This is a genomic window from Halalkalibacter sp. HAAS-P014, from assembly GCF_056619965.1.
The window spans coordinates 230,687-428,053 of the sequence record NZ_JBWQTV010000006.1 but is presented as its reverse complement, the minus strand read 5'-3'; the positions used below and the strand labels follow the sequence as shown (position 1 = coordinate 428,053).

The following is a 197,367-nucleotide window of genomic DNA, read 5'->3' as shown; positions in this document are numbered from 1 at the left end:
GGTCAAGCGGTTAAGACACCGCCCTTTCACGGCGGTAACACGGGTTCGAATCCCGTACGGGTCACCATTCTAGAAGATAGAGATTAGAAGTAAGAAGTTAGAAGAAAGACTTTTCTAACATCCTACCTCTTACATCCAAAACGGAGGATTAGCTCAGCTGGGAGAGCACCTGCCTTACAAGCAGGGGGTCGGCGGTTCGATCCCGTCATCCTCCACCATAAACATATCATCGGCAATTTATTAGATAACGACGCGGGGTGGAGCATGGAGCGAAACATCGTCGAAGTAACAACGACATGTCTCGACGCATATACTGCAACGCAAAACTGGAAGAGGAAGAGACAACTTCTTCGAAACAGCATCATCCGAATACTATATAACGACGCGGGGTGGAGCAGTCTGGTAGCTCGTCGGGCTCATAACCCGAAGGTCGGCGGTTCAAATCCGTCCCCCGCAATACCAAAAAATGGTCCGGTAGTTCAGTTGGTTAGAATGCCTGCCTGTCACGCAGGAGGTCGCGGGTTCGAGTCCCGTCCGGACCGCCACTTTTATGCCGGCCTAGCTCAATTGGTAGAGCAACTGACTTGTAATCAGTAGGTTGGGGGTTCAAGTCCTCTGGCCGGCACCATTATTTTCATAGAAATGCGGGTGTGGCGGAATTGGCAGACGCGCTAGACTTAGGATCTAGTGTCTTATGACGTGGGGGTTCGACTCCCTTCACCCGCACCATTTCTTACATAATATCAAGAGCGATTAGCTCAGTTACGAGCAAAGCTACTTGAACATCTACGAGTTGTTCTGACGCAGCCGGCAACAGAGTGTTACTAGAAGAGGAAAGAACAGGTAGGACCACGGAGCAGAGCATCGTCCGTAGGCATCATGAAATCCTTCAATGAAATATCTGCAAGAGCCATTAGCTCAGTTGGTAGAGCATCTGACTTTTAATCAGAGGGTCGAAGGTTCGAGTCCTTCATGGCTCACCATTTTACTAAAATATACATACATATATCAAAGGTCAACGGTCGTTGGTCTTTTTTTGTTTGGCAAGTAAAGTACGGGGGTAGCTAGTTTATAGCCACTAAGAAATACCTCCAATTTTCAATGGGAGCATTTCTTAGTGCTGTTATTGAACACTTATATGATGATCAGAACAGTAAACCTTATAATTGAAGTTTTTATTTATAAAGATCTGTGCGATTGTCTCGAATCTTCAATTATTCCCTCAATAGAGTTACTTCTCATTAATAAATTTTACTAATAACTATCAAAGATAATTAAGTTCGAAGTTGAGGTGGATTAACATACATACGATTGGAGAACCGAATCATACAAAAAGCTGTTCTCTGCATCTGTTTTAAAAGTGAATGATAGGAAACAGCTAAAGGAATTTTTTTGTAATTTTTAAACGTAACATAGGAGTGTAGTGGCGCACTTGGATTAGGGTTGATAGATTTAATGTGATGATAGAAAAGCCAACTGCATTCATGTTGTTTTGGTGAGTGGGTAGGGAAGGCATAAATTTCCTCAAGTGGATTAACTGGAATTGGTATTTTGTTCACGATCCCTACTTTATGACTTACAGCTGTTTTCCTTCCTTCATAACCTGCGCCACCTTCTAAACAAGCCTCTTTAATTAATTGAAAAGATGGTTTTCTTACAAAGTACTCTTGATCTCGTTCTAACACGATCGTATCATAATCAGTATGATAAGCAGGCAATAATGCTATTGTTTCTTCGTTAACCTCATAGTTTGTTAAGATTTGTTCATTCATCTTTAATCATCTCCTCTAATGAAATATATTTACAAAGAAATGCTGTAACAAAGAATAACTTCAGTACAAAACCCTCTTTCAAAAAGTATCAAATTTATAAGTAGATAGGTGCATCTAAAATCTAGTTCTTTTCTCCCTTCTTTACTTAAAGAATATATTAATCAAAGCTTCATTCAACTGTTTAGGAAGAAATGCTTACATGAAATTATAATTGTACTAAAAATATGTTTTACTACACGCTTTAGCTAGCTGCAATACAGGTTATGCCATACTTTGAAAATAGCAATATTAACGTAGAAGCAAAACGCATAAATAATTCGTAATGATGATCGGGGAGCAGGCTGTAATGAGCCTGCTCCCCTTAGAGGGTTTCTTACATTTTGTAGTAAAAATTAATTGATTTTCCTACACGGTGAATATGTTGTCAAAGGATTCGTCCTTTTATAATAATAGTAAGCTGATTTTTCTAAGCTTTTACTATTTTGATAAGGCTTACAAATTTAATTGTTACAAAACTGAAATCTGAATAAGGTATTACAATTTAAACACTCGGATGAAGACGAATGGATATTCATCTAATTTAGGAAGGAAAGGAAGAAAGAAACATGGCAAAGTCTTTTAAAGTTGGAGTGATAGGGGCAGGAAACATGGGGTCTGGAATTGCTCAAAAAATGGCGCAAGAAGGATTAGATGTTACGTTAGTTGATATAACCGAAGAGCAGGTAGAAAGAGGGGTTTCAATTGTTAGAAACACTCTTGAAGAGGGAGTGGAACGTGGAATCTTTACTAAGGACCAAGTAGCAGAGGTCATGAGCAGGCTTCATGCAACTTCATCTTATGAAGCTTTAAAGGATGCAGATCTAGTAGTTGAAGCAGTATTTGAAGATTTGAATGTAAAGGGCAGTGTTTTTCAAAAACTTGATAGTATTTGTGATGAAAAAACAATTTTTGCGACGAACACATCAAGCCTATATGTTAAAGATTTAGCAAAATTCACGAAGCGTCCAGAAAAAGTGATCGGATTGCACTATTTCTATCATCCAGCAAAAAATAGATTGGTAGAGGTCATCCCACACCAAGAAACAAGCAAAGAAACAGTTGAAACAACATTATTAATTGGAAAACTTCACAATAAAACTTGTATTGTCGTAAAAGACTCGCCAGGATTTGCTGTCAACCGTTATTTTGTACCGTTCTTGAATGAATCGGTTCATTTATTGGAAGAAGGTGTAGCGAATATTCCAACGATTGATGCTGCTGCCAAGCAAGGTTTTGAAATCGGAATGGGTCCGTTTGAATTAATGAATGTCACAGGTGTTCCGATTGCAGAGCATTCATGCACGTATTTAGCAAAAGAAATTAGTGAATTCTATGCACCTAGTGAATTGCTCACAAAACAAACAGAAATGAAACAAAATTGGGATCTTAGTGGTTCAATAGATGAAAGCAAATTTGCAGAAATTAATCGCCACCTTTATGCAACCGTTTTTGGTGTTGCCGGTGCACAAGTTGACGAAGGTGTAGCAAGTATTGAGGATACAGACCGTGGGGCAAAGATCGGATTAAAGTGGAAGCTCGGACCGTTTGAATTAATCAATAAGGTTGGTGCTAAGAAAGCATATGAAATGGTAAAAGAACTCAATGCCAAACGTGAAGGTTTTCATGTTCCGAATGTATTAAAAGAACAGGCCGAAAAGAATCAGCCGTTTGCGTTCAACTATGTTGATCTTGAAATGAAAAATGACATTGCCTACATTACGATTAACCGCCCTGAAGCCATGAATGCATTGAACCCGGTAGTAGTGGATCAATTGGAGAAAGCATTCGACCAAGCTGAGAAAGATCCTGTTGTAAAAGGAATTGCCATTCAAGGTGCCGGTAAGGCTTTCATTGCCGGTGCGGATATTAATTTCTTTATTGAGTGCATTAAAAGCAATGAAATTGATAAAAATGTCGCATTCACACGTAAAGGACATGAATTATTAAGAAGGTTTGAAACATCTGATAAAGTGACGATTGCGGTATTAGATGGACTTTCTCTAGGTGGAGGCAGTGAACTGGCGCTATCTTGCCAAGCGATTGTTGCAACTAGCCAAGGATCGATGGCTTTCCCTGAAAGTGGTTTAGGAATTTATCCAGGATTAGGTGGAATGCTTCGAATTAATAAGCATGTTGGTAAGGAATTAGCCAAGTATTTTGTATTAGCTGGAAGACCATTGCCGGCAACAATGGCCAAAGATCTAGGAATTGTTACTGAATTGACAGAGATGGAGGCCATTGAGGCAACAATTGAAAAGATTGTAGCCAATGGAAAGGTAGACAAATATGCGGCTAGAGAAATCCCTTCAGCGTTTAATGAAATGGTAGACACGTTCTCCGAAGAAAATGTTAAGAGAATGTTTAATGGCGAACAGCCACTAGGTGTAAGTGAAAAGTTTGCAGAGAAAATGAAGAAGGTTATTTCTTACAAAGGGCCAATTGCTTTAGAAACAATTAACGAGTTAATTAACAAACAATCAGAGTTAACGATTGATGAGGGCATCGAACTCGAATTAAGCTATCTAGTTAAAATCTTTGAAACGGAAGATGCATTAAATGGTTTAAGTGCTTCTATGCGTGGTGAACGTCCAACCTTTAAAAAAGCAACAGTGTAACAGAAGTAGGAAAACGGTAAATGCTTTGGAATTTATGAGGTATAAGGCCACCTCATAAATAATTTGTAATTGATAATAGGGGAGTGGGCTGAATTGCTCACTCCCTTTATCCATTTCCTAATTCTATAAAATTAACAAATTGTAGTATAATTGGTAAGGTAGTTTGTGTAGTAATACCCAAAAATGGAACGTTCTAGTTTGGCTTAGTAAAGTAATTCTAGTCCAAATATATTGCAATCTTTGAACAAATGAGAGGGAGAAAAATGAAAATAACACCAACAACACTCACGATCAATCAATTGCTTGGAAGCAGCAATGAACAGTTTATTATTCCGGCTTATCAACGAAGATATTCTTGGGGAGAAAAGCAGTGGGCTGATCTATTTCACGATATTAAGTTATTAAATCAGGATGAGTCACATCTACTTGGGAATATCCTATGTTTGACTTCAAATTATTCTGTCGGCATTAACGAGTTAGAGCTTGTTGACGGTCAGCAGCGAACAACCACGTTAACCATTTTAATAAAGGCATTGTCCGAGAAGTTCAAAGAATTAGAAGTAGAAGAAGTACATAATGAACTTGAAGGTCTGTTAACGTGTAAAGGAATTGATCGGGTTCCGAAACGAAAACTCATTTTAGGAGATCTAGATGACGTTGATTATTTGAAGTTTTTAACGAGCGAAGATCTCGATACGATTAAAAACGAAAAAATTTTAGAAGCAAACTACTTTTTTACGCAAGAACTAAATAAATTTAGTTTGCAAGAATTATATGAATTTGAACATAAGCTAAGAAGCAATACGTATATCATCCGGTTAGATGTTGCCAGTGCAAAAGATGCTTATAAATTGTTCGAAACGATTAATAACCGAGGACTTAGGTTAAGTCCGACTGATATCATTAAGAATTTCCTTTTAGGACATGCTTCTTTACTCGGTGACGATAATTTAGAAAAAGTAAAAGGATACTGGACAAACATTATCAAGAATCTTGATGGTATTAAAACAGATGATTTCTTTAGACAATATCTGTCGTATGTCCTAAAAAGAAAAATAACAGGTACAAATATCATTGGAGAATTCAAAAGCCTTTACTTTCGTTCAGTAATTGAAGCTGAAAATTTAAATGAATATAGTGATTACGAAGAACCACTTACGGTTACGGATGATGATGTATCCGAAGATCAGTCACTGGATATAGAGGGTCAGGAAGAGACGGAAAGTGGTACAGATAATAAAATTTCAATTACCGAATTCGTAAAACAGCTACGTAATGCCTCAACTGTTTATAGCCAGATTCGCAATCGCACGTTCTCCAACAAAGAGTTTAATAAGCATCTTAATAACCTGATGAAAATAAAATCTTTTCCATCGTATATCTTTTTGCTGGATTTATTTCAACGTGATGTCAGTGACAAAGATAAGATAGAAATTCTGCAACTCATTGAGACATTTATGCTCAGAAGACATATTTGCGAGTATAGAACAGGAGAACTCGACGCAATATTCTCAAGTTTAGTAAATGTAGAAAATGAAGACATTGTTGCAAATGTGAAAAATCAATTAAGTAAACATCTGCCGGGAGATAACGAGTTTAAAGAAAAGTTTACTAAGTACAGTTTTAGAAATAACGAAGGAAGAGCGAAATATGTTCTGGAACAATTTGAATATGACTTGATCGACGACAGAGGGGAGTATATACTCACTTCTGGAATCGACCTTCACTTGGAACATATTATCCCTCAAAAAATCACAACAAAAAAATCAAAGAATGAATTCGGCGACTGGGAGAAATATCTTGGGGAGAATGCTAAAGAGAAGCATAAAGAATATGTAAACAGAATCGGCAATCTTACACTTTTGGCTAAATCATTGAACATAAGTGCGTCAAACAATCCGTTCGAAAGCAAAGTAATGGAATATAAAAAATCCAATATTAAATTAACAAAAGAAGTTGCAATGTATACAAATTTTAAGTTTGAACAGGTTGTAGAACGTTCGTTGGCGTTTAGTGATAAGGCTGTTAGGTTGTGGTCATTCTCGTAAAAAGGGGGTGCACTGATGCCTGTATATAATAAACTTGTCCGAGACAAAATTCCTGAAATCATCGAAAAAAGTGGCAAGCAGTTTCGAACGGAAGTATTAAACAAACAGACTTATGAACAGGAACTGTGTTCGAAAATAAAAGAAGAGCTCGATGAACTCTTACAAGCTGAAACAACGAGAGAGCGAGTCGAAGAAATGGCTGATCTCTTAGAGGTCGTATATGCTTTTGCCCGTGTAGACGGAGTTGAACCAGAAGAACTTGAACGTGTCAGACAAAGCAAGCAGCAAGAGCGTGATGGCTTTGAGAAAAGAATTAAATTAATTGATGTAAATGACTAGCAGTGCTTGTTTTAACAAGTACTTATAAGGAGTATACTGCCTATTAGATAGGTGGTGTACTCTTATCGTTTATTAAGGGGGAGTAAAATGAGTCATAAGCTTAAAGTGGGGGAGCTAAGCGAAACGTACTTAACAGAAGAAGACATATGGAGAACCTTTACGATTGTGTTATCAAGTAAATCGGTAAAATCCTCTACATATAAGTGCGCCTTAATAAAATCATTAATTGAAAATTTATATCAAGTAAATGACAAGTTCGAGTTAACTTATGACCGACTAGCCTATTCATTCACCAAGATTTACTGGAACTTAATTGTCCACCACGATCTAATTAAACAAAATAGAGGGAAAAATGCGCGAGTTGTGACGGTCATTAAAGAAGTCCAGACAGCGTATGGAATCCCATCTGAATTTAGTTTTGATAAAATTGATGACAGTATTCAATTGAAACTTGTAACTAAAGGGAAATCAACTATGAAAGAAAATGTGTATGGTGCTCTTTATGGCGATACTGGAGGGAGTTTCTACGCTTTTGATCATAATACGACAGCAGTTTAATGTTGTAAACATACATCAAAAGAATAAGTATTATCAATTCTTGCGAAACGTTTGTCAGTTTATCTAGGAGAACGAATTGCTTCGTAGACCATACTGCGCAATAATTATCTTTATTTTTAAGTGACTTTGTGAAAGGATGTACTAAGCAAAGAGCAGGATTGTTTAATAGGAACATACAACATTTTGCAGGCTTTATTTCTAAGAAGTATGTTAAATTGGATACAAAAATCAGAAGGAGGTGTTATATTGAAAGCAGAAAAAAGCTTAAGAGTTTGTGAAAAAGGGCATAAGTATTACAAAAGTAGTAACTGTCCAAGTTGTCCTACTTGCGATAAAGAGAATAAACCTGATAGTGGCTTCCTATCGAAACTAAGTTCACCTGCTAGAAGTGCCTTAGTTTACGAAGGGGTTGATACTTTACACAAACTCTCTAAGTACACGGAAAAAGAAATTCTAAAAATCCATGGCATTGGACCAGCTTCCTTACCAACTATGAGAACTTCATTAGAAGAGGTTGGTTTATCATTTAAAGAATAATAATGTGATTTCCTATCAATCAATAGTGCTTGAATGCTCCCGGACACAAGATGAATCATGAAAGAGCCAGTGTAAGGCTATTTCATGATTCATCCGGAAAAACAAGTGTTAGTTAGTAGAAAATAACCAGCAAATACTATTTAATTATGAAACAGGAATAACCTTATGTCATTAACCACATGAAGGTTTTCCTGAAACCGTACCACTAGAAGGAGTAAGTCTTTTTTGTCTACGTTGTTCTTGAAGAATTCCTGTTAAAAGCTTTTGAATTATTTTTGTTTCAGGTGTTTCATGTGTAGGGTGTGCAAGGTTTATTTCTTCTATTGGATCTTTCGTTAGATTATATAATTCGAATTGATCTGGGACTGGCTGAGTTTTGGTGGTTGTGATACAAAGAGCAGCCTGAAGACCCTCTGAAACATCTGTGGCTTTTTTCTGGACTGTTTCAACATCTTCAACGCCTGGGTCACTCCAAAATTGTCGATTATCGAAATAACGAGTGAACTTCCAAATCTCCTGCGAGTTCGAATCACCTGTTGGTAATCTGACAATGACCGTTTCTAAATGATTAGGCTGAATAACGGCTTCATATGGTTGGCCAGTTAGTGTGTATTGATTTAAGCCTTTTGAAAATTCATCATCTGTCATAAAGTAAAGAGCCTCATTCCCTCGAGCAAACTTTGGATTTCCGTTTATTAATGAAGTTAGGTCACGCCCTACTAGGGGACGGACCTCTGAATGATCTTTTTTCAGTTTCTCTTGTGCTTCTTGAATATCAATGCTTGCAAGCCCTAATAACGTGGGAACAATGTCGACATGACTTGTTAGCATATCCGTTTCTTTACAGCCAGCAAAGCGTTTAGGACTGTGTATAATGAGTGGAACATGAAGTGCTTCCTCATAAGCATTATGCCATTTTTGAAATAACCCTCCATGGGCCCCAACGAGACTACCATGGTCTGCAGTAAATAACACGATTGTATCTTCATAGAAAACCGACTGCTTAAGAGCGGTAAATACTTTATACATTTCATCATCAACCTGCTTATGAAGTGAATAGTATAGTTGTCTGTAAAAAGGTGTATCTAATGTAGGTTGTAATGCCTGTTGATACACGTCTCGGTAATTACGCTGGGCTGATGGCTTAGTAAGTAGGTCTTCATTTGCTGTTGGGGCTTGCGGTATAGCTGGGACGGAAGGATCTACAGGAAAATTAAATGTTGGTAGTAATTGTGTGAATAGCCCAAACAGGGTAATGTCGTGCGGATTGACAAACGATGAAACAATTAACCAAGGGTTGTGATTATTGTCATGAGCTTCTTCTTCGAGGGAGTTAATTAATTGAACAACCTCTTCAGAATAAACGACATCACGGCCGCTTACCCCATTCGCCGCGGACGAAGCTGAATTTCGGGGATTTGATCCATGTGGTTCAGGGCCAATCCACCCATCAAAGCCATAGGAATCAAGCCGATTTGCATTAGAATAAAGCTGTTGTTTTTCAGGATCCGGAACTCCAGTTGTCGGGTCATAGCTTAACATTGCTTTATGACTTGCTGGAACAATTACGTCCTCATCAGAAGCATGCCATTTCCCTTTCCAAAACGTTTGATAACCTGCAGAACGAAAATAGTCACCTAAAGTAGGGACTGTATTGTGATCAAGCCAGTATACATCTGGATCAAAAGCTCCTTTCGCTGCACCTGTCGTTTGAGTAACCCCGTGCAGGGAAGGGTACTGGCCAGTGTAAAGCGTGGTTCTACTCGGTGAACAAGCTGTACTTCCAATATAATGATTTAAAAATGTCATCCCATTTTCTCGTAAAAGCTCATGTGTCTTCAAGTGTTTTTTGCGCCAATTTTTTAGCTCTTCGTTTTCATAAACCGTTGGAAATCGTTCCTCATCAACAAGAATAACAAGGAAATTTGGTCTTTTATTTTTTTTCGTTGAATGATTTGGTGGGGATTTATGTTTAGTCAAAGTGTCGCCCTCCTATGGTGCTCAAGTTGTGGTTCTTTATTGTATGTAGGGTAGTGGCAATATGATTGGATATCCTTGTAGAAAATGAAAAAGTGACATCTTTTCCTATATCCATAGAGGCACTCGCTTAACTATCGTTCAAGCAATAGATTTTCAAACAATGACAAATTAAGCCTCTGCTCATCTTTTCAGGTTTATCCTTAGACTTCATAAACTTCCAGATTGATAGCTCGATTACGTGTGAAAAATAATTTATTAATAATTAATCCAGAACATTGCCATTATCCTTTCAATGCCGAAAGAGACAAAGGAATAAACTTCGTTGTTATAAATTCTAGCCTGTCACTCAGGCAAGTGAAGCCAAATAGGATTAGTGGATAGGATTATTTCCTATCCACTAATTGTATTTAAGATCGCTTTAAGAAAAGAGTTATTTAAAATAACAGTTGGTAAGTAAAAATTTTGGATAACTCATAATATTCAGATGTCAATTCGTATGCAGAATATATTGCAAATTAACGAAAATGTAACGTTTCCAATCCCCGAGTCGATGGTAGGAATTTTATCAGGTTTATTTTGTGCGTTGTATAGTGTAATAGGGACGTTACTTTTTATATATTCCCTATCAATTAAGTTCTATCGAGTAGCTATGTTGTGATTATTCTAGATCATATTTACTTCCGTACTTGTATCAGCGTGTTTTGCTTTAAAATTCGATTTTCCTATTTGTTATTGAAGAAGAGAGCGTCAATCGCCATCAAATAATTCGTTATAAACGTTAAGAAAAGAGTCCACAATAGGTGACTTCTCATCTTTTCTCCACGCAATATGGAGATCAATAAAATTTGAATCTTTAATCTCTCTAAAAACTAGTCCTTTTATTGAATTTTCACGAGCTAAATGGCTGACAAGAGCAAGTCCATATTCAGCAGAAACGAGAGAGAGTATTGTTAAGATTCCATGAGCTTCTTGGACAACCTTTGGGGTGAAACCGAATTTTCGACATAAAGAGATGATTGTATCGTAGTAGACCGATTCTTTTTCTCGAAATGGTAAAATAAAAGATTCGTTCTTTAACATTTTTAAATCAAGTGGCGATGTTTCATATGCTAAAGGGTGAGTTTCAGGTAATGCTACAACAAAGGGAACATGATGAAAGACACTAAAGTTTAGAAAGTCAATTTCCGTTGGTACGCACAACAAGCCAATATGAATGTTTTTATCTTGAAAAGCTATTATTTGATCAGAGCTAGATAACTCATCGAGAACGATTTCTACATCGGGAAACTTCGAATGAAAATGCCGAAATAATTCTAATTGCTTGCTTCGCCATGATCCCGTAAATCCAATGATCAATTTTCCCTTTTCACCCTGATGTACCTTTCGTGTATCTTCGCAAGCTTTTTCAATTTTATTAAAAATAAGATAGGTTTGCTCTAATAATAACTTACCTGCATTTGTTAACTCAACTTTGTGTTTAGAACGTAGGAAAAGGCTTACACCAAGTTCAGTCTCTAGTTGTTTGATTTGCATACTAAGTGGAGGTTGACTGATGTTTAGCCGAGCTGCTGCTTTACCGAAGTGCAACTCTTCAGCTACTGTTATAAAATATCGTAAATGCCGTAGTTCCATAGATTAAGTCATCTCCCTAACTTGGTTATACTTTATATGTATTAAACTCATACTATGATATATTAGACGCTAATACAAGAACCTGTTAACATAAAGGTAAGAAAAAGAGGGGGTGTATCAGTGTAATTTTCGCAATATTATAAATTATACAAAAATAAGGAATCTACAAAAAACAAAAGAAGTTTAACTGTGTTCTTTTGAAAGCGCTACCAAATAGCTGATACTCCACTTTATAACTTACTCATAATTTCTATGTTCATGCACTTTGGTTTATTAATCAACAGACGAAAGGGAGATAAAGAGATGAAAAGAATTCTATTAATAGTGTTGGTCATGTTTTTTTCTTCGAATTTATTGCTAGGGTGTAGTTCCAATTCATCATCAGGTGAATCAGTGGATCAAAGTGAAAAAGTTTATGAGTTTGACTTTAATGGGCCAACACCTTCAACTCATCCATATTTTAAGAATGTTGTTTATCCTTGGGCTGAACTTGTCGAAGAAGAAACGAATGGTCGAGTCAAAATTAATGTGTATTCCAGTGCTGCCTTAGGTTCGACAGATAGGGCTTATCAAGATATTGAAGGGGGAGTGTATGATATTGGGTTTGTTAGCCCAGGATTTCAGGGTAATACGGATTTATTCCCGTTAAGCATAGCAGATTTGCCTTTTGCTGTGCCCGGACCAGCTGAATATCAAAAAATAGCGTCGCAATTTAATGATAAGTACATGTCTGATTCGTTTAAAAACTCTATTATTTTAGGTTTTGCTTCGACTGACCCCAACCAGTTATATAGTAAGACACCAGTCAAAACAATTGCTGATTTAAGAAATAAAAGTATCGCTCCGATGGGGGCTGAAAAAACAAAAGTAGTTTCTGCATGGGGAGGTACACCAGTTTCTCTAAGTGTGGAAAGCATTTATGAATCGTTGGAACGTAGTGTCATTGAACAGACATTATATAATGGGACTGGAGCGATGGGGATTAAACTATACGAAGTATCTCCATTTTTAACAAAAATTGATATGGGTGTTACTTCAATCATTCACATCATGAACAAGGATTCATTTGAACAACTCCCAGCAGATTTACAAACATTATTTAAGGAAGAGTTAGGGCCAAAGTTAGAACATATGACCATAGAGCTTTATAGAGAACAGGCAGATAATGCGATCAAAGAATTTGAAAACTCAGTAGCAGATAGGGGAGGTCAAGTGATCTTACTGAATGAAAATGAATTAGAAAAGTTCCACGCTGGTTCTAAAGAAGTTTGGGAAGATTGGGTTGATGAAGCGAATCAAAAAGGTTATCCAGGGGAAGAAATGTTGGAGTTTTATGTAAACCTGTTACTGGAAGAGGGAATAGACGTTCCTTTCGACTTTTAAAATATTCTTTTAACTGAATTCTCTTAGGGTCTTAGGAAAAGTAAATCCATTTTCCTAGGATCCTATCCTAGATTATTAAAGGAAGAAGGTGAACAGATGAGTTTTTTTATCAATCTCACTCAATTTATAACGAGATTTAATAAATGGATGGCATTGGTTACATTAGCTATCTTGATGCCTTCTACGACTTTATTTGCTATCACCAGAAGTATTGGGCACCCGATTATAGGAGATATCGAACTTATTCAATTCGCGATGGTTTTACTAATCGTTGGTTCTTTAGCTTTTACTGAAGCAAATAATGCTCATATTTCAATTGGAATTATTGTTGACAAATTACCGAGTCGAATTCAACTGATATTTGACTTCATCTCATATATACTAACCGTTCTATTTTGCTTTTTTATTTGTTGGGCGTTCATAAGTAATATCAATTTTGCTGAAAAATCCGCGTTGCTAGGAATTCCGTTTTCACCAATAAAAACCTTTGTTATCATCTGTTTTATTGGCTGGGGATTTGAGGCACTTCTGAAATTATTTCAATCTCTTAAGCATTTGAAAATAGAATCATAAAAAAAGGAGGTGGAGTCAATGAGTGTCGAAACAGTAGGTGTTATCGTTATTTTATCGACCTTACTTCTTATGTTTTTGCGTATTCCGATTGCTGTTTCTATGTCTATTCCGGCCTGTATAGGTATTATTTATTTAAGAGGATGGGATACATTTTTAGTGGCTATTGATGGAATTGTATGGTCACAAATGTATAATTACACCTTAGTTACGATTCCGTTATTTGTTTTAATGGGTCAACTTTTATATGCGACTGGTATTAGCCAGGAATTGTTTACAACCTTTCGCAATTGGTTTGGGAAGCTAAAAGGAGGGTTAGGGTTAGCGACGATTGGATCATCAGCCATGTTTAGTGCATCTTCGGGTTCTAGTATTGCAACAACGGGAACAATGGGGGTCATTGCCAGTAGAGAAATGTTAAAAGGTGGATATAGTCAAAGTTTAACTGGTGGTTCGATTGTTGCTGGTGGAACCCTTGGAATTCTGATTCCACCAAGTACAACACTGATCGTCTATGGCATGCTTACCGAGCAATCAATAGGAAGGCTGTTAATCGCAGGGATCGTTCCTGGAATTTTATTAACCTTTTTTTATATGCTCACGATTTATTTTGCAGTCCTTCTAAAACCTAGTTTAGTTGTTTCAACGGCACAGGAGAGTGTAAGCTGGAAAGAACGTTTCATCTCGCTAAAACATAATATATGGGTTATAGCCCTGTTCATATTAGTTATCGGTGGTATTTATTTAGGGATATTTAATGTGACTGAGGCAGCGGGAGTGGGGGCTTTTGGAGCTTTTATTATTGGCTTAATACGCAGGAAATTAAATGTAAAAACCTTTCAAGAAGCCTTGTTAAGCACACTTAAAACGACTGGTTTTTTATTCTCGATTATTGTAGGTGCGTTTGTATTAAATTATATTTTAACAATTTCTAGATTACCATTTTTACTAGCTGATTTTTTAGCTTCATCAGCGCTGTCCCCGCTAATGATTTTTATATTAATCATCTGTATGTATATTATTTTAGGGGCGATCATGGATACATTTGGGATGATAGTCGTAACGATCCCGATTTTATTACCGGTTATTACGATGTTAGGATATGATTTGATTTGGTTTGGTATAATCCTTGTACTTCTTATTGAAATGGCATTAATCACTCCCCCGATTGGAATGAACTGTTTCGTGTTAAAAGGAGTGGCAAATGAATTGAAAATTGAAAACATCTTTAAGGGAGCGTTATTGTTTGTTATCCCTATTTTCCTGTTAATTATATTGCTCTACCTATACCCGGAAATCGTATTGTATTTACCGAATAAAGCGTATTAACGGATTACTGCAATACTCTCTTTTTTTAAAAGGGGAGGCTTATTCAGATGTACTATATGTTTTATATATTAAAACCTTGCTTTAATATATTAGACTACGATCAGGTTGTTTGATAGTCTAAAGCTAGATGTGATAATAACTGAATATTCAGTCTAAAAAGTGGAGGAGGTATTTAATTGGATCGCTCAACTTTAACATTAAATAAGTTATATCAAAATTCGCTTCGCTGTAATGGTGAAAAAATAGCGTTTCACCTTGATGACGCATCTCTCACTTATGAAGAACTTAGACGTGTAGCCAATCGAGTGGCCAGAGCTTTTATTCATCATGATGTTACACCGAATACGAGGGTAGCCTTGCTTATGTCCAATTGTCTTGAATATCCGATATGTGAAATGGGGATATATCAAGCAGGAGCTACCAGAGTATCATTAAATGATATGCTGGGTGAAAAAGAGATTTTTCATATATTAAAAGATAGTGGAGCTAGAATCATCATAGTTGGAGAAAAATTTTATGACGTAATTGAAAAGATAAGACCTGGATTACCTGATTTAAAAACTGTTGTTGGTCTTTCATCGATGGATACCTGTCCAAATGAAATTATTCCATGGGAGCATTTCCAAGCAGGGGAATCTGATAAAGACATAGATGTTGACGTATCACCGGATGATATGGGTGTTTTGTTTTATACGGGAGGGACAACTGGTCTTCCAAAGGGAGTCGTTCAAAGTCAGGAGAATATGGTGATGACCGTCTATTCTCAGGTAATCGAGCTTTCCGTACAAAGCCATGATAAAATTCTTCTATCATCCCCACTCCCTCACGCAGCAGGTCTAACCTATTTAGCAGGACTCGCTAAGGGGGCAGAGCATTTTGTGGAGAGGAAATTTGACCCACAAAAAATAATTCAGGTGATATCTGAAAAAAGAATAACCTATATGTATTTAGTGCCGACTATGATTTATCGCTTACTCGATCTGGTGAAAGATAAGGAGTATGATTTCAGCTCGATTCAAACGATTTTATACGGTGCAGCCCCAATTACACCTAAGCGCCTAAAAGAAGCTTTAGAAGTTTTCGGCCCAGTTTTTATGCAAGTTTACGGATTATCAGAGGTAACTAGCTTTATCTCTCGTTTAAAAAAGGAGGACCATAAAATTGAACCAGAGAATCTACATCGCTTATGTAGTTCCGGACAGCCTGTTCTCATGACACAAGTAAAAATAGTTGATGAAATGGGGGAGGAAGTCTCTCGTGGTACGAAGGGAGAAATTGTTGCTTTGTCACCAGCGAATATGGTTGAATATTATAACCAGTTAGATAAAACGAAGGAAACGTTAAAAGATGGCTGGGTTCATACCGGGGACATGGGAATGATGGATGAGGAAGGATATATTTATTTACTAGATAGAAAAAAAGATATGATTATCAGTGGTGGAATGAACGTTTATTCTTCAGAAGTGGAGAATGTCATTCAACAGCATCCAAACGTAAGTCAAGTGGCTGTCATTGGCATCCCTGACGCAGATTGGGGAGAAAAAGTAACTGCCTATATCATACCAAGACCGGGAACTGATCTTGCTGAAGAAAGTGTAAGAGCATTATGTCATGAAAACCTTTCCAAATATAAACGTCCAAAACAAATAAAAATTGTTCAATCTCTTCCTTTAACTCCTTATGGAAAAATCGATAAAAAATCTCTACGCAAACCCCATTGGGAGGAAGTAGGACGAAAAATTAATTAGGGACACTTTTTAATTAAAGAAAGGCTTATTAGGGCCGGAGTTTACTAGCTATTAATCCTTGTTTTCAGGGAGGGAAAGTAGAGTATAAAGGTGGGATAAAATGCAAACCTATGAAACTTTATTAATTGAAGCAGATGAACCAATATTGACCGTCACTTTAAATCGGCCGAAGAAGGCGAATGCAATGAGTAATCAGATGATTGAAGAATTAAATGACTTATTTTCTCAGCTGCGTTATAAAGAAGAGTATAAATATGTCGTCTTTACAGGGTCTGGTCAATTTTTTACCGGTGGTGCAGATTTAAACGAATTTATGTCTGATATAGAGGATGGGAGGTTCTCTCCTAAATCAAGTAGAATCACACAGCTCAATGGTCATGAGTTTATCCAAAAGCTTGAACGGTTAGAGCAAATTACGATTACGGCTATTAATGGCCCTATTTACGGAGCTGGAATCGCCTTTGCGTTAGGTTGTGATTTTCGTATTATGGCAGAAAGCGCAACAGCTTGTGTGCCGGAGACCGAACGTGGAACTTTCTTTACATGGGGAAGTACGCCTCGTTTAGTGAATATGATCGGAGCAGCAAAAGCCAAGGAACTCATTATGTTGTGTAAAGTTATAAACTCGGATGAAGCAGAAAGAATTGGCTTTGTTCATGAAGTAGCTCCGGATGCGAAACTGTTTGAAAAGGTAGAGGAGTATATTGATAAATTGAATAGAAGTCCTTTTTTACCCCTTCGTCTAACGAAGAAAATAGTTAATGCGTCAGCAACTCCTGAGTTCGGGAATATCTACTCATACGAATCTGAACTGATGGAACATACATTTATGTCTGGACAGTTCCAGGAAGGGATTAAACAATTTATGAATAATCGAAATAAATGAAGCTAAATTCAGGAGGTTATCATGGGAACTTTTGAACACCTTATTCAAAGTGTAGATAAACATGCGACTGAAAGACCAAATGATATTGCCTTTATCTTTAACGGAGAAGAAACGTCTTGGAAACAATATCGTGACGATTCTTATAGGATGGCAAACTCCTTTTGTCAATTAGGGTTAAAAAAAGGTGATAAGATTGCAACGGTTTTGCCACAAACACCGGCATTCTTGCATATTTTTATTGCTGCATCAATGTTAGGGTTAGTTTTAGTTCCCCTAGATCCACGTTATAAACGAAATGAATTTGTTGAATTATGTAAAAGAACACAACCCAAGCTCCTTGTTGGAATGGCAAATGTGGAGGCTGTGAGAATGGAAATCGAACCTTTTTTGGAGGAAGTTAGCATTCGTCACGTGTTTTCTTATATGGGAGATTATCAATACAGCGATTCAGAGCCTTATGAACAGCTTCTAAATGCTCCTATTAAGCCAATTTCAAAAGACTTATTACCATCACCATCCGACCCCTTTGTCATTGTTTTCACGAGTGGTTCAACTGGTGTACCAAAAGGCGCGGTATTAACGTTCCAAAATACTTATGTGATGGCAAGAAATAAAATAACCATTTGGAAATTCACCTACAATGACCGAATTTTAATGAATTTAACCAATAGCCATGTCGGAGGAACTCACAATCACCTTTCTCTCCAACTGTACTCCGGCGCGACGGCAATTCTCTCAACTAAATTTGAACCAAAGGAAGTATTGGAGTTTATTGATGAATACAGGATCACGTACATTCTTGGAGTTACCACAATGTTTAGACTCATGTTCAATCACTATGATGTTAGTAAGTATAATGTCGATTCGTTGCGAATCATTGCTGTTAGTGGTGAAAATGTACCTAAAGAATTCGTACTTATAATGAAAGAAAATTTCCCGAATGCAGCCATTGGCACAGGGTGGGGGATGACTGAAACTGCCGGTTTTTTCACTTATACCAAACTAGAAGACCCGATAGAGGTAGTTGCTCAAACTGTGGGAACACCAGCGAGTGGATATGAAATAGAAATCGTTAAAACTGACCAAATGTTAGCGAGAACAGGAGAAGTGGGTGAAATTTATGTAAGGGGAGAGAGTGTGACCCCTGGTTATATGGACGAGGAACACAACCATAGCTCTTTTGATAGAGAGTGGCTAAAGACAGGTGATCTCGGCTATTTAGATGAAAACAATTATTTACATTTTGTTGGTCGGCTCAAAGAAATGTATATTAGCGGGGGGTATAACGTTAGTACGAAGGAAATAGAATTATTTTTAAACCAGCATCCGAAGATTGGTGTTTCCTGTATCATTGATATGCCTCATGATATTTGGGGTCAATGTGGATATGCCTTCATTGAGCCTTCCGATCAGTGCGAACTAAGTATAGATGAAGTGAAAGCCTATTGCAGGGAAGGATTAGCAGATTACAAACGACCTAATAAAATCTTTATTCACAAAAACCTACCCAAAACTCCGATTGGTAAGATTGCAAAGTATATCATTAGAAAGAACATAGATAGTTATTTAAAGGTTAAATAAGGGAGAGATAGATATGAAAAAACATGTAAATCAAATTGATGTACCTGCACTCCAAGACTATATTAAGGAAATTAGCCAAAATAAGGAAAGCGCAATGATCGATTATCATGTGAACCTCCAGTGGCAAGGTGGAACGAAATCAAAAGTAACAACAAAAGACATTCAGTTAGGAGACCAAAAACTGGCAAGAAACTTCTCATTTATCATCGATGAACCCGAACAGCTTCTCGGTAAAAATACAAATCCTACTCCACAGGAATATTTGCTAGGAGGTATGGGAGCATGTATGATCGTCGGTTACTCGGTTGGTGCATCCGTCATGGGTATTAAATTAGAAAAGTTAGAAATTGATATTTCCGCTGGTTTAAATTTGCGAGGGTTTCTTGAAGTTGATTCAGAAGCCCCAATTGGTTTCAAGAATGTTAAATATACAATTAAAGTAAAAGGAGATGGAACAAAAGAACAGTTTGAAAAAATTCATCAAAAAGTAGTTGAATTTTCACCGAACAGAGCAAATATTTCTAATGCCATTGAAATCATTCCAGATTTGTTTGTGGAGGAGTGATAGTATTGTTGTAAGAACTGTACGGTGCCTCATATAGGCTTCTCGATCTGATCGGCTTCGAGACCAAGCCTTCTAGGAAATATTATCTTAATCAAAAGCTACCGGGTATCCGGTAGCTTTATTTGGTGCGCCCAGCAGGGTTGCAATCTATAAGGTGAAAATCCCGAACTGTGAAGGCGAAAGTATCAGTAGCTTAACGAAAGGGTGCTTATGATAGTTGAGGAAGGAGAAGGAAATCAGAGTATAGTAGAGCATTTCAATCTTGCTCTGTCTCTAAAAAGGATCGACGATTATTATATTGACTGAAATAATCAATAACGAATTTGCGAAAAGATTGTGCAACCGATGACAGATACCGTTCCTCTAACCATGCTAAACCGATGACACGATAACATGCAGGTTCCTCTATCTCTAATTTTACAATTTGTGAATTTAATGAATAGTTCCATGCGTTTACAGGCAAAAAGGCAATGCCTAATCCTATTTTGACTAAATTACTTACCAAAGAAGGATCATTTACTTCAAAAGATATATTAGGGATAAAACCACTTTGTTTGCAAAATTCATCGGTTTTATCTCTTATTCCATAACCTGCCTTTAAACTAATAAAGGGTTCGTTGGCTACTTCATTTAGGTTAATACTACTCCGGTGAGCGAGGTGGTGATTCTGAGGCACAATTAAAACAATTTCTTCTTTCATAAGTGAGATATTATTCACTCCACTTCCGTAAATAGGAGGAGAAGAAATGCAAAAGTCCACATCACCTTTTACAAGATGTTGTTGCATCTTTAATGTAGTATCTTGGATAAGATTAAATTTAACTTTTGGATATCGTAGTAAAAATGAATTTAATAAGTCGATAAGTAAACTCATGTTTGTTGACGCTACTGATACTGTTCCGTGTTCAAGTCCAGCTAATTCGTTAACTTCACGTATACCATCCTCAATTTCGTTGAATGCCCGTTCAATTCGCTGTAGAAACACTTTCCCGAATTGATTTAATTTAATTTGTCTTCCGTGTCGGTCGAATAAAGGGACACCAACCGTTTCCTCCAATCTTGAAATCGTTATGCTTAAAGATGGTTGTGAAATATGGAGCTCTTCAGCAGCTCTAGTCATATGCTCAAGGCGTGCAACCGTTTGAAAATACTTTAATTGCTGTAATTCCATATAAATCTCTCTTTTCTTAATATATTTCAATAAATGATTTTGATAAAAATAATATATTGGAATTAATGTTAAGTCAATATTATTATTAATTTATAAATAAAAGGGTGGTGTAGTCATGGAACAATTAGGTAATAGAAATTCCGAAGACAATGAACAGGTAAAAGAATTAATTCATCTTCTTTCAGAAAATGAAAACATTTGGGAGCATGTTGAGATTGCGGACATGCAAATTTTAGTAGAAACAGTTATAAAGATGTTTGCTTTTAAATTGGAGATAAAAAATGCTGCTGAAGGGTTAGATGAACCTCTAAGTCCGATTTTAAATCAGAGTAATCTTCCTGATACCGAGTTAATTAGATTTATTAATTGTTTATTAGAATATAAAAATATCGAAATATTTGAATTGCAGTTATTTAAAAGTTTTTGTGGATAAGTATTTGATTGAAATAAAAGCTAATTAGAGGTGATGAAATGGAATATTTAGTATGCAATCTGTCTGAATTAGTAGAAAGAGAGCCTTATTTTGTAACGATTGAAGGGGTCACCATTGCTATTACATTAATTAATGGTCAAGTACATGCGATTGAGAATCGATGTCCCCATTTTGAAGGACCAGTTTGTTTAGGGGAAGTTACTGGAAGGGTAAGAACGAGGTTAGATGAAGAGAAAAAGACGGTTGGTGAATATTCATTATCTGAATATGTTTCAGAAGATGAGGTAAATATTGTTTGTCCTTGGCATGGATTAGAGTTTGATATTCAATCAGGTGTTTGTTTGTCGGATCATAGGTTTAAAATTCAGAAAATTAAAACAAAAATAAAGGAAGAGAAAGTGTTTATCAATCTTCAAGATAATATAAAAAATACTTTTAGTCAATAAGGGGGAAAAGAAATGAAAACGGAGTTAAATATAGAAAAAAATTATTTAGATAACGCCGAGAAGTCTGCACTTACAAGGGGACTTTATGATTTACCGATTGTTGATGCAGATTGTCACTATTTAGGAACTCCATTAAATGAACTAGCTAAGTATCTAGATGAGCCTTATCGCAGTCGTTTAAGTTATATTTATAATATGAAAGGTGCGTCTAATCACATTCCGGGTGACCTAGGTGATCGTACAAATGCTGGTCGAATGAAAAGTTATGATGCATTTATTAAGTCAGGACAAAAGACAGGTGATAAATGGCCAAAGATACTTTCACCTCTAGCTGAAAGTAGTATGAAGATGGCAATTGACTATAATATTGTTTTTCCAACGGATATGTTGACACTAGGCTTGAATCCTGAACCCGAAGTCGAGGTAGCGATTGCTTACGGATTTGCTCGTTGGATGACAGAGGAAATTCTACCATATGATGATTCAATGAAGACCATGCTTTATTTACCTTTTTCTGATCCTGATGCCTGTGTCAAAATCATTAAAGAATTTGCTGATAAAAAAGGTGTAACCGGTTTCTTAGTAACGAGCTGTAGATATCAACCCGTTTATCATAATAGTTATATGCCTGTTTATAAATTATTGGAAGAAAAAGGGATGCCGTTAGGGTTTCATACTGTGTCCAATTGGTTAGAGAGGCCGTTCCAACAATTAAATCGATTCCTGTCGTCTCATGCTCTTGGTTTCCCACTCTACAATATGATACAAATGACTAATTTAATTATAAATGGGATTCCTGAACGATTTCCAGATCTTAAATTCATATTTATTGAAGCAGGGGTCGCATTTATTCCATTTTTGATGATGAGATTGGATACAGACTATTTATATCGATCTTCGGATGCTCCATTGTTAACAAAAAGACCGAGTGAATACATTAAAAATTTCTATTTTACATCGCAACCGTTAGAACATACGGATAACCCGGAACATATGAAAATGATCTTTGATATGTTTGATGCAGAAAATCAGCTTCTTTATGCTTCAGATTATCCTCATCAAGATTTCGATACACCAGCTTCTATATATGACTTACCGTTCCTAGGTGAAAAGGCAAAAAGAAAGATATTAGGGGGAAATGCACTGAAAATTTTTAATATTAAAAACCCTGTTTTGCATGCAAAAAATCGTCGTGAACAACAGAAACACATTATTGTAAAGTAGTAGTTAACCTCATAGTTAAAGGGTGAAGTTTGCTATTATCGGTTATATTTTTATTAAACAGGAAGGTATGATTAATGATGGTTAACTCTACTAAACAAATAATTCATTTATTTATTAATAATGTGGAAGTAGAAACAGATAAATACGATGAAGTTAGAGATCCTGGTTATTTTACGAGTGTAGTTGGAGAAGTTGCCCGAGGAACAGCGCTCCATATAGATCATGCTGTCCAAGCAGCCTATCATGCATTTCAATCGTGGCGTTATACAGATTTGAATGAACGTTGTGAACTTCTACTTAAGGCAGCAAGCGTTATAGAGGAAGAAAAGTCTACTCTGGTTCCAATTATATGTGGAGAAACAGGTATGCTTCCTCCTGTGATCTCTTCTGAATTAGGGATGGCAGCTCAAGGAATTAGAAACATTGTAGAGGATGCTCAAACATTCTTTGACGGATATCAAATAGAAGATGAGAATAGTTGGGTGAGCATAGAGAAAAGACCGTATGGGGTTATTGGAGGATTAGTACCATGGAATGCTCCCATCTTATTAGCCATTCAAAAATTGGCCCCGGCTTTAGTTTGCGGCAATACAATTGTTATAAAATCTTCCCCAAATGCACCACTAGGACTTTCGATTTTACTAAAGAAAATAGCAATTCTTTTTCCTCATGGAGTTATTAATGTTGTGCATGGGGGAGATGAGGTTGGTTCTGCGCTAACTACTCATCCACTTGTACGTAAAATTTCATTTACTGGAGGTAGCAGAATAGCCAAATTAATAATGAAAGATGCAGCAAAGTCTTTAAAAGGGTTGCAATTAGAACTAGGTGGAAATGATCCTGCGATCCTATTAGACGATGTGAATTTACAAAAAATAATCCCTAACTTAGTTACAGGCATTTTTCGAAGGTCTGGACAGTTTTGCATCGCGACGAAAAGGGTGTATGTTCCTGAAACTATCTACCCTACATTTTATAATTTGTTTTGTGAGCAAGTGAATCAGCTAAAGGTTGGTCATCAATTAGATGAACAAGTAACAATAGGACCTGTTAATAACGAAACACAATTTAATAATATTATGGGACTTATCGAGCGAGCAAAGCTGAATGGAGCAAAAGTAACTCCGTTAGGATCAAAAGTTGATCCCTCGAATTGGCATAACGGTTATTATGTTCGACCAACTGTAGTAAGTGACGTCTCCCCTTATGAAGAGATTGTTGCATGTGAACAATTTGGACCAGTAATTCCGATTGTACCTTATAAAAGGGAAGAAGAAGTTCTTCAAATGGCCAACCAATCTGAATACGGTTTAGGTTCTTCTGTATGGTCTGAAAATTATGAGCGAGCTGTAAACTTTGCTCGACAGCTTGAAACAGGTATGACTTTTATCAATCAAAACGGGCCATCGCTATTAGGTCATAAACATATCCCATTTGGGGGTGTGAAAGATAGTGGCCTTGGAAGAGAAAACACTAAAGTTGGATTAAGAGAGTACGTATATTACCATTCCATTAACATTCATAGATAATGAGTTCCTAAGATTTTCTTCTGATATCTTAGAGAATTAAATAAAAAGGAGACGTTTTATGAAAATTTTAAAATGGTTATGCGTGTTTGTGTTTGCTTTATTAATTGTTGGGTGTTCACAAAATACCCAACAAACACATGAAAGTCAAACGAATAATCAAGAAAATGAAAAAAACGTTGAACGATCAAATAGTGATTTCCCTACGAAACCAATAGAGCTAATTGTTCCAGTTTCTCCTGGTTCAAGTAGCGATATTGTCGCACGAATTCTAGCTGCATCGGTTCATAAATATTTACCTAATGAACAAAATGTAATTGTTGTAAATAGACCAGGTGGAAATAATACAATTGGTGTATCCGAAGTTTATAATGCAAAACCTGATGGTTATACAATAGGGTTTGTTCCTTCATCAACAATTACGAATGAACCACACTTTGGGAATACCCCTTATACTCATGATAGTTTTCAAACAATCATGAGAGTTTTTCAGCAGGATGGTTTTTTATATGTACGTTCAGATTCTCCTATTGAAACGTATGAGGAATGGTATGAGTACGTAAAATCCAATCCTGGTCAATTTAAACTCGGTACCGTATCAGGAGCTAGAAATCTTATGGAAAGGTTAAATTACGAGGCTGATCTAGATGTTACTGTCGTTCCCTTTGATGGGTTTGGGGAAGTGGTCACTGCATTATTGAGTGGAGAAATTGAAGGAGCCTTTGCTGTACCTGTAGCCGTCAAATCTCAGATTGAAGCAGGTGAGTTTCAACCAATCTTTACCTCTTCCGGTAGGGAGTACAGCGGTATACCTAGTTTAAAAGATAAGGATATAAATATTGAAGAAAATCGGGTTACTGGCTTAATCGCACCTAAAGGAATTCCTGAAGATGTACTCGACACTCTTCATGATGCTTTCAAGCAAGTCATCGAAGACCCTGAGGTAATTGAAAAATTAAAGAATGTAGATGTTGATCCTTACTACGGTAGTCCTGAAGAATATCAAGATGCCCTTACTAAAGGATTTGATGAAGATGGAGAGACTTTAAGAATGGTTGGAGTAATTGAATAAGGACTAGGGTAAGAGTATTATTCTCTTACCCTAGTTTTTTATTAATATCTAAGTAACTAAAATGTATATATGTTAAATGGAACATTGATTATGAGCTCATTCTGTTAGGAAACCATGGAATGAATTTTATTCATAGTAGTATGACAGAAAACTGTTTTACCTAATACAAACAAACAATTAAAATAAATTGTGAGAATAGTTAGAAAAATCACGAGAGGAGATGATCACCTACATATCTATTGAAAAGATTGGAGATTGAGCTAAGGGGGAATCAACCTACGGACAAAATGTAAGCGTTTACTAACTGTTTCGCTATTTGAAAAAAGATTTTGGGGGGGATTACGTTGAAAAGATTATCTTTGCTACTTTTATTGCTCTTTATGTTCCTAGTTGTTGGGTGTTCACAGGGTACACAAGAAACTCAAGGCAGTGGTGATGAGTCAACGGAAACGAGTACAGAAACGGGAGAAACGAATGAAGAGCAAGTGGAAACGGATTTTCCAACGAAAACAATTGAGTTGATCGTACCTGCTCCTCCTGGAGGGAGCACAGATATCATTGCTCGACTTATGGCACAAGCAGCTCCTAAGTACTTACCGAACGAACAAAATGTCGTTGTGGTTAATGTGTCAGGTGGAAATAATACAATCGGTGTGGCCGATGTATTTCAGGCAGATCCAGATGGTTATACAATTGGCTATGTTGGTTCAACAATCTTGACGAATGAGCCACACTTCGGCAATACGCCTTTTACTCACGACAGCTTTCGAACAATAATGAGGGTCAACCAAAGTGATGGGCATTTATATGTGAGATCTGATACAGATTGGCAAGATTATGATGCATGGTTGGAGTATGTTGAAGAGAACCCTGGGAAATTTCGTGTCGGAACGGTTGCCGGAGCTAGAAATGTACTAGAGCGTTTAAATCATGAAGCGGATATTGAGATGACGGTTGTTCCGTATGATGGCTTTGCTGAGGCGACAACAGCACTACTTGGTGGCCATATCGAAGGAATGTTTGCGATTCCAGCAGCTGTAAAAGGACAAGTGGAATCAGGTGATATTCACCCAATCTTTACAAGTTCAGGAAGACAAGTAACAGATGCTCCAATGTTACAAGACAAAGGAATTGATATTGTGGAAAACCGCGCCTCTGGGTTGATTGCACCAATAGATATACCAGATGCGGAATTCCAAATTTTGCACGATGCCTTTAAACAAGTATTAGAAGATCCAGAAGTTATCGAAGAGTTTAAAAAGGTCAACGTAGACCCGTACTATGGATCTCCTGAAGAATACCAGCAACTTTTGACAGATGGATTCTATGATGATGAAAAGACGCTAAAGATTGTTGGAATGATCGAGTAGAAGAAGAGTCGGGTGGTGGAATTGCCACCCGGTTTTTGTGCGCCTAGAATCTGAAGGGAAGCTAGAGGCAAAACGCCGGTCGGCGAATAGAAATCAAATAGGAGGCAACTGAAGAGGACAAGACTGCAAAGGTAGTTAAAATCTAAAGCTACAGGCACTCATACGGTATATTGTTATGAAATCACTAGGTTACAGAGCCTTCTAGAAATCTCATCTTAATCAAAAGCTACCGGGTATACAGTAGCTTTATTTGCGTTTAACGCTTATAAAAATAATTTTACAGGAATACCTTTTGGCGCACTTTTTTCTTTGTTAAACAAAACTCATTATATACAAATCACAAGTCAAATCACAAGTAATGTTACATAATGTATGTTAAAATTATAATTATGTAACTATGTTGAGGTGGAATATGGAATACGTAGAGCCGATTAAAGACATTAAACTGATTGATGATATAAAAGCTGTTCTTAAGACGAGGTCCCGAAGAGATTACTTACTTTTTGTTTTTGGGATCAACACAGGAATCCTTGTAAGTCATTTGTTGAAAATTAAGGTGAAAGATGTTTTTGAAGGTCAAAGTGTAAAAGAGTTTTATCTATTGAAGGAAGAGAGATGCAGTGATATTAAGTACTTTTATATTAATAAAAAGGTACAAAGCGCTATACATGAGTATATTCTAGAGGCAGAACTGAATGATGAAGATTATCTTTTTAAATCTAAGAAAAATAAGGAGCCGATTACTCGACAGCAAGCTTATCGAATTATTAATAATGTCGCGAGAGAAGTGGGTATGACAGAAAAAATAGGTACACATACACTTAGAAAAACATTTGGCTATCATGCCTATCAAAAAGGCATAGCCGTTTCTTTATTACAAACGTTATTCAATCATGCAACTCGTACTGAAACACTAAAATATATCGGAGTAAAAAAAGATGAGGTTTTTAATGTGAAAATTGATGTGAATTTATAAAGGTTAGTTTTGGGAGGGAGAACAGAAAAAGTGCTAGAACAAATAAACATAGATTATTTTATTTTACTTGCAGCTTTGCTATTGATTATAGGTGTGATAACTACAAAGTTCTCAACTCGTTTGGGGGTTCCAGCCCTAGTATTATTCTTACTGGTAGGAATGGTTATGGGAAGTGACGGATTAGGCTTTATTTACTTTGATAATCCTAAACTGGCACAATTGATTGGTATTTTTGCCTTAGTTATTATTCTTTTTGAAGGTGGTTTACAAACAAAGTGGTCATCTGTGAAAGCAGTAGCAGTTCCTTCCTTATCATTAGCCACATTAGGGGTTTTATTAACGACTATTGTCGTTGCTGTAGCAGCGAAGCTTATCTTTGGGGTTACTTGGTTAGAAGGATTTTTATTTGGTGCAATTGTTGGATCTACTGATGCAGCAGCCATTTTCGCGGTATTAAAAGGACAGAATATAAAGAACAAACTTAGTTCAACTCTTGAAGCGGAGTCAGGAACTAATGACCCGATGGCAGTGTTTTTAACATTATCAATCATTCAATTGATGACCATTGAGCAACCGGCCTATTATTTACTTATAGGTTCATTTATTTGGCAAATGGGTATTGGCTTACTAATGGGGTATCTATTAGGGCGTTTTGCTAGCTATGCGATAAATAAAATCAATTTAGATTCGAGTGGTCTTTATCCTATCTTTGCTCTTGCCTTTGCATTAATCGCATATAGCCTGACTGATTTGATCGGGGCCAGTGGTTTACTAGCTGTTTATATAGCTGCACTTGTCATTGGTAATCGAGATTTAACGTATCGACATTCAATATTTAGATTTAATGAAGGTTTTGCATGGATGATGCAAATACTCATGTTTATAATTCTTGGTTTATTAGTATTTCCTGCACAATTGTTATCACTTGATATTATAATAAAAGGTTTCTTGCTTTCTATTATTTTAATTTTTGTTGCACGTCCTATTGCTGTTTTCCTCTCTACTATTAGTATGGGATACGACATCAAAGAAAAAGTATTTTTGTCTTGGGCTGGGTTAAAAGGAGCGGTTCCGATCGTCCTTGCAACGTTTCCGATGACAATGGGGCTTGAAAATAGTCAATTGTTCTTTAATGTCGTGTTTTTCGTAGTCTTGACATCAGCATTAATTCAAGGTTCAACGATTTCTATTATTGCTGAAAAATTAGGATTAAATGGTCCAAACAAAGTAGAGGCTCCTCATTCTTTAGAGCTCGTTTCGATCGGCAAAGCTAATGCTGAAATTATCGAGTTTATGGTGAACGAACATGCTACTATATCAGGAGAAGCATTAAAGGATATTAACTTCCCTAAAGATGTTCTAATTAGTGCGATTATTCGCGCAGGAGATTTAGTAACACCACATGGAGATACAATGATAAAGCCTGGCGATATCCTTTATATACTTGTATCAAAAAAGAGAAAAAAAGAATTGAAGACCTTTTTAAATAAGGGGAAGGTAAATTAATTAGGTTAATGAACAGTAGCGAAAGATAGATACGGTGGTTGTGAGTGTAACGTAAAAACTGATCAGGGGGTTTTTGTTAGGTAGTGGCTAATAGCAAATTAAAATGAAGCTTTTCATCTATAATGCCTCACTTGTTGAATGCTACAAGTGAGGCACTTACTTTGTCATCCGGATAAAAACAGGCATCTATCCCTAAAGAACTACCTTATTCAGAATTCAGTGCACTTCTCTACTTTTTAATAGATACCTTCTTCGTATAGAACGTAGCGATTTTAACAATTTGTTCGGCCATATAGGATTTAGAATGGTCGAAGTCATTTTGGATCCATTTTTTTAAGTGAACTTTACTATTTTCTGAACGATTATAATAGTGTTTCAGGGCGTTTGACTATCCAGTAACTGGAGGGTTTAAAATTACTTGAAACGTTCTAATTGAAAGTGGTGAAAAAATGAATCGACCGAAACTGTGGACAAAAGATTTCATTATTATCTTTTTAACCAATTTCTTTACTCATATCGTTTTCTACATTTTAATGGTGACAATTGCGATATATGTGATGACACAGTTTCAGACCAGCCAAAGTATCGCTGGATTAGTTACAGGGATTTTCGTTCTTTCATCATTATTAGCAAGGATTGTTACAGGCAAATATATGGATCACTTTGGACGTAAACGTTCCTTGATTGCTGCTCTGGTCATCTTCGTTAGTGCCATGATTCTTCATATGGTAGTGGACAGTTTGGCCATGCTAATGACAATTCGTTTTATTCACGGTTTTACTTTTGGGGTGATTACAACAATTGCAGGGGCGATTGCTGCCGATTTGATACCCGATGAACGCCGTGGTGAAGGGACTGGCTATTATGTTACAAGCATGAACTTAGCTATGGCAATCGGTCCATTTATTGGGCTCTTTATTAGTGCTCATGGAAGCTTTCAAATGTTGTTTTTCATTGCAAGCATCATCGCGATCATTGATTTAATTGCAACCTTATTTTTAAAAACACCAGAAACTAGTCCCTCAGAAGCAGGATCAAAACACACAGCCGGTATTAAATTGAGACATTTTATTGAACCGAAAGCTCTTCCTATTTCCATAGGAATCTTTACTGTAACACTTGCCTATACCAGCTTGTTATCTTATTTATCCCTTTATGCAAAAGAAATCAATTTAGTAGAAGTTTCAAGTTTCTTCTTTATCATCTATGCCACAGCATTACTTGTAACACGACCATTTACCGGAGTATGGTTTGACAAGTATGGAGAAAACCACGTGACTTATCCGTTATTCATTTGCTTAGCCATTGGATTTGTTGTTTTAAGTCAAGCGCATAATGGATTTCTTCTTCTTGTTGCCGGTGGGATGATTGGGATTGGCTACGGCACCTTAGTATCAAATTTTCAAGCAATTGCGATCCAGCAATCTCCATCGAACCGTAAAGGATTAGCGGCGTCAACCTTTTTTATATTCGTTGATTTAGCCAATGGGGTGGGCCCCTATTTAATAGGAGTTTTTATCGGCTTTATGAGTTTACGAGAAGTATACCTAATCGTATCGATCTGGATTATCGTCTGTATTGGAGTTTATTATATTGCGCATGGTAAAAAGGCGACTATTCAAAAAAAAGATTCATCACCAAGTATGGTGAAAAATGTATAAGATCATTTCAATAAGCTGCTTTCGTAAAGATTGTTGCTATTAGATACTCGTAGTGAAATGAAGTGGAAGTCACTCGACTCCTGTGGGATTTAGAGGTAGGGGCGAGACCCCAAAGCCGAGGAGGCTCGGCACCTCCCTACGGAAAGCGAGTGACTGGACCCATGAAACAAGAAGAAGGGGAAAAAGAAGCCGTCAGAGAGAGTGACTGGATCCATGAAACAAGAAGAAGGGGAAAAAGAAGCCGTCAGAGGGATTGACTGGACCCATGAAACAAGAAGAAGGGGAAAAAGAAGCCGTCAGAGGGAGAGACTGGAACCCTGAAACAAGAAGAAGGGGAAAAAGAAGCCGTCAGAGAGAGTGACTGGAACCCTGAAACAAGAAGAAGGGGAAAAAGAAGCCGTCAGAGAGAGTGACTGGAGCCCTAAAACAACAAGAAGAGGAAAAAGAAGCCGTCATAGAGAAAACCCCCCTTTAAAAATAGCCGGAGTCCTAGGCCTAGCTCTACGGAAAGCGAGTGACTGGAGCGAAATGGAACGAACATGTGAATACACGCAAGCCCAAAAACAACAAAGTATGCGAGTCAGCCTTTCAAAAAGTTGGTGACCAAACCATACGAAATATTTATTCTGTAAAACGGATAGTCACTTTATTTTGTGATTTCCAATATGTTTTCTTTTAAAGCTTTATTATAAAAGAGACATCTGAGAAATTACCAATAAATCATTCAATTTCCTTATGACCTCTCACTCCTCTCATATGCTATAATTCAGTTTGGACGAAAACCATTCAAAACTATTTTTGGTGCTGAATGAGCAAGTAGGTGGACTGTGATGAAGAAACAGATAAAAAACTATCGTTGTCCGATAACTTTGACGAATAAGGCAAAGGAAAAGATGCGAGTGCTCAAGCTTGATGAGCGTTCGTTTTTTTCGTTGGAGAAATCATTCCGTGTTTATATAGAAAAGTATCCACAGACAGAGGAACGACCTCTTTCAACGGCATTGTACTTTGATAATGAGGTAAATAGACGGATGGCCGACACGTACGATGGAATTGTCATCATTTTGCATTGTGTGGTTGAGAAGGACCGATTTATTGCAACGAATGTAACGACAAAAAAGGCTGGTTCATCCGTACAAACAAACTGGCGTCGTCCGGTCGATTTAGCGATAGATTTGAACGTACAGCCGGGCGTAATGGTTCCGATTGATTTGTTGCAATTAATTCATGAAATGCCCGTTGCGCAAGAAAGTTCAATGTATGTAAAAAAACGGATCGCGAGCTGGGAAGGGTACTTGAAAATTCAGGAACGTTCTGCAGATATTCCGGATATGACTTCCGGTTATTCTGGTGTTACATTCAATGATGATTTCACGCGTATGACGATTCGTGACTGCGAGTTTGATGATAAGGAGTGGAAGTCACTCAAAGATTTGAGTGTCAAATTAAAAGGGCTGGACCAAGATGTTGGAAAGGTGCTTAAAGCCAATCGAGCCACCCGTAAGATAGAGGTTGAACTTAATAAACATATGGGGGAACGGGCTAGACAGAACCAGCTTAACCTGAAGCAAAAAGAAGTAACCTTTAGTAACTTTGCTGCATTAAGCCAAGTGAAAAGACTGCGTCAAGGATTTAAGCATTTAGAAAATGGCTTAGCGGCCAATTCGGAGCTTGAGCAACTTTTGTTTGAAAACAAGCCACCGGTTCGAACACCGAAAAAGGTAGCCTCGTTGCAGTTTCATAACCGTTTAAACGAGTTCCAGAGAAAAGCCGTTACAGGTGCTATGTCTGCAGAAGACTTGTATGTTATTCAAGGGCCCCCTGGAACAGGGAAAACAACAGTGATATCTGAGATTTGCTTGCAAAATGCGAGGGCTGGGTTACGCACACTTGTTGCATCGCAGTCGAATTTGGCGGTCGACAATGCTCTTGGACGATTGTTAGCGAATAAAGACATTCGTATCCTTCGGGTCGGGCGCACAGAAAGCATTGAAGAAGAAGGTAAAAAGTTCATTGAAGAAAATGTCGGTCAGTATTGGAAAGACCATACGTTACAAGAAATCTCCACTCAATATGAAGCAAGGCAAAAACGAAATATTGAAATCGAAATAGAATGGAAAGAAAATGAACGGAAGATAGAGCAAGTAGAGCCGGAGCTTGCCCGGTTAGAAGCTGAGATCGAAGAGAAAAAGAAAGCGAAGGAACAGTTTAATGAAATCGAGGCCAGTATTAAAGAGCAACAAAAGCACGTGGATGAGGCCAAAGTGGAGCTGCAATCCGTTCGCAAACGCCATGAGGAGGCACGTCAGTCTATTCGTTTGTTGAACGAAGCGATTGAAAAAGATGATAGCTTTCTTCGTAATGAGCCAAGTGATGTCGAGATTCAAAAAGAAATTGAAGCCAATCAACAAGTGATTGTGCAATTGCAGCATAGCATCGCGTGTCAGGAGCTAGAAGATGAGATAGTTGAAAAATCACAATCGGTCAAGCGAGTGGAAGCTGAATGGGAAAAGTGGTCCAAGGAAACGCAGCAAATGGATGCTCTGATCACCAAAGTAACAGACGTAAAACAAGTAGATGGCTTGAAATGGATTATCCTAGAACAAAACTTAGAACGACCAGTTAAAGTCCAAGAGTTATTAGAGGAACTAAAGGAAATCCGTACAGAAATAAATCAGTTCGAAAAATTAAAAGAATATAACGAGAAATTAAACGGTGCAATCTCATATTTGGAACAGCTGCTGCAACGACAACGCATTTCGATTGACGAGATTAAGCAACGTGCGTTGAACAGATCAGTGGAATATACTGCTGTGGAGATCGATCAATTTCTTGACGAACTGAGAAGCAAATTGAAAGGCAAGACTATTTTTCCGAAAATGCTTGTGACAGACCTGGAAGGTTTATATAGTAGGAGACAATTTGTAAGGAAAAAGGCAACTCGCCTTAAGCCATATGATACGTATAAAAAAATGGCACTGGATGCTTTTCGGATGCTAAAGCAGGAAATAGTCGGACAACTTCAACATAAGCAAATGGAAAATAAAGTACTCTATCAAAAGTGGCAACGGGAGATGGACGAAGAAAAGACATCGCTTCATTCTCTTCAAAATAAGCATGAGCAAATGACAGCGACCACTGAACTAATAGCGAACGCCAAAGAATTGCTCTATCAAACAGAAACAAAAGCAGACGAATTAAATAATAAGAAAAAGCAATATGAACAAGTGAAAGAACGGTTTGATATGAATAGCTCTAAGCGCGAAAAAGAAACGGTGCTAGTACAGGAAGAGGAGCAAAAATCCGCACAAATTGAAGCGAACTTGACCCATTGGCAGAAGATGATCAAGGAGAAGGAAGAAGAACTAATCCCGTTAAAGAAAGCAGTGTCTGCCACACCGGAGGAGGAGCATGAACAAGTATTAAAGCAAATGGCGAGCCTCTCTTTTACAAGAGGGTCATTAGAACAGGAAAAAGAGAAACTTCCTCTTTTTCAGTCGATACAAGGGAAGTGGCTTTCCTTGTTGGAAGAAGCAAACGACCACGACCTCGATGAAATCCGGAAGCTGTATGTGAAGCATGCTAACGTTATCGGAACGACATGTGTTGCATCTGCGAGGAAAGATTTTATCGATAGCTTCCCTGTTTTTGATGTTGTAATCATCGATGAAGTGTCAAAAGCAACCCCACCGGAGCTTCTTTTGCCGATGCTAAAAGGGAAAAAGGTTATTTTAGTAGGAGACCATCACCAACTACCGCCTCTATTAGGTAACGATACACTAGAAGAAACATTAGAGGAGATGGCTGGCGAAAGTGACGATTTTGAAGGCAAAGTCGAATTGAAAAAGTTATTACATGAGTCGCTTTTTGAGCGATTGTTTAAGAACTTGCCAAATAGCAATAAAACAATGCTCGCTATTCAGTACCGAATGCATGAAAATATAATGAAAACCATTTCGCCATTTTATAATGAGGAAAACGAACGACTCCAATGTGGCTTACCAGATTCCGATTCAGATCGCGATCATTTGCTCGAATCATCTTCTATAAAGCGAGACAATCATCTATTATGGCTAGATATTCCAAACGAGCCGGCATTCTTTGAAGAAAGAATGAAAGGTGGAAAAAGTCTCTTTAATTCGGCTGAATTGAAGAGAATTGAGGAGTTGCTGATAGAATTGGATCAAGCAACTGCAGAAGCGAAAAAAGCTGGAAGAATGAAGGCTAATGAGAAGAAAAGCATTGGTGTCATTAGTTTTTACGGAGAACAAGTAAAACGGATTGATCGTTTAATTCAACAGGAATTGCGTTTGAACCACCTGATGATACGTACTGGGACAGTAGACAGGTTCCAAGGAATGGAAATGGATGTTATTTTGCTAAGCATGGTCCGTAACCATAATCAGAATAAGGATGACATCGGCTTTGCAAAAGACTATCGTCGGCTCAATGTTGCCCTTTCAAGAGCAAGAGAGCTGCTCGTTTTAATCGGCAGTACAACGATGTTTACCGAGCGTGCAAAACATGTAAATACTAGAAAAATGTATAGGCACGTATTAGAAGCTGTCAAATCGCAAAATGGACTGCGCACGCTTGAAGAGGTGAGATGAGCATGGATAAGGAAATGAAGTGGTTACGTGCTAGTTTGCTAGAGAATCGGGCCGTCGAAATCAAAGAGTCGGCGGTGTGGTATGTGCCAGTTGAGAGAATTGATGCAACATATAAAAGAGTAAAGCGTTCGAAAATGGATATCCTTATGAAAATGATGCTGCTCGCTTTTGAGGAAGCTGATATCCGGCGAGCAGCCAACTTATCGGAAATGCTATTAGTAGAGGAATTATTCATAACAGATTTAATTGAAAAAATGCAGCGAACAGGTTTGATTCGCTTGGAAAGAGCGATTTACAGACTTACACCCAAAGGGCATGAACAGCTGCAGACGGGAATCGTTGAAGAAGAAATGGACGAAGAATCAACAGAGCTTTATTACAGTCCCGTTCATGGTGAATTTTGGCCGGAGGTGACGGGGCCTGTACTTGAAATAGATGATGAGGAAAAACTTTACCGTTATGCAGAAACTAAGGACGATATTAATAAGGAGCGAATCTTGCACGTTCTCTCTGAACAGAAAAAGGGGCTCGATGATGACGGTTTTCAAACGGTAGTGGCTGACGTAGAAAGTTTTGAACAATTGAGTATCGAAAAGATTCCGTGTCTTGAATTTCGTTTGCACAACAAAGACCAAGACATCTTCTACGTGCGTGTCTGGAACACATGGCTCGAACGTTGGGATGATACACTGGAAAAACAGATAGAAGAGGAAGAGATAGCGAAGTGGAGAAAAAGATGGACACAAGCCTAAAGCAATAGGCCACATGGGGTCATGTTATAGTGATAAAGAAAAGAAGCGAAGTAGGCCATCGTGATGGAAATAGGGTTGGAGTAGACAGATTGGACGTTCCGATGGCTTTTACTTTTCATCTTCCTCGAAATAATAGATCTAAAAGAAAAAAAGTAACATAAGTTTATGGTTTTTATTGTGAGGGCTAGAATAGAATAAGGGGGGAGTTAAATGAACAAAAGAATAATAGGTTCAAACTCTCATGGATTTAATAACGAGGGTTTAATCGTGCACGCTTTGCATGGACGGAAGGTCAAAGAGCTAAATTCAAATCTAAAAAAATTTATTAAAGGTATATGCGCAGATAATGAATTAGCAATGTCAGACGATATAGTTTTAGAGGCGAGAGTAGAGTCTAGTAATAAGTTGAAACAAGATTTTTATATTACGTTAGCAGGAAAAGAATTTGGAATTAGTGTAAAAATGGGAACTGGCAATAGTGTACATCAAGAGAAAATTGAAGAATTTATTGAATGGCTAAGCAATCAACCAATTGAAGAAGTAACCGATGAAATAAAAGATTGTTTCAGGTTTTTTATTTGGGCAGATGGGTCAACGGACGGGAAAGCACCCATTGTAAAAGGTGAAGACGGAACCATTATTGGTAGATTTGGTGGTAAAGATTTCAAAAAACTTTATCCACAAAAAAGAGAGCGATTACAAAAGTTTTTAGATAAAAATGCAGCTGCTATCTTAAATAGGGCTATATTTCAAGGAAAGAACGAGAGTAAAGTTGATTATGTTTACCATGGAAATCCATTAAATGGGGTATGGATTTCAAAAGAAGAAATTTTAGCATTTAACATTCAAAATCCTAAATCCCAAAATACTACAAATGTGCCAACTCTAAGTGTCGGGAAATTGACTGTACAAGCTTGGAATGTAAGCTTAGAGGGAAAAACTGAACACAAAAGAGGGCAAATACAATTTAAGTATAGTTCAATGGTAGACGATTTTGAAAAATTAATGATGATGAAGGCAAGTAATATCGGAACATTTGAAGGGGACAAAGAAGAATTTAATTTATCAAGATTTATGAACAGAAACAAGAAACACAAATTTTGGAAGGTTCTTTCTGAGAAATGCAATTTAGATAACGATAAAGAAAACTACTATACAGTGAAAATTGATGAAAATAAGAAATCAAACCTCAGTGGTAAAAAGGTCAAATGTAAAAGTGATAATTTTGTTATAAAAGCAAATCTCAGTAAAGAATTTTTATTACAAAATGAATACCAAATAACAGAACAAGCGTTGGAACAAATTAAAGATTATGAAATAATTAAAGGATCTGGGATATCGGTTAAAAGAGCAGATTCAAAAAAATATACGATAGTGAAGTTAACACAAGCTACTTTTAAAAAGGCATTTGAAAACTATATAGACGGAATACAATTTATTATAGCAGCTTTGCTTGTATATACAAGAGAAGACAAGCAACAAATAAATAAAAAAATACTAGAAGATTTAAAAGTGAAAGAAGAAGATTTAAAACTGTACTTTTTTGAAAAGTATCGAATCAATGGCAATGGAATATCAGATAAAGGATTTCTGAACGATATTAGCAAGAAAGCTAAGGTAATTGTGAAGGAAATCATAGAAAACAATTCAGATTTAAAAGCAAGTTTATTTACCGGAAAAGGGTGGTTCGAGAATCCTTACTGTATTGATTTTATATTTAAAAATGGAGAATTAACTTCTGAAATTTATACAGACTATTCAATAAGCAATGGTTCAGGAAGAAGCAAAGGTAATTATACGATTATTTTAAAGCCACAATAATCTAAAATCGTTTGCTTAAATGCTTTATATATGCAACTTGAATCAAGGGCCAATTATTTTGTCTTGACTTTACGAGGTGCTTGAAATAAAATAAAACCAACAATTATGAATAAAGCAGGATTGTAACTGTTTAAGTGCAGGCAAGACCTAAAATGTGTAATTGGGATAACTATATCCCTTTTTATACCTTTTAGGTCTTTTTTTATTCATTATTGTTCATAGACTTTTTATTTAAAGGCTCGGTAATGCTAACTTTCTGATCCTGTTAGGGGTGTGACCATATATCATAGGTTGATTCTGAAAACGCATTCTAATTGCTTGAGACATCTGAGCAAAGAGCAATTGAAGCTTTAGGTTGAAATGAAAGTGAAATGCTAATGGCTGAGAATTTAATAGGTAACTAGGGATAGGAGGTTATAAGGGTGTTGAGTAAATTATTTGGTAAAAGCAGAAAAAAGACAGAAGAAACGATTGTAGCTCCAGCAACTGGGAAGTTGGTTAAAATTGAGGATGTACCAGACCCGACATTCTCACAAAAGATGATGGGGGATGGGTTTGCGATCGATCCTGCTGAAGGAAAAATAGTATCACCAGTCGATGGAGAGATTGTTCAAGTTTTTCCAACAAAACATGCGATAGGAATTCTTGGTGCTACTGGCATCGAAATTCTAGTACATATTGGGTTAGAAACAGTAGGCATGAATGGGGATGGTTTTGAAGTTCATGTAAAGCAAGGAGACAAAGTGAAATCCGGCCAACTGCTGGTTAGCTTTGATTTAAAGCTGATCGAGGAAAAAGCTGCAAGTACCATTACACCGATTGTCCTTACTAATGGAGAGATAATCGACTCACTCCAAAAGAATACAGAATTGGTTGATGTAACTAAAGGTGAAACTGAACTAATCAACCTTAAAGTTAACAGTTAAATTTAATTAGGTCTTACTCTCCAACTAAGCACTTTTAATATAGACAGGTTCAAACGTGACCAAAAGGAGGGAGAAAATGAAGAAGATAGCAGTTTTAACAAGTGGTGGAGATGCACCAGGAATGAATGCAGCAATTAGAGCGGTTGTTCGTAGTGGTATTTTTCACGGTTTATCTGTTGTAGGAGTACGATCTGGATATCAAGGTTTAATAGAGGGTGATTTTGTTCCGATGGACCTCGGTAGTGTCGGTGATATTATTCATCGTGGGGGAACTGCTTTATATAGTGCTCGGTGTGAAGACTTTAAAACGGCTGAAGGGCGAATGAGGGCTGTAGATCAAATTAAGGCACATTACATTGATGGTTTAGTTGTAATTGGTGGTGATGGTTCTTTTCGCGGCGCACAAAAATTATCGCAATTGGGCATTCCGACCATTGGAGTTCCAGGCACGATTGACAATGACATTCCTTTTACGGACTATACGGTGGGGTTTGACACGGCTTTAAATACTGTTATTGACAGTATTGACAAAATTAGAGATACGGCAACTTCTCACGAACGAACTTACGTGATAGAGGTAATGGGAAGGGATGCTGGTGATATTGCTTTAATGTCAGGGTTAGCAGGTGGTGCTGAATCAATTATTATACCAGAAGAGTCATATAACATTGATGAAGTAGTTAATCGTTTAGTTCATGGGCATAATCGTGGCAAAAAGCATAGCATTATCATTGTTGCAGAAGGTGTAGCTAGTGGTTCAGAAATAGGAAAGATGATTAGTGAAAGAACAGGATTTGATACTAGAGTAACTGTACTGGGTCATGTTCAACGGGGTGGATCGCCAACAGCGTTTGACCGTTTGTTAGGCAGCCGTATGGGAGCTGAGGCTGTATCGATGTTATTAGCAGGTAATAAAGGCGAGATGGTAGCAATTCAAAACAATCAAATGTTAGCAGTGCCACTACAAGATGTATTTAACGCAAAGCATAATGTTGATAACTCGCTACATTCATTAGCACTACGTCTTTCTATTTGATTTGCCTCAAAGGGACAAAAAATGACCGTCTGGGACGGATTTCGACCTTTGGGTTGAGTTTATCTACTAAATTATAATAAAAAAATTACATTATAAGAAGGGAATGGTATATATGCCATTAGTATCAATGAAAGAGATGTTAAACAAAGCTAAAGAAGAAGGATATGCAGTAGGACAATTTAATTTAAATAATCTAGAATATACACAAGCTATTTTACAAGCAGCAGAAGAAGAAAAGTCACCATTGATTTGTGGGGTTTCTGAAGGTGCTGCTCGTTACATGGGTGGATTTAATGTAGTTGTCGACATGGTGAAAGCTTTGATGAAGTCATACAGTGTAACAGTTCCTGTGGCCATTCATTTAGATCACGGTTCAAGCTTTGAAAAGTGTGCTGAAGCGATTCAAGCCGGCTTTACATCTGTCATGATTGATGGTTCACATCATCCACTTGAAGAGAACATTGCGTTAACGAAGAAAGTCGTAGAGCTTGCTCATATTCATGGAGTATCAGTTGAAGCGGAATTAGGCCGTATCGGTGGACAAGAGGATGACTTAATTGTTGATGATGCCGATGCCGCATATGCAATACCAGCAGAGTGTGATCAATTAGTATGTGAAACAAATGTAGATTGCTTCGCACCGGCACTAGGATCTGTACACGGACCATATAAAGGTGAGCCGAACCTTGGTTTTGATCGTATGAAAGAGGTTATGGATTTAACTGGGATTCCACTTGTATTACATGGAGGAACAGGTATCCCAACAAAAGATATTCAAAAGGCAATCTCACTTGGAACAGCAAAAATTAATGTAAACACAGAAAATCAAATTTCTTCTACAAAGGCCATCCGTGAAGTGCTAGAGGAAAATCCAAACGTATACGATCCACGTAAGTTTTTAGGACCGGCACGAGATGCAATTAAAGAAACAGTAAAAGGCAAGATGCGCGAGTTTGGGTCTTCAAATAAAGCGTAAGAAGTTAGACTTTAACCCCACTATTTACTGATGATAGTGGGGTTTTTGGATCGAAACGAGATATTTTTTGTCGATATGTCGCATGAGTTAAGAGCAGTTTTTTTAAAGTGGTAATGTGAAAGTTCACCTTTAGTTTCTATCATATTTTAACTAATTTATTAAAATCACTTCATTTTTTGTCGAAATAAAACTATTATTATATATAGTACTTTTGTAATTTGAACTGAGATTCGGTGAATAGAAAGGGGGGCTAAAGTCCAAGTTTGATATTAAAGTAAATTGAAATCTAATAACTCATATTAATACCAACCTTCGATAATGGCAAACCTAGCGAAAGCTGGGGACGCAAAGCTACGGGCCTAAAGAATTTATTCTATGGTAGCCGGGTTCCCGAAAAGATGGAATACATGTAAGAGGTTATGTTGTTATAATTTAACTTAATAGTGATGGCCAATTACCACAAATTTCACAGGACCAAAGTGTGGCTTTATTAAGGCTTAGCTTTTGGCTGATATTTGGCTGGACGTAACTTTAAGTAATAATCGTAATATTCAACATTAAGCCTTTAGTCTACCATTCTTTTTTGGTAGGCTTTTTTGTTTTGGGGATATAGAGAATAAAGGGTATTGGTAATTACTACTGTTTGTGAAGGAATAAAGATTTGCATTAAGAGAAAGACATTGATTTAAAAGAGTAAATATTAATTCTATAAAACCAATGAGAGGAGTCGAGGGTTTGAAAAGTTTAAAACTGAAAATACTAGGTGGATTTGGCTTAGTTTTGCTAACTGTTTTAATTATGGGTATATTTGGTTTTTGGGGTATTTCGAACTATACAAACGATGTTAGACAAATGGTGGAAGAGGAATATGAATTACTCAAAGCTGCCGAAGAGATGAAACATAATGTAACCTACCGTGTTGTAACAGCACGTGGATATATATTATATGGAGACGCTGAACTGGTTAAAGAATTCGAAGAACTCACAGAGTATTCGATCGCCACACAAGAGATGTTACTCGAGACATTAGGTAGCGATCCTGAATATGCTGAGGCGATTGCTGTAGCTGATGAAAAAACAGCAAGGTGGAGAAAGTTAATTACAGATGAAGTGGTTCCTACTTTTGATGATCATGATGGAGCATATGGGAATGGCAACACGGGGCAATATTCTCATACCTTTAAAAGACCTTCATTTGAACAAACCATTGATATTATGGAGGAATTTTGTACGGTTTATGCCATTGAAGCAATCCAAGCGTGGCAAATAATATTTGATTTGCAAGATGCCAAAATTGTAGAACTAGAAAAAGAGTTGATAGAGAACGGTCAAATCTTACAATGGACTTTTATCATAATTACTATTGTTGCTATTCTTATTGCCGTTATAGTGGCCTTAATTATGTCTAATATGATCGTTAATCCTATTTCTAGAGCTGCTAGCCGTTTGGAGGATGTAGCAAATGGAATCTTAACGGGAAAACCGTTGCCTGTTAATTCTAAGGACGAAGTCGGAGTATTAACAGAAAGTTTAAATGAAATGGTTGAAAATTTAAGAAGTCTTGTTGGGGAAGTGGAAAGTTCGTCGCGAACACTTGCTGCATCTTCAGATTATATGGCAGCTTCAAGTGATGAAGTACATAATGCTATAAACATAATTTCGAATAATGCACAAGCAGCCTCACAGGATGCCGAAAGTGGGAACGATACTATGCTAGAAGTATCAGCAACTTTATTAGAACTTTCTTCCCTAATACAAATTGCAAAAGAAAAATCATTTTCTTCAGCCAATAATTCTAAAAGTACGTATGAAACAGCAAATCGTGGGAAAAAGACTGTTGAAGAAGCCATTAATTGTATGAAGAACATAAAATCATCAACGGATGAAACAGAAAAATTTATTCAAACATTAGATGAGTATACAAAAGAGATTAAAACCATTACTGAAATGATAACTAATATATCACAACAAACGAATTTATTAGCTTTAAATGCAGCGATTGAAGCAGCTCGTGCAGGTGAGGCTGGAAAAGGTTTCGCAGTTGTCGCAGATGAGGTCAAGAAATTAGCTGAACAATCAAGTCAAGGGGCAACAAAAGTAGCAGAATTAATTTCACAAATCTCTAATAGTACGAGCGATACAGTTTGTGCGATTAAAGAAAGCAAGTCACAAGTTGATAAAGGTTCTTGCATAGTAAGCGAGTGTGGGGATTCATTAGAGGAAATTTTACAAGCTGTTAATAAAACAGTTACGGACATTGAGAATATTTCTGAAGTTACTAGCGAGGAAGTTGCATCGTCTGAAAAAATCATTGAATTAATCGATAGTCTTGCAACGGGTATTGAAAATACTTCTGTAAATGCTCAAGAAACATCTACTTCCTCTGATGGTACAAAAACATCTATGGAATCAGTCGCTTCTGTGGCAAATGAGACGAATATACTAGCTCAAACTTTAAGAAAAGCGGTAGAGAAATTTAAAATTTAAAAGGAGGGATGAAAATGGCTCAATCAATTGATGTACGTGAAAACAATGTATTTGTACAACTAAGTGGGGGGGTTTTTACAAAAGAAGCAACCCAATTGAGAGAAGAATTGACCAATTATATTGATCAAGGTTATAAATTTTTTACGTTTGACTTTAGTGAGGTCGAAAATATTGACAGTACAGGATTAGGTGTTCTAGTTACAGTAAGAAAACGTGTATTTACTAATGGTGGTGAGGTTATTGTTAAAAATTTAAACCAAAAAGTAAAAGAATTATTTGAACGTACACGGCTAAATAAATTTTTTGATATATCTTCTAATTTTTAAAAACTAACTTCTATCGTTATCTACTAACAGAAAGGAGAGTTAAAATAATTCAACTCTCCTTTCTGATATATATATAGGAACGTACGCTCTGTAAAGTCATTGGAGCGTATATAATTCCAAGTAAGTTTGTTTGCGATGCTCGCAATCTTTAAATCCGGAAGATGATAGGCTTTTAAACGATAGTAAAAGTAAGACTAAAGAGTTCTCCGAAAATCTCAACTCATTCGACATCCTTGTCACATTCTGCGCTTCCCTAGGAAATAGAAGAAATCAAAATCCGGGTAATTTCCCTCAATCGCTATATTGACAAAACACAAAACTTAATAGATAATGTGTTTAACTTAATAACTGGTACCTTTAATTCAGTCCCGTGAGGCTGGCAAGGTAGGTCGTTTACGATAGGGGATTCGTGTGTCTTTTTTGAAGCCTTATCTAACTATGCGTATCTAGGTTTCTTGTCAGCAGAAAAGGTTGATAAGAAACCTTTTTTGTGTGCAAAAACATCCAATCGTAACGAAAGCTTCAACCTCCATGGTGCCAGGAACCTAAAACATTGGAGGAGTTAACATGAAACAAACAAACACTAAAGTCGATCGTGATTATGCACTACAACCCGTCCCGCAATCTGCGAGACAAGGATTCTGGAAAATGTTCGCTGTGATGCTCGGACTAACATTTTTCTCAGCAAGTATGTGGTCTGGAGGGAGTCTTGGTGCAGGGTTAACGTTTACGCAGTTTATCTTAATTGTTATTGCAGGAAACTTAATTCTTGGACTTTATACGGGAACATTAGGTTATATCGCAGCGAAAACAGGATTGTCGACACATTTGTTAGCTCGTTACGCGTTTGGTGAGAAAGGTTCGTATGTTGCATCGTTCATGTTAGCTGCAACACAAATCGGTTGGTTTGGTGTTGGGGTGGCGATGTTTGCTTTCCCTGTACAAAAAGTAACAGGCATTGATACGTATCTTTTAATTGCGATTGCTGGTGTGTTAATGACAGCGACTGCTTATCTTGGAATGAAAGCTTTAACAGTACTAAGTATTGTAGCGGTACCGTCGATAGCGATTTTAGGAAGTATATCTACGTTTGAAGCAGCAACTACGGTTGGAGGTTTTGGGGGACTTTTAGAGTACCAACCAGCTGAGAGCATGGCGCTGGCTGCAGCATTAACAATTTGTATCGGTTCGTTTATTAGTGCAGGAACTTTAACACCAGACTTTGCACGCTTTGCGAAAACGAAGAAAACAGGATTTTTCACAACAGTAATTGCGTTCTTCATCGGGAACTCATTAATGTTTCTGTTCGGAGCAGTCGGAGCAATTGCAACTGGAGAGTCGGATATTTCTGAAGTGATGTTTTTACAAGGGTTAATCATTCCTGCTATTATTATTCTAGGTCTTAACATTTGGACGACGAATGACAATGCGTTGTATGCATCGGGATTAGGATTTTCGCATATTACAAAGATTTCTAAGAATAAAGTGGTTATCTTTAACGGGATTGTCGGTACGGTGTTGGCTATGTGGCTGTACAATAACTTTGTGGATTGGTTAACATTCCTAGGTTCTACACTGCCGCCAATCGGTGCGATTATCTTAGCAGATTATTTTATCGTTCGTCGTGGGAAAGAACTAAAAGAAAGTGCGATCCAAGCCGTAAACTGGTTGGCATTAGCTGCATGGGCAATCGGTGTACTAGCTGCGACATTTGCCCCAGGAATTGCCCCGTTAAATGCACTACTAGGTTCAGCACTTGCTTATGTTATCCTAACTTACATTAAGAACAGCAGAAATAAGCGTAGTAAAGAAGAAGAAGCAGTAAAAGAGCAGAAAAAGGTGAGCTAATTGTTAGTAAAAAATGCGAAACTACGTGGCCGTGAAGGTCTTTGGCAAATTTTAATCGAGAACAATCAAATTGAAACAATTTCTGAACAAGTTGAAGGATATGAAGGCGAGACACTCGATGTCGCAGGAAGTCTCGTCCTTCCTCCATTTGTGGAACCTCATATCCATCTTGATACGACTCTGACAGCAGGTGAGCCTGAATGGAATAAAAGTGGGACGTTATTTGAAGGCATTCAACGCTGGTCCGAAAGAAAAGAGTCTTTAACGAAAGAAGATGTTAAAACACGCGCGAAAAAAGCATTAACGTGGCAAATAGCCCAAGGCATCCAACATGTCCGTACGCATGTTGACGTTACGGATCCGTCATTAATTGCGTTAGAAGCGTTGTTAGAAGTAAAAGAGGAAATGTCTGAGAACGTTAATTTGCAACTAGTTGCGTTTCCTCAAGAAGGGATCTTATCGTATCCAAATGGAGAAGAGTTGCTTGAAGAAGCGCTTCGTATGGGAGCAGATGTTGTAGGGGGAATTCCTCATTTTGAATTCACACGCGAGTATGGTGTTGAGTCGATGAAAAAAGCGTTCGCGCTAGCTGAGAAATATGACCGCCTTATTGACATTCACTGTGATGAAATTGATGATGAGCAATCGCGTTTTGTCGAAGTCGTAGCAGCAGAAGCGTATCGGCTTGGAATGGGAGAGCGTGTAACAGCAAGCCATACAACAGCAATGCATTCATACAATGACGCGTATACGTCAAAGTTATTCCGTTTGCTTAAGCTTTCAAACATTAACTTTGTCGCCAACCCATTAGTAAATATCCATCTCCAAGGCCGTTTTGATTCGTACCCGAAACGCCGAGGAATTACACGAGTAAAGGAATTACAAGAGGCTGGCATCAATGTCTGCTTTGGACATGATGATATTTTTGACCCATGGTACCCTCTCGGAACAGGGAATATGCTACAAGTATTGCATATGGGAATCCATGTGTGTCAGCTGTTAGGGTATGACCAGATCGTCAATTCGATTGATTTGATTACAAAAAACAGTGCCAAAACATTGCATCTTGAAAATGAGTACGGAATTGAAGAGGGCAAACCTGCGAATTTGATTGTTCTAAGCGCAGAAGATGAGTATGATGCGATTCGTCGTCAAGTACCGGTACGTTATTCGATTCGTAATGGGAAGGTTATTGCTGAAACGAAGCCGAGTGAGACGTTTGTTGAGTTTGGCAATGGGAAAGAGCAGGTTCGGTTTAGTAAATAAATGATGATAAAAGGTTCGGCAGGGATGCCGGACCTTTTCCTATATATTCTTAATAGTGAAAGTAGAATTTGTCCAATCAAATTTGTATTAAAGCAGTAAAGTTGCCCTTCCTTTCTGTCATTTCAGACATAACTTATAACACCAGATTTCATACTCCTTAGTTTGAAAGCTGCAATCGAATATAAGGGGGGCAATCATTGAAAACGTATTTAACAACCTTAGTTTCTGATGATTATTTGTTAGGCGTGTTAGCTCTCCATCAATCATTGATTGAGACAAACCCTAAATATGATTTTAAAGTTTTATTAACTCAAAATATATCAAGTTCATGTGAGGAGGCATTGGAACGGAAAAATATTAAAACAAAACGTTTAAAACGTGAATTTAAAATGGAAGAAAAGTATCAAAAGAGAAATAATAAACGTGGAAAAGAAAATTGGAACCAAACATTAAACAAATTACTGATATTTGATGAAATAGAATACGAGAAAATTGTCTGTTTAGATAGTGATATGATGATCGTTCAAAATATAGACTGTTTGTTTCAGAAAGGTCATATGTCAGCGGTTATGGCAGATCTTCTTTCTCCGGGGCATGAAGGGTGGCGTTCAATTAATTCCGGTTTAATGGTGATCAAACCACAGTTAGGATTAAGTGATTCTATCTTTGAACATATACAAACATTCGGACAATATAAAGAGCAAATTGGGGATCAAGATTTGTTAAACGTACATTATCCAGACTGGCCCAATTGTCCTTATCTTCACTTGGATCAAAAATATAACGTATTTAATAGGTCAATCCAGTATTATGTTGATAACCATGGTTATAATGTAAACTTTGATTCGCCTGATGAAAAGACAATTGCAGTCATTCATTTTACCGGGTCACCAAAACCTTGGTTGGAAACAACAAAAGGGAATGAAAAGGTGATTAGAAGATATAAAAAAAAGGGTAGAAAGCACAGTGCAAAGATGCTAGCTAAATATCTAAAGCTTATCGAAAGGGTACGGAGCGAATTCGTGTAGAACTAGAGTTATTAATTTCTAACAATAGCGCATAATTACTCAATAACTCGTAAACTTCTTTTCCGATATAATAAGGGGGCTATAATGCCTCCCTGATAACTTCGGTCGCCATTGATGCACATTTACACATGAAGTATATAGTCCCGGACATTATACGTATTTGCGTAATCCCAATGAAAAGTAAGGGAATAAGATTTTTAGGTAAGTAATTATACTGAAACTTTCATTTGACCGGACTGGTCATTTTTTGTTACATTAATATTGACCACAGTGGTCAATTGTTTAAAGGAAGGAGATACGCATCATTAATTCTAAGTTCAAAAGTTTAAAAACAGAAAAACAAGAGCGAATCATCAATGTGGCTCTAAAGGAATTTGTAAAAAATGGTTTTGAGAAAGCCTCAACAAATGAAATTGTAAAAGAGGCAGGAATTTCGAAAGGGTCATTATTCAATTATTTTAATAATAAAAAGGATTTATATGTTTTTTTAATTGATTATGGGATTGAAATAATAGAGAAAATTTACGAAGAGATTGATCTCGATCAATCTGACATTTTTATAAGGCTCGGGGAAATTGGATTAATAAAATTCAATATTCAAAAAAAATTCCCACACGTTTTTGATTTCTTTAATGCAGCGACACATGAGGAAGCAGATGAAGTGAAGGCTGATATTGATCAACGTATGAAACATACCCTTGATAGAGGTTTTGAGAAGCTTTATGAAAATATTGATTACTCCAAATTTCGAGATGATGTTGATATTCAAAAGGCGATTAAAATTTTGAACTGGACGATGATTGGATTTGCAGAGGAGGCAAAGAAAAAGTTTACTTCTTTTGAGGAATTGGGAAGAGAGCATTTAGACGAATGGGAGAGCTATTCTGAATTACTGAAGCGCAGCTTTTACAGGTAAAGAGGGGGAGTAAAGATGAGCGTTTTAAAAGTGAAAAACCTTACGAAAACGTTTGGTAAGTTTAAGGCTTTAGATCAAGTCAATTTAGAAGTGGAAAGTGGAGAAGTGCTTGGCTTTATCGGTCCAAATGGAGCTGGGAAATCTACTGCAATTCGGGTTTTTCTCGGTATTTTAAAGGCCAGTGAGGGGGATGTGGAAATTTTCGGTAAGGATGCATGGGAAGATGCTGTTGAGATTCATAAACGAGTGGCCTATGTTCCTGGGGATGTTAATTTATGGCCAAATTTAACGGGTGGAGAAGTAATTGATCTATTTGTGAAATTACGTGGCACCGATTATAAAAGTAGGAGAGATGAATTAATTAAGAAGTTTAATTTAGACCCTTCAAAGAAATGTCGGACATATTCAAAAGGGAATAGACAAAAAGTGGCGCTAATTGCTGCCTTTTCATCTGATGCAGATTTGTATATTTTAGATGAACCGACGTCGGGGTTAGATCCATTGATGGAGCGAGTTTTCCAAGAATTTGTAATGGAAGTGAAAAGCAAAGGAAAAAGTGTGATACTTTCTAGTCATATTCTCTCCGAAGTCGAAAAGCTATGTGATAAAGTCGCTATCATTCGCCAGGGTCGGATCATCGAAACAGGAACATTAAAAGAGCTTCGTCACTTGACTCGCACTCAAATTCTTGTCGAGACAAAACAGCCTATAGTAAAGATTGAAGAATTAAAAGGGATACATGATCTTGAAGAAACGGATCAAGGGTTGTCATTTCAAGTGAATACAGAGGACTTGGACGAAATTATTAAATACATTAGCAAGTTTGGAATAGTCAAGCTAGAAAGTGCTCCTCCTGCTTTGGAAGATTTGTTTATGCGCCATTATGAAGGAAAAGGCCAACCATCGGATGTAGGAGTGGGAGGTGTGCACTGATGGCTCAAAATAATTTGGCAAAAGTGGGCAACCTTTCGCGATTTATTCTTCGGCTTGACCGGTTCCGAATTCCGATCTGGATCATCGCTCTTACATTTTTTACATTAATTGTTCCAGTTTCGTTTGTTGGACTATACGAAACAGAGTTGGAAAGAAATGCGATGGCTGAAACAATGGCTAATCCAGCGATGATTGCAATGGTGGGGCCTGGAGACTTAGTAAATTATACTGTTGGTGCGATGACAGCCCACCAAATGTTGCTGATAACAGCTGTTGTAGTTGGACTAATGAGTATTTTGCTAGTAACTCGTCATACAAGAGGGGATGAGGAGGATGGCCGTATTGAACTGGTTCGTTCCTTGCCGGTCGGGCGAGTTTCTTATTTAAACGCTTCTTTATTAGTTGTCTGTCTGGCTAATGTGGCATTAGCCTTAATTACAGCCTTTGGATTATACTCGCTTGGAATTGAAAGCATGGATTTACATGGATCGCTGCTTTATGGTGCTGTTTTGGGGGGAACGGGCTTGGTGTTTGCTGGAGTGACAGCCGTTTTTGCTCAACTTTCTGAAAGTTCACGAGGGACGGTAGGTTGGTCAATTGCTATATTACTTGGTGCATATCTCTTCAGGGCAGTTACTGATATTAGCAATGAAACACTCTCTTGGCTGTCACCATTAGGGTGGGTAACGAAAACAGAAACATATACTTCAAATAATTGGGGACCTATTTTCTTGATGGTAGCAACTTCTGTTTTCTTAGTTATTCTGGCAAATTATTTACACTCTATTCGCGATCTTGAAAGAGGTTTTTTACCGTCAAGACCAGGAAGAACATCTGCCTCGTTCTTTTTACAAGGTCCAATCGGTCTGGCCTTAAGACTTCAGCGAATTAGTTTTATCGCGTGGGGGATTGGATTATTTATAATGGGTGCTTCTTATGGATCAGTTTTAGGAGATATGGAAGCGTTTTTTGAAGGAAACGAACTGATGGAACAAATGCTTCAGCCGGCAGAGGGTGCTACACTGACAGAGCAATTTATTCCGATGTTACTTGTTGTTATGGCAATTTTAGCAACTATTCCACCAGTTATGGCTATGAATAAACTACGCGTGGAGGAAAAAAAAGATCGGCTCGTGCATTTGGTAGGAAGAGCTGTCTCACGGACACAAGTGATGGGTTCGTATTTCATCATAGCTGTTGTTAATGGCTTTGTTATGTTATCACTCGGTGCAATAGGCTTGTGGTTTGCTGGAGCTGCTGTAATGGATGAAGGTCTTAAGTTTGGGATGATTTACGGTGCAGCTATGGCGTACTATCCTGCACTATTAGTCATGATCAGTATTGCTGTATTTCTGATCGGATTCTTGTCAAGACAAAATACGCTCATTTGGCTGTATCTGCTCTATTCCTTTATTGTTATTTATTTCGGAGGGTTAATGCAATTTCCAGAATGGCTAGGGAAGTTGTCTCCATTTGGGCATGTAGCGCAAGCCCCTATTGAACCAGTGACGTTTCTGCCTTTGTTTGTAATGTGTTTGGTGTCAGGCATTTTTACAGTAATAGGCTTTGTTGGTTTTAAGAAGCGTGATATAGAGTAAGTCATGTACCTAGCGCCCTTAATGACGCGCCGAACTTTATAACGTATATTTCTCCTTATAGTTCTAATAATACAAAAAAAGGAGTGATACTTATGGCAAAACGCAATGGCAAAACGAATGCAGATCAAAAGAATAAACAAGGATTTGACTCAAGCAAAACAGATTCAGAGTTCTCGAAAGAAATGGGTAGTGCTGCTGCAAACCGAGCTCATAAAGAAAAAGCTAAAAAAATGAAATCATCCAAAAACCAAGGTGAGTGGAAAGGGATGCATTGATTCATTATTAATAGCAACGTAAAGTCTTCCTGTTCCCAAGCAGGGGACTTTTTTTGTGCATTCTGATAGTGAAGTCACTACTGTGTCATAACTTTTTAAAAGTGATCACTGGGATAATGACGCAAAGGAGTTGTCATATGTTAAATGGAGAAATAATAATCATTACTGGAAAGCCTTTTGAAGGCCAAAACGCCTCAAGAAGAGTAGAGAAAAGACCTTCATAAGCAAGCAAAGGGAATAATTAACCAATTTTTACTAATCTTTTTACCGTATTTATATAATAAACATATAAAAACCCTACTTAATAAGTATTTATCAGAAAATTCAGATTGTGTTAAGATGAGTTTATGAGGAGCTGAAAGGAGGTCGACTTTCATTTGGATTGCTTTTTAGTCTGTTTTTGTAAACGTTTTCTGCACTTATAAATAATAATGATATTACAATATGACAGACTTCTAGCATGTTACTAATTCTAGATTTTTCGTTCTTTTAAAACTACTTTATGAAAAATGAGGGGGAAATAATTATGAAATCTAAATCTGAATTAAGAGTGGCTATTATTGGGGGAGGCATTGGAGGCGCAGCGACTGCTGTTGCTTTACAAAATGAAGGGATTCGTGCAGACATTTATGAGCAAGCTCCGGCTATAAAAGAAGTTGGTGCTGGGATTGGAATGCGTCCACCTACCGTGCATTTTTTCAAGAATTGGGGGATCTATGAAGAGATAGAGAGGAAGAGTTCGAAAAGTGACTTTATGGAAGTAGTAGCAGCGAATGGAACAGTTTTAGTAAGTGAAAGATGGCCGCTTTTAACTGACAATCCAGATGAAAAATGGGCGAGATTAGTACATCGAGCAGACCTAATTGATACTTTTGTTAACCAATTACCACCTAGCTCCATTCATTTAAGTCACAGGTTAGAGTCGATTATAGATCATGGAGATTATGCTGAAGTTCATTTTGAAAATGGTCATTCAATCGAAGCAGATTTGGTTATAGGAGCTGATGGGATTCGCTCTAAAGTTCGTTCGCAGTTATTTAGTGATACAAAGCCTCTTTATTCTGGTACGCATGCTTACCGTGCTGTTGTAAATGACAAAGAGGCATTTGAACTAGTTCCGGATAACACTTTTAAAGTTTTCGTAGATGGTGGTGTCCAAGTATATATTTTACCGTTACATCATAGAAATCAAGTTTCGTTTGATGTTACGCTTCAATCTTCAGATCCATCATGGAGGCCAATTGTAGATAGAAAAGACATCTTGAAACACTTAACAAACTTTGACCCTAAAATCCAGAAGGTAGCAGCAAATGTAGAAGAATACACGTGTAGAGCAATTTATGATATAGATTCAATAGATAATTGGCATTCAAAATGTATAACATTATTAGGCGATGCAGCACATGCAATGCTTCATCATACAGGACAAGGTGCAAATAGTGCTATACAAGATGCAGGAGTTTTGGGTGAGGCTATACGTGAAGCTGATTCAATTCTAGAAGCATTACAAATTTATAAGGCAAGAAGAAAGCCAGTAACAGATAAATATCAAGAATTATCTCGGCAGGAACCAACACCAGAAACTGATACAGCGTTCCCAGAAAAGGAACATTTTGAAGAAGCTTGAGGATAAGATGCGAAAAAGATGATTCTGCAGGTACCTGCATATATCATTGTAATAACAATATTATATTGTTTTGATGTGTTTGTGTCTGGTGTGTATAGATTACGTGTTCGTAACAGAGCTCTATGACTATTCTCTTCTTGACTTAATTAACTCCTTCGACGAAGAGAAAGTATGGGAACAGGCGAGGAATTATAGCATTAAGTGATTTATTTAATGATAGTAAGTTTCCGATGTAGTAATATAGTAAAAGAAGTCAGGCATCGCCCGTACCATTTTCGAGGCAGCATATATGTGTGAGATCAGTTAGACCATCTCTATCAGGTGATAGATCTCCTTGTGGCAAGGGAAGTACATTACATCTCTTTTGAGGACCAGAAACTGGGTTGCTTCCTAGCCCATTCTATCACCCTGGAATTACCTGCTAGAACTAAGGAGGAAGGTACCAACACTGAGTTGGTTGAGCAGCTTCTGATTTCATAGCCTTACGAATCTACTGCCGATGTCGAATTCGTATTCTCAACCACAGAAACATAGGACTTGCTAATTGAAAGTTCGTTAAATGTATAATGTTTCCTGTTGGAAGAGAATTAGCAACGCCAATTCGCTCTTTGAGTGAGTAGTTGGCATCAAAATCGAAGGAGCGATTTAAAAGCTATGAATAATTCAAACATCATCTCGAGGGTGTACGGCCACAACATATGTACACGCGACACCACTATTATGGATACAGGAGGAGGTACTGGTGGTGATAGGTTGATGGTTAGCCTGTTACCGCTTTCACTGTGGCCTCACTTCAGACCTGCGTCACTGGAGGCTAACAATGACTAGACATATCGACACCAGAACAATTGATCGAAACTCTCCGGTGCCACTCTATCGTCAGATTAAAGAGATTCTCATTGCGGAACTACAGTCTGCTGAAGGGGAGACAGGCCGTCCCTTTAGTACGGAGGAGGAGCTCGTTCGCCGTTTTCATGTGAGCCGATCACCGGTTCGTCAGGCGCTGAAGGAGCTCGCTGATGAGGGCTACGTGTACAGGGAGCGTGCAAAGGGTACCTTCCCTGTAAAAGGCCTTCCCGTGCGCCCCCCAGGGCTTGAACTTGGTGGGTTGATCGATTATTTTCGTGCCCAGGGGCTAGAATATGACTCGCGAGTACTAGAAGTTGACCGGATCCAGCCTATGGAGAATTTGTGCCAACATCTTGGCCTTGATTCGAGCGATGAGGTCCTGCACATCTCTCGTCTGATTTTATTCGAGGGGAAACCACTCGTATGGACGCAAACTTATTTGAATGTTCCTGAGAGTTTCCAACCGAGCGTAAAGGAGCTTGAGGAGGCCGGCAATGTCTTCGTGCTCCTTGAACGCGATCTGGGCACCTCTCTGACCCGAGGTGAACACCAGATTTGGGCGACGAGAGCGAGCGATGAGGATGCGAAGGCACTAGGCGTTAAGACCGGAGATCCGATCCTCGTAGTGGAGACTACGATGTATTCCCGTGATAACATCTTAACCGGTTGGAGACGAGCCGTTCACAAGGCTGATGACTACAAGTATACTTTTACAGTAAATCGGTAAGCTTACCTTAACATGGTATAGGAATAAGGGTCAGAGGGCGAGTTAGCAACACACTTACTGCAGGCTGTTGAGTTTTTTTCTCAACAGCCTGCTTTTTAATTATTTTATCTTAAGAAGTCTTATCTCTAGATAAAACCAATAAAACTTGACTGATAACAGCCAGAATAGGCAATTTCAATAACGGACCAATCACTAATGTTAAAGCAATTAACGGCTGATCTGGAAATGCCGTTATAGCAATAGCTAAAGCGATGGGGGAATTTCTGGCTAAGGTGGTTAAATTAAAACTAACTTTATCAGGTTGTGAGAATTTAAAAAGCCGACCGATTTTTCGCCCAATTACAAAGTTCAGTACAAAAAAGAGGAGAATAGGGATTGTTATTTTCCAGATCAAATCTAAGTTATCAAGTAATATTTGTCCTTGAGACGCAAACATTGCAACGATTGCAAAACTAAGAAAAATAATGGGGAGTACACTTAATTTGGATATTAAATTTTCTGCAAACTGCTGTTTATTTTTCAAAAGAACTTTTGTTAAGATAGCGAAAGCGAATGGGAGGACTAACACCAACAGTACGCTTTCTATCAAAAATGAAAGTTCAATAACTCCTGTCGTTCCACCGAAAATCAGTAGATAAATAGGAAGCAGGATCACTTGTAATAGCATATTTAAAGGTAAGATAGCTGTTGATAAAGCAACATTGCCCTTCGCTATTCCTGTAAAAATTAAGTACCAATCAGTACACGGAGTCACCATCAACATTATAAACCCAATAAACAATGCAGGGTTTTCGCTTAAGAATAATACTGCCAGAAGCCACGCAAGGATAGGCGTCCAGATAAAATTCATGATAATTGTGCTGAATGTGAATGTTATGTTTTTAAAACAATTCCTTATTTCTTCAATAGGAATTTGTAAAAACGTTATGTAAAGCATGGCCATTAATAACGGTACAATAAAGGTTTCTGAATATGTTTTGATCGGTTCAAATTGTCCGATAATTATCCCAATTATTACGGCTGATAGAATAATAAATGTATACAACTTTTCAATTAAGTTCATGACAAATCACGCCTTGTTGTCTGTTTAGGTACATAAGCAATGTACTTTTAATCTTTAATATACAAGTGAGGAGGTGAGTATAGCAAGAGTTGAAAGGCGAATGTACGTCGTAAAGCTTCTGATCAAATTGAAGCTTTTTTATCCATGTGGAATGTGCGAACAGGAGGGTATATAAGCTGAAGACGAGTCGTGTAACTTTACGAACATACCTTCGTTCTAACTGTTGACTCACCACTTTAATCATTATAAACTAGTACTACAATTGAAAGAACAATGCTATATAAATAGAGTGTAAGATGAAAGTAATAGAGAGGAAATTCAGATGAGTCAGCTTAAAGTATGTTCGTTATTTTCTGGTATCGGTGGATTTGAGACGGGAATTTTTGATGCTTATGGGAAAGAGAATGTGGAGGTCGTATTTGCATCAGAGATTGATAAGTTTGCTACGAGAAGCTACGTAGCACTTTATGAGCATATTCCACATGCAGATATTAAAGATGTCATGGAGTGGCAAATACCAGAGCATGATTTACTTGTTGCTGGATTCCCATGTCAGGCGTTTTCAGTTGCGGGACAACGACGTGGATTTGATGATACGCGTGGGACATTGTTTTTTGAGGTGGCTCGGATTGCAGCAAGTCATCTGCCGAAAGTGATCCTCCTTGAAAATGTAAAAGGGATGCTTAATCATGATAGTGGAAATACGCTAGCAACTATTGTTTCAGCTCTTAGTGAAATAGGATATGTAGTTGACTTTAAAATTTTAAATTCAAAGTATTTTAACGTAGCGCAAAGTAGAGAACGAATTTATATTGTGGCTGTGAGAGATATAGATGTTGAGCCGTGGGATTTACGTCAAGTTGATAATACATTATTGAAGGTGAAACAAAATATCATTGATAAGCTAGACAATGATCAGCTGCGCTCGTTTAATTTTGATTTTCCAATAGAAGAGAGTGTCTCTGTGAAGCTAGCAGATATTTTACAAAAAGATGTTGAAGAACGTTACTTTTTGAAAAATGAAATCTCGGAAGTTCTTCATGATCAGATTGAAGAGATTTTTCTGAATAAAAAAGAATCAGGAAACGACATTAAAAAGGTGCTTGATATTCCAAAAGAGCTCCATAATGATAACGAGAGACAGCGTCGGGTATATAGCGTTCAAGGGATTTCCCCAACTGTTCTTGCTCGTCAAGACACAACAAAAATCATTGTAGAAAATGAGCATATGCATCCACCAAAATATCGGATTAGAAAACTTACTCCATATGAATGTTTACAGCTGCAGGGGTTCCCAGCTGAGTATTACGACAAGCTTGTTGATGCAGGTATTAGTCCGACACAACTATACAAACAAGCGGGGAATGCTGTGACTACGAGCGTGATTTCAGCAATTGTGAAGAATTTAGAGCCGTATATTGGGATTGAACAAACGAAAAAGGTACATGTGTAGTGATTTCGTTAAGTCATGACAAAGTTTAGCCTTTTATAAAATTACAAAGTTTCTATAGTTCAACAGCAACGATGATATATTCAGGATAGAGTCTCTGAAACAGGGGCTCTTTTTTGATTTTGTAAAATCCAATAAAAATTAATGAAAAATCATAATAAATCGAGTGTTTTTTCTTCTTTAATTTAAAAGCGCTTTAACATACACTTTGATTACTACAGCGTCTCGTTGGAGTTGAATAGAGTAAGTTTGAAGAGGTGATCAGTTTGGAAATAAGAGTAGTAGGAGAAGAGATAACCGTTTTTGGTGAAGGGCCATTTTGGGATCAAGATAAACATTGCATGTATCGAGTTGATGTCGCAAAGAAAACAATTGTTTCAATTAACCTTCTAACAAAAGAGGAGAAAATCTATCAATTTCCAGAACCTGTAACATCAATGGTTAAATATTCAACCGATGAATTGATTGTGACGATGAAAGATGGTTTGTACTTATATGATACAAAAAGTGAAACGTTAGAAACCTTTTTAAAACCTAATGGATTAAATGAAAAGTTACTTCTTAATGATGCTAAATGTGACGTAAGAGGAAACCTTTGGGTAGGCTCAGTGAATGATGACTTTAAGTTGTTTAAAGAGGAAATTATTTCTGAATTTACAGGGAGAAATGCCAGTTTATATCGAGTAGAAACCAATTTAGACATTCATAAAGTGAAGGGTCAGATCACTCTTTCAAATGGACTTGATTGGGATCGTGAAAGGAATATTTTCTACTATATTGACTCAGCTACACAAGGAATTACTCGATTTGATTATAATCCTGATACTGGAGAAATAACAAATGAAGAGAATGTCTATACATTTGCTGAATTAGATGGATTGCCAGATGGCATGACTATTGATCGCGAAGGAATGATATGGGTTGCCTTATTTAAAAGTGGTATAGTTGCCAAACAGAATCCATCAGGAGGTATGGTCGCAAAAATAGACCCGTTTGAAAAAAAGTGGGTTGATACAATCACATTACCGACAACGCATGTAACATCTTGTACGTTCGGTGGAGAAGATTTAAACACATTGTTTATTACAACAGCACTTGAGCTATTACCAGAAAATGAACGAGTAAAACAACCATTAGCTGGGCGATTATTTGCAGTAGATCTCAAAATCGGTGGGTATGCACCAATAACATTTCGAAAGACAGTATAAATCTCTTATATAAAAATGAATATTTTTCAAAAACTAATGTAAGCGCTTTAAAAAAGTGGTTGATCATCTTATATGACTTCTTACGAAAAAATACATGTGATTGCTTTCCAAAATGAGATTCAAAATGAAAAAATAAAGAGTAAAGGAGGCGCAAGATGGGAGTATTTATTTTTCGTAGGTTAGTACAAACCGTTGCCGTATTGTTTTTCGTAACATTGATAGTCTTTATGATTATTCAATTACTGCCAGGTGACCCCGCGCAAACAATGCTAGGGGCGGATGCAAGTCAAGAAGAAATTCTTAATTTGCGAGAAGAATTAGGATTGAATGACCCACTTCTTGTTCAATACGTCAGCTGGGCTCAAGGAGTGTTAAAAGGGGACTTAGGTCATTCCATTTACTATAAAGAAGCCGTTACAAACATTATGGGCACGCGCTTTCCAATTACATTAACGATCGGTATTTCAGCTTTGATTGTAACTGTATTAATTGGTGTTCCACTAGGGGTCATTGCAGCCGTTAATCGTGGAGGGAAATTGGATTCTTTTATTGTTGTTTTATCTAATATTGGAATTGCTACTCCGAATTTTTGGTTAGGGATTTTAGGAGTCTATTTTCTAAGTCTGCAACTCGGTTGGCTTCCTGTTCAAGGCTATGTATCTCCTTTTACTAATTTTACAGAAGGAATCAAGACAATCATTATGCCTGTTTTTGTACTAGCTGCTGCAACGATCTCATCAATTATGAGACAAACTCGATCATCAATGCTTGAAATTATACATCAAGACTTCATACGTACAGCGAGATCAAAGGGGTTAAAAGAGAGATTCGTGATAATTAAACACGGTTTGCGAAACGCACTAATCCCTGTCATTACTTTGCTTGGATTACAACTTGGAAATATAATTGGTGGCACTGTTTTGATTGAACAAGTATTTAATATACCAGGAATGGGAGCGCTTTTAGTTAGTTCTGTCTTTATGCAAGACTTCATCGTCGTTCAAGCATGTGTACTAGTTATTGCAATTATGGTAGTGTTTGCCAATCTATCAGTTGATTTGGCATATAGATTTATTGACCCTCGAATAAAACTTAAATAAAAGAAAGGTGGGATAAGATGGCTATAGAAGCTTCTCAAAAACTAGCAACTGCTGACCCGAGGAGGCAAAAGGAGTTCCGAAAGTTTTTAAAGGTATTGCTTGCTAGGAAAGTAGTAGTGGTTAGTTTAGGGATTCTTATTTTATTAGTTGTGGTTGCTATTTTTGCCCCTTGGATTGCTCCTCATAACCCTTATAGTCAGAATATTGCGAATTCATTACAGTCTCCCAGTAAAGAACACCTTTTAGGAACCGATCAATTAGGGCGAGATGTCCTAAGCCGAATCATTTATGGATCAAGAGCTTCATTAATTGTTGGTTTTGCTGCGGTAGCCTTAGCTGGAATTGCCGGAAGTACTCTTGGATTAATAGCAGGATACTTCGGTGGAATAATAGATACATTGATAATGCGATTTATGGATGCATTGCTTGCAATACCAGCCATAGTGTTAGCGCTTTCTCTAGGGGCAGCACTTGGCGGTGGGCTAGTAGGAGTCGTTGTAGCGTTAGGGATCGCATTAATTCCTACTTACGCACGATTAATGCGAGGTCAAGTTATGTCTGTAAGAGAAATGGATTATATAAAAGCTGGTGAAATCAGTGGTATAAGCAATGCTCGAAATATATTAGTACATGTCTTACCCAACTGTATCTCACCTATTATCGTATTAATTACTTTAAATTTAGGTGTTGCGATTTTAGCAGAAGCGGGATTAAGTTTTCTTGGTTTAGGTGTACATCCGCCACAAGCAGCATGGGGGTCAATGGTAAATGATGGGTACCAACACCTTTCAAGATTGCCTGTTTTATCGTTTGCTCCAGGACTCTGTATAGTATTTGTCGTTATGGCATTTAACATTGTAGGAGATGCCTTGCGTGATGCATTGGATCCGAAACTAAGAGGTTCATTATAGTTTTTTAGACTAAAACATTTCTATACAGGAAGAGTGGGTGATTAGCAGAAATGAGTCATTTATTAGAAGTAAACAATTTAAAAACCTATTTCAAATTAAATGACCAGACGGTAAAAGCAGTGGATGATGTTTCCTACCACATTGATGAGGGAGAAATTGTTGCGATTGTGGGAGAAAGTGGGTCTGGAAAGTCTATTACCCAATACTCCGGTATTAAATTAATCCCCCAATCTGGAGAAATTGTCGGTGGTGAAGTGCTATTTGAAGGAGAGGACTTACTCAAATATGATGCACATAGTGAGGAAATGCGTCAAATCCGTGGTGGGAAAATAGGGGTTATTTTCCAAGAACCTATGACTTCATTGAATCCAGTTTTAACCGTCGGTGAACAAATAATTGAATCTGTTATGCTACACAAAAAGGTCTCACGGAAGCAAGCGATAAAACGTGCAATTGAACTGATCAATATGGTTGGAATCCCGGATGCGGAGGAACGGGTGAACTACTACCCTTATCAATTTAGTGGGGGAATGCGTCAGCGTATTATGATTGCTATGGCGATGTCGTGTGATCCTAAACTATTAATAGCAGACGAAGCAACAACGGCTTTGGATGTGACAACACAAGCACAGCTGCTAGAATTATTAAAAGATATTGTCAAAAAAACCAATACGTCAATCGTCTTAGTTACTCATAATTTAGGAATTGTTGCTCGTTATGCTGATCGGATTTACGTTATGTATGCTGGGGGAGTGGTAGAATCAGGAACGAACAAAGAAATTTTTAGTAAGCCAAAACATCCGTATACAATTGGCTTGTTAAATTCAGTACCGAGACTAGATGACCCTAAAGATCGAAAACTCATTCCAATCGACGGATTGCCCCCCAATTTAGCTAATAAACCTACAACATGTGCTTTCCTGAATAGATGTCCGTTTCGTACAGAAACCTGTGAATCTTCTCCAGCTCCTCCATTGATTGAAAAAGATAGCAATCATTATGCAGCGTGCTATGTTGAAATCAAGGGAAAAGAGAATTTGAAATATGCAGAAGAGTACGCCAGTGCAACTGATCAAACATTAATGAAAGATGAATGGAAGTCGAAAGAAACAAACGATGTTATTTTAGAAGTGAAAAATTTAAGAACATACTTCCCATTTACGAAAGGACTATTAAATAGAAAAGTAGCAGATATAAAAGCTGTAGATGATGTCTCTTTTAAAGTATACAAAGGTGAAACTCTTGGTCTTGTAGGGGAGAGTGGTTGTGGGAAAACCACAGTTGCGAGAAGTATTATGCGTATGTACGATCCAACAGATGGAGAAATCATTTTTAACGGGACAGACATTGCCAAATTATCAAAAGGAAAGCTGAAACCCATTCGAAAGAACATGTCGCTTGTGTTCCAAGATCCAAGCAGCTCACTTGATCCAAGACAAAAGATAAGAAATATTATCGGCGAACCTTTGATAATTAATAAATTAGTGGAAAATAAAGAAATGTATAATGCTCGTGTAGATCAGTTGATGCGTCTAGTTGGGTTAGACCCTAACTTATGGGATCGTGTGTCTCATGAATTCAGTGGTGGTCAACGACAACGTATTGGAATAGCCCGTGCACTTGCAAGCAATCCGTCGTTTATTGTATGCGATGAAGCCATTTCGGCATTAGATGTATCAATCCAAGCGCAAATTATAAATCTACTAGAAGAGCTACAAGAAAAACTAGAACTAACCTATTTATTTATCGCCCATGACTTGTCTGTTGTACGTCATATCGCTGATCGTATTGCTGTGATGTATTTAGGTAAAATAGTAGAAATTGGGGACTGGAAATCATTATATGATAACCCTAAGCATCCATATACAAAAGCTCTGTTATCAGCTGTACCGATACCAGATCCTTTCATTGAGGAGCAAAGGGAATACAAAGTATTAAAAGGGGAAGTTCCCAGTCTATTATCAAGACCTAAAGGGTGTGTGTTCTCTAACCGATGCCCAATTGCTAGTGATGAATGTCTTGAAATGGAACCTCCTCTAAAGCAAGATAAGCAAGGCCATGGGGTAGCGTGTATTAAAGTGTAACCAATTAACTTACCAGATAATTAAATTGTATAAATCTATTAGGACTTTACAAGTTTATTTGTGGGGGAGGGGATTGGTGGCAAGCAAAACAATTGTTTATTTTATCAGTAATTTTGGTTTTAAGATGAAATTGGTGGCATGTTTTGTAAGTGTATTCTATTAACAAATGAAGACGGGAAATATTAAAAACCAAGGGGGAGTTTTGAGTGATTAGAAAATCGATAGCTTTTCTATTATTTATCTCTTTAATGCTGCTTGTTCTAGCTGCGTGTTCTAGCGAAAGTAGTAGTGACGTTGTAGAAGACGGACAAGAAACAAGTGATGATGTTACGACAGAAGTTAGTGAGGAAGATAAATATGGAGGTTCGGTTCAGATTAGAATTGCTCAACAACCAAGAAGTTTTGGCTATCCTCCAGCGATTGCAAACAACCCTACGCCATCAATTCCTGTTTCACAGCCTGCGCTTGAAACACTAGGACGCTATAATACCGATGGTTCAGTTGGTCCATGGTTAGCGAGAGATTGGGACATAGATAATGAAACAGAAACAGTAACGGTTTATTTGGAAGAAGGAATTAAATTTCATGATGATACTGATTTTAATGCAGAAGCAGTTAAGTGGGTATTTGACGAGGTAATTAAAACACAGCCTTCGTTAACAGTTATTGATAGTGTAGAGATCATAGATGATTATACCCTTGTGTTCCATTTTAATGATTGGACTTCGGGAGCTCACCTCAATATGTTTACGGTTGTTCCGATTGGTTCACCGACTGCGTATGAAGAGATGGGAGAAGAAGGGAACTGGAATCACCCAGTAGGAACAGGGCCGTTTAAATTCGACAGTATGGAAAATAACAATTTTATTAAGTTTGTAAGAAATGAGAATTATTGGAAAGAAGGATTGCCTTATTTAGATAGTCTTGAATTTAAAATTATTGTAAATGAAACAACTGCCAAAAATGCTCTATTAGCAAATGAGATAGATGTTGCGTTAATGTTTGGAGCTGACACAGTAAATGAATTTGAGGGTTCATCTGATATTGAGGTTGTCGAGCCGACAACAGTGTCAGGTCTGCAAGGTATTGGAATTATTCCCAATACAAATGATCCTGATTCACCGTTAGCAGATGTTCGCGTTCGAAAAGCAATCACTCATGCGATTGATCGAGAACAGATTGCAGAATCTGTATATCGTGGGTATGCAACGGCTACAAACCAATTTACTTTTCCGGAACAGTGGAGCCACAACCCTGACTTAGATCCGTTTGAATACAATCCAGAAAAAGCGAAGGAACTGTTGGCGGAGGCAGGATATCCAGATGGTTTTAAAACTAAAATCACAACTCAAAATGAAAGAAATTTCTTAATGCAAGCAGTTCAAGGTTATTTAGCAGAGGTCGGCATTGAAGTAGAAGTTGATGTCGTGGAACAAACTCGGTTAATGGCGATGATCTATGATGAAGGCTGGGAAGGTTTTACTGAATTTATTTACTACACTGCTGGTGATGAATTAGGAAGTTTATTGAGGCCGTTCTTCGGTCCGACTCCAGTACTATGGGGAAATATAACAGAATTACCAGAAGATGTGGTTGACCTAGTAGTCGAATTTGACCGTGAAATGGATGAAGACGGCCGCGTGCAGTTGGCTCATGAATTGCAATCGAAAGTAATGGAGGAATACCATATGTTTTCACCATTTTTCGTTGCAGAAGTACCATATTTGAAACACAAGCATGTTCATGATGATGGATACTGGACACTCCGTGCTGACTATTTTACTCCTGAAACACTGTGGGTAGAGAAGTAAGTTAACTTGTTTCTGCCCCCTAACTTTACACATCACAGTTGAGGGGGCAGAAACTTGCCTTTAGTTTTTTAGATAAGGTTCTTAGTTTATAAAGTGGGTGAAATGGATTGAATAGATTAAGTGGAAAAGTAGCGATCATTACAGGAGCAGGAAGTGGTCAAGGAAAGTTTGAAGCCCAATTATTTGCTGAAGAAGGAGCCTCAGTTGTTGTAACGGATATTAACTTTGAAAGTGCTCTAAGTACTGCTGCTGAAATTCAAAGAAAAAATGGCAATGTACTCGCACTTCACCACGATATTTCATCAGAGGTAGATTGGGAGACCGTTGCTACTAAGACAGTTGATGAATTTGGGAAAGTGGATATTCTTGTTAATAATGCTGGATTTCATTTCGATACGCGAATGGCTGATATTTCATTAGAAGAGTGGAATAACATCCTTAACATTAATCTGACAGGAACATTTTTAGGAATTCAAACGGTTGTTCCTTTAATGAAAGAAAACAATAGGGGTTCCATTGTTAATATTGCATCAATTGCTGCTTTAAGGGGTGGAAGCTTTGCTCATTATAGCGCAGCAAAAGGGGGAGTTCGTTCGCTTTCTAAAACGGCTGCTATTGAATATGCCGAAGACAACATTCGTGTAAACACTGTTTTACCAGGATTGATTACAACGGATTTTGTAGAAGAAGCGTTACAAAACGAAGTCATTCATCAAAACTTGTTAGATCAGTTACCCATGAAAAGGTTTGGAAAAGTAGAAGATGTCGGATACGGAGTTTTGTATTTGGCTTCCGATGAGTCAAAATTTGTTACAGGTTCTGAGTTAATCATTGATGGAGGTACGATGGCAGGAGCAAAAATAATGGAAGATTAAAGGGAGATGGGATCTAGTGTTAAAAGGGACAAAAGAGGTTAAATACGAAGTTTCATTGGTCTTCATCTTTTTCTTAGCTTTTGGGTTTCTCTATTTGGACCGGCAAGCTATATCGATGTTAATGCCGTTAATGATCGAAGATATTGAGCTAACGAATACGAAAATAGGCCAAATAAATATGTGGCAGACGATTGGGTTTGCACTGGCAGCACCGATTTTCGCTATTATTTCAGATCGCCTAGGCCATAAAAAGCAAATTTTATTTTGGGCTACATTTATTACGTCCGTATTAGCACTTATTACGATGTTCGCTAATTCATTTGCCTATTTACTGGTTGTTAGGACATTGCTTGGAGCAAGTGAAGGGGTTATTCTTCCTATTGCCATATCACTTATAGCAGCAGTATCACGTCCAATCAAGTTAGGTAGAAATATGGGATTGGTATATGCAGGTGCAGCAGTTATTGGTGTCGCAATTGGGCCGATTGTTGTTACGCAGTTGGGTGAATTGTTTACCTGGAGATATGCGTTTTTGTTTGTCAGCATTCCAAGCTTTATTACGGCACTGCTCATATTGCGCTTTGTAAAGGAAGCAGATTTATCTTCTAAAGTAGATGGAAAAGGAAATGCAAACGTAGCTTTAAAAACAATTTTTAGCAGTTTGAAAAATAGAAACATTTTAATCTGTGTTCTGTTAAGTATCTTTTGTATGGGGGCGTTGTGGACGTTTAATTCGTTTCTTCCATTATATCTAACACAAGTTAGTATGCTAACTGTCACTAATATGGGAATTGTTTTTTCAATATTCGGTTTATTTACAATTATGTGGCAAGTGTTTATCCCGTATTCCTCTGACAAAATAGGAAGAAAGCCAGCGATGTCAGGTTATCTTGTAATGGCAATGATTACACCGATCGTTTTATTCTTCTTTCCTCAATCAGCTGCAAGTCTTGTGATTTTGGTGTTATTCGGTGGAATTATTCTTGCAATGAATACGTTGTATCAAAGTGTCATTCCGGTTGAAAGTGTACCTGCATCAGTTATGGCAACCGCTAATGCACTCATTATGGGGACCGGTGAGTTGATTGGCGCATTTTCAATTGGTTTTTCCGGAGTGTTAGCAGATATGTATAGCTTAACGGCTGTCATGGTGGTTATTTCTATTTCTTATCTTATTGCATTCTTAATTTCGTTTGCTTTAATTGAAACGCTAAAGGGCAAGGCTGAAGTTAAGACCGAACCGATAAACAATGTATCTTCTAGAACGTGATTAGTGTGATGGTAAGAGAAGATGGTATGTCACTTGAATAATTGTAATGGATCATCTCACTTTTATAAAGGTTCAAAGCAATCCGTGCTTATTTCAAAGGACTTTTGAAGAGGAGGAACATGCAACAATGGCAAATAGAAATCAAAAAAATGACAAAACGAATATTGTTTATGTCGTATTAGATGATTCAGGGTATTCGGATTTCGGGTGTTTCGGCTCTGAAATTCAAACCCCTAATATAGACGCATTGGCGAAAAATGGATTAAGGTATACCAATTATCATTCTCCCCCTACGTGTTCACCAACTCGGTCGTCATTATTAACAGGTCGTAATCACCATGCAGTAGGTATGGCAACAGTGGCAAACTTTGATTTCGGCCCTGATTATCCAAATAAAAGAGGTCGGATTACAGCGAAAGCTGCAACTGTTGCAGAAGTATTAAAAGAAAACGGCTATAACACGTATGCATTAGGAAAATGGCACTTATCGCCATCTCATCAAGCAACACCTGCTGGACCTTATGATAATTGGCCACTTGGAAAAGGATTTGATCGTTTTTATGGGTTTCTTGAGGATTCTTCTGATCAATACAAACCAGAAATGGTGAATGACAATACGTTTGTAGATGATGCTGAAGATGAGGGATATCATGTATCAGAAGCGATTGTAAAAAAGGCGAAGCAATATGTAACTGATCATGTATCAATTGATCCCGACAGACCTTTCTTTCTAACTCTTAATTTTGGAGCGCAGCACCAACCGGTTCAAGTGTTTCAAAAATACATCGATATGTATAAAGGGAAGTATGATGCCGGATGGGATGTGATTCGCAGACAACGGTTTGAACGCCAGAAAGAGTTAGGAATAACTCCGGAAGATGCGAAATTTATTGATAGGAATCCTGGAGTGAAAGCGTGGGATGAATTAACAGCTAATGAGCAAAAAGCGTTTGCTCGTTTTCAGGAAGCGTATGCAGGATTTTTAACTCATACGGATGAGCAGATCGGAAGGTTTGTTAATCACTTGCAAACAGTAGATGAATTAGAAAACACGATGATTGTTGTTATATCGGATGATGGAGCAAGCTCTAGAGGAAGTACTAATGGGTCAGTGAACCATACGTTATCTTATAACGGAATTGATCAAGAGTTCGATTATATTATGGAAAATTTTGAAGATATTGGTACCGAGGATTCGAAAGCTGAATTTCCAAATGGCTGGGCTCAAGTGAGTAACACCCCTTTTAGATTTTATAAAGCTACTACATTTGAAGGTGGCTTAAGAAACCCATTAATCATCTATCATTCAAATGCAATAGAAGAAAAAGGTGGAATCCGTCACCAGTATCTTCATGTCAGTGATATTACCCCAACTGTTTATGATTTGCTAGGAATTGAATTGCCGAAACAAGTGAAGGGCGTTGTGCAAATGCCTCTTCATGGCAAAAGCTTTCTAGAATCGTTTAACAATTCAAATGCTTTCATTAAAGACATTCAATACTACGAGCATAACGGCATGCGTGCACTTTATTACAAAGGCTGGAAAGCAATCGGCCTTCGCAAACCTGGGCAACCATATGAAGATGATGCATGGCAGTTGTATCAAGCTGAAATTGACTTCAATGAAAATGATAACTTAGCTGAAACGATGCCAGAAAAGTTAGTAGAATTACAGAAGATATGGGAGGAAGAAGCATTAAAGTATAATGTCTTCCCGATGAGTGATGCAGGACCAAATGGATTTTCTCTTGCAGCAGATGACACTCTTCGTGCACGGAAGTACTTTGTATTTTACCCAGGAATGGCTCATTTGCCAGAAGGAGCTGTTCCATTAACCATTAATCGCTCTTATTCTATCACTGTTCCAATTGTTAGGAACAACGATAATGAAGAAGGTGTTCTCCTTGCTCTGGGTGGGAATGAAAGTGGATATACGCTCTATGTGAAAAATAACCGGTTAGTTTACGAGTACAATATGGGTACAGTTATATACCAGGTGGAGGCGGAGGAAGCTGTACCACTAGGGGAAACAACGGTTGAATTAAGATTCAAACGTACCGGTGATTACAAAGGAATTGCCTCGCTCTTTTTTGATAATCGCAAAGTTGGAGAAGGAAAGATTAATGAAACGCATCCTTATAAGATATCATTCGAAGGGTTAGATATTGGGAAGGATAGCCGTTATCCAGTAAGTCCAGTTTATAAGGATTTAGGTGAATTCCCCTTTTCTGGAGAGATCAAAAAGGTAATTTATGATATTAAAGAGGGTCAGGATATCATGACAAATTAATAGTGTGAGTTAGAAATAACGAATCTCTATACAAATCTGCTATGAATTATGCCTTAAATAGTAGTCATAACTAAAAATCAATAGAAAAAGAAAAGAGGTGGAACAAATGGGTGTGAAGGGAGATCTTCGATTAGAAAACAAGGTAGCAATCGTTTCTGGAAGTACTTCTGGTATTGGTGAGGCAACAGCTAAAATCTTTGCGCAAGAAGGAGCTAAAGTTGTTGTCGTTGGTCGTAGGGAAGAAAAAGGGGAACAGGTTGTAAAGGGAATACAAGAGCATGGCGGAGAAGCAATCTATGTTCAAACAGATATGATGGAAGAAGATCAGATAATAAATCTCGTAAAGGTTACGATAGAGACGTTTGGCAAAGTAGACATTCTCGTTAATAATGCTGGAAGAATTATAGAAAAACCTTTTGTACAATTATCCAATCGTGATTGGGACCAGTTTGTGAGACTGGATGCTTATTCATATTTTCGTGCAATGCAGCTAGTGCTTCCGCACATGGAGAAACAAGGTTCAGGCAATATAGTGAATGTTACATCACTTGCAGCATTGAGTGTTATGCCGACCCATGCTCTTTACAGTTTTGTAAAAGCAGGCATTACTCATATGTCCAAAGTTGTTGCTGCTGAATATGCCGATAAAGGGATTCGTGTGAATTGTTTGCTCCCAGGTGTCGTTTATACGGAGATGATCGCAGATAATCCGAATACTCCTCATATGGAAAAAATGATTCCGATGGGCCGAATGTCCACACCCGAAGAACAAGCTAAAACAGTTTTATTTTTAGCCTCCGATGAATCATCTTATATGACTGGATCTTCTATTGTGGCTGACGGTGGTGTTAGAGGGATTTAAATAAGTATTAGAGAGGTAGATGTAGGATGCTTTTACAAGATCAAGTAGCTATTATAACCGGAGGGGCAAAAGGAATGGGAGAAGCTACGTCTAGGCTGTTTGCCACAGAAGGTGCGAATGTAATTATTGTCGATCTCGATTTTCCTAGAGCCAAAGAGGTTGTAAACGGTATTCGACATAATGGAGGGACGGCTCGTTCGTACAATAAGGTTGATGTTACAAATAGAGCAGATATGAAAAGAACGGTTGAAGCTACGATTGAGGAATTTGGCAAAATAGATATATTAGTGAATTGTGCAGGTGGTATTTTTGGTGAGGGAAATGGAAATAGTAACAACCTAAATCTCGATGACTGGGATAAAACAATGGAGTTGAATTTGAATGGCACGCTAATACCTATTTTAGAGGTACTACCCCATATGAAAGAACAACAGTCCGGCCGAATTATTAATTTCTCTTCGATGGGTGCATTTGATGCGTATACGGTCGTATTACACTATCATGCTGCAAAAGGGGCCGTTGAGAGCTTAACTCACAATCTAGCATTTGAACTTGCCCCAAAAGGAATTAATGTGAATGTAGTATCTCCAGGGCCGATTATGACACCATTTTGGGATGAATTGATGCCTCCAGGAGAAGAAAGGGACCAGTTCTTTCATGATCTATCAAAAAAGGAAGTACCGATGCAACGGATGGGGACAGCCGAAGATGTTGCGGGTGTATGTCTCTTTTTAGCTTCAAAACTATCCAATTTCGTCACAGGCCAAAAAATTTATGTTGGTGGTGGAATGGGGAATATCATTTCTCATAATTCAACCTTTTTAATGACAGGTGAAAATACCAAAGTGAACAAATAACAGAATTAGGTGGACTGGTGTCTACTTGAGTTCACTTGATTTCGGACTGTATTTTAACGGCTATATCTATAATTTAATATAATTTCTATATAAATAGATTTAATTTTCAGAATTCGTTGACAAAATATAGTTCGGGATTGTAGAATTATAGATAGGTAAAAAAAGCGCTTTCGCATAATGAATGTGGCCAAAAAACGACATAAATATACAGACTAAAATTTTACGGGTTGTTTTTAGAAGTTTTTTCATGAAAAGAGAGGGGTAGTATGATGACAGAGATTGTAACTAGGAAAGTACAAACAGGAGATTATCAAACGTTCTTTCATGAAGGTGGAGAAAAGTCGGCTGAAACGATTATTTTTCTTCATGGAAGCGGACCTGGAGCAAGTGCAACTACAAATTGGCAGGACGTGTTGCCTCATCTTAGTGAGGGCTTTCATGTCGTTGCTCCAGATTTGTTTGGTTTTGGTGACACCGATCACCCTGAGGTCTACCCAGAAAATGGGGCAAAGTGGATGTCAGCTAGAGTACAGCAAATTATCGCATTAATGGATGCATTAGAAGTAGAAAAAGCTCATTTAGTAGGAAATTCGTTAGGTGGAGTGATTTCGCTAAATCTCTTAATGTATGCTCCGGAGAGGTTTGACCGAGTCGTTTTAATGGGAGCAGGGGGAGGATTAACGGAGCCTACACCAGAACTTGCGAAATTGGCTAACTTTGCGAGTGATCCTAGTCCAGCTAATTTTAAAAATCTATTAAGATGGTTTTTATTTGATGAAACATTCCTTGAGGAAAAATTAGATCAAATTGTTTCAGAACGCCTCGAAAATTTTAATAGAAAAGAAGTTCGGAGGTCATATGAAGCTAACTTTAAAAATTCCCACCTGTCCGATATGCTCGTACCACCATCTGCTCTTAAACGAATGAAAAATTCTTTCATGTTGATTCATGGTCATGAAGATCGGTTTGTTCCACTTGAAAGCAGTCTCTATGTAATGAAGTATTTACCTGATGCTCAACTTCATACGTTCAAGCGCTGTGGCCATTGGGCACAAATTGAACAAAAAGATAGATTTATTAAGTTGACTACAGACTTTTTTAACAGGGAGTTATAAAATACTAAGAGATAGACTACAATGCATCTTATATTCAGCCACTTTAATAATGTATGTTCCTAGAAATAAGTTACTATACAACTACTAGACTAATTAACTTGAAGGTGTCGCAAAATGAAAAAAGATTATGCTTATCGTTCTATTAAAAATCTAATTATTCAAGGAAATTGGGTTCCAGATAAGAGTATTAATGTGAATGAGCTTGCAGAGCAGTTAAATATGAGCAGGACTCCAATACACAAGGCTTTAACCCAGTTAGAGCAAGAAGGATTTCTAACGATTATTCCCAAAGTGGGCGTGTTTGTAAAAACACCTGATCGAAAGGAAGTCATTGAACGTGTATATGTTTGTGCCAATTTAGATGGTTTAATGGCAGAACAGGCTGCATGTAATCTAAAGGATGAGGATTTTACCTTTTTGGAAGAGACGTTAAAAAAGATGGACGATTTTACTTTGTCTTATGAAGAATACACAGATCTCAATGTTGAATTCCACAAGAGAATTTTTGAGGCATCACAGTTTAGCTTCACTATGAATTTAGCTGAGCAGCTTTGGGATTATTTAAATTATGTAGGAACTCCAGAACTTCTGTTTGAAACTGATAGACGAAAGCGTTCACAAACAGAACATTGGTTGATTTACTTTGCCTTAAAAGATAGAGATAGCAAACTAGCAAAAGAGTTAGTTGAGCGCCATTTGAGACGAGTTATCGATGTGATTGATACAAAATTATCAGAAGTTACCCCAAATCAGAGTATTGTAAATTAACGTTCCACTAGGTGATGGCAAAGAAAATGATTTAAATTACAAGGGGAGGGTTACAAATGGAACAAAGTGTATTGGAAGTAAATAAAGATTTGGTGGCAAAGGCAAGGAACTTGATTCCGAAGTTAAGAGAGTACAGCGATGAGATTGACAAATCCAGTCAAATTCCGGATGAGATTGTTAAACTTTTACAAGAAGAAGGTCTGTTAAAGGTACTCCGTCCGACAATGTATGGTGGTTACCAAACGAATATGAGAACATTTACGGAGGTTGTTACAGAAATTTCTCGCGGGAACGGTTCAGCCGGCTGGTTTGTGTCACTCAGTAATATTAGAGATTTCATGATTTCCTACGCATTTGGAGGAGAAGCATTAGAAGAGATCTATGGGCCTGGAAAAGATGTAATCTTGGCAGGTAATTTCAAGCCTATCAAATGCGATATACGTAAAGTAGATGGTGGTTATTACATTGAAGAAGCACAGTGGCCATTCGTTTCCGGTAGTCCACATGCAGATTGGTGTTATTTTGGATTCCCAGTAGATGATGGTAATGGTGGAATGGAAATGGCCATTATGGTTGTTCCGCGCGAAGAGCTTAATATCTTAGATGATTGGTTTGTAATGGGCTTAAAGGGTTCAGGGAGTAATAGTGTAAGCGCGAAGGGGATCTTTGTCCCAGAGCACCGAGTATCGTTAGATCGTTTGGCAAGCAAAGGTCATTATATCATTGAGCCACTGAGAGAAGTCCCTTTGTATAGAACACCATTTGTTCCTTCTCTTACTCTATCCATTGTTGGACCTGCATTGGGGCTCGCACAAGCAGCAATGGATTTTCATATGGAGCGAGTGGAAAAAGCAGGGATCGGCAACACTTTCTATACAAAAATGAGTGAAGCTCCAATTACTCATATGCAAACGGCTCAAGCACAGCTGAAAATAGACTCTGCAGAGCTTCATTTATATAGGGCAGTCGATAATTTAGACGCTTACTCTGAAAGAGGACATACGATGACAACTGAAGAAGTTGTACGGATGAAGGCTGATTTTGGTTATGTCAATCAACTATGTAAGGAAGCCATTGATTTAATGCTTGCTGGTGCAGGTTCAGTATTTACGTACGAGAAAAATGCATTTCAGTTAGTGTACCGAGACTTCTTGACGATGCACTTACATGGATTTATAACACCTTCGAGTTTAATTGAAACCTATGGTCGCGTACTGTGTGGAAATGAACCGAATACGTATTTTGTTTAGAATTAAATAGAAGCTAATTATGTTTTTAAAATACTGAATATTCCAAAAATAAAATATATTTTCAATTTTAGATTAGAGTGTGTTCAACTCAATATAAGGGGGAAGTTAATATGAATTTACCAGAGATTGCAAAGTTAGGGCATGTGGCGTTAGTAACGACTGATTTAGAAAAATCACTTTGGTTTTTTAAAGAAATCGTAGGACTTGAAGAAACTAAAACTGTCGATGGGACTGTTTATTTACGGGCATGGGGGGATTTTGAGCACCACACACTTACATTAACTGCTGGAGAGAAGTCACATGTAGATCATATTGCTTGGAGAACTAAACGACCTGAGGATGTCGAAGGGTTTGCCAATTTACTTCAAGAAGCTGGAACAGAAGTAAAATGGGTGGAGGCTGGAGAAGAAGCAGGGCAAGGAAAAGCGATTCGTTTTAAACTCCCAAGTCAACATAGCTTTGAAATTTATTATGACATCGAAAAACCATTAGCTGAACCATCAAAACGATCTGTTCTCAAAAATCAAACGTATAAATCTTGGGCACGTGGTGTTTCACCACGAAGAATCGATCATGTCAATCTTCTTTCCTCGTTAAAAGCAGATGAAATTTCTAGTTTCCTAGAGGAGAAATTAGGGTTTAAAATGCGTGAATATATTAAAGCGCCAGATAATTCGTATTTAGGAGCATGGTTAAGTGTAACACCATTGGTTCACGATATTGCTGTCAGTCATGATCCGTTCGCACCAACAACACACCAAATTCACCATCTGTCTTACTGGTTGGATAATGCGCAGGACTTACTGAGGGCAGCGGATATATTAACAGAACATGGCATTGAGTTTAAAGGTCCAGGAAAGCATGGAATTTCTCAAGCGATGTATATTTATGCGATTGATCCTGGAAGTGGCGTACGTGTTGAGCTGTTCACAAATGGTTATTTAATCTTTGAGCCAGATTGGGAGCCAATTGAATGGACACTTGATGAGATGGATGTCGGCTTCACATACTGGGGAGATCAAATGGACACCAAACCAGAGAACAATCCAACGATCGAAGCGTAAAAATCTAGTTTTATAGTATTAGATAGTAGAAAGGAGTAACAGAAAATGGATGATCGTAAATTTCGTAACGCAATGGGAAAGTTTGCAACCGGTGTAACTGTTATAACAACAGAGGTGGAAGGTGAAGTACATGGGATGACAGCAAACGCCTTCATGTCCGTATCTCTTGATCCGAAGCTTGTTGTTGTCTCAATTGGGGAGAAAGCACGTATTTTGAATATGCTGAAACAAAGTAATAAATTTACTGTAAATATCTTGGCTGCTGATCAACAGGAAGTTTCAATGATTTTTGCAGGTCAATTGAAGGATCATCATGAAATTGCCTTTGAACGTCTAGATGGGCAGGCTGTTATCCCGGGAGCTTTGGCTCAAATTTCTTGTGAGATATCAACAGAATATGTCGAAGGGGATCATACATTGTTTATCGGCAAAGTGACGGATATTCACCTAGAAGATGATTCAGAACCTCTTGTTTTTTATAGTGGACGTTACCGTTCGTTATCAGAAGAAACAGCCGTTAGTTCTAAATAATCGTCACGCCAAACTATAACATTTAAAAAGGAGTATTGATCATGGAGATTCAAAATGCAGCGAACGCTCTATTAGAAGCGGAAACAACGAAGCAACCGATTGCTCCTTTTACATCATCAACAGAAGTTATTTCTGTTGATGATGCTTACCAAATTCAGTTGGAGCAAATTCGCCGTAAAGTTAGCAAAGGAGCGACCATTGTCGGGAAAAAGATCGGTCTCACTAGCAAAGTCATGCAAGAAATGTTCAATGTTAATGAACCGGATTACGGACATATTCTTAATGATATGATGTATGAAAATGGAGATTCGATTACTCTTGATAAGTTTATTCAGCCAAAGGTCGAGTTTGAAATTGCTTTTATCTTGAAAAAGGATTTAAAAGGGCCTGGAGTAACAGAAGAAGAGGTTATTGCTGCCACAGAGTACGTTGTCCCTTCAATTGAGATCATTGACAGTCGTATAAAGGATTGGAAATTCAAATATGAAGATACAGTGGCTGATAATGGTTCATCAGCGGGTGCCATTGTAGGTGGAAGGCCTACCAAATTAGAAGGCCTTACCCTTCCTTCCATTCAAATGAAGGCATATAAAAATGGTGAATTGCTTGATACCGCATCAGGGTCAGCGGTAATGGGCAACCCATTACATGCTGTTGCTTGGCTTGCCAATGCACTGAGTCGTTACGATATTTCTCTTAATGCAGGAGAAATCATTCTTTCAGGGGCTCTTTCAAAAGCGGTTCCAATTGAGGATGGAGATACATTCACGGCAGAATTTGATCATCTTGGGGCTGTATCTGCTACTTTTAAAAAAGGAGCTCGATAATATGACTGAGTATAAAGTGGGAATTCTAGGTTCAGGGAATATCGGAACCGACCTTATGTATAAAATTGAGCGTTGTGAGCATTTAGAAATGAGTGTAATGGTAGGGATTGATCCGGAATCAGAAGGGTTAAAGCGAGCTCATGAGCGTGGTTATGCGACCATAAACGATGGAATTGAAGGTCTTTTGAAACAACCAGAATTAGTTGATATTGTCTTTGATGCAACAACAGCAAAAGCCCATAAATATCATAGTGAGCAATTAATCGCAATTGGAAAAAAAGTGATTGATTTAACGCCTGCAGCGATTGGACCATTTACTGTTCCTCCAGTTAACCTTGCTAAAAATCTCGGTAGTTCAAATGTAAATATGGTGACTTGTGGAGGGCAGGCAACTATTCCAATCGTTCATGCAATCAGTCGAGTTAGCCAAGTTGACTATGCTGAAATCGTTGCTACGATCTCAAGTTTAAGTGCTGGACCTGGAACAAGGGCAAATATAGATGAGTTTACGCGTACGACATCAAGAGCTATAGAGGAAGTAGGGGGAGCAAAAAAAGGGAAAGCCATTATTATCTTAAATCCAGCTGAACCACCGATTATTATGCGTGATACGATTCATGTTCTTGTCGAACAAGAAGGAAAAGAACAAGAAATTATTACTTCCATCGAACAAATGGCTGAAGAAGTAAGAACCTACGTCCCTGGTTATCGTTTACGAGGAACGCCTCAAATTGATGGCAAAAAAATATCTGTATTTATCGAAGTGGAGGGGGCGGGCGATTTCTTCCCACCGTATTCAGGTAATCTCGATATTATGACAGCAGCAGGTGCAAAAGTAGGAGATGAATTGGCGAAACAGCTATCTAGTGAGGCTATTAAGTAATAGGGGGGAGTACGATGACAAAACGTAGCTTTGAAATATTAGACGTAACACTTCGAGATGGCAGTCATGCAATGAAGCATAACTTTACGATTGAACAGGTAAGGAAAACGGCTCGTGGGCTAGATCGAGCAGGCGTGAATTATTTCGAAGTGTCACATGGAGATGGGTTAGGAGGGTCTTCTCTTCAATATGGATTTTCAGGTACAGACGAACTTAAACTAATTGAAGCAGCGGCTGATGAATGTGATCATTCAAAAGTGTCAGTACTGCTTATTCCGGGAATCGGTATTAAAGAAGATCTTCAGGATGCTGTAAAGGCAGGAGCAAAAATGGTCCGGGTGGCAACACATGTTACTGAGGCTGATATTGCTGCACAACACATCGCTTTAGGACGTGAATTAGGCCTAAAAACAGTAGGGTTTTTAATGATGGCTCATATGGTACCGGTTGAAAAAATTGTTGAACAGGCAAAGCTATTTGAAAGCTATGGTGCTGATATTGTCTATGTAACAGACTCTGCCGGTTATCTTTTGCCTAATGAAGTGAAAGAGCGAATTGCTGCGTTAAAAAACGAACTTTCATGTGAAATAGGCTTCCATGGTCATAATAATTTATCGATGGCTATGGCTAATACAGTTGCAGCAGTAGAGGCTGGTGCTACATATATTGATGGGAGCCTTCGGTGTCTAGGGGCTGGAAGTGGAAATACTCAAACAGAAGTAATGGTTGCAGTTCTTGAAAGAATGGGCTTTAATACTGGGGTCGATCTATACAAAATTATGGATGTTGCAAACGATGTTGTTGCTAAATATATGCAGCGCCCACAGGAAGTAACTGGCTCAAGTTTGATAATGGGGTATTCAGGTGTTTATTCTAGTTTTCTGCTTCATACGCAAGCAGCTGCACAAAAGTTTAACGTTGAAGAACGTGATATATTAGTCGAACTTGGCAAGATGAAAGCCGTTGGAGGACAAGAGGATTTGATTTACGATGTTGCTCAAAGATTCGCCGAACAGAAAAATTAACTAGTGTAAATTGGAGGCTCCTTGCAAATGCCCATAAAAGGAGTCTTTTATCTTTCTGACCCCGAATTTAAGGAGGAAGTTATGAAAGTTCATTTAGATCAGATTCAAAATGAAGGTTTCAAAAAAGAAGGCAACAAGAAAATTTTATCGACATCTGCTGGATTTGGACTTCTTCGGAAAGGGCTCATCGAAAATTTAGGACAAAAGAGAGCGAAAGGATTTCTACTACGTTATGGCTGGAATTTAGGGGTGAGTGATGCCGAGGAAGCGATGAAAAAAAGTACTTCACTTGATTTTCTTATCAAGCAAGCATCGATCCTCCATTTAAATACCGGGCATATCGGTGACATTCAATCTGAGAGAATCATTGAGGTCGATAATTTAGGAAACCTTAAATCTGTGGCTGCAAAAGGGAAATGGATTGATTCATTTGAAGCACTTGAACATCTCAAACATCATGGTCTATCAGATTCGCCAGTTTGCCATACGTTGACTGGATATTCAAGTGGTTATATGACAACGATCCTTAAGCACAATGTTGTGGTTAAGGAAACATCTTGTATTGGCAAAGGCGATAATGTATGCAGGTTTGAAATGAGACGTCTGGAGGATTGGGGCGATGAAATCAAAGACGAACTCGCTCTCTATCAAGAAACAAATATTATAGAAGAGTTAAATGATACTTATGAACAATTGCTAGAACAGAGAAACTATATTGAAAAAGTAGCTAAATTTCATACGAGATTAACGGAAAGTATTTCAAATGGAAGCAATCTACAAGATATTGCTAATACTACGTTCAAGCTTTTAGAAATTCCTATAGCAATTGAGGATTTAAGTTTTCAAAATATAGTGTATTCAGGCGTAAAAGAAGAAGAATACGTGGAGTTAAATAAAGATATAAAAAACCACTTAACGAAACGTTTATACAAAAACCACAGAAATTTTCCTCTACTAAACGAGACGGTTCGATTTAAAACAGACTATCAAGATCGATTAATCACACCGATTTATGTTCAGAAAAAAATCATTGGCTATTGCACATTTTTTCAATATAGGGATACGTCAACAATCTCTGAAGTTGATGTTATGTTCATTGAAAGAACCGCAAATGCAGCTTCTTTATATTTATTAAATGAAAAAACAAGCTTCGAAGCAATTGAAAAAATGAAGGGGTATTTCTTAGAACAAATCGTTAAAGGGCAATACACGTCTAAAGAAGATGTGATAAGTCGAGGAAGGTATATGGGGGTTGATTTGGACTCCCGTTATTATATTGCTGCGATTGATTATAACGAAAAAGGAAAGTTAGAGAAAAATAATACAGAACATTATGATTTATTTTTAGAGACAATTGTGAAATTTTTAGATATAAAAGGGTATAAAGCACTGATTGGCCAACACGATGATCATATTATTATGCTGCTACCTGAAACAGATAATATACTGCAAAAAATGGAAATGATTCTTTCACATATTGAAAAAAGCTTTCCCCGTTATCAATACCAAATAGGAATCAGCGATAGAGCCGAAGAAATTGAAGATGTGTTAGAGTATTTAGAAGAAGCTTTAATAGCTTTAAGAATGTCGACAGGAAAGAAAATCATTAACTTTAAAGATCTAGGTATTATTGGAGTCCTAATTAATTCAAAAAATGTGAGTGGTATTAAAAAAATTGCTAAACAAGAGTTAGGACCAATCTATAATTTGAGCGAATCTAAGAAAAAAGAGATATTAAAAACCTTATATGTTTTCCTAACAAATGGGGGGAAACTCCAGCAGACAATGGAGGACCTTTGTTTATCAATGAGTGGGCTTACGTATCGTGTAAACAAAATTGAAAAAATGATCAATAAAGACTTACGGAATCCTACCCAAAGTTATCAGCTCTTACTAATCCTTGATTCACTTATCGCTTTAGGAGAATTGGATTTTGAATAGAAATAGGTTATTAGATAATTAGACAATGATAGATAGTGATCAGTATTCTAATAAGAAACGAATGAGAAGATGAAATCTTTTCATTCGTTTCTTTTAATTTTTCGGGAGATTGTATAATCAGTCCAATAAAAACTAATGGAAAAAGATAGAATCTTAAGTGATTTTTACTCTAGAAAGTAGGGGTATAATTTTCTAAAATTTCAGTAAGAACTAATTTTTTACTACTTTGTTTTTAAACAGTTGAGTTCATTTGTATAACTAAAATGTAAGGGGTTACAAAGCGTGGGTTAACAGAGTTTGGATAGAATTATTCCTAATTTTATCCTAAGAGGAGGAGAAAAGAAATTGTCAAATGCAAATCAAACAGTAATTAAAACGGCTAATTTTGAGACTTTCTTAAACCGAGCTGGTGAAGGAAATGCTGAAGTGATTTTATTCCTTCACGGATCCGGACCTGGAGTTACAGCTTTTGCCAATTGGCGTTATGCATTAAAGGATTGCGGTGAGACATATGATTGCCTGGCTCCGGATCTTTATGGTTTTGGGCAAAGCAGTCATCCGGAAACTCTTCCAAAGAATAGGCAAGAATGGATGGATTTATGGGTTAACCAGCTTATGGAACTTCTTGATGAACTTGGCTATCAAAAAGTCCATCTTGTTGGAAACTCATTAGGATGTTCGATCGCTTTGGAGTTATTGCTTGAACATCCAGTGCGGTTTGAAAAAGTTGTTCTAATGGGACCAGGAGGGACGCCGAATACAAAGTTAAGTCATGAATTAGCACGTGCAAAAGGATTTTATAACAATCCATCTCCAAAGAAATTAAGGCAAATAATGAGCTGGTTTGTATATGATCCAGCAGCAATGGCAGAAGAGATTGATGGTCTAACTGAGTCTCGTTTTGAAACGGCAATGAGAGCAGAGGTTCGACGCTCCAATGATTCTATTTTTTCAACTGCGGCAGTTCCAGTACCGGTAACAGCTTTGAATCGAATTGAACATTCTATCTTACTCGTACACGGTCGTGATGACAAGGTATGCTCAGTTGAGTCTAGTTATTATTTGCTATCTCATTTACCAAAAGCGCAGATGCATGTGTATGGAGAATGTGGACACTGGACACAGATTGAAAAACGAGAAAGCTTCAATCAATTAATACAACAATATTTTGCTAGCACTATCTGATTCATAGAATAGGAGGAGAAATTATGACTTTACCTGAAATTGCTAAATTAGGCCATGTAGCACTTGTTACACCAGATCTAGAGAAATCTCTTTGGTTTTTCCGTGATGTAATAGGGTTAGAAGTAACAGAAGAGAAAGAAGGAACTGTTTATCTACGTGCTTGGGGAGATTTTGAACACCATAGTTTGTCATTAACAGCGGGTGACAGAGGTTATATTGATCATATTGCCTGGAGAACAAAACGACCGCAAGATGTGGAAGGGTTTGCACAACTTTTGGAAAAAGCCGGAACTAAAGTTAAATGGATTGAAGCTGGCGAAGAAGCCGGTCAAGGGAGAGCAATTCGCTTTAAGCTGCCGAGTCAGCATTCATTTGAAATTTACTATGATGTGGAAAAACCTAAGGCAAATGAAAAAACGCGCTCTATCTTAAAGAACCAATCACACAAATCATGGAATCGTGGTATCTCTCCGAGAAGGTTTGACCATGTTAATATTGCCACATCAATGAATGTGTCGGACATCATAGATTATTTAGGAGAACAATTAGGTTTTAAACTCCGTGAATATGTTAAATACAATGATGACAAAGTAATGGCTGGTTGGATGAGTGTAACACCTCTGGTTCATGATATTGCCGTTATTTCAAGACCTGAGGCAACAACACCAAATCAACTTCACCATATTTCTTATTGGCTCGATAATGCTCAAGACATTCTTCGTGCTGCTGATATTTTAAAAGAAGAGGGAATTAACTTTATTGGCCCTGGTAAGCACGGGATTTCTCAAGCGTTCTATTTATATGTAATTGATCCGGGAAGTGGTTGCAGAGTTGAATTGTTCAGTGGTTCGTACTTAATCTTTGAACCAGATTGGGAACCTGTTGAATGGACAGAAGAGGATCATTCGATTGGAAATACTTATTGGGGTGAATCCGTATCTGATAAGGAATTGAATAAACCAACGATTGAAGCTTAATAGCCTCCTCTTTTGAGATCTTGATAAATAATATCTCAAAAGAGGTTTTTCAAGCTTCATGGACTTATTCTCAAGAGAAAAGAAATTAAAAAGAAAGTGGGTAGAAATGTTGAGTAAAGCATTCAAATTTGACACTGATGTTGTGGTAGTTGGGGCTGGGAATGCTGCGATGTGTGCAGCTATTTCCGCGCGCGAAAAAGGTGCCGATGTTATTGTGCTTGAAAAAGCACCTGACACTGAAAAAGGTGGAAATACCACTTTTACTCATGGATCAATTCGATTTACTTATAATGGGGTTGAAGATCTAAAAAAAATTATGCCAGATCTGACACCAGAGGAAATTGAGTCTTCAGATTTTGGGACATATCCAGAAGAACAGTTTTTTGATGATATGTGTAGGTTGACAAACTATCGCACAGATCCTGAACTGGCTTCACTGTTGACTAGTAAAAGCTTTGAAACAATGGAATGGTTACAATCTCATAAGGTGAGATTTATTCCAATCTATGGGCGACAAGCTTATAAAGTAAATAAAAAATTTAAGTTTTGGGGTGGGATGATCGTTGAATCGGTAGGAGGAGGCCCAGGCTTAGTAGAGTCATTACATGAAGAAGCAAGGAAGTTAGGTGTTCAGGTTTTATTTAATACAATGGCAACAGAGCTTATACATGATGATAATGGAGTGCACGGGGTCATTGTTAAACATCAGGGAAAAACAACGAAAATACATGCCAAGGCAGTTATATTAGCTTCTGGAGGATTTCACGCTAACCAAGAAATGCGCACTCGTTACTTAGGCCCTAATTGGGACCTTGCCCATGCTCGTGGTAGTCGTTTTAATACTGGTGAAGGAATTCAAATGGCACTAAATATAGGGGCAATGCCATTTGGAAACTGGTCAGGAGCTCATGCTGTTGGAGGAGATCGCTATTTACCAGAATTTACTGAGGGATTTCAGAAGCTGAGTTATCCTTTTGGAATTATGGTTAATGCTGAAGGAAAGCGTTTTGTTGATGAAGGGGCTGATTTTCGTAATTACACGTATGCCAAATACGGTAAAAAAATTCTCGATCAACCTGGACAATTCGCTTGGCAAATTTACGATCAGAAAGTATCTCATTTATTACGTGATGAATATAGGATCAAGCAAGTGACAAAAGTGAAAGCAAATACATTAGAGGAATTAGCAGAAAAGTTAGATGGTGTCGATGCCCATACATTTTTGAAAGAAATAAAAGAATACAATGCTGCGATCAATGAAGATATCCCTTTTAATCCAACTATTAAAGACGGACGTTCTACAAAAGGCTTATCTGTTCCGAAATCAAATTGGGCGAACGCAATCGATGAAGGTCCATATGAAGCTTACGCTGTCACTTGTGGAATCACCTTCACCTTCGGAGGATTAAAAATTAATCCACAATCTGAAGTCCAAGACTTAATGCTTCAGTCAATTCCTGGGTTATATGCAGCTGGTGAGCTAGTTGGGGGACTTTTTTATTTTAATTATCCCGGAGGGGCTGGTTTAATGGCTGGGTCTGTTTTTGGGAAAATTGCTGGTGAAAATGCAGCTCACTTTGTCAAAAATCAAAGTTTAACAAGCTTGTAATTAATGTAGGTAGATTCTAAAAAATAAAAGAGGTGGAAGTATGAAAAAGCTCTTATTTCTATGTATCTCTATTTTTGTTATGAGCATTGTAGCTGCTTGTGGAAGTTCTAATCAAGAAACTGCTAGTGAATCCTTAACACTTCGTTATGGTCATTCAGCACCTGCCACTGATCCAGGTGGAATTATTGCAGATAAAATAGCAGAGGATGTTTCTGATAAAACGAATGGAAACGTAGTGATTGAAGTTTTTCCAGCTAGCCAATTAGGTGGAGAAGTTGAAATGGTTGAACAACTTAGAACAGGCTCAATTGATATGGCTTTCGTAACTGGAGGTGCTTTTTCTAACTTTGTATCGGATATTGCCGTATTAGATATGCCGTTTCTCTTCCATGATTTAGATCATGCTCATAAGGCTTTAAAATCAGAGGTTGGTGAAGAGTTAATAAATCAAGCATCTGATGAAGGTTTTCAATTACTAGGATTTTTTGATTATGGTGAGGGACATTTAGCAAATAATCAAAGGGAAATTCGTAAGCCAGAAGATCTACAAGGATTAAAAATGAGAACACTTGAAAATGATATTTTCATGGATACTTTTACGGTGCTGGGTGCAGATCCCGTCCCAATGCCATTCCCTGAATTATATTCAGCCATTCAACAAGGAGTGGTAGACGGGACAGATCCAGTAAACGTGGCGATGACAGGTGGGAAGCTCTATGAGGTTACTGATTACTATACAGAGATCGCAATCAATTATCGTTCAGGAATATTACTCATGAGTAAGAATACTTTTGATTCATTAAGTGACGAAATACAGGCAGACATTATGGAGGTAGTAAGTGAGAATATCGATTATTACCATGATGTAGTATACAAAGAATATGAGGAAAACGCTAAAAAAACAATAATAGAAAATGGCGTTCAAGTTATTGAAATGAATGAAGTAGATCGGGAGGCTTTTGTGGAAGCTGTCCAACCAGTATATGAAAAACATGAAGATAGATTCGGAGGCCTAGTTGAAAAAATAAGAAATGTTGAATAATTTACTTGTTAAAAGTTTTTATTTAACTGGAATAAAACGTTAGTGATGTGGAGGGGACCAATGCAAATAGCTAATATTATTCTTGATAAAAAAGAACAACTCGCAATTAAAGTAAAAGGTGGAGTACTGCCGATTTCAGTCCTTTCAGAGATTACTGGAAATAAGGAACTTCCACAAATTACAAACGATGTTATTACAGACATAGCATGGCTTGAAAAGCTCAATCGAATAGTAGCAGAAAATGAAGAACGCTGTAGTCAAGCTGCGATTTCAGAAGAATCGATTCAATTTGCTTCGTGTGTAAAGAGCCCGGGGAAAATCATTTGTATCGGCCTCAATTATCGGCCTCATGCTGCAGAGACGAATATGGAGTTGCCAACAGAACCAATTGTTTTTGGGAAATACGCTAACACTCTTGCAGGACATCATGAAACGATTAAAATACCATCCAATTCAAAGAAAATTGATTACGAAGGTGAACTCTGTATTGTGATTGGAAGTCAGGCGAAAGATGTCAAGCAAGAAGACGCACTAAAGCATGTTTTTGGCTATTGTATAGGTAATGATGTTTCTGCAAGAGATTTGCAATTTCGTTCTCATCAATGGTTACTTGGGAAAAATTGTGATCAGTTCGCTCCTGTTGGTCCGTATGTAGTAACAACTGATGAAATAGAGAATCCGAATAATCTCGGCATCCGAACGTTTGTAAATGGGGAAAAGCGTCAAGATTCTAATACAGAAAATATGATCTTCTCATGTGAAAAGTTGATTCAGGACTTATCTGAACACATGACTCTTGAACCGAATGATATTATCATGACTGGTACACCGGAGGGGGTTATTCTTGGCTATCCAGAAGATAAACAAATCTGGTTAAAGAGTGGCAATACAGTAACGGTTGAAATTGATGGCCTGGGGCAATTAATCAACCGCTTTGAATAGTAAACCGTAAATTACTCATAATGATTGAAGCGCCCCCCGTTGACGTTAGGCATTTTATCGGAGGTGGGGGGCTATTTTAGTTGTATTCTAATCGTTTTTTTGAAATGGAGGAGAACTATGTGGAGTAAAGCGATATACCGGATAAATAAATCAACTGAAGCTGTTACGATGTCACTTTTATTTTTAATGGTTATTATTGTGTTCTTTCAAGTATGTTCTCGTGCCCTTTTTAGTAACTCGTTCTCTTGGACGAATGAACTAGCACGTTACATGATGGTATGGGTTGTATTTTTAGGTGGTGGAATTGCTTTTCAATATAGTGCGCATATTGGTATATCAGCACTTGTAGATCAATTCCCATATAGATGGCAAAATATTACTAGGATAATAGTTAGTAGTATTTGTATATTCTTCTTTATTATTCTTATCGTAGCTGGAACTATATTTGCCCTTTCCTCAATGACCCAAACCTCACCTGCTTTGAAAATTCCGATGGGTTTGGTCTATTTAGCTATTCCGATCAGTGGTTTGTTACAAATGATCAATGTGGTTGATATAAATCTTAACCATTCCAAGCTTGGAAATAAGTGATGGAGGTGATGTAATGGTAATCACACTTATTTTAATTTTAGTGTTGTTATTTTTGTTAAATGTGCCAATAGCAGTTGCATTAGGGCTCGGTACTACAATAGTAGTTTTTTTATCGGGTAGTTTTGAAGTTACTACATTACCGAATAGGATGTTTAATGCATTAGATTCATTCCCTCTTTTAGCAGCCCCTTTTTTCATCTTAGCTGGGAAAATCATGGAGCATGGTGGAATATCCGAGAAGCTTGTAAAGTTTGCGAATAATTTAGTAGGACATTTTAAAGGTGGTCTTGCTCATGTTTCAATTGTTGCATGTATGTTTTTTGCTGCCTTATCGGGATCGTCGGTAGCGACAACCGCTGCAGTCGGTGGATTATTAATCCCGGCAATGGTGAAGCAAGGGTATGATCGCAACTTTGCGACAGCTGTTCAAGCCGCAGGAGGGACAACCGGTATTATCATTCCACCAAGTGTTCCAATGGTATTATTTGCAGTTACAGGTGGGGTTTCTGTTGGAGACCTCTTCATTGGAGGGGTGATCCCGGGTCTTCTAGTTGGTGCCTCTTTAATGCTAGTAGCTTATGTTTATTCTTCCAAAAAGGGTTATGCGACAACAACCAAAGCAAATGGTAAAGAACTAGGCAGAAGCTTTATTGATTCATTGTTAGCTTTACTAATGCCTTTTATTATCCTTGGGGGTATTTATGGAGGGATTTTTACCCCAACTGAAGCCTCTGTCGTAGCAGTAGTTTATGGTTTGCTTATTGGAAGATTTGTTTATCGAAAGATTACTTATTCTGTATTTAAGGAGATTCTTCTCAGTACAGTAATTACAGTTTCAGTACTCTCCCTCATCATTGCATCGGCTTCATTCTTTGGACTATGGTTAACACTTGAAAGAATTCCACATACCTTAGGTGAACTCATTAACGGCACAAGTCTTTCTCCGTTTATGGTTATGGCCGTTATTATCATTCTACTGCTTGTTATCGGAACGTTTATGGAACCTATATCAGCTATTATCATTTTAACACCAATACTACTTCCGGTTACTTCAGCCCTAGGTCTTGACCCTGTTCACTTTGGGATTGTCATGATTGTTACGTTATCTATTGGGCTCATTACACCTCCAGTTGGCTTAAATCTATTTGTTGCTGCCAAAGTGGGTGAACTAAAGTATGAGTCTTTAATAAAACCAACTCTACCATTTATATTTATCCTGATCATTGACGTTATTATTATTCTGTTATTCCCTCAAATCAGTATAGGTATAGCAAACTTATTCAAATAATAGTAGTTTTTATTTTGATTAATAGCATTGGTGGCGTTCAATTTATCGAATATTTTCTTAAATGCATGATTTGAAATGACAAAAACTAATAAATAATAGTGGAAAAATAAAGAAAATTAAGATTTTTTTATTCTTACATTTGATGTTTAAATTCCCTAAAATTTAGGTAAGAAGTTAATCGAAATGCAGAAGGAGAGGGTATTATGCCAGAAGTTGTGAAAGTGAATTCATTTCTTGAGAAAGCAAAAGCTCTAGTACCGAAGTTGCGAGAACGGGCGGAAGAAACAGAGGAGATTCGCAAAATACCTGAGTCGACTATGGAGGAGTTAAAAGAAGCAGGGCTATTCAAAATGCTTCGTCCAAAAAGATACAATGGCTATGAAATAAATATGAAAGCGTATACAGATGTGATTGTTGAAATATCGAAAGGTTGTGGATCTACTGGTTGGATACTTGCTCTTTGTGCAATCCGCGAACTGATGGTGGCACAATCCTTTTCAGAAGAAACGCATCTGGAAATTTTTGGGGAAAATGAGGATGATGTCCTCTTTGCTGGTGTGTATGAACCAAGAAAATGTATCGCTCGGAAAGTGGAAGGTGGATATCTTGTAGAAGAAGGTTTTTGGATGTTCTGCTCCGGGTCACTTCATGCAAGCTGGGGATATTTTGGAATGCCAATTGTTGATGAAGAAGGAGAACTAGTTGACCAAGTCTTAATGACACTGCCATTTAATGAAATGGAAATTATGGATGATTGGTATACGATGGGACTTAAGGGAACAGGAAGCAACAGTGTTAAAATGAATAATGTCTTTATTCCGGACCGTCGCTGTACATCTTTTGTAGAAGCATTGGATGGTAACTTTCAATCTAAGCATCTTCGTGATATTTCATTATATAATACCGCTCTCTTTCCAGCATTAATATTATCATTAGGTTTGCCTGGGCTAGGGTTGGTAAAGCATGCACTTGAGTTTTTCCAAGAAGTGCTCCCGAACCGAAAAGCAGCTCATATTGGAGTCGAGTATATACAGGATGCAGCCAGTACTCATGCCATCATTGCTGATGCTTCATTAAAAATTGACAGCGCTTCCATGCACTTTTACCGAGTAGCTGAAGAACTTGACAGGTGGGCGGCGAGTGGCGACTACATGGATAAGGAGGCGAGGGTAAGAGCGCTTGCTGATATAGGATACGCTAATCAGTTGTGTAAAGAAGCACTAGACTTGTTGTTGCTTGGTAGTGGTTCAGGATATGTATACGAAGGTCATCCACTTCAGAGGATTTTTCGTGACTTTATGACCTTGTACTCTCATAGATCCCTTTCTCCAACTATTACTAAAGAAAATTACGGGCGTGTATTAAGTGGATTAGAATCTAATGCGATCAGGTATTAAAGTTATGTAATAAATTTTTGTGAATAAAGAGATCAATAACATTTTTTAAAGAAAGAAACCAACAAAAATTAGCTGAAAGGCTTTAAAACTTAAGGTGTTTTTACTCTAGAAACAATTATCTTAATTTTCTAATATTGGTGTAGAAGAAGAAAAATTATGTCAGGTTGTAACAGAAGAGTTAACGAAGTTTAGCTAAAGCGATAATTAGTTACGTTTCGTGAGAAAACTTTAAGTGCAAGGGGGATTTGCATGGAAACGATTTATTTGAACTCCGATAATCTTTCTTATTGGCAGGCGAAAGCAAAGCCTAGCATCATGGCATTGGGATTTTTTGATGGCGTTCATAAAGGGCACCAAAAAGTAATACAGACGGCTCTTGCACTCGGAAAAAAAAAGGGCCTGTCTCTAGCAGTAATGAGTTTTTTTCCACACCCAAAAACAGTGTTATCAAATGGGAGAAAACGTATGAACTACTTAATGCCTTTATCTGGAAAAGAAAAAACACTTCAATTACTGGGAGTCGATACATTTTACATTGTTGAATTCGATAAAGAGTTTTCATCCCTTTCCCCCGAACAGTTTGTTTCCAAGTATATTCTTAATCTTGGTGTTGTTCATGCAGTTGCAGGTTTTGATTATACGTATGGCTCCAAAGGAGAAGGGGATATGAATCGATTAAAGAGTGATTCAAAAGAACTTCTTGAAGTGACGAAGGTTGCAAAGGTGGAGTGCCAAGGGATGAAAATCAGTTCTACCTGCATTCGTGAAAAGCTATTAAAAGGACATATTAATGATTTGAATGATTTTCTCGGGCGTCCATATGAGGTGGAATGTATTTATGATGGTACATTGATAAAATTAAAACCTTTTTATACATTGCCAGCATCAGGAAGGTATGAAGTTACTATCTCTAATAACTTGCAAACAATAGATGCAAACGTCATTGTTACTGAAAACAAAGAAATCATTCCGTTTAGTCTAAAAAGTGAATTAAGCCTTCGCTCTAATAGTGAACTAATCATTACATGGCATAAGCAAATGAGTTATAAAAAAGGCTACATTGACTCAGCGTTGAATTACTCGATCCGTAGTGGATAAAAATGATAGATAATATCTTTTAGCGAAATTACAGTAGAAAAGGTGATTAGAACGAATGACGAAAACAGAAAAGTTTAAACAGTTATTAAATGAACCAGGGTCTTTTATTCTTCCAGGTGCTTATGATGCTATGTCAGCAAGATTAATCGAAGAGATTGGTTTTAAAGCAATTTATGCAACAGGTGCAGGAATATCTAATGCTCAATTAGGCTGGGCAGATGTAGGTTTAACTTCTTTAAAGGAGGTTGTAGATATTGTTGCTAGAATGGCTGACGTTACGACGATTCCAATCGTAGTTGATGCCGATACTGGATTTGGAAACGCGATCAATGTCATGCGTACTATTCGAGAGTTTGAAAGAGCTGGGGCAGCAGCGATTCAAATAGAAGATCAAGTTTCACCTAAGAAATGTGGTCATTTTAATGGGAAAGATGTGATCCCGAAGGAAGAAATGGTTAATAAAATTAAAGCGATTGTCGACACAAGAAAGGATGAAAATTTAACGATCATTGCGCGTACGGATGCATTGGCTGTATATGGAATGGAAGATGCAATCGAAAGAGCTCATGCCTATCGGGAAGCCGGAGCTAATATGATCTTTGTTGAAGCTCCAACGACTATCAACCAACTAAAGGAAATAACAAGCTCATTAAAAGGAATACCTCAAGTTATTAATCTTGTAGAAGGAGGAAGAACTCCACTTGTATCTCTGCAAGAGGCAGAAGAAATTGGTTTTAAGGTTATGCTTTGTGCCAATACGGCGCTTCGGTCGGCGATTAAAGGCATTACTGAATCATTGACGATTCTAAAAGAAGAGGGATCACAAGAAAATATAAAGGAATTAATTTGTACATGGGAAGAAAGGCAGTCTCTCTTTCAATTGGATCAAGTGAAGAAATGGGAACAAAAGTATTTATTTAATACAAATTTATAATAAAAAAGGATGGTAATAAATTATGAAAACTCATGTAGAAAGTAAAAATATTAGTTTAGAATTGGCAAATAAAATTTTAGAAGCGGCTCACGAAAAAGGGAAAGAACTTGGTATGCCTTTTAGTATTGCGGTCGTTGATAAACCAGGGAATTTAAAGGCGTTTCAGGCGATGGATGGTGCACCTGTATTAAGCTTAGATATCGCTCAAAATAAGGCTTTTTCGGCAGCGGCTTATAATAGACCGACCCATGAATGGTATGACCGATTAAAGGATGACCCTCCATTGCTTCATGGAATTGTTCATACTCCTAGGCTTGTTATTTTTGGTGGAGGTTATCCAATTAAAGTGAATGGGGAACTTGTTGGAGGTATTGGAGTAAGTGGAGGTCATTATACGCATGACATGCAGGTTTGTGAAGCTGGCCTTAAAGTATTAGAAAACCTAGAGTAAGGATGTGGAAAAAAATTGGAATCCTGTGATTTGATCATTTTAGGTGGTGGTCTAGCTGGCATGTGTGCGGCCGTAGAAGCAGGGAAGCAGGGTGCCAGCGTCCTGCTTCTTGAGAAGGAAGATGAACTTGGAGGAAGTACTGTCCTTAGTTCTGGGTACATGGCTTTTGCTAATACTGATATGCAAAAAAAAGAAGGGATAGCTGATTCGACAGAGTCGCTTATATGCGACATGCTAGAGGTTGGAGGGCAGGCGAATGAGCAAGCTCTGATAGAAACATATGGTCAACATCAGCTAGAAACATACAATTGGCTTAAAGATCTTGATGTCGAGTTTCGAACACTTCAAGCAGTTAGTGGCCATAGTGTTCCACGAGGGCATACGATTGACCCATATCAAGGGATTCAGGTTTTATATAGAGAAGTAAAGAAAATGTCCAATGTAAAAGTTCGTCTGAATGCTCCTGCTAAGAGACTAGTGAAGAACGACAATGGACGAATTGATCAAGTAATCTATGAAACAGAGGGAAAAAGACAAAAGGTCATGGCATTAAAAGGAGTCTTATTAGCTTCAGGTGGATTCGCAAAAAGTGAGGAACTACTTAAGTTATTTGCACCTCAACTTGATGGTGCATTAAGAATTGGTGGCGATGGGAATCATGGCGATGGCTTAAAAATGGCATGGGAGCATGGAGCTTGGGTAATGGATCTACCATACTTAAGTGGAACATACGGGTTCCACCCTACAGCCAACAGTGCAGTAAAGTCTCAAGGTTTGGCATTTTACAAAGGTGGGATTATGGTTAACCAATTGGGCAAACGTTTTGTTAATGAATCCATTTCGTATAAGTTATTAGGAAACGCTTCTTTACAGCAGCCTGAAGGGATTTCCTATCAGGTTTGGGATCAAACCGTAATGGAAAACGCTGTCCAGGATGATCCACTTTATGACTTTGAATTGCTTAAGCGCCGGCGCCTTTTATATGAAGTAGATACGTTAGATGAACTAGCTGATTGTATTGATGTACCCATTGATGTATTAACGGAGACGATTAGGACATATAACGAAGGAATTCTTTATGGCGAAGATAGTGAATTCGGTCGGAAGACACTCACACATAATTACGGAACCCCTACACCTATTGAGAAGGCACCTTTCTATGCATTCGAGTCAACCGTTGCAATGCTTGCAACTTACGCTGGAGTAGTAGTAAATACAAGGGGACAGGTGCTTAACCCATATAAAGAACCGATTCCTGGATTGTACGCTGCCGGTGAAATTACTGGAGGGTTTCACGGCGCTGGTTATATGACTGGAACTTCACTTGGAAAGTGTGCAGTTTTTGGACGCTTAGCGGCACTTGGTGCGTTAAAGCAAAAAACGGAAGTTAGGTAATAGCTTAAATCATTACTGTCAGGAGGATAAATGATGAAAATTTGGCATCAAAGTTTGACCAGCATTGAATCGGTGATACCTTACCGGGATGCTGTTATGAATCATATTGACCGTGTCGCCCGTGCAGATGTAGAGGTTGTGTTACACGGAATGTCAAAAGACACATATCCAACCAATTATCCTGGACACTTTATCACATATTCATATTTGCAAAACCTTCACAGGGAGCAATTTGTTCGTGCAGCTCTAATTGCTGAGGCTGCAGGGTATGATGCAGTGTTCATCGGAACAATTCCAGATGTCGGCCTTTTAGAGGCACGCACGCTTGTAGATATTCCAGTTGTTGGTTACGGTCAGGCTTCTTTTCATATGGCGTCAATGCTTGGTGATCGTATAGGTGTCGTTAATTTCTTAGCTCCGTTAGCTGATGAACTCCGTCAAAATGCAGAGAGGTATGGGCTTGGAAGCAAAATAGGACCGATTATCCAAACAGATACTGGGTTCGATGATGTCTTAGCTGGCTTTGATAATCCTGAACCTGTCATTACTTCATTTAAAAAAGCTGCTGAAGTGGCAATTTCAGAAGGCGCTGATGTGATTGTTCCAGGTGAAGGGCCAATGAATGTGTTTCTTGCTACTCATGGCATTTCTAGAATTGGAGATGTTCCTGTCATTGACTCCTTTGCAGCTGCAATAAAAATGTGTGAGTCGTTAGTTGATCTCCAGAAAAACTCTGGCGTTTATATGACTCGTCGGGGGTATTACAATGCCAAACCACCTTCAGAAGCAGTTGAAAGACTACGTGAGCTCTACGGTTTAGTCGGCGTACCCGATCGAAAAAGTGATCATGGTCTACCGGTAAGAGGGAGAAAAAACTCTTCTCCAATTGCTTGACCTTTTAATTTTCAGAATAATCAGATAAATATTGAGAGGTGATTAAGATATGCATATCGTCGTGTGTATAAAACAGGTTTTAGACCCGGAAATTCCACAACGATATTTTAAAATTGATCCCGATACAAACCGGCCGACCGATGATTGTTCGGACATGGTAATGGATTCTTATTCTGAGAATGCGCTTGAATCAGCCATTCAATTAAGAGATCAGGTTGAAGGAGCAAAAGTTACAGTACTATGTCTTGGAGATGAAGACTCAGAAGATGTGCTTCGGAAAGCGCTTGCTTTTACAGCTGATAAGGCAGTTCGTGTATGGGATGAGGAATGGGAAAACCTTGATGGCCAGGCCATTGGACATATTCTCGCAAGAACAATTAGAACGGTTGGAAGAGCAGATTTGATCTTAACTGGATACCAGGCAAGTGATATTGAAGAGGGGCTTGTTGGGCCTGTAATGTCTGAAGAACTTGGGGTTCCATGTGTGACACTTGTATCAAATTTGGTAGCTGAGGGAAAAGGTGTGAGGGTTACATGTGAGTCTGAAAATGGGTATAACATACTTGATGTTCCTACACCGGCAGTTTGTACAATTCTCAGCTCAGAAAAAAATGTTCCACGGTTACCGAAAGTTAAAGATAAACGACTGGCTAGAAGCAAGGTAATCGAAGAATTAGAGGCAAGTGATATTGATGGATTAGATCAACTAAAATGTGAGCCTGCTGTAAAGCTAGAAAAGGTCTTTGTTTCTAGTCGAGATGTTGCTTGTGAGATTCTAACAGGTACAGAAGGACCGGAACTTGCCGATGAATTGGCAGAGAAGTTGTTGGAATTAAAGGTTTTGTAGGAGGTAGTAATACATGGGCAATGTACTTGTATATGTAAGTCAACTTGGAGGCTCTCTTAGTTCGAATGCTCGTGAGGCCTTATCATTTGGTAGCCGGCTAGCCAACTCTGTCGGCGTGAATGTTGAAGCAATCCTTGTCGGTTCAGAAGTTGGAGAGGGGGCAAAGGAAGCGATTGCTTGTGGAGCGAGCAAAGTCTATATTGTGGAATCTCCCTTACTCGAACACTATGAAGCAGATGTATATTTAGAGGCTTTATGCATGGCATTTCAACAATCGGAAGCTGATATTTTTATTTCTCCTTTTGATAGAAAAGGAAAAGATCTTATTGGTCGCATAGCTACTCGTCTATCTGCTGCTGCCATTACAGAAGTTACCGATTTCAATTTTGAGAATAACCAACTAAAGTGGGTTCGTCCGATTTTTGGTGATAAGGCATTCGGAGAATATACGGTCGCTAGAAAGAAAGTAGTCGTTGGCATTAGGCCAAAGAGTAATGAACAAGCGATCCCTGATGAAACCAAAACAGGTGAGATCATACAACTGGATGGGGTTTTAAATACAGTAGTTGTTACGAAACTTGTAGAGAGGATTGAATCTAGTTTATCAGGTATTAGACTTGAAGACGCTAGGATCATTGTCTCAGGTGGAAAAGGAATAGGAGAACGCAATGGATTTAATGAGCTTCAGGCTCTAGCAGATGTACTTGGTGGTGTAGTAGGTGCTTCTAGAGCTGCGTGTGACGCTGGCTGGGTTCCAACGAATTTACAAGTTGGACAGACTGGAGCAGTAGTTGCCCCGGACTTATACATTGCCGTAGGTATATCGGGAGCTAGTCAACATCTATCTGGAATTACTAATGCGAAAACAGTAATTGCAATCAATAAGGATGCAGAAGCTCCTATTTTTAAACGAGCAAATGTTGGGGTTGTGGCAGACTATAAAACTGTTATTCCATCTCTTACACAGGAGCTCAAAACGAATTTAGGAATAAAACAGTAAAAAGCATGTCGAATAAGTTATCTGAGTATTCAAAATATTTGGTCGCTAAGGGGGACATAGACATGGGAAGAGAATTAGATTATGACATTGTTGTAATTGGGTGTGGAGTTGCTGGAACTGCTGCTGCATTATCTGCAGCAGAGTCGGCAAAAAAAGAAGGAAAAGACCTTAAAATTGCATTACTAGAACGCGCTGATTTTGATCATAGAGGAGGTAATTCACGCTGGACGGCTGCCTACATGCGAATGAAGAATATCGACGAAGTTGCTGATAACTTTGTAGAAGATATGATGGCTTTTTCCAGTAATTACTCTGACAAAAGTTACATTGAAACCCTTGCTGAAAATGCGGGTAGGACACTTAGGTGGGTGGAGGATAAAGGAGTAGATTTCGACTATTTACCAACGATGTTCTTAACTTCATCAAAGCCTCGTTTACTACCTGTCGGTGGCGGGCGCGCTATTATTGACACATTGTCTCGTCGAGCGAGTGTACTTGGAGTTGAAATCATTTATGAGGCTACGGTGTGGGATATGTTGCTTGATGAAGATGGTGCGATAAACGGGCTAAAAGTAAGAATCAAAGGTGGTTCTTCACTTCAGTTAAATGTGGGATCCGTTATTCTAGCGACAGGGGGATTCCAAGGAAATCAAGAAATGATGTCAAAGTACATCGGTAGAGATGCTCACACAATACGGACAGTGTGTGAGGGGGGCTTGTTTAATAAAGGTGAAGCAATTCGTGCTGCGATCAATATAGGAGCCAAAGGGGCTGGGCAGTTTGATTCCTTCCATGCTGAACCAGTTGATCCTAGAAGTAAGCGTGAGGAAGCAGCTGTTATGACCTTTCCTTATGCTATTTTAGTAGATAAAAACGGTAATCGTTTTGTTGATGAGGGGAGCACAACAATAGACGAACAGTACGAAGCCGTCGCACGACAAATCTTTTACGAGTTACCAGACCATATTGCGTATATGATTAGTGACCAAAAAATGTATGATATCCCTAATTATGAGCAGGCGTTGGAAACTGATAAACCTGCAATTGTCGCTGAGACAATTGAAGAGTTAGCTGAGAAACTCGGCATATCAAAAGGCCAGTTAAAAGCGACCGTTGATTCGTTCAACAAGGCAGTACAGCCAGGTGAATTTCAATGGGATAAGAAGGACGGTAAACAAGCTGTAGGGATTACACCACCGAAATCTAACTGGGCAATAACAATTGATAAAGCGCCATTTATTGCTTATCCAATCGTTTGTTCGAATGTATTTACAAATGGTGGTCTTGCTACAGATACTGATGGGCGAGTTCTTTCTCAAGATAACTATCCGATTCCCGGTTTATACGCTGTAGGTGAGACGGCAGGTCTCTACTATGGGAAATACCCTGGGGGGACATCTGTTCTGCGAGGATTGGTATTTGGTCGTCGTTCAGGTGAGCACGCTGTTTCGTATGTTTGCAGTCCAAATAAATTAGAAGTGTAAATAAAACAAAATGTTTTTCCATAAAGGGAGAACCGAACGAAATCGGACTCCCTCCGAGTTCTTTCTTAGGTGAAAAAGAAGTATATCATGAGAGGATGAGACGCTTGGAACTAAAAAACAAGGTAGCATTAGTAACTGGAGGCGGAAGAGGAATTGGCAGAGAAACTTGTATTTTATTGGCAAAGCACGGTGCGAAAGTAGGTGTTTTTTCTGATTGCCCTCACGAAAGTAAAGATACGGCTAACTATATAACTGAAGAAATTGGAGGTGAAGCGATTCCTCTAATAGGGGATGTTCGTAGAGAAGTGGAAATTAACGAAGCCGTCAAAGAAATACAAGAGAAGTTGGGAGTAGTTGATATCCTTATTAATAACGCTGGTGTTATGAGTTTAAAACCATTCCTTGATACAAGTGTAGAGGAATGGGACTTTGTGCAAGAAGTAAACGTACGAGGTGCCTATTTATGCACACGTGCTGTATTGCCAAAAATGGTTGAGAGAAATGCCGGAACCATCGTAAACATTTCTTCAATTTGGGGGACAAAAGGTGGTCCTGACAGAAGTGCTTATATTACTTCAAAAACGGCCGTAATTGGCTTTACAAAAGCGTTAGGTGAAGAGATGAAACCATATAATGTTAGGGTGAATGCAGTATGTCCGGGGCCAGCTGATACGAAAATTATGGAGGGTCTTGCAGATGGCATCAATAAAGATAATTGGTTACAGCCTATCGATATAGCAAATATTGTTGTTGATGTATGCTTACCTAAATCAAAAGCGATAACCGCAACTGCCATTGAAGCATTTGGAAACGGTCGGCCTGTTAATTTATAGGTCTGATAGAAAACTACTAATATAACTATGTGAAGTAACAATTCATAAATTCCTCTCTCTATATTCTGAAATTCAACATAGCCTTTATAATAGTCCGATTAAGCGAGAATTCACTCAATCTTTAACTTTCTATATAATCTGTAGCTTATTCTTGTATTAAATAAAATACTGAAAATGGAGAGGGGTTTAATTAGGAATTTTAAGGTGGATTAATAAGATAAGGGTGTGCAACTTTGTAAAATAGGTACCGAACTAATGTTCTTGTTTGTGTTGACGCATGTAAGTAAATATTATAAACTATTATGAGAAAGCGTCTTTTTGGGTGATTACTGAATGGTCGTTTTTTCTAGTTGGTTAGGGGATATGCCATTGGAGGATGGATGAATGAATGATTTAAAATTTATAGATTTGTTTTCAGGTTTGGGTGGATTTCGAATCGCACTTGAAGACGCTGGTGCTCAGTGTGTGTTTTCTTCTGAGATTGATAAGTATGCGAAAGAAACGTATGCGATGAATTTTGGGGAAGAGCCTTCAGGAGACATTACGCAAGTGGCTTCACTGGATATTCCTGATCATAATATTTTATGCGCGGGGTTTCCTTGTCAGCCTTTTTCAATCGCTGGATTACGAAAGGGATTTGAGGATACCCGAGGTACGTTATTTTTTGAAGTTGCACGGATTTTAAAAGACAAGCAGCCTGAAGCGTTTATTTTAGAAAATGTTGCCGGACTTGTGAATCACGATGGGGGAAATACGCTTACAACCATAATGAATACTTTGGACGAGCTCGGATATGTCGCTTCACATAAGGTGATGAATGCGAAGAAGTATGGCGTACCACAAAATCGTGACAGATGGTATTGCATTGGTTTTCGGAAGGATTTAGAGATCACGTTTGACTCTGATACTAGTGAAAATAAACACTTCTATCATTTCCCTGAAGAACGTCCGTTAGACTATACGATTAATGAGATCATTGAAAAAAAAGAGATAGAAGATTATAAGATTACCGAAACAGCACTACGAAATATTGAAAAATTCAAACCGAAATTTTTAGAAGGTCCAAGGTTTAATCCGGCGCATGTGATGATTGCCAATGATATTAGACCTTCGCGATGCCATTTTAGCACAACAGGCATTTCACCTTGTTTAACAGCGAAAATGGGTACCGGTGGTAATAACATTCCGGTACTAGTAAAATACAAGCGCAAATTGACAGAAAGAGAATGCTTACAAATTATGGGGTTTCCGAGCACATACAAAATTAAGCCGAATAACCAACAAACGTATAAACAAATTGGCAATAGTGTTGTTGTTCCGGTAATCTCGCTACTTATAAAAGAGATGGTAAGGATGCTAGAGGTAGTGAAGAATGAAATAAAAGTTGTCAGTTGATCATTCGAAAGGCCTCCTTTATACGACGTAATGAACTGAGCTCTTATTTATGGACAGTTCACTACAAACCCTTTGAAGATTAGGCCACCAAAAAAGATGACTCCAGTAGTACGGGAGTCATCTTTTTTGGCATTCCATTGCTTTCGAGTATAGAAAAAGGACAGATAATACAAGTGCAATGCAGTCTAGATAAGAAGAAACTATATCTATATAGATTGTACAGTGCTCGCAAATGTGGATAGATATGGTTCTTGCTAATTGCTTAGAGCCTATTAATGTTTATTTTTTATTTTCAAATCTATGAACTTTAACATGATATAATTTAACGTAATAGGAAAACAATACGAAAAACAACTAGTTTTGACAGAGGATTTATTAGTGAGATAAGGAAAGGACTTTTTATGTTTAAAAAACGTGCTACGTTAAAAACATTCTTTTTACGACGGGTTTTTCTCGCGTTAGTAATAGTAGTGAGCTTATTCGGAGCTAGCCAATTGTATTTTACTAATCAAAGTATTAATCGTGAAGTAGATAAGCGAGCAACCTTAGTTGGACAAAATATTGAGCGTGAGTTTGAAAATATGAATCTAGCAGCAAAATCCTTAGAAAATCAAATTGACCAAAGACTCATTTCCATAGCAAAACATATAGTGGAGAAGTTAAAAGGAAAAAATGTAAATGAATTAACAAACAAACATTTAATAGAAATAAAGGAAGAGTTGGAGGTAGCTGGGATCACTTTGTTTGCAAGAAAAGGTGACGATATAGTTGGTGTTTTAGCTACAGATCCAAAGGAGATTGGATTTAGTTCGAGGGAATTTGGATTTTATGATACGGTGGATACCTTTTTAAATGGAGGCAAACCGTATGTAGAGGGAGCAACATTTGTAGATAACAACATTTTGGTTCTTCCTATTGCTCAATCCGGATCCCATCAAGATGAAGTCGCTTTCTTTAAATACAGTTATTATCGTCCACCAGGCGCTTCATATTTTATTAGTACTTATTTAGAAGTAGACGAGGTTGAGAAGCTGTTAAATGAAGTCGGGCCTAGTTCTTCGATTGCGCAAATGAAAATCGACAACCCTTATTTAGATGAAGTCGCCATTTTAAATCCTAAGGTTTTTGCTGATCCATTATTACAAGATCAATTGTATCCTCCACTAAAGCAAATTTTGCATGGTACATTTGACTACCAAAGTGATGAGGATATTGAAGTGTTAGAAAGTATGGTTTTAGAACCTGAAAAGACAGCATATGTTCAACGGATTAATGGAAAGAAGTTGTATAAAGTGTTTCTTCCGATAGAAAACAATCAGGTTATTTATATTGCTTTTGACTATGGGAAAATGACTGAACCTTTAATTCGCCAATCAATCTTAATTGGTATAACAGGATTTGTTTCATTACTTGTCCTATATATGATTACAACCGAATTTTTTAAACGGATTTATCAAAGTATTGATAGAATTGTAAGGAAAGTAGAGAGAATCTCTAAAGGGGAATATGGATTTGTTAATGTTTCTAATGAACAATATGAATTTAAACAACTTACAGAGTCTGTAAATGAAATGTCCTTAAGTTTGCGCCAATCTTTTGAAAAGTTATCAAACGAAAAGTTATTTCGTGAACAAATTTTAGCTTCTATTCCAATAGGGATTATGACAGTGCATAATCGAGATAGTGAGATAGAAATCAATGTGAGAGCAAAAGAGTTACTATCTTTAGACGAGGAAGAGATCAAAAAAATCTACAGGGAGCCATATAATTTAGGTGCAAATACTGAATTTTGGAGTTTGTTTAGTTCCAAAAACTTCTTTCTTAATAGAAAAGTATCATTTATAACAGGAGAGAGATCGTATGTTTTTTTAGTTTCTCAATCTCCTTTTGTTGAGGAGAAGAACGAGATCATTGGGAGAATCTTTTATTTCGTTGATGTATCAGAAATGGATAAGTTAGAAAATAGAATCCTCCATACAGAAAAACTAGCATTAGCTGGTGAATTAGCTTCGAAAGCTGCTCATGAAATCAAAAACCCTTTATCTGTTATTCAAGGATTTATTCAATTAATGAATACTGAATTCTCCGTGCAAGATCGTAATAAATATCATACGGTACTTATATTGAAGGAAATTGATCGAATTAATACCCTAGCAAAAGATATGCTAATGTTAGCTAAGCCTAGTTTGAATTTGAAAAGGGCTTATTTAGAGGATCTATTAGAGGAAATTATACCTTTCATTCATGCTAAATACTCGTCTAACATTCTCATTCGAATTAATTTACAACCTCATATATTATGTATTGATGTTGATCAAATGAAGCAAGTGTTTCTAAATCTCATTATAAATAGCGTCGAAGCTATGGAAGAAAAAGGTGAGATTGTAATCTCTTCTAAGCTTGATCAGAATAAAGTACACATCTTCATAAAAGATGATGGTAAGGGGATTCATGAGGAAATACAATCTAACTTGTTTGAACCTTTTGTAAGTAGTAAAGACACAGGTACGGGGCTTGGTTTAACCATAATCAAAAGAATTATTGAAAGTCACGATGGGACGATTGAATTGGTCTCGTCAGACAAAGTAGGGACTTGTTTCAAAATAACATTGCCATCAGCTGGAAGCATAGATGAATAATCGCTGTTTTAAAAGTAAACCTCTTCATTTATGAGAATTTCCACTCGAATTTTAGATAGAAACGAAACGGATCAGAAGCAAACATTTGTGGAAAACGTTGAAAAAGTGAGAGAATTCAATCTGATTAAAAGAGTAAGAAAATGTAAAATAACCTCGGGTTCGAGGTTATTTTTTGTTTGCTTGACGGCCACTCTTTTTTTGGCTTTGTGAGCTTGAATTTCCAATTTGAAACTCATTGCCTAATTCGACATCATTTTTTTGATCTTGTTTCTCGATTTGCTCTCTTGTTTGATCCTTTTTTTGTCTTCCTTGTTTAGACATAGTGTATCACACCTCGCTTTTAAAGTATTATTTTTAATATGTGCAAGAAAAAGAAATTTACGTATTTTTCATTTTAGTAATAATTCACATTATGAAGGGGTTTTAGCACGTTTGAAATTAATAGCATAGAAAGATCAGAGAGATCAGATACTAATAACTTATCATAAAATGGATATATTAATGGAACAGCTTCGCTAAAAAGAGGTGGGTGTCTTTGTTTTACAACCTGATCTTGAAAGTGAAAAAGAACATCTGGTTCCTTCCAAGTGCATATTGTTTGATCGCTTCAGTTTTAGCGATTGTTGTGATTTGGGTAGATACAGTCCATGGAGAGAAAGTAGAAAATGCGATTCCATCGACATTATTAATTAGTGTTGATTTAGCACAGACGATATTAGGAACTATTGCGGCTGCTTTATTAACGATGATTACAATTACCTTTTCTACTATTACGGTTGTCTTAACTACATATTCTTCACAGTTTTCACCGAGAACGCTCGTTGATTTTGTAACAAATCGAGTAACGATGAGAGTTCTGGGGATTTATATGGGTGGTTTCATGTACTCAATCCTTTCATTGCTTTTCATGAGGGAGGACTTGGAGCATGAAGTGATAGCAGGTTCAATTGGAGTTTTGTTTTCAATTGTTTGTCTAGCATTCTTTGCGTATTTCATTCATCATGTTGCCACCTCAATCCAAGTGAATAAATTAATTAGTGATTTGACTCACCAGACATTAAAAACAGCTCATGATCGAATTAAATCAAATGTGAAAGATGAAGTTGTTACGATTTCGAATGATAAACCTCGTTTGCAGCTGAGTAACCTAAAGGTTGTTGAAGTAAGGACTAGGACGTTTGGTTATGTTCAACTCATTCAATATGATCAATTGCTAAAAATAGCTAAAAAGCATGACTTAGTTATAGAAATTGTTCCGACGATCGGGACTTTTGTTAATACAAATAAAGTGTTGTTTAATCTTTATTATCAAAAGGAAAAACCACGTGTGGATTTGCATAAGTTCATCGAGCTAGGTAATGACCGCACACTATTACAAGATGTTGACTTCGGTGTACAGAAAATTGTTGAAGTGACATTGCGCGCTTTATCTCCAGGGATTAATGATCCGAACACAGCAATTGATGGAATCCTTCACATCGGAAAACTACTTGAAACGGAATGTAAACAGGATGGAAGCTATATCCTTTACGCAGTTGACGGGAGAGTGAGAGTGTTTGCCCCGAAAAAAACAGTGGAAGAATTATTGTACGACACTTTTTATCAAATTTGTCATTATGGGCGAGATGATACGTCGATCATGTTTGCTACTTATGAAGCATTGATACTTATCGCAGAGGGAAATAACGAAAATATTAGGAAGAAAATATGGGTTTTCAGCAGGTATTTGTACAATAGTTTCAATAAAGAAGTATGCCAAGAATTAGATTTGCAGTACTTGAATGAGAAGGTAGAATCTTTGCGTGAGTTGACGGTAGGGTAAAAGTAAGTATATTTAGGTCTTATAGGATGATTCAGGAAAAGTGATCAACTGCGTTGATCACTTTTTTAAGTTGAAGTTCAGCATAAGAATAGCTTAAAAATGGGTTGAACTGTCAACATAACGATTTTTCAAAAGTTTCGTAATAGGAAATTTATTACTATCTGAGGGAAGAGGTAATTGACAATCTAAAGAGAGATTGTTATCTTATAGATAATTAATATTCATATTAAGAAACAAAAGATTGGGCACTTTATATTTTATTGTATTCGTGAGTGTTTTTTAGTGGAAAATGTGAATTGGATAACAATTAGGAGATGATTTTATGCTTCCATCTTTTTTTATTGCTCATGGAGCGCCGTTACTTGCAATTGAAAACAATGAATACACACAGTTTTTAGCTCAATTAGGAGATACATTTCCAAAACCGAAAGCAATTATTTTATTCTCAGCCCATTGGGAGTCTGGAGTTCAAAAAGTAAGTCGAGTTGATGAGTACGAAACAATTTATGATTTTGGAGGCTTTCCGGAAGAATTATACCGTATTCAATATCCAGCAAAAGGAAATGTAGAGATAACACAAGAAATAGAAAAATTGTTCACAAAAGAGAAGGTACCTTATGAAGTTGAGACAAAACGTGGATTAGACCACGGAGCTTGGGTAGTTCTAAGATTGCTTTACCCAAATGCTGATATCCCCGTTATCTCAATGTCTATTAATCCACATCTGTCACCTGAGGAGCAGTACAGGGTTGGAAGATCGTTATCAGAGTTGAGGAAGAAAAACGTTCTTATCATCGGAAGTGGAGGAACGGTGCACAATTTGAGAGCTTTGAATTGGGCGAAAGATAATAAGGGAATTGATGAATGGGCACATGATTTTGAAGAGTGGCTTTCGAAAGAAATGAAAAGTTGGGACCTTGAATCCCTTTTTAACTATCAAACGTTAGCTCCTAATGCTAACGTGGCTGTACCACCATATGGTAATGAACATTTTGTCCCGATTTTTTATGCTATGGGAGCAGCAGATGATCAACAGACAGCAAAGTTATTGCATCGCAGTTACCGATATGGAAACTTAAGTCACAGTGTGTGGCAATTTGGTTAATAGAATATAAAACAGTAAAAACCAAGAAGAGGTTCAACATAAGTTGAACCTCTTCTTACTCATTAAGTGATATGTAAACTTAGTCAATTATTGTTTTTTCCGAATAAGGTATTTAAAGATTAAAAAGCATTTTGGATTTGTGGTATTTTCACCCTTCTTAATAAGAATACGATAGGGCCTAGTAACATAATTCTTCTCCACGATGCTTTAAATTTCAGTAAAAAGAATAATAAGGCGGGGACAGTAAGGACCCAGACATGTAAGGGTTTTCTTGAATATGCATAACCAAATGTAAAGAGAAGGTTCCAGATTACCCATGACCAAAATATATTCCAACCATTTTTAAAATAAATCATTTTATAATTTAGACCTAAGAATTCAATTGTAGCGCTCTTGAAAGACCATTTTAAAATATGTCTGATTTGTAATTGCAAGTTGTCTCTAGGGAAATTCGCCATACACAGTAAGAATACTAAAGGTGTGATGAAGAAGATGTGTACTACTCGTAGCTCCTTTAAACTTAAGCTATCTGACTGTAACTCCCAAAGGATCCGATTTTTAAAAAAGTAGTAATAAGAAGAGTTAATTAATGTAAGGTAAATCAAAGCTTTTTTAAATTCAGGTAAAATCCTCCAAGTTTGCTGCCGGTAATTTAACCAAATAAGGAGTGTGCATAGAATGATATGTCTCATAATTTAATCCTTTCAAATGTAATTATATTAATACGCTATTAGGTTCTACCAATAGGTTTGAAAAAATGTAAGTATATGTAAAATAAATAAATTACATTTTTAAACCGAAATGATACCTTTAAGATAAAGGGCAATTGTTCGTGAGCAAGGAACGTGTTATAACTTATATCGGGAGGAGTTATGAAAAAGTCTGTAGGATTATTATTAACTATTTCAATCATTGCCATTTCATTTGCGGCGATATTTGTGAAGTGGTCTGAAGCACCTGCCACTATCATTAGCATGTATCGCATGAGTTTAGCTTGTCTATTCTTATTGCCAATAGCATCGGTGAAAAGGAAAGAATTTTTAAAGTTATCAATACGCGATTGGATATTTTTATCTGTCGCCGGTGTTTTTTTAGCCATGCATTTTGCCTTGTGGTTTGGTTCGTTAAAGCTAACAACTGTAGCAAGTTCAACGATTATCCTTTCTTTGCAGCCAATAATTGCGTTGTTGGGAGGATTTTTACTTTACAAAGAGAGAGTAAGTTTGTCTATTATTTTGCCGATAGGGATTTCTATAATTGGAGTCATATTAGTTGGATGGGGAGACTTTGGCCATGGGAGTACATCCGTTATTATTGGTAATATCCTCTCCTTTTTAAGTGTAATAGCAGTGGTCGGTTATTTGTTAATTGGACAAAGCAAGGTAAAAGAAATTTCTCATTGGGTTTATAGCTTTTGTGTATTCTTCTTTGCTGGAGTCACACTTATTCTATATAACCTCTTTGCGGGCATTCAAATTAGTGGTTATGGAATGCAAGAATGGGGCATTTTTCTATTATTGGCTATTTTTCCGACAATTGCTCATGTCATCTTTAATATGTTATTGAACTATGTGAACACAACAACGATATCAATGAGTATTTTAGGTGAACCTGTAGGAGCAACCATTTTAGCTGTTTTATTATTAGGGGAGCAAGTAATTAGCTTACAAATAGTAGGAGGATTCTTTACATTAATGGGTGTATTTTTATTTTTGCATCAACAAAATAGAATGTACCGAGTTAAGGTAAAAGATGAGAATAGAACGGCGTAGGTTTTTTAGATAAATTAATCATTTAAATGGTTTCTCTTTTTTTTCCACGTTCAACAAAGCGTAACTTAACTGAATGTTATTGACGAATGAAAGAGCATTAGTCACTATAGAACTAAACTACTAATCTATCAAATAACTTATTAGTTATAATTATGGAGGCTAGAGCGAATGAATAAATCAAACAGTTGTTGTGCAGCCAATCGGTCAGAAATTGAACTTAAATCAAAGATGGTGAAAGATAACAATCGTGTTTCCTCTTCTAATCAAACTGTAATTATGGATGATATGGTGTACATTCCTGGGGGAACTTTTTTAATGGGAACGAGTGACAAAGATGGTTTTGTCGCTGATGGAGAAGGTTCAGTTAGAGAAATTACAGTAGATCCGTTCTATATAGGTGCTGATACGGTTACAAACGAACAATTTCAACAATTTGTAAATGAGACTTCTTACAAAACCGAAGCTGAACAATTTGGATGGTCATTCGTCTTTTATCAGTTTGTGAGTGAGAAGACTAAGGAGACAGTCACACAGCAAGTACAGTCCACCCCATGGTGGTGGGTGGTTGAAGGAGCGTATTGGAAACAACCTGAGGGACCGGACTCTTCCATTGATAATCGGTTAAACCATCCTGTTGTTCATATTTCGTGGAATGATGCTCAGCAATATTGTAAATGGGCAGGAAAACGCCTTCCAACTGAAGCGGAGTGGGAGTTTGCAGCTCGTGGTGGATTAGAACAGAAAAAGTATCCGTGGGGCGATGAATTACTACCAAATGGAGTCCATCAATGTAATATTTGGCAAGGGAAGTTTCCTTTGCAAAATGACATGGACGATGGCTTTGCATCGACCGCTCCAGTCAAATCATATTTTAAAAATGGGTACGGGCTTTATAATGTTTCTGGGAATGTATGGGAATGGTGTTCCGATTGGTTTACACCTAACAGTGACAAACGAGGAGGTTCTATAAACCCAAAAGGACCCGATTCAGGCCAAAGTCGCGTGATTCGTGGAGGGTCGTACTTATGTCATAAATCTTATTGTAACAGGTATAGGGTGGCCGCTCGAACATCTAATACACCTGACAGCTCGTCCGGGCATATGGGCTTCCGTTGTGTAGTTGATTTGTAATGGAATTAATATCATAACTTAATTTCGAGAAGGTTCTTTCAGAGAGCCTTCTTTTTTACTATTATCAAACAATGCACTTCGTTGGGATTATGATGTAAATTCTAAATAGTATATACCTTCTCGAATGTTGATGTATAATTTCTATTATGAAAATGTCAGGAGCTAGGGGACGTATATGTTACAAGAAATTAATGTTTTATTAGAAAGAAAAATGCCTTATTTGACGCCTCTAAGTGTGGTTGTGGGCTTAGTGATGGCGAGTTTGTTAGACTCTTGGGTGATGGTTGTACCATGGATTTTCGCTTTTATTACATTAACGAGTAGTCTTGGGGTTAAATTCGGTAAATTGAAAGAAGCCCTGTTACATCCTGGTCCAATTCTTCTTTCTTTAGTAATCATTCAAGTGGTCATACCATCAATCACTTTCGCTATTGGGCGCCTGTTTTTTTGGTCGGACCCATTGACGATTGTCGGATTAATGGTTGCTTTTGTTATTCCTACTGGTGTGATTAGTATGATGTGGGTGTCTATATACCAAGGTAATACTTCGGTGACGATCGTAATTGTGTTACTCAACACCTTACTATCACCATTGCTTATTCCAATGACGCTGGATTTATTCGTCGGTGCTAGTGTAGATTTTGACACATTGAGCTTAATGAAAAATTTAGTATTTATGATCGTGGTTCCTTCATTACTTGGAATTATGTTGACTTATCTTCCCTTTTTGAAGGCTGAAAATGTAAAGTCGATCTTTGCTCCTTTTTCAAAAATGGGCCTACTTTTCGTCATTGCAATCAATAGTTCCGTTGCAGCACCAGTTATTTCGTTTGATTGGAACATGCTTAAAATTGTTGTGGCTGTCTTTTTTCTGTCATCTATAGGCTATTTATTAGGTGCTGTAGCAGCTAAGTTGTTAAAATTAAAAAACGATGTTGTTATAAGTTTACTTTTTAATTGTGGAATGCGAAATATTAGTGTCGGAGCAACGATAGCTATGTTATATTTTCCTCCCCAGGTATCTGTACCGGTTGTTACAGGGACGTTATTTCAACAAGTACTAGCCGCAAATTATGGTAAGATTCTTTCAAAATACTTAAAAAAGAAAGAAATAGAGGAGAAAAGAGAGTATAAAAGTGTAGTGAGTTAATATATCTACTTTCTATGTTTTTTGATAAAAAACATAGCTTTATGGAAGGCTTAGGGGAATTCAAACTCACTAAGCCTTCTGTTGTTGAGGATTGCATGATGCGCAATGAAGTCTATTTATCCTATATTACATTATATACCGACCGAAGCATTTGAGTTTGTTTCCAATGGTTTACCTGTTACTATAATATTGAATCTTCATTAAGAAAGGACCAATTTACATGTCTAATATACACATTCCTGTTTCAGTTTTAAATCTTGCCCCCATTCGACAAGGGCAGGGAGCTAATGAAGCCATTGCTGCAATGGTTGAATTAGCGCAAGCAACTGAAAAAATGGGTTACTCTCGATATTGGATTGCTGAGCACCATAATACGCCAACATTAGTGAGTTCAGCTACGTCTATTCTAATTAAACATACGTTAGAACATACAGAAAAAATCCGTGTTGGATCTGGTGGGATTATGCTCCCTAATCATTCCCCTTTGGTAGTTGCCGAGCAATTTGGGACGATGGCAACTATGTATCCAGGTCGAGTGGACTTAGGGCTTGGACGGGCACCTGGTACTGATATGAAAACAGCGAGTGCTCTTAGACGATCTCAAAATGATTCCGTCTTCACCTTTCCGGAGGATGTGAAAGCATTGCTTACGTACTTTGGAGCGAAAGAGGATCAAGGGGTTGTAAAGGCGTATCCTGGTGTTGAAACGAATGTCCCGATCTATATTCTAGGTTCTTCGACAGATTCAGCTTTTTTAGCGGCAAAATTAGGTTTGCCGTATGTATTTGCCTCTCATTTTGCTCCAAGATACATGGAAGAAGCTATCTCAATATATCGGAGCAGGTTTCAGCCATCTGAGCATTTGGATGTTCCACATATGACTGTATGTCTTAATGTAATTGCAGCTGAAAGTGATGAAGAGGCTCAATTTGAGTCGACAACAATGCAACAATTTTTCTTGAATGTGGTACGTGGTTCGCAGACGCCACTAAGTCCTCCAGTTGAGAATATGGATCAGATCTGGAGTCCGACTGAAAAGGCAATGGCAACCTCGATGTCCAGTGTTACATTGCTTGGAAGTAAAGATTCAATACGCAAACAGTTAACAAGTTTTCAAGAAAAATATGCCGTCAACGAAATCATGGTTGTATCCTATATTTATGATCCTGATAAACAAAAACGTTCATATGAAATCTTAAAACAAGTGGTCGATGATAAATAAGATTTTATGATAAAAAGATAGACCCTATCTGAGGATAATGATAGGGTCTATTTCTTTGTCGATCTTAATGTTTCATTAATACGAAAATTCTCCTTAAATATTTATAAACTAGTTAATTTAAATTAAGTATTGTGATTCTTATCACATTCGAATTGGTCATGTACGAAATATAATTGTACTAGACTCGAAACTTGGAAAATGAATGCTGATTACATTTACTACAATACAAATTTAAGGGGGAAACTAATCATGAATTATAAAAATATATTAGTAGCTTATGATGGTTCTGATACAAGTAAAAAAGCTTTATTGCAAGCAAGAGAAATCGCTGATCAAGTGGTAAAAGCGGAGTTTAGCGTTCTAATTGTTTCTGAACTTCCTGAGAAAGTTTTTAGCACATCGATTTACACTGAAATGGAAGAAAGTAATAAAAAAATAGCTGAAGAGAGAAGAGAAGAAGCGCAAGACATTGTAAAGAACTTACGCAACACAAGCACAGTACTTGTCAAATCAGGGCAAGCGGCCAATATTATTGTTGACTATGCAAGAGAACTCAATTCCGATTTGATCGTTTTAGGGAATCGAGGACTAGGTGGAGTACAAAGATTATTTCTAGGAAGTGTTAGTGATCAAGTCGTACAAAATGCTGGCTGTAATGTTCTAGTTGTAAAATAATTTATTAAACATTGAAAACGCTATCAGATAAGGGCAGCCTTTAAAAAGAGGTTGTCTTTTTATTTTTGATTAAGTTTATGAAAATTGACGGAATAAATTGAATTTTGTTAAAAAGGAAGTATAATGGTTATTATTACTTAGTCTATTTTATCTAGTTAAATAGTCAATTATTATTTCATTACAAAATATGATGCAAATTAAGGAGGATAGGACTGAAAGCGTAATCATTAGGTCTAATATAGGTAATTTAAATGTTAATCCAATGATAGTTTGTTTATATTCGATAACGTTATGTAGAAAGGTAGGTAGAACAGCATGTCAATAAAAAAGAAATTAATCATTGTATCTATTTTGCTTATAACGATTCCATTGTTTATTCTAGGAGGATTTAGTTATAACAAAAGTACAAACAGTTTGGATGAATTGGGAGCCACTAATTTAAAAAATAGTGTCGAACTAACACTTGAATTAATTGATGTTTTAAATGCTGAAGTTGAAAAGGGAACATTGTCGTTAGAAGAAGCACAAGAGAGAGTGAAAATTGCAGTATTAGGAGAAATGAGCGCTGATGGAATCAGGCCAATTAATTCGAATCTGGACCTAGGTGAAAATGGTTATATTTTTGTATTAAATCAAGAGGGTGTACAGGTTGCCCATCCCAATATAGAAGGAATGGATGTCTGGGGTGAGACAGATTCTAACGGGGTAAAGTTTGCACAAGAGATGGTTAAGACTGGTAACGAAGGTGGGGGTCTTACCTATTATGAATGGCCCATGCCAGGTAATGAAAGTCAAGTTGAAAGAAAAGTAACTTATGCCAAGACGGACCCACATTGGGGATGGGTAGTGAATGGTAGTACATATATGGTCGACTTTAATAAATCCGCTAACGATATTTTATCAACGATTCTTATTGTAGCAGGTATTACGCTACTTGTAGGTGGTACTGTAGTTTGGTTTTTTGCAAATAGTATCTCCAATCCAATAAATGCTGTTACAGAAAGGATGAAACATCTAACAAATGGTGATTTACGCCAAGAGCCATTAAAGATCAACTCAAAAGATGAAGTCGGTCAAATGGCAAATGCATTGGATCAAATGCAAGAGGGATTAAGGGAGATCATGAACAAAATTACTCAATCTTCAGGAATACTTTCAGGACAAAGCGAGGATTTAACCAAATCAGCAGAAGAGGTGAAAACAGGTTCTCAACAAATTTCAGTTACTATGCAGGAATTGGCTGCAGGTGCAGAGACCCAAGCAAGCCGATCGAGTGATTTGGCGACAATGGGGGAATCGTTTGTCACAATAGTTCAAGAGTCAAATGAAAATGGAGAACACGTTCTTACTTTTTCAGAAGAAACTTTAGGTTTATCGGAGCGAGGCACGCAGTTAATGGAGTCGTCAACTAAGCAGATGGCAATAATTGACGAAATTTTCCAAGAGTCTGTTCAGAAAATGAAAGGGTTAGATGAGAAATCGCAACAAATTTCTAAATTGGTTTCTGTAATTAAAGATATCGCAGAGCAGACGAACTTATTGGCATTGAATGCAGCTATTGAAGCAGCACGTGCAGGTGAACATGGAAAAGGGTTTGCAGTTGTAGCTGATGAAGTGAGAAAGCTCGCAGAACAAGTATCGGTTTCTGTAACAGACATTACTGAAATTGTCTCCAATATTTTATCTGAAACAGAAGTCTTATCGCAATCCTTATTGAGTGGCTATAAAGAAGTTGAGCAAGGTACCAGCCAAATTCAAATGACGAGTGAAACATTTCATAATATAAGAGAATCTGTGGAGGAAATGGCTAAAAGTATCAAGGCAATCACAGCAAATTTGTCTGAGATGACAACTAATAGTGCAAAGATGAATCATTCTATTCAAGAGATTGCAGCGATCTCGGAAGAATCTGCAGCAGGAATAGAACAGACGTCTGCTTCATCTCAACAAACAAGTAGTTCGATGGAAGAAGTATCAGGAAGCTCAAGTGCATTGGCAGAGGTGGCAGAAGATTTAACAAAATTAGTGCGCCAGTTTAAACTCTAGGTTGTCACTGCAGAACTTTCTAAAAATAAAAGGCAATATAATAGGAGAGCTTGAAGAAATTGTAATTGAAAATAACGAGATTGAATCCTCTTAGCTAATGTCTAAGAGGATTTTTTGTTTAATTTATACAATATGAAACATACTAATCGTATCGAATTAACAAATATAGCGTCAAAGGACTTAAAAATCTAACCTTTAACCTTAAGAAAGAGAGGATAAACTAATGAATTTTCTATGGGGCATATTCGGTATTGTTACGGTCTTTGTAATTGCCTTTCTTTTTTCAAGTAATAAAAAAGCAATTAACCTACAAACTGTTCTAGGTGGATTGGCAATTCAAATTGGTTTCGCAGTGATTGTTTTAAAATGGGAAACAGGTTTTGCATTTCTACAATGGCTAACTTTAGGAATTACAGCCATAATTGATTATGCTTTTGAAGGAATTGACTTTTTGTTTGGTGGCTTATTTCAAGCCGAAGGAATCGGCTTTGTTTTTGCCATTGAAGTACTAAGCATAGTTATTTTCTTTTCAGCATTAATAGCGATTTTATATTATTTAGGCATAATGCAAAAAGTGATCCAAATCCTTGGTGGTGCCTTATCAAAGATTTTAAAGACGAGTAAGACAGAATCGATGTCAGCAGCAGCCAATATTTTTGTCGGCCAAACAGAAGCACCTCTTGTAGTTCGTCCCTATATTGAAAAAATGACAAAGTCGGAGTTGTTTGCTGTTATGACGGGGGGGCTTGCATCTGTAGCAGGGTCTGTATTAATTGGCTATTCCTTGCTGGGTGTTCCACTAGAGTACTTATTAGCAGCGAGCTTCATGGCCGCGCCTGCTGGGTTAATCATGGCCAAAGTTATTATACCAGAAACAGAAAAGTCTCAGACATCTGATAAAATCATGGTTGATCGTGATATGGAATCGGCGAATGTTATTGATGCTGCTGCTCGGGGGGCTAGCACTGGTTTAACGTTAGCATTAAATATCGGGGCAATGCTTTTAGCATTTATTGCTTTGATTGCTTTAGTAAATGGTATATTAGGTGCTATCGGTGGATGGTTTAACTTTGAAGCTTTAACATTAGAGCTAATTCTTGGGTTTATTTTTGCTCCGATTGCATTTGCTATTGGTGTTCCATGGCACGAGGCTGTTATGGCAGGAGGTTTTATTGGTCAAAAAATTGTTCTGAACGAATTTGTCGCATATGCAGCCTTTTCTCCTCATATTGAAGAGCTCTCAGGTAAAACAGTTGCCGTCATTAGCTTTGCATTATGTGGGTTTGCTAATATTTCTTCAGTTGCGATTTTACTCGGTGGATTAGGGAAATTAGCCCCTAGTAGAAGAACTGATATTGCGAAGCTTGGGGTTAAGGCGGTAGTAGCGGGGGTTCTAGCTTCACTATTAAGTGCGTCAATTGCAGGGATGTTATATTAGGAGCCTTTAAAAAAGGGCTTCTTTTTTTGGGTAAAATTTATAGGTGGAAAAATAGAATGAATAGTAGGGAAATTTAGTATAATTAGGGGTTTGATGGATTGTAATTCAAAACAGAAGCCAACCTATTATGGTGGAAGTGGTATAAAAGACATTGTCCGTATGTGTGGAAATTCTTATAAAGAAACAATTATTAAACCAAAGGAGGTAAAAAAGACAGTTCGATATCCATATTTTCCATATCCAATAGCTTAAGATTAAAGAAGCTGTCTCAAAAGGCCGGTATATAACCTCTGAGACAGCCACTTAATTTTGTATTAGAATTCTTTTGCAAGAGCAACTGCTTCTTGTAGTCCTTTTTCAATAATTTCCTCTGCTTCATCTTGGAATTGATTGTGTCCTTCAACGATGACTGATTTCACTTTTTCGATACCCCAGAAATTTAGCATTGTATTCACATAAGTAACAGCCATTTCCACTGATTGTGCAGGTCCCTCTGAATAAACTCCACCACGTGCATTTAAAAGTACAGCCTCTTTATCAGTTAGCAGACCAACAGGACCTTCTGCTGTGTATTTGAATGTCTTTCCAGCTTGAGCCATGTAATCCAAATACGTGTGTAACACTGCAGGGACAGTAAAGTTCCAAAGTGGGAAAGCAATTACTACTTTGTCCGCTTCAATAAATTGATTTAAATAACGAGTCACTAAATCTGTTGCTTCTTTCTCAGAGGGAGTTAATTCCATTCCGTTTGAAAGCTTAAACATCCCATTAATTTTATCCGTATCTAAATAAGGTAAGTTCTCCTCAAATAAATCAAGTTCTGTAATCGTATCTTCTGGATTAGACTCTTTATATTGATCAAGAAAAGTGTGATATAGCTTCACACTCACAGCCTGATCGATTGGACGCGAGTTTGCTTTGATAAATAATACATTTGACATGGGAAATTCCTCCTGAATATAAAAAAATTAACTAAGTTGTTATAGCAACATTTAGAGTGAAAAAATACTAGGATAATAGTATAAAGTAAGGGCGTATTTGTCCATTTCAAAGGTAGTGGGGGGACAGAAACGATACTCAATCTAGTTGCTATGCATACTAACTGCTACGATTGCTAGTATAAAATATATCTAAGGAGAATGTCAATTAATAAGATTTATTGAAAAAAGAAATGGTATTGTGACTTCATCTTAGGAAAGAAAACACAAAAGGACAATGTAGCATTGTCCTTTTGTTTGTAATTATTTTAAAATGTCGTGGTCAACATAACGTTCACCGTTTAATTCACTAATTATATTAATGGCAACTGCTGCACCATTTCCAGATGTAACAATAGTATGTACGCTTACGCCAGCAATGGTACCAGCCGCCCAGATTCCATCTTTGTTTGTACGTCCGTCTTTATCAACGTCAATTATTGTTTTGATTCTTGGCTCAGTTCCGTCAACTAACGTTAGGCCGACTTTATTAGCAAGGTCACTTAGAGCGCCTGTAGCAAATAAAACATGCTTCGCGTTAATTTCTTGGTTTTCGGATTTTACTTTATAGCCGTCACCCTCTGGCGTAATGTCAACAACAGTGTCTTCAATAAATTCAGCGCCAAATTTAGCAGCTTGTTTTTTTCCTGTTTCGACTAAGTCAGGACCAGAGATCTCGCTTATGCCATAATGATTTTCCATCCAAGCGCGTTGTGTCATACCCTTTCCATTATCGAATACAACTGTTTTTTTTCCTGCTTTTGCTGCAAAGATTGCAGCACTAGCGCCTGCAGGACCTGCACCTATGATTGCGATATCATACATATTATATAACCCCCAGATATTTTTTAAATTATATAAATAGAAGAGCAATGCTTTGTAAGCGCTTCCTCTATGAATATTAAATTATTGTCCATCGTAAAATTTCTGAACATTGTTATTCATTTTTTCTAGAATTCTTTCTAATTGTAAAAGTTCTTCCTTTGAGATGTCTTTGCACACAATATCATTGAACTTTTCCGTAATAGGGATGATTTCTTCACCGAGCTTTTTTCCACATGGGGTAAGGTAGAGTTTAACGGAACGTCGATCGTCTTCACAATGGCTTCTTACAACAAAACCTTTTTTTTCAAGACTTGAAGCCATTCTTGCAATATTTGTTTTGTCTTTATCGAGACGTTCTACCAGTTGATTTTGGGTTAAGCCATCCTTCTCCCATAAGAGCATCATGATCAAATTCTGCTCGGGTGCGAGATTGAAAGGTTCAAGCTTTGATTTAATATAACTAGTAAGATTTAGATCGGTTTTATGTAACTTGATACTTATATAATCTTGAAATGCTAATCTCAAAGAACCCAACACCTCCCTATTAGTTGCTATACATACAAGCTGTAGTTTTAGTATAGAAAAAAGCTAATCGTCTGTCAATTTTAACTTCAATAGTTTGTTCAATCAGATCCATGCAATGGAACACAGAAAATGGAGAATGAGTTCAGAAAAGTGGACGATATATATATACTATCATCTGGCTTGAAAATTGTGCTGAATTAGGATATCTGGTATGTAATTGTACGATGAGGGGATTCTAAACCGTAAATATAGACAAGGAGCGATGTGCTTTGACGAGTATAAATGGTGAAATCATATCAGGAGAATTTGATTTTGAGTCGAATGAATTTTTGTTACATAGAGTGAAAAATCAATTTACCACTTCAATTATAAAAGAAAAACAATTTGATAAGATCTATCGTTATTTAAAAGAACATCAAGATAGTGGAGGGTCACAAGTGATTACTCTGTATGATCAAATGTTAGTACCGTTAACGCAAGAAGAAATAAAAGGTTTGCTCGTGGATTTAGAGAGAATTCAGCCTTTATATCACTAAGATAGAACCACTTGTGTAATGGCAAGTGGTTCTTACCTTTACATATAGAACTATCAAGTGTAATGAGGTAAGATTAATAACAGTGCAAAACATACAATAACTTATAGTGTAACTGAATATAGGAAGAAGGTAGTAAATGCATGATTGAAGCTAGGACGAATGAATTTTGGAAAGCGACGATAGCTCTTAGCATCGGTTCTCTACTAATCTTTGCAAATGTTTACTTCACTCAACCAATATTGCCGATTTTATCAGCAGAGTTTCAAGTTTCATCGTTGGCAGCGAATATGACGGTGTCGTTGGTGATATTAGCCCTTGGCTTATCGCTATTTTTTTACGGCCCACTTTCAGATAGTGTAGGGAGACGTGGTATTATGATCGTCACGCTTTTTCTGGCTACTGCGACAACGTTTTTGGCAGCATTCGCACCCACATTTGAAACGCTAATTGCAATTCGAATCCTGCAAGGAGTTTTTTTAGCGGGTCTGCCATCATTGGCAGTTGCTTACATAGGGGAAGAATATTCGATTAAAGCTGTACCAATAGCGATCGGTATTTATATTAGTGGAAATACGATTGGAGGAATGTTTGGTCGTGCATTTAGTGGGATTTTAACAGACCTCGTTCATTGGCGTTTTGCTTTTATTGCAATGGGGTTTGTAAGTGTAATTTGTTTGTGTGTTTTTATATGGTTACTGCCTCGTTCAAAACAATTTGTAAAAAAAGAGTTTCATCTAAAAGGAACGCTAAAAGCTTATCAAACCCATATTTCGAATAAAGAGTTAACCTATGCTTATTGTATTGGAGGTTTATTATTTTTAATTTTTGTTGGCCATTTTAGCTATGTTACCTTTCTTTTAAGCAGCTCGCCGTTTGAGCTATCTGCAAGTATTATTGGATTGTTATTTTTAACCTATATTGCAGGTACAATTAGTTCCCCACTCTCAGGGAAGTTCTCTGAGCGATTCTCAAAATCTACTTGTATTCAAGTAGGGATACTTATTATGGTAAGTGGCTTTTTGTTAACGATCTTAGAAAGTGTAACAGCGATTATTATTGGTCTTCTTTTAAATTGTTTTGGTTTCTTTTTTGCTCATTCAACAGCAAGCTCTTGGGTAAGTGCGCGTGCGCGATCGGCCAAAGCTAGTGCTGCTGGTTTGTACCTTATCTTTTATTATATTGGGGGAAGCTTAGGTCCATTTTATTTAGAACCGTTTTGGTCAGCTTGGCATTGGAGGGGAATTATCATAGGGAGTATCTTAATTCTTGCTGCTACGTCGGTAATTAGTTTGAAAATGAGAAGAATAGAAGCACTTTCCATTCAAGGAGACATGGTAAGGAAAGTAAAAGGGTTCTAATGGATAGAATATAAAATTCAATTAGAAGGTAGGTTGTACCAAAACCCGAATAACGGACACGGCTACTTAGTGTCTATTATTCGGGTTTTTCATGACTATTAAGACTCATTCAAGCTGTCAACTGAAACACTCTGTTTTTGGTTTGGGTCATCAAGGGGGTGGATTGTAGCGGTACCTTGATCCTGATCGACATGCTCTATGTAGACTGGTTTGCCATTATACATTACCTCAACCATATTTTCTGAAGATGAAATCTCTTGTGCGCGTTGTGCATTCATTGTTATCACCTCCTTTAAAAGTTTTTACAGTATTACTATTCCTTTAAAATGACTAAGATATACTAGTTTGTTTGAAAAAGTTGGCAATTAGTACGTCCAATTTGGTCGAGTTGGAAATTTAAGGAGAATTTATCACCAATCCTAGATTTATTGAATTTAATAATGAAAAGCAAGGAGAGAGAGGGAGAAAGTTGAAGGAGATACTGATAATTTTATTGCTTCAGCTCGTTTATGTCCCTTTATTAACAATGAGGACTATTTTTCTAGTAAAAGGGATGAGCATTATTGCTTCATCATTAGCTGTACTTGAGGGATTAGTTTACGTATTTGGATTAGCAATCGTTTTAACTGGAGAGAAAAGTATAGTAGCAATGATTATCTATGCCGTTGGGTTTGGTGCAGGAATTTTATTAGGATCATTTATCGAAAAGAAATTAGCCATTGGATATACGTCATTAATTGTTAATCTAGAAAGGAAAAACGAAGAGCTAATTGCTTCTTTAAGAAATGGTGGATTTGGAGTCACCGTCTTTCAAGGGGAGGGAAAAGAGAGTATCCGTTATCAACTTGAATTACTAACAAAACGCAGCCGAGAAGACGAGCTTATACAACTAATAGAACAATTTGAACCTAAAGCTTTCATTATTTCCTATGAACCAAGACGATTTAAGGGAGGGTTTTTAGTGAGAGCAATGAAGAAGAACAGGAATAAGAGAAATACAACCATCGAGAAGAAGAACACTAGATAGATGCATGGAAATATGTCTACTTTCTATGAATTAGTTTTTTCTTATTTTAATATTAAACTTAAACTATTTGAATAGTCCCGAGTGAAAGAATGTTCTTTTTATTAAAATCTCCAATAAACTACATCTAAAAGCACAATAACTCCTTTTACCATCTTCGTGTTACTGTTTTATTAGACTAGGAGGTGGGATTATGGGAGTAGAGGTTCTGAAGAAAAGTGTATTCGGACCTGAGCCTAAAAGGTATATTAAGTCGGAAGTCGTGGCTACTATACTTGGTGTGCTTCTCTGTGTTGGTATTATGCTTCTTGGTACTGTTGTTGCCGACTTAATAGGGGGAATCCTAAAACACTTCAATATTCTACCTAGTGGAAGTTCAAGTCCAATCTCCGGGATTTTTGTTGCAATATTAATTGGAATCGTAGTAAGGAATGTCTTTGGGTTACATGACATTTTTGCAAATGGAGTGACATTTGCAGTTGCTTTCTTTTTGAAAGCAGGAATTATTTTACTGGGGATTCGGCTAAGTTTGTTCGATGCTGTGAAACTAGGTCTTTGGGGACTCCCAATTATAATCTTATGCATTTCGAGTGGCCTTATCATTACATTATGGTTAGCTTCGAAATTAAAACAATCGAGTCGATTAGCAACCTTAATCGCTTGTGGAACAGGGATTTGTGGGGTGACAGCCATCATGGCAACTTCACCTACTATAAAGGCAAATAAAGATGAGGTCTCATACGCAGTGGCTAACATTACAATATTTGGATTACTTGGTATGGTGATTTATCCTTACTTAGCTTTTTTATTTTTCGGTGATGACCCGATAAGAGTTGGATTGTTTCTAGGTACAGCGATTCACGATACTGCTCAAGTAACGGGAGCAGCTTTAATATTTGATCAGACGTTTCAATTAGAAAAAGTGATAGATGTAGCAACCATTACAAAATTAACACGAAATGTGTTTATCGTTGCAGTTATTCCTGCCATGGCTTACTTCTTTTTGAAGAAAGGGACGCATAATGTGGACCAGCAAAGTGTCAAAGTACACAAATGGTACCAAATATTCCCATATTTTGTGTTAGGGTTCCTATTGTTTGCTTTAGTAAGAACGATCGGAGATGTTGGTATATCTAATAGTGGGGCAGCATTTGGTTTGGTTAAAACAGAATCATGGGTGGATTTGCACGAGACTTTAAGTACGCTAGGTTCTCAGTATGTGTTAGGAGTAGCGATGGCGGCAGTTGGTTTATCGACAAACTTCAAAGTCTTCAGAGGGTTAGGAATAAAGCCGTTTTATGTTGGGTTAGCTGCTGCTTTAATTGTCGGACTTGTGAGTTTTTTTATGGTTTCTATATTGGGTGGTTTTATTAATATGTAATAATAGATTGCTCGAATAATGGTCAGTTAGGAAACTGATTGTTATTCGAGTTTTTCATGTTCTTTGATGAAAAACCGTTTATAATGAAAGTGTTGAATTTAATCGGAGAATAAAAAGGTGGGACCCCCCGTGAATTATGATCAATTAAAAACATTTGTGACGGTTGCAGAGAAAAAGAATTTTTCTGAATCAGCAAAAGCCCTATATTTATCTCAACCGACCATCACTTCACATATAAAATCATTAGAAAAACAGTTAAATACAAGCCTTTTCGAAAGGACTACTAAGCAAGTTGAGCTGACGCCGGCTGCTAAGATCCTATATAAATATGCAATCGAAATTATTAAACTCAGTGAATCAGCAGAGAAAGAAATCTCTTCTTTATTAGGTGAAATACACGGACATTTAGGCTTAGCTTCAAGTTTAACAATTGGAGAAAATGTACTTCCACGTCTCCTTGGAGTTTTTAAGGAGAAATTCCCATTAGTGGAAATGAGTGTTGAGATCACCAATACAGATAACATTTTAAGGAAAATTAAAGATCACGTTCTCGATATAGGGATGATAGAAGCGCCAATTGAGGACCCAGACCTTATTTTAGAAGCCTTTATGAAGGATGAATTAGTTCTTATTACGAAACCGGACTTTTTTCCGGCTGATCAAGTCGATATTACGTTGAATGAGTTAAAGCACTTGCCCTTTGTTCTGAGAGAAAAGGGGTCTGGTACAAGGGCTGTGATGACTCACCATTTTTCAAAAAATGGTCTTAATCAAGATCAATTAAATATCGTGCTAGAATTAGGAAGTACTGAATCGATCAAGGTAGCTGTTGAGTCCGGTATTGGTACTTCGATTATTTCGAAAAACTCAATTAAAAAGGAGCTGAAACTTAATTCATTAAAGGCCTATCCTATACGGGATCTCGTTTTATCAAGGTGTTTTTATTTAGTTTATCATCGTGATACGGTATTAAAAGCTCCTGCAGAAGCGTTTATTAATGTCATAATGGAGAAGAGCAATGATCGTTAGGTGTTAGAACTCACTTTCTCTTCTACGTTATGAATCCATAAGAGTTAGGGCAGTTACTTTCAGTATTATAAAAATAAGGTTGTCCCGATAAAATGTTTGATTCGGTAAAATACGAATACCCTTTATGTGAGACAACCTTGATTCTCTACCTCTTTGAAGGATCTTTCCTTAGTTTATCTGTAAGCAGCTGTGCCGTATCCTCTCCATTTTTAATACACGCACCAATTCCCACTCCGTAGTACGAACATCCAGCGAGAATAAGGTTCGGAAATGTAGTCGCCATTTTCTCATTTATTGAACGAATTGCCTCGTTATGATGTAAATGATAGTTAGGCATTAGATTGTCCCAATTTGTTACCTCAACAGCTGTCGGATTCCCCGTAATACCTAGACTTTTTTCAACATCGGTTAAGGCGGTACGAATTAACTCACTTTCGTTCATTTGTTGCAGAGCAGAATAGCTTGGATTCGAACTTTTATAGAAAAGACGGACTAATAAGTTATGCTTTGATGTATGCTGCCATTTCCTGCTTGTCCACGTACAGGCATTACAATGTACATTATTGTTATCAGACACGATAAATCCAGTCCCGTCAGCTGGGAGTTGGTCATCAGAAATATCAAAACCAAGATAAATACTTTTAAGTGATGAGTTTGTTAACTTTGAAAACTCGTCGTTTATTTCGATGTGATTTAATAATGATTGTGCAACATTATGTGGAGTTGCTAAAACAACATAGTCAGCTCGTATTGATTTGTGGTTAGAAAACGATAGTTGATAATGTCCACTCTCTCTAGAGATACTTGTTGTAGTCACACCTTTTAATATAAGAGAATCACTTAGCTCTTCTTCGAGTCGATTAATCAATGTTGAAAGTCCATTTTTAAACGATATAAATTTTTTATCTGAGTTGCCGTTAAACTGCTTTTTGTTTTCAGCTAGCCCCTTAATGATGCTCCCGAATTTATTTTTATACTCAAGTAAGTACGGTAGGGTTGATGCGATACTTAATTTATCAAGCTTGCCAGAATATACCCCAGATAATACCGGAGCAATTTGATTTTCAACGAGTTCTTTTCCTAAAAAGTGTTCGAGAAACTCACCGATGGAACTTTCCTGCGTAAAACTCTCATTTTGTGTTTCTAGATCTTTTAATGCAGCTTGTTTTCCCTGCTCTGAAACGAGAGTGCTTGCAAACAATGACTCGACGCTAGTCGGTATTCCAAATACTGTATCCTGAGGGATTGGATGTAATTTATTATTTGAATAAATATAGGAAATTCCGGTTGAATTGTAAACAACCTCATCTTCAAGGCCTAGATCTGTTACGAAAGGCATTACACTCGAGTGTCTAGCGACGATTGAGTCAGCCCCAGTCTCCATAATGAACTCGTCTTGCAAAACGGTGTTAATCTTTCCTCCTAAATAGGAATTTTGTTCAACGAGTATTAGTTGAACATCTTCATGCTTTTCTTTTAGGTTTTTTTGTAAATAGTGCATGGTGGATAACCCAGTGATTCCACCACCAATCACAACAATGGTTTTCAGTGTACTCACTCCTAAACTTCCAGTATCTAATTTTATTATAACGTAAGGTACCGTCATGATTCTTCCATTTCTGCATTCTTGCCATTAGACTGACACATTCTTGGGTTAGATTTGTGATTAAGTCGCTTGCGATGATGTATTTCTTACATTACAAGATAAAAAAATGCCTATTCCAAAATGGAAAAGGCTTAATAATTTCTTTATGAAAGCTTTTCAATATTTACACGACCAGAAAAGAAGGTTGCTCCACCTCCCATATCTGCGAGGCGATCTGGCACTAATGCATTAACGAGCTGTTTCTTACCAGGAGCGTCCGCCCATAATCCTTGGCTTACAATAACTCCAGATAATACGTTTTCACCTACAGTAGCGACAATTTCACAATCTCCTCGGTCATTGTAAATCCGTATGAGTTCTCCATCCTCAATTCCAAGTTTAGTAGCATCTTCTTGGTTGAGGTGAACCTTTGCTGTTTTCTCTAATTCCTTATGCCTCTCGTTATTAGAGAACGTTGAATTTAAGAAATTGTGGTTTGGCCCTGGAACGAATAAGAAAGGGAAATCTCCGTCATCCATTAAAGGAGTATAAGTCGGTAGGGCAGGGTAGCCGTGTTTCTCCATTAGCGTTGAGTAAAGCTCAATTTTCCCACTAGGTGTGTTGAGCTTCTTCAAAGAGAATTCAGCCCGGTCTGCTTTCATATAGTGTTCTTGGACAAGTGAATCATAATTTATATGTTTAAAATATGGGTTGGCTGGATGATTTAAAGCTTGACGCATCATTTCTTCATCTGAATCTTTTAATGGCACGTCTTCAAAGCTCATAGCCTCAGCTAGTAATCGAAATAGCTCAGTATTCGATTTGCTCTCGCCATATGGCTCAATAACGGGTTGCTGCATATGCACGTAATGGTGCCAATAGGACGTATAAAAATCTAGGTTTTCAAAAGATGATGTTGCTGGCAAAACAAGGTCAGCATATTGTGCTGTCTCCGTTAAAAATAAATCATGGACAACCGTAAATAAATCTTCTCGTGCCAGGCCTTGACGGACTTTATTCGCTTCAGGAGCAACAACGGCAGGATTTGAACCGTAAACAAATAGTGAATAAACAGGTGGGGTCGTTTCTACTAACACTTTTCCTAGTTGATTCATATTAAATACTCTTGTTTTCTTGTTGTCTAGTAAATCAGGTCTTTGCAAGGAAGTTGTATTATAGTCTAGAACACTACTGTTGGATTTAAGGGCTCCACCACCTTGCTCAAGCCATGAACCGGTTAGCGCTGGTAGACAAGCAATTGTACGAACGATCATTCCACCATTATCATGGTGCTGCAAGCCATTTCCGATTCGAATGAATGAAGGGGAGGTTTCTCCGTACATACGAGTTAGCTTATAAATATCCTCAACAGGTATTCCAGTGATCGTAGAAACCGTTTCAGGGTCATATTGCTTAACATGCTTCTCTAATTCCTCGTAACCAACCGTATATTCCTTCATGAACTTGCGATTAACCCAATTTTCAGCAAATAGAATGTGCATCATTCCAAGTGTAAGGGCACCATCAGTTCCTGGTCGAATCGGAATGAACCAATCAGCCATACGTCCTGTTTGGTTTTTGTGAACATCAATAACGACGATTTTCGCGCCATTTTGTTTTCTCGCTTTTTGGGCTATTGTCATTTGATGCATATTTGTACTAACGGCATTTATTCCCCACATAATGAAGAGTTTTGTTTCTTTAGTGTCTTCAGGGTCTATTCCAATAGTTGCACCCATTGTGTATTTGTAACCAACTGCACCGGCAACGGAACAAATTGCACGGTCCAACTGGCTGGATCCAAGGCGATGAAAGAAGCGACGGTCCATTCCTTCAGCCGTAAGATTCCCCATATTCCCATAAAAACTATAAGGAAGGATCGATTCGGGACCGTGTTGTTCGATTAGTTTCTTCCATTTACTAACGACGATTTGGATTGCTTCCTCCCATGAAATCGGCGTGAATGTTCCTGTACCTTTAGCACCTGTTCGTTTCAGAGGAGTTGTCAACCGTTTTGAATCATAAATTCGTTCAGTCATGTTTCTAACTTTATTGCAAATATTCCCTTGGGTAACAGGGTGATTAGGATCTCCTTCAACCTTAACTATTTTCCCGTCCTTTTTATGGACTAGTAGCCCACATTGATCAGGACAATCCAACGAACAGACGGAAGGGAAGATTCCATCTTTTTCAGCTAAAAATGATTTCATATTATAAAATCCTTTCAATAATATAAAGTCTGTAGATTATATCATTTAATAGAATTGTAGAAAAGTTAAAGGTTTCGCTGCTTTTTTTGTTCTGCTTTTTATGTAAATTCTTACACAGCATGACTCAGTTCTTCCTTTCTGAATTGTATATTATTATGTTGATTTTAAAAAATAAGTAGTGATGCCAATAATTTTTTATTATGATTGAATCAGGCCAATAATGATTAAAATTGAGCATGATATATATTAACTAATTTAGTAATACGTACTGGGAGGTCATACAGTGGCTAACATAACATTTGAAATCATTGAAACCGTTGCGATTTTATCTGAAGGCTCAAAGGGCTGGAAGAAGGAGTTAAACTTGATCAGTTGGAATGGAAGGGAACCTAAATATGACATTCGTGATTGGTCACCTGATCATGAAAAAATGGGTAAAGGAGTAACGCTATCGGATGAAGAGGTGAAAGTCTTAGTGAGAGCTTTAACAAAATGAATCGTTAAGTATAGGAATTAAAAAATAGAAAAAAATAATGATGAGGAAGTCTAGGTTATATAACTTAGACTTTTTTGTTTCTATTACGTTAGAAATTAGGAGAAAATGTAAGTTGCTTTTGACGTATGTGTGAAAGATTTATGTTGTAAGGGTATACATTGACAGAAATGAATTAATATTGTGAAAAAAATCACATTACTAAAAGGGAGTCAATTCTATAATAAGTGAAAATGAAAATAGATGGGAGAATGAAAAGTGGAATTGGTTACTTCCTTATTAGAAGAACCTTTATTATTGTTATTTGTGATTTTATTTTTAGGAGCAGCGTTAGGTCAAGTTAATTTAAAAGGTGTAAGCCTTGGGACTTCGGGTGTGCTGCTAATTGCTATGTTGTTTGGTCATTTTGGCTATCAAATTTCACCTACTGTACAAAGTTTAGGTCTTAGCTTATTTATTGTCGCCGTTGGCTTGCAGGCGGGACCTCGTTTTTTTCGAATGATGCGTTCAAGTGGTTTAATCTTTGGTATTATCGGTTTGTTAGTAGTGCTAGTTGCTGCTGTTACGACCGTTTTGGTTTCTAGTTGGTTTGGTTTGTCGCCGGCATTGAGCATTGGACTGATGACAGGAGCCTTAACCAGTACACCGGGGCTTGCTGCAGCAATTCAAGCAACGAATGATCCTCTTGCTTCTGTTGGTTATGGGATTGCTTATCCATTCGGGGTCATCGCTGTCGTGCTCTTTGTTCAGCTATTGCCTCGGTTGTTAAAAGTTGACCTAAAAAAAGACCTCGAGCAAACAAATAAAACGGTTAGACATGAAGGAGCACCTGTTGTTATAACGGTAGAGGTCACAAACCCCGCAATCCATAAACAAACGTTGCGAGAATTGGGGTTTAATCAATACGGTTCCGTTGTTATTAGTCGCGTGATTCGAGGGAATCGGAATATTATTGGACTCAATGATACAGTTATTTTACAAGGGGATCATCTTGTTGCTGTTGGGATGAGGGATGACCTAAACAAATTTACAAAGAATGTAGGGAAAGAAGTTGAAACGAATTTTGAGAATTCTGATCATGTAAAACTTCGCAAAGTTGTAGTCGATTCAGAAGAGATTCTAGGAAAGAACATAAGAGAACTTGAGTTAAGAAGAAAATACGGTGTGACGGTTACACGAATGGAACGGGCTGGTTTTGAGTTTAATCAAAATTCAAAATGGCGTTTAGAACGAGGAGATATATTGACGCTTGTAAGCAGTGAAGACCGTATAAATGAAGTGGAAAAGCTGTTTAAGAAAAAGACGTTGGCAGTTACTAATGTTCACATATTTTCATTGAGTTTGATATTGTTAATCGGTATTCTAATCGGCATGATCCCGTTTCATTTGCCGTACTTAGGAACGATTACGTTAGGAGTTGCTGGTGGGCCTTTATTTGCTGCACTACTAATTGGACACTTTGGCAAACTTGGACCAATTCGCGCCCGTTTTTTTCAACCATCGAATAATGTTATCCGTGATATTGGTCTAGTCCTCTTCCTAGCTGGTGCCGGTACAACCGCCGGTCAAGGGCTTGTTGAGGTGATACAAAAGGAAGGGCTTAACTTGGTTCTGGGTGGTGCGTTTATTACACTGATGCCAATCATTGTTGGTTTCTTTTTGGCAAGGAAACTGTTGAAGCTTAGCATGATTCATTCATTAGGAGCTCTTTGTGGAGGCTTAACAAGTACCCCGGGGGTTGGAGCAGTTAATCAGTTAATTGATACAGATGACGCCTCGATCGCATATGCAGCAGCTTACCCTTTTGGGCTGATTTTTGTTGCAGTAATCTCACAGGTTCTGGTGTTTTTCTTGTAATTTGGCAAAAAGTTAGATCAAAAAACAAACGGAGGATTATCAACTGATAATCCTCCGTTTTTAGTAATAGTGTGAATGGGGTACAAAATTATAGATAACATTAAATGCAGTTTTCCTATTTAGATTTTATAGCTTGAAAAATATGCAACAAAAAAGTGGTTGGTTATTTTGTGGAAATCTACCGTTTAATAATCCTATATTTTGTAGGTGGAAAAATAGAAAGCTAATCGCATGCATTGACTTTATAGAAGTAAAGAATTCACATATTAGCTTCGTTATTATTAAAAAGATTGTATAAAAAACAAAAAAAATTGAACACTTTTAACCAAAAAAGTTAAAAGTATGATATATTACTTGTAATAGTTTGAATTTTCTTGATTCAACAAAAGGCACTTTATTCAGATGGAAATTGAAATTTTGATTAGTAATTACTTTTCACCAAAAAAGTCAGAAGGTTATTGAAAGCGCTAACAGTTAGGGTGAGAAATGAATTCATTATAGTTTGAAAGGGATGATCAAATGCGTCAAAGACAAGAAGAGGGGTACAAGGGAGTTATTGGGAGGACGGTTGAGGACTCAATACCGTGGTGGCCTGAAGCGAATAACAACAAAAGAGGGCCAAATATCGCAATAATCATGCTTGATGATCTTGGGTTTTCTCAATTAGGTTGTTATGGGTCAGATATTTCTACACCTAATATTGATCAGTTAGCAGAAAATGGTTTGCGTTATAACAATTTCCATACGACAGCAATGTGTTCACCAACGCGTGCTTCTTTATTGACAGGCCGAAATCCTCATTCAACAGGTGTTTCATTTGTCACGGAAGTGGATAGTGGATTTCCCAATTGTAGGGGGAAGGTAAGGAAAGATACAGCGATGATTAGTGAAATGCTTGTAGAAGAAGGCTATAATACATTTGCTGTCGGAAAGTGGCATCTTGCACCAGTAAAAGAACAGACGTTTACTGGCCCGTTTGATGGCTGGCCTCTTGGACGGGGATTTGAACATTATTATGGATTTTTAAGAGGGGCGACAGATCAGTTTTATCCGGAGTTAGTTGAAGGTAATCGACGTGTTTCGCAACCTAAAAGTGCTGAAGAAGGATATCATTTAACGGAAGATTTAACGGATAAGGCAATTGAATATGTCAAAATGCAAAAGTCAGAATCTCCTGATAAACCGTTTTTCTGTTATTTATCATACGCAGCACCTCATGCGCCACACCAAGCTCCACAGGAATATATTGATAAGTACAGAGGAAAGTATGATAAAGGCTGGGATCAAATAAGGGAAGAATGGTTCTTAAAGCAAAAAGAGCTAGGAATTATTCCACAAGATACGAAATTACCACCACGAAATCCTGGTGTTAAAGCTTGGGAAGAGCTTGAAGAAGACGAAAAAAGATTGTATGCCCGTATGCAAGAAGCATTTGCTGGTTTTATGGAGCACACTGATTATCATATTGGGAGATTCATTCAATGTTTAGAAGAATTGAAGTTACTTGATGACACATTGGTTATTTTCTTATCTGATAATGGTGCATGTGGAATGGGTGGTGAAGAAGGAATGGTCAATTCATGGACACCAACATCTAATGCCTATGTGGAAACCTTCGAAAGCAAACTTGGACGAATTGATGACATTGGTGGCCCTAACGCGAAAAGTCATTACCCTGCGGGGTGGGCACAGGCAGGGAATACTCCGTTAAAATGGTATAAAACGTTTACTCATGCTGGTGGAATTAGATGTCCACTAATTATTCATTATGGTGACAAAGTCCAAGATAAAGGTGGCATTCGTAGTCAATATCACCATGTTTCTGATATTGTACCAACCATTTTGGAATTAATTAATGTAGAAGCGCCGGCTAAATATAAAGGAATTGAGCAAAAGCCAATTTATGGAACGAGTCTTCTATATACATTGGGGGCAGGAGAGCAGCCTACTCGAAAAAAGGTTCAACATTATGAACTTGTTGGCAACCGAGCTATTTGGAAAGATGGTTGGAAAGCAGTCGCTCATCACAGGAAAAATACCTCTTTTGAAGAAGATGAGTGGGAATTATACGATGCAGAGAATGATTTTTCAGAGTTTTATAATCTAGCTGAATCGTATCCTGAGAAAGTTAAGGAACTCATTGACCAGTGGTGGGTGGAAGCTGAGAAATACGATATATTCCCACTTGATGGACGCTCTCTCGAAGAAAAATTACGAGATGGAAAAAAGGTATTAGCAAATACGAATGAACGTGGACCACTTCATCGAACGTTTTATGCATCACCTTCGATTATAAATGGTTATAAGGCACCAGATCTGCGAAATAAATCATTCAAAATTGAAGTCGAGATTGAACGTTCTACAAAAGAAGAGAGTGGTGTTCTGGTAGCACATGGTGATAAATCAGGGGGGTATACGTTATTTATCAAGAATAATCGCCTAGTTTTTGACTACAATGTGTCAAATGTTGAGCATATTTTTATTGAATCAGATAAGGAGCTACCTAAAGGGCTTGTAACAGTTAAGTTTTTACTGATAAAAACATGTGATGACGAAGGAACAGCAAAACTGATTGTAAATAACGAAGTAATAGGTGAAGGAACAGTTACTGCCCTTTCTACGCTTGGATTTTCATCAGGTTTATTCTACATTGCAACCAATGAAGGTGGTTCTATCAGTAAGGCTTATGAGTCACCGTTTACATTTGAAGGGGAAGTTAACAAGGTTACATACACACTTGGAGGTTATCAAGAAGATATTGAAGCTATTGTTGAACAGGAGTTAGTAACGGAATGAAAAATCGTGATTACATCCACTTTCAAAACTTGAAAGGTGGATGTAATCACGGCATCAATATTTGAGAGATTTGTAGGCGAAATGATCAATCTAGTTAGGAGGAAATAATATGAATGGACGTTTATCACTGTTTTTACCACAAGTATTCATGATTCTTTTTGGAATATGGTTACTATATATTATTCCTCACCAAATTAACGATGGTTCAGCTGCTGCTATTGGACCAAGTACGTTCCCCAATGCCTTAGCCATTTTAATTATTTTATTGAGTGCTATTTCACTTATTGCGACAATAGTAAAAAGCAGAAAGAATGTTCAGACAGATGAGACTGATTGGAGTGAAAAGAAGCAAACAGACTCAAAGTTTGCCGGGGAAAAAGGCTATAAACATGTGGCGTTAGCATTATTTGCCATTACGCTATGGGCTGTATTTATGCAGTATATCGGATTTGTTGTTACAACATTTTTGTTAGCGTTTACATTAATGTTTCTAATCGGAAACCGTCGCTTTGTAAGAATGACCATTGTTTCAGTCTGTGTCACTTTTTTACTTTATGGGATTGCAGCGTACTTACTTCAACTTTCGATGTCAGGGTTTCTTTTTTAAAAGGGAGGTTAATTTATGACTGAAATAATGGCCAGTTTTTCACAATTAATTGCCATACAAAATGTTTTGTTTCTATTAATAGGTCTTTCTGTTGGTTTATTTGCCGGTGCACTGCCTGGAATAAGTGTTACTCTTGCGGTTGCATTAATTGTTCCATTTACATTTGGTTTACCTCCTGAAGCTGCTATTTTGATGTTACTTGGTGTGTATGTAGCCGGGACGTATGCTGGTTCGATTGGGGCAATATTATTAAAGACTCCAGGAACAGCAGCATCGGCGGCAACTGCTCAAGATGGGTTTGCACTTGCACAGCAAGGAAAAGCAGGGAAGGCTCTAAATATGTCACTGTATGCTTCGGTTGCAGGTGGCTTGGTAAGTGGGTTGATCTTATTGTTTGCGGCCCCACAAGTTGCAAAGATTGCGCTGAATTTTGGACCTCCAGAATACTTTGCTCTAGCCTTATTCGGTTTGACGATTATTGCGAGTGTAAGTGGTAAGTCGTTAACAAAAGCTGCTGTTATGGCTTGTCTTGGTATGCTTGTGGCTACAATTGGTCTTGACCCAATTACAGCCTCAACAAGATTGACATTTGATCTTACAACACTTCTTTCAGGAATAAATATAGTCCCTGCTCTTATCGGACTGTTTGCAATTGCTGAAATCTTCAACCAAATAGAAAGGGGAATTAAGAAAATATCTACTCAAGCAGAAGTAGAAAAAGAGAAGTTTGGTTTGAAGGATGTTAAGCCATTTAGGAAAACGATATTTAAATCAAGTATTATTGGTAGCGCGATAGGAGCGATTCCAGGAACTGGAGGAGCAATTGCTTCATTTATTAGCTACAACGAAGCAAAGCGAGCCTCTAAAGAGAAGGAGAAATTTGGGAATGGAAGCATGGAAGGAGTAGCGGCTTCAGAAGCAGGTAACAACGGGACGACAGGGGCAACTCTTATCCCAATGCTCACTCTTGGTGTACCAGGTGACGTTGTAACAGCAGTATTGCTCAGCTCTCTTTTAATACAAGGAATTCAACCAGGGCCAGAACTGTTTGAAACACATGGGACTCTCGTCTATACGATATTGTTAGGGTTTATTTTAGTGAATATTTTACTGTTTATAATCGTGAAATCGACAATACGTTGGTTTGAGCATATTACAATGATTCCCGCTAATTTATTATTTCCTGTTATTCTTGTACTTTGCTTGTTTGGTGCTTATGCATTTGACAATTCTATATCATCAGTATGGATAGCAATTGTTTTTGGTTTAATCGGATACATTCTACCCAAATTTGGGTATCCCGTTGTTCCTTTGTTGATTGCGATGATCCTTGGACCGATGGCTGAATCAGCGTTTCGTCAATCGCTTGTCATGTCGGGTGATAGTTTAATAATTTTTATTGAAAGGCCGGTGGCTGCTGGGTTCATTTTGTTAGCAATTGTATCGGTAGTCCTACCATTTTTATCGAAGAAAAAATCGAAAACGAATACGAAAACTGAATCATTCTAGCTTTACTTTTTAGGAAGGTAGTCAATTACTAGAGAGGAGTGATAATGAATAAATAAACTAAAGTACTGTTTTGAAAGTCGGCTAAATAAACTATTAAACTAGGAGTGAAGTTAATGAACATAAAAAAATCGTTACTACTAATTTTGGTCCCGGCATTCTTGCTGGTGTTAACAGCTTGTAACACAGAAAGTGGCGCTTCTACTGGTTCAAATGATGCAGAGAATTACCCAAATAAAACAATAAAAATTGTTGTAGGTTTTGAGGCAGGTGGAGGAACAGATACAGTAGCACGGATTATTTCACAAGAATTAGGCAAACATTTTGATAACGATGTGAATATTATCGTGGAAAATAAGCCGGGTGGTGCGGGTGTTGTTGCAATGACGGATGTCATTAATTCAAGCCCTGATGGTTACACAATTGGGTTTGGTCCAACGGGACCACTTGTATTACAAACACATTATGGTCAAACAACGTATGAATATGATGCAGCAGAACCAATCAGCCAAGTTAACTCAGTTGATTTCATTCTAGCTGTTCACAAAGATGCCCCGTGGGATGATCTTGAATCATTTATTGAAGATGTTCAAGCTAATCCAGGTGAATTTTCGTATGGCATGCCAGGTGCAGGAACTCTAGGAGAGCTTTCCATGATTGCATTATCAGAAGCCGAAGGGCTTGATATGAAGGGAGTTCCTTTTCAAGGTGCAGCGCCGACAAGAACGGCATTATTAGCAAAAGATGTTGATGCTGTTTCAGTTGGTGATGATGATATTGTTCGATATGCTGAAAGTGGTGATGTGAAACTATTAATGAACTTTGGTCATAAAGAATATGAAAGTTTCCCTGATCTGCCAACGGCAATGGATAAAGGATATGATATAGATTTTAATGTCGGTTATATGCTTTATGGGCCTGGAGAGCTCCCGATTGAAATCCGTGATAAAATTGATGCTGCGGTCAAGGAAATGGTAGAAGATGATAACGTAATAGAATCCTTGGAAAAGATACGGATGCCTGTAGATTATAGGCCTGCTGACGAACGTAAGCAAGCAGTTGAAGAAGAATATCAAAATTATAGAAGTGTTATTGAGGCTGCTGGGAGATTAGTGGAATAAAAGAAAAATTATTTTTTTGAGGTGAGCACAAACAAAGTGCTCACTTCTTTTATTTGACATTTCCATTTTTTTCTTCTAAAATGATCGCAGTTTTTCTGAGAAAGGTAATTCCATTAACAAATGAGATGAAGGGAGAAGAAATGAATATTTTAAAAGATACCTTAAAGAGAATTGATCAAAAAGGATACAAAGCATATAAAGACATACAAGGACATTATTCATTTTCAAAATTTACACTACATATTGATTATGTTCAAGGAGATCCATTTGCCAGCCCATCAAAGATCAGAATTGTCGTATCAAGAAAAGAAACCGTAATCAATCCAAACTGGACGGAACAAAAACATCGTAAAATACGTTGTGAAGATTTAGTTGCGCGAAAAGTTCATCAAGCACTAGGGAAAGAACAAAGAAGAATCGGAGGATCGGGAAAGAGTGGCATGATTGCAATTGATGTGCCGAAGCAGAAAGTAATTGAACGATCAGCTGTAACAATAGACGATAACAGAGTCACGATTTGTCTAGTAGTTGGATTACCCGCAAATGGCAGGCGTGTTTTAGGAAAAGAAGCAGAAAAAATTTTCTGTCAGCTGTTGCCGACAATGATTGAAAAATCGTTATTTTCGATTACTGAAAATGAACTAAAAGCAGCAGTGTACCTTAGTGATCAACAGCAAGCAATCCGCCATTTTTTAAAGGAGAACGACTTGATTGCTTTTATTGCAAATGGTTCCATATTACCAAGGGAAAGTGGAATTAGTGATAAACCGTTAAGAAAAGACGTTGTACGGTTTCAAGCCCCTAAAGAATTAGCTGTTTCTATAAATGTTCCACATATTGAACAACCGCTTGAAGGTATGGGGCTGAAAAAAGGCATTACGTTAATCGTAGGTGGTGGTTATCACGGTAAATCAACACTATTACAAGCAATCGAACATGGAGTTTATGATCATATTGAAGGCGATGGGAGAGAGTTTGTAATTACAGATGAACACGCCGTTAAAGTTCGCGCAGAAGATGGGAGGAGTGTTTCAAACGTTGATATTTCACCATTCATTTCAAATCTTCCATACGGAAAGGACACGGGGGAATTTTCAACGGAAAACGCTAGTGGAAGTACGTCACAAGCAGCGAATATTATTGAAATGATCGAGGCAGGAGCAACAACTGTGTTAATTGATGAAGACACAAGTGCAACAAATTTTATGATACGGGATGCTCGCATGCAGGCATTGATATCCAAAAAATCTGAACCAATTACACCATTTATTGACAAAGTTGAGCTATTGAAGCAAGAGCATGATGTTTCCACCATTTTAGTTATGGGGGGTTCTGGAGATTACTTTCAAGTAGCAAATACTATAATTAAAATGGAGCAATTTTTACCATTTAATGTGACGGATGAAGCAAAGCAAATTGCCGAATCAATTCAAGTTAAGCGCAAAAATGAAGGGGGCAATCAGTTCGGAGCTATTAAAGAGCGTATACCTGATGCGAAAAGTTTAAATAGCAAAAAAGGAGCAAAGCATAAAGTTACAGTACGTGGACGCTTTCACATCCAATATGGGCTAACAGATATTCATTTGCATTATGTTGAGCAGTTAGTCGATGACAGCCAAACAAGGATGATTGCTGACATTTTGTTTTATTTAGAGCGAACGGATTATTTCTCCAAATATAAGACGATCTATCAAATCTTGGATGAAGTTGATGGGATGCTTAGAAAAGAAGGCTTAAACTTTGTTTCACTCCATAGGGGACACCCAGGAGAGTTAGCTCGGCCACGTCGCTATGAAATCGCAGCAGCGTTAAACCGATTGAGAAGCCTAAGATGCAAGTAAATGTTTATAACTCAATTAGTGATTAAAGAGTAAGTTGAAAGCTGGATTATAAATCCAGCTTTTTGATTTACTTTTTTTCTCTCGTTTTACTTCCATGCCTTTTTGCCCAAGAGAAATAAAAATAAGTGAATATAATGATAGTACAAAGAGTATACCTTCTGAACACATGTGACCAATTGTAGTGAGTTAGGACTGTAAGTCAACGCTTGAAAACAGGTTTCACAAAGGTTGGTGAAAGGGATGGAAATCAATCATAAGAATGAGTTTAAAGTCGGTGACTGGATCAAAGGGAAGACTAGAAATGGAGAATTAGTACAAGGCTATTTAGAATCGGTTGAACTCTATAACACTATAGTCAGAGTAAGAGTGTTAGCTAGTGATAATAAAAAGTTACTTGGTAGAACAATAAGATTAGAGCAACGAGATATTGAAAAGCGACCAGTTCTAAAAAATTGGAATGAAGGAGAGCTTCTAAATTTAATTGACATCGCTCTTACGACAAAAGATAAGGAATGGTTCCTTGATTTAACGACAAAGTTACAGATAAAGCAGCAAAACAACTGGACGTTTAGAAAAAGTCGATTTAGAATGTAGCCATTGTGGGTGGTGAAATCCACCCATTATTACATAGTTTACTAGCTAACAAATTTCCGTACTAAAAGTATTATGTGGTATGGTTATAGGTATCGTTCCTTCTGTATAATAAAACCAATAAAAATAAATAATGGGTGTTTATAATGGAAAAAAGGTTTACAATCGGGCAATTATCAAAGCTTCATAATATCCCTGTTAAAACATTGCGGTATTATGATGAAATAGGGTTGTTTAAGCCAGTTGAGGTTGATGAGAGCAACCAATATCGCTACTATTCTATTGAGCAATTTAAGCAATTAGATATTATTATTTATTTAAAAGTACTAGGTGTTCCATTAAAAGAGATAAAACATCAAGTGCTGAACAAAAATTTAAATGAGCTAATTGAAACACTAAAAATCCACAAAAATCGTACGGAAAAAAAGATTCAGGATTTAAAGCGAATTAATCAACGGTTTGAAAGCAGAATTAAGGAAATTGAGCGAACTCGTAATCTTGCTGAAATCGGGAGCCCGCTGATTAAAGAAATGCCTAAAAGGTCAATCGTTCAAGTGAAGGCTAAAATACGCTCGATATATGACTTAGAATTATCGTTACGGAAAATAAAGAAAGAGTTTCACCAACACTCACCAATTATTATTGGAAAGGTTGGACTAACCCTTTCTGAAGCTGATATTAAAAGCAATAATTTTACTGAATTTAATTCTATTTTTATTTTTTTAGAAAAAGCTGATTTTCTAGATAACCGTACACATGAAATGATTTCAATACTTCCAGAAGGAAAGTATGCTTCGTTTTCTTTTAGAGGTGACCGATATAATGCAGGACCTTACTATTATAAGTTATTAGAATATATTCAAAAAAACCATTGTCAACCAAGTGGTGACTTTATAATACGTTCCATTATAGATCGTTTTATTACCAATAATCCAGAAGAGTATGTAACGGAGATACAAGTGCCGATTCAACATTTGACCCTCCAGTAACTGGAGCCTTTATGATTATAAAAAATCACAGTGAGAGGGTTGGGACAATGGAACAAGCAAAGGAGTATCGTAATATTGAGCAAGATAAAACAAAAAGGGTTACAATTCTTCTCATATTAGGGGCTTTAACAGCATTCGGACCATTATCGATTGATATGTATTTACCTGCTTTTCCGATGATGACTGATGACCTTGGTGCAACAGCATCCCTTGTACAATTTAGTTTAACAGCTTTCCTTATCGGGTTAGCAACAGGGCAAATTCTTTTAGGACCACTCAGTGATGTGCTTGGTCGTAGGAAGCCTTTGTTATTAGCTGTATCCTTGTATGCACTTGCATCGATTTTATGTGCGTTTGCACCATCTATTTACGCTTTAATCGTATTGCGTTTTATTCAAGGTGTTGCAGGAGCAGCAGGAGTCGTGATTGCGCGAGCGTGCGTTCGGGATTTGTATGCTGGTAGTGAGATGACAAAAGTATTTTCGATTTTAATGTTAGTAATGGGGGTTGCCCCGATTTTTGCTCCTATTGCAGGAGGATTTCTACTTAATTTTGCATCATGGCGTGGAATTTTTATTACTCTTTTTATAATAGGTACAGTTATATTACTATTGGTCTTATTTCGTTTACCTGAAACGTTACAAGAGGAAAATCGCTCAAGCGCCCGTTTGAGTGAAACATTTGCCATATTTAGGCGTTTACTTGGCAATCGCTTATTTATCGGTTATTCGCTAATTATTGGTTGTACGAGTGGAGCGATGTTTTCATATATTTCCGGTTCATCATTTGTTTTTCAGGAAATCTTCCAAGTATCACCACAAGTATATGGGGTACTTTTTGCAATAAATGCAATTGGTATCATAACAGCCTCACAGCTCACAGGAAGATTAGCTGCAAGGTATGGAGAAATTCACTTTCTATTAATTGGAATCTGTTTGTTAGTTACAGGGGGTATTTTATTATTTAGCTTTACAATATTGGGCGCTGGCTTTTTCCCGATTGCATTTGCTTTTTTTATTACGGTTTCAAGTGTTGGTTTCATTAATCCAAGTGGAACATCTTTGGCAATGAACAATCAGGGTGGCAATGCAGGGAGCGCCTCTGCATTAATGGGGCTATTTCAATATGGAATTGGAGGGATATTGGCTCCAATAGTTGGGATTGCTGGAAGTCAGACAGCTATTCCATTAGCTATAATTGTAATGAGTTGTGGTTTGGGGGCTACTTTCTCTTATTTAGTGATGATCCGAAAAAAAATGTCCACAGTGAGTTAGAATGCGTACTGTGTCCTACACTATCTAAAATAAAACGCTCATGGCTGTTCATTATGAAACAGTCATGAGCGTTTTTGTTGTATAATGATCTTAAATAAAATGTGGAATAAGAAGGTTTTATTTCGGGATTTGTCGTATAGTAGCGTTATCAAAAGCTAGAAAATTAATTAAGGAGGCGTCATGTTAATGAGTGAACAAGGTTTTTTCGGAGAGTTTGGAGGAAGGTTTTTACCAGATGACTTAGCAAGTGTATTGAAGATTTTGGAAGAGCAATTTAATAAATATAAAAATGATCCCGGATTTATTAATGAATTTAAATATTATTTAAACGAGTTTATTGGACGAGAAAACCCACTTACATATGCCGAAAATTTAACTGAGGCTATAGGTGGAGCGAAAATTTATTTGAAGAGAGAAGATTTAAATCATACCGGTTCTCATAAAATCAATAATGCAATCGGCCAAATATTATTAGCAAAACGTATGGGTGCCACGCGTGTGATTGCAGAAACAGGCGCAGGACAGCATGGGGTTGCAACTGCTACGGCTTGTTCTATTTTTGGATTGGACTGTACCATTTATATGGGAAAGGTCGATATCGAACGCCAAGCGCTAAATGTATTTCGAATGGAATTATTGGGGGCAAAGGTCGTAGCAGTCGAAGAAGGACAAGGACGTTTAAAGGATGCTGTTGATGCGGCTTTAGGTGATTTAGTTGAAAATTACGATAATACTTTTTATTTACTTGGGTCAGCTGTTGGCCCACATCCATATCCAACAATGGTTAAATATTTCCAGTCGATTATAAGCGAAGAATCTAAAAAGCAAATTCTTGAGAAAGAAGGAAGACTTCCAACGGCTGTTGTCGCTTGTGCTGGAGGTGGAAGCAATGCGATAGGTGCATTTGCTCATTTTATTGAAGAGTCAGACGTTCGGCTGGTTGGCGTTGAACCGGCTGAAGCACCCTCATTAACAGAGGGGGTACCTGCCGTCATTCATGGCTTTAAATGTCTAACACTATTGGATGAAGATGGCCAACCAAGACCAACCTATTCAATTGCTGCTGGTCTAGATTATCCAGGAGTGGGGCCTGAACATAGTTACTTAAAAGAAATAGGTCGTGCTGAATATGTAACGGTGACGGGTCAAGAGGCATTAGAGTGGTTCCAGAAACTCTCAAAAGTAGAGGGGATAATCCCGGCGTTAGAGAGTGCCCATGCTGTTGCACATGCAGTTAAGTTAGCAAAAGAGTTAACAAAAGAAGATATTATCATTGTAACTATGTCTGGTAGAGGAGATAAAGATGTGCAGCAGGTGTATGATATGTTGCATAAATAGAACTCAGTTATTCTAAATCAAAATAAGCTAAAAAAGGGGAGTGGCATCTCCCCACTATGGATTCTAATCATTTCCTATGACGAATTTTATTTGTTATTGGGGTCTGAAAGAAATCCTCTTTTTTTGGCAAGTAAAACTTTTGCTTCGTTATAAGAAAGTCCAGATTGAGCATTAAGACGTTTAACCTCATCTACATTTGTTCCAGAGATAGATCTCTGATTATTTCGCATAGATAATGACCTCCTTTCAATGAACTATTTTTAAGATTTACAAAAATAGAAGATTTTAGTAAAAGTTCTCGTAAATTCGTTAAATTTTTATTTTTTTTTTGCTATATTATACTATAATAAATTTAAATAAAAGATCTAAGTAAAAGGCGATTTGAATTTACAGAAAATTATTAAAAGTGTTAGAATTTTATCTATAATATCTCTTTAGAGCTGGAGGGCATATGAAGTTTAGGACAAAGCTTTATACGAGTTTAGGGTTTAGTTTACTGTTAATTGCAATTGTAGTTATTATTTTATTAGAGATGCTAGAACAATCTACTGTAGAAATGCACGCGATAGTTAATGAAATAAATGAGCGCATCCGTACAAGTTATACTCTTATGTATGAAACCTCTGACATTGGCAGGGAATTACGAGAAATAACGGCAACAACTCAAGGGAATACAGATGATATGGATTTAACTAAGATGAACGGCTGGGAACGAACAAATGTTAATATTAATCATGCGCTGGACACATTGGAGAAGCAGGACACCGAAGAAAAATCACAAGAGATGATCTCGCAGTATAAAACATTACACTCCTCTTATCAGGAATTGGCGCAGCAAATGTTAACAGTTCAAAGAATGAATAGTGAGAATGAAATTGAACAATCTATTTGGGAAGAAGCTGAATTAACAAGACAAAGAATGCTCCAGTTATCAGCAATTTTAAGAGGCATACAAGAACAAGAGTTGAAGAATGAACTTTTTAGATCAAGAGATACATATAATTGGGCTATCCAGATGGTGTATATCTATCTTGCAGTTGCTCTTGGACTTGCCATCGTAATTACGATATGGCTAATTAAAAGTATTACAAAAAACCTAACTGAAGCAACCACTGTGATGGAAAGTATAACAAATAGCGAGAATGCTGGAAAGTTACCGAGAATGTCAATCCGTTCAAAAGATGAATTTGGGAAAATAGCAAACGCCTTCAATCAAATGGCGACACAACTTGAAAGACAATACAAGTTAGAAAAACAATTAAAAGAAGAAGCTGAAGAGAATAGCTGGCTTAAAACGAAAGTTGCTGAAATAGCAACAATGTTTCCAGAAGTTAAAGACAATCAAATGTTAGCAGATTTATTGATGAAGAAGCTTGTTCCAATGGTAGGAGGGAGCTATGGAGTTTTTTATTTAAAGGAAGTAGAAGGTAGTAGTGAGTATCTTAAGAAGAGTTCTGACTATGCCCTTTCAGATAAGGCTAAAATCTATGAACGTTTTGCAATTGGGGAAGGGATAATCGGCCAATGTGCATTGGAAAAACGTACGATCATATTAAATCAAATACCTGATGATTATATGCCAATTCGTTCTGGATTAGGAGAAGTTCCTCCTATAAGCAGTATTATACTACCGGTCCAATTTGAAGGGGAGCTTCTTGCAGTAGTTGAAATTGCTTCCTTGCGTACTTTTAGTTCTTCAGAGTTGAACTTGCTTGAAGAAGTGATTACTAACCTTGGCATTACAATGAATAGTATTAGGAATCGTATGGAAGTAGATAGGTTACTTGAAGAATCACAAACGTTAACAGAAGAGCTGCAAACACAATCTGAAGAATTACAAGTCCAACAGGAAGAGTTACGCTCAACGAATGAGAAACTAGAGGAACAGTATGATAATTCGGAACAGAAGAAGAGAGAGTTAGAAAAAGTTAGAGAGGCGCTAGAAGAAAAAGCTCAACAATTAGAATTGAGTTCCCAGTATAAAACGGAGTTTCTAGCAAATATGTCTCATGAGCTTAGAACGCCCCTGAACAGTTTACTAATTTTAGCTAAAATTCTTTCTGAAAATGATGAAGGGAACCTTACAAAGAAACAAGAGGAATTTATTCGAACCATCTATTCATCAGGTCATGACTTGTTACATTTAATAAACGATGTCCTAGACTTGGCTAAAGTAGAGTCCGGTAAATTAGAAGTCATTTTAAAAGAAGTTGAGGTACAAAAGGTAAAAAAATATGTAGAACGACAATTTGCTCCAATAGCAAGACAAAACGAAATAGATTTTATCATTGAAGTAGATGAGAACATTCCGGAGCGATTGCTGACAGATGAACATCGCTTACAACAGATCTTGAAAAATCTGCTATCCAATGCATTTAAATTCACAGAAAGAGGAAGTGTTTCTTTTGTAATAGAAGCTGTGAATGATTCAGATCAGTCAATGACAGTATTTTCAGTATCAGATACAGGAATTGGAATAGCAAAAGAAAAACAGGATACAATTTTTGATGCATTTAAGCAAGCTGATGGTACGACAAGTCGTCAATATGGAGGTACAGGATTAGGGTTATCAATTAGTAGAGAGATTGCATCCCTGTTAGGTGGATATATTGAGATTGATAGTGAAGAAGGGAAAGGGAGTACATTCCGTCTATGTATACCATGTGAACAACTGAGGATAAATGCAGAAACCTCTTCTATTAAGGAAGTGGCTGCAGCAACTGATGAGGCACCTTATGAATTGAATACTCCAGAGAATACTAAGTTTCATGATATAGAGGATTATCAGAAAGCGCTCTTAAAAGGGAAAAAAATTCTGATAGTCGATGATGATGTCAGAAATGTGTTTGCCTTAACATCAGCGCTTGAAAAATATGATATCGACATTATATATGCTGAGAGTGGTAAAGAGGCGCTACATGAACTACAAGTCAACGAAGACACTGATTTAATCTTGATGGATATAATGATGCCAGAAATGGACGGGTTTGAGGCGATGCGCCGTATTCGCAAACTCTCTCAATTTTCAACTATACCTATCATTGCCGTTACTGCAAAAGCGATGAAACATAATAGAGAACAATGTATTGAAGCAGGCGCTTCTGATTACATTAGTAAACCAATTGATTTAGATCAATTAATCTCTCTTATGAATGTTTGGTTATATAGAAAGAAAAAGTAGGTGAATATGTTCAACAAAACAATAGAAACGCCAATTTGTGAAGTGGAGAAAATCGAAATAGATTTATTACTTGAAGCGATTTATCGTTATTATGACTATGATTTTCGCGAATATGCGACTCCGTTCATACAGAGAAGAATTAAATATCGCGTACGTAATGAGAGATTAACAAGTATATCAGCTCTGCAGGAAAAAGTGTTACATGACCCAGCAGTAATGCAAAGGCTATTCCTAGATTTCTCTATAAATGTGACAGAGATGTTTCGAGATCCATCTTTTTTTAAAACGATGCGAAAACAAATAATCCCGTTTATAAAAGATAAATCGACCATTCGAATATGGCATGTAGGTAGTTCTACAGGGGAGGAAGTCTACTCAATGGCAATACTCTTACATGAGGAAGGCCTCTATGAAAAGTCGAAAATTTATGCTACAGATATTAACGCCATGAATTTAGAGAAGGCGAAGCAAGGGACCTTTTCAATAGACCGGATGCAACTTTATACTCAGAATTATTTTGAAGCAGGTGGGAAGCGAGCTTTTTCAGAGTATTATAAAGCAATTGGTGAGAAGGTAATATTTCAGCCTTTTTTACAAGAAAACGTTATATTTTCACAGCATAACCTAGTAACAGACCATTCATTTAATGAATTCGATCTTATTATTTGTCGAAATGTCCTAATTTATTTTAATAAGGATCTGCAAAATAAGGTCCACCAGCTACTTTATGAAAGTCTTAGTATAGATGGCTTTATAGGGTTGGGGAAACGAGAGGGGATTCAATTTACTAGTTATGAAAACTGTTATGAAGAATTCATCAAAACTGAAAGATTATACCGAAAGCTTAAATAGTACTGAAGGTAAGAAAGTTAATATATTAATGGTAGACGATCATCCAGAAAATTTAATAGCTTTGGAAGCTGTACTAACTTCTCCTAAATATAATTTAGTTAGTGCAACCTCTGGAAAAGAAGCACTAAAGTGCATGCTGAAACAGGATTTCGCAGTTATCTTATTAGATGTGCAGATGCCAGGATTAAATGGTTTTGAAACGGCGAAGTTGATTAAGATGCGTGAAAAAACGAAGAATATTCCGATCATTTTTATTACAGCTATTAGCCAAAGCTTAGAACATGTTCATCAAGGGTACTCTGTAGGAGCGATTGATTATATTTTTAAACCATTTGATCCTGAAGCTTTAAAAAAGAAAATGGAGCAATTTGTTAAATTGCATGAAGTTCATGAAGAGCAACTGCTTCAAAGTGAAGAAGAACGTACAGCCGAACTTGAAGAAGTAAATCAAAAATTAGATTTAGCAACACTCAATTTAAGAAGAACAGAAGCATTAGCAAAAGTGATTAGCGAAACTATCATGGATACGATCGTGACGTTAGATAAGTATGGTCGTATTTTGTCGGCAAATCAAGCAATTACAAACATGTTCGGCTATACGACTGAAGAAGTGATTGGTTTTCATTTAGAACATACCCTTGTGAATTTTCAAGAAAGAGATCGAAATGAACGAATTCATTTCGAGTCTTTAGTGGGGCAAGCTGAAGGAAGAGTTGTTGAAGCGAATGCACTACGAAAGGATAAAAGTACTTTTCCAGTTGATATACAATTAGGCAGATCTATTGTAGAAGATCAAGTTATATTTGTCTGTACGATACGCGATATTACTGAGAGAAAGCAAATAGAAGATGTAAAGAAGCAAAGATTTAATAATTTAGAAGCACTTGTACAGGAAAGGACAACCGAGCTTCTTTTGGCAAATGAGAAGTTAAAGTTGGAAATAGATGAGCGAAAAAAGATTGCCGAGGACCTCTACGCTTCACAAGAACGTTTTCAGAAATTTTTTGTATCAAGTCCACACTTACTTGCGATCTATTTATTAGAGGAAGAAAATCTAATTGATGTAAATGAAAGTTGGATGAACTATACTGGCTATAATTGTGAAGAGATGAAGGAGCTTGATCTAGAAAGTCTATATAAACTAGAAGAATCGGATCAGTCTTTTATTGATTTAACAAAACCGAATCGCAATAAAAAGATTAGATATTATACAAAAAAGGATGACGTTCGGTTTGGTTTATTATCAACAGAAATGATTGAAATTGACGGCAAACCCTGTGTTCTGATTGTTGTAACAGATATTACAGAAAGGGTTGTTATGGAATCAGAAATGGCACGTTTAGACCAGTTGAATTTAATAGGTGAAATGGCAGCTGGAATAGCCCATGAGATTCGAAACCCAATGACAACGGTGCATGGATTTTTACAAGTAGCTCGAAGCAATCGCGACAATTTGCAATTAGAAATTGTTGATTTAATGCTGGATGAATTAAATAGGGCGAATTCAATTATTACGGAATTTCTTAATTTAGCAAAAAATAAAGTGACAGATAAAAGAAGTTTAAGCCTCAATAAGATTGTTGATTCATTATTTCCACTTATTCATGCCGAGGCATTACGTGCGAGTAAACAGGTTAGCTTAGAGTTAGGAGACTGCCCTAATTTATATGTAGATGAAAAAGAAATCCGTCAAATTATTTTAAATATTGCTTTAAACGGACTGGATGCAATGACATTTGGGGGAAAGTTGACAATTAGAACATTTACAGAAGAACAAGAAGTCATATTAGAGATTAGTGATGAAGGAGAAGGAATAAGTCCTGAAATCATAGAAAAAATTGGGACGCCTTTTTTTACAACGAAGGAAGATGGGACCGGTTTAGGGTTAGCTATTTGTTACAGTGTAGCTGAGAGGCATCAAGCGGAAATTGATATTCAAACAGGTGATTCCGGTACGGTTTTTTCTATTCGTTTCAAGAGCTAAAGGGAGGAGGGAGTAACCTTTGAAAAAGTGGTCCATCATGTTATTTGCTTTCATTAGTTTTATTGCCATTTTTATTGTCGTTTTTTCTAACCCGTTTGCTAAAGAAAAGCCTAAAGTGACAATTGTGCTTAAACATAACGATTCACAGTATTGGGACTTTGTAAAAGCAGGTTTAAAATCAGGCATAAATGATTTTAATTTAGATGGACAGATTGTTGTACCGGATGATGGAAGCATAAGCGAACAAATTAATCTACTTGATGAGGTCCTGTATGAGCAACCGGATATATTAATTGTCTCTCCTACCCATTCTCAATCTCTGAATCATGTATTGGAGAGGTTTGTTGAACAGGATATTCCGGTGTTACTTATTGATACAGATATAGATTGGTTACAAAAAACAGCATATATTGGTACTGATAATCATGATTTAGGTAGAAAAGCAGGGGCTTTACTTGGTGCGCAGATGCAACCTGGAGATAAGGTTGCAGTTATAGGAGGAGAAGTAGCAAGTCCTATTTATAGAGAACGCATAAGGGGAGCTAGGTCCAGTCTTGATGCTATTCGTATTGAGACAATTGAAATTTCATTAATTACTTATGATCCTTTAAAATTACAACATACTATTTCGGCATTAATAGAGAACAACCCCGATATTAGAGGGATTGTAGCAACTTCTGATGAAATAGCATTAAATGCACTAAAAGTAATAAATGATTATGGTTTAGATATACCTGTGACTGGTACTGATGGTTCAATTGAGTTAATTGAATTAATTGAAAATGGGACTTTGAGTGGGAAAGTGGCTCAGAACCCTTATGATATGGGATATTTGAGTATTGAAGCTGCAGCGAAAATTAGCAATGGCGAAAGTATAGATGAACATATTGATAGTGGAGTTGATCTCATTATTCAGAAAAATGCTCAACAGAAATTAGACTTTCTGAAAAGTTTGTTAGATTGAGTGGAGTACATTGACAAAGAGTTTAAAAGCATTTTATGATGTTTTTTTTCGGGTAATTCGATAATAAATAGTGAATCTATTATTCATATTCCCATTGATGTATAATAAAAGAGTTGAGAAAAGGGTTACATCGAAGTGGGGGGATAGTATGAGTGTAGACAAAAAATTGAATCAAGCATTAAAGAAGCTTAGGGACATCGAATCCGCTCTAAATGAATCCTCAATCGTAGCCATTACAGATCATAGAGGAAAGATTCAGTTTGTAAATGACAAGTTCTGTGAAATATCCAAATATAGTCGTGAAGAACTTATTGGTAAAGACCATCGAATCATAAATTCAAAATATCATAGTAAGGCGTTTATAAAAGACTTATGGCAAACGATTATAAAAGGTGAAGTGTGGAAAGGGGAATTTAAAAACAAAGCAAAAGATGGAACTTTTTATTGGGTAGACACTACCATTGTGCCATTCCTTGATGAAGAAGGAGTACCTTATCAATATGTTTCAATACGGCACGATATTACATCTCGAAAAGAAGTTGAAGAAAGAATAAAGTACATGGCTTATTTTGATCCACTCACATCATTACCTAATCGAAATAAATTAATTACATGGTTGAATGAAGTACAAATTAAACAGAAAGTTAACCAAAAAATTGCAGTCTTGTTTTTGGATATAGATCGTTTTAAGTCAATTAACGACCAGTTTGGACATACAGTTGGAGATTTATTGATTAAAGAAGTAGGGCAAAGATTAAAGGAATGTCTTCGAAAGAGTGATTTTATTACACGTCAAGGTGGAGATGAATTCGTTATCATTTTGGATGGGGTTGAAAGTGAACAAGACATTGTAACGATTGTTCAGAAAATCATGAATCAATTGGCTCTTCCTTTTTATATTCGTAATAAAAAAGTTGTTACGTCTACAAGTATTGGTGTTAGTATGGATAGTGTTGGAACGGAAACGAGTAATTATCATGATTTTATTGAGACTCTGATCAAAGAGGCAGATAATGCAATGTATCAAGCTAAACAACAAGGTGGATCTACATATTGTATTAGTACTGCAAAGCAAAATAGTGAAATGGAACGTTATTACAAAATTCAAAAAGAGCTCACAGTAGCGTTGCAATTAAAGCAATTTCGAACTGTCTATCAACCTCTTATAGGTTTGAAAAATAACCAGGTGGTTGGAGTCGAGGCATTGTTACGTTGGTATAGCCCTAATTTAGGAGCTGTTTCACCAGCTGAGTTTATTCCAATCTTAGAAGAAACCGGAAATATTATTTCTGTAGGCAAATGGGTCATCCAATCAGTTTGTAGGCAATTTATACAATGGAAGCATAAAGGTCTAGATATACAAAGAGTTTCCGTTAATGTGTCTCCGGTTCAGTTCCGAGATAAATCGTTTGTTGAAGATATAAGGGATATTCTTAATGAGACACAAATGCTAGCATCTAACTTAGAGCTAGAGATAACAGAAGGGGTACTGTTGAACATTGAGTCCTCTTTAAAAACATTACTTGAATTAAAAACGTTGGGAGTTAAGATCTCAATAGATGATTTTGGTACAGGCTATTCATCGCTAAGTTATTTGAAACATTTACCTGTCGATACTCTTAAAATTGATAAATCGTTTATAAATGAACTTGATGTAGATGGTGAAATCATCGTAAACACAATTATTAATATGGCAAAAAACTTAAACTTCACTGTCATCGCAGAAGGTATTGAAAATGAGAACCAACTCCAGTATTTAAAAAATCTAGATTGCCATGAAGGACAAGGTTATTTTTTTGAAAAACCGCTAGGTGCAAAAGAAATTCCTGTTTTCTTGAAAAGTTACGAAGTGATTGCTAATAAGTAAAAGAGCCAATTAGCCCATTGTGGGTTAATTGGTTCTTTATTAGCTGAAGATACTAGCTTGATTTTCCACAAAAATGATTGACTATTCTTTGAACAATTTTATTTTGTGAGATACCTCACCTAGAAAAAGCATTGGGTTTGTTACTCTTATAATAACGTACTTTCAATATTAGAGAGATGAAAGTTAGCAATTACGAAGCTATTAGTAGAGGAGATTGTATTTCATGCAAAATTATGAGCGAAATCCATTTATCGTTATTTGGGAGGTGACAAGAGCTTGCGCATTAAAGTGTCTTCATTGTAGAGCGGAGGCACAATACTTACGTGATCCAAGGGAACTTAGTTTCGAGGAAGGAAAACAGTTGATTGATCAAATATATGAGATGGACAACCCATTACTTGTATTTACGGGTGGTGATCCCTTAATGAGGGAGGATCTATACGACTTAATTGACTATGCTGTGAAATTAGGTGTCCGAGTTTCTATGACTCCAAGTGCAACTCCTCGAGTAACGAAAAAAGCGATAGAAAAAGTAAAAGATGCTGGTTTATCAAGATGGGCCTTTAGTTTGGATGGTTCGAATAAAGAAATTCATGATCATTTTAGAGGGACAATAGGGTCATTTGACTTAACGATGAAGGCAATTCGACATTTGCATGCGTTAGAGATGCCGATACAAATTAATACGGTTGTATCTCATTACAATCTTCACGATCTAGAGGCTATGGCTGACCTGCTGAAGCGACTTGATGTCGTCATGTGGAGTGTATTCTTTCTTGTACCTACTGGAAGAGCGACGAATATGGAACCAATAACTCCAGAGCAACATGAAGAAGTGTTAAACTGGCTTGCTAATTTAAAAAGAACCTCTTCATTTGATATTAAAACGACAGAAGCCCATCATTTTAGAAGGATACTTTTGCAAAAGCAAAGTCAGGATTATGCGTCAGTTAAGAAAAAAGAGGATATACTTGGCCGTGCCCCAAGAGGAGTGAACGACGGAAATGGATTTTTATTTATTTCTCATATAGGAGATGTGTTTCCAAGTGGATTTCTTCCGATGAATTGTGGGAATGTAAGATCACAACCACTGGCAACAATCTATAGAGATAATCCAGTTTTTAAAAGTCTTCGAAATCCTGATCAATTCAAAGGGAAATGTGGTATTTGTGAGTATCGTTATATTTGTGGAGGGTCAAGAGCGAGAGCTTTTGCTGTAACCGGTGATTATTTAGAAGCAGAACCTTATTGCATATACATACCTAAAAAAATGAGAGAGAATAAAGTAGTTTTACAAAAGTCCTGATTGCTTTAAATCAGGACTTTCTTTATTAATGTAATATAATAAGGCTGATGATAAAGAACATTACCCCGTTAGTTATTTCAATTATACCAATTTTCATAGGTTTCATTTGTTGTTTCCTAGAGGTTAACCAATCTTTTAACACTCCTGGTAAATAAGCTAGAAGTAACCAAGGAATTCCGACTAGCCAAGGAATCATTAACAGGACGACATGGTAAAGGTGTGAGATTCTTTTAAAGCGTAGGTTTTTTCGTTCGCGAATTAATGATTTTACATAAAATGCACTACCCATAAAATAAAAAGTTATAATCATTAACAAAAGGACTGCTTCCATTGTAATTGTTCCGGCACCAATAAGATAGGCAGCTACGCCTCCCAATGAAAAGGTGAGAATTCCACTTAGGTTATTCCATAAACTCCGTTCATTCCGTTTTTTAATGAAATAGATATTAATTAAAAGAAGTGGAAGGATAAACAAACCTACAATAATTAAAGTTGGAGCCAGCCAAATAATAGGTATTAAAAAAAAGATAGCAATGATCATATATTTAATAAGCCATGACAACATTGTTTCCATTGTTTTCCGATTCCGAATGATGTTTAATAACGGTGTGGAAGATAAATATAGAAAGAACCAACCAATGAAAAGTGGTAGGTGAAGTAGAGTCGGCGCTGATAGGAATACCCCAAGCAAAAAAGGCAAAATAAACATCATCCAACTGCCATGTTCCTTCGGTAAAACCATGCTTAATCCTCCCCTCTTGTCAATTGACAAAAGCTAGTGGGAGAGAGGATTAAATCTAATTTGTAATGAAAAATGCAAATATATTTATCCATAATCAATCTCCTTATCTGTGTATTACTTCAACTATAAAAAATTTATTTATTTTTTACTGTTAAATGAATCACACGCTAACTTAGTGAATCAGTATGAAGGGGGCAATTTTTATATTTAAATCTGAAAAAAACACATTTCTACTACGAGATTCATGCTATTTTTAAAATGATGTTAGGCACTTTGAGAAGGGTTATATAGATGAACATAGAACAATGCACTAAGAAGAATATATGACAATTGCACAAAAAAAGAAAAATCATCGTTATAGGTGTAGTTTTCTTTTTAAAACAAATCATAATTTGGATTTTTCTGTATAAATATCCAAAAATATTATACAATTAGACTTCAATATAAAAAAGGTGGTTAGTTTTCATGACGATCCAAACAAGGTCTATCTCTCTAACAGAAAATATTCAAGTGAATGAAGGGACTCATATTCTTTACTTCTATCAATCTGAAGAACGGTACCTTGATAATCTCGTTTCATTCATTTTATCGGCTAAAGCGATGAATCAGCATGCAATAATCATAGAAAATGATAATCGTTACATGGCTGTATTGGAAAGACTAGGGGATCGGTTAACGATGGAAGGTATTTCTGAAATTTTGCATTTTAGAAATGCTGATGAATTTTACCAAACACATGGAGATTTTAAATTTGAAAGAGCTTTAGAGAGTTTCAAAGTTACCGTTCAACCATTTGTTGATCAACAGCTTTCTGTACGAGTTTGGGGTAAAGTTTCTTGGCAAGACTTGTCTTATAGTATAGAAGACATACAAAGCTATGAATGTGAATGTGATTTAACGGTAAGTGAAATCGGATATATGACCGTGTGTTGTTATGATGCCAATGAGGTTCCTGCATATGTGCAAACGGAAATGATGAGAAGTCATCCATTTTTGATGACAGATACAGACTTAGTAAAGTCATCGCTATATAATCATAAGGATCAAACTGTTTTTCCGTCATTAGCTGCACAGAAAAAAATTGAATCAGAATTGGACTTTTATAAACAAAAATTAGATTTCATCCATGTTGTCGCTCATGAAGTTCGCAATCCTCTTACTGTGATTAAATCGTTTGCTACTATTCTAAAGTCAGAATTACCTGATAAAGATATCCAGGCAAAACTAAGTTTAATAGAGGATTATGCAGTGGCAATTGATCATGAAATTCATCATATAATCCAAACCGAACAAATGCTAACAATTGATACATTCTGGAAAATGAAACTAATTCAAGCTCTACCTGCAATGGAAGAAGTAGTAGAAGTCATGACAATTAAAGCTAGAACTCAGAATATTCATCTAGAACCTGTACTTCAAGTCCCAACTAATACGATAATCAATGGAAATTTAATGGGTTTTAAATTAGTTATCTCTAACTTGCTCAGTAATGCGATTAAATATAGTCATGAAGGCGAGAAGGTTACAATTACTAGTTTTATTGAAAACGAACGTTTACATATTCATATCGAGGATAAAGGTGTTGGAATGACAAGTGAGACGTTAAACAAGATATTCCAAAAGTATCAAAAAATAAATCAGGAAGTAGCAGGGCAAGGAATTGGGTTATTTATGGTTTATCAAATTGTAAATCACTTCAAAGGAGAGATTGAAGTGACAAGCGAATTTGGAAAAGGAACAAGTGTGAAATTGTCTTTTCCTATATAAATATCACAAGAAAAAACGTTAGCTTAACTGCAAACGTTTTTTCTTGTGATATTTACTTATTACTACTAATAAGGATAAAATACTCTAATATATGAATTTTCAAATAACTAATTGACAGCCTTGTGTTTGATTACTATGATGGAAATACTACAAGAAAACTAATTTAACATAGTAAACAAAAAACTAAGGAGTTGGAAAGAAAATGACATTGGATCCTCTAAATTTAGAAACACTAGCTATTCATGCAGGACAGGAAATAGATCCTACAACATTATCCAGGGCTGTCCCTCTCTATCAAACTACCTCTTATGGATTTAAAGATACGGAACATGCAGCTAATTTATTTTCTCTGAAAGAGACCGGTAATATTTATACTAGATTGATGAATCCAACTACAGACGTGTTTGAAAAAAGAGTTGCTGCACTTGAGGGTGGGGCTGCAGCTTTAGCGACAGCTTCTGGACAAGCTGCAATTACGTACTCTATTTTAAATATAGCTCAAGCGGGAGATGAAATTATCTCTGCATCTAGTTTGTATGGTGGTACATATAATCTTTTTTCAACAACTCTTCCTAAATTAGGCATCAATGTTACTTTCGTAGATCCAACTGATCCTGAAAATTTTAGAAACGCAATTACTGACAAAACGAAAGCGATTTATGCAGAGACCATTGGGAATCCTAAAGGGGATATATTAAACATTGAAGCGGTGGCAAGTGTTGCCCACGACCATCATATTCCATTAATCGTTGATAATACATTCCCGAGCCCTTACTTATTACAACCCATTAAACATGGTGCTGACATCGTTGTTCATTCGGCGACTAAATTTATTGGGGGACACGGAACTTCAATAGGTGGGATTATTGTTGATAGTGGCAAGTTTGATTGGAGTTCAAGTAACAAATATCCTGGATTAACAGAGCCAGACCCAAGTTATAATGGTGTAGTGTATACAGAAGCGGTAGGACCAGTTGCATATATTATTAAGGCGAGGGTACAGTTGTTACGTGATTTGGGAGCAACAATTTCTCCATTCAATTCGTTCTTATTATTACAAGGGTTGGAAACGCTTCACTTACGTATGGAGCGGCATAGCTCTAATGCACTTGCCGTTGCAAAATACTTAGAAAGTCACGAAGCGGTTGAGTGGGTTAATTATCCCGGGTTAGAGAGTCACCCGTCCTATGATTTAGCGAAAAAATATTTGCCTAATGGACAAGGAGCCATTTTAACATTTGGAATAAAAGGTGGTTTAGAAGCGGGGAAAAAGGTTATTCAGTCTGTGAAACTGTTTTCTCATTTAGCCAATGTAGGTGATTCTAAATCGTTAATTATTCATCCTGCTAGTACGACACATCAGCAGCTTTCTGAAGAAGAACAAATAGCTGCAGGGGTTTTACCAGGAATGATTAGACTGTCAATTGGAACTGAGTCAATTGATGATATTATTCATGATTTAAATAGCGCGTTACAGAAATCAAACTGAACATAAAGAAAATATAGTAAAAGCATCTTGATTCCATTCTGGGGTAAGATGCTTTTTGTCATTCATTTAAAGACGGACGAATGATTAGGATAGAAAGCACTGATGAAAAATAATCCAATACGAATAATAGTAAAAAAACATTATTAATTCTCCGTTGATTTTATTGTAATATAACAATTTCTAACATATAATTCGAATTAGTAAAAAAATTTTAAAAGTAAAAAAGGAGGGATTTATTTGGACGATATTGTCGGTTGGCTAAATGATGTATTATGGAGTACACCAATGATTATTTTTTGTCTTGGAGTAGGGCTGTTATTTTCTATTTTGACACGCTTTACACAAGTCAGGCATCTTAAGGATATGGTACTTTTAACGTTTAAAGGAAAAAGTTCATCTGCAGGCATTTCTTCATTTCAAGCATTAGCAATTGCTCTTTCGGGCCGTGTTGGAACGGGTAACATTGCAGGTACTGCTACAGCGATTGCTTTTGGTGGGCCTGGTGCTGTTTTTTGGATGTGGGCAATAGCTTTTATAGGGGCTTCTAGTGCATTTGTTGAATCTACACTAGCTCAAGTATACAAACAAAAACAAAATGGCCAATATCGTGGTGGACCAGCTTATTATATTGAAAAAGGGATAGGTTGGAAATGGTATGCGATCATCTTTTCGATTGCTACACTTCTTGCTATGAGTTTATTAATGCCAGGTATTCAATCGAATTCGATTGCGATTGCTGTAGAAAATGCTTTCTTTATCGAGACATACGTAACAGGTTTCATTTTAATTGTAGTGATTGGTACTATCATCTTTGGAGGAATAAAGAGAATAGCAAGTGTAGCGCAAATTGTTGTTCCGTTCATGGCTGCAGTATACATCTTATTATCACTAATTATAGTCCTCTTTAATATTACTGCTTTACCTTCAGTGATTGGATTGATTTTTAGTAGTGCTTTTGGCGCTGATGCTGCATTTGGTGGAATTATCGGTCTTGCTATTTCATGGGGTGTAAAACGTGGTATTTATTCAAATGAAGCGGGACAAGGGACAGGACCTCATGCTGCTGCTGCTGCTGAAGTTTCTCATCCAGCTAAGCAAGGACTTGTTCAATCATTCTCGGTCTATATTGATACATTAATTGTTTGTTCAGCAACAGCATTTATGATTCTATTTACAGGTATGTATAACGTAGAGAATCCGAATGGTGAAGGATTCATTGTTAATAATATTAGCAGTGAGATTCCGGCTGGGACTGGTTATACTCAGTCTGCAATCGAGTCAGTACTCCCTGGCTTTGGTGCGGGTTTTGTTGCAGTAGCTTTATTTTTCTTCGCTTTTACAACCATCATGGCCTATTATTATATGGCAGAAACAAATGTTGCCTATTTAATCCGAGGAAAATTAAACAAGCTAGCCATGTTTGTGTTGAAGATCGTTTTGTTGTTAGCGGTTTACTTTGGTGCAGTACGTGAAGCGGATTTAGCATGGGCGCTTGGTGATGTTGGGTTAGGTCTCATGGTTTGGTTGAATCTAATTGCGATTTTAATTTTAGCAAAGCCGGCATTACGAGTATTGAAAGATTATGAAGAGCAAAAGAAACAAGGAATTGATCCGGTATTTGATCCTAAAAAATTAAACATAAAAAATGCTGATTATTGGGAGTTTGAATACGAAGAGGATCAAAAGAAAAATAAAGATAAGCTTTCTGGTTAGAAGGAGCAGTTATTGAAACACCCTTAATCTCTATGATCAATTGGAGAATGGGTGTTTTTTAGTAATTAAGTCATCGATAGGAGAAGGAATTTATGGAAATGGTGGAATTTGGTCATTATGTTTAATTTTTTTTCAAAGAATATGAATTATTACCTCTACTTGAAGGATTATTCACACTTGAATCTAAGCGTTTCAAACATTTATAGTATAAAATAAGAAGTAAATAAATATTAACAGGCGCTAGGTGATACACACTATGGTCAAATCTTTTCTATTAGATAAGTCGAAAAAGAATCAATTGGTTAGAGAAGTATATCAATTAATCAAAGAAAAAGAATTAGCTTCAAAATCTCAATTAATAGATGAGCTGCAAATCAAACAAACGACATTAGCTCGAATTATCAAAGAGTTGTTAAAAAAAAAATTAATAAAAGAGAATGGTTCTGGAGAATCTGAAGGTGGTAGACCTCCAGTGCTGTACAGCATCGTACCAGAGTCTGGATATATCATTGCCATCCATATCATCCGAGCTCAAACTAGAGTAGTTCTTTTTGACTTATCATTAGATAAGGTGGCATATGAATCTTTTGAAATGACTTCACATCATACGCCCGACATTGTTTTATCAGAGGTCATAACAATAATAAAGAGATTTCTACATAAGCATGACATTTCTTTTGATCATTTACTTGGGATTGGAATTGGGTCTGTCGGTCCTCTGAATAAAATCGATGGTGTTATTGTTGAACCAGGTGCTTTTTTTGCAGAAGGCTGGATAAATGTACGTGTTGTAGAGGTTTTAAAAAAGGAGTTTCCCGTTAAGGTCATACTTGAAAATGCTACGAATACAGCTTTAATCGGTGAGTATAATCATTCCTCATTATTAACAAATAATTGTTTATATGTTTTTAACAGTTGGGGAATTGGATGTGGAGTCATGTCAAGGGGGGAAATGAATTCTGTCTTAGATTCGACAAATGGTTTTGGGCATATGACAATAAATATAAATGGTAGACTATGTTCTTGTGGCAAAAGAGGATGTCTAAATACATATACATCTCTAAATTCTATTATTAACTCTTTAAACGAGCTCAATAGTCCCCTTCCTCAAGAGATTGAATGGAATAGATTGTCAACACAAGAGGTGATCCAAAAGTTAGTAGAAAGAGAAAATGTAACTTCTGAAGTTGTTTTAGCTTCAGCGACTTACCTTGGTGTAGGTATTGCAAATATGGTTAATTTATTAAGATCAGAAGTTGTTTTTATAAGTGGTCCGCTTATTTATCAGTTTCCTAACTATTACGAAGCCGTTATTGAATCTACAAAGGATCATCTTCTTACAGGGCATCCAGTCACATTTAGCCAAGGGACTTTTAAGGAAGAAGCTCTCGATATAGGTTCTGCAATATTAGTATATCAATCATATTTAACTTAAAAATATATAACGAGTGTATGGATATTGATATTTGAATATACTGTAACAAAAAGTTCAAGAGGATCAGACTGGGAATGTGAAAATTAAGAGTTCGAGGAAGGAGTGAGTTTCATTTTAAATTTTTATCAATGGCTAAATGAAAATCGTCATCAAATGTTAGAAACATATCAACATCTTCATTCTACTGCTGAAATAAGTTGGCAAGAAAAAGAGACGACAAAATTTATTTGTAATGAGATAAAAAAAATAGGATTGCCTTTTTCGACATTTACTGATCATACGGGTGTTGTAGCAACTTGGGTTGGGAAAAATGATGGTCCGGTGATAGCGATAAGGGCTGATATTGATGCTCTATGGCAGAAAGTAAATGAACAGTGGAAAGCAAATCATTCATGTGGCCACGATGGTCATGCCACGATGGTTTTGTATGCAATCAAAATGCTAAAAGAATTAGGATATCAACCTCAAGGAACGTTAAAAATTATTTTTCAACCGGCTGAAGAAGTAGGCGAAGGGGCAAAGACCCTTATTGCAAAAGGTGTTGTAAGCGATGTCAAATATCTAATCGGTATACATGTAAGACCTATCCAAGAGTTAACGTTACATCGAGCGTCACCTGCGATTTACCACGGGGCGTCAAGAATTTTAAGAGGAAGGATTAAAGGCGTACAAGCGCATGCAGCTAGGCCTCACCTTGGAATAAACGTATTGGATTCTTTGGCTACGATGATTCATGCAATTAATTCAATAAAAATAAATCCTATGATTTCAAGCTCAGCAAAAGTTACAATGGTACAGACTGATGGAGAGAATCTAAATAGTATTCCTGATGAAGCAATATTTGCTATTGACTTACGTGCCGAATCTAATGAAGCGATGGGAGAGCTTGTAGATAAGGTAGAACATGTTGTAATTACTGCTGCAGGTTATAATGGGGCAAAAGTTGAACTAGAAACAAAAGTATCGATGGTTGCGGCTGTTCCAAACAAATGGATGGAAAAGATTGTGTCCGAGGCCATCGAAGAAGTTTTAGGGAAAGAAGGAACATCGCAGCCAATTGTGACACCAGGTGGGGAAGATTTTCATTTTTACTCTAATTCCAATCAAAATATCTCTGCAACAATGATTGGATTAGGAGCAGATCTTTCTCCAGGGTTACATCATCCACAGATGAACTTCGATTTAACTGCGCTAGAAGATGGTATACAGATTTTAGCAACTGCAATAACAAAAATAGATAATTCCCAAGCTTCATTAAAGAGCGAAAAGAGCATCGATTAGGTAACGATGCTCTTTTTTCAGAAAGGAGAGGGAAAACGAATCAGCATAGAAGACGGATGAAGCTAACGCCGAAAGGAGCTGCTGACCAAATCGCCTCATAAATAATGAGGTTACTATAACATATGATAAAACGATGAAAAGGCATATATGAATGTGGAGTTATATGAAGAACAAACGATTGTACTAATATATTTTTGTGGAAATTTCGGTACGATGCCTGTTTCTAAGCAAAAAAAGGCTGAGTTGTTTCCACTCTGTTTCGCAAACTAATAATTTAACGTATTTTTAAGGGGGCTTAAAAATAAATATGTAAAAATGGTTTTGTGAAAGGTGGATATTATGTATAGAGAGTCAGTGTATCGTCAACAACTGCATGAATCGGGAAGAAGTGTAGATACACCTTTGTTGAAAGTAGTTGGAGAAGGGAGTGTCTCAATCCCACCTGATCGTGTTCAAATCATTTTAGGTGTTATAACAGAACAGAGTACGGTCCAAGTTGCTCAACAAGAAAATGCTCAAGTCATATCAGCTGTCATTCAATCTGTTATACAATTAGGTATTCAGCAAGAGTATATTCAAACAACTGCGTATCGAATTGACCCACAGTATGATTTTATCGAAGGGGAGCAAATTTTCAGGGGATATAGAGTTGCACATATGCTTGAGATTACATTGGATCAAATAAATCAAACAGGAGTGGTCGTGGATGCTGCAGTAGCAAGTGGTGCTAATTCAGTTGCCTCCATTACTTTTTCATTAAGAGATCCATCATCTTTTTATCATGTTGCTTTAACTCAGGCAATTGAGAATGCTAATCAAAAAGCTAGAGTCATAAGTAGTAATCTCGGTCTTTCTATTAACCCAGTTCCACTACGTGTTATAGAAGTAGATAGAACTGTTACTCCGTTGCCTTACCCTGCTGTTTTAGCGGCTCAAGTTGGTGCTACACCAATTCAGGAAGGAGAGTTAACGGTTAAGGCTAGAGTTGAGATGGAGTTTACGTATGTGTGAAGGGCTCTTAACTACTGTTGAACTTCAAGAAAAAGGGTTTGTTGCAATTTAAAAGTAGGGGCATAGTTTGTTAACAAACTATATGGTAACCATTATCACTTCTATAATTTAGGAGTGTTTTTTTTGATTTTGTATCTTTTGTTTTTCTATGACACATTTAATCGAAAATGTGCACAGAAAATTGGTAAGAAAGAGCGAGTTTCTTCTTCTTTTGTCATGTACTTGAAAGAGGGTTCAGTTCATAGTAGGCTTTTCATAGAATGATATGTTAAGAGGAGATGGTCATCTATGAATAATAAAATTCTTATGAGTGTTCTTGGAGTTATTGTCGTTGCGGTAAGTATTTATTATTTAGCTTTTGCTAATAGAACACAGGATGTTGTCCTTTCCGAGACCGAATCTGATATAGTGATTGTTGATGGTGACGAAAGGTTGGATGAGAATAGTGAATCAAATGATTCTGTAACAGACGTTAAAGAAGAAACTGATCAAGCCTCTTCAATTAGTGAAAAAAAGGTTAGTAATCCTGTTGCTTACCAAGATGGACAAGAAGATAAAGCGAAAAGTATTATTGCGAGTCAACATAATTACTTAAATCAGCTAGCGGGATGGGGAAATGCTGATAACGTAGATTCAGAGACTTTAAAGAGTGATGAGAAGTGGCAGAAGCTACATGAGGACATTGTTTGGTTACTAGAAGATGGTTTTGCTGAATCACTAGTACTGCATGATATGGAAAATGCACAAAACTTTTATGCTGTAGCTGAAACAGGGGATTCAATGTCGGTACGTTATTTACATAGAATCTTTCATGATTTAGATGCTGAGATAAATGGAGAAGCTGTTGATCAGATTTGGGATGTTACACATGCATTTGGAAATGAATCTAAGCAGGAACGGTTACTTGCTTATTTGGATGGGGATGAAAATTAAGTTATTCTACAACAAGTAAAGGTAGTTAAAACCTTTCGAGTCAGTGGAGGAAATGATGAGTTTACAATTTTATCAGGGAACACAATTTTGGAAGGTTCCATCGGGTTATAAACCAGGTGGAAAAATAACAGAAGAGAAAATTTCAAAAATAGAAGCAGTGCTTAATGTATCGTTACCTAGGAAATATTTGGAATTAATGAGTGTGCAAAATGGTGGCGAACTTGAATATCGATATGTTTTATTTGAAGATGGAGATGCTGCGGTAATACCATACTTACATGAACTTGAAGTGGATAATGGTGTGGGGTTATCTCCTTTATTTATCGAAGAATATGGGTTACCCAACCAACTAGTGCTGCTAACAGGGGATTTTCATTCATGGCTCGCACTTGATTATCGTAATCACTTTCATGAACCAAGAGTTATCTTTCTAGTGGAAGATGAGTTAGGGACTGGAACTTGGCAAGAACATTTTTTGGCCAATTCATTTGATGAATTTATTGGACGTTTATTTAAAAAAGACAAAGTTTCATAGTCAAAGTTTACAATGGCTCCGTTCGCTACTTTACTTGCCTTGAGAGAAGAAATATGCTTCTCGCGAGGTTTTTTTTAATAAGATGTAGTGACTTCTCACATTGCTTCGGGGGTGTGGCAAAAGGTACTGTTCAACCTTTTGCCACACCCCCTTTTTAATACTTTTTTAATAATTTCATAAGAGTTGGTTAAGCTTTTTTTGTGATAATAAGTTCATTGATAAAGGAGGCTTGAAATATGAAGAAAAGACCAGTAGCCCAGTTGAAAAAGGCCACGAAGATCATTAATAGTAAAACGATTGTAGATGGTATTACATTAGATCTATATGCTGGTGAGGTATTTGGGTTCCTAGGACCGAATGGGGCAGGGAAAACAACAACAATTCGAATGATTGTCGGCTTGATTAAATTGTCAGAAGGTGAAGTATCTATTAATGGTTACAATATTGAAACACAGTTCGAAAAAGCGATTGCCTATGTTGGAGGGATCATTGAGAATCCTGAAATGTATTCATTCATGTCTGGATATGATAATTTACTTCACTACGCTCGAATGGGTCCCAAAAAAATTGAGAGAAAAAGAATTGACGAAGTTATCCGTTTAGTAGGGTTAGAGGAAGCTATTAATTACAAAGTGAAAACCTATTCGCTTGGGATGCGTCAAAGATTAGGAATAGCGCAAGCGTTGTTACATTCTCCTAAATTATTGATTTTAGATGAGCCTACAAATGGGCTTGATCCAGCAGGTATCCGTGAGATACGAGAATACATACGCCGGATAGCGCACGAAGAAGGTATGGCTGTTTTCGTTTCGAGTCATTTATTAGCTGAAATGCAGCTTATGTGTGATCGGATAGGGATCATCAAACGAGGAAGACTTGTTCAAGTAGAAAAGGTTAAGGCATATGTAGAAAGGAGAAAGGATACGTTAACAACTTTTAAAGTAAGACCGGGCCAAGCTGCTCTTGATTTTATTAACAAAAAGTACCCAAATGCTGTTTTACGAGATGAAAATGAGATTAATGTACATCTGCCGTACGAAGAAATACCGAATATGGTGAGAGGGTTTGTAGCAGCAGAAATAGAGTGTTTCGAAATAATCCGACAAAGCCGGACGTTAGAAGACTCATTTTTAGAAATAACGGAGGAAAAATAGATGGGGAGAATGCTTGCTCTAATTCAAAATGAACATTTAAAACTAGTTAAGCGTATGGGTACGTGGATCATGGTCGGATTAGTACTTGTTATTGTTTTATTAACAGCTGTAACGACTAACTTTCTGTTTCAGAAAGATGAGACAGTTACCTGGCAGGATCGCATCATAGAAGAGAACCGACAGTTGCAACAAACGTTAGATGACCTTCCTGTAGTAGGAATGGGAGTAAATGACATTGAAAAAAGATTAGCTATTAATGAGTATAGAATTGAGCATAATGTGTCTCCTATTGAATCAGCGTCATTTTGGGGATTTATGGTTGATGCAACGAATATTATTGGAGTCATTGCGTTATTTTCAATTGTAGTATCTTCAGGGATAGTAGCTAACGAATTTTCTTGGGGAACGATTAAACTACTGCTAATTCGTCCTGTTACTCGAACAAAGATTCTACTCGCAAAGTTTTTAACTGTTTTATTATTTTCGCTATCAATACTACTATTATTATTTGGATTTTCTTTGATAGTTTCAAGTTTATTTTATGGGTTTACAGATGCGAATATGGCGTATTTAGTGTATACAAATGGTGAGATAGAGGAACGTGGAGTGCTGCTTTATATCTTGAACTTGTATTTCTTTAGAAGTGTAGAATTAGTTATGATGGCGACATTCGCACTTATGATTTCAACAGTATTCCGAAACAGTTCGCTTGCGCTAGGGGTGTCCATTTTCTTATTATTTATCGGTCCACAGACTGCAATGATGGTAAGCGATTACTCATGGGGGAAGTATTTTCTTTTTACTCATACAAATTTAGATCAATATTATTATGGATCTCCAATCATTGAAGGCATGACATTAGGGTTCTCTCTTTTTATATTGTTCATATATTTTGCCGTATTTTTGCTACTATCGTGGCTTAGCTTCACAAAGAGGGATGTGGCAGTGTAAGATAAAGCAAAATAAATATGAAAGGGTGATAAGAAACGAAATGTTGATGTCACTCTTTTTTACTAATTAATAAAGGACGTTATGATAGAAAATGAATGAAACCATATTAATAGTTGAAGATGAATTAGAGTTAGGAGAGCTAGTAAGAGATTATTTAGAAGTTGAAGGGTATCGAGTTATTGTTGCTAGTGATGGCAAAGAAGCTATAGTGCTATTTGAAAGCGAACATCCGACCCTTGTTGTACTTGATATTATGTTACCGAAAGTAGACGGGGTAGAAGTTTGTAGAAAGATTCGGGAAAACTCTACAGTTCCTGTAATCATGATGAGTGCTAAGAGTAGTGAAGCAGATAAAGTAATTGCACTGGGGATAGGGGCAGACGATTACATAACAAAACCTTTTAGTCCAAGGGAACTTGTTGCGAGAATTAAAGCACAAGTTCGCAGATATATTCATTTTTCTCAACAGCAAATAAAGAATAAGGGCCTTATTTTCGATGGGCTTACGATCGATCAAGAAGGAATGCTCGTTTTAGTGAAAGGAAAACCAGTTGAGTTATCAAGTAAAGAGTTTAAGCTACTACATTTATTAGCTACTAATCAAGGGAAGGTATTTACGAAGGAGGATTTATATGAAAAAGTATGGGGGTTTGATCGTTATGGTGACATGAATGTGGTGACGGTTTACATTCGTAAAATTCGTGAAAAGATTGAAGAGGATCCATCAAACCCAAACTATGTAAAAACAATCTGGGGGACTGGCTATAAATTTATAGGGGGAACAAGATGCGAGGATTAAAAGTTCGTTTGTTAATTGCTTTTTTCTCGATCATTATTTTACCCATCCTCGTTACAATTGGATTTCTTCAATTTATGTCGATGCAATTAGAAAAGCAGATGCCTGAAGAAGAAATGCAGGTAAACACTTTTTTAATGGAAGTGAGAGCTGAAGTTCTGGAGCATGAAGAAGCGCTTCGGAATCACATGTTATTTACTGAGAGGATATTGCCTTTTTTAACTCAATATCAGTTCGATTTAGTAATAACAAATAATGAAGGTGCGATATTATTTGATTCACTGGAATTGTATGACCAAAAACGTATAGAGAGAGGTTGGACAATTGACCTGGAAACACTTCATCTTCAAATTGACTCAAAGGAACATGGTTTGCTAAATGTTGAAGTGATTCCTAGATCTTCAAACGTTGCTCCATTTAATCAATTTCAGCAAATCTTTCAAGTGATTATTACTAGTGTTGGAATGGGGGGATTATTCTTAGTATTGATAATAATAGGCTGGGTCTGGTATTTTACACGTACTGTAATTGCTCCACTTAAAGAGATGTATTATGCTACCGAAGAAGTTCGGAAAGGGAATCTAGAATATTCGCTTAAGTATGAAGGGAAAGATGAAATCGGTCGGTTTCTCACCGGTTTTAATTTAATGAGAACACATTTAAAAGAGGCTAGAGAAAAAACAAAAGAAGATGAAAAGGCTAGGAAAGTATTGATTGCTAGTATATCTCATGACCTGCGTACTCCATTAGCTTCGATCAAGGGATATGTTGAAGGGCTTGAAGATGGAATTGCTAAAAATGAAGAAACACGCACGAAATACTTACGAGTGATCAAAGCAAAAACAGATCAACTTGAACGATTAATTGATGATTTATTTGACGTATCGAAATATGAACTATATCAATGGGACATACAGCTCCGAAGTATGGAAATGGCTCCATTTTTTAAGAGAGTATTTCATCAACAAAAAATAGATCTAGAACAAAAAGGGGTTTCGTTAACAGTAACTGACCAACTTCCGAATATAAGGATGAAGATCGATTTTAGAAGAATAGAGCAAGTGCTTGAAAACATAGTACAGAATGCAGTAATATACGGCGCGAGTAAAGTGTCAATTACTGTTGAACAAGTCTATCATCATTTAGTCATTCATATCGTTGACAATGGAAATGGAATTAAAGAAGAAGACATACCTTTTGTGTTTGATCATTTTTACCGGGGTGAAAAGTCGCGTTCGAGAGAGTATGGAGGAAGTGGTTTAGGGTTGGCAATCTCAAAACAGATTATTGAAGCACATGAAGGAAAGATAGCAGTAACAAGCGAAATAGGAAAAGGGAGTACATTTTCAATTAGCATACCGATACGGAGAACGAAAAGGAGGGGGGATGAATGGTGAGAAGGCCTAAAGTTACTGCGATAAGTAGTATCAATATGGATTTGGTGACACTAACCAATGTACGTCCGGAGATGCTTTTAATGGAGCGCTTGCCGTTGCATTGGCGGAAGGAAAACATGTTGTGGAAGCTTGTCAGTTTGCTTCGGCTGTTTTGGCATTAGCTGGGGCGCAAAATGGGATGCCAACGAGAAGTGAAGTGGAGATGATACTTTCAACGCAAAAAAAGTGATGGAAATGTCAATGCCCATCACTTTTCCTATTGAACACTTACCGGAGTAACTAGTATAAAAAATAAGAGTATCTTTTGAAGAGTTCCCCACAAGTTTCTGGATTTTCATGATTAACTTTTACTAAATGGTAAGAGTGAGTCTTCATGAATGTATCAGTATCAAAAAGTTAATAATTGCTGAATGTCCTCTGCAGTTAATGATTGTAAAGTTTCGTCTCCTGGTTGAATGATGGCATCTACTAGAGCCTTTTTCTTTTCATGCAATTCAAGGATTTTTTCTTCAATCGTGCCATTTGCGATTAGTTTTACAACTTGGACATTTTTGGTTTGACCATAGCGGTAAACACGGTCAGCTGCTTGTTCTTCAATGGCTGGATTCCACCATGTATCATAAAGGATAACAGTATCACCACCAATTAAATTCAAGCCAGTACCTCCTGCTTTAAGAGAAATTAAGAATAAAGATTTCTCACCATTATTAAATTTCTCGGCCAATTCGACCCGTTCCTTCGCTGGGGTCTGACCATCTAAAGAATGGTAAGACCAACCTTTTTCATCAAATGAGCGTTTTATCAACTTCAGCATCGACGTAAATTGAGAGAAAATGACCATTCTTTGTTCTGATTGTAAACCTTCCTCAACGTATTCAAGAAGCCTGTCTAATTTGCCTGACTGATAAGTAGCATCTGGATCGATAAGGTTTGGATGACAACAAATTTGACGTAAACGTGTTAATCCAGAAAGGATTTCAATTCTTTTTTGTTGAAATTGATTGCTACTAATTGCATCATTGACATCGATGGTTAATTGTTTTACTTGTGCGACATAGAGTTTCTTTTGATCAGCACTTAAATCAGTAAATTGAACCGATTCAATCTTATCTGGAAGTTCAGACAGAACATCTTTTTTAAGCCTGCGCATAATAAAAGGTTTCACCTTTTTGGAAACTTCTTCGTTTGAAAGCTCTTTAAATTGCTTTTTTGTACCTAGAATTCCAGGTAAGAGACTATGGAAGATCGAATATAACTCATCTTGATGGTTCTCAATCGGTGTTCCACTTAAAGCAAAACAGCTGTTTGATTGTATGGTACGAACTGCTTTTGTTGTTTTGGTTGCTTCATTTTTAATGGCTTGTGCCTCATCTAAAATAAGTGTTGAAAATAAAGTTTGCTCATATAAGTCACTATCACGTTGGATCAACGGGTAAGATGTGATAAACACATCAGTTTCTTTATGGTTAGCAATTAAGTCAGATCTTGTTTGCTTGGAGCCGGCAATGACTGCTACTTTTAACTGTGGAGCAAATTTCGCCAATTCCTTTTCCCAGTTATAAATTAAGCTAGCTGGAGCAATAATCATTGCTTGAAATGAATCTCTTTCTTCTTTTTCTGCTTCGAGAAAAGCGATTGTCTGTACAGTTTTTCCTAGTCCCATATCATCTGCTAAAATCCCACCAAGCCCGACTTGAGATAGCGTACGTAACCACCTATACCCATTTATTTGATAATCGCGTAATTCTGCGTGGAAATGGATAGGTAAGTCCCACTCACTGAATTGGGGTGTATGGATATCTGACAACAGTTGATGAAGCTGTTTCGATACTTTTGTCTGTGCATTATCCTTATTAAGTTCAAAAGCCTTGTGTAATGGAATGCTCATTTCTTTTTGTAATGATTGCTTGGGTGAAGCAACTGTCTGAATTACTTGCCTCACTGAATCAAAACGACTGTGATTTAACTGGATGTATGCACCGTTTGACAATTTATAATATTTTACATTGCTTTGCAAAGCAGAAAGAACATCCATTACTTCATTATCGTCAATTCCGTCCATTGAAAATGTAACGTCTAACCAATTTGTCTCATTGTTCACATCTAATTGGACAGAAGGAGTTGAAGTTGGTGTTGTCATTACATTTCGTACAGCTGAGGTCGTATATACATCGATTTCCTTTTGTAAAAGTGGGAGTTGTTCGAATAAAAAAGGGATGATTGTTTCCCAACTAGTCAGTGTCAGTTGACCGTCAGCTATGTGGAAATCTGTTTTATTTAAGTGATCTAAAATGGTTTGTTCTTTTTGAATATCACGAGTAATGATTTTATCATGCTCTTGTCTCATCTCAAGATAAGGATTTCTTGAATGTTCTCCATATTCGAATGCTAGTTTCCCTGTTAGTGTACCGTTATCTAAATCTAAATAGAATTTAGCCATTAATGGTTTGGTTTCAATCGATTCAGATAAATCAGCCGATAAATCGACAGTTCCAATGGTTTTTAAAGAAGGGAGTACATAGGAACAAAAAGCTTCTATTTGTTCAATGGGAATAACGTCAATTACGTTAGACCTGTCAGCTTGTTCAGCAATTATTTCTAACTGTTCAGCTTTCTGTTGATTTAATTGATAAATTGTATTTGCATGAATGAGGGTGCTGTACTCTGCGCTTACAAAGTCAAAATCATTTGCATTATGACAAACAAGTTTAACCGAATCCTCTTTATCTGAATGCTCAAGAGCAAAAGAAAACAACTTCCTATTTTCCATTTGTTTTATTTTAGCATGATTAGATTGAGTCTTACCATTGATAGTAAGCGAAACTGTTTTGTCTTTTAATAGCTCAAGAAATGTTTGCGAACTAACAGGAGGTACTTGGTAAGAACGCTTCTTCGAGGCACGGTAATAATAATCGTCGATAACATTCGCTTGAATTTGTATGTGTGTATGTAATTGTTTAAAAATCTCGGCATCGTATTCACCTACAACATGTTGTGATGGATCGTAAGAGAAGTTAGGAGTAAATGTGTACGATTCAGAATTTATATAGGCTTGTAAGAATTCTTCGATGTTTTTTACGACATACATTCGCTTGGATCCAATTTTTAACCTTAACTCAACTTTATCAATAAATGACTGAAATGATATTTGCGAATAAAGGATTTCGTAGTCTACTTGTAACAATTCTTTTTCGTTTGTTGTTGATTTTGTGCTTGTCTGTAAGAGTTTTTGATATTTTTCAAGCATTTTACTGCTGTGTTTTTTGGGTTGTGAAAAGGAAGCTGTAAATGGGCTGTTTATTTCTTGTTGATCTTTTAAAGCGAAAAGCATGGCGATGATATGCTTACATGCACCTGAATACGTTGTGGCAGCTTCGCAGTCACATGAGTAGGTAATTTTCTCAGGCCTGATAATTTTAATTTCACATTCATAAAGCAGTGAACCATCTATAAAAGCATAATAGGAATTCGAAGAATGATCATATTTAAGGTAAGAAACACGGTCTAAACGATAGTAGTTTATTCCTCTATTAAACGTTGCTTGATTTGTTGCCATTGATAATATATATTCTGCTGTAAGCCACTGACTTAACATGAAAAAGGTACCTCCTTGTAGAAAAAACAATGTCATTATCATACCACGTTGAGAAGAGAATTTGTTAAAAACACTTTCACTGAAGAACTTCACATTAAGAATAAACTTCTGTCTGGGGAAGCATGCCAAAGTCACGAATAGTTGTCTTATTTTCAGAAATCATTTATTATAAATTCCATAATCGAATACCACCTATAAGGGGAGCAGCTGTACAATAAAGTCGGAAGTTTTGTGAGTAGCTAGGCTTTATTGGCAACATCTAATGTTGTTAGCCAGACCTTTGCCACAGGTAGGGGTCTTTTTGTATGGGAGGATTTAGCCTTAAGTGAAGCGATTTATTCCTTACAGCATGTAAAGTTTTAATGGTCTTCGGTATAATTTTTCATAAAGGAGAAGGAAGCTTTGTTTCAATGGCGTAATATTTTTAAAGGCATGACAATGGGTGTTAGTGATCTTATCCCTGGAGTAAGTGGGGGAACGATTGCATTAGTACTTGGTATTTATCAATCTTTAATAGAAGCGATAAACGGTTTGACTTCAAAACAGTGGAAAAAGCATGTTGTATTTTTGATTCCACTAGGACTGGGTATCGGACTAGCATTAATAACCATTAGCCATTTGGTGGAATGGCTCTTAGCTGAATATCCTCAACCTACATTTTTCTTCTTTCTTGGGTTGATTATAGGGGTTATCCCAAAACTGTTACAAGATATTAATTATAAGCAATCTTTTACACCGGTACATTATATGTTGCTTGCTGTTGGTGCAATTTTAGTAGGTTCAACATTGTTTATAAAAGACAATGAGTTAATGGTTGTTATGAGCAATCTAACCATGAGTGATTATATTCTTTTATTTTTTTCTGGATGGGTTGCTAGTTCTGCTATGATATTGCCAGGGGTTAGTGGATCGTTTATTTTCTTACTATTTGGAGTATACCCAACGGTTATTAACGCACTATCCAATTTGAATATCCCTGTTATCATTACAGTCGGATCAGGGATTGTCATCGGTTTACTTATTACCAGTAAATTAATTACTTTCCTTTTTAGAAAGTATAAAACTGGTACATATGCGCTAATGATTGGATTTATTATTGGTTCAATAGTTGTTATTTACCCTGGTATTGCAGGGGATACATTCTTATTTTATTTAAGTGTACTTGCACTTTTAGCAGGTGGACTTTGTGCTTATTTACTGAGTCGCTTTGAAACCAAAAGAAGAAGTGGAATTAAATAGCTAGGCGGGAAAATCCCACTTGTCAGAAAATTTGACAGGGGGGATTTTTTAATTACTGGTCTATTATAAATGCTTGTAATGTGAAATTTCTTGATTTGGTATAAATTAAGTGGTACGATTTAATCAATCCAAGATGTTTTAATAGGATTTCACCATTTTCTAGTAATCCTATAATAACTAATGGAACGTCTTTAATTAATTAAATAAGTTTCTTCGGGGCTGGGTGGAAATCCCGACCGGCGGTGATGAAGCTTTAGCTTCTTAGTCCGTGACCCGAGGTTATAACAGCCTCGGTGGACCTGGTGAAAATCCGGGACCGACAGTGAAAGTCTGGATGGGAGAAGGAACGAATCGTGTATAAAGGTTATTTATGATACCTTCATTTTTTAAACCTTTCGTTTTAAGGGGAGAAGTATACCTTTTTGCATGAATTGAACTTACAATTAAAACATTGTACGTTTCTTTCGTGAACCCTTTTATTCAAAGCCCTGAGAGTATAGATTCTCAGGGCTTTTCTATGTTGTAAAGCAGAAGTAGATGTGAGGGATCATAATGAATGATAGTCATTATATGAGATTAGCATTAGAACTTGCAAGAAGTACAATAGGACAAACAACACCTAATCCAGTCGTCGGATCAGTCGTGGTAAAGAATGGTGCGATTGTGGGAATGGGAGCGCATTTGAAAGCTGGAGAAGGTCATGCAGAAGTTCAAGCGCTTTCGATGGCTGGAGAGAAGGCAAAAGGCGCAACGATTTATGTCACGCTTGAACCGTGTAGTCATTACGGGAAAACTCCTCCATGTGCAGATTTGATCATTGAAAAAGGATTAAAGAGGGTTGTAGTTGCAACAAAAGATCCTAATCCTGCCGTATCGGGTCGTGGACTTGCAAAATTAAAAAAGGCTGGACTCGAAGTGGAATTTGGTGTTTGTCGGAAAGAAGCTGATGAGCTGAATAGAGTGTTCTTTCATTTTATGAAGGAGCAGAAACCATTTGTTACCCTGAAGTCAGCAACGACTCTTGATGGGAAAACAGCTACAGTAACAGGAAAAAGCAAATGGATTACAGGTGAAGAAGCAAGAGAAGATGTTCACTATTATCGTCATACACACGATGCGATTCTTGTTGGCATCGGCACGGTAGTAGCTGATGATCCTTCCTTGACAACAAGGCTTCCTAATGGAGGGAAAAACCCGATTCGGATTATCCTTGATCGATCATTGCGAATATCGGTTGATGCTAAGTTAGTTCAAGACCAAGAGGCCCCGACTTGGATTTTAACAACAGAACAAGCATCTAACGAAAAACAACGGGAGCTTGAGGCATTTGGGGTTGAGGTTATTCGAATGCCTGATGATACGATTGAAACGGTTTTAGCTGTGTTAGGTACAAAAGGCATTACCTCATTATTTGTTGAAGGTGGAGCAGAGGTGAATGGTAGTTTCTTGATGGCACGAACGGTTGATCAGATAATAACCTATATTGCTCCAAAATTATTTGGTGGTAAGTCAGCTCCGACTGCAATAGGTGGCGAAGGTATAGTGGAAGTAGAAGAAGCGCTTGAATTGGAAACGATTGAAGTGATAAAGCTAGGAAATGATATAAAAGTTGTTTCGCGAGTGAAGGGACGTGAATAAATGTTTACAGGTATTATAGAAGAAGTTGGTCAAATACAGGAAATGCGATCTAGTGGCGACTCAATGGTCATTAAGATCGCAGCATCACATATTTTAAGTGATGTGAATCTTGGTGATAGTATTTCTGTTAATGGCGTTTGTTTAACTGTAACTTCGTTTGCATCTTCCCACTTCACTGTTGATGTTATGCCAGAAACGGTTCGAGCAACAAGTTTACAAGGTCTTGGCCGTGGATCTAAGGTTAACCTAGAACGTGCGATGAGTGCGAAGGGTCGGTTCGGTGGTCATTTTGTTTCCGGTCATGTTGATGGGATAGGAACGATTTTAGCAAAAAAACCCGAACATAACGCTGTTTACTACCAGATTGGGGTAAACAAGGAACTAAGGCACTATATGATAGAAAAAGGTTCTGTCACTGTAGATGGAACAAGCTTGACCATTTTTGCTGTTGATGACGAGAGCTTTACGATTTCGATTATTCCACATACGATTGAGGAAACGATTATTGGAACAAAAGGAGTCGGGGATATCGTTAACATTGAGTGTGATATGGTTGGGAAATATATTGAACAGTTTATCTTGAAAAGGTTTGATTCGGCTAAAAAGCCTACATCATCGTTAACAGAGAGCTTTCTTTCAGAGCATGGTTACAAATAACTTGTAAAGGTCGCTGGACATAGTCAATTGAAAAAAGTCAAAGATCACAACTGTGCAAAATATAAATAGATGGTGGCTCGAAGGGATACGTTTTTCATCGCCGGGCTCCGTCAAACAGAAAGTAGATAGGATGGTGAAACAGATGGCTGAAAAAATGAATAAGGAAAAAGTCTTCGATCCGATTGAAGAAGCAATATACGAGCTAATGCAAGGCCAATGCGTCATCGTTTGTGATGATGAGGATCGTGAGAATGAAGGGGACTTTGTTGCTATTGCTGAAAAAACAACTCCTGAAGTAATTAATTTTATGGCTACGCATGGAAGAGGATTAATTTGTGCTCCGATTACGGAGGAACGTGCGAAGAAGCTTGATCTTGTCCCGATGGTTGATCATAATACAGATCCTCATGGAACAGCTTTTACGGTTAGTGTTGACCACTATACGAGTACGACTGGAATCTCAGCTTCAGAACGGGCTGATACAGTAAGGGCACTAATTGATGATGAGACAAAGAAACACCATTTTAAACGACCTGGTCATATTTTTCCTCTAGTCGCTAAAAACGGTGGAGTGTTACGTCGAGCTGGGCATACGGAAGCTGCTGTTGATTTAGCTCGTCTATCAGGAGCCAAACCAGCTGGTGTTATTTGCGAAATTATGAATGCTGATGGAACAATGGCTAGAGTACCTGAACTTCGTAAGATTGCTGATCAGCATGAGTTAAAGATGATTACGATCAAAGATTTAATTAAATATCGTCATCGTAAAGATAAGTTGGTGAAAAGAGAAGTTGAGATTAAGCTGCCAACCGACTTTGGAGATTTTGACGCTATTGGTTTCTCAGATATTATTGAGGGAAAAGAAAGTGTCGCTTTAATAAAAGGAGAAGTAGTTGAAGGGGAACCAATGTTGGTACGTGTTCATTCTGAATGTTTGACAGGCGATGTTTTTGGCTCACAGCGTTGTGACTGTGGACCCCAATTACATGCTGCGCTTGCTCAAATAGAAAAAGAGGGCCGAGGTATTTTGCTTTATATGCGTCAAGAGGGCCGAGGAATCGGCTTGATGAACAAATTAAGAGCTTATCAACTTCAAGAGCAAGGGTATGATACAGTCGAAGCTAATGAAAAGCTTGGTTTTCCTGCAGATTTACGTGATTATGGAATTGGAGCGCAGATTCTACGTGAGCTAGGGGTTAGACAAATGCGATTATTAACCAATAATCCTCGAAAGATTACCGGGCTAAAAGGGTATGAGCTTGAAGTGGTTGAACGAGTGCCTCTTCAATTACCACATAATAAGGATAATGAAAAATATTTAAAAACAAAATCTGAAAAATTAGGTCATATGCTTCATTTTTAAGTGAAATAATTTTGCTGATTGAAAAATCACCTGGAAATTTGTGTGGTTGTAGCATTAACAGTAATAAGCAAGACAAATTGATATAATAGTTATGCATAACTAATAGAGAGACAATCTGAGGAGGAATAGTAAATGGGACAAGTTTTTGAAGGACATTTAGTAGGATCAGGATTAAAAGTAGGGATTGTGGTAGGCCGTTTTAATGAATTTATAACAAGTAAATTATTAGGTGGAGCTGAAGATGCTCTGAAGCGTCACGGCATTAACGAGGAAGATGTTGACATCGCTTGGGTACCAGGTGCATTTGAAATTCCTTTTGCTGCTAAAAAAATGATTGATACTGGAAAATATGATGCTGTCATTACGCTAGGAACAGTAATTCGTGGTTCAACACCTCATTTTGATTTTGTTTGTAATGAAGTAGCAAAGGGAGTGGCGGCGTTAGCTCTTTCTTCTGGAAAGCCTGTTATCTTTGGCGTATTAACAACAGATACAATTGAACAAGCAGTTGAGCGTGCTGGTACAAAAGCAGGTAATAAAGGCTGGGACGCTGCAACGTCTGCTATTGAAATGGCTAATTTAGGAAGAAGTTTTGAAAAATAATAAATAATATTTGTTATAAAACTAAGAGAGTCTACCATATAGATGATTTAGAAAATTATCTATATGGAGACTTTTTTAAAATTCATATAAATTTTATTGGAATTTGAGTATATGATTTTAAAACTATCGTTTATTTTTGTTGAAATAATGTTAAAATGAACGTGGTAATACATAATGCACAATTAGTTTGTATAAAAAGGAGTAGAAAAAATGAGCAAAGTTTTAATTTTTGGACACAAGAGCCCAGATACGGACACGATTACTTCGGCCATTGTTTATGCAGATCTAAAAAACAAAATTGGTGTTAATGCAGAGCCTGTGCGTTTAGGTGAGATTAATGGAGAGACAAAATATGCGTTAGATTATTTCGGGGTAGAAGTTCCTCGCTTAGTTGAAACTGTAGCTAACGAAGTGGAAAATGTCATTTTAGTTGACCATAACGAGCGTCAACAAAGTGTAAGTGATATTGATGCTGTACGTGTTTTAGAAGTAATTGATCACCATAGAATTGCGAATTTTGAAACAAGTGACCCACTATATTATCGTGCTGAACCAGTAGGTTGTACAGCTACCATCTTAAACAAGCTTTATAAAGAACACGGTGTTGAAATTGAGAAGAATATTGCAGGTTTAATGGTTTCTGCTATTATATCTGACTCACTTTTATTTAAGTCACCAACTTGTACAGACCAAGATATTGCAGCTGCGCGTGAACTAGCTGAGATTGCAGGAGTAGATCTTGATCAATATGGTCTTGAAATGTTGAAAGCTGGTGCTGATGTTAGCAGCAAATCTGTTGCTGAACTAATCTCTTTAGATGCAAAAGAATTCACTATGGGTCAAAGCAAACTTGAAATTGCTCAAGTGAATGTTGTCGACACAAATGATGTCTTTGAGAGAAAAGCGAAAGTAGAAGAAGCATTAAATGGAGTGATAGAAGAAAAAGGCTTGGATCTATTCTTATTAGTTGTAACAAATATTTTAGAGAATGATTCAAAGATTTTAGTAGCCGGTAAATTGCAAGATGCAGTAGAAAAGGCATATGATGTAACGCTAGAAGATAATACAGCGATCTTAAAAGGTGTTGTATCTCGTAAAAAGCAAATTGTACCTGGCTTAGATGCTGTATTAGCAAAATAAGTCTCTAAAAAAAAGGGTAACTATTAAACATGTTTGGCCTGCTTTATCTAACACTTTACTACTTGTTAGATGAAGTAGGTTCTTTGCTTTAGTTCCCCATTCTCATTCTAAATTAGTTTGTTTACTTTTGAGTATGGTACCACTACTATATCACTCACTAAGCTTATAACTAGTCTAATAATAGACAATCTTTTAATCGTTAGACGATGTTGCTAAAAAGAAAGTTATAACATTTGTAGTCTCGATTGTATATATTGAAATAGGTGCTTAAATTTGCAAAAAAAAATGAACGAAAAGCACTGAAAATGTGGTAAAATGTATTTTGGTGAAAGCGCATACGAATACAACTCAACAATGAGTTAGAAACGTGAGAGGTCTATTATGCTTGTACCTTATAAAACAATTCATAAAAAAATTGCAATGGGGCTCCTTTCTTTTATGCCAAGAGAGAAAGAAGTCAAAACATTACAGAAGACAATTGATCGTTATGAAAGTGACCCTGATTGGAAGCTTTATTTATGGAAGGATGAAGATTTTGTTGGGGTATTAGGTTTTTCGCTTGAAGAAGAGGGGGCCAGGTTACAACATATCTGCGTAAATCCATCTCATAGACAAGAGGGGATTGGGAAAGCGATGATACAAGAATTGAAGCGCGTTTTACCATGTGATTTGAAACCAACTAAAGATACAGAGCGTTTTTTGCTTGCGTGTAGTGAAGAAGAAGTGATGGGGGACTAATAGTCCTTCTTTTTTTGTAGAAACAACAAAAGAGACGGAGCTAGGTAGCAATGAACTACCTAGCTCCGTCTCTTTTAGTTAGAATACAACAAATTTTATTTGTTTTTCAGTTGTAGCTGCCGTGCGCGTTCCTGAATAACTTCAGTACGGTCTCTAAGCGAATGCTTATGAATAATGTTCTCATCTACTTTATTCGTGATTTTCCACTCAACACCTAATTGAAGGCAACGTTTATTGCACTCAGATTTCAGGTAATCATCAATAATTGGCAAGTCAATATTTATAAATGACTTCGATGTGTTATTCAGTAGGTCAAGCTGACTTGTTAGCTGTTTTTTTAACTGAGCAACATTTAGTCCTAAATTCTTTATAGCTTCTTGTTTTTCGTCAATTATGGTTAGTGACCTTTCATACATTCGCTTAGCGCCCTGTAAGTTTCCTCTACGATGATGGTATAACCCCACTGCAATTTGAATGAGTCCGACCCAATGAGAGTGACGGTTTTTTGGATCTGTTTCTTTCCAATATTCTTCAAGTACCTCATGACATTCAAAATAATCACGCTCGACATGAAAATAAATGAGGTAGTCTAAGTAGGCTTTGGGATACATAGACAAGCTCCTTTTTCTTAGTGTAAAATCAGTTTACCATATTTTAAGAAATAAACTTAAAATACTTGATAGATTAACCGGCCAATATGGTCTTTACCTACCTGAAAGGTGATAAGTTATGGTATAATCGCATCTAGCAATATTAATAAAGCTAGTGGTGGTTAAATGAATCCGTATAGTGTCAAGCTAGATACATTTGAGGGGCCACTTGATCTTCTCCTACACCTCATCAATCAAGCTGAAGTAGATATATATGATATACCAGTTGCAGTTATTACTGATCAGTATTTAACCTATATTCGTGCGATGCAGGATCTTGAATTAGACATTGCGAGTGAATATTTAGTAATGGCTGCTACGTTATTAGCTATTAAAAGCAAAATGCTTCTCCCTAAACAAGAGGAGGAGCTTTTTGATGATGAATGGCAAGTAGAAGAAGAAGAGGACCCTAGGGATGAATTAATGTATCGTTTAATTGAGTATAAAAAATATAAAGAAGCTGCATCAGAATTAAAAGAAAAAGAACAGGAAAGAAGTCTTGTACATACACGACCACCTGAAGATTTAGACCCCTATATTTCTGAAGATGAGAAACGAGATGTTGCTATCTCAGGTGTTTCATTATTTGATATGCTCAGCGCCTATCAAAAATTGATGAAACGTAAGGAATTGCAGGCGCCTCGGATGAAGACAGTGAAAGGTCAAGAGTACTCGATAGAGGAAAGAATGCAAGAAATTGTACAAGATTTACGAACAAAATTTAAAGGAACTTGTAAATTTAATGAGTTGTTTCCTATTTCTGAACGAGGTCATGTAGTGGTAAGTTTTCTAGCTATTTTAGAGTTAATGAAGACAAAAACGATTCGTTGCGAGCAAATAACTAACTTTGCAGACATCATGATCTACAGTAACGAGGAGGGAGTGGAGTATGACCATTCAAGAACTACAAGCAGCTATTGAAGGATTATTGTTTGTTGTTGGTGATGAAGGGATGACAATAAAAGACTTTTCAATGGTTATGGAAATGGAAGAAGTAACGATCTTAGAAGCAATTGAGACATTGCAAATGCTCTATAAAGAACAAGCACGTGGGCTGCAAATCGTTGAAGTGGCTGGGGCATACCGATTAACGACCAGGCCTGAACATGCGCCTTACTTTAAAAAGCTCGCAGTTTCGCCGCTTCACTCAAGCTTATCTCAAGCAGCCCTTGAAACATTGGCAATCATTGCTTACCGTCAACCGATTACAAGAATGGAAATTGATGAGATCAGAGGTGTGAAATCAGACCGAGCGATACACACTCTATCTTCAAAATTGCTTATTAAAGAAGTTGGGCGTGCCCCGGGCCCAGGAAGGCCAATTTTGTATGGAACAACTAATTTCTTTTTAGACCATTTTGGTCTAAAAAGTATAGATGAACTTCCACCTCTGCCAGACACAGTTGATGAACATTCACTTGAAGATGAAGCCGACCTTTTCTTCAGGAAATTTGAAGAAACATTAGAAACAGAGTAGCACCTTGCTACTCTGTTTTTCTTTGAGAAAAAGACACACTTAGACATTCATCTAACATAGTATAAAACGTTACTGTTAAGCAATAAGGAGGAATGTGTAATGAACACTCAGGAGAAAACAGTTTACGATTGGGCTAAAGAGTTAAAGAATATTTGGAATCAGTATGGGTCGACGATTGAAACGAGTGTTGGATATGATAAGGTTATACCATTTACAAACTCGTTAGTTACTCTACTTAATGAATGTGAGCAGCGAAATGATCTAAGTGATGAAGAGTCAAATAATAAAATTGACGAATTGGCATTGGAAGTTTACGAAAAATGGTGTGACTTGCAACCTGAACGTACAGAAGCAGTTAATGTATCTCTCGACCCCGTACCAATTGGTGGACATAAGTTACCACCACTTCCATATGCTTATAATGCTTTAGAACCGTATATTGCCGAAGAGATTATGCGCCTCCATCACGGTAAACACCATCAAAGTTATGTAGATGGCTTAAATAAAGCAGAAAAGGAAATGCAAAAGGCTAGAAGAAAAAATGAGTATGACTTAATAAAGCATTGGGAAAGAGAAGCAGCTTTTAACGGAGCGGGGCATTACTTGCATACGATTTTCTGGAATATAATGAGTCCCCGTGGTGGAGGGCAGCCGAGTGGAGAGGTGGCTAAGCAGATTAGTCGTGATTTTGGAAGCTTCAGGAAGATGAAGGAACATTTTTCAAAAGCAGCTGAAAAAGTAGAGGGAGTTGGTTGGGCTTTACTAGTATGGGCACCACGAGCACATCGTTTAGAAATTCTTCAAGCGGAAATGCACCAACATTTAAGTCAACAAGATATTATTCCTTTACTTGTCCTTGATGTTTGGGAACACGCGTATTATTTACAATATAAAAATGAAAGAGAACCATATATTAACAATTGGTGGAATGTGGTCAATTGGCCAGAAGTTGAAAGAAGATATTTGGAGGCACGAGAATTAAGATGGAAGACGTATAAATAAAGTGTGATGGACTAAAACAGGATCTCTGTTTTAGTCCTTTTTAATTATTCAAACAAACTTAGAAAGTAATCTTTTAAAGCTTCCATACGTCGTTCGTCTAACTCTTTATCGGTTCCAGCTATAATGATAGATGTGATAGTATCATTTTTATGCAAACCCCCATGCTCTCCTCCTTTGTTATGAACAGGAGCACCTTCTGATTTTAGTGTATAGCCTGGTTTAACAGTAACAATCATTGATTCACTGTGACTATATAAGGCCCCTAATAATTGATTAAAAATATCAGGATAATCACCATATGTGATAGTTGATTTTTCTTCGTTTAGTACAATATCAGCTATTTGTATGTTTCCTTCAATAGACCATGTTTGACCGTATGGATCTACCCATTCTCCGTCTTCTTTAACTCGAAGATACTCTTTTCTACCTACTTGGAAAATAATTAACTCATCGTTATCTAGCCAAGCAAGGTGATCGATACGAGAATCATGGTGTAGCTTTTTGGCAACATCAATAAAGTCAATTTGAGGAGATGTTGAATACAAATAAGCTGATCGATGATTGTTCGAAATAATGATATCTCCACTACTTGGTTCGTCCATTAAAGGAGCGACAATATATGGATCAAGCAATGGTTCTAATTCTATAGCGACTTCTTCCTTGTTTTCTTTTAGTTGATCTTGTCCATGGTCTCCCATGATAACAAATATATTTTCTTCTAACGCTTGATCCCAACTATCATAGGCATTAAAGATGTTTTGCAAGTAGCCATCTGTTTTTGCGAAGTATTCTGGACTTATAGGACCGTGATGATGCGCATCCTTATCATAGTCAGGAAAAAAAACCATTAGAAAGTTTGGTTGTTCATTACTGTTAATTAATGTTCGTGTTACATCAGATGAATACGAATCATTCAATCCAAACCTTTGATAAATACTATCTTTTAATTTCTCACTTTGTACAGCTTTAGGCTTAATAGCTTGACCAAAAGCGAGAAGGTCAGGTCCTTTCGTTTCCAATTTATCAGGTAAATGCAACATGGTTTTCATATAGCTTGGTATATGTACTTCATGAGCTTTATCTCCACGATAAACAAGAAGATTGACCGAACCACTTGTAAGTCTTTTTTTATTTAAGGCTTCATAAATCGTTTCTACTTTTGGTGATAAATGGTTCGTATTTAAATGCACGAGTGTATTTATAAGTGTATCATCGATTCCGAGTTTCCAGTACTTCGATAACGTTGAACCGTAATCAACGATGACATCGCCGTCAGGATCATACCAGACAAGACCTGGAACCTTATGTTCACGTGGAGATGTTCCAGAAACCAAAGTACTCTCAATAGCTACAGACATGGAAGGAAAAGGAGCGACGAGATCGTGATAGACATTTCCGTTTTCCATTAAATAAGATAGTGCAGGAAGGGAGCCACGTTCTGTTCCTTCATCGAGAACAGTTTTTGTCATTGAATCAATCATTACAACGATAACATTTTTTTGATCTTGGTTGATTGATTGTATCGAAGCACCTTCTGGTTTCTCTTGTTGACAACCGACTACCATACAGCTCAAGAGGATTAATATGAATACTGTTCTCATAATCATCACCATCCAATCTAGTATGTTTGTATTTCTAAACCGTCTCCTTCTACCCATTCAGCAATACATACGGTTGACAGTCCTGATATTCCTTGCCTGAGGAGCTCATCAGTAAGCCAATCCTTTTCTTTATTGACCTTTGTTAATCCTTCTTCAATAATCTCGCCATCAAGAATAAGAAGAACTGGTAAATCTACAGGTTGTGGTGGTATTTGTAGATCGCGATTGCTCGGATTATCATATGGTTGTTTTTTCATCACGTTGACTGCACCATTGGTTTCTAAAATGCCATATTCGACTTCTCTAATTGAAAAAACTCCTTTGTTTCGTAACAAGTGTAATAATTGATCTAAATCAAGTTTATTTTTTTTTAGCTCATCATATTGTATTTTTCCTTTTGAAATGACCAGCGAAGGAGTTCCCTCAAGCAAAGGTCTTGATGCTCTAAATTTTTGCGTGATCATTTCAATTGTATAAATTAGCGACCCCCAAATAAATACAGCGTAAAGAACGTAATGCAGTCCAATATCTTTGTCGTAAATAGCATTTCCTACAAGTTCACCTAATACGAGTGCAGAAATGAAATCAAAAGGTGTTAGTTGTGTAATTTGATTTTTACCTAATACTTTTGTCATGACTAACAAAGCAAAAAAGCCAACAAAGAGTTCCAAAGTCAAGGAAAGAAAATTCGTATTCACATTACAACCCCTTTGTTCAATATCACATTACCACATAGTGTTAACGGAAAAAGAAAAGTTTATGAGAGAGGCTGAAAAAGGGTGGTTTGCACCCTTTTTCAGGAGGGGGAATTCAATAGTATTAGCCATTGATCGAGCTGTTTAACGAGGAGTGTGGAAGAATGATGAAGTTTAAATAGGTCTGAATCAGGTAAATCTGGCCTACCTCGAAAAACCGTTTTGATTTTACCATCTTGTGTTAACCAATGTCTTTCTAAATAAGCTTGGTATGCTGACCAAAATTTTTTGAGTACTAACACTTGGTTGGGAGAGAACATTTGAGTTAAATCTGTGTCAGGAACATTGTGGGTGGATGGTGTTTCTTCAATTATTTTAGAATGAATGTCAAATTGTTGTTTAGCAACAGTTTCACGTATTTGATAAGTAAGAAGAAGCAAGTGTGCCTTTTTTTCTTCAATCAATTTTACCTTATTATGCTCATGAAAATCTGACGTCTTTGTTGTTTGGCTTAAGATCTCTTTTAGCTCATGGATGTCACGTTTTATTTGCTTTTGATTATTTAAAAGAACAAATATAAGGATATTTGCTACTAATAACGATAGAAGAGTGATAAGGATAATTTCCATTTGTACCTCCAACTGTATTGTGACGATATAATTTACAAAAATTGTTTCTAATACTTTGCTTTTTAACTTTCCATCCTATGAGGGAAGGTAATCTTCAAATTACTGACCATTTTAGGGGGACGACTCGTGACAGTAGCAGCGAAATTCAAACAAACAGTAGCAGGTTTAAAAAGTGCACAAGCTAGCTTGGAGACATTTGCTCTTGATACGGAGAACCAACAAGCAAAACAGTTATTCCAACAAGCAGCCCAACAAACACAGGGAGTAATTGATGGGTTAGAACCACGCCTGCAACAGATTCAAGAAGAGGAACCTCAATACAAGCAATGATAATGTCAGGAGGAGGGTGACCAAAAGTCACTCTCCACCTAAAGTGAAATTTGCGATAAAGAAAAGTTCCCATAATCCTGATAATACTTATAACAATACATCATGAAAAAAGTAATTAAAATAGGCTCCTACCACTTACTTTAAGAACGTAATGGTTAGCTATACTCCACTGTTATTTTTATCACTTTATCTTCTACATAATTAGAAGTAAAAAGGAGGAGAATGAGATGAAAAAAAGTATATCGCTCTTTATTGTTTGTTGTTTATTAGTAGGATGTCAAGACCTAACAGGGGCTACTCCAGATGTTAAGCCAATGGAATTACAACAATATGCAGTTGTCGATCAAAATCAAGCAGATGAGTCAAAAGAAATCGTTCTATCAATGGAAGAGGTTGTTGAAATTAAAGGAGTAAATGATCATGAGGACAATATTTATCTGGCGCCAAGAGTAAAGTATTTTGATCGATTCAGGTTAAATGAAATTAGAAAATATGGGTATGACGCAGTGAAAAAGCGATATCCAGAAGCTACAGTGTATTTATCTACTGACCAAAAAATTTATATGGAGTTAGAAAAACTAGAAACAGAATTAAAAAATAAAAAAATTAGTGAAGAACGATTGAAGAAAGAGTTAAAAAAGCTCGAAGATATGATGAGAGGTTAGGGGGGGAAGGAAATGTCATCAAGTAAAGATAAAAATCTCACACCAGCTCAACAAAAGTACCAGCAATTACAAAAAAAGCATGAGATAAAAAGACCGGTAGTGAAAAATTGCATAAGAGCATTTATTGTCGGAGGGTTTATTTGCCTTATAGGCCAAGGCCTTCATGTTTTTTATTATACTTTTTTTGATTTCACTCAACGGACAGCTGGGGATCCGACTGTAGCAACGTTAATTTTTATTTCAGTTCTATTAACTGGTTTTGGGGTTTATGATCGTATTGCACAATTTGCAGGTGGTGGTACAGCTGTACCAGTAACGGGATTTGCGAATTCCGTTGCATCTGCTGCTATTGAACACCGGACAGAAGGCTACGTCTTAGGTGTCGGGGGCAATATTTTTAAATTAGCCGGCTCTGTTATAGTGTTTGGTACGGTAGCGGCATTTTTTATTGCAATTATCAAGACGATTCTTATTCAGTGGGGAGGGTTGTAAGATGTTACAGGGACACCAGACATGGAAATTTGAAAATAAGCCAGTCATACTAACAACCGGTACCGTTGGAGGACCTTTTGAAGCAAACGGTGAATTAGCAGATGACTTTGACTTATTACATGATGATCTTTGGGTTGGTCAAGATTCTTATGAAAAAGCGCAAAAGGTAATGCTAGAAGAGTCGATCTCACGTGCTATTGAGAAAGCTGAATTACGGAATGAAGATATTCAATTTTTGTTTTCAGGTGATTTAATTAATCAAATTACTCCCTCAAGTTTTGCTAGTCGAACACTTGCGATCCCTTACTTTGGTTTATTTGGTGCCTGTTCGACCTCAATGGAAGGATTAGCACTAGCTTCTTTTATTGTAAATGGTAGAGGTGCTGAGCGTGTCATTGCAGCTGCTTCAAGTCATAATTCTGCGACTGAGAAGCAATTTAGATATCCGACAGAATACGGAGGTCAAAAACCACCAACAGCGCAATGGACTGTTACAGCATCTGGGGCGGCACTTGTCTCCAATGTCGGTGATGGCCCTGTAGTAACATCAGCTACAATTGGCAAAGTAGTCGATATGGGATTGTCTGATCCTTTTAATATGGGTGGAGCTATGGCTCCAGCAGCTGCAGATACTATTATATCTCACTTTCGCGACATGGGCCTTCCGTCAGATCATTATGATTTAGTCGTAACAGGAGATCTTGGGAAGATTGGGGTTCCAATTACAAGAGACTTACTTGAGGAGAAAGGGTTAAAACTTCCTGAAAATACATTTCATGATTGTGGGCAAATGATTTATCGTGAAGGACAACCCGTTCTTGCCGGTGGAAGTGGGGCTGGGTGTTCGGCTGCAGTTACTTATGGTCACTTATTAAACCGGATGAGAAGAGGAGAATTTAAACGTATTTTAGTTGTAGCTACAGGCGCACTATTATCTCCAATGTCATTTCAGCAGAAGGAGACAATTCCTTGTATCGCACACGCTGTTTCCATTGAGGCAGGAGGTGGAAAGTCATGATTTTTATTTCAGCATTTGTCGTTGGGGGATTGATTTGTGTCATTGGTCAAATTTTGATGGATGTATTTAAGTTAACACCTGCACATACGATGAGTACCTTGGTTGTAACAGGTGCTGTATTAGACGGAATTGGGGTTTACGAGCCCTTAATTGACTTTGCCGGAGCCGGTGCAACAGTACCAATTACTAGTTTTGGGAACTCGCTTGTTCATGGGGCAATGGCTGAAGCTGAGAGGAATGGCTTAATTGGTGTAATAACTGGAATATTTGAAGTAACCAGTGCGGGTATTTCGGCTGCAATAATTTTTGGGTTTCTAGCTTCATTAGTATTTAGACCAAAAGGATAAGGAGTGTGAGTCATGACTGTTGGGAGTAAAGTGCAAGGGTTATTGATTTCATTGCAATCAATTGATGCGACATTAACATCACTTGCATTGAAAACGAAGGAGCCAAAAGCAAGAGAGGCGTTTCATCAAAGTGCTTTAAAAACAAGAACAGTTATTCAAGAAATACAAAAAAGAAAAGGACAAATTGAATTTGAAGAACCAACATATCAACAACAATGAAAGGAGAGGTTTACATGCTTGGATGGGTTGAGGTTGCCTTACGTAGTTTTGTTGGCTTTCTTTTATTCATTGCAATTGCAAGGATCTTTGTTCGAAAGCCAATCGGGGAGACTTCTCAGTTAGAGTTTGGTCTTCTTGCTTCGGTAGCCGTTATTTTAGCGATCGGATCCATCCAGCTCGCTATACCGATTTCTTACTTATTGGTTGCCATACTTATATGGGCAGGTGGGGCATTTGGTATCATGATCTTTAGTGTGAAAAATGCAACTTTTCGATCAGCGATTTATGGCAAAGGTATACCGATCATGAAGGATGGCAAGATCCTTGAAGATAATATGAAAAAGCAGAATTTATCTACGGATGAGTTACTGAGAAAGCTTCGGGGAAAGCAAGTATTTCAAACTGCAGATGTTGAATTTGCTGTGTTAGAAGGTAATGGTGAATTAAATGTTCTTGTCAAAAAAGAACAGCAGCCAATTACTGCTAAAATGTTGCACCAACAAGTCCCACCTATAAAAGAGCCAGAAACAGTGATCATGGATGGGAAAGTCTTACATGAGCCGTTAGCGACAAGAGGATTGAATCAAGAATGGCTAAAAACCGAACTTGAAAAGATGAACGCAACAATTGAAAATGTCTTTATAGCACAGGTTGATGAGTACGGTCAGTTAACCATTGATCTATTTAATGACGCACTTCAAGTTCCTAAACCAACAGAATTGCCAATGCTTGATGCAAATATTAAAAGTGTGATCGCAAGTTTAGAAACATTTACTTTAGATACTGAAAACCAGCAAGCTAAGCAAAGTTATTCATGGTGTGCTGAACAAATGAAACAAGTACATGAACGAGTTTCTCCGTATACAAAAGCGTAATAAAAGAAAATATATAATATTGCCTAAAATAAAAGTAGAGAAACCCTTTGTCTCATGGTGCTTGAGAAGGGTTTCTTTTAGTATCAGTAAAATTCTTATATTAATATGAAATGGAGGGTCTTAGTTGGAATATATTTTAGCTTTTGCAAAGGCATTAGGTTTCTTTGTGATTGGTTTAATAGCCTTTAGAATGATGGGGAGTCAAGCAGTAGGTAGGCTAACAGATTTTGATTTGGTTGTCGCAATTGCGATAGGCTCACTTATTGCGAAACCTTTGGCAGATCCGAGTATTAATCCGTGGATTTCAATTGTCGCTATTTTTGCGCTCGTTATTGCTCAAATTATCATAAGTTGGGTTTCTTTAAGAAGTCCACTTTTTGAAAAGATAATCGCAGGGAAATCAATTAAGGTAATTGAAAACGGAGTTATTGTATTAAATGGGCTTCGGAAAGCAAGATTGAGCAAAAATGAGTTAAAAGAAGAATTACGAGTTAACGGCTTCAGCTCTCCTTCTGATGTACAACAAGGGTTTTTGGAACCTAATGGAAAACTGAGTTTTTTAACAATTAAAAACCAAGAAAAAAAGGATACTCTTTGATAAAAGCAGCTCGTTGTTTTTAATGTTGAATTTTCTGATATTTCTCGTCTGTATTTGTGTAAGCTAAGTGTAGTTTTCCCTCCTTATTCATTGTACATAGAAAAATCTTTTCAATTCGCATGATCCCTTCGTTTTGCAATCTTTCACGGAGGGCTTCTTTCGTTATATTCAATTCTTTTAAAATTTCTTCTCGCATGATTCCTTCAATAATAACGGGAAAAGAAATACCACTTGTTTTTTTATAGATTCCTAAGTCTTCCAGTGTGGGTACCGATTTTTCAGGCTTTTTTTGAACCGTTAATTCACCATTTGCTTCAATTATCGCCAGACTAACTTCTTTTATGTCAAAGACATTGTTTTGCCTAAGCAATTGTAGGATGTTATCAACAGAATATTGAATGGTTTGTAAATTATCAGTGAGTAATTGACCATTTTTAATAACGACGATCGGTTCAAATGTGATGAACTTCCCAAATGGGCGGTTTTTAATGGTAGCTTTGGCAACAACTTTTTGAATAAAACCGATTACAACAATCGCAAATGCTGTGTGTATATGGCTTACTGAAGGGTCTGCTAAATCGGCACCTGTAACACTGGCAAGGGTAATGAAGATTAAAAAATCAAAAATGGGCATTTGACCGATGGACCGTTTACCCATATATAGCGTCATAAAGAGTAGGAGTGGAAATATCGTTATGATTCGCCCAAATATATTAGCAAGTTCTAGCAACATTTTGATACCTCCATCCTTATTAAATAGTTTCTATTATTGCCGTTTTTTTTAAAAGTAAACGATCATTAGCATAAGTTCTTGTCATATCAAGGTTTGTCCTGCATAGACTTGGCTAGTAAGAGAAGAATTTAGACAGGCATACATGTGATGTGCACATCAGGAGTTAACATTACAAAGACAGGACGGGGATTTGAAATGAGAAAAAAATTTTCGCTAATGATGATTGTATTATTACTGCTGTTCCCAGCAATACCGATGGAAACAAACGCAGAGCAAAGAAATTTCTCTGTTTCTGCACAGGCCGCTGTCTTAATCGAACAGGAGTCGGGTCGAGTTCTATATGGGAAAAATGAAAATACGCCTCTTCGAATTGCAAGTATTACAAAAATTATGACAGCCATTATAGCCATTGAATCAGGGAAGATGGATGAAATGGTTAAAGTCTCTTCTCGAGCTGAAGGGACGGAGGGTTCATCAATTTATTTACGTTCAGGTGAAAAAATCAAATTAGAAGATTTGGTTTATGGATTAATGTTACGGAGTGGAAATGACTCTGCAGTAGCAATAGCCGAACATGTGGGGGGGAGTCTTGAAGGCTTTGTGTATATGATGAATGAAAAAGCCCAAGAGCTGGGAATGAGTAATTCGATGTTTCAAAACCCCCATGGTTTAGATGATCATGAAGACCATTACTCCAGTGCATACGATATGGCGCTATTAACTCAATATGCAATGGGAAATGAAGTTTATCAAGAAATTGCTTCAACGAAAACCCATCGTGCCGAAGGAGAGCAAGTTCGTGTATGGAGAAATAAGAACAGGTTGTTAACAGAGTTATATCAATATTCAACAGGTGGTAAAACAGGTTATACGAAACGAGCAAAACGAACGCTAGTGTCAACAGCAACAAAAGATGACAAGAATCTAATTGCGGTTACATTAAATGCCCCTAGCGATTGGCATGATCATATGAATCTATTTAATTGGGCATTTAATACGTATTCGCTAGAGACTCTCGTTGAAGAGGGAATTATTCAAGAAATTGAAGATGAGTTTTATAAAGGTCGTGTTTATGCACCATATACATTTACGTATCCACTTTCTCAAACAGAACAATCAGCTCTTGAAAAGAAAATTACATTACAACGTCCTCCTTCAGAAGAAAGAGAGGCTAGTTATAATCCAACAAAGCCTGTTGGAAAAATTGAGTTGTTATTAAATGATAAATTGATAGGGAACATACCATTGTTATACGATCCTCCAGAAGTTGAAGAGAATAAAGGATTTTGGACAAGGTTCCTCGATGTATTCTCTTTCACTATTGGGGTGAGAAGCAGTGATTAATAAAATTTGGGTTGCTATGCTCGTTATAGGTATAGCGTTTGGAGCTATTAATGGACGAATGGAAGAAGTGAATGAAGCCATTTTTGCTGGAGCAAAAGATGCTGTAACGATATGTCTTGGCTTAATCAGTATCCTTGTCTTTTGGCTCGGTCTAATGAGAATTGCTCAAGAAGGAGGACTTCTTAATGCACTTGCGAAGGTGATGCGTCCTATAGCGACGCGAATCTTTCCAGAAGTTCCTCCTAACCACCCGGCAATGGGGTATATTTTATCAAATATGACTGCAAACATGTTTGGATTAGGGAATGCAGCTACACCTATGGGAATTAAAGCGATGCAGCAATTAAAAGATCTGAATGGTGGAAAGGATTCAGCAAGCAGGTCGATGATTACGTTGCTTGCTATTAATACCGCGAGTATTACGCTAATCCCTACAACCGTTATTTCGATTCGAATGAGTTACGGTTCTGTTTCACCTACGGAAATTGTCGGGACAACTCTTGTTGCAACAACTTGTTCAACGATAGGAGCAATTTTAATTGATCGATACTTCTACTATAGGCGAGTTCGAAAGGGGCGTGTATAGATGGGGTGGATTACGGTTATTTCCATTTGGTTTATCCCTGTCTTGATCGCATTTGTCCTTATGTATGGAACGTACAAGCAGGTACCAACGTATGAAACGTTTGTCGAAGGAGCAAAAGAAGGGTTTGGGATGGCTATTTCGATTATTCCTTATTTAGTTGGAATGTTGGTAGCCATCTCGGTCTTTCGGGCATCAGGGGCAATGGACTTTATAATTGATTTAATGAAACCAATGTTGCAAGCAATTGGAGTTCCTTCAGAAATCGTTCCACTGGCGATGATCCGTCCGATTTCTGGAACTGGAGCACTTGGAATGACTTCTGATCTGATTGCAACGCACGGACCGGATTCTTTTATTGGCAGACTCGCTTCAACGATGCAAGGGAGTACGGATACAACGTTTTACGTATTAACGGTTTATTTTGGAGCAGTGGGAATTAAAAAAATGGGTGATGCCTTAAAAGTTGGATTACTTGCTGATGTAGTAGGTGTGATAGCATCGATATTAATTGTCACTTACGTATTTGGTATGTAATGGAAGACTAGAAACAGGAAAAAAACGAGGAAAAACCTTATAGGATAGTTAGGTCATTCGAATGAGGACTAACTATCCTTTTTAGTGTGCTTTGCTTTATAAAATAAAGATTTTTTCTGAGAGAGGATCAGAATAGATGTTTTTTTTAATAACTAGAATTGATAAGTTGAATTATTGAAAGACTAAAATCGAATAACGTAAAAAAGAATATCCAGAGCATTGAAAAGAGGGGAACGCAATGAGTGAGATTCGTGAGTATAAAAAAGTGCTTGTAATCCTTTCCAAATGGATAGTTTTCGGCGCTATTATTGGAGCAATTATAGGTTCCACAACAGCACTCCTTTTACATACAAACGATCTACTTGGAGAGACACGAGAAAGAAATTCCTGGCTTATCTTTTTGCTTCCTTTAGCGGGTTTAGTCTTAGGCTATCTCTATATGAATTTGGGTACGAGCGCTGGAAAGGAATTATATAAAGGCAATAATCTCGTTATAGATGGAGTTCATGGTCAAACAAAGATGTTGCGAAGACTAGGACCTCTTGTTTATTTGGGTACATTTATAACCGTTTTATTTGGTGGGTCAACGGGAAGAGAAGGAGCTGCCATTCAGATGGGGGGGAGTGTAGCCGAGACAGTAAATCAATTCTTTAAAGTAAATTTAATTGATAAAAAGATCTTGTTAATGAGTGGGATTAGTGCTGGGTTTGGTGCAGCTTTTGGTGCACCTATAACAGGAGCTATTTTTGGAATGGAGATGACAGCTTTAGGGAAAATGAAATATGAAGCATTTGTTCCTTGTCTTGTATCAAGCTTTGTTGGACATTTTATAACTGAAAAAGCTTGGAGGGTGGAGCACGAAACGTTTATAATACAAACAGTTCCAGAGCTGTCTGTTTTCGCTTTTGCAAAAGTAATTTTACTTGCGATTATTTTTAGTCTAGTAAGTGTAATCTATTGTCAATTAAGGCATGGAATACATAAAGTTTCTGAAAAATATACAAAGAAAAATCATATGGTTAGAGCTTGTGTAGGGGGAATCATAATAGTTGTTTTGACGATGATCATAGGAACAGTAGATTACAATGGGCGTGGATTAGATATGTTGGAGCAATCTTTTAATGAAGAAGTTCCTCCCTTTGCTTTTTTAGCTAAGCTTGTATTTACGGCAGTTACACTCGGGACAGGTTTTGTAGGGGGAGAAGCAATCCCTTTATTTTTTATGGGGGCAACTTTAGGAAACGCGCTCTATGGTCTTATTGATTTACCGATGTCTTTCCTTGCCGGAATCGGTATGATTGCAACATTTGCTGGTGGAGCTAATACCCCAATTGCAGCTTTCCTTTTAGCTGTTGAGATGTTTGATGGTAAGGGGATTGAATTCTTTTTTGTCGCATGCCTTACTAGCTATATTTTTTCAGGACACCATGGACTTTGGCCTTCGCAAACAATTTATGAGCCGAAAAGCCGGCTATATAGTGTTCCTAATGGAGAATCAATTAAGCAGATAGAAAAGAATAAATGATAGTAATGAACAAAGTTTCATTTGAAAAGGAAATAACCAACAGAAGATGTATTTTCTTATAAGATTCTGCTTTTCTAATATTTAAATGAAACGATTACAAAAAAATTGTAATTTAGACAGATACCTATTAAACTTATGAATATTAAGATTATAAAAAATGGATTTTTTGATCAGGTTTGTTAAATTTATGTGTCTATTAATTTAAAGACCATTTTTAGGGAAATTGATATTAATTAATGTAAGGAGGAGAAAAATGAGTAAATGGGAACTGTTTATCGATGGTAAGTGGATTTCACTCAGTGAGAGTATAAATGTAATGAACCCGTCTACAGGAGAACTAGTAGGTCAAGTTCCGAAGGCTGGAGCAAAAGAAGCGAAGTTAGCGGTGGACGCAGCATATACCGCTTTTCCTAAGTGGGCAAGCTTGACGGCAAAAGAAAGAAGTGAGCTGCTCATGAAGTGGCATGATCTTGTCGAAGAGGAAAAAGAAGAAATTGCAAAAGTAATGACGTCTGAACAAGGAAAGCCTTTAAGTCAAGCACAAGGTGAAGTTGATTATGCTAATAGCTTTCTATCTTGGTATGCTGAGGAAGGAAAGAGAGTTTACGGAGAAACGATCCCAGCAAGTGACCCGAATAAGCGTATCATTGTACAAAAGCAACCAGTGGGTGTTATTGGCGCGATTACGCCTTGGAATTTTCCGGCTGCCATGATTACTAGAAAAATAGGGCCTGCTTTAGCTGCAGGATGTACAGCGGTTATTAAGCCGGCTGAACAAACACCTCTAACGGCCCTCTATTTAGCAAAGTTAGCAGAAAAAGCAGGTATTCCAAAAGGAGTTATTAATGTTGTAACAGGGGATCCAAAGGAGATTGGTCAAACTTGGATGAATGACGCGCGTGTCAGGAAAATTACATTTACGGGCTCAACTGCAGTTGGAAAATTACTAATGAAACAAGCTGCAGATACGGTAAAGAAAGTTTCGCTTGAGCTAGGGGGGCATGCACCTTTTATCGTAATGGATGATGCTGATATTGAATCAGCGGCTGAAGGAGCAATCGCATCTAAGTTTCGTAACACGGGTCAAACATGTGTATGCGCTAACCGTATTTATGTTCATGAAGATGTAATTGACCCTTTCTTAAAGAAGTTTATTGAAAAAGTAAGACATTTAACTGTCGGAGATGGCTTTAAAGAAGGAATTGAGATAGGTCCACTAATAAATGAGGCCGCTGTCGCAAAAGTAAAGGAACAAGTTCGTGATGCGAAAGAAAAAGGCGCTTCGGTTTTAGTCGGTGGTGATGTGATTTCCGGTTTATTTTATCAACCAACAATTATTGCTGGAGCAAACGATGAAATGATCTGTATGAATGAAGAAACTTTTGGACCAGTTGCACCGATTTCTACCTTTACTTCAGTTGATGAAGTTCTTAAGCGCGCGAATGACTCTAGTTTTGGATTAGCTGCTTATGTCTATACACAAAATATATCTAATGCAATTCGTATGAGTGAAGCATTAGAGTACGGGATTGTCGGGGTAAATGACCCATTACCTGCTGTTGCTCAAGCTCCATTTGGGGGCTTTAAGGAAAGTGGGTTAGGAAGGGAAGGCGGCCATCACGGAATGGATGAATTCCTTGAAACAAAATATATATCGATGGGCATTTAAGGGTTATACGCAAGTCTATATGAATTGTATCTAGCCAGTATAAAGGTCAAAACTAGACCCTTTTATACTGGCTTTTTCTATGTAAGTCATTGGGGTAATACTCTTTCGCTTGAGAATTCATTTTTCAAAAGGTATGATGGTACATGAGGTGAAAGCGAGATGGAACGGTTACAGAAAGTAATAGCCCAAGCTGGAATTACATCACGGCGCAAGGCAGAACAACTTATTATTGATGGAAAAGTAAAGGTAAATGGGAAAGTAGTACGTGAACTCGGTGTGAAAGTCATACCGAATAAGGATGAGATTGAAGTCGAAGGTGTACCGATTGACAGAGAGGAACCAGTATATTATCTGCTTTATAAACCAAGTGGTGTTATATCGAGTGTGAAAGATGACAAAAATCGTAAAGTAGTGACAGACTTTTTGGAAATTGAACAAAGAGTTTTTCCTGTTGGAAGACTCGATTATGACACTTCAGGTTTACTTTTATTAACCAATGATGGTGAATTTGCAAATATGCTCATGCACCCTAAGTTCAAAATTGAAAAGGTATATGTTGCAAAAGTAAAAGGCATACCTTCAAGAGAAAAGTTAAAACAACTTCAAAATGGAGTGAGATTAGAAGACGGAAAGACTGCGCCGGCAAAAGTGAAAATAATGTCGATTGATAAAAAAAAGCAAACTGCTATTATACGCTTAACGATTCATGAAGGACGCAATCGCCAAGTTCGTCGAATGTTTGATGCGATCGATCATCCGGTTTTGAAGTTAAAACGTGAGCAATACAGTTTTCTTGATTTGAAAGGGATGAATCCTGGTGATGTTCGGCCACTGAAACCAATCGAGGTGAAGCATTTACGAGAATTAGCTGTCACGAAACCGTCATAAAGCCCTCGTAGTACATAGCGTTTCTAACGTTATAATAGAGAAAAACAATTTATGGGTGTTTTGGGTTTGAAAGGGGGAATAACTTGTGAAGCAAAGACGTTTAATTATGCGCTCAAGCATTTTAGCCATTATTGGACTTGCACTCGCCTATACGTTTTATGCAAACTTCTTTGCCGATAGAAGTGTAGCTAAAGCTGGTGATTTATCTGTGAACTTTGTATTGAGTGATTTAGAAGGTGAACGTATAGAGTTAGAGGAACTAAAAGGTAAAGGGGTTTTCTTAAATTTCTGGGGAACATATTGTCCTCCTTGCGTTAAAGAAATGCCGATTATGGAAGAACTTTATGAAGAGTACAAAGAAAAGGGAGTAGAGATCATTGCTGTCAATGCGAATGAACCTAGATTGACGGTTGAAAGCTTTGTAGACCGGCTTGGTTTATCTTTTCCTATTGTTATCGATAATGGAAGACATGTAATTGACGCTTATGGGATTAGTCCACTACCGACAACAATCTTAATTGATGAACATGGGGTCATTGTACGGGTGTTTACCGGGGGTATGACAGAGCAAATGGTAAGGGACTTTCTTGAAGAGATAATACCCGAAACGTAATTGAGGTGAGGGGAAATGAGTAAATTTACGTGTGAGTGTGGGCATGAAAATGCTAAAGGAACGATTGTTTGCGAATCGTGTGGAAAGCCATTTGAGAGCAATGCTGATCAGAAGAAATTATTAGATATGAAATACGAAGGTGTTGCTCGGCGCTCACAAACGTATACAACAACGTTTATTGATAAAGTGTGGATGTTTTTCTCATCTGTAAAAGTCGGAATTTGGATTATTGTGGTGACGCTTTTAGCTTCCGCTATCGGAACGATCTATCCACAAGAAATGTATATTCCTCCAACAGTAAGAGCAGTTGATTATTATGCAGACGAATACGGACTAACGGGGCAATTGTACTATCAACTAGGTTTTCATAACCTATATAGTTCATGGTGGTACATGCTCTTGATTGCTGCCCTCGGTATATCGCTATTTATTGCCAGTTGGGATCGCTTCTTTCCGTTGTATAGAGCGCTGAAAAATCAACGAGTAACAAGACATGCAAACTTTTTAAAGAGACAGCGTGTGTTTGGAACATCTGAAGTTGATGATATCGATCATTCCTTTGCGTTAGCTAAAGAAAAATTAGTAGAAAAAAAATACAATGTATCAGAAGAAAATGGCAATTTAGTAGCTGAAAAAAATCGCTTTGCACGGTGGGGACCTTACGTTAATCATATTGGTCTAATTATCTTTTTAATTGGTTGTATGCTACGTTATTTTCCGGGTATGTATGTTGATGAGCATGTTTGGATACGTGATGGAGAGATAGAAGTTGTGCCGGCTTCAGGAGGGCAGTATCATATTGGAAGTGAAGGGTTTCTTTTAGAGCTTTATGATGTGGAAGATGAGGTTTTTTCAGAAGCAATGATACGAGCTGGAGGTCCAATTGTAAAAACGTATCAAACTGATGCTGTACTATATGAACGGGTGGATACCGGAGCTATTGGTGCTGAAGGTGAACTGGTAGAAATTGATCGCAAGAAAATTCAAGTTAATGATCCGATGAAGTTTGATGGATTTGCACTTTATCAAGTCGATTACAAGCTTCATGAACTAAATACGATGAGTTTTACTCTCGAAAATAAAGAGACAGGGGAAACCTTTGGACAAATAGAGATTGATTTACTCGATCCTCAATCTGTCTATGACCTTGGCGATGGATACAGAGTTGAACTAAGAGAATACTTTCCTGACTTTGTAATGAGCAGTTCCAATGTCCCGTCGACTCGTTCACAAATTCCAGATAATCCAGTGTTTATTTTTGATATGTATACACCTGATACACCAGATGGAGAAGTAAGCTTTGTAGGAATTCAAACAAATCTTGAGCCATTAGGTGAAAATGATTACAGGATGACTTTTTCTGGTATTGATACGGTACATGTCACAGCTTTAACAGTTAGAAAAGATTATACACTTCCGTTTCTAATTGTTGGTGGCGTTATTTTCATGATTGGTCTTGTTCAAGGATCGTACTGGGCTCATAGACGTGTATGGTTACAACGGATTGACGGTAAAGTTTGGGTTGCAGGCCATACGAATAAAAATTATCTTGCTTTAAGAAAAGATATTGATTACGCAATTGCGGATACTGATATATCTTCGCCAATTGATCAAGTTGAAGAAGAAGAAAATAAAAGTTAGGTGTAATAGGAGGGTTGTGGGAATAGAATGGCTATTCCCTTCCCTTTTTGTGAGGAGGATTTAAAACAATGGCAGCTCTTAGTGGTAATTTACTATATATTGCCTTTTTTCTCTATCTTGCTGCAACCATTGCCTTTACTGTTTCCATTACAGGAGGAAAGTGGCGCAATAAGCAAGGAGAAATGAATGGAAATAGATGGGGACTTTTTGGTTTTATCTTTTCGATCCTAGGTTCAATTTTTTCCATTGGTTATTTTATAACACGATGGATACATGCTGGGTTTGCTCCAGTAAGTAATATGTATGAATACATGACCTTTTTAGGGATATCGATTGGTTTTGCTTTCGTTATTTTATATGCAATTTACAAATCAAATTACCTTGGATTGTTTACAATGCCGATTGTGATGTTAATCATCGCATATGCTTCCATGTTCCCAGGAGAGGTTGCTCCGTTAATTCCGGCATTACAAAGTCATTGGTTAACAATTCATGTTATCACAGTAGCCTTAGGACAAGGGATTTTA

The 197,367-nt window shown here is 37.2% G+C and carries 167 protein-coding genes, 6 tRNA genes, 1 pseudogene and 2 riboswitches (1 of these 176 running past the window's edge); of the genes and pseudogenes, 154 read left to right on the top strand and 20 right to left on the bottom strand.

What is annotated here, in order from left to right; genetic code table 11:
- Positions 1–142: 142 nt before the first annotated feature.
- The 6 genes from AC1FXZ_RS06790 to AC1FXZ_RS06765 all read left to right on the top strand — a co-directional run bounded on the left by AC1FXZ_RS06790 (position 143) and on the right by AC1FXZ_RS06765 (position 983).
- Positions 143–218: transfer RNA gene (locus AC1FXZ_RS06790), tRNA-Val, on the top strand.
- A gap of 165 nt (positions 219–383) precedes the next feature.
- Positions 384–457, top strand: a tRNA-Met gene (locus AC1FXZ_RS06785).
- An 11-nt stretch (positions 458–468) separates the two neighbouring features.
- Positions 469–545 (top strand) — tRNA-Asp (locus tag AC1FXZ_RS06780).
- A 7-nt stretch (positions 546–552) separates the two neighbouring features.
- A tRNA-Thr gene (locus AC1FXZ_RS06775) sits at positions 553–628 on the top strand.
- A 16-nt stretch (positions 629–644) separates the two neighbouring features.
- A tRNA-Leu gene (locus tag AC1FXZ_RS06770) sits at positions 645–729 on the top strand.
- 178 nt (positions 730–907) lie between these two features.
- Positions 908–983, top strand: a tRNA-Lys gene (locus AC1FXZ_RS06765).
- A 291-nt stretch (positions 984–1,274) separates the two neighbouring features.
- Here AC1FXZ_RS06765 and AC1FXZ_RS06760 read toward each other — a convergent pair.
- Positions 1,275–1,772, bottom strand: a complete 498-nt coding sequence (locus AC1FXZ_RS06760) for a competence protein ComK (RefSeq protein ID WP_480051950.1) — start codon at positions 1,770–1,772, stop codon at positions 1,275–1,277.
- A gap of 605 nt (positions 1,773–2,377) precedes the next feature.
- Between AC1FXZ_RS06760 and AC1FXZ_RS06755 the strand changes: the two genes are divergently transcribed.
- The 5 genes from AC1FXZ_RS06755 (at position 2,378) to AC1FXZ_RS06735 (ending at position 7,908) form a co-directional block, all read left to right on the top strand.
- Entirely contained in the window at positions 2,378–4,426 is a 2,049-nt protein-coding gene (locus tag AC1FXZ_RS06755) for a 3-hydroxyacyl-CoA dehydrogenase/enoyl-CoA hydratase family protein (protein WP_480051949.1), read from the top strand.
- 263 nt (positions 4,427–4,689) lie between these two features.
- Positions 4,690–6,474: a DUF262 domain-containing protein gene (locus tag AC1FXZ_RS06750; protein ID WP_480051948.1), complete on the top strand. Its 1,785-nt coding sequence runs from the start codon at positions 4,690–4,692 to the stop codon at positions 6,472–6,474.
- A gap of 15 nt (positions 6,475–6,489) precedes the next feature.
- Positions 6,490–6,813, top strand: a complete 324-nt coding sequence (locus AC1FXZ_RS06745; RefSeq protein WP_480051947.1) for a pyrophosphohydrolase domain-containing protein — start codon at positions 6,490–6,492, stop codon at positions 6,811–6,813.
- 87 nt (positions 6,814–6,900) lie between these two features.
- On the top strand, positions 6,901–7,371 hold the full coding sequence (locus tag AC1FXZ_RS06740; RefSeq protein ID WP_480051946.1) for a hypothetical protein: 471 nt from the start codon (positions 6,901–6,903) through the stop codon (positions 7,369–7,371).
- A 246-nt stretch (positions 7,372–7,617) separates the two neighbouring features.
- Positions 7,618–7,908, top strand: a complete 291-nt coding sequence (locus AC1FXZ_RS06735; protein ID WP_480051945.1) for an RNA polymerase alpha subunit C-terminal domain-containing protein — start codon at positions 7,618–7,620, stop codon at positions 7,906–7,908.
- Between the two features lie 171 nt (positions 7,909–8,079).
- Here the strand turns inward: AC1FXZ_RS06735 and AC1FXZ_RS06730 are convergent, their stop codons facing one another.
- Together AC1FXZ_RS06730 and AC1FXZ_RS06725 are read right to left on the bottom strand one after the other, a co-directional pair.
- On the bottom strand, positions 8,080–9,888 hold the full coding sequence (locus tag AC1FXZ_RS06730) for a sulfatase-like hydrolase/transferase (protein ID WP_480051944.1): 1,809 nt from the start codon (positions 9,886–9,888) through the stop codon (positions 8,080–8,082).
- Positions 9,889–10,635: 747 nt separating this feature from the next.
- Complete coding sequence (locus AC1FXZ_RS06725; protein WP_480051943.1) at positions 10,636–11,520, bottom strand: LysR substrate-binding domain-containing protein; 885 nt, start codon at positions 11,518–11,520, stop codon at positions 10,636–10,638.
- A gap of 303 nt (positions 11,521–11,823) precedes the next feature.
- Here AC1FXZ_RS06725 and dctP point away from each other — a divergent pair, with 303 nt between their 5' ends.
- The 7 genes from dctP to AC1FXZ_RS06690 all read left to right on the top strand — a co-directional run bounded on the left by dctP (position 11,824) and on the right by AC1FXZ_RS06690 (position 19,582).
- Positions 11,824–12,903: a TRAP transporter substrate-binding protein DctP gene (gene dctP / locus AC1FXZ_RS06720; RefSeq protein ID WP_480051942.1), complete on the top strand. Its 1,080-nt coding sequence runs from the start codon at positions 11,824–11,826 to the stop codon at positions 12,901–12,903.
- 96 nt (positions 12,904–12,999) lie between these two features.
- Complete coding sequence (locus tag AC1FXZ_RS06715) at positions 13,000–13,476, top strand: TRAP transporter small permease (protein WP_480051941.1); 477 nt, start codon at positions 13,000–13,002, stop codon at positions 13,474–13,476.
- Between the two features lie 18 nt (positions 13,477–13,494).
- A complete protein-coding gene (locus tag AC1FXZ_RS06710) occupies positions 13,495–14,802 on the top strand; it encodes a TRAP transporter large permease (RefSeq protein WP_480051940.1) in 1,308 nt (435 codons plus the stop codon).
- Between the two features lie 176 nt (positions 14,803–14,978).
- The gene (locus AC1FXZ_RS06705) at positions 14,979–16,550 is read left to right on the top strand and encodes a class I adenylate-forming enzyme family protein (RefSeq protein ID WP_480051939.1); all 1,572 of its coding nucleotides are present in this window, start codon (positions 14,979–14,981) and stop codon (positions 16,548–16,550) included.
- Positions 16,551–16,650: 100 nt separating this feature from the next.
- A complete protein-coding gene (locus AC1FXZ_RS06700) occupies positions 16,651–17,436 on the top strand; it encodes an enoyl-CoA hydratase/isomerase family protein (protein ID WP_480051938.1) in 786 nt (261 codons plus the stop codon).
- 21 nt (positions 17,437–17,457) lie between these two features.
- Complete coding sequence (locus AC1FXZ_RS06695; RefSeq protein WP_480051937.1) at positions 17,458–19,017, top strand: class I adenylate-forming enzyme family protein; 1,560 nt, start codon at positions 17,458–17,460, stop codon at positions 19,015–19,017.
- Positions 19,018–19,030: 13 nt separating this feature from the next.
- Complete coding sequence (locus AC1FXZ_RS06690) at positions 19,031–19,582, top strand: OsmC family protein (RefSeq protein WP_480051936.1); 552 nt, start codon at positions 19,031–19,033, stop codon at positions 19,580–19,582.
- A gap of 256 nt (positions 19,583–19,838) precedes the next feature.
- On the opposite strand, the gene AC1FXZ_RS06685 is transcribed toward AC1FXZ_RS06690, so the two are convergent.
- Positions 19,839–20,753 (bottom strand): LysR family transcriptional regulator, encoded by a 915-nt coding sequence (locus AC1FXZ_RS06685; protein WP_480051935.1) that lies wholly within the window; start codon positions 20,751–20,753, stop codon positions 19,839–19,841.
- A 115-nt stretch (positions 20,754–20,868) separates the two neighbouring features.
- Between AC1FXZ_RS06685 and AC1FXZ_RS06680 the strand changes: the two genes are divergently transcribed.
- From AC1FXZ_RS06680 to AC1FXZ_RS06555, 26 genes are all read left to right on the top strand, one after another.
- On the top strand, positions 20,869–21,186 hold the full coding sequence (locus AC1FXZ_RS06680; RefSeq protein WP_480051934.1) for a hypothetical protein: 318 nt from the start codon (positions 20,869–20,871) through the stop codon (positions 21,184–21,186).
- Positions 21,187–21,224: 38 nt separating this feature from the next.
- Positions 21,225–21,632, top strand: coding sequence for a Rieske (2Fe-2S) protein (locus AC1FXZ_RS06675; protein ID WP_480051933.1), 408 nt, complete (start codon positions 21,225–21,227; stop codon positions 21,630–21,632).
- A 12-nt stretch (positions 21,633–21,644) separates the two neighbouring features.
- Positions 21,645–22,856: an amidohydrolase family protein gene (locus tag AC1FXZ_RS06670; RefSeq protein WP_480051932.1), complete on the top strand. Its 1,212-nt coding sequence runs from the start codon at positions 21,645–21,647 to the stop codon at positions 22,854–22,856.
- 74 nt (positions 22,857–22,930) lie between these two features.
- Entirely contained in the window at positions 22,931–24,385 is a 1,455-nt protein-coding gene (locus AC1FXZ_RS06665; protein ID WP_480051931.1) for an aldehyde dehydrogenase family protein, read from the top strand.
- A 58-nt stretch (positions 24,386–24,443) separates the two neighbouring features.
- Positions 24,444–25,454, top strand: coding sequence for a tripartite tricarboxylate transporter substrate binding protein (locus AC1FXZ_RS06660; protein WP_480051930.1), 1,011 nt, complete (start codon positions 24,444–24,446; stop codon positions 25,452–25,454).
- A gap of 344 nt (positions 25,455–25,798) precedes the next feature.
- Positions 25,799–26,824 (top strand): Bug family tripartite tricarboxylate transporter substrate binding protein, encoded by a 1,026-nt coding sequence (locus tag AC1FXZ_RS06655; RefSeq protein ID WP_480051929.1) that lies wholly within the window; start codon positions 25,799–25,801, stop codon positions 26,822–26,824.
- Positions 26,825–27,236: 412 nt separating this feature from the next.
- Entirely contained in the window at positions 27,237–27,800 is a 564-nt protein-coding gene (locus AC1FXZ_RS06650) for a tyrosine-type recombinase/integrase (RefSeq protein WP_480051928.1), read from the top strand.
- Between the two features lie 30 nt (positions 27,801–27,830).
- The gene (locus AC1FXZ_RS06645) at positions 27,831–29,306 is read left to right on the top strand and encodes a potassium/proton antiporter (RefSeq protein WP_480051927.1); all 1,476 of its coding nucleotides are present in this window, start codon (positions 27,831–27,833) and stop codon (positions 29,304–29,306) included.
- A 449-nt stretch (positions 29,307–29,755) separates the two neighbouring features.
- The gene (locus AC1FXZ_RS06640; protein ID WP_480051926.1) at positions 29,756–30,967 is read left to right on the top strand and encodes an MFS transporter; all 1,212 of its coding nucleotides are present in this window, start codon (positions 29,756–29,758) and stop codon (positions 30,965–30,967) included.
- Positions 30,968–31,797: 830 nt separating this feature from the next.
- A complete protein-coding gene (locus AC1FXZ_RS06635) occupies positions 31,798–35,577 on the top strand; it encodes a DEAD/DEAH box helicase (RefSeq protein ID WP_480051925.1) in 3,780 nt (1,259 codons plus the stop codon).
- 2 nt (positions 35,578–35,579) lie between these two features.
- Positions 35,580–36,329, top strand: coding sequence for a hypothetical protein (locus AC1FXZ_RS06630; RefSeq protein ID WP_480051924.1), 750 nt, complete (start codon positions 35,580–35,582; stop codon positions 36,327–36,329).
- A gap of 210 nt (positions 36,330–36,539) precedes the next feature.
- Positions 36,540–38,150: a hypothetical protein gene (locus AC1FXZ_RS06625; RefSeq protein WP_480051923.1), complete on the top strand. Its 1,611-nt coding sequence runs from the start codon at positions 36,540–36,542 to the stop codon at positions 38,148–38,150.
- A 422-nt stretch (positions 38,151–38,572) separates the two neighbouring features.
- The gene (locus tag AC1FXZ_RS06620; protein ID WP_480051922.1) at positions 38,573–39,076 is read left to right on the top strand and encodes a PTS sugar transporter subunit IIA; all 504 of its coding nucleotides are present in this window, start codon (positions 38,573–38,575) and stop codon (positions 39,074–39,076) included.
- A gap of 76 nt (positions 39,077–39,152) precedes the next feature.
- Positions 39,153–40,112: a 6-phosphofructokinase gene (gene pfkA, locus AC1FXZ_RS06615; protein WP_480051921.1), complete on the top strand. Its 960-nt coding sequence runs from the start codon at positions 39,153–39,155 to the stop codon at positions 40,110–40,112.
- Positions 40,113–40,224: 112 nt separating this feature from the next.
- A complete protein-coding gene (gene fba, locus AC1FXZ_RS06610) occupies positions 40,225–41,088 on the top strand; it encodes a class II fructose-1,6-bisphosphate aldolase (RefSeq protein WP_480051920.1) in 864 nt (287 codons plus the stop codon).
- 310 nt (positions 41,089–41,398) lie between these two features.
- A riboswitch (cyclic di-GMP riboswitch) is annotated at positions 41,399–41,483 on the top strand.
- A gap of 340 nt (positions 41,484–41,823) precedes the next feature.
- Positions 41,824–43,575, top strand: a complete 1,752-nt coding sequence (locus tag AC1FXZ_RS06605; RefSeq protein WP_480051919.1) for a methyl-accepting chemotaxis protein — start codon at positions 41,824–41,826, stop codon at positions 43,573–43,575.
- A 14-nt stretch (positions 43,576–43,589) separates the two neighbouring features.
- The gene (locus tag AC1FXZ_RS06600; RefSeq protein ID WP_480051918.1) at positions 43,590–43,901 is read left to right on the top strand and encodes an STAS domain-containing protein; all 312 of its coding nucleotides are present in this window, start codon (positions 43,590–43,592) and stop codon (positions 43,899–43,901) included.
- 567 nt (positions 43,902–44,468) lie between these two features.
- On the top strand, positions 44,469–45,749 hold the full coding sequence (codB, locus tag AC1FXZ_RS06595) for a cytosine permease (protein WP_480051917.1): 1,281 nt from the start codon (positions 44,469–44,471) through the stop codon (positions 45,747–45,749).
- Positions 45,750–47,015 carry a cytosine deaminase gene (locus AC1FXZ_RS06590; protein WP_480051916.1) on the top strand — a complete coding sequence of 422 codons (1,266 nt, stop codon included), beginning with the start codon at positions 45,750–45,752 and terminating at the stop codon, positions 47,013–47,015.
- 197 nt (positions 47,016–47,212) lie between these two features.
- Positions 47,213–48,043, top strand: a complete 831-nt coding sequence (locus AC1FXZ_RS06585; protein WP_480051915.1) for a glycosyltransferase — start codon at positions 47,213–47,215, stop codon at positions 48,041–48,043.
- A gap of 358 nt (positions 48,044–48,401) precedes the next feature.
- Positions 48,402–48,959, top strand: a complete 558-nt coding sequence (locus tag AC1FXZ_RS06580; RefSeq protein WP_480051914.1) for a TetR/AcrR family transcriptional regulator — start codon at positions 48,402–48,404, stop codon at positions 48,957–48,959.
- A 15-nt stretch (positions 48,960–48,974) separates the two neighbouring features.
- Positions 48,975–49,892, top strand: a complete 918-nt coding sequence (locus AC1FXZ_RS06575) for an ABC transporter ATP-binding protein (protein WP_480051913.1) — start codon at positions 48,975–48,977, stop codon at positions 49,890–49,892.
- A complete protein-coding gene (locus AC1FXZ_RS06570; RefSeq protein WP_480051912.1) occupies positions 49,892–51,490 on the top strand; it encodes an ABC transporter permease in 1,599 nt (532 codons plus the stop codon). Before AC1FXZ_RS06575 ends, AC1FXZ_RS06570 begins: the two co-directional genes overlap by 1 nt.
- 92 nt (positions 51,491–51,582) lie before the next feature.
- A complete protein-coding gene (locus AC1FXZ_RS06565) occupies positions 51,583–51,765 on the top strand; it encodes a hypothetical protein (RefSeq protein WP_480051911.1) in 183 nt (60 codons plus the stop codon).
- A 526-nt stretch (positions 51,766–52,291) separates the two neighbouring features.
- Positions 52,292–53,392, top strand: coding sequence for an FAD-dependent oxidoreductase (locus AC1FXZ_RS06560; RefSeq protein WP_480051910.1), 1,101 nt, complete (start codon positions 52,292–52,294; stop codon positions 53,390–53,392).
- Between the two features lie 820 nt (positions 53,393–54,212).
- Entirely contained in the window at positions 54,213–54,968 is a 756-nt protein-coding gene (locus AC1FXZ_RS06555) for a GntR family transcriptional regulator (RefSeq protein ID WP_480051909.1), read from the top strand.
- Positions 54,969–55,077: 109 nt separating this feature from the next.
- On the opposite strand, the gene AC1FXZ_RS06550 is transcribed toward AC1FXZ_RS06555, so the two are convergent.
- A complete protein-coding gene (locus tag AC1FXZ_RS06550; RefSeq protein WP_480051908.1) occupies positions 55,078–56,031 on the bottom strand; it encodes an arsenic resistance protein in 954 nt (317 codons plus the stop codon).
- A gap of 322 nt (positions 56,032–56,353) precedes the next feature.
- Between AC1FXZ_RS06550 and dcm the strand changes: the two genes are divergently transcribed.
- The 39 genes from dcm to AC1FXZ_RS06355 all read left to right on the top strand — a co-directional run bounded on the left by dcm (position 56,354) and on the right by AC1FXZ_RS06355 (position 102,154).
- Complete coding sequence (dcm, locus tag AC1FXZ_RS06545) at positions 56,354–57,484, top strand: DNA (cytosine-5-)-methyltransferase (RefSeq protein WP_480051907.1); 1,131 nt, start codon at positions 56,354–56,356, stop codon at positions 57,482–57,484.
- A 263-nt stretch (positions 57,485–57,747) separates the two neighbouring features.
- The gene (locus tag AC1FXZ_RS06540; RefSeq protein ID WP_480051906.1) at positions 57,748–58,689 is read left to right on the top strand and encodes an SMP-30/gluconolactonase/LRE family protein; all 942 of its coding nucleotides are present in this window, start codon (positions 57,748–57,750) and stop codon (positions 58,687–58,689) included.
- Positions 58,690–58,844: 155 nt separating this feature from the next.
- Entirely contained in the window at positions 58,845–59,789 is a 945-nt protein-coding gene (locus AC1FXZ_RS06535; protein ID WP_480051905.1) for an ABC transporter permease, read from the top strand.
- Between the two features lie 17 nt (positions 59,790–59,806).
- Positions 59,807–60,700 (top strand): ABC transporter permease, encoded by an 894-nt coding sequence (locus AC1FXZ_RS06530; RefSeq protein WP_480051904.1) that lies wholly within the window; start codon positions 59,807–59,809, stop codon positions 60,698–60,700.
- 50 nt (positions 60,701–60,750) lie between these two features.
- On the top strand, positions 60,751–62,784 hold the full coding sequence (locus tag AC1FXZ_RS06525; RefSeq protein WP_480051903.1) for an ABC transporter ATP-binding protein: 2,034 nt from the start codon (positions 60,751–60,753) through the stop codon (positions 62,782–62,784).
- Positions 62,785–62,990: 206 nt separating this feature from the next.
- Complete coding sequence (locus tag AC1FXZ_RS06520) at positions 62,991–64,595, top strand: ABC transporter substrate-binding protein (RefSeq protein ID WP_480051902.1); 1,605 nt, start codon at positions 62,991–62,993, stop codon at positions 64,593–64,595.
- A gap of 107 nt (positions 64,596–64,702) precedes the next feature.
- On the top strand, positions 64,703–65,470 hold the full coding sequence (locus tag AC1FXZ_RS06515) for an SDR family NAD(P)-dependent oxidoreductase (protein WP_480051901.1): 768 nt from the start codon (positions 64,703–64,705) through the stop codon (positions 65,468–65,470).
- A 16-nt stretch (positions 65,471–65,486) separates the two neighbouring features.
- Positions 65,487–66,740 (top strand): MFS transporter, encoded by a 1,254-nt coding sequence (locus tag AC1FXZ_RS06510; RefSeq protein ID WP_480051900.1) that lies wholly within the window; start codon positions 65,487–65,489, stop codon positions 66,738–66,740.
- 127 nt (positions 66,741–66,867) lie between these two features.
- On the top strand, positions 66,868–69,030 hold the full coding sequence (locus tag AC1FXZ_RS06505; RefSeq protein ID WP_480051899.1) for an arylsulfatase: 2,163 nt from the start codon (positions 66,868–66,870) through the stop codon (positions 69,028–69,030).
- Between the two features lie 106 nt (positions 69,031–69,136).
- Positions 69,137–69,892: an SDR family NAD(P)-dependent oxidoreductase gene (locus AC1FXZ_RS06500; RefSeq protein ID WP_480051898.1), complete on the top strand. Its 756-nt coding sequence runs from the start codon at positions 69,137–69,139 to the stop codon at positions 69,890–69,892.
- Positions 69,893–69,918: 26 nt separating this feature from the next.
- Positions 69,919–70,749 carry an SDR family NAD(P)-dependent oxidoreductase gene (locus tag AC1FXZ_RS06495; protein WP_480051897.1) on the top strand — a complete coding sequence of 277 codons (831 nt, stop codon included), beginning with the start codon at positions 69,919–69,921 and terminating at the stop codon, positions 70,747–70,749.
- Positions 70,750–71,018: 269 nt separating this feature from the next.
- The gene (locus AC1FXZ_RS06490) at positions 71,019–71,864 is read left to right on the top strand and encodes an alpha/beta fold hydrolase (RefSeq protein ID WP_480051896.1); all 846 of its coding nucleotides are present in this window, start codon (positions 71,019–71,021) and stop codon (positions 71,862–71,864) included.
- Between the two features lie 114 nt (positions 71,865–71,978).
- Complete coding sequence (locus tag AC1FXZ_RS06485) at positions 71,979–72,632, top strand: GntR family transcriptional regulator (RefSeq protein ID WP_480051895.1); 654 nt, start codon at positions 71,979–71,981, stop codon at positions 72,630–72,632.
- 56 nt (positions 72,633–72,688) lie between these two features.
- Complete coding sequence (locus AC1FXZ_RS06480) at positions 72,689–73,882, top strand: acyl-CoA dehydrogenase family protein (RefSeq protein ID WP_480051894.1); 1,194 nt, start codon at positions 72,689–72,691, stop codon at positions 73,880–73,882.
- Between the two features lie 110 nt (positions 73,883–73,992).
- A complete protein-coding gene (locus AC1FXZ_RS06475) occupies positions 73,993–74,946 on the top strand; it encodes a VOC family protein (protein ID WP_480051893.1) in 954 nt (317 codons plus the stop codon).
- Between the two features lie 45 nt (positions 74,947–74,991).
- Complete coding sequence (locus tag AC1FXZ_RS06470) at positions 74,992–75,477, top strand: flavin reductase family protein (RefSeq protein WP_480051892.1); 486 nt, start codon at positions 74,992–74,994, stop codon at positions 75,475–75,477.
- A 41-nt stretch (positions 75,478–75,518) separates the two neighbouring features.
- Positions 75,519–76,304 (top strand): 2-keto-4-pentenoate hydratase, encoded by a 786-nt coding sequence (locus AC1FXZ_RS06465; RefSeq protein WP_480051891.1) that lies wholly within the window; start codon positions 75,519–75,521, stop codon positions 76,302–76,304.
- Position 76,305: 1 nt separating this feature from the next.
- Entirely contained in the window at positions 76,306–77,187 is an 882-nt protein-coding gene (locus AC1FXZ_RS06460; RefSeq protein ID WP_480051890.1) for an acetaldehyde dehydrogenase (acetylating), read from the top strand.
- Between the two features lie 14 nt (positions 77,188–77,201).
- Positions 77,202–78,212, top strand: a complete 1,011-nt coding sequence (dmpG, locus tag AC1FXZ_RS06455; protein ID WP_480051889.1) for a 4-hydroxy-2-oxovalerate aldolase — start codon at positions 77,202–77,204, stop codon at positions 78,210–78,212.
- A gap of 81 nt (positions 78,213–78,293) precedes the next feature.
- Positions 78,294–80,153, top strand: a complete 1,860-nt coding sequence (locus AC1FXZ_RS06450; protein WP_480051888.1) for a XylR N-terminal domain-containing protein — start codon at positions 78,294–78,296, stop codon at positions 80,151–80,153.
- Between the two features lie 345 nt (positions 80,154–80,498).
- Positions 80,499–81,338 carry an alpha/beta fold hydrolase gene (locus AC1FXZ_RS06445; protein ID WP_480051887.1) on the top strand — a complete coding sequence of 280 codons (840 nt, stop codon included), beginning with the start codon at positions 80,499–80,501 and terminating at the stop codon, positions 81,336–81,338.
- 23 nt (positions 81,339–81,361) lie between these two features.
- Positions 81,362–82,315, top strand: a complete 954-nt coding sequence (locus AC1FXZ_RS06440; RefSeq protein ID WP_480051886.1) for a VOC family protein — start codon at positions 81,362–81,364, stop codon at positions 82,313–82,315.
- Positions 82,316–82,373: 58 nt separating this feature from the next.
- Entirely contained in the window at positions 82,374–83,924 is a 1,551-nt protein-coding gene (tcuA, locus tag AC1FXZ_RS06435) for an FAD-dependent tricarballylate dehydrogenase TcuA (RefSeq protein ID WP_480051885.1), read from the top strand.
- Between the two features lie 40 nt (positions 83,925–83,964).
- Complete coding sequence (locus AC1FXZ_RS06430) at positions 83,965–84,966, top strand: TRAP transporter substrate-binding protein (RefSeq protein WP_480051884.1); 1,002 nt, start codon at positions 83,965–83,967, stop codon at positions 84,964–84,966.
- Positions 84,967–85,026: 60 nt separating this feature from the next.
- The gene (locus tag AC1FXZ_RS06425) at positions 85,027–85,908 is read left to right on the top strand and encodes a fumarylacetoacetate hydrolase family protein (RefSeq protein ID WP_480051883.1); all 882 of its coding nucleotides are present in this window, start codon (positions 85,027–85,029) and stop codon (positions 85,906–85,908) included.
- Between the two features lie 117 nt (positions 85,909–86,025).
- Positions 86,026–86,499: a TRAP transporter small permease gene (locus tag AC1FXZ_RS06420; RefSeq protein WP_480051882.1), complete on the top strand. Its 474-nt coding sequence runs from the start codon at positions 86,026–86,028 to the stop codon at positions 86,497–86,499.
- Positions 86,500–86,512: 13 nt separating this feature from the next.
- Positions 86,513–87,787, top strand: a complete 1,275-nt coding sequence (locus AC1FXZ_RS06415) for a TRAP transporter large permease (protein ID WP_480051881.1) — start codon at positions 86,513–86,515, stop codon at positions 87,785–87,787.
- Positions 87,788–87,990: 203 nt separating this feature from the next.
- Positions 87,991–89,184, top strand: coding sequence for an acyl-CoA dehydrogenase family protein (locus tag AC1FXZ_RS06410; protein WP_480051880.1), 1,194 nt, complete (start codon positions 87,991–87,993; stop codon positions 89,182–89,184).
- A 249-nt stretch (positions 89,185–89,433) separates the two neighbouring features.
- Positions 89,434–90,282 carry an adenylyltransferase/cytidyltransferase family protein gene (locus AC1FXZ_RS06405; protein ID WP_480051879.1) on the top strand — a complete coding sequence of 283 codons (849 nt, stop codon included), beginning with the start codon at positions 89,434–89,436 and terminating at the stop codon, positions 90,280–90,282.
- 55 nt (positions 90,283–90,337) lie between these two features.
- Positions 90,338–91,216, top strand: a complete 879-nt coding sequence (locus AC1FXZ_RS06400; RefSeq protein ID WP_480051878.1) for an isocitrate lyase/PEP mutase family protein — start codon at positions 90,338–90,340, stop codon at positions 91,214–91,216.
- Between the two features lie 22 nt (positions 91,217–91,238).
- Entirely contained in the window at positions 91,239–91,667 is a 429-nt protein-coding gene (locus AC1FXZ_RS06395; protein WP_480051877.1) for a GlcG/HbpS family heme-binding protein, read from the top strand.
- A gap of 15 nt (positions 91,668–91,682) precedes the next feature.
- A complete protein-coding gene (locus AC1FXZ_RS06390) occupies positions 91,683–93,062 on the top strand; it encodes an FAD-dependent oxidoreductase (RefSeq protein WP_480051876.1) in 1,380 nt (459 codons plus the stop codon).
- 33 nt (positions 93,063–93,095) lie between these two features.
- Positions 93,096–93,956: an aspartate/glutamate racemase family protein gene (locus AC1FXZ_RS06385; RefSeq protein ID WP_480051875.1), complete on the top strand. Its 861-nt coding sequence runs from the start codon at positions 93,096–93,098 to the stop codon at positions 93,954–93,956.
- 49 nt (positions 93,957–94,005) lie between these two features.
- Positions 94,006–94,803 carry an electron transfer flavoprotein subunit beta/FixA family protein gene (locus AC1FXZ_RS06380; RefSeq protein WP_480051874.1) on the top strand — a complete coding sequence of 266 codons (798 nt, stop codon included), beginning with the start codon at positions 94,006–94,008 and terminating at the stop codon, positions 94,801–94,803.
- A gap of 13 nt (positions 94,804–94,816) precedes the next feature.
- Complete coding sequence (locus AC1FXZ_RS06375; RefSeq protein WP_480051873.1) at positions 94,817–95,803, top strand: electron transfer flavoprotein subunit alpha/FixB family protein; 987 nt, start codon at positions 94,817–94,819, stop codon at positions 95,801–95,803.
- Between the two features lie 62 nt (positions 95,804–95,865).
- Positions 95,866–97,287 carry an FAD-dependent oxidoreductase gene (locus AC1FXZ_RS06370; RefSeq protein WP_480051872.1) on the top strand — a complete coding sequence of 474 codons (1,422 nt, stop codon included), beginning with the start codon at positions 95,866–95,868 and terminating at the stop codon, positions 97,285–97,287.
- A 95-nt stretch (positions 97,288–97,382) separates the two neighbouring features.
- Positions 97,383–98,120, top strand: coding sequence for an SDR family NAD(P)-dependent oxidoreductase (locus AC1FXZ_RS06365; RefSeq protein ID WP_480051871.1), 738 nt, complete (start codon positions 97,383–97,385; stop codon positions 98,118–98,120).
- Positions 98,121–98,504: 384 nt separating this feature from the next.
- Complete coding sequence (locus AC1FXZ_RS06360; RefSeq protein WP_480051870.1) at positions 98,505–99,515, top strand: DNA cytosine methyltransferase; 1,011 nt, start codon at positions 98,505–98,507, stop codon at positions 99,513–99,515.
- A gap of 401 nt (positions 99,516–99,916) precedes the next feature.
- Positions 99,917–102,154, top strand: a complete 2,238-nt coding sequence (locus tag AC1FXZ_RS06355) for a sensor histidine kinase (protein WP_480051869.1) — start codon at positions 99,917–99,919, stop codon at positions 102,152–102,154.
- A gap of 165 nt (positions 102,155–102,319) precedes the next feature.
- Here the strand turns inward: AC1FXZ_RS06355 and AC1FXZ_RS06350 are convergent, their stop codons facing one another.
- Positions 102,320–102,475, bottom strand: coding sequence for a hypothetical protein (locus tag AC1FXZ_RS06350; protein ID WP_480051868.1), 156 nt, complete (start codon positions 102,473–102,475; stop codon positions 102,320–102,322).
- A 214-nt stretch (positions 102,476–102,689) separates the two neighbouring features.
- Here AC1FXZ_RS06350 and AC1FXZ_RS06345 point away from each other — a divergent pair, with 214 nt between their 5' ends.
- The 9 genes from AC1FXZ_RS06345 (at position 102,690) to AC1FXZ_RS06305 (ending at position 114,515) form a co-directional block, all read left to right on the top strand.
- Positions 102,690–103,976: a DUF2254 domain-containing protein gene (locus tag AC1FXZ_RS06345; protein ID WP_480051867.1), complete on the top strand. Its 1,287-nt coding sequence runs from the start codon at positions 102,690–102,692 to the stop codon at positions 103,974–103,976.
- A 322-nt stretch (positions 103,977–104,298) separates the two neighbouring features.
- Positions 104,299–105,081: a dioxygenase family protein gene (locus AC1FXZ_RS06340; RefSeq protein WP_480051866.1), complete on the top strand. Its 783-nt coding sequence runs from the start codon at positions 104,299–104,301 to the stop codon at positions 105,079–105,081.
- A gap of 872 nt (positions 105,082–105,953) precedes the next feature.
- Complete coding sequence (locus AC1FXZ_RS06335) at positions 105,954–106,853, top strand: DMT family transporter (protein ID WP_480051865.1); 900 nt, start codon at positions 105,954–105,956, stop codon at positions 106,851–106,853.
- Positions 106,854–107,021: 168 nt separating this feature from the next.
- A complete protein-coding gene (locus tag AC1FXZ_RS06330; protein WP_480051864.1) occupies positions 107,022–107,984 on the top strand; it encodes a formylglycine-generating enzyme family protein in 963 nt (320 codons plus the stop codon).
- A gap of 175 nt (positions 107,985–108,159) precedes the next feature.
- Positions 108,160–109,134 (top strand): bile acid:sodium symporter family protein, encoded by a 975-nt coding sequence (locus AC1FXZ_RS06325; RefSeq protein WP_480051863.1) that lies wholly within the window; start codon positions 108,160–108,162, stop codon positions 109,132–109,134.
- 220 nt (positions 109,135–109,354) lie between these two features.
- On the top strand, positions 109,355–110,356 hold the full coding sequence (locus tag AC1FXZ_RS06320) for an LLM class flavin-dependent oxidoreductase (protein ID WP_480051862.1): 1,002 nt from the start codon (positions 109,355–109,357) through the stop codon (positions 110,354–110,356).
- Positions 110,357–110,605: 249 nt separating this feature from the next.
- Positions 110,606–111,031, top strand: a complete 426-nt coding sequence (locus tag AC1FXZ_RS06315; RefSeq protein ID WP_480051861.1) for a universal stress protein — start codon at positions 110,606–110,608, stop codon at positions 111,029–111,031.
- 315 nt (positions 111,032–111,346) lie between these two features.
- Positions 111,347–113,077, top strand: coding sequence for a methyl-accepting chemotaxis protein (locus AC1FXZ_RS06310; protein WP_480051860.1), 1,731 nt, complete (start codon positions 111,347–111,349; stop codon positions 113,075–113,077).
- 223 nt (positions 113,078–113,300) lie between these two features.
- Positions 113,301–114,515, top strand: coding sequence for a NupC/NupG family nucleoside CNT transporter (locus AC1FXZ_RS06305; protein ID WP_480051859.1), 1,215 nt, complete (start codon positions 113,301–113,303; stop codon positions 114,513–114,515).
- A 314-nt stretch (positions 114,516–114,829) separates the two neighbouring features.
- Here the strand turns inward: AC1FXZ_RS06305 and AC1FXZ_RS06300 are convergent, their stop codons facing one another.
- The 3 genes from AC1FXZ_RS06300 to AC1FXZ_RS06290 form a co-directional block, all read right to left on the bottom strand.
- The gene (locus AC1FXZ_RS06300; protein WP_480051858.1) at positions 114,830–115,456 is read right to left on the bottom strand and encodes an FMN-dependent NADH-azoreductase; all 627 of its coding nucleotides are present in this window, start codon (positions 115,454–115,456) and stop codon (positions 114,830–114,832) included.
- Between the two features lie 300 nt (positions 115,457–115,756).
- Entirely contained in the window at positions 115,757–116,317 is a 561-nt protein-coding gene (locus AC1FXZ_RS06295; protein WP_480051857.1) for an FAD-dependent oxidoreductase, read from the bottom strand.
- Positions 116,318–116,398: 81 nt separating this feature from the next.
- The gene (locus AC1FXZ_RS06290; protein ID WP_480051856.1) at positions 116,399–116,842 is read right to left on the bottom strand and encodes a MarR family winged helix-turn-helix transcriptional regulator; all 444 of its coding nucleotides are present in this window, start codon (positions 116,840–116,842) and stop codon (positions 116,399–116,401) included.
- A gap of 269 nt (positions 116,843–117,111) precedes the next feature.
- On the opposite strand from AC1FXZ_RS06290, the gene AC1FXZ_RS06285 reads away from it, so the two are divergent.
- Both AC1FXZ_RS06285 and AC1FXZ_RS06280 read left to right on the top strand, forming a co-directional pair.
- Positions 117,112–117,378 (top strand): hypothetical protein, encoded by a 267-nt coding sequence (locus AC1FXZ_RS06285; protein WP_480051855.1) that lies wholly within the window; start codon positions 117,112–117,114, stop codon positions 117,376–117,378.
- A gap of 140 nt (positions 117,379–117,518) precedes the next feature.
- The gene (locus tag AC1FXZ_RS06280; RefSeq protein WP_480051854.1) at positions 117,519–118,736 is read left to right on the top strand and encodes an MFS transporter; all 1,218 of its coding nucleotides are present in this window, start codon (positions 117,519–117,521) and stop codon (positions 118,734–118,736) included.
- Positions 118,737–118,834: 98 nt separating this feature from the next.
- Here AC1FXZ_RS06280 and AC1FXZ_RS06275 read toward each other — a convergent pair whose 3' ends face one another.
- The gene (locus AC1FXZ_RS06275; RefSeq protein WP_480051853.1) at positions 118,835–119,014 is read right to left on the bottom strand and encodes a small acid-soluble spore protein H; all 180 of its coding nucleotides are present in this window, start codon (positions 119,012–119,014) and stop codon (positions 118,835–118,837) included.
- 191 nt (positions 119,015–119,205) lie between these two features.
- Between AC1FXZ_RS06275 and AC1FXZ_RS06270 the strand changes: the two genes are divergently transcribed.
- The 3 genes from AC1FXZ_RS06270 (at position 119,206) to AC1FXZ_RS06260 (ending at position 122,170) form a co-directional block, all read left to right on the top strand.
- Positions 119,206–119,763, top strand: a complete 558-nt coding sequence (locus AC1FXZ_RS06270) for a DUF2179 domain-containing protein (RefSeq protein WP_480051852.1) — start codon at positions 119,206–119,208, stop codon at positions 119,761–119,763.
- A gap of 190 nt (positions 119,764–119,953) precedes the next feature.
- On the top strand, positions 119,954–121,141 hold the full coding sequence (locus tag AC1FXZ_RS06265) for a YeiH family protein (RefSeq protein WP_480051851.1): 1,188 nt from the start codon (positions 119,954–119,956) through the stop codon (positions 121,139–121,141).
- Between the two features lie 129 nt (positions 121,142–121,270).
- Positions 121,271–122,170, top strand: coding sequence for a selenium metabolism-associated LysR family transcriptional regulator (locus AC1FXZ_RS06260; protein ID WP_480051850.1), 900 nt, complete (start codon positions 121,271–121,273; stop codon positions 122,168–122,170).
- Positions 122,171–122,315: 145 nt separating this feature from the next.
- Here the strand turns inward: AC1FXZ_RS06260 and AC1FXZ_RS06255 are convergent, their stop codons facing one another.
- Both AC1FXZ_RS06255 and AC1FXZ_RS06250 read right to left on the bottom strand, forming a co-directional pair.
- A complete protein-coding gene (locus tag AC1FXZ_RS06255) occupies positions 122,316–123,719 on the bottom strand; it encodes a protoporphyrinogen oxidase (protein ID WP_480051959.1) in 1,404 nt (467 codons plus the stop codon).
- A gap of 200 nt (positions 123,720–123,919) precedes the next feature.
- Positions 123,920–125,965: a molybdopterin oxidoreductase family protein gene (locus AC1FXZ_RS06250; RefSeq protein WP_480051849.1), complete on the bottom strand. Its 2,046-nt coding sequence runs from the start codon at positions 125,963–125,965 to the stop codon at positions 123,920–123,922.
- 283 nt (positions 125,966–126,248) lie between these two features.
- Between AC1FXZ_RS06250 and AC1FXZ_RS06245 the strand changes: the two genes are divergently transcribed.
- The 11 genes from AC1FXZ_RS06245 to trpB all read left to right on the top strand — a co-directional run bounded on the left by AC1FXZ_RS06245 (position 126,249) and on the right by trpB (position 140,378).
- Complete coding sequence (locus tag AC1FXZ_RS06245) at positions 126,249–126,461, top strand: YdbC family protein (RefSeq protein WP_480051848.1); 213 nt, start codon at positions 126,249–126,251, stop codon at positions 126,459–126,461.
- Between the two features lie 255 nt (positions 126,462–126,716).
- Complete coding sequence (locus AC1FXZ_RS06240) at positions 126,717–128,315, top strand: aspartate:alanine exchanger family transporter (RefSeq protein WP_480051847.1); 1,599 nt, start codon at positions 126,717–126,719, stop codon at positions 128,313–128,315.
- 519 nt (positions 128,316–128,834) lie between these two features.
- Positions 128,835–131,111, top strand: coding sequence for a sulfatase-like hydrolase/transferase (locus AC1FXZ_RS06235; protein ID WP_480051846.1), 2,277 nt, complete (start codon positions 128,835–128,837; stop codon positions 131,109–131,111).
- 109 nt (positions 131,112–131,220) lie between these two features.
- The gene (locus tag AC1FXZ_RS06230; protein ID WP_480051845.1) at positions 131,221–131,718 is read left to right on the top strand and encodes a tripartite tricarboxylate transporter TctB family protein; all 498 of its coding nucleotides are present in this window, start codon (positions 131,221–131,223) and stop codon (positions 131,716–131,718) included.
- Positions 131,719–131,733: 15 nt separating this feature from the next.
- Positions 131,734–133,227, top strand: a complete 1,494-nt coding sequence (locus AC1FXZ_RS06225) for a tripartite tricarboxylate transporter permease (protein ID WP_480051844.1) — start codon at positions 131,734–131,736, stop codon at positions 133,225–133,227.
- A gap of 113 nt (positions 133,228–133,340) precedes the next feature.
- Positions 133,341–134,345, top strand: a complete 1,005-nt coding sequence (locus AC1FXZ_RS06220; protein ID WP_480051843.1) for a Bug family tripartite tricarboxylate transporter substrate binding protein — start codon at positions 133,341–133,343, stop codon at positions 134,343–134,345.
- Positions 134,346–134,485: 140 nt separating this feature from the next.
- The gene (locus tag AC1FXZ_RS06215) at positions 134,486–136,186 is read left to right on the top strand and encodes an ABC-ATPase domain-containing protein (protein ID WP_480051842.1); all 1,701 of its coding nucleotides are present in this window, start codon (positions 134,486–134,488) and stop codon (positions 136,184–136,186) included.
- A gap of 240 nt (positions 136,187–136,426) precedes the next feature.
- Entirely contained in the window at positions 136,427–136,780 is a 354-nt protein-coding gene (locus AC1FXZ_RS06210; protein WP_480051841.1) for an IDEAL domain-containing protein, read from the top strand.
- Between the two features lie 143 nt (positions 136,781–136,923).
- Positions 136,924–137,766, top strand: coding sequence for a MerR family transcriptional regulator (locus tag AC1FXZ_RS06205; RefSeq protein ID WP_480051840.1), 843 nt, complete (start codon positions 136,924–136,926; stop codon positions 137,764–137,766).
- Positions 137,767–137,813: 47 nt separating this feature from the next.
- Positions 137,814–139,040, top strand: coding sequence for a Bcr/CflA family multidrug efflux MFS transporter (locus tag AC1FXZ_RS06200; protein ID WP_480051839.1), 1,227 nt, complete (start codon positions 137,814–137,816; stop codon positions 139,038–139,040).
- A gap of 186 nt (positions 139,041–139,226) precedes the next feature.
- Positions 139,227–140,378, top strand: coding sequence for a tryptophan synthase subunit beta (gene trpB, locus AC1FXZ_RS06195; RefSeq protein ID WP_480051838.1), 1,152 nt, complete (start codon positions 139,227–139,229; stop codon positions 140,376–140,378).
- An 86-nt stretch (positions 140,379–140,464) separates the two neighbouring features.
- Here trpB and AC1FXZ_RS06190 read toward each other — a convergent pair whose 3' ends face one another.
- Positions 140,465–140,608: a hypothetical protein gene (locus tag AC1FXZ_RS06190; protein ID WP_480051837.1), complete on the bottom strand. Its 144-nt coding sequence runs from the start codon at positions 140,606–140,608 to the stop codon at positions 140,465–140,467.
- 221 nt (positions 140,609–140,829) lie between these two features.
- Between AC1FXZ_RS06190 and AC1FXZ_RS06185 the strand changes: the two genes are divergently transcribed.
- The 6 genes from AC1FXZ_RS06185 to AC1FXZ_RS06160 all read left to right on the top strand — a co-directional run bounded on the left by AC1FXZ_RS06185 (position 140,830) and on the right by AC1FXZ_RS06160 (position 150,532).
- Positions 140,830–143,559: a response regulator gene (locus AC1FXZ_RS06185; protein WP_480051836.1), complete on the top strand. Its 2,730-nt coding sequence runs from the start codon at positions 140,830–140,832 to the stop codon at positions 143,557–143,559.
- 6 nt (positions 143,560–143,565) lie between these two features.
- A complete protein-coding gene (locus AC1FXZ_RS06180) occupies positions 143,566–144,411 on the top strand; it encodes a CheR family methyltransferase (protein WP_480051835.1) in 846 nt (281 codons plus the stop codon).
- Positions 144,365–146,395, top strand: coding sequence for a response regulator (locus AC1FXZ_RS06175; RefSeq protein ID WP_480051834.1), 2,031 nt, complete (start codon positions 144,365–144,367; stop codon positions 146,393–146,395). Before AC1FXZ_RS06180 ends, AC1FXZ_RS06175 begins: the two co-directional genes overlap by 47 nt.
- 19 nt (positions 146,396–146,414) lie before the next feature.
- The gene (locus tag AC1FXZ_RS06170) at positions 146,415–147,359 is read left to right on the top strand and encodes a sugar ABC transporter substrate-binding protein (protein WP_480051833.1); all 945 of its coding nucleotides are present in this window, start codon (positions 146,415–146,417) and stop codon (positions 147,357–147,359) included.
- Between the two features lie 148 nt (positions 147,360–147,507).
- Positions 147,508–149,226, top strand: coding sequence for a sensor domain-containing protein (locus AC1FXZ_RS06165; RefSeq protein ID WP_480051832.1), 1,719 nt, complete (start codon positions 147,508–147,510; stop codon positions 149,224–149,226).
- A 223-nt stretch (positions 149,227–149,449) separates the two neighbouring features.
- Complete coding sequence (locus tag AC1FXZ_RS06160) at positions 149,450–150,532, top strand: TIGR04053 family radical SAM/SPASM domain-containing protein (RefSeq protein ID WP_480051831.1); 1,083 nt, start codon at positions 149,450–149,452, stop codon at positions 150,530–150,532.
- Between the two features lie 25 nt (positions 150,533–150,557).
- On the opposite strand, the gene AC1FXZ_RS06155 is transcribed toward AC1FXZ_RS06160, so the two are convergent.
- A complete protein-coding gene (locus AC1FXZ_RS06155; protein WP_480051830.1) occupies positions 150,558–151,274 on the bottom strand; it encodes a YwiC-like family protein in 717 nt (238 codons plus the stop codon).
- 465 nt (positions 151,275–151,739) lie between these two features.
- Between AC1FXZ_RS06155 and AC1FXZ_RS06150 the strand changes: the two genes are divergently transcribed.
- The 13 genes and pseudogenes from AC1FXZ_RS06150 to AC1FXZ_RS06090 form a co-directional block, all read left to right on the top strand.
- Complete coding sequence (locus AC1FXZ_RS06150) at positions 151,740–153,041, top strand: MEDS domain-containing protein (RefSeq protein ID WP_480051829.1); 1,302 nt, start codon at positions 151,740–151,742, stop codon at positions 153,039–153,041.
- A 202-nt stretch (positions 153,042–153,243) separates the two neighbouring features.
- Positions 153,244–154,530 carry a homocysteine synthase gene (locus tag AC1FXZ_RS06145; RefSeq protein WP_480051828.1) on the top strand — a complete coding sequence of 429 codons (1,287 nt, stop codon included), beginning with the start codon at positions 153,244–153,246 and terminating at the stop codon, positions 154,528–154,530.
- 285 nt (positions 154,531–154,815) lie between these two features.
- Positions 154,816–156,243, top strand: a complete 1,428-nt coding sequence (locus tag AC1FXZ_RS06140; protein ID WP_480051958.1) for an alanine/glycine:cation symporter family protein — start codon at positions 154,816–154,818, stop codon at positions 156,241–156,243.
- Between the two features lie 256 nt (positions 156,244–156,499).
- Positions 156,500–157,678 carry an ROK family protein gene (locus AC1FXZ_RS06135; protein ID WP_480051827.1) on the top strand — a complete coding sequence of 393 codons (1,179 nt, stop codon included), beginning with the start codon at positions 156,500–156,502 and terminating at the stop codon, positions 157,676–157,678.
- A gap of 102 nt (positions 157,679–157,780) precedes the next feature.
- Positions 157,781–158,959 carry a M20 peptidase aminoacylase family protein gene (locus AC1FXZ_RS06130; protein WP_480051826.1) on the top strand — a complete coding sequence of 393 codons (1,179 nt, stop codon included), beginning with the start codon at positions 157,781–157,783 and terminating at the stop codon, positions 158,957–158,959.
- Between the two features lie 339 nt (positions 158,960–159,298).
- Positions 159,299–159,970, top strand: coding sequence for an SIMPL domain-containing protein (locus AC1FXZ_RS06125; protein ID WP_480051825.1), 672 nt, complete (start codon positions 159,299–159,301; stop codon positions 159,968–159,970).
- Between the two features lie 288 nt (positions 159,971–160,258).
- On the top strand, positions 160,259–160,903 hold the full coding sequence (locus AC1FXZ_RS06120; protein ID WP_480051824.1) for a hypothetical protein: 645 nt from the start codon (positions 160,259–160,261) through the stop codon (positions 160,901–160,903).
- Positions 160,904–160,958: 55 nt separating this feature from the next.
- The gene (locus AC1FXZ_RS06115; protein ID WP_480051823.1) at positions 160,959–161,438 is read left to right on the top strand and encodes an SMI1/KNR4 family protein; all 480 of its coding nucleotides are present in this window, start codon (positions 160,959–160,961) and stop codon (positions 161,436–161,438) included.
- Between the two features lie 236 nt (positions 161,439–161,674).
- Complete coding sequence (locus AC1FXZ_RS06110; RefSeq protein ID WP_480051822.1) at positions 161,675–162,592, top strand: ABC transporter ATP-binding protein; 918 nt, start codon at positions 161,675–161,677, stop codon at positions 162,590–162,592.
- Positions 162,593–163,543 (top strand): ABC transporter permease, encoded by a 951-nt coding sequence (locus tag AC1FXZ_RS06105; protein WP_480051821.1) that lies wholly within the window; start codon positions 162,593–162,595, stop codon positions 163,541–163,543.
- 91 nt (positions 163,544–163,634) lie between these two features.
- Positions 163,635–164,342: a response regulator transcription factor gene (locus AC1FXZ_RS06100; RefSeq protein ID WP_480051820.1), complete on the top strand. Its 708-nt coding sequence runs from the start codon at positions 163,635–163,637 to the stop codon at positions 164,340–164,342.
- Positions 164,330–165,736, top strand: coding sequence for a sensor histidine kinase (locus AC1FXZ_RS06095; RefSeq protein ID WP_480051819.1), 1,407 nt, complete (start codon positions 164,330–164,332; stop codon positions 165,734–165,736). Before AC1FXZ_RS06100 ends, AC1FXZ_RS06095 begins: the two co-directional genes overlap by 13 nt.
- 64 nt (positions 165,737–165,800) lie before the next feature.
- A pseudogene (locus AC1FXZ_RS06090) lies at positions 165,801–165,965 on the top strand (PfkB family carbohydrate kinase); the annotation flags it as partial.
- A 159-nt stretch (positions 165,966–166,124) separates the two neighbouring features.
- On the opposite strand, the gene AC1FXZ_RS06085 reads toward AC1FXZ_RS06090, so the two are convergent.
- On the bottom strand, positions 166,125–169,331 hold the full coding sequence (locus tag AC1FXZ_RS06085) for an SNF2 helicase associated domain-containing protein (RefSeq protein ID WP_480051818.1): 3,207 nt from the start codon (positions 169,329–169,331) through the stop codon (positions 166,125–166,127).
- Between the two features lie 402 nt (positions 169,332–169,733).
- Between AC1FXZ_RS06085 and AC1FXZ_RS06080 the strand changes: the two genes are divergently transcribed.
- The 7 genes from AC1FXZ_RS06080 to AC1FXZ_RS06050 all read left to right on the top strand — a co-directional run bounded on the left by AC1FXZ_RS06080 (position 169,734) and on the right by AC1FXZ_RS06050 (position 176,709).
- Positions 169,734–170,570: a DUF368 domain-containing protein gene (locus AC1FXZ_RS06080; protein WP_480051817.1), complete on the top strand. Its 837-nt coding sequence runs from the start codon at positions 169,734–169,736 to the stop codon at positions 170,568–170,570.
- Positions 170,571–170,775: 205 nt separating this feature from the next.
- A riboswitch (FMN riboswitch) is annotated at positions 170,776–170,920 on the top strand.
- Between the two features lie 202 nt (positions 170,921–171,122).
- Positions 171,123–172,208, top strand: a complete 1,086-nt coding sequence (gene ribD / locus AC1FXZ_RS06075) for a bifunctional diaminohydroxyphosphoribosylaminopyrimidine deaminase/5-amino-6-(5-phosphoribosylamino)uracil reductase RibD (RefSeq protein ID WP_480051816.1) — start codon at positions 171,123–171,125, stop codon at positions 172,206–172,208.
- Positions 172,209–172,865 carry a riboflavin synthase gene (gene ribE, locus AC1FXZ_RS06070; RefSeq protein WP_480051815.1) on the top strand — a complete coding sequence of 219 codons (657 nt, stop codon included), beginning with the start codon at positions 172,209–172,211 and terminating at the stop codon, positions 172,863–172,865.
- Positions 172,866–173,007: 142 nt separating this feature from the next.
- Entirely contained in the window at positions 173,008–174,228 is a 1,221-nt protein-coding gene (locus AC1FXZ_RS06065) for a bifunctional 3,4-dihydroxy-2-butanone-4-phosphate synthase/GTP cyclohydrolase II (RefSeq protein WP_480051814.1), read from the top strand.
- 132 nt (positions 174,229–174,360) lie between these two features.
- On the top strand, positions 174,361–174,831 hold the full coding sequence (gene ribH, locus AC1FXZ_RS06060; RefSeq protein WP_480051813.1) for a 6,7-dimethyl-8-ribityllumazine synthase: 471 nt from the start codon (positions 174,361–174,363) through the stop codon (positions 174,829–174,831).
- Between the two features lie 210 nt (positions 174,832–175,041).
- Entirely contained in the window at positions 175,042–175,971 is a 930-nt protein-coding gene (locus AC1FXZ_RS06055; RefSeq protein WP_480051812.1) for a manganese-dependent inorganic pyrophosphatase, read from the top strand.
- Between the two features lie 381 nt (positions 175,972–176,352).
- Positions 176,353–176,709, top strand: a complete 357-nt coding sequence (locus tag AC1FXZ_RS06050) for a GNAT family N-acetyltransferase (RefSeq protein ID WP_480051811.1) — start codon at positions 176,353–176,355, stop codon at positions 176,707–176,709.
- Positions 176,710–176,804: 95 nt separating this feature from the next.
- Here AC1FXZ_RS06050 and AC1FXZ_RS06045 read toward each other — a convergent pair whose 3' ends face one another.
- Entirely contained in the window at positions 176,805–177,320 is a 516-nt protein-coding gene (locus AC1FXZ_RS06045) for a DUF309 domain-containing protein (RefSeq protein WP_480051810.1), read from the bottom strand.
- A gap of 165 nt (positions 177,321–177,485) precedes the next feature.
- On the opposite strand from AC1FXZ_RS06045, the gene AC1FXZ_RS06040 reads away from it, so the two are divergent.
- The 3 genes from AC1FXZ_RS06040 to AC1FXZ_RS06030 all read left to right on the top strand — a co-directional run bounded on the left by AC1FXZ_RS06040 (position 177,486) and on the right by AC1FXZ_RS06030 (position 179,838).
- The gene (locus AC1FXZ_RS06040; RefSeq protein ID WP_480051809.1) at positions 177,486–178,280 is read left to right on the top strand and encodes a segregation/condensation protein A; all 795 of its coding nucleotides are present in this window, start codon (positions 177,486–177,488) and stop codon (positions 178,278–178,280) included.
- The gene (gene scpB, locus AC1FXZ_RS06035) at positions 178,249–178,836 is read left to right on the top strand and encodes an SMC-Scp complex subunit ScpB (protein ID WP_480051808.1); all 588 of its coding nucleotides are present in this window, start codon (positions 178,249–178,251) and stop codon (positions 178,834–178,836) included. Before AC1FXZ_RS06040 ends, scpB begins: the two co-directional genes overlap by 32 nt.
- 99 nt (positions 178,837–178,935) lie before the next feature.
- Positions 178,936–179,838 carry a superoxide dismutase gene (locus AC1FXZ_RS06030; RefSeq protein ID WP_480051807.1) on the top strand — a complete coding sequence of 301 codons (903 nt, stop codon included), beginning with the start codon at positions 178,936–178,938 and terminating at the stop codon, positions 179,836–179,838.
- A gap of 44 nt (positions 179,839–179,882) precedes the next feature.
- Here AC1FXZ_RS06030 and AC1FXZ_RS06025 read toward each other — a convergent pair whose 3' ends face one another.
- The 3 genes from AC1FXZ_RS06025 to AC1FXZ_RS06015 form a co-directional block, all read right to left on the bottom strand.
- Positions 179,883–181,439: an alkaline phosphatase family protein gene (locus AC1FXZ_RS06025; RefSeq protein ID WP_480051806.1), complete on the bottom strand. Its 1,557-nt coding sequence runs from the start codon at positions 181,437–181,439 to the stop codon at positions 179,883–179,885.
- Positions 181,440–181,456: 17 nt separating this feature from the next.
- A complete protein-coding gene (locus AC1FXZ_RS06020) occupies positions 181,457–182,137 on the bottom strand; it encodes a DUF421 domain-containing protein (RefSeq protein WP_480051805.1) in 681 nt (226 codons plus the stop codon).
- Between the two features lie 98 nt (positions 182,138–182,235).
- Positions 182,236–182,763, bottom strand: coding sequence for a hypothetical protein (locus tag AC1FXZ_RS06015; protein ID WP_480051804.1), 528 nt, complete (start codon positions 182,761–182,763; stop codon positions 182,236–182,238).
- Between the two features lie 126 nt (positions 182,764–182,889).
- Here AC1FXZ_RS06015 and AC1FXZ_RS06010 point away from each other — a divergent pair, with 126 nt between their 5' ends.
- From AC1FXZ_RS06010 to AC1FXZ_RS05975, 8 genes are all read left to right on the top strand, one after another.
- Complete coding sequence (locus tag AC1FXZ_RS06010) at positions 182,890–183,093, top strand: DUF1657 domain-containing protein (protein WP_480051803.1); 204 nt, start codon at positions 182,890–182,892, stop codon at positions 183,091–183,093.
- Positions 183,094–183,320: 227 nt separating this feature from the next.
- A complete protein-coding gene (locus AC1FXZ_RS06005; RefSeq protein WP_480051802.1) occupies positions 183,321–183,758 on the top strand; it encodes a hypothetical protein in 438 nt (145 codons plus the stop codon).
- A 12-nt stretch (positions 183,759–183,770) separates the two neighbouring features.
- Entirely contained in the window at positions 183,771–184,250 is a 480-nt protein-coding gene (gene spoVAC / locus AC1FXZ_RS06000) for a stage V sporulation protein AC (RefSeq protein WP_480051801.1), read from the top strand.
- Position 184,251: 1 nt separating this feature from the next.
- Complete coding sequence (gene spoVAD / locus AC1FXZ_RS05995; protein ID WP_480051800.1) at positions 184,252–185,268, top strand: stage V sporulation protein AD; 1,017 nt, start codon at positions 184,252–184,254, stop codon at positions 185,266–185,268.
- Positions 185,265–185,615: a stage V sporulation protein AE gene (gene spoVAE, locus AC1FXZ_RS05990; protein WP_480051799.1), complete on the top strand. Its 351-nt coding sequence runs from the start codon at positions 185,265–185,267 to the stop codon at positions 185,613–185,615. The genes spoVAD and spoVAE overlap by 4 nt, the downstream gene beginning before the upstream one ends.
- A gap of 12 nt (positions 185,616–185,627) precedes the next feature.
- Positions 185,628–185,834 (top strand): DUF1657 domain-containing protein, encoded by a 207-nt coding sequence (locus tag AC1FXZ_RS05985; RefSeq protein WP_480051798.1) that lies wholly within the window; start codon positions 185,628–185,630, stop codon positions 185,832–185,834.
- Between the two features lie 14 nt (positions 185,835–185,848).
- Positions 185,849–186,709, top strand: a complete 861-nt coding sequence (locus AC1FXZ_RS05980; protein ID WP_480051797.1) for a YetF domain-containing protein — start codon at positions 185,849–185,851, stop codon at positions 186,707–186,709.
- 124 nt (positions 186,710–186,833) lie between these two features.
- Positions 186,834–187,307: a DUF421 domain-containing protein gene (locus AC1FXZ_RS05975; RefSeq protein WP_480051796.1), complete on the top strand. Its 474-nt coding sequence runs from the start codon at positions 186,834–186,836 to the stop codon at positions 187,305–187,307.
- Between the two features lie 19 nt (positions 187,308–187,326).
- On the opposite strand, the gene AC1FXZ_RS05970 is transcribed toward AC1FXZ_RS05975, so the two are convergent.
- Positions 187,327–188,040 carry a DUF421 domain-containing protein gene (locus tag AC1FXZ_RS05970; RefSeq protein WP_480051795.1) on the bottom strand — a complete coding sequence of 238 codons (714 nt, stop codon included), beginning with the start codon at positions 188,038–188,040 and terminating at the stop codon, positions 187,327–187,329.
- 195 nt (positions 188,041–188,235) lie between these two features.
- Here AC1FXZ_RS05970 and AC1FXZ_RS05965 point away from each other — a divergent pair, with 195 nt between their 5' ends.
- From AC1FXZ_RS05965 to ccsB, 9 genes are all read left to right on the top strand, one after another.
- Positions 188,236–189,384: a D-alanyl-D-alanine carboxypeptidase family protein gene (locus AC1FXZ_RS05965; protein ID WP_480051794.1), complete on the top strand. Its 1,149-nt coding sequence runs from the start codon at positions 188,236–188,238 to the stop codon at positions 189,382–189,384.
- On the top strand, positions 189,377–189,970 hold the full coding sequence (locus tag AC1FXZ_RS05960; protein ID WP_480051793.1) for a nucleoside recognition domain-containing protein: 594 nt from the start codon (positions 189,377–189,379) through the stop codon (positions 189,968–189,970). The genes AC1FXZ_RS05965 and AC1FXZ_RS05960 overlap by 8 nt, the downstream gene beginning before the upstream one ends.
- Complete coding sequence (locus tag AC1FXZ_RS05955; RefSeq protein WP_480051792.1) at positions 189,971–190,504, top strand: spore maturation protein; 534 nt, start codon at positions 189,971–189,973, stop codon at positions 190,502–190,504. It begins immediately after the preceding gene.
- Positions 190,505–190,742: 238 nt separating this feature from the next.
- On the top strand, positions 190,743–192,029 hold the full coding sequence (locus tag AC1FXZ_RS05950) for a voltage-gated chloride channel family protein (RefSeq protein WP_480051791.1): 1,287 nt from the start codon (positions 190,743–190,745) through the stop codon (positions 192,027–192,029).
- A 253-nt stretch (positions 192,030–192,282) separates the two neighbouring features.
- Positions 192,283–193,698 (top strand): NAD-dependent succinate-semialdehyde dehydrogenase, encoded by a 1,416-nt coding sequence (locus AC1FXZ_RS05945; protein WP_480051790.1) that lies wholly within the window; start codon positions 192,283–192,285, stop codon positions 193,696–193,698.
- 159 nt (positions 193,699–193,857) lie between these two features.
- The gene (locus AC1FXZ_RS05940; RefSeq protein WP_480051789.1) at positions 193,858–194,586 is read left to right on the top strand and encodes a pseudouridine synthase; all 729 of its coding nucleotides are present in this window, start codon (positions 193,858–193,860) and stop codon (positions 194,584–194,586) included.
- A gap of 85 nt (positions 194,587–194,671) precedes the next feature.
- Positions 194,672–195,199, top strand: a complete 528-nt coding sequence (gene resA / locus AC1FXZ_RS05935; RefSeq protein ID WP_480051788.1) for a thiol-disulfide oxidoreductase ResA — start codon at positions 194,672–194,674, stop codon at positions 195,197–195,199.
- Positions 195,200–195,214: 15 nt separating this feature from the next.
- Positions 195,215–196,840: a cytochrome c biogenesis protein ResB gene (gene resB / locus AC1FXZ_RS05930; protein ID WP_480051787.1), complete on the top strand. Its 1,626-nt coding sequence runs from the start codon at positions 195,215–195,217 to the stop codon at positions 196,838–196,840.
- 68 nt (positions 196,841–196,908) lie between these two features.
- Positions 196,909–197,367, top strand: partial view of a c-type cytochrome biogenesis protein CcsB gene (gene ccsB / locus AC1FXZ_RS05925; protein WP_480051786.1) — the start only. The gene runs 732 nt beyond the window's last position; the window shows 459 of its 1,191 coding nt (coding positions 1–459); it begins with the start codon at positions 196,909–196,911; its stop codon lies beyond the right edge, outside the window.

Bases quoted from the DNA above. Each gene is read 5' to 3' on its own strand.
- AC1FXZ_RS06760 (WP_480051950.1), bottom strand. From the start codon at position 1,772: ATGAATGAACAAATCTTAACAAACTATGAGGTTAACGAAGAAACAATA.
- AC1FXZ_RS06755 (WP_480051949.1), top strand. From the start codon at position 2,378: ATGGCAAAGTCTTTTAAAGTTGGAGTGATAGGGGCAGGAAACATGGGG.
- AC1FXZ_RS06750 (WP_480051948.1), top strand. From the start codon at position 4,690: ATGAAAATAACACCAACAACACTCACGATCAATCAATTGCTTGGAAGC.
- AC1FXZ_RS06745 (WP_480051947.1), top strand. From the start codon at position 6,490: ATGCCTGTATATAATAAACTTGTCCGAGACAAAATTCCTGAAATCATC.
- AC1FXZ_RS06740 (WP_480051946.1), top strand. From the start codon at position 6,901: ATGAGTCATAAGCTTAAAGTGGGGGAGCTAAGCGAAACGTACTTAACA.
- AC1FXZ_RS06725 (WP_480051943.1), bottom strand. From the start codon at position 11,520: ATGGAACTACGGCATTTACGATATTTTATAACAGTAGCTGAAGAGTTG.
- dctP (WP_480051942.1), top strand. From the start codon at position 11,824: ATGAAAAGAATTCTATTAATAGTGTTGGTCATGTTTTTTTCTTCGAAT.
- AC1FXZ_RS06715 (WP_480051941.1), top strand. From the start codon at position 13,000: ATGAGTTTTTTTATCAATCTCACTCAATTTATAACGAGATTTAATAAA.
- AC1FXZ_RS06710 (WP_480051940.1), top strand. From the start codon at position 13,495: ATGAGTGTCGAAACAGTAGGTGTTATCGTTATTTTATCGACCTTACTT.
- AC1FXZ_RS06700 (WP_480051938.1), top strand. From the start codon at position 16,651: ATGCAAACCTATGAAACTTTATTAATTGAAGCAGATGAACCAATATTG.
- AC1FXZ_RS06695 (WP_480051937.1), top strand. From the start codon at position 17,458: ATGGGAACTTTTGAACACCTTATTCAAAGTGTAGATAAACATGCGACT.
- AC1FXZ_RS06690 (WP_480051936.1), top strand. From the start codon at position 19,031: ATGAAAAAACATGTAAATCAAATTGATGTACCTGCACTCCAAGACTAT.
- AC1FXZ_RS06685 (WP_480051935.1), bottom strand. From the start codon at position 20,753: ATGGAATTACAGCAATTAAAGTATTTTCAAACGGTTGCACGCCTTGAG.
- AC1FXZ_RS06680 (WP_480051934.1), top strand. From the start codon at position 20,869: ATGGAACAATTAGGTAATAGAAATTCCGAAGACAATGAACAGGTAAAA.
- AC1FXZ_RS06675 (WP_480051933.1), top strand. From the start codon at position 21,225: ATGGAATATTTAGTATGCAATCTGTCTGAATTAGTAGAAAGAGAGCCT.
- AC1FXZ_RS06670 (WP_480051932.1), top strand. From the start codon at position 21,645: ATGAAAACGGAGTTAAATATAGAAAAAAATTATTTAGATAACGCCGAG.
- AC1FXZ_RS06665 (WP_480051931.1), top strand. From the start codon at position 22,931: ATGATGGTTAACTCTACTAAACAAATAATTCATTTATTTATTAATAAT.
- AC1FXZ_RS06660 (WP_480051930.1), top strand. From the start codon at position 24,444: ATGAAAATTTTAAAATGGTTATGCGTGTTTGTGTTTGCTTTATTAATT.
- AC1FXZ_RS06650 (WP_480051928.1), top strand. From the start codon at position 27,237: ATGGAATACGTAGAGCCGATTAAAGACATTAAACTGATTGATGATATA.
- AC1FXZ_RS06640 (WP_480051926.1), top strand. From the start codon at position 29,756: ATGAATCGACCGAAACTGTGGACAAAAGATTTCATTATTATCTTTTTA.
- AC1FXZ_RS06635 (WP_480051925.1), top strand. From the start codon at position 31,798: ATGAAGAAACAGATAAAAAACTATCGTTGTCCGATAACTTTGACGAAT.
- AC1FXZ_RS06630 (WP_480051924.1), top strand. From the start codon at position 35,580: ATGGATAAGGAAATGAAGTGGTTACGTGCTAGTTTGCTAGAGAATCGG.
- AC1FXZ_RS06625 (WP_480051923.1), top strand. From the start codon at position 36,540: ATGAACAAAAGAATAATAGGTTCAAACTCTCATGGATTTAATAACGAG.
- pfkA (WP_480051921.1), top strand. From the start codon at position 39,153: ATGAAGAAGATAGCAGTTTTAACAAGTGGTGGAGATGCACCAGGAATG.
- fba (WP_480051920.1), top strand. From the start codon at position 40,225: ATGCCATTAGTATCAATGAAAGAGATGTTAAACAAAGCTAAAGAAGAA.
- AC1FXZ_RS06600 (WP_480051918.1), top strand. From the start codon at position 43,590: ATGGCTCAATCAATTGATGTACGTGAAAACAATGTATTTGTACAACTA.
- codB (WP_480051917.1), top strand. From the start codon at position 44,469: ATGAAACAAACAAACACTAAAGTCGATCGTGATTATGCACTACAACCC.
- AC1FXZ_RS06575 (WP_480051913.1), top strand. From the start codon at position 48,975: ATGAGCGTTTTAAAAGTGAAAAACCTTACGAAAACGTTTGGTAAGTTT.
- AC1FXZ_RS06570 (WP_480051912.1), top strand. From the start codon at position 49,892: ATGGCTCAAAATAATTTGGCAAAAGTGGGCAACCTTTCGCGATTTATT.
- AC1FXZ_RS06565 (WP_480051911.1), top strand. From the start codon at position 51,583: ATGGCAAAACGCAATGGCAAAACGAATGCAGATCAAAAGAATAAACAA.
- AC1FXZ_RS06560 (WP_480051910.1), top strand. From the start codon at position 52,292: ATGAAATCTAAATCTGAATTAAGAGTGGCTATTATTGGGGGAGGCATT.
- AC1FXZ_RS06555 (WP_480051909.1), top strand. From the start codon at position 54,213: ATGACTAGACATATCGACACCAGAACAATTGATCGAAACTCTCCGGTG.
- AC1FXZ_RS06550 (WP_480051908.1), bottom strand. From the start codon at position 56,031: ATGAACTTAATTGAAAAGTTGTATACATTTATTATTCTATCAGCCGTA.
- dcm (WP_480051907.1), top strand. From the start codon at position 56,354: ATGAGTCAGCTTAAAGTATGTTCGTTATTTTCTGGTATCGGTGGATTT.
- AC1FXZ_RS06535 (WP_480051905.1), top strand. From the start codon at position 58,845: ATGGGAGTATTTATTTTTCGTAGGTTAGTACAAACCGTTGCCGTATTG.
- AC1FXZ_RS06530 (WP_480051904.1), top strand. From the start codon at position 59,807: ATGGCTATAGAAGCTTCTCAAAAACTAGCAACTGCTGACCCGAGGAGG.
- AC1FXZ_RS06525 (WP_480051903.1), top strand. From the start codon at position 60,751: ATGAGTCATTTATTAGAAGTAAACAATTTAAAAACCTATTTCAAATTA.
- AC1FXZ_RS06505 (WP_480051899.1), top strand. From the start codon at position 66,868: ATGGCAAATAGAAATCAAAAAAATGACAAAACGAATATTGTTTATGTC.
- AC1FXZ_RS06500 (WP_480051898.1), top strand. From the start codon at position 69,137: ATGGGTGTGAAGGGAGATCTTCGATTAGAAAACAAGGTAGCAATCGTT.
- AC1FXZ_RS06495 (WP_480051897.1), top strand. From the start codon at position 69,919: ATGCTTTTACAAGATCAAGTAGCTATTATAACCGGAGGGGCAAAAGGA.
- AC1FXZ_RS06490 (WP_480051896.1), top strand. From the start codon at position 71,019: ATGACAGAGATTGTAACTAGGAAAGTACAAACAGGAGATTATCAAACG.
- AC1FXZ_RS06485 (WP_480051895.1), top strand. From the start codon at position 71,979: ATGAAAAAAGATTATGCTTATCGTTCTATTAAAAATCTAATTATTCAA.
- AC1FXZ_RS06480 (WP_480051894.1), top strand. From the start codon at position 72,689: ATGGAACAAAGTGTATTGGAAGTAAATAAAGATTTGGTGGCAAAGGCA.
- AC1FXZ_RS06475 (WP_480051893.1), top strand. From the start codon at position 73,993: ATGAATTTACCAGAGATTGCAAAGTTAGGGCATGTGGCGTTAGTAACG.
- AC1FXZ_RS06470 (WP_480051892.1), top strand. From the start codon at position 74,992: ATGGATGATCGTAAATTTCGTAACGCAATGGGAAAGTTTGCAACCGGT.
- AC1FXZ_RS06465 (WP_480051891.1), top strand. From the start codon at position 75,519: ATGGAGATTCAAAATGCAGCGAACGCTCTATTAGAAGCGGAAACAACG.
- AC1FXZ_RS06460 (WP_480051890.1), top strand. From the start codon at position 76,306: ATGACTGAGTATAAAGTGGGAATTCTAGGTTCAGGGAATATCGGAACC.
- dmpG (WP_480051889.1), top strand. From the start codon at position 77,202: ATGACAAAACGTAGCTTTGAAATATTAGACGTAACACTTCGAGATGGC.
- AC1FXZ_RS06450 (WP_480051888.1), top strand. From the start codon at position 78,294: ATGAAAGTTCATTTAGATCAGATTCAAAATGAAGGTTTCAAAAAAGAA.
- AC1FXZ_RS06440 (WP_480051886.1), top strand. From the start codon at position 81,362: ATGACTTTACCTGAAATTGCTAAATTAGGCCATGTAGCACTTGTTACA.
- tcuA (WP_480051885.1), top strand. From the start codon at position 82,374: ATGGACTTATTCTCAAGAGAAAAGAAATTAAAAAGAAAGTGGGTAGAA.
- AC1FXZ_RS06430 (WP_480051884.1), top strand. From the start codon at position 83,965: ATGAAAAAGCTCTTATTTCTATGTATCTCTATTTTTGTTATGAGCATT.
- AC1FXZ_RS06425 (WP_480051883.1), top strand. From the start codon at position 85,027: ATGCAAATAGCTAATATTATTCTTGATAAAAAAGAACAACTCGCAATT.
- AC1FXZ_RS06420 (WP_480051882.1), top strand. From the start codon at position 86,026: ATGTGGAGTAAAGCGATATACCGGATAAATAAATCAACTGAAGCTGTT.
- AC1FXZ_RS06415 (WP_480051881.1), top strand. From the start codon at position 86,513: ATGGTAATCACACTTATTTTAATTTTAGTGTTGTTATTTTTGTTAAAT.
- AC1FXZ_RS06410 (WP_480051880.1), top strand. From the start codon at position 87,991: ATGCCAGAAGTTGTGAAAGTGAATTCATTTCTTGAGAAAGCAAAAGCT.
- AC1FXZ_RS06405 (WP_480051879.1), top strand. From the start codon at position 89,434: ATGGAAACGATTTATTTGAACTCCGATAATCTTTCTTATTGGCAGGCG.
- AC1FXZ_RS06400 (WP_480051878.1), top strand. From the start codon at position 90,338: ATGACGAAAACAGAAAAGTTTAAACAGTTATTAAATGAACCAGGGTCT.
- AC1FXZ_RS06395 (WP_480051877.1), top strand. From the start codon at position 91,239: ATGAAAACTCATGTAGAAAGTAAAAATATTAGTTTAGAATTGGCAAAT.
- AC1FXZ_RS06385 (WP_480051875.1), top strand. From the start codon at position 93,096: ATGAAAATTTGGCATCAAAGTTTGACCAGCATTGAATCGGTGATACCT.
- AC1FXZ_RS06380 (WP_480051874.1), top strand. From the start codon at position 94,006: ATGCATATCGTCGTGTGTATAAAACAGGTTTTAGACCCGGAAATTCCA.
- AC1FXZ_RS06375 (WP_480051873.1), top strand. From the start codon at position 94,817: ATGGGCAATGTACTTGTATATGTAAGTCAACTTGGAGGCTCTCTTAGT.
- AC1FXZ_RS06370 (WP_480051872.1), top strand. From the start codon at position 95,866: ATGGGAAGAGAATTAGATTATGACATTGTTGTAATTGGGTGTGGAGTT.
- AC1FXZ_RS06365 (WP_480051871.1), top strand. From the start codon at position 97,383: ATGAGACGCTTGGAACTAAAAAACAAGGTAGCATTAGTAACTGGAGGC.
- AC1FXZ_RS06360 (WP_480051870.1), top strand. From the start codon at position 98,505: ATGAATGATTTAAAATTTATAGATTTGTTTTCAGGTTTGGGTGGATTT.
- AC1FXZ_RS06355 (WP_480051869.1), top strand. From the start codon at position 99,917: ATGTTTAAAAAACGTGCTACGTTAAAAACATTCTTTTTACGACGGGTT.
- AC1FXZ_RS06350 (WP_480051868.1), bottom strand. From the start codon at position 102,475: ATGTCTAAACAAGGAAGACAAAAAAAGGATCAAACAAGAGAGCAAATC.
- AC1FXZ_RS06340 (WP_480051866.1), top strand. From the start codon at position 104,299: ATGCTTCCATCTTTTTTTATTGCTCATGGAGCGCCGTTACTTGCAATT.
- AC1FXZ_RS06335 (WP_480051865.1), top strand. From the start codon at position 105,954: ATGAAAAAGTCTGTAGGATTATTATTAACTATTTCAATCATTGCCATT.
- AC1FXZ_RS06330 (WP_480051864.1), top strand. From the start codon at position 107,022: ATGAATAAATCAAACAGTTGTTGTGCAGCCAATCGGTCAGAAATTGAA.
- AC1FXZ_RS06325 (WP_480051863.1), top strand. From the start codon at position 108,160: ATGTTACAAGAAATTAATGTTTTATTAGAAAGAAAAATGCCTTATTTG.
- AC1FXZ_RS06320 (WP_480051862.1), top strand. From the start codon at position 109,355: ATGTCTAATATACACATTCCTGTTTCAGTTTTAAATCTTGCCCCCATT.
- AC1FXZ_RS06315 (WP_480051861.1), top strand. From the start codon at position 110,606: ATGAATTATAAAAATATATTAGTAGCTTATGATGGTTCTGATACAAGT.
- AC1FXZ_RS06310 (WP_480051860.1), top strand. From the start codon at position 111,347: ATGTCAATAAAAAAGAAATTAATCATTGTATCTATTTTGCTTATAACG.
- AC1FXZ_RS06305 (WP_480051859.1), top strand. From the start codon at position 113,301: ATGAATTTTCTATGGGGCATATTCGGTATTGTTACGGTCTTTGTAATT.
- AC1FXZ_RS06300 (WP_480051858.1), bottom strand. From the start codon at position 115,456: ATGTCAAATGTATTATTTATCAAAGCAAACTCGCGTCCAATCGATCAG.
- AC1FXZ_RS06295 (WP_480051857.1), bottom strand. From the start codon at position 116,317: ATGTATGATATCGCAATCATAGGTGCAGGTCCTGCAGGCGCTAGTGCT.
- AC1FXZ_RS06280 (WP_480051854.1), top strand. From the start codon at position 117,519: ATGATTGAAGCTAGGACGAATGAATTTTGGAAAGCGACGATAGCTCTT.
- AC1FXZ_RS06275 (WP_480051853.1), bottom strand. From the start codon at position 119,014: ATGAATGCACAACGCGCACAAGAGATTTCATCTTCAGAAAATATGGTT.
- AC1FXZ_RS06265 (WP_480051851.1), top strand. From the start codon at position 119,954: ATGGGAGTAGAGGTTCTGAAGAAAAGTGTATTCGGACCTGAGCCTAAA.
- AC1FXZ_RS06250 (WP_480051849.1), bottom strand. From the start codon at position 125,965: ATGAAATCATTTTTAGCTGAAAAAGATGGAATCTTCCCTTCCGTCTGT.
- AC1FXZ_RS06235 (WP_480051846.1), top strand. From the start codon at position 128,835: ATGCGTCAAAGACAAGAAGAGGGGTACAAGGGAGTTATTGGGAGGACG.
- AC1FXZ_RS06230 (WP_480051845.1), top strand. From the start codon at position 131,221: ATGAATGGACGTTTATCACTGTTTTTACCACAAGTATTCATGATTCTT.
- AC1FXZ_RS06225 (WP_480051844.1), top strand. From the start codon at position 131,734: ATGACTGAAATAATGGCCAGTTTTTCACAATTAATTGCCATACAAAAT.
- AC1FXZ_RS06220 (WP_480051843.1), top strand. From the start codon at position 133,341: ATGAACATAAAAAAATCGTTACTACTAATTTTGGTCCCGGCATTCTTG.
- AC1FXZ_RS06215 (WP_480051842.1), top strand. From the start codon at position 134,486: ATGAATATTTTAAAAGATACCTTAAAGAGAATTGATCAAAAAGGATAC.
- AC1FXZ_RS06210 (WP_480051841.1), top strand. From the start codon at position 136,427: ATGGAAATCAATCATAAGAATGAGTTTAAAGTCGGTGACTGGATCAAA.
- AC1FXZ_RS06205 (WP_480051840.1), top strand. From the start codon at position 136,924: ATGGAAAAAAGGTTTACAATCGGGCAATTATCAAAGCTTCATAATATC.
- AC1FXZ_RS06200 (WP_480051839.1), top strand. From the start codon at position 137,814: ATGGAACAAGCAAAGGAGTATCGTAATATTGAGCAAGATAAAACAAAA.
- trpB (WP_480051838.1), top strand. From the start codon at position 139,227: ATGAGTGAACAAGGTTTTTTCGGAGAGTTTGGAGGAAGGTTTTTACCA.
- AC1FXZ_RS06190 (WP_480051837.1), bottom strand. From the start codon at position 140,608: ATGCGAAATAATCAGAGATCTATCTCTGGAACAAATGTAGATGAGGTT.
- AC1FXZ_RS06185 (WP_480051836.1), top strand. From the start codon at position 140,830: ATGAAGTTTAGGACAAAGCTTTATACGAGTTTAGGGTTTAGTTTACTG.
- AC1FXZ_RS06180 (WP_480051835.1), top strand. From the start codon at position 143,566: ATGTTCAACAAAACAATAGAAACGCCAATTTGTGAAGTGGAGAAAATC.
- AC1FXZ_RS06175 (WP_480051834.1), top strand. From the start codon at position 144,365: ATGAAGAATTCATCAAAACTGAAAGATTATACCGAAAGCTTAAATAGT.
- AC1FXZ_RS06165 (WP_480051832.1), top strand. From the start codon at position 147,508: ATGAGTGTAGACAAAAAATTGAATCAAGCATTAAAGAAGCTTAGGGAC.
- AC1FXZ_RS06160 (WP_480051831.1), top strand. From the start codon at position 149,450: ATGCAAAATTATGAGCGAAATCCATTTATCGTTATTTGGGAGGTGACA.
- AC1FXZ_RS06155 (WP_480051830.1), bottom strand. From the start codon at position 151,274: ATGGTTTTACCGAAGGAACATGGCAGTTGGATGATGTTTATTTTGCCT.
- AC1FXZ_RS06150 (WP_480051829.1), top strand. From the start codon at position 151,740: ATGACGATCCAAACAAGGTCTATCTCTCTAACAGAAAATATTCAAGTG.
- AC1FXZ_RS06145 (WP_480051828.1), top strand. From the start codon at position 153,244: ATGACATTGGATCCTCTAAATTTAGAAACACTAGCTATTCATGCAGGA.
- AC1FXZ_RS06140 (WP_480051958.1), top strand. From the start codon at position 154,816: ATGATTATTTTTTGTCTTGGAGTAGGGCTGTTATTTTCTATTTTGACA.
- AC1FXZ_RS06135 (WP_480051827.1), top strand. From the start codon at position 156,500: ATGGTCAAATCTTTTCTATTAGATAAGTCGAAAAAGAATCAATTGGTT.
- AC1FXZ_RS06125 (WP_480051825.1), top strand. From the start codon at position 159,299: ATGTATAGAGAGTCAGTGTATCGTCAACAACTGCATGAATCGGGAAGA.
- AC1FXZ_RS06120 (WP_480051824.1), top strand. From the start codon at position 160,259: ATGAATAATAAAATTCTTATGAGTGTTCTTGGAGTTATTGTCGTTGCG.
- AC1FXZ_RS06115 (WP_480051823.1), top strand. From the start codon at position 160,959: ATGAGTTTACAATTTTATCAGGGAACACAATTTTGGAAGGTTCCATCG.
- AC1FXZ_RS06110 (WP_480051822.1), top strand. From the start codon at position 161,675: ATGAAGAAAAGACCAGTAGCCCAGTTGAAAAAGGCCACGAAGATCATT.
- AC1FXZ_RS06105 (WP_480051821.1), top strand. From the start codon at position 162,593: ATGGGGAGAATGCTTGCTCTAATTCAAAATGAACATTTAAAACTAGTT.
- AC1FXZ_RS06100 (WP_480051820.1), top strand. From the start codon at position 163,635: ATGAATGAAACCATATTAATAGTTGAAGATGAATTAGAGTTAGGAGAG.
- AC1FXZ_RS06095 (WP_480051819.1), top strand. From the start codon at position 164,330: ATGCGAGGATTAAAAGTTCGTTTGTTAATTGCTTTTTTCTCGATCATT.
- AC1FXZ_RS06085 (WP_480051818.1), bottom strand. From the start codon at position 169,331: ATGTTAAGTCAGTGGCTTACAGCAGAATATATATTATCAATGGCAACA.
- ribD (WP_480051816.1), top strand. From the start codon at position 171,123: ATGAATGATAGTCATTATATGAGATTAGCATTAGAACTTGCAAGAAGT.
- ribE (WP_480051815.1), top strand. From the start codon at position 172,209: ATGTTTACAGGTATTATAGAAGAAGTTGGTCAAATACAGGAAATGCGA.
- AC1FXZ_RS06065 (WP_480051814.1), top strand. From the start codon at position 173,008: ATGGCTGAAAAAATGAATAAGGAAAAAGTCTTCGATCCGATTGAAGAA.
- ribH (WP_480051813.1), top strand. From the start codon at position 174,361: ATGGGACAAGTTTTTGAAGGACATTTAGTAGGATCAGGATTAAAAGTA.
- AC1FXZ_RS06055 (WP_480051812.1), top strand. From the start codon at position 175,042: ATGAGCAAAGTTTTAATTTTTGGACACAAGAGCCCAGATACGGACACG.
- AC1FXZ_RS06050 (WP_480051811.1), top strand. From the start codon at position 176,353: ATGCTTGTACCTTATAAAACAATTCATAAAAAAATTGCAATGGGGCTC.
- AC1FXZ_RS06045 (WP_480051810.1), bottom strand. From the start codon at position 177,320: ATGTATCCCAAAGCCTACTTAGACTACCTCATTTATTTTCATGTCGAG.
- AC1FXZ_RS06040 (WP_480051809.1), top strand. From the start codon at position 177,486: ATGAATCCGTATAGTGTCAAGCTAGATACATTTGAGGGGCCACTTGAT.
- scpB (WP_480051808.1), top strand. From the start codon at position 178,249: ATGACCATTCAAGAACTACAAGCAGCTATTGAAGGATTATTGTTTGTT.
- AC1FXZ_RS06030 (WP_480051807.1), top strand. From the start codon at position 178,936: ATGAACACTCAGGAGAAAACAGTTTACGATTGGGCTAAAGAGTTAAAG.
- AC1FXZ_RS06025 (WP_480051806.1), bottom strand. From the start codon at position 181,439: ATGAGAACAGTATTCATATTAATCCTCTTGAGCTGTATGGTAGTCGGT.
- AC1FXZ_RS06015 (WP_480051804.1), bottom strand. From the start codon at position 182,763: ATGGAAATTATCCTTATCACTCTTCTATCGTTATTAGTAGCAAATATC.
- AC1FXZ_RS06005 (WP_480051802.1), top strand. From the start codon at position 183,321: ATGAAAAAAAGTATATCGCTCTTTATTGTTTGTTGTTTATTAGTAGGA.
- spoVAC (WP_480051801.1), top strand. From the start codon at position 183,771: ATGTCATCAAGTAAAGATAAAAATCTCACACCAGCTCAACAAAAGTAC.
- spoVAD (WP_480051800.1), top strand. From the start codon at position 184,252: ATGTTACAGGGACACCAGACATGGAAATTTGAAAATAAGCCAGTCATA.
- spoVAE (WP_480051799.1), top strand. From the start codon at position 185,265: ATGATTTTTATTTCAGCATTTGTCGTTGGGGGATTGATTTGTGTCATT.
- AC1FXZ_RS05985 (WP_480051798.1), top strand. From the start codon at position 185,628: ATGACTGTTGGGAGTAAAGTGCAAGGGTTATTGATTTCATTGCAATCA.
- AC1FXZ_RS05980 (WP_480051797.1), top strand. From the start codon at position 185,849: ATGCTTGGATGGGTTGAGGTTGCCTTACGTAGTTTTGTTGGCTTTCTT.
- AC1FXZ_RS05970 (WP_480051795.1), bottom strand. From the start codon at position 188,040: ATGTTGCTAGAACTTGCTAATATATTTGGGCGAATCATAACGATATTT.
- AC1FXZ_RS05965 (WP_480051794.1), top strand. From the start codon at position 188,236: ATGAGAAAAAAATTTTCGCTAATGATGATTGTATTATTACTGCTGTTC.
- AC1FXZ_RS05955 (WP_480051792.1), top strand. From the start codon at position 189,971: ATGGGGTGGATTACGGTTATTTCCATTTGGTTTATCCCTGTCTTGATC.
- AC1FXZ_RS05950 (WP_480051791.1), top strand. From the start codon at position 190,743: ATGAGTGAGATTCGTGAGTATAAAAAAGTGCTTGTAATCCTTTCCAAA.
- AC1FXZ_RS05945 (WP_480051790.1), top strand. From the start codon at position 192,283: ATGAGTAAATGGGAACTGTTTATCGATGGTAAGTGGATTTCACTCAGT.
- AC1FXZ_RS05940 (WP_480051789.1), top strand. From the start codon at position 193,858: ATGGAACGGTTACAGAAAGTAATAGCCCAAGCTGGAATTACATCACGG.
- resB (WP_480051787.1), top strand. From the start codon at position 195,215: ATGAGTAAATTTACGTGTGAGTGTGGGCATGAAAATGCTAAAGGAACG.